This window comes from Acinetobacter sp. ANC 7912 (genome assembly GCF_039862785.1).
In the GTDB taxonomy this organism is placed as follows: Bacteria; Pseudomonadota; Gammaproteobacteria; order Pseudomonadales; family Moraxellaceae; genus Acinetobacter; species Acinetobacter thermotolerans.
This window is the reverse complement of the sequence record NZ_CP156795.1, coordinates 2,417,432-2,648,117: the sequence shown is the minus strand read 5'-3', so window position 1 is coordinate 2,648,117 and position 230,686 is coordinate 2,417,432. Positions and strand designations below refer to the sequence as shown.

Annotated in this window: 205 protein-coding genes, 2 tRNA genes, 3 rRNA genes and 3 pseudogenes (2 of these 213 cut by a window edge); 142 read left to right on the top strand and 71 right to left on the bottom strand. The window is 43.2% G+C overall.

Annotated elements, in window-relative coordinates; all coding sequences use genetic code 11:
- The 3 genes from ABEF84_RS13035 to ABEF84_RS13025 form a co-directional block, all read left to right on the top strand.
- A protein-coding gene (locus tag ABEF84_RS13035) for a TatD family hydrolase (protein WP_034586738.1) crosses the window boundary here: on the top strand, positions 1–148 show its final stretch. It extends 671 nt beyond the left edge of the window; 148 of the gene's 819 nt are visible here — the last part of the coding sequence; its start codon lies off the left edge, out of view; it ends in the stop codon at positions 146–148.
- A 122-nt stretch (positions 149–270) separates the two neighbouring features.
- Positions 271–1,077, top strand: a complete 807-nt coding sequence (locus ABEF84_RS13030) for an enoyl-ACP reductase (protein WP_034586734.1) — start codon at positions 271–273, stop codon at positions 1,075–1,077.
- Positions 1,078–1,262: 185 nt separating this feature from the next.
- Positions 1,263–1,652: a cytochrome b562 gene (locus ABEF84_RS13025; RefSeq protein WP_347464108.1), complete on the top strand. Its 390-nt coding sequence runs from the start codon at positions 1,263–1,265 to the stop codon at positions 1,650–1,652.
- 55 nt (positions 1,653–1,707) lie between these two features.
- Here the strand turns inward: ABEF84_RS13025 and secB are convergent, their stop codons facing one another.
- The 4 genes from secB to rsgA form a co-directional block, all read right to left on the bottom strand.
- Entirely contained in the window at positions 1,708–2,166 is a 459-nt protein-coding gene (gene secB / locus ABEF84_RS13020; protein WP_347454701.1) for a protein-export chaperone SecB, read from the bottom strand.
- Positions 2,167–2,204: 38 nt separating this feature from the next.
- A complete protein-coding gene (gene grxC, locus ABEF84_RS13015; RefSeq protein ID WP_034586720.1) occupies positions 2,205–2,459 on the bottom strand; it encodes a glutaredoxin 3 in 255 nt (84 codons plus the stop codon).
- A 23-nt stretch (positions 2,460–2,482) separates the two neighbouring features.
- Complete coding sequence (locus ABEF84_RS13010; RefSeq protein WP_347453166.1) at positions 2,483–2,890, bottom strand: rhodanese-like domain-containing protein; 408 nt, start codon at positions 2,888–2,890, stop codon at positions 2,483–2,485.
- A gap of 95 nt (positions 2,891–2,985) precedes the next feature.
- Positions 2,986–4,044: a small ribosomal subunit biogenesis GTPase RsgA gene (rsgA, locus tag ABEF84_RS13005; RefSeq protein WP_347464110.1), complete on the bottom strand. Its 1,059-nt coding sequence runs from the start codon at positions 4,042–4,044 to the stop codon at positions 2,986–2,988.
- 125 nt (positions 4,045–4,169) lie between these two features.
- On the opposite strand from rsgA, the gene orn reads away from it, so the two are divergent.
- Positions 4,170–4,724 (top strand): oligoribonuclease, encoded by a 555-nt coding sequence (orn, locus tag ABEF84_RS13000; RefSeq protein ID WP_347453164.1) that lies wholly within the window; start codon positions 4,170–4,172, stop codon positions 4,722–4,724.
- 34 nt (positions 4,725–4,758) lie between these two features.
- Here orn and ABEF84_RS12995 read toward each other — a convergent pair whose 3' ends face one another.
- A complete protein-coding gene (locus ABEF84_RS12995) occupies positions 4,759–5,007 on the bottom strand; it encodes a hypothetical protein (protein WP_347453163.1) in 249 nt (82 codons plus the stop codon).
- Between the two features lie 199 nt (positions 5,008–5,206).
- Here ABEF84_RS12995 and ABEF84_RS12990 point away from each other — a divergent pair, with 199 nt between their 5' ends.
- Positions 5,207–5,977, top strand: coding sequence for a tRNA threonylcarbamoyladenosine dehydratase (locus ABEF84_RS12990; protein WP_347455995.1), 771 nt, complete (start codon positions 5,207–5,209; stop codon positions 5,975–5,977).
- Positions 5,978–6,076: 99 nt separating this feature from the next.
- On the top strand, positions 6,077–7,912 hold the full coding sequence (locus ABEF84_RS12985; protein WP_347455994.1) for a tetratricopeptide repeat protein: 1,836 nt from the start codon (positions 6,077–6,079) through the stop codon (positions 7,910–7,912).
- Between the two features lie 45 nt (positions 7,913–7,957).
- On the opposite strand, the gene ABEF84_RS12980 is transcribed toward ABEF84_RS12985, so the two are convergent.
- Genes ABEF84_RS12980 through ABEF84_RS12970 form a run of 3 tightly spaced genes read right to left on the bottom strand, consistent with a single transcriptional unit; the run spans position 7,958 to position 12,739 of the window.
- Positions 7,958–9,382 carry an efflux transporter outer membrane subunit gene (locus ABEF84_RS12980; RefSeq protein ID WP_347454703.1) on the bottom strand — a complete coding sequence of 475 codons (1,425 nt, stop codon included), beginning with the start codon at positions 9,380–9,382 and terminating at the stop codon, positions 7,958–7,960.
- 10 nt (positions 9,383–9,392) lie between these two features.
- Positions 9,393–11,369 carry a MacB family efflux pump subunit gene (locus ABEF84_RS12975; protein ID WP_347454704.1) on the bottom strand — a complete coding sequence of 659 codons (1,977 nt, stop codon included), beginning with the start codon at positions 11,367–11,369 and terminating at the stop codon, positions 9,393–9,395.
- Positions 11,370–11,371: 2 nt separating this feature from the next.
- On the bottom strand, positions 11,372–12,739 hold the full coding sequence (locus tag ABEF84_RS12970; protein WP_347464112.1) for an efflux RND transporter periplasmic adaptor subunit: 1,368 nt from the start codon (positions 12,737–12,739) through the stop codon (positions 11,372–11,374).
- A gap of 510 nt (positions 12,740–13,249) precedes the next feature.
- On the opposite strand from ABEF84_RS12970, the gene ABEF84_RS12965 reads away from it, so the two are divergent.
- Positions 13,250–14,125 carry an IS982-like element ISAba825 family transposase gene (locus ABEF84_RS12965; protein ID WP_347464114.1) on the top strand — a complete coding sequence of 292 codons (876 nt, stop codon included), beginning with the start codon at positions 13,250–13,252 and terminating at the stop codon, positions 14,123–14,125.
- 50 nt (positions 14,126–14,175) lie between these two features.
- A pseudogene (locus tag ABEF84_RS12960) lies at positions 14,176–14,624 on the top strand (bacteriohemerythrin).
- Here the strand turns inward: ABEF84_RS12960 and holA are convergent.
- The 5 genes from holA to ABEF84_RS12935 all read right to left on the bottom strand — a co-directional run bounded on the left by holA (position 14,621) and on the right by ABEF84_RS12935 (position 20,790).
- Positions 14,621–15,616, bottom strand: a complete 996-nt coding sequence (gene holA / locus ABEF84_RS12955) for a DNA polymerase III subunit delta (RefSeq protein WP_347464116.1) — start codon at positions 15,614–15,616, stop codon at positions 14,621–14,623. The pseudogene ABEF84_RS12960 and the gene holA sit on opposite strands and share 4 nt — an antisense overlap.
- A 9-nt stretch (positions 15,617–15,625) precedes the next feature.
- Positions 15,626–16,159 carry a hypothetical protein gene (locus tag ABEF84_RS12950; RefSeq protein WP_347455990.1) on the bottom strand — a complete coding sequence of 178 codons (534 nt, stop codon included), beginning with the start codon at positions 16,157–16,159 and terminating at the stop codon, positions 15,626–15,628.
- A 180-nt stretch (positions 16,160–16,339) separates the two neighbouring features.
- Positions 16,340–17,569, bottom strand: coding sequence for a transposase (locus ABEF84_RS12945; RefSeq protein ID WP_347461149.1), 1,230 nt, complete (start codon positions 17,567–17,569; stop codon positions 16,340–16,342).
- Positions 17,570–17,777: 208 nt separating this feature from the next.
- Entirely contained in the window at positions 17,778–20,399 is a 2,622-nt protein-coding gene (gene leuS / locus ABEF84_RS12940) for a leucine--tRNA ligase (RefSeq protein ID WP_347464118.1), read from the bottom strand.
- 118 nt (positions 20,400–20,517) lie between these two features.
- On the bottom strand, positions 20,518–20,790 hold the full coding sequence (locus tag ABEF84_RS12935) for a DUF4124 domain-containing protein (RefSeq protein ID WP_347454180.1): 273 nt from the start codon (positions 20,788–20,790) through the stop codon (positions 20,518–20,520).
- Between the two features lie 685 nt (positions 20,791–21,475).
- On the opposite strand from ABEF84_RS12935, the gene ABEF84_RS12930 reads away from it, so the two are divergent.
- The 18 genes from ABEF84_RS12930 (at position 21,476) to der (ending at position 40,222) form a co-directional block, all read left to right on the top strand.
- Entirely contained in the window at positions 21,476–23,203 is a 1,728-nt protein-coding gene (locus ABEF84_RS12930) for an acetolactate synthase 3 large subunit (protein WP_034583486.1), read from the top strand.
- Complete coding sequence (gene ilvN, locus ABEF84_RS12925; RefSeq protein WP_034583484.1) at positions 23,200–23,691, top strand: acetolactate synthase small subunit; 492 nt, start codon at positions 23,200–23,202, stop codon at positions 23,689–23,691. The genes ABEF84_RS12930 and ilvN overlap by 4 nt, the downstream gene beginning before the upstream one ends.
- Positions 23,692–23,796: 105 nt before the next feature.
- Positions 23,797–24,813 (top strand): ketol-acid reductoisomerase, encoded by a 1,017-nt coding sequence (gene ilvC, locus ABEF84_RS12920; RefSeq protein ID WP_347453155.1) that lies wholly within the window; start codon positions 23,797–23,799, stop codon positions 24,811–24,813.
- Between the two features lie 971 nt (positions 24,814–25,784).
- Positions 25,785–26,279 carry a hypothetical protein gene (locus ABEF84_RS12915; protein WP_347473385.1) on the top strand — a complete coding sequence of 165 codons (495 nt, stop codon included), beginning with the start codon at positions 25,785–25,787 and terminating at the stop codon, positions 26,277–26,279.
- Positions 26,280–26,393: 114 nt separating this feature from the next.
- Positions 26,394–27,092, top strand: a complete 699-nt coding sequence (locus tag ABEF84_RS12910) for a fimbria/pilus periplasmic chaperone (RefSeq protein WP_347453153.1) — start codon at positions 26,394–26,396, stop codon at positions 27,090–27,092.
- Positions 27,093–27,134: 42 nt separating this feature from the next.
- Positions 27,135–29,465 (top strand): fimbria/pilus outer membrane usher protein, encoded by a 2,331-nt coding sequence (locus tag ABEF84_RS12905; RefSeq protein WP_347455987.1) that lies wholly within the window; start codon positions 27,135–27,137, stop codon positions 29,463–29,465.
- A gap of 10 nt (positions 29,466–29,475) precedes the next feature.
- Positions 29,476–29,886, top strand: a complete 411-nt coding sequence (locus ABEF84_RS12900) for a hypothetical protein (RefSeq protein ID WP_347454710.1) — start codon at positions 29,476–29,478, stop codon at positions 29,884–29,886.
- A gap of 93 nt (positions 29,887–29,979) precedes the next feature.
- Positions 29,980–30,534 (top strand): phosphatase PAP2 family protein, encoded by a 555-nt coding sequence (locus ABEF84_RS12895; RefSeq protein WP_347464305.1) that lies wholly within the window; start codon positions 29,980–29,982, stop codon positions 30,532–30,534.
- Positions 30,535–30,623: 89 nt separating this feature from the next.
- Entirely contained in the window at positions 30,624–30,824 is a 201-nt protein-coding gene (gene iscX / locus ABEF84_RS12890) for a Fe-S cluster assembly protein IscX (RefSeq protein ID WP_347456360.1), read from the top strand.
- A 110-nt stretch (positions 30,825–30,934) separates the two neighbouring features.
- Positions 30,935–31,366, top strand: coding sequence for a nucleoside-diphosphate kinase (gene ndk / locus ABEF84_RS12885; RefSeq protein ID WP_347455986.1), 432 nt, complete (start codon positions 30,935–30,937; stop codon positions 31,364–31,366).
- 122 nt (positions 31,367–31,488) lie between these two features.
- Positions 31,489–32,724: a 23S rRNA (adenine(2503)-C(2))-methyltransferase RlmN gene (rlmN, locus tag ABEF84_RS12880; RefSeq protein WP_347455985.1), complete on the top strand. Its 1,236-nt coding sequence runs from the start codon at positions 31,489–31,491 to the stop codon at positions 32,722–32,724.
- 23 nt (positions 32,725–32,747) lie between these two features.
- Complete coding sequence (gene pilW, locus ABEF84_RS12875; protein ID WP_404798875.1) at positions 32,748–33,539, top strand: type IV pilus biogenesis/stability protein PilW; 792 nt, start codon at positions 32,748–32,750, stop codon at positions 33,537–33,539.
- On the top strand, positions 33,530–34,315 hold the full coding sequence (locus ABEF84_RS12870) for a RodZ domain-containing protein (protein WP_347454713.1): 786 nt from the start codon (positions 33,530–33,532) through the stop codon (positions 34,313–34,315). Before pilW ends, ABEF84_RS12870 begins: the two co-directional genes overlap by 10 nt.
- A 23-nt stretch (positions 34,316–34,338) precedes the next feature.
- Entirely contained in the window at positions 34,339–35,460 is a 1,122-nt protein-coding gene (gene ispG, locus ABEF84_RS12865; protein ID WP_347453147.1) for a flavodoxin-dependent (E)-4-hydroxy-3-methylbut-2-enyl-diphosphate synthase, read from the top strand.
- A 3-nt stretch (positions 35,461–35,463) separates the two neighbouring features.
- Positions 35,464–36,759: a histidine--tRNA ligase gene (hisS, locus tag ABEF84_RS12860; protein WP_347453146.1), complete on the top strand. Its 1,296-nt coding sequence runs from the start codon at positions 35,464–35,466 to the stop codon at positions 36,757–36,759.
- Positions 36,760–36,789: 30 nt separating this feature from the next.
- Positions 36,790–37,488 (top strand): tetratricopeptide repeat protein, encoded by a 699-nt coding sequence (locus tag ABEF84_RS12855; protein ID WP_347453145.1) that lies wholly within the window; start codon positions 36,790–36,792, stop codon positions 37,486–37,488.
- Positions 37,485–38,633 carry an outer membrane protein assembly factor BamB gene (gene bamB / locus ABEF84_RS12850; protein WP_347473694.1) on the top strand — a complete coding sequence of 383 codons (1,149 nt, stop codon included), beginning with the start codon at positions 37,485–37,487 and terminating at the stop codon, positions 38,631–38,633. Before ABEF84_RS12855 ends, bamB begins: the two co-directional genes overlap by 4 nt.
- Positions 38,634–38,809: 176 nt before the next feature.
- Positions 38,810–40,222: a ribosome biogenesis GTPase Der gene (gene der, locus ABEF84_RS12845; RefSeq protein WP_347464124.1), complete on the top strand. Its 1,413-nt coding sequence runs from the start codon at positions 38,810–38,812 to the stop codon at positions 40,220–40,222.
- A gap of 66 nt (positions 40,223–40,288) precedes the next feature.
- On the opposite strand, the gene ABEF84_RS12840 is transcribed toward der, so the two are convergent.
- The gene (locus ABEF84_RS12840; RefSeq protein WP_347453142.1) at positions 40,289–40,858 is read right to left on the bottom strand and encodes a hypothetical protein; all 570 of its coding nucleotides are present in this window, start codon (positions 40,856–40,858) and stop codon (positions 40,289–40,291) included.
- A gap of 285 nt (positions 40,859–41,143) precedes the next feature.
- Here ABEF84_RS12840 and ABEF84_RS12835 point away from each other — a divergent pair, with 285 nt between their 5' ends.
- Entirely contained in the window at positions 41,144–41,758 is a 615-nt protein-coding gene (locus ABEF84_RS12835; protein ID WP_347453141.1) for a 4'-phosphopantetheinyl transferase superfamily protein, read from the top strand.
- Between the two features lie 3 nt (positions 41,759–41,761).
- On the opposite strand, the gene ABEF84_RS12830 is transcribed toward ABEF84_RS12835, so the two are convergent.
- On the bottom strand, positions 41,762–42,535 hold the full coding sequence (locus ABEF84_RS12830) for an SDR family oxidoreductase (protein WP_347454717.1): 774 nt from the start codon (positions 42,533–42,535) through the stop codon (positions 41,762–41,764).
- A 102-nt stretch (positions 42,536–42,637) separates the two neighbouring features.
- Between ABEF84_RS12830 and mazG the strand changes: the two genes are divergently transcribed.
- The 14 genes from mazG to ABEF84_RS12760 all read left to right on the top strand — a co-directional run bounded on the left by mazG (position 42,638) and on the right by ABEF84_RS12760 (position 56,813).
- Positions 42,638–43,453 carry a nucleoside triphosphate pyrophosphohydrolase gene (mazG, locus tag ABEF84_RS12825; protein ID WP_347454718.1) on the top strand — a complete coding sequence of 272 codons (816 nt, stop codon included), beginning with the start codon at positions 42,638–42,640 and terminating at the stop codon, positions 43,451–43,453.
- Entirely contained in the window at positions 43,410–43,832 is a 423-nt protein-coding gene (locus ABEF84_RS12820; protein WP_347454719.1) for a ComEA family DNA-binding protein, read from the top strand. Before mazG ends, ABEF84_RS12820 begins: the two co-directional genes overlap by 44 nt.
- 136 nt (positions 43,833–43,968) lie before the next feature.
- Positions 43,969–45,438 carry a polynucleotide adenylyltransferase PcnB gene (gene pcnB, locus ABEF84_RS12815; protein ID WP_347454720.1) on the top strand — a complete coding sequence of 490 codons (1,470 nt, stop codon included), beginning with the start codon at positions 43,969–43,971 and terminating at the stop codon, positions 45,436–45,438.
- Positions 45,435–45,920: a 2-amino-4-hydroxy-6-hydroxymethyldihydropteridine diphosphokinase gene (gene folK, locus ABEF84_RS12810; RefSeq protein WP_347455983.1), complete on the top strand. Its 486-nt coding sequence runs from the start codon at positions 45,435–45,437 to the stop codon at positions 45,918–45,920. The genes pcnB and folK overlap by 4 nt, the downstream gene beginning before the upstream one ends.
- 54 nt (positions 45,921–45,974) lie before the next feature.
- Positions 45,975–46,784, top strand: coding sequence for a 3-methyl-2-oxobutanoate hydroxymethyltransferase (panB, locus tag ABEF84_RS12805; protein ID WP_347454722.1), 810 nt, complete (start codon positions 45,975–45,977; stop codon positions 46,782–46,784).
- A 1-nt stretch (position 46,785) separates the two neighbouring features.
- Complete coding sequence (gene panC, locus ABEF84_RS12800) at positions 46,786–47,631, top strand: pantoate--beta-alanine ligase (RefSeq protein ID WP_347453135.1); 846 nt, start codon at positions 46,786–46,788, stop codon at positions 47,629–47,631.
- A gap of 21 nt (positions 47,632–47,652) precedes the next feature.
- Complete coding sequence (rapZ, locus tag ABEF84_RS12795; RefSeq protein ID WP_347453134.1) at positions 47,653–48,504, top strand: RNase adapter RapZ; 852 nt, start codon at positions 47,653–47,655, stop codon at positions 48,502–48,504.
- Positions 48,501–48,770 carry an HPr family phosphocarrier protein gene (locus tag ABEF84_RS12790; RefSeq protein ID WP_034587207.1) on the top strand — a complete coding sequence of 90 codons (270 nt, stop codon included), beginning with the start codon at positions 48,501–48,503 and terminating at the stop codon, positions 48,768–48,770. The genes rapZ and ABEF84_RS12790 overlap by 4 nt, the downstream gene beginning before the upstream one ends.
- A gap of 2 nt (positions 48,771–48,772) precedes the next feature.
- Positions 48,773–49,306, top strand: coding sequence for a ribosome biogenesis factor YjgA (yjgA, locus tag ABEF84_RS12785; protein ID WP_034587205.1), 534 nt, complete (start codon positions 48,773–48,775; stop codon positions 49,304–49,306).
- A 668-nt stretch (positions 49,307–49,974) separates the two neighbouring features.
- The gene (locus tag ABEF84_RS12780; RefSeq protein ID WP_347464126.1) at positions 49,975–51,252 is read left to right on the top strand and encodes a HAMP domain-containing sensor histidine kinase; all 1,278 of its coding nucleotides are present in this window, start codon (positions 49,975–49,977) and stop codon (positions 51,250–51,252) included.
- A gap of 76 nt (positions 51,253–51,328) precedes the next feature.
- A complete protein-coding gene (glnE, locus tag ABEF84_RS12775; RefSeq protein ID WP_347473693.1) occupies positions 51,329–54,079 on the top strand; it encodes a bifunctional [glutamate--ammonia ligase]-adenylyl-L-tyrosine phosphorylase/[glutamate--ammonia-ligase] adenylyltransferase in 2,751 nt (916 codons plus the stop codon).
- Between the two features lie 24 nt (positions 54,080–54,103).
- Positions 54,104–55,030 (top strand): branched-chain amino acid transaminase, encoded by a 927-nt coding sequence (locus tag ABEF84_RS12770; protein WP_347453130.1) that lies wholly within the window; start codon positions 54,104–54,106, stop codon positions 55,028–55,030.
- Positions 55,031–55,103: 73 nt separating this feature from the next.
- Positions 55,104–55,994 carry an ELM1/GtrOC1 family putative glycosyltransferase gene (locus ABEF84_RS12765; RefSeq protein ID WP_347453129.1) on the top strand — a complete coding sequence of 297 codons (891 nt, stop codon included), beginning with the start codon at positions 55,104–55,106 and terminating at the stop codon, positions 55,992–55,994.
- Between the two features lie 12 nt (positions 55,995–56,006).
- Complete coding sequence (locus ABEF84_RS12760) at positions 56,007–56,813, top strand: polysaccharide deacetylase family protein (protein ID WP_347453128.1); 807 nt, start codon at positions 56,007–56,009, stop codon at positions 56,811–56,813.
- On the opposite strand, the gene ABEF84_RS12755 is transcribed toward ABEF84_RS12760, so the two are convergent.
- Together ABEF84_RS12755 and ABEF84_RS12750 are read right to left on the bottom strand one after the other, a co-directional pair.
- A complete protein-coding gene (locus ABEF84_RS12755) occupies positions 56,814–57,746 on the bottom strand; it encodes a glycosyltransferase (protein WP_347453127.1) in 933 nt (310 codons plus the stop codon).
- Between the two features lies 1 nt (position 57,747).
- Entirely contained in the window at positions 57,748–58,719 is a 972-nt protein-coding gene (locus ABEF84_RS12750) for an ELM1/GtrOC1 family putative glycosyltransferase (RefSeq protein WP_347473392.1), read from the bottom strand.
- Positions 58,720–58,903: 184 nt separating this feature from the next.
- Between ABEF84_RS12750 and ABEF84_RS12745 the strand changes: the two genes are divergently transcribed.
- From ABEF84_RS12745 to ABEF84_RS12720, 6 genes are read left to right on the top strand one after another with little or no spacing between them, the layout of a single operon-like run.
- Positions 58,904–59,965: a glycosyltransferase family 4 protein gene (locus ABEF84_RS12745; RefSeq protein WP_347473393.1), complete on the top strand. Its 1,062-nt coding sequence runs from the start codon at positions 58,904–58,906 to the stop codon at positions 59,963–59,965.
- Positions 59,966–60,020: 55 nt separating this feature from the next.
- Positions 60,021–61,076, top strand: a complete 1,056-nt coding sequence (gene rfbB, locus ABEF84_RS12740; protein WP_347473692.1) for a dTDP-glucose 4,6-dehydratase — start codon at positions 60,021–60,023, stop codon at positions 61,074–61,076.
- Positions 61,077–61,078: 2 nt separating this feature from the next.
- On the top strand, positions 61,079–61,963 hold the full coding sequence (gene rfbA, locus ABEF84_RS12735; protein ID WP_347453123.1) for a glucose-1-phosphate thymidylyltransferase RfbA: 885 nt from the start codon (positions 61,079–61,081) through the stop codon (positions 61,961–61,963).
- Positions 61,960–62,817 (top strand): WxcM-like domain-containing protein, encoded by an 858-nt coding sequence (locus tag ABEF84_RS12730; RefSeq protein ID WP_347453122.1) that lies wholly within the window; start codon positions 61,960–61,962, stop codon positions 62,815–62,817. The genes rfbA and ABEF84_RS12730 overlap by 4 nt, the downstream gene beginning before the upstream one ends.
- Positions 62,814–63,941 carry a DegT/DnrJ/EryC1/StrS family aminotransferase gene (locus ABEF84_RS12725; RefSeq protein ID WP_347453121.1) on the top strand — a complete coding sequence of 376 codons (1,128 nt, stop codon included), beginning with the start codon at positions 62,814–62,816 and terminating at the stop codon, positions 63,939–63,941. The genes ABEF84_RS12730 and ABEF84_RS12725 overlap by 4 nt, the downstream gene beginning before the upstream one ends.
- Positions 63,942–64,775 (top strand): glycosyltransferase, encoded by an 834-nt coding sequence (locus ABEF84_RS12720; protein ID WP_347473691.1) that lies wholly within the window; start codon positions 63,942–63,944, stop codon positions 64,773–64,775.
- Here ABEF84_RS12720 and ABEF84_RS12715 read toward each other — a convergent pair.
- A complete protein-coding gene (locus tag ABEF84_RS12715) occupies positions 64,759–65,844 on the bottom strand; it encodes a glycosyltransferase (RefSeq protein WP_347473690.1) in 1,086 nt (361 codons plus the stop codon). The two genes, ABEF84_RS12720 and ABEF84_RS12715, sit on opposite strands and share 17 nt — an antisense overlap.
- A gap of 156 nt (positions 65,845–66,000) precedes the next feature.
- On the opposite strand from ABEF84_RS12715, the gene ABEF84_RS12710 reads away from it, so the two are divergent.
- On the top strand, positions 66,001–67,980 hold the full coding sequence (locus tag ABEF84_RS12710; protein WP_347473689.1) for an acyltransferase family protein: 1,980 nt from the start codon (positions 66,001–66,003) through the stop codon (positions 67,978–67,980).
- 66 nt (positions 67,981–68,046) lie between these two features.
- Here ABEF84_RS12710 and ABEF84_RS12705 read toward each other — a convergent pair whose 3' ends face one another.
- The 4 genes from ABEF84_RS12705 to ABEF84_RS12690 form a co-directional block, all read right to left on the bottom strand.
- Positions 68,047–68,265 (bottom strand): hypothetical protein, encoded by a 219-nt coding sequence (locus tag ABEF84_RS12705; RefSeq protein ID WP_034584664.1) that lies wholly within the window; start codon positions 68,263–68,265, stop codon positions 68,047–68,049.
- Between the two features lie 113 nt (positions 68,266–68,378).
- Positions 68,379–69,275: a lysophospholipid acyltransferase family protein gene (locus ABEF84_RS12700; protein WP_347473882.1), complete on the bottom strand. Its 897-nt coding sequence runs from the start codon at positions 69,273–69,275 to the stop codon at positions 68,379–68,381.
- Between the two features lie 240 nt (positions 69,276–69,515).
- Complete coding sequence (gene aspS / locus ABEF84_RS12695; RefSeq protein WP_034584819.1) at positions 69,516–71,300, bottom strand: aspartate--tRNA ligase; 1,785 nt, start codon at positions 71,298–71,300, stop codon at positions 69,516–69,518.
- A gap of 160 nt (positions 71,301–71,460) precedes the next feature.
- Positions 71,461–72,234 carry a DUF4184 family protein gene (locus ABEF84_RS12690; protein WP_347464141.1) on the bottom strand — a complete coding sequence of 258 codons (774 nt, stop codon included), beginning with the start codon at positions 72,232–72,234 and terminating at the stop codon, positions 71,461–71,463.
- 144 nt (positions 72,235–72,378) lie between these two features.
- Here ABEF84_RS12690 and znuD point away from each other — a divergent pair, with 144 nt between their 5' ends.
- Together znuD and ABEF84_RS12680 are read left to right on the top strand one after the other, a co-directional pair.
- Complete coding sequence (gene znuD / locus ABEF84_RS12685; protein WP_347464143.1) at positions 72,379–74,472, top strand: zinc piracy TonB-dependent receptor ZnuD; 2,094 nt, start codon at positions 72,379–72,381, stop codon at positions 74,470–74,472.
- Between the two features lie 106 nt (positions 74,473–74,578).
- Complete coding sequence (locus ABEF84_RS12680; RefSeq protein WP_347473688.1) at positions 74,579–76,042, top strand: phospholipase D family protein; 1,464 nt, start codon at positions 74,579–74,581, stop codon at positions 76,040–76,042.
- Between the two features lie 240 nt (positions 76,043–76,282).
- On the opposite strand, the gene ABEF84_RS12675 is transcribed toward ABEF84_RS12680, so the two are convergent.
- Positions 76,283–77,923, bottom strand: a complete 1,641-nt coding sequence (locus ABEF84_RS12675; RefSeq protein ID WP_347464147.1) for an acyl-CoA synthetase — start codon at positions 77,921–77,923, stop codon at positions 76,283–76,285.
- A 456-nt stretch (positions 77,924–78,379) separates the two neighbouring features.
- On the opposite strand from ABEF84_RS12675, the gene ABEF84_RS12670 reads away from it, so the two are divergent.
- From ABEF84_RS12670 to infC, 4 genes are all read left to right on the top strand, one after another.
- A complete protein-coding gene (locus tag ABEF84_RS12670; protein ID WP_347454737.1) occupies positions 78,380–79,660 on the top strand; it encodes a D-arabinono-1,4-lactone oxidase in 1,281 nt (426 codons plus the stop codon).
- Positions 79,661–79,681: 21 nt separating this feature from the next.
- Positions 79,682–80,839 carry an alanine racemase gene (locus ABEF84_RS12665; protein WP_347453109.1) on the top strand — a complete coding sequence of 386 codons (1,158 nt, stop codon included), beginning with the start codon at positions 79,682–79,684 and terminating at the stop codon, positions 80,837–80,839.
- A 274-nt stretch (positions 80,840–81,113) separates the two neighbouring features.
- Positions 81,114–83,036, top strand: a complete 1,923-nt coding sequence (gene thrS / locus ABEF84_RS12660; protein WP_347453108.1) for a threonine--tRNA ligase — start codon at positions 81,114–81,116, stop codon at positions 83,034–83,036.
- A gap of 5 nt (positions 83,037–83,041) precedes the next feature.
- Positions 83,042–83,593, top strand: coding sequence for a translation initiation factor IF-3 (infC, locus tag ABEF84_RS12655; RefSeq protein WP_081403448.1), 552 nt, complete (start codon positions 83,042–83,044; stop codon positions 83,591–83,593).
- Between the two features lie 50 nt (positions 83,594–83,643).
- Here infC and ABEF84_RS12650 read toward each other — a convergent pair whose 3' ends face one another.
- Positions 83,644–84,204, bottom strand: a complete 561-nt coding sequence (locus tag ABEF84_RS12650) for a hypothetical protein (RefSeq protein WP_347455969.1) — start codon at positions 84,202–84,204, stop codon at positions 83,644–83,646.
- Between the two features lie 254 nt (positions 84,205–84,458).
- Here ABEF84_RS12650 and ABEF84_RS12645 point away from each other — a divergent pair, with 254 nt between their 5' ends.
- Positions 84,459–85,130 carry an HAD hydrolase-like protein gene (locus ABEF84_RS12645; protein WP_347455968.1) on the top strand — a complete coding sequence of 224 codons (672 nt, stop codon included), beginning with the start codon at positions 84,459–84,461 and terminating at the stop codon, positions 85,128–85,130.
- A gap of 50 nt (positions 85,131–85,180) precedes the next feature.
- Here the strand turns inward: ABEF84_RS12645 and ABEF84_RS12640 are convergent, their stop codons facing one another.
- A complete protein-coding gene (locus ABEF84_RS12640; RefSeq protein WP_347454740.1) occupies positions 85,181–85,672 on the bottom strand; it encodes an Hsp20 family protein in 492 nt (163 codons plus the stop codon).
- 282 nt (positions 85,673–85,954) lie between these two features.
- Here ABEF84_RS12640 and ABEF84_RS12635 point away from each other — a divergent pair, with 282 nt between their 5' ends.
- From ABEF84_RS12635 to ABEF84_RS12625, 3 genes are all read left to right on the top strand, one after another.
- The gene (locus tag ABEF84_RS12635; RefSeq protein ID WP_347454741.1) at positions 85,955–86,575 is read left to right on the top strand and encodes a glutathione S-transferase N-terminal domain-containing protein; all 621 of its coding nucleotides are present in this window, start codon (positions 85,955–85,957) and stop codon (positions 86,573–86,575) included.
- Between the two features lie 74 nt (positions 86,576–86,649).
- Complete coding sequence (locus ABEF84_RS12630) at positions 86,650–86,940, top strand: hypothetical protein (RefSeq protein ID WP_347453103.1); 291 nt, start codon at positions 86,650–86,652, stop codon at positions 86,938–86,940.
- 18 nt (positions 86,941–86,958) lie between these two features.
- Complete coding sequence (locus ABEF84_RS12625) at positions 86,959–87,381, top strand: YqaA family protein (protein WP_347453102.1); 423 nt, start codon at positions 86,959–86,961, stop codon at positions 87,379–87,381.
- A gap of 27 nt (positions 87,382–87,408) precedes the next feature.
- On the opposite strand, the gene ABEF84_RS12620 is transcribed toward ABEF84_RS12625, so the two are convergent.
- Positions 87,409–88,158 carry an energy transducer TonB gene (locus tag ABEF84_RS12620; protein ID WP_347453101.1) on the bottom strand — a complete coding sequence of 250 codons (750 nt, stop codon included), beginning with the start codon at positions 88,156–88,158 and terminating at the stop codon, positions 87,409–87,411.
- 98 nt (positions 88,159–88,256) lie between these two features.
- Positions 88,257–89,510, bottom strand: coding sequence for an MFS transporter (locus ABEF84_RS12615; RefSeq protein WP_347454743.1), 1,254 nt, complete (start codon positions 89,508–89,510; stop codon positions 88,257–88,259).
- Between the two features lie 230 nt (positions 89,511–89,740).
- Between ABEF84_RS12615 and rpmI the strand changes: the two genes are divergently transcribed.
- The 3 genes from rpmI (at position 89,741) to ABEF84_RS12600 (ending at position 90,646) form a co-directional block, all read left to right on the top strand.
- Positions 89,741–89,935, top strand: a complete 195-nt coding sequence (gene rpmI / locus ABEF84_RS12610) for a 50S ribosomal protein L35 (protein WP_034585468.1) — start codon at positions 89,741–89,743, stop codon at positions 89,933–89,935.
- 12 nt (positions 89,936–89,947) lie between these two features.
- Positions 89,948–90,307 (top strand): 50S ribosomal protein L20, encoded by a 360-nt coding sequence (gene rplT, locus ABEF84_RS12605; RefSeq protein ID WP_034585471.1) that lies wholly within the window; start codon positions 89,948–89,950, stop codon positions 90,305–90,307.
- A 138-nt stretch (positions 90,308–90,445) separates the two neighbouring features.
- Positions 90,446–90,646 carry a hypothetical protein gene (locus tag ABEF84_RS12600; RefSeq protein WP_347453099.1) on the top strand — a complete coding sequence of 67 codons (201 nt, stop codon included), beginning with the start codon at positions 90,446–90,448 and terminating at the stop codon, positions 90,644–90,646.
- A gap of 145 nt (positions 90,647–90,791) precedes the next feature.
- Here the strand turns inward: ABEF84_RS12600 and ABEF84_RS12595 are convergent, their stop codons facing one another.
- Positions 90,792–91,820, bottom strand: a complete 1,029-nt coding sequence (locus ABEF84_RS12595) for a hypothetical protein (protein WP_347453098.1) — start codon at positions 91,818–91,820, stop codon at positions 90,792–90,794.
- 159 nt (positions 91,821–91,979) lie between these two features.
- Here ABEF84_RS12595 and pheS point away from each other — a divergent pair, with 159 nt between their 5' ends.
- The 3 genes from pheS to ABEF84_RS12580 all read left to right on the top strand — a co-directional run bounded on the left by pheS (position 91,980) and on the right by ABEF84_RS12580 (position 95,810).
- A complete protein-coding gene (pheS, locus tag ABEF84_RS12590) occupies positions 91,980–92,960 on the top strand; it encodes a phenylalanine--tRNA ligase subunit alpha (protein ID WP_347453097.1) in 981 nt (326 codons plus the stop codon).
- A gap of 175 nt (positions 92,961–93,135) precedes the next feature.
- The gene (gene pheT, locus ABEF84_RS12585) at positions 93,136–95,517 is read left to right on the top strand and encodes a phenylalanine--tRNA ligase subunit beta (RefSeq protein WP_347455967.1); all 2,382 of its coding nucleotides are present in this window, start codon (positions 93,136–93,138) and stop codon (positions 95,515–95,517) included.
- Positions 95,514–95,810, top strand: a complete 297-nt coding sequence (locus ABEF84_RS12580) for an integration host factor subunit alpha (RefSeq protein WP_034585486.1) — start codon at positions 95,514–95,516, stop codon at positions 95,808–95,810. Before pheT ends, ABEF84_RS12580 begins: the two co-directional genes overlap by 4 nt.
- A 104-nt stretch (positions 95,811–95,914) precedes the next feature.
- Here ABEF84_RS12580 and ABEF84_RS12575 read toward each other — a convergent pair whose 3' ends face one another.
- From ABEF84_RS12575 to trxA, 3 genes are all read right to left on the bottom strand, one after another.
- Positions 95,915–96,187, bottom strand: a complete 273-nt coding sequence (locus ABEF84_RS12575) for a hypothetical protein (RefSeq protein ID WP_034585487.1) — start codon at positions 96,185–96,187, stop codon at positions 95,915–95,917.
- Between the two features lie 423 nt (positions 96,188–96,610).
- Positions 96,611–97,879: a transcription termination factor Rho gene (gene rho / locus ABEF84_RS12570; protein ID WP_034585490.1), complete on the bottom strand. Its 1,269-nt coding sequence runs from the start codon at positions 97,877–97,879 to the stop codon at positions 96,611–96,613.
- Between the two features lie 324 nt (positions 97,880–98,203).
- On the bottom strand, positions 98,204–98,530 hold the full coding sequence (trxA, locus tag ABEF84_RS12565; protein WP_347453094.1) for a thioredoxin: 327 nt from the start codon (positions 98,528–98,530) through the stop codon (positions 98,204–98,206).
- Between the two features lie 265 nt (positions 98,531–98,795).
- Here trxA and ppx point away from each other — a divergent pair, with 265 nt between their 5' ends.
- From ppx to ABEF84_RS12540, 5 genes are read left to right on the top strand one after another with little or no spacing between them, the layout of a single operon-like run.
- Positions 98,796–100,316 carry an exopolyphosphatase gene (ppx, locus tag ABEF84_RS12560; RefSeq protein WP_347454744.1) on the top strand — a complete coding sequence of 507 codons (1,521 nt, stop codon included), beginning with the start codon at positions 98,796–98,798 and terminating at the stop codon, positions 100,314–100,316.
- 30 nt (positions 100,317–100,346) lie between these two features.
- Positions 100,347–101,171, top strand: a complete 825-nt coding sequence (locus ABEF84_RS12555; RefSeq protein ID WP_034585499.1) for an acetyl-CoA carboxylase carboxyltransferase subunit alpha — start codon at positions 100,347–100,349, stop codon at positions 101,169–101,171.
- On the top strand, positions 101,108–102,481 hold the full coding sequence (gene tilS / locus ABEF84_RS12550) for a tRNA lysidine(34) synthetase TilS (RefSeq protein WP_347453092.1): 1,374 nt from the start codon (positions 101,108–101,110) through the stop codon (positions 102,479–102,481). The genes ABEF84_RS12555 and tilS overlap by 64 nt, the downstream gene beginning before the upstream one ends.
- Before the next feature lies 1 nt (position 102,482).
- Entirely contained in the window at positions 102,483–103,313 is an 831-nt protein-coding gene (proC, locus tag ABEF84_RS12545) for a pyrroline-5-carboxylate reductase (RefSeq protein WP_404798876.1), read from the top strand.
- Between the two features lie 34 nt (positions 103,314–103,347).
- On the top strand, positions 103,348–103,917 hold the full coding sequence (locus tag ABEF84_RS12540; RefSeq protein WP_347455309.1) for a YggT family protein: 570 nt from the start codon (positions 103,348–103,350) through the stop codon (positions 103,915–103,917).
- A gap of 159 nt (positions 103,918–104,076) precedes the next feature.
- Here ABEF84_RS12540 and polA read toward each other — a convergent pair whose 3' ends face one another.
- A complete protein-coding gene (gene polA, locus ABEF84_RS12535; RefSeq protein ID WP_347453090.1) occupies positions 104,077–106,833 on the bottom strand; it encodes a DNA polymerase I in 2,757 nt (918 codons plus the stop codon).
- Positions 106,834–106,994: 161 nt separating this feature from the next.
- On the opposite strand from polA, the gene ABEF84_RS12530 reads away from it, so the two are divergent.
- Positions 106,995–109,697: a DUF2339 domain-containing protein gene (locus tag ABEF84_RS12530; RefSeq protein ID WP_347453089.1), complete on the top strand. Its 2,703-nt coding sequence runs from the start codon at positions 106,995–106,997 to the stop codon at positions 109,695–109,697.
- A 45-nt stretch (positions 109,698–109,742) separates the two neighbouring features.
- Here ABEF84_RS12530 and ABEF84_RS12525 read toward each other — a convergent pair whose 3' ends face one another.
- Together ABEF84_RS12525 and ABEF84_RS12520 are read right to left on the bottom strand one after the other, a co-directional pair.
- Positions 109,743–110,666: a mechanosensitive ion channel family protein gene (locus ABEF84_RS12525; protein WP_034584385.1), complete on the bottom strand. Its 924-nt coding sequence runs from the start codon at positions 110,664–110,666 to the stop codon at positions 109,743–109,745.
- 9 nt (positions 110,667–110,675) lie between these two features.
- A complete protein-coding gene (locus ABEF84_RS12520; protein ID WP_034584383.1) occupies positions 110,676–111,497 on the bottom strand; it encodes a hypothetical protein in 822 nt (273 codons plus the stop codon).
- Positions 111,498–111,600: 103 nt separating this feature from the next.
- On the opposite strand from ABEF84_RS12520, the gene gspE reads away from it, so the two are divergent.
- Positions 111,601–113,094: a type II secretion system ATPase GspE gene (gspE, locus tag ABEF84_RS12515; RefSeq protein WP_034584387.1), complete on the top strand. Its 1,494-nt coding sequence runs from the start codon at positions 111,601–111,603 to the stop codon at positions 113,092–113,094.
- Positions 113,095–113,210: 116 nt separating this feature from the next.
- Here gspE and ABEF84_RS12510 read toward each other — a convergent pair whose 3' ends face one another.
- The 5 genes from ABEF84_RS12510 to ABEF84_RS12490 all read right to left on the bottom strand — a co-directional run bounded on the left by ABEF84_RS12510 (position 113,211) and on the right by ABEF84_RS12490 (position 117,216).
- Positions 113,211–113,636, bottom strand: coding sequence for an organic hydroperoxide resistance protein (locus ABEF84_RS12510; RefSeq protein WP_034584381.1), 426 nt, complete (start codon positions 113,634–113,636; stop codon positions 113,211–113,213).
- A 103-nt stretch (positions 113,637–113,739) separates the two neighbouring features.
- Positions 113,740–114,564: a carbon-nitrogen hydrolase family protein gene (locus ABEF84_RS12505; RefSeq protein WP_034584379.1), complete on the bottom strand. Its 825-nt coding sequence runs from the start codon at positions 114,562–114,564 to the stop codon at positions 113,740–113,742.
- Positions 114,565–114,587: 23 nt separating this feature from the next.
- Entirely contained in the window at positions 114,588–115,106 is a 519-nt protein-coding gene (gene gigB, locus ABEF84_RS12500; RefSeq protein WP_034584377.1) for an anti-anti-sigma factor GigB, read from the bottom strand.
- A gap of 112 nt (positions 115,107–115,218) precedes the next feature.
- Positions 115,219–116,187, bottom strand: a complete 969-nt coding sequence (gigA, locus tag ABEF84_RS12495) for an RsbU family protein phosphatase GigA (protein WP_347455966.1) — start codon at positions 116,185–116,187, stop codon at positions 115,219–115,221.
- A gap of 111 nt (positions 116,188–116,298) precedes the next feature.
- Positions 116,299–117,216, bottom strand: a complete 918-nt coding sequence (locus tag ABEF84_RS12490; protein WP_034584373.1) for a VacJ family lipoprotein — start codon at positions 117,214–117,216, stop codon at positions 116,299–116,301.
- Positions 117,217–117,767: 551 nt separating this feature from the next.
- On the opposite strand from ABEF84_RS12490, the gene ABEF84_RS12485 reads away from it, so the two are divergent.
- From ABEF84_RS12485 to hisC, 12 genes are all read left to right on the top strand, one after another.
- Positions 117,768–119,305 (top strand): 16S ribosomal RNA (locus ABEF84_RS12485).
- Between the two features lie 61 nt (positions 119,306–119,366).
- Positions 119,367–119,443, top strand: a tRNA-Ile gene (locus tag ABEF84_RS12480).
- A 66-nt stretch (positions 119,444–119,509) separates the two neighbouring features.
- Positions 119,510–119,585, top strand: a tRNA-Ala gene (locus tag ABEF84_RS12475).
- Between the two features lie 396 nt (positions 119,586–119,981).
- Positions 119,982–122,870 (top strand): 23S ribosomal RNA (locus ABEF84_RS12470).
- A 190-nt stretch (positions 122,871–123,060) separates the two neighbouring features.
- A 5S ribosomal RNA gene (gene rrf / locus ABEF84_RS12465) occupies positions 123,061–123,175 on the top strand.
- Together the 16S, 23S and 5S rRNA genes with 2 tRNA genes alongside form the textbook arrangement of a ribosomal RNA operon.
- A gap of 241 nt (positions 123,176–123,416) precedes the next feature.
- Complete coding sequence (locus ABEF84_RS12460) at positions 123,417–124,871, top strand: RNA polymerase factor sigma-54 (RefSeq protein ID WP_034583381.1); 1,455 nt, start codon at positions 123,417–123,419, stop codon at positions 124,869–124,871.
- A 178-nt stretch (positions 124,872–125,049) separates the two neighbouring features.
- The gene (hpf, locus tag ABEF84_RS12455) at positions 125,050–125,382 is read left to right on the top strand and encodes a ribosome hibernation-promoting factor, HPF/YfiA family (RefSeq protein WP_034583383.1); all 333 of its coding nucleotides are present in this window, start codon (positions 125,050–125,052) and stop codon (positions 125,380–125,382) included.
- Between the two features lie 135 nt (positions 125,383–125,517).
- Positions 125,518–125,769 (top strand): BolA family iron metabolism protein IbaG, encoded by a 252-nt coding sequence (gene ibaG, locus ABEF84_RS12450; protein WP_034583384.1) that lies wholly within the window; start codon positions 125,518–125,520, stop codon positions 125,767–125,769.
- Positions 125,770–125,776: 7 nt separating this feature from the next.
- Complete coding sequence (gene murA, locus ABEF84_RS12445) at positions 125,777–127,033, top strand: UDP-N-acetylglucosamine 1-carboxyvinyltransferase (protein ID WP_347455965.1); 1,257 nt, start codon at positions 125,777–125,779, stop codon at positions 127,031–127,033.
- Positions 127,033–127,734 (top strand): ATP phosphoribosyltransferase, encoded by a 702-nt coding sequence (gene hisG, locus ABEF84_RS12440; RefSeq protein WP_034583387.1) that lies wholly within the window; start codon positions 127,033–127,035, stop codon positions 127,732–127,734. Before murA ends, hisG begins: the two co-directional genes overlap by 1 nt.
- 185 nt (positions 127,735–127,919) lie before the next feature.
- On the top strand, positions 127,920–129,221 hold the full coding sequence (gene hisD / locus ABEF84_RS12435) for a histidinol dehydrogenase (RefSeq protein WP_161788373.1): 1,302 nt from the start codon (positions 127,920–127,922) through the stop codon (positions 129,219–129,221).
- A gap of 67 nt (positions 129,222–129,288) precedes the next feature.
- A complete protein-coding gene (gene hisC, locus ABEF84_RS12430) occupies positions 129,289–130,377 on the top strand; it encodes a histidinol-phosphate transaminase (RefSeq protein ID WP_034583389.1) in 1,089 nt (362 codons plus the stop codon).
- Between the two features lie 122 nt (positions 130,378–130,499).
- Here the strand turns inward: hisC and ABEF84_RS12425 are convergent, their stop codons facing one another.
- Positions 130,500–131,831, bottom strand: coding sequence for an anthranilate synthase component I family protein (locus tag ABEF84_RS12425; RefSeq protein ID WP_034585264.1), 1,332 nt, complete (start codon positions 131,829–131,831; stop codon positions 130,500–130,502).
- Between the two features lie 257 nt (positions 131,832–132,088).
- Between ABEF84_RS12425 and ABEF84_RS12420 the strand changes: the two genes are divergently transcribed.
- From ABEF84_RS12420 to ABEF84_RS12395, 6 genes are all read left to right on the top strand, one after another.
- Positions 132,089–133,108 (top strand): DUF6160 family protein, encoded by a 1,020-nt coding sequence (locus ABEF84_RS12420; RefSeq protein WP_347454746.1) that lies wholly within the window; start codon positions 132,089–132,091, stop codon positions 133,106–133,108.
- A 194-nt stretch (positions 133,109–133,302) separates the two neighbouring features.
- Positions 133,303–134,136: a C39 family peptidase gene (locus tag ABEF84_RS12415; protein WP_034585260.1), complete on the top strand. Its 834-nt coding sequence runs from the start codon at positions 133,303–133,305 to the stop codon at positions 134,134–134,136.
- A gap of 36 nt (positions 134,137–134,172) precedes the next feature.
- A complete protein-coding gene (locus ABEF84_RS12410) occupies positions 134,173–135,336 on the top strand; it encodes a hypothetical protein (RefSeq protein WP_347453086.1) in 1,164 nt (387 codons plus the stop codon).
- A gap of 12 nt (positions 135,337–135,348) precedes the next feature.
- Positions 135,349–137,013: an outer membrane protein transport protein gene (locus tag ABEF84_RS12405; protein WP_347453085.1), complete on the top strand. Its 1,665-nt coding sequence runs from the start codon at positions 135,349–135,351 to the stop codon at positions 137,011–137,013.
- Positions 137,014–137,021: 8 nt separating this feature from the next.
- Positions 137,022–138,197, top strand: a complete 1,176-nt coding sequence (gene filE, locus ABEF84_RS12400) for a putative pilus assembly protein FilE (RefSeq protein WP_347473687.1) — start codon at positions 137,022–137,024, stop codon at positions 138,195–138,197.
- A 21-nt stretch (positions 138,198–138,218) separates the two neighbouring features.
- Complete coding sequence (locus tag ABEF84_RS12395) at positions 138,219–140,162, top strand: hypothetical protein (RefSeq protein ID WP_347453083.1); 1,944 nt, start codon at positions 138,219–138,221, stop codon at positions 140,160–140,162.
- Between the two features lie 73 nt (positions 140,163–140,235).
- Here ABEF84_RS12395 and ABEF84_RS12390 read toward each other — a convergent pair whose 3' ends face one another.
- The gene (locus ABEF84_RS12390) at positions 140,236–141,870 is read right to left on the bottom strand and encodes a phospholipase D family protein (RefSeq protein WP_347453081.1); all 1,635 of its coding nucleotides are present in this window, start codon (positions 141,868–141,870) and stop codon (positions 140,236–140,238) included.
- Between the two features lie 102 nt (positions 141,871–141,972).
- On the opposite strand from ABEF84_RS12390, the gene ABEF84_RS12385 reads away from it, so the two are divergent.
- Positions 141,973–142,983, top strand: a complete 1,011-nt coding sequence (locus ABEF84_RS12385; protein ID WP_034585250.1) for a metallophosphoesterase — start codon at positions 141,973–141,975, stop codon at positions 142,981–142,983.
- A gap of 13 nt (positions 142,984–142,996) precedes the next feature.
- Here the strand turns inward: ABEF84_RS12385 and ABEF84_RS12380 are convergent, their stop codons facing one another.
- From ABEF84_RS12380 to ABEF84_RS12370, 3 genes are all read right to left on the bottom strand, one after another.
- The gene (locus ABEF84_RS12380) at positions 142,997–143,437 is read right to left on the bottom strand and encodes a hypothetical protein (RefSeq protein WP_034585249.1); all 441 of its coding nucleotides are present in this window, start codon (positions 143,435–143,437) and stop codon (positions 142,997–142,999) included.
- A 139-nt stretch (positions 143,438–143,576) separates the two neighbouring features.
- Positions 143,577–144,884, bottom strand: a complete 1,308-nt coding sequence (locus tag ABEF84_RS12375; RefSeq protein ID WP_034585245.1) for an MFS transporter — start codon at positions 144,882–144,884, stop codon at positions 143,577–143,579.
- 142 nt (positions 144,885–145,026) lie between these two features.
- On the bottom strand, positions 145,027–145,671 hold the full coding sequence (locus ABEF84_RS12370) for a hemolysin III family protein (protein WP_034585243.1): 645 nt from the start codon (positions 145,669–145,671) through the stop codon (positions 145,027–145,029).
- 101 nt (positions 145,672–145,772) lie between these two features.
- Between ABEF84_RS12370 and ABEF84_RS12365 the strand changes: the two genes are divergently transcribed.
- Together ABEF84_RS12365 and ABEF84_RS12360 are read left to right on the top strand one after the other, a co-directional pair.
- Positions 145,773–146,990 (top strand): SAM-dependent methyltransferase, encoded by a 1,218-nt coding sequence (locus ABEF84_RS12365; RefSeq protein ID WP_034585241.1) that lies wholly within the window; start codon positions 145,773–145,775, stop codon positions 146,988–146,990.
- On the top strand, positions 146,984–147,415 hold the full coding sequence (locus ABEF84_RS12360) for a GNAT family N-acetyltransferase (protein WP_034585239.1): 432 nt from the start codon (positions 146,984–146,986) through the stop codon (positions 147,413–147,415). The genes ABEF84_RS12365 and ABEF84_RS12360 overlap by 7 nt, the downstream gene beginning before the upstream one ends.
- A gap of 59 nt (positions 147,416–147,474) precedes the next feature.
- Here the strand turns inward: ABEF84_RS12360 and ABEF84_RS12355 are convergent, their stop codons facing one another.
- From ABEF84_RS12355 to ABEF84_RS12340, 4 genes are all read right to left on the bottom strand, one after another.
- Positions 147,475–147,765, bottom strand: coding sequence for an MFS transporter (locus ABEF84_RS12355; RefSeq protein WP_034585237.1), 291 nt, complete (start codon positions 147,763–147,765; stop codon positions 147,475–147,477).
- Between the two features lie 151 nt (positions 147,766–147,916).
- The gene (locus tag ABEF84_RS12350) at positions 147,917–150,049 is read right to left on the bottom strand and encodes a 3-hydroxyacyl-CoA dehydrogenase NAD-binding domain-containing protein (RefSeq protein ID WP_034585235.1); all 2,133 of its coding nucleotides are present in this window, start codon (positions 150,047–150,049) and stop codon (positions 147,917–147,919) included.
- 10 nt (positions 150,050–150,059) lie between these two features.
- Positions 150,060–151,265, bottom strand: a complete 1,206-nt coding sequence (locus tag ABEF84_RS12345; RefSeq protein WP_034585233.1) for an acetyl-CoA C-acetyltransferase — start codon at positions 151,263–151,265, stop codon at positions 150,060–150,062.
- A 227-nt stretch (positions 151,266–151,492) separates the two neighbouring features.
- Complete coding sequence (locus tag ABEF84_RS12340) at positions 151,493–152,503, bottom strand: AraC family transcriptional regulator (RefSeq protein WP_034585268.1); 1,011 nt, start codon at positions 152,501–152,503, stop codon at positions 151,493–151,495.
- A gap of 212 nt (positions 152,504–152,715) precedes the next feature.
- On the opposite strand from ABEF84_RS12340, the gene ABEF84_RS12335 reads away from it, so the two are divergent.
- The 3 genes from ABEF84_RS12335 (at position 152,716) to ABEF84_RS12325 (ending at position 156,213) form a co-directional block, all read left to right on the top strand.
- Positions 152,716–153,837, top strand: coding sequence for a CaiB/BaiF CoA-transferase family protein (locus tag ABEF84_RS12335; protein WP_347453076.1), 1,122 nt, complete (start codon positions 152,716–152,718; stop codon positions 153,835–153,837).
- A gap of 254 nt (positions 153,838–154,091) precedes the next feature.
- Positions 154,092–155,735 (top strand): nitrite/sulfite reductase, encoded by a 1,644-nt coding sequence (locus ABEF84_RS12330; RefSeq protein WP_034585227.1) that lies wholly within the window; start codon positions 154,092–154,094, stop codon positions 155,733–155,735.
- Entirely contained in the window at positions 155,728–156,213 is a 486-nt protein-coding gene (locus ABEF84_RS12325; protein WP_034585224.1) for a DUF934 domain-containing protein, read from the top strand. The genes ABEF84_RS12330 and ABEF84_RS12325 overlap by 8 nt, the downstream gene beginning before the upstream one ends.
- A 51-nt stretch (positions 156,214–156,264) precedes the next feature.
- Here ABEF84_RS12325 and ABEF84_RS12320 read toward each other — a convergent pair whose 3' ends face one another.
- Together ABEF84_RS12320 and ABEF84_RS12315 are read right to left on the bottom strand one after the other, a co-directional pair.
- On the bottom strand, positions 156,265–156,720 hold the full coding sequence (locus ABEF84_RS12320) for a VOC family protein (RefSeq protein WP_034584930.1): 456 nt from the start codon (positions 156,718–156,720) through the stop codon (positions 156,265–156,267).
- A gap of 125 nt (positions 156,721–156,845) precedes the next feature.
- A pseudogene (locus tag ABEF84_RS12315) lies at positions 156,846–157,903 on the bottom strand (RNA-guided endonuclease InsQ/TnpB family protein).
- Positions 157,904–157,923: 20 nt separating this feature from the next.
- Between ABEF84_RS12315 and tnpA the strand changes: the two are divergent.
- Positions 157,924–158,337 (top strand): IS200/IS605 family transposase, encoded by a 414-nt coding sequence (tnpA, locus tag ABEF84_RS12310; protein WP_075167884.1) that lies wholly within the window; start codon positions 157,924–157,926, stop codon positions 158,335–158,337.
- Positions 158,338–158,573: 236 nt separating this feature from the next.
- On the opposite strand, the gene ABEF84_RS12305 is transcribed toward tnpA, so the two are convergent.
- Both ABEF84_RS12305 and ABEF84_RS12300 read right to left on the bottom strand, forming a co-directional pair.
- A complete protein-coding gene (locus ABEF84_RS12305; protein WP_034584933.1) occupies positions 158,574–159,749 on the bottom strand; it encodes a thiolase family protein in 1,176 nt (391 codons plus the stop codon).
- A gap of 110 nt (positions 159,750–159,859) precedes the next feature.
- Positions 159,860–160,384 carry a GspH/FimT family pseudopilin gene (locus tag ABEF84_RS12300; protein WP_034584936.1) on the bottom strand — a complete coding sequence of 175 codons (525 nt, stop codon included), beginning with the start codon at positions 160,382–160,384 and terminating at the stop codon, positions 159,860–159,862.
- A 372-nt stretch (positions 160,385–160,756) separates the two neighbouring features.
- Here ABEF84_RS12300 and omp38 point away from each other — a divergent pair, with 372 nt between their 5' ends.
- The 3 genes from omp38 (at position 160,757) to ABEF84_RS12285 (ending at position 163,869) form a co-directional block, all read left to right on the top strand.
- Complete coding sequence (omp38, locus tag ABEF84_RS12295; protein ID WP_034584939.1) at positions 160,757–161,899, top strand: outer membrane protein Omp38; 1,143 nt, start codon at positions 160,757–160,759, stop codon at positions 161,897–161,899.
- Between the two features lie 105 nt (positions 161,900–162,004).
- Positions 162,005–162,538, top strand: coding sequence for a peptidase C39 (locus ABEF84_RS12290; protein WP_034584941.1), 534 nt, complete (start codon positions 162,005–162,007; stop codon positions 162,536–162,538).
- A 108-nt stretch (positions 162,539–162,646) separates the two neighbouring features.
- Positions 162,647–163,869 (top strand): IS3 family transposase gene (locus ABEF84_RS12285; RefSeq protein ID WP_230244305.1). Its coding sequence is split into 2 segments (ribosomal slippage): positions 162,647–162,983 and positions 162,983–163,869, totalling 1,224 coding nucleotides; the frame shifts between segments, so codons are not numbered across the junction.
- A 45-nt stretch (positions 163,870–163,914) separates the two neighbouring features.
- Here ABEF84_RS12285 and ABEF84_RS12280 read toward each other — a convergent pair.
- From ABEF84_RS12280 to ABEF84_RS12270, 3 genes are all read right to left on the bottom strand, one after another.
- Positions 163,915–165,378, bottom strand: a complete 1,464-nt coding sequence (locus ABEF84_RS12280; RefSeq protein ID WP_034584944.1) for an amino acid permease — start codon at positions 165,376–165,378, stop codon at positions 163,915–163,917.
- Positions 165,378–166,409, bottom strand: a complete 1,032-nt coding sequence (locus ABEF84_RS12275) for a methyltransferase (RefSeq protein ID WP_034584947.1) — start codon at positions 166,407–166,409, stop codon at positions 165,378–165,380. Before ABEF84_RS12275 ends, ABEF84_RS12280 begins: the two co-directional genes overlap by 1 nt.
- Positions 166,410–166,474: 65 nt before the next feature.
- Complete coding sequence (locus ABEF84_RS12270; RefSeq protein ID WP_034584950.1) at positions 166,475–167,848, bottom strand: uracil-xanthine permease family protein; 1,374 nt, start codon at positions 167,846–167,848, stop codon at positions 166,475–166,477.
- Between the two features lie 174 nt (positions 167,849–168,022).
- Here ABEF84_RS12270 and typA point away from each other — a divergent pair, with 174 nt between their 5' ends.
- Both typA and mscL read left to right on the top strand, forming a co-directional pair.
- Positions 168,023–169,858: a translational GTPase TypA gene (gene typA, locus ABEF84_RS12265; RefSeq protein ID WP_034584953.1), complete on the top strand. Its 1,836-nt coding sequence runs from the start codon at positions 168,023–168,025 to the stop codon at positions 169,856–169,858.
- 165 nt (positions 169,859–170,023) lie between these two features.
- Positions 170,024–170,467, top strand: a complete 444-nt coding sequence (gene mscL, locus ABEF84_RS12260) for a large conductance mechanosensitive channel protein MscL (protein ID WP_034584956.1) — start codon at positions 170,024–170,026, stop codon at positions 170,465–170,467.
- A 116-nt stretch (positions 170,468–170,583) separates the two neighbouring features.
- Here the strand turns inward: mscL and ABEF84_RS12255 are convergent, their stop codons facing one another.
- The gene (locus ABEF84_RS12255) at positions 170,584–170,868 is read right to left on the bottom strand and encodes a peptidylprolyl isomerase (protein WP_034584959.1); all 285 of its coding nucleotides are present in this window, start codon (positions 170,866–170,868) and stop codon (positions 170,584–170,586) included.
- Positions 170,865–171,725, bottom strand: coding sequence for a bifunctional DNA-formamidopyrimidine glycosylase/DNA-(apurinic or apyrimidinic site) lyase (mutM, locus tag ABEF84_RS12250; protein ID WP_034584961.1), 861 nt, complete (start codon positions 171,723–171,725; stop codon positions 170,865–170,867). The genes ABEF84_RS12255 and mutM overlap by 4 nt, the downstream gene beginning before the upstream one ends.
- Before the next feature lie 384 nt (positions 171,726–172,109).
- Between mutM and ABEF84_RS12245 the strand changes: the two genes are divergently transcribed.
- From ABEF84_RS12245 to ABEF84_RS12235, 3 genes are all read left to right on the top strand, one after another.
- Positions 172,110–173,363, top strand: a complete 1,254-nt coding sequence (locus ABEF84_RS12245) for a carbohydrate porin (protein ID WP_034584962.1) — start codon at positions 172,110–172,112, stop codon at positions 173,361–173,363.
- 99 nt (positions 173,364–173,462) lie between these two features.
- Positions 173,463–174,575 carry an NADH:flavin oxidoreductase/NADH oxidase gene (locus ABEF84_RS12240; protein ID WP_034584965.1) on the top strand — a complete coding sequence of 371 codons (1,113 nt, stop codon included), beginning with the start codon at positions 173,463–173,465 and terminating at the stop codon, positions 174,573–174,575.
- Positions 174,576–174,652: 77 nt separating this feature from the next.
- The gene (locus tag ABEF84_RS12235; protein ID WP_034584969.1) at positions 174,653–175,588 is read left to right on the top strand and encodes an AEC family transporter; all 936 of its coding nucleotides are present in this window, start codon (positions 174,653–174,655) and stop codon (positions 175,586–175,588) included.
- 50 nt (positions 175,589–175,638) lie between these two features.
- Here ABEF84_RS12235 and ABEF84_RS12230 read toward each other — a convergent pair whose 3' ends face one another.
- From ABEF84_RS12230 to ABEF84_RS12220, 3 genes are all read right to left on the bottom strand, one after another.
- On the bottom strand, positions 175,639–176,451 hold the full coding sequence (locus tag ABEF84_RS12230) for a tetratricopeptide repeat protein (protein ID WP_034584972.1): 813 nt from the start codon (positions 176,449–176,451) through the stop codon (positions 175,639–175,641).
- Between the two features lie 279 nt (positions 176,452–176,730).
- The gene (locus ABEF84_RS12225; protein WP_034584976.1) at positions 176,731–177,456 is read right to left on the bottom strand and encodes a folate-binding protein YgfZ; all 726 of its coding nucleotides are present in this window, start codon (positions 177,454–177,456) and stop codon (positions 176,731–176,733) included.
- A 116-nt stretch (positions 177,457–177,572) separates the two neighbouring features.
- On the bottom strand, positions 177,573–179,738 hold the full coding sequence (locus ABEF84_RS12220) for a multicopper oxidase family protein (protein WP_034584978.1): 2,166 nt from the start codon (positions 179,736–179,738) through the stop codon (positions 177,573–177,575).
- 272 nt (positions 179,739–180,010) lie between these two features.
- On the opposite strand from ABEF84_RS12220, the gene ABEF84_RS12215 reads away from it, so the two are divergent.
- The 3 genes from ABEF84_RS12215 to ABEF84_RS12205 all read left to right on the top strand — a co-directional run bounded on the left by ABEF84_RS12215 (position 180,011) and on the right by ABEF84_RS12205 (position 184,270).
- A complete protein-coding gene (locus ABEF84_RS12215; RefSeq protein ID WP_075174500.1) occupies positions 180,011–180,973 on the top strand; it encodes an IS30-like element IS18 family transposase in 963 nt (320 codons plus the stop codon).
- 412 nt (positions 180,974–181,385) lie between these two features.
- Complete coding sequence (gene acnD / locus ABEF84_RS12210; protein WP_347455293.1) at positions 181,386–183,992, top strand: Fe/S-dependent 2-methylisocitrate dehydratase AcnD; 2,607 nt, start codon at positions 181,386–181,388, stop codon at positions 183,990–183,992.
- A gap of 77 nt (positions 183,993–184,069) precedes the next feature.
- The gene (locus ABEF84_RS12205) at positions 184,070–184,270 is read left to right on the top strand and encodes a hypothetical protein (protein ID WP_034584985.1); all 201 of its coding nucleotides are present in this window, start codon (positions 184,070–184,072) and stop codon (positions 184,268–184,270) included.
- Between the two features lie 36 nt (positions 184,271–184,306).
- On the opposite strand, the pseudogene ABEF84_RS12200 reads toward ABEF84_RS12205, so the two are convergent.
- Positions 184,307–185,358 (bottom strand): annotated as a pseudogene (locus tag ABEF84_RS12200) (IS3 family transposase).
- 20 nt (positions 185,359–185,378) lie between these two features.
- On the opposite strand from ABEF84_RS12200, the gene ABEF84_RS12195 reads away from it, so the two are divergent.
- The 5 genes from ABEF84_RS12195 to ABEF84_RS12175 all read left to right on the top strand — a co-directional run bounded on the left by ABEF84_RS12195 (position 185,379) and on the right by ABEF84_RS12175 (position 188,017).
- Positions 185,379–186,155, top strand: a complete 777-nt coding sequence (locus ABEF84_RS12195; protein WP_347455292.1) for a hypothetical protein — start codon at positions 185,379–185,381, stop codon at positions 186,153–186,155.
- Entirely contained in the window at positions 186,082–186,537 is a 456-nt protein-coding gene (locus ABEF84_RS12190) for a hypothetical protein (RefSeq protein WP_152598531.1), read from the top strand. Before ABEF84_RS12195 ends, ABEF84_RS12190 begins: the two co-directional genes overlap by 74 nt.
- A 231-nt stretch (positions 186,538–186,768) precedes the next feature.
- A complete protein-coding gene (locus tag ABEF84_RS12185) occupies positions 186,769–186,912 on the top strand; it encodes a zinc ribbon-containing protein (protein WP_081403460.1) in 144 nt (47 codons plus the stop codon).
- A gap of 126 nt (positions 186,913–187,038) precedes the next feature.
- Entirely contained in the window at positions 187,039–187,617 is a 579-nt protein-coding gene (locus ABEF84_RS12180; protein ID WP_347453070.1) for a DUF4126 domain-containing protein, read from the top strand.
- A gap of 193 nt (positions 187,618–187,810) precedes the next feature.
- A complete protein-coding gene (locus ABEF84_RS12175; protein ID WP_034584484.1) occupies positions 187,811–188,017 on the top strand; it encodes a hypothetical protein in 207 nt (68 codons plus the stop codon).
- Positions 188,018–188,051: 34 nt separating this feature from the next.
- On the opposite strand, the gene ABEF84_RS12170 is transcribed toward ABEF84_RS12175, so the two are convergent.
- The gene (locus tag ABEF84_RS12170) at positions 188,052–188,927 is read right to left on the bottom strand and encodes an IS982-like element ISAba825 family transposase (protein ID WP_000102417.1); all 876 of its coding nucleotides are present in this window, start codon (positions 188,925–188,927) and stop codon (positions 188,052–188,054) included.
- Positions 188,928–189,217: 290 nt separating this feature from the next.
- On the opposite strand from ABEF84_RS12170, the gene ABEF84_RS12165 reads away from it, so the two are divergent.
- The 10 genes from ABEF84_RS12165 to ABEF84_RS12120 all read left to right on the top strand — a co-directional run bounded on the left by ABEF84_RS12165 (position 189,218) and on the right by ABEF84_RS12120 (position 196,224).
- Positions 189,218–189,481 carry a hypothetical protein gene (locus ABEF84_RS12165; protein ID WP_034584466.1) on the top strand — a complete coding sequence of 88 codons (264 nt, stop codon included), beginning with the start codon at positions 189,218–189,220 and terminating at the stop codon, positions 189,479–189,481.
- A 540-nt stretch (positions 189,482–190,021) separates the two neighbouring features.
- Positions 190,022–190,261, top strand: a complete 240-nt coding sequence (locus ABEF84_RS12160) for a DUF6868 family protein (RefSeq protein ID WP_347453069.1) — start codon at positions 190,022–190,024, stop codon at positions 190,259–190,261.
- Positions 190,262–190,394: 133 nt separating this feature from the next.
- Entirely contained in the window at positions 190,395–191,108 is a 714-nt protein-coding gene (locus tag ABEF84_RS12155) for an SIMPL domain-containing protein (protein ID WP_347453068.1), read from the top strand.
- A 164-nt stretch (positions 191,109–191,272) separates the two neighbouring features.
- Complete coding sequence (locus ABEF84_RS12150) at positions 191,273–191,725, top strand: hypothetical protein (RefSeq protein ID WP_347453067.1); 453 nt, start codon at positions 191,273–191,275, stop codon at positions 191,723–191,725.
- A gap of 91 nt (positions 191,726–191,816) precedes the next feature.
- Entirely contained in the window at positions 191,817–192,482 is a 666-nt protein-coding gene (locus ABEF84_RS12145; protein ID WP_034584472.1) for an RluA family pseudouridine synthase, read from the top strand.
- Positions 192,483–192,897: 415 nt separating this feature from the next.
- Positions 192,898–193,827: a DUF4041 domain-containing protein gene (locus ABEF84_RS12140; RefSeq protein ID WP_347455962.1), complete on the top strand. Its 930-nt coding sequence runs from the start codon at positions 192,898–192,900 to the stop codon at positions 193,825–193,827.
- A gap of 245 nt (positions 193,828–194,072) precedes the next feature.
- On the top strand, positions 194,073–194,456 hold the full coding sequence (locus tag ABEF84_RS12135) for a ribonuclease E inhibitor RraB (protein WP_034584475.1): 384 nt from the start codon (positions 194,073–194,075) through the stop codon (positions 194,454–194,456).
- Between the two features lie 160 nt (positions 194,457–194,616).
- On the top strand, positions 194,617–194,958 hold the full coding sequence (locus ABEF84_RS12130) for a zinc ribbon domain-containing protein YjdM (protein ID WP_347455961.1): 342 nt from the start codon (positions 194,617–194,619) through the stop codon (positions 194,956–194,958).
- A gap of 130 nt (positions 194,959–195,088) precedes the next feature.
- Positions 195,089–195,451 carry a 5-carboxymethyl-2-hydroxymuconate Delta-isomerase gene (locus tag ABEF84_RS12125; RefSeq protein WP_347455960.1) on the top strand — a complete coding sequence of 121 codons (363 nt, stop codon included), beginning with the start codon at positions 195,089–195,091 and terminating at the stop codon, positions 195,449–195,451.
- 302 nt (positions 195,452–195,753) lie between these two features.
- Entirely contained in the window at positions 195,754–196,224 is a 471-nt protein-coding gene (locus ABEF84_RS12120) for a nuclear transport factor 2 family protein (RefSeq protein WP_347455959.1), read from the top strand.
- Between the two features lie 103 nt (positions 196,225–196,327).
- On the opposite strand, the gene ABEF84_RS12115 is transcribed toward ABEF84_RS12120, so the two are convergent.
- The gene (locus tag ABEF84_RS12115) at positions 196,328–197,098 is read right to left on the bottom strand and encodes a hydroxymethylpyrimidine/phosphomethylpyrimidine kinase (protein ID WP_347455958.1); all 771 of its coding nucleotides are present in this window, start codon (positions 197,096–197,098) and stop codon (positions 196,328–196,330) included.
- A gap of 92 nt (positions 197,099–197,190) precedes the next feature.
- On the opposite strand from ABEF84_RS12115, the gene ABEF84_RS12110 reads away from it, so the two are divergent.
- Positions 197,191–197,838 carry an HAD family hydrolase gene (locus ABEF84_RS12110; RefSeq protein ID WP_034584486.1) on the top strand — a complete coding sequence of 216 codons (648 nt, stop codon included), beginning with the start codon at positions 197,191–197,193 and terminating at the stop codon, positions 197,836–197,838.
- A 100-nt stretch (positions 197,839–197,938) separates the two neighbouring features.
- Here the strand turns inward: ABEF84_RS12110 and ABEF84_RS12105 are convergent, their stop codons facing one another.
- The gene (locus ABEF84_RS12105; protein ID WP_347455957.1) at positions 197,939–198,679 is read right to left on the bottom strand and encodes an IS5-like element ISAba31 family transposase; all 741 of its coding nucleotides are present in this window, start codon (positions 198,677–198,679) and stop codon (positions 197,939–197,941) included.
- Positions 198,680–199,112: 433 nt separating this feature from the next.
- Here ABEF84_RS12105 and ABEF84_RS12100 point away from each other — a divergent pair, with 433 nt between their 5' ends.
- The 5 genes from ABEF84_RS12100 (at position 199,113) to ABEF84_RS12080 (ending at position 206,370) form a co-directional block, all read left to right on the top strand.
- Complete coding sequence (locus tag ABEF84_RS12100) at positions 199,113–200,372, top strand: carbohydrate porin (protein ID WP_347473686.1); 1,260 nt, start codon at positions 199,113–199,115, stop codon at positions 200,370–200,372.
- 166 nt (positions 200,373–200,538) lie between these two features.
- Positions 200,539–202,941: a glucose/quinate/shikimate family membrane-bound PQQ-dependent dehydrogenase gene (locus ABEF84_RS12095; protein WP_347455955.1), complete on the top strand. Its 2,403-nt coding sequence runs from the start codon at positions 200,539–200,541 to the stop codon at positions 202,939–202,941.
- A gap of 192 nt (positions 202,942–203,133) precedes the next feature.
- Positions 203,134–205,293, top strand: a complete 2,160-nt coding sequence (locus ABEF84_RS12090; RefSeq protein ID WP_347455954.1) for a TonB-dependent receptor — start codon at positions 203,134–203,136, stop codon at positions 205,291–205,293.
- Positions 205,294–205,501: 208 nt separating this feature from the next.
- Complete coding sequence (locus ABEF84_RS12085; protein ID WP_347453056.1) at positions 205,502–205,675, top strand: hypothetical protein; 174 nt, start codon at positions 205,502–205,504, stop codon at positions 205,673–205,675.
- Positions 205,676–205,812: 137 nt separating this feature from the next.
- The gene (locus ABEF84_RS12080) at positions 205,813–206,370 is read left to right on the top strand and encodes a TetR/AcrR family transcriptional regulator (protein WP_347455953.1); all 558 of its coding nucleotides are present in this window, start codon (positions 205,813–205,815) and stop codon (positions 206,368–206,370) included.
- Between the two features lie 73 nt (positions 206,371–206,443).
- Here ABEF84_RS12080 and ABEF84_RS12075 read toward each other — a convergent pair whose 3' ends face one another.
- From ABEF84_RS12075 to ABEF84_RS12050, 6 genes are all read right to left on the bottom strand, one after another.
- On the bottom strand, positions 206,444–207,124 hold the full coding sequence (locus ABEF84_RS12075) for a hypothetical protein (RefSeq protein WP_347453054.1): 681 nt from the start codon (positions 207,122–207,124) through the stop codon (positions 206,444–206,446).
- Positions 207,093–207,578 (bottom strand): hypothetical protein, encoded by a 486-nt coding sequence (locus ABEF84_RS12070; protein WP_347453053.1) that lies wholly within the window; start codon positions 207,576–207,578, stop codon positions 207,093–207,095. Before ABEF84_RS12070 ends, ABEF84_RS12075 begins: the two co-directional genes overlap by 32 nt.
- Before the next feature lie 146 nt (positions 207,579–207,724).
- A complete protein-coding gene (locus ABEF84_RS12065; protein WP_347455952.1) occupies positions 207,725–208,252 on the bottom strand; it encodes a hypothetical protein in 528 nt (175 codons plus the stop codon).
- A gap of 43 nt (positions 208,253–208,295) precedes the next feature.
- Positions 208,296–208,772 carry a hypothetical protein gene (locus ABEF84_RS12060; protein ID WP_347455951.1) on the bottom strand — a complete coding sequence of 159 codons (477 nt, stop codon included), beginning with the start codon at positions 208,770–208,772 and terminating at the stop codon, positions 208,296–208,298.
- A gap of 116 nt (positions 208,773–208,888) precedes the next feature.
- Positions 208,889–210,172: a ribonucleotide-diphosphate reductase subunit beta gene (locus ABEF84_RS12055; protein WP_347455950.1), complete on the bottom strand. Its 1,284-nt coding sequence runs from the start codon at positions 210,170–210,172 to the stop codon at positions 208,889–208,891.
- 420 nt (positions 210,173–210,592) lie between these two features.
- Positions 210,593–213,427 carry a ribonucleoside-diphosphate reductase subunit alpha gene (locus tag ABEF84_RS12050; protein ID WP_347455949.1) on the bottom strand — a complete coding sequence of 945 codons (2,835 nt, stop codon included), beginning with the start codon at positions 213,425–213,427 and terminating at the stop codon, positions 210,593–210,595.
- Positions 213,428–213,986: 559 nt separating this feature from the next.
- Here ABEF84_RS12050 and bfmR point away from each other — a divergent pair.
- Positions 213,987–214,703 (top strand): response regulator transcription factor BfmR, encoded by a 717-nt coding sequence (gene bfmR, locus ABEF84_RS12045; RefSeq protein WP_034581870.1) that lies wholly within the window; start codon positions 213,987–213,989, stop codon positions 214,701–214,703.
- Between the two features lie 44 nt (positions 214,704–214,747).
- Positions 214,748–216,412 carry a sensor histidine kinase BfmS gene (gene bfmS, locus ABEF84_RS12040; protein ID WP_034581872.1) on the top strand — a complete coding sequence of 555 codons (1,665 nt, stop codon included), beginning with the start codon at positions 214,748–214,750 and terminating at the stop codon, positions 216,410–216,412.
- 102 nt (positions 216,413–216,514) lie between these two features.
- On the opposite strand, the gene ABEF84_RS12035 is transcribed toward bfmS, so the two are convergent.
- On the bottom strand, positions 216,515–216,871 hold the full coding sequence (locus ABEF84_RS12035; protein WP_347455948.1) for a hypothetical protein: 357 nt from the start codon (positions 216,869–216,871) through the stop codon (positions 216,515–216,517).
- A gap of 400 nt (positions 216,872–217,271) precedes the next feature.
- On the opposite strand from ABEF84_RS12035, the gene ndhC reads away from it, so the two are divergent.
- From ndhC to nuoM, 12 genes are all read left to right on the top strand, one after another.
- Positions 217,272–217,817 (top strand): NADH-quinone oxidoreductase subunit A, encoded by a 546-nt coding sequence (ndhC, locus tag ABEF84_RS12030; protein ID WP_034581876.1) that lies wholly within the window; start codon positions 217,272–217,274, stop codon positions 217,815–217,817.
- Between the two features lie 6 nt (positions 217,818–217,823).
- A complete protein-coding gene (locus ABEF84_RS12025; protein WP_034581878.1) occupies positions 217,824–218,504 on the top strand; it encodes an NADH-quinone oxidoreductase subunit B family protein in 681 nt (226 codons plus the stop codon).
- 87 nt (positions 218,505–218,591) lie between these two features.
- Positions 218,592–220,379, top strand: a complete 1,788-nt coding sequence (gene nuoC / locus ABEF84_RS12020; RefSeq protein ID WP_347455947.1) for an NADH-quinone oxidoreductase subunit C/D — start codon at positions 218,592–218,594, stop codon at positions 220,377–220,379.
- Positions 220,380–220,393: 14 nt separating this feature from the next.
- Positions 220,394–220,903, top strand: coding sequence for an NADH-quinone oxidoreductase subunit NuoE (gene nuoE / locus ABEF84_RS12015; protein WP_034581884.1), 510 nt, complete (start codon positions 220,394–220,396; stop codon positions 220,901–220,903).
- Positions 220,900–222,231, top strand: a complete 1,332-nt coding sequence (gene nuoF / locus ABEF84_RS12010; RefSeq protein ID WP_034581886.1) for an NADH-quinone oxidoreductase subunit NuoF — start codon at positions 220,900–220,902, stop codon at positions 222,229–222,231. Before nuoE ends, nuoF begins: the two co-directional genes overlap by 4 nt.
- Before the next feature lie 11 nt (positions 222,232–222,242).
- Positions 222,243–224,927, top strand: coding sequence for an NADH-quinone oxidoreductase subunit NuoG (nuoG, locus tag ABEF84_RS12005; protein WP_347455946.1), 2,685 nt, complete (start codon positions 222,243–222,245; stop codon positions 224,925–224,927).
- 3 nt (positions 224,928–224,930) lie between these two features.
- Complete coding sequence (gene nuoH, locus ABEF84_RS12000) at positions 224,931–225,941, top strand: NADH-quinone oxidoreductase subunit NuoH (RefSeq protein WP_034581890.1); 1,011 nt, start codon at positions 224,931–224,933, stop codon at positions 225,939–225,941.
- An 18-nt stretch (positions 225,942–225,959) separates the two neighbouring features.
- Positions 225,960–226,502 (top strand): NADH-quinone oxidoreductase subunit NuoI, encoded by a 543-nt coding sequence (gene nuoI, locus ABEF84_RS11995; protein ID WP_034581894.1) that lies wholly within the window; start codon positions 225,960–225,962, stop codon positions 226,500–226,502.
- Positions 226,502–227,020, top strand: coding sequence for an NADH-quinone oxidoreductase subunit J (gene nuoJ, locus ABEF84_RS11990; RefSeq protein ID WP_347456357.1), 519 nt, complete (start codon positions 226,502–226,504; stop codon positions 227,018–227,020). The genes nuoI and nuoJ overlap by 1 nt, the downstream gene beginning before the upstream one ends.
- A complete protein-coding gene (gene nuoK, locus ABEF84_RS11985) occupies positions 227,020–227,328 on the top strand; it encodes an NADH-quinone oxidoreductase subunit NuoK (protein WP_004814693.1) in 309 nt (102 codons plus the stop codon). Before nuoJ ends, nuoK begins: the two co-directional genes overlap by 1 nt.
- Positions 227,325–229,214, top strand: a complete 1,890-nt coding sequence (gene nuoL / locus ABEF84_RS11980) for an NADH-quinone oxidoreductase subunit L (protein ID WP_347455945.1) — start codon at positions 227,325–227,327, stop codon at positions 229,212–229,214. Before nuoK ends, nuoL begins: the two co-directional genes overlap by 4 nt.
- A 1-nt stretch (position 229,215) precedes the next feature.
- Positions 229,216–230,686, top strand: partial view of an NADH-quinone oxidoreductase subunit M gene (nuoM, locus tag ABEF84_RS11975; protein ID WP_347453043.1) — the 5' portion only. 143 nt of this gene lie beyond the right edge of the window; the window shows 1,471 of its 1,614 coding nt (coding positions 1–1,471); its start codon is at positions 229,216–229,218; the stop codon falls past the right edge of the window.

Here is a 230,686-nt window from a genome sequence, read left to right as displayed (position 1 = left end):
TCAGCATTCGACTGAACAGCGTACACGGAATACGCCGGTGAATCTGCCTTATGTGCTGCAAGGACTGGCACATAGCCTGCTCATGCATCCAGAGGAGCTGGCGGAACAGCTGTGGCAGAATACCCAGCAGGCTCTAGCATTATCTTGATAGATTTTTGTCAGAAAATAGAGCTGTTTATTTATCGAGAATGAAAAAAAGATGCATTATGCAATTTCTAAAATGTTTCAGACTTGGCATCATGCCTATAAATTATTTTGAGTGAGATTCACATGGCACAAGGACTTTTGGCGGGTAAGCGCTTTCTGATCGCAGGTATTGCAAGTAAGTTATCGATTGCGTTTGGTATTGCACAGGCATTACATCGTGAAGGTGCAGAACTTGCATTTACCTATCCAAATGAAAAATTGAAAAAACGTGTAGATGAGTTCGCTGCACAGTTTGGTTCTGAACTGGTTTTTCCTTGTGATGTGGCAGTTGATGCAGAAATTGAAAATGCCTTTGCTGAACTGGCAAAACACTGGGATGGTTTGGATGGTGTAGTGCACTCGATCGGTTTCGCACCAGCACATACCCTAGATGGTGACTTCACTGAAGTAACCGACCGTGAAGGCTTTAAAATCGCGCATGACATCAGTGCTTACAGCTTTATCGCGATGGCACGTGCGGCAAAACCTTTATTGGCTGCGCGTCAAGGTTGTCTGTTGACCCTGACTTACCAAGGTTCTGAACGTGTCATGCCAAACTACAACGTAATGGGCTTGGCAAAAGCATCATTAGAAGCAGGCGTACGTTACCTGGCCTCTAGCTTGGGTGCGGAAGGGATCCGTGTCAATGCCATTTCAGCGGGCCCAATCCGTACTCTGGCAGCATCTGGTATTAAGTCTTTCCGTAAAATGCTGGATCTAAATGAAAAAGTGGCTCCGCTTAAACGTAATGTGACCATTGAAGATGTCGGTAATGCAGCACTGTTCCTGTGCTCACCATGGGCGAACGGGATTACCGGCGAAATCCTGTATGTTGATGCGGGTTATAACACTGTTGGCATGAGCGCTGAGCTGATGTTAGATGCAGAATAAGTTTTTTAAAAAGACTTATTTCGAGCAAAGAAAACCCCTCAATTGAGGGGTTTTTATGTTTGGAGCATTTGTTTTAAGGCAAAAAAATTTATTTCTTAATAAATACTTAAGCTTACAGATAAATAGACTTGTATATATGATTCAAAAAAAATAAAAATAACTGAAAAATGATCAAGGAAATTCCCATGTTAAGAATACTTAGTTTAACTTTTGTCTGCTTGCTCGGTTTGGTAGTGAATAACAGCGTCATGGCTAAAAGCCTTAGGATGGATATGTATGCCTTAAATTCGAATTATAAAAAATTTCAGAACACGATGGATCCGAAAGTGGCCTTAGAGGCTCTTAGAAAGATGAATGAGGCAGTTTTGGATGCACAGAAGAATACCCTAAAATCCTTAAAAAAAGTGAGTCCAGAAGATCCACAACTGCATAGTTATCATAGTCTATTGGAACAGTTAATTAGTGAGTTAAAGCAGGCCCAAGCTTTAACGGAAGCAGGTCAACTTGAGCAGGCAAAGCAATCAGTGGAAAAGATTGATGCAATTAAAAAACAAGGTCATCAGAACTTTAAATAATACGAAATAAAAAAAGACCGCCATGGCGGTCTTTCTCTTGTTCAGGCTTAAGTGATTAAGCTTGACCTTCAGCTGCAGCAGCTTGCGCACGTTGCATGTTTGCTTCGAACTCAGCATCAAAGTTGATAGGAGTCAGCAGCAGTTGAGGGAAGCTGCCTTTAGTTACCAAGTCATTCACCGCTTCACGCAGGAATGGGAAGAGGATGTTCGGGCAGTACGCGCCAAGGATGTATGGCAAACGTTCTTCTTCAACGCCGTCAATTAGGAAAATCCCTGCTTGAGTCACGTCAACGATAAATGCAGTGTCGCCTTCATTATTTGCTTGTACGACAACTTTCAATGCAACTTCGAAATGAGTTGGATCAATCTTTTCTGCAGAAGAAGACAGGTTGATGTTCAGTTCAGGTTGCCATTGTTTAGTAAAAACTTGTGCCCCAGGTACTTCAAAAGAAATGTCTTTAGTATAAATACGCTCTAATGCCAGTTGTGGTTGAGCTTGTTGTTCTTCACTCATTCTTTAATCCTTAATAATTGAAGTGATAATTAAACCGATTAAGCTAATAATTCGTCGAGTTTGCCTTCACGCTCTAAAGCATAAAGCTGGTCAAAACCACCGATGAATTGATCATTAATAAAAATCTGCGGCACAGTACGGTGATTGGTGCGCTGCATCAAGTCTAGACGAACCTGTGGATCTTCTTTAGACAGATTGATTTCTTTGTATTCCACACCTTTACGCTCAAGGAGCTGTTTTGCACGAATGCAGTATGGGCACACAGTCGTTGAATAGATAATGACTTCAGCCATGAATAAATCTCCTGATCGTAAATTTATTTGCTTTTTACCAGAGGTAAGCCTTGAGCTTTCCAGTTGCTGATTCCGCCATCAAGACGGTAGCTGTCTGCATGACCGACTTGTTGCAGCGCAGAACCCGCCACCTGCCCTAAGTTGCAGATGAATACCAATGGGCGATCCGCAGTTTTTAACTCTTCGAGATGTTTGGTAATTTGGCTGTATGGAATATTGCGGCTACCGCTGATATGACCTTCGCGGAAATCTTTGGCATCACGCAGGTCGATCAGCATGGCATTTTTTGCCTTAACCAGAATCCCCAAAGATTGAGGAGAAATTTTACGACCGTTACGTTGACCTTCGAGAATGAAGAACAAAACTACCAGTATTGCAAGTGCACCAAACAGGAAGGGGTGATTCCCCATAAACTCGAACCAACGTTCCACAATTCACCTAATTACAATTTCAAAAAATTGCCAAGAGTATAGCCTATAAATATGGTGATCAAAATCACCGCTTCAAGGGGCAGGCCTGAAGAATCTTAATTTTTTTGCTGCGCTTCCGTGATTTCATCGATCAGACGTAGATAGCTGTCCAGACGACGCTGCAGGATTTCACTATTTTCCACCGCCTGTTTTAAAGCACAGTTACGTTCATGTTTATGGGTGCAGTTACGGAACTGGCAGTGGCCGAGCAGATTTTCGATTTCTGGAAAACCACTTTGGACTTTGTCTAAAGTTAGATGCCACAGACCAAATTCACGAATCCCCGGAGAGTCGATCAGCGCCGCGCCGTCACCGAATGGAATCAGACGGGTCGAAGTCGTGGTATGCTGACCCAACGCCGAATTTTCAGAAATGATGTTGGTCTTCTGTTCAGCATCCGGCACGATGGCATTGATGAGGGTACTTTTACCGACACCAGACTGACCCACAAAAGCCACAGTTTCATCTTTTAGACGAGCGGTGAGTTCTGACAAATCTGAACCAGACTGGGTTTGCATGACTTCATAGCCCAAAGCTTTGTACTCTTTCAGCATGTCCAGAATTGGATCATTTTCTTGGAGCAGGTCTGACTTATTGAGTACCAGCAGGGTGGGAATATTGGCATCGGCACAGGCCACCAGATAGCGGTCAATCAGACCAGGTGCGGGTTCTGGCAAAGGTGCAAATACAATCACGATCAGGGAAATATTGGCAGCGACCGGCTTGACCTTATGGTAACGGTCAGGACGGGTCAGTAGGGATTTGCGCGGATGAATTGCGGTAATAATGCCAAGACCCGTATTCGGATCAGCCTGCCATTTGACCCGGTCACCGGTGACCAGCAATTCCAGATTGGTGCGGGTATGACAGCGCCAGACGCTGCCCAGCTCGATTTCTTTCCAGAACGGTTCCGGTTCGCCTTCAGCCACTACCGGTTTTTCAGGATGCTGTTCAGGAACCGAGAGTGCCTGGACCTCAAGCTGGCGGCCATAGTGTTGTACGACCAGTCCTTCCAGGTCTTGAGAGGTATCAATCTCTTCCTGACGTGTTTTATGCTGTTTTTGAATACGACGCTGTTGTTGCTCGGTTAAACGACGTTTACGTATTAAAGCCATTCAAATCCTAAAAAAACCATGGGAGCGAGATGGCAAAAATAGCATGAAGCAGGGTGTCAGTTACAGCATTGGGGCGATAAATTTGCTACTATAAATGTTTTATAGCCTAATAAGATTGCACATTTATGAGCAGCACATCGGATAGCCGCCTGATTTGGATTGACCTGGAAATGACAGGTCTAGACACTGATAATGACCAGATTATTGAAGTTGCAACGATTGTGACGGATGACAATTTAAATATTCTTGCCGAAGGCCCGGTGCTTGCCGTTCATCAACCGGACCGTATTTTAAATGCCATGGATGAATGGAATACCCGTCAGCATGGTCAGTCTGGTCTGATTGAACGTGTGCGCCGTAGTAAATTAACTGCACAAGATGCAGAACGAGAAACCATTGAATTCCTGAAAAAATGGGTGAATCCAAAAGTCTCACCAATGTGTGGTAACTCGATCTGTCAGGACCGTCGCTTCCTGCACCGCCTGATGCCGGAACTGGAACAGTATTTCCATTACCGTAACCTGGATGTCTCTTCTGTGAAAGAGCTGGCAAAACGCTGGCGTCCGGAAATTATGAGCGGCCTGAAGAAAAATGCTTCGCACCTGGCCATGGATGATATCCGTGATTCAATTGCCGAGCTGAAATACTATCGTGAATATTTCTTCATTATGAATAAATAGTCCGAACAGTAAAAAAGAGGCGTAAGCCTCTTTTTTATTTGCTTGCAGAAAGTTTCTTGCGATAAAAGTTTTCGCTGCTCTCAAACAATACCCAGGTCAGAAGCACCAACGCAAGATGGGTTTGGGTTTCATATTGATCGAAGACAATCAAAAAGAAGAGTCCCAACGTGAGTAAGCGAATCATGATACTCAAATAATAATTTTTCTGCTTTTTGAAGACCAAGCTATAAAGATAGAGTAGGAACAGCACAACCATCAGGGCAAAAAGGGCGTTAAATAGCATGCTGATCTGACTCCCTTTTTTTTACAGTGATTATTGAAAAAATCGAGTTATTGAAATGATGGTAATTTGATCAAGTCTAAGCTGTTTATGGATGGCATAAGAGTGGTTTTTGAACGGATTTTGTATCTGAATTTTAGTGGCAGTCAACGAGCGGTGAATTTGCTAAAATGCCCCGGTGTTTGATTGTGAAAGATGACCTATGACTGATCTCCTGCAAGATGATGAATATGACCGCCGCTTTGCCGGTGTCGCCAAGATTTACGGTGAGGACAACTTTCATCATTATGAGCAAAGTCATGTGATGGTGATCGGTATCGGTGGGGTGGGTTCCTGGGCCGTGGAAGCGCTGGCACGTACCGGCATTGGTGAGCTGACCCTCGTTGATATGGATGTGGTTGCGGCTTCCAACATTAACCGTCAGTTACCTGCGATGACCACCACACTGGGTCATGAAAAGATTGAAGTGATGGCAGAGCGTTGCCGGGCGATTAATCCTCGCATCAAAGTTAATCTGATTGACGATTATCTCACTCCCGAAAATGTCAAAGAAATTCTGGCAGGGCAGCCGGACATCATTCTGGACTGTATTGATGATGTCAAAGCTAAACTGGTATTGATGCTGCATTGCCGCTTTAACAAGATTCCGCTGATTGTTTCCGGTGGGGCAGGTGGCAAGCTGGATCCACTTAAAATCCGGGTAGCGGACTTATCTAAAACCGAACAGGATCCAATGCTGGCGAAATTGCGCGCTCAGCTGCGTAGTAAAGGCATCTGCAAAAAGCCAAAAGAAAAATTCGGCATTACCTGTGTTTATTCCATCGATAATCCATTTTCCAGTGTCGAGGTGTGTCCAAGTGCGGGCTTACGTTGCGGTGGCTATGGTTCGGCAGTCGTGGTCACTTCCAGCTTCGCTATGGTGGCAGTCTCTGAAGTCCTAAAAAAACTGGATGCCAAGCGAGCTAAAGCCTGATTCAGCAAATAAAAAAAGCACAGTCTCTGTGCTTTTTTTATGTCTACGTTTAGAATGAAATTCATATTTGGATAACAAAAACAAAATTGGGGAACAGCGATGTGGTTCTTACTGGTACTGATTTTGGGGATCGTGGCTTTGGGCATCTGGATGTGGAAACGTCCGGATCCGGTGACACGAGATCAGGCCCGCGCGGTACAACATGACCTGTGGATTGAACAGATTGAGGCACAGCTCAAACTTGCCGATCGCTTGTGTTCGGATACGCAGCAGCCGAATTATGAGCGTGCTTATCAGATCTATCAGGATCTGGCAAAACAGCAGGATCTTCCGCAGGCCTATATGGGCATGGGGCTGATGCAGCTCAAAGGTCAGGGCCGTCCACAAAGTATCGAAAATGCCATCAGTCTGCTGGAAAATGCGTATCGTCTTGGCAGTGATGAAGCCGCCTATCATCTGGGACAAATTTATGATGGCAACCGTTATCAGTGTCTAGATCAGGAAAAGGCGTTGTACTGGTACCGTCATGCTGTAGCACGCGGAAATCTGGAAGCCCAGTACCGAATTACCGAACTCTCTGAACAGGATCATGCTGTGGCCGAACAGCACCGCCTGCAATTGTTGATCCAGAATGCCGAGCAAGGGCATGCGGGATCGCAATATCAGCTGGCACAACATTTTCTGGCGGATACTGCAGCACGAGATTTGAGTCTGGGGATTCATTATCTGTTTCAGGCGGCGCAAAAGGATCATCCGGAAGCCATTCAACAGATTGCTGAGCGGTATGCTCAAGGCAATATCTTGCCGCAGGATCAGGTACAGGCACTACGTTTTATCAAACAGAGCATTAATCTCGGTGATCAGGATGGTTTATACGATTACTATGCCGGTGTGCTACTCGGTACGATTGATGTGGACCAGCGTCAGCGTGTGCTACAGCATTTGCAGCAACAGTCCTATGAGCATAAAGATGCTCAGGCCAAAACATTGCTCGGGCTAGCTTATTTTTATGGCTGGTTTGTCGATAAGAACGAAACTATGGCTTTCCGCTACTGGAATGAAGCGGCCAATAGCCAGTTTATTCCAGCTTTATGCATCATTGCAGCGCTGTATTATGAATCTTATCTGGTAGTACCAGAACCTGAAAAAGCTTTTGGTCTGTATCAGGCTGCATATGAGCTTGACCCACAATATTTCTATAGTCAAATGGGCTTGGCACTATGCTATTTGAATGGCATGGGGACAGTCAAAGATACTGCTAAAGCGACCCAGATGATTCAGCAGATGGCCGAGCAGCATTGGCATATCACAGCCAAGAATGAGGCTGATCTGACTTATGTGGTAGGGCGTTTCTATAGCCAACCAGAATATTCATTACCAACCCGCGAAAAAGCCATTCAATATCTGAATCAGGCAGTGAATAAAGGGTCAGCTGAGGCAGCCTGGTATCTGTATCAGACATTGTCTGGTATCTATCCGGTATTCACTGTAGATGCAGTACAAGCCAAACGTTATCTGCATCAAGCCGCACAATTGGGCCATGCTCAGGCACAAGCGACTTTAGGGGTGATGTACCTGAAAGGTGAAGGTGTAGAAAAACAGGATACCAGCTTGGGTCTAAATTACTTAAAACAGGCAGCTGCGCAGCACAATGATGTTGCTTTAAATGCTTTGGGCGAAGCCTTGGAACAAGGCATTGGTGTAGAAGTGAATCTGGATCAGGCGATTCAGCTTTATCATCAGGCTGCAGCCTTGGCCAATGCCGATGCCTATAGTCATCTGGGACGACTCTATACCAAAGGAATTGGAGTAGAACGTGATGTGGCGACAGCACGTCAATGGTTGGAAAGAGGGGCATTGTTAGGACATAAAGCTTCACAGGAACAGCTGAATAATTTAAATGCCTATCTGCAGATGAAAAACAGTCTGGTATAAAAAATCGCTGCCTAGGCAGCGATTTTTTTATGGAGTGAAATAAACTTATTGTGGCAATTGCTTGATTGGACTACCACCCAATGCCTGCATCAGGGTCACATAAGCGTTGTATTGGCTCTGACGGGTTTGTACCAGATTCAAACGTGCATTCCGTGTGGTTTCCTGTGCATCCAGCAGGTTTTTCAATGCGACCGCACCATTACGATAACGTACTTCTGTCAGACGTTCAGTCTTTTCAGCCAGTTCGACGTTGCGACGTTGCAGTTCAACCTGCTTGCTCAGCTCAGTCCGATTTGACAGCGCATTTTCTACATCAGCAAAAGCTTCGTACATGGTCTGGCGATATTGCAGAATCGCTTTCTCATATTCCAACTCATTAACCTTTAGGTCACGCTTCATGTCATTCCATTGCAGGAATGGCAGGGTCAAACCAGCACCCAGTGTTGCGACCGGATTTTTCAAAGCACTCGATAATGAAGTACTGGTACCGACACCAGTACTTAAGCTGCCCGTTAGATTAATCGATGGATAGTAACTGGCTTTATTGGCATCTTTATTGGCTAGGGCTTTACGCAGGCGCAGCTCAGCAGCATTCAGGTCGGGACGACGTGATAACAGGCTTGCTGGCAGACCGGCTTCAATGGAAGGCAGAGCAATCACCGGCAGGCGTTGAGGTTCTTGAATATTTAGCTGTTGTACTGGCATATTCAGTAACACTGCCAGCGCAGTACGGGTTTCCACGCGTTGCTGTTCAATCTGGCTTAAAGTCGATTGCTGGCTTTGAATGGCCTGCTCGGCTTGGGTCAGGTCTAGCCCTGAAACTGCACCAGCACGATATTGCACGCGAACCAGATCATAGGTTTTTTGTGCAGTTGCCAGGTTTTGCTGAACCACACCATAACGTTCATTTAGATAACCGAGCTGCCAGTACAGTTGCGCCGTCGTACCAATCAGACTTTGCGCAGTGGCTTGCAGGTCCTGTTCAGTTGCCAGTGCTTCCCAGCGCGCTGCTTCAGTCTGGTTTGCCAGTTTGCCAAACAGGTCCAGCTCATAACTTAAGCCCGGATAGCCAATCGAAATACCGCTAGAGCGATCACCGTCGCCATCCAGACTGAACTGATGACCTGTTGAGATACGCGCATCTCCAACACGGATGCCTTGCTGGCTTTGCGTTTGTTTAGCCTGAATCCGTGCCTGTTGCAAGTTAATCCCGGCAACTGCCAGATTGGTATTGCGAGATAAAACTTCCTCGACTAGCGCATTGAGTTGTGAATCCCTAAACAGGGTCCACCAGCGATCCGCCATGACATCGGCATGGACTTTCTGGCTGGTTGCTGCAGTATTGTTCTGGAAACTGCCCGGAACGGCTAAGCTCGGCTGTTCATAAGGTGTTTTCACCACAGCTGCACAACCAACCAGCGAGCTCCCAAGCAGCAGGGCACTGGCAAGTCTGGTTAAATTCATTTGCATATCAGATTCCTTATTCTCGGGAGAGGGCATCAACAGGGTTGAGGCGGGCTGCGTTACGTGCCGGAATAAAACCAAACACGATACCAATCAGGCTTGAGCAGACAAAAGCGGCGACAATCGACGTGGTCGAGTAAGCCATCTGGAAGCTACCACCGGCAAACTTGGTAATTAGCTGACCGATGCCTAAGGAAAGTAGTACGCCCAGAATACCGCCCAGAATACAGACCAGTACCGCTTCAATCAGGAACTGTTGCAGAATGTCACTCTGACGGGCACCAACGGCCATACGTACGCCGATTTCCTGAGTACGTTCAGTCACAGATACCAGCATGATATTCATCACCCCGATACCGCCAACGACCAGTGAAATCACCGCAATCGCGGAGATCAGCAGGGTCATGGTTTGTGTGGTTTGCTGAATGGTTTCACGGATACTGTCGGCATTCTGGGTAAATACGTCCTGTGCACCGTGGCGTTGTACCAGCAGGTTCAGAATCGCATTTTCCGCCGCAGCGCTTGGATATTCGTCCTTAATCCGCACAATGATCTGACGGACATTGGATTGCCCCAGCATACGGCTCATCACGGTGGAATAAGGCAGATATACATTCAGCGTATCATTGCTGCCCATCATGCCGGCTTGTGCATCCACGATGCCGATAATGCGGCTCGGCACACTGCCTAGCAGAATCACCTGACCGATAGGGTTGGAACCATCAGTAAAGAAAGTCTTTTGGGTATTGGTATCAATGACCACATCCTGTGCCTGTTCACGCACGCTTTCTTTGTCAAATGGCTGACCGGATTTAAAGGTCATGCCTTTAACGTAGAAGAAATCTTCACTGACACCATTGACGGTGGTGGAGGCTTCAATTTCTTTAAAACGTCCGGTGACACTGCTATTAACCGAGGGACTGACCCCATCGACATAAGGCTGTTCTGCCAGTGCGTCGGCATCGGCTGGAATCAGGGTCTTGGCCTGGGAGGATCGTGAATTATCCCCGAAGCCCCGGCCCTGGAATACGGTAATGGTATTGGTGCCCAGACTGCTGATATTTTCCAGAATCTGCTTTTGTGAACCATTACCCAGTGCCACTACCGAAACAACCGAAGCAATACCGATGATAATCCCGAGCATGGTCAGGAAGGTGCGCATGCGGTGGGCATTCATGGCCAGTAGTGCCATACGGAAGGCTTCACCGAGACGGTCTACGGCAGAACGCCAGCTAGAAATTTTCTTCTGCTGATTGCTGGCTAAGGTCTGCTTTTCAAAACCATCGTCGATTTCAGGTACATTCGGCTGGTCGGAAATAATATTTCCATCCGAGATTTCGATAATTCGGGTCGCATTCTTGGCCACGTTATGGTCGTGCGTGACCAGAATAATGGTATGACCTTTGGCATTCAGTTCACGCAGGATGCGCATCACTTCAATACCACTGTTCTTGTCCAATGCACCGGTTGGTTCATCGGCCAGAATGACATCACCGCCGTTCATCAGGGCGCGGGCAATCGAAACCCGCTGTTGCTGACCACCCGAAAGCTGGCTTGGGCGGTTCTGGGTTTTTTCACCCAGTCCCAAGTCAGTGAGCAGTTTGACCGCACGCTCATGACGCTCATTGGCATCCGCACCGGCATAAATCGCAGGGACTTCGACGTTACCAGCCGCATTTAAGTCACCCAGCAGGTGATAACGCTGGAAGATAAAGCCAAAATATTCACGGCGTAGCTGTGCCAGTTCATCGGCTTCCAGCTCACGGGTTTCGCGACCTTTGACCTTATAGCTACCGGAAGTCGGTTTATCCAGACACCCAAGAATATTCATCAGGGTAGATTTACCCGAACCGGACTGGCCGACAATTGCGACCAGTTCCCCTGGATAAATCTCCAGATTGACCCCTTTGAGAATCTGAACCGTACTTTCACCTGCAGGGAACTCACGAATCAGATTCTTGACCTCGAGCAGAGGTTGCTGTTGTTGATTCATGCTTACATTCTCATTGGGCCGGCGGCGCCACCAGGACCACGGCCACCGCCGCCACGTTTAGCGCCATCATTTGATGTATCCGAACCATCGGCAATCACGACTTGATCACCACGTTTTAGACCTTTGATCACTTGTGCAGTGACACGGTTGTTTAGGCCGATCAGCACAGGGGTCGGTTTAGCCGTACCATCTGGCTGTAACACACGTACCATGGCACGTTGTGCCTTACCTTGTTCAATCAGCGCACGTTCAGCATCAGAAAGCACCAAACGGGCAGGGCGGTCGCCGGTTGGACGTTCACCTTGAGAGGCATCACCAAGGCCTTCACCTCGTGGACCAGCTTCACTGCGAGAGCCTTCACCACGATTTGGACGTTGCGGACGGTTTGAGCCTTGAATGGCAGATGCTGGAATGGTCAGTACATTTTTCGCTTCATCCAGCACGATATATACCTGTGCGGTCATGTCGATACGTAGCTTGCCATCTTCGTTTGGCACATCAAACAGCGCGTTATAGTACACGGCAGAACTTGAAGAAGAATTTGAAGTATTAGTTTCTGTATTAATTGAATTTGGCGCAGGTTCAACCTGACGCAGTTTGGCGTAAATTTTCTTTTCACTATTCCCTAAAGTAGTGAAGTAAACTGTTTGACCTTCTTGCACTTTCATGACATCGGCTTCAGAAATTTCAGCCTTGATGGTCATGGTGTCGAGTTTTGCCAGTTTGACAATCGTTGGCGCGCTTTGATTGGCGTTTACGGTCTGACCTTCTTCAGTCACGATCGCCACAATAGTGCCGTCCATAGGTGCCACAATCTGGGTATAACCAAGGTCTTCTTTCGCGGTTGCCAAGGTCAGGCGAGACTGTTCGATCTGGGCATTGATGGCCGCAATATCGGCCTGTGCAGTTTTGTAGCTTGCCAATGCTGCTTCCAGTTCGGCACGTGAAGTCGCATCCTGTGCATACATGGCTTTTTGACGGTTATATTCAGCTTCAACCTTTGCCAGATTGGCCTGTTTTACTGCCAGTTGTGCCAGCTGGTTTTTGATGCTGGCTTCGGCAGTTTTCAGGTCATTTTCCTGACGCACAGAATCGATCTGGGCAATCAGCTGGCCTTGTTTCACCTGATCCCCCAGTTTGACGTACATCTTTTTCACCTGACCGGAAACCTGGGCACCTACGCTGACCATTTTGGTTGCTTCCAGGACACCGGTTGCCAGTACAGAGCTTTCAATATCACCTATGGTTGCTTCAGCAGTAATGTATTGAGGAGGTTGCTCTTTGGGCTTAAGGAAATACCAGCCTGCAGCAATAAGGGCGATGGCGATCACCGCGACCATGATCAGTTTTGTCGGTTTTATTTTGGGCATAGTGAACAGATTTCAGTCAGAGATATGGCAGTGATTATAAAAGGGAAATGAGGATAAAACGTGAATTTTTTTAACAAACAAGAATGATTATTATTTTAAATTTCTATTTTTAAACAGAAAATTCTGTTATTCAATTCCTGCTTTTGGTTTTTTATCATGATCATCTTCCAGCTAAACTTTATAAAATCAGGTTTTACAAAATCTCTTCCATCGCACTTGGTATTTATGTTTTTTATGAGAGCTTTATATGAAATAGATTATAAAAATATTGGCTAAAAAATAATCTTTACAGGTGGTAATAAAAATAAAAAATTAATCATAAACCTCTAGATTACGGCCAAAAAATACCCTAATATCGAAATCCCTTATAAAAAATAAGGGTATGCATTACAAATCGATGGAAGCCCTTATAAACTTATAAGATTTACGCCAATCTCAACTTTTTAAGTCATTGAAATAAAAAGGACATAACCTCATTTTAAATCCGTCTATGAAAATAAAATTACAGTTATGTCCACTGAAGAATCTATCATCATTGTCTATTTAATCATAGAGGAAATTTACCCAACTATAGTCTCTGAACCATTAAGAAAACGTGGTTTTCCACCTGCTTTAACCGATATTGAAATTATCACAATGCAAATTGTTGGTGAGTGTCTCAAAATGGATACGGATAAAAGCATATGGATGTTTTTTAAAAACAATTGCTTAAGTTGGCTCCCTCATTTAGGTTCATATCCTAACTTTTGTAAGCATTGTGCAAACTTATGGCAAGTTCATCAAAAAATCACAGCCCAATTAACTGCACATTATGGTCAGGATCATATTCATTTTATTGATGGATTTCCTATACCTGTTTGTCGTTATAGTCGAGCAAAAAGACACAAGAATTTCAAAGAACATGCAGGTTTTAGTTATTGTGCTGCACAACAAGAGAAATACTATGGTTTTAAAGGGCATCTTGTAATTAATTTGGAGGGTATGATTACTGGCTATACTTTCGCTCCAGCAAATGTAGATGAGCGTGATGTTGCACCAGAAATCACAGAAAATATTCATGGGTTACTAGGTGCAGATAAAGGTTACTTAAGACCCAGCTTGAAAGAATACTATAAATTTCAGTATGTTGATCTACAAACTCCTTTAAGAAAGAATATGCCGGACTCTAGATCTCAAGAATCAATGAGGTTGCTTATGAGAGCACGAAGGAAAATTGAAACGGTCATTGGTCAATTAACTGATCGCTTTAATATTCAAAAAGTAAGGGCAAGAGATTTATGGCACTTATCGCATCGTTTTATCAGAAAGATTTTGTCACATACGGTCTGCGTCGTTATGAATAAAAAATGTGGTTATTCGCCGATTCAATTTGAAAAGCTTATTTAAAGTTGAGATTGGCGTAAATTATTTTTAAAAATTCTAGACGGGAAACATTCATGGAATGGAATGATAGTTACAATATCGATATTGAGGTGATCGACAATCAGCACCGCCAAATTTTGGACTATATTAATATCTTGGAAGAGGTTCGAAAGACGGGGGATCGCGGTAAAATTAAAGAAGTTTTGGAGGATTTAATTGACTATACCCAGTCACATTTTACTTTCGAAGAAAATCTTCTGGAACAGGTGCATTATCAGTATTTACCTTCGCATCGCGGCATTCATGATCTGTTTGTCAAACGCTTGAATGATTATCGCGAGAAATTTCATCAAGGTTTATCGATCGAAAATGATCTGTATCGCCTATTGTCGAAATGGTTAATCAATCATATTCAGCACGATGATCAGGATTATGTCGATGCTGTACGAGACAATATGATTCATTATCTGAAAGTTCAGGAACAGGAAAAGGCAAGGGCTGGTTTGCACGGTTCTTCAGTTAAACTGGCGAAGTCCACAGGCTTTTGCCACACATGCTGCTAATGGCTTGCAGCACTAAATGTTCAGGATTCTCATGGCCGAGGCCTTTAATTGAGGCATCGATCCGCAATAAAAGCTGAGGCCAGCTTAAAAAAGTTTGTGGACTTAAACGTCGCAGCGCCTGTTGATACAAACCTACTTTGGTTTTCCAGATGCCAATTTGCAACGCATTTTGCGGCTGTTCAAACAGTTGCATCAGCAGGCGCATTTCTTTGCTGATACTCCATAAAATCAGGCTCATCGGTTCGCCCGACGCAATCAGGTACTGAAAAATCTTGATTGATTGCGCCAAGTTGCCATTCAGTAGCGCATCACTGAGATCATAAGTGCTATAGCGGGATTGATCCTGTAGGCAAGCATACAGGTGCTCGACCTGAATCACGTCTACATCAGCAAATGTATCACTGACACGCATCAGGCTGTTTTTGGCCGCGAGCAGGTTATGTTCATGATGCTGTTCCAACCAGGCCCAAGCGTCATTATCCAGTTTAATTCCCAGCTTCTCCGCTTCGACTGACAGAATCTGCTGACGGTCATGTGGATAATTGGCGCTGAGAGATACATTGACGCCATTGGCATCCATGACCTGAAAGAAGCTGGATTTGAGGCTGCTGCTGTCCTGCTTGGGCATGACAACGAGTAAAAGGTTGTCGCTGTCCTGCTGCAAATAGCTTTTCAGCTGTTTGATACCACTAGCATCCGGCTTGATATTGCCATGCACTTCCACAGCAAGCTGGGTAGAAAACAGCGATAGGCTGTTTAGGGCATTAAAAACATTTTTCCAGTCACTGGCCGAATTGATGTCATAACGCTGCCGTTCGACTTCGCGCTGTTGCCAGCTGCTGCGAAAGGCATCCATCAAATTTTGTTCAAGTAAGGGTTCCTGACCATGCAATACCCAGGCACCACGAGCTTCGTTGACACGCTTTAATGCCTGCAGATAGTCAAGTTTCATACAATGCTCTTACTTAGCAGGTTGAGCGGAAGCATCTGGTTTTGCCAGCGGCAAACGGTTGGATGAAATCTGACGGGCGATCTGTTGAGCCACATCATCCACCAAGACCTGTTTCAGGAATACCTGTTCCTGGTCATCCGTATTCACAGTTTCAATGTCGTATTGATAAGTACGGGTTGCGATTACGGTACGTGGCTCAGTCACCGGATTTCCTTGCGCATCTTCAATACGGAAGGTCACGCTCAGACGTAGCAAGGCTTCTACCAGCTTGCCATTGAGCTCCATACGACGCGGTGTATAGTCCAGTACACGCAGCACATAGCCATTTGAAGAGTTAGTCAACTGTACCCCAGCCGCACCGAGGTAAATCGCCAGTTTTTCCTGTAAATCTTCCGTATTCGCTGGTAAAGCTAGACTCATCACTGAGTAAGTCACAGGTACTGAGCTTGGATTGGTCCCTTTTAAATGGAAGCCACAGCCAACGAGGCCTGCACTTAGACCACAAGTTAAAACAATTGCTGCTAAACGTTTGCCCAAATGCATGCGTTGTCCTCTGTTCTTCCCGAAGGAAATATCTGAAATCCTGAACCGGATTGTAAAGTCAAAGCCCGTTGACTGGCAACGGGCTTTGTGTTTTTTAAACCTCCCTTTGATAAAGGGAGGTTTGGAGGGTTTATTCCTTATAAATTCCCTCTCCTTTTAGGCATAGGTATCTACACATCTTTAGGTACCTAGTGCAATAGTTGCGATTTCATTCAGTTCATTTATTGAATATTCTGAGAGCAGTTGAAGAGTATTTAGTAAAATCGAGAGTCCTGCCAATATGGCAGGCGCACTCTCTACCTTGCCTCTTTTCTGTTGTCTACCTGAAAGTCTAGTCAAAAATGCACGGACTTTCTGATTTTGTTCATCTGTACAACGCTGTACTCTCCACGTCAACACACAAGCCATACAACTGATTAGCAAACGCCTTAAAATCGCTTCTGGCGTAGTCTGAAGCCATGACTCAATATCATGGCCTGCTTGCTTGAGAAGTTTGAAATAACATTCGATTGACCAACGCCAGTAATACCAAGTCGTCAGTTCTACTGCGGTAATCTCAGTTGGTACATTACTGATCAATGACCATCTTGCAACTGTCTTTTCATTAATATCTTTAACCACCGCAATAATCAGTCTAGCCTCAATTGCAGCACCTTTCTGAGGAGCAACTCTTTGACCTAAACAATCTTTTTTATTTGATTTTGCAGCACGGGTAAGCCGAACATTGGTTTCTCCAACATAAAGCATATGTTGATTACCCTTGTAAGAAATGGGTTTCACTTGCTGTATTTCGATACGTTCAGCAACTTCTCCAACTTTACATATTTCACCCTGATGCTCAATCCGATTTCCTTCCTTTGCTCGAATAAGCCATTGAAAACCATGACTGCTTAATTCCCTGAGATGAGCAATGGAATCTCCTTCACGATCAATAATATGTACGCAGGTTTTATCAAGAGGAAACTGTTCAACTTTTTGAATTTGTTCAGAAAGGGAGTCTAAATGGGTTTTACGTTCGGTCTGTTGCTCATTGAATGTCGAATAGCAACCTGAAGCACTAGAAAGGGTCTGAGCTAATGGAGCAACAGGTAGTCCAGAAGCAGCATCAACAAGTAAGCTCGTTTGTAATTCATAGCCTGAGTCGTACTGATGTGTCCTTTGGAGTTTTTGGGTTTTATTACGATGTGTCACATATTGGATTTGTGACCAATCATGAATAACTAAAGCATAACGATGCAGCGATGTCTTAATCTGATCACAAGCAAGTTTTTGAATAGGTTCATTTAATTGTTTAAATGAGATTTTATCATTATTTAAAAACCGCCATACAGCTTGCGTCGTTGCGAAACTATTTTTTTGAGCAGAGGCAATATCTTTGATTGCAGGAGCAAGTGAAGCAAGAGGATTCATATTGAGTTGAACGAGGTTGTTGTAACGTTTGACAAGGCGCTGATCTAAGCGAGAGATGTTAAAATTGAAGAGCATGCTCTTCAATTTAACGCAAAACATGGAAATTGTGTAGATACCTATGCCTTTTAGGAGAGGGTTAGGGAGAGGTGGGTTGAATTGATCCCCCTCATCCCAGCCTTCTCCCAGAGGGAGAAGGAGATAAAAGGATTTAAATCACCAAGTTCACTAACTTATTCGGTACCACAATTTCTTTCTTGGTTGGACCAGTCAGGAATTGCTGGATTTCAGGCAACGCTTTCGCTTGTGCCAAGATGTCTTCTTTAGACGCATCTACAGAAACTTCTAGCTTGCCACGCAGTTTACCGTTGACCTGAACCACGATGGTTTGAGTATTACGAGTCAGCGCAGATTCGTCCACTTGTGGGAACTGTGCAGTAGTTAACTCGATCCCGAACTGAGCCAATAAAGTCTGGCTTAAGTGTGGTGCAAATGGAGCCAATAAAGTCAGCAGGGTGATGATGGCTTCACGGGCTACCGCAACATCGTTGTCATCTTTTGCTTCAAACTTGTTGGTTGCATTCAGCAGTTCCATCAATGCCGCAATCGCAGTGTTGAATGCATGACGACGTTCGATGTCATCACCCACTTTCTGGATGGTTTCGTGAGTCTTACGACGCAGATCCTGAGCCGCAGTCGACAATTGAGCTTTGTTAAGCTCAGTGGCTACATTGCCTTTTTCAAGGAAACCAACAGCCAAACGCCATACACGTTTCAGGAAGCGGTTAGAACCTTCCACACCAGCATCAGACCATTCTAAAGATTGATCTGGTGGTGCAGCAAACATCATGAACACACGGGCAGTATCGGCACCGTACTGGTCAATAATCGCTTGCGGGTCGATACCGTTGTTTTTCGATTTCGACATTTTTTCCTGACCGCCCACGATTACAGGCTCACCGTCACCTTTGTATTTCGCAGAGATGATGCGACCTTTTTCGTCACGTTCCAGTTCGATATCTGCCGGGTTGAACCAGGTTTTCTTGCCAGATTCAGATTCACGGTAGTAGGTATCCGCCAGCACCATACCTTGAGTCAGCAGGTTAGTGAACGGTTCATTGCCTTCAACTACACCCTCGTCACGCATCAGTTTATGAAAGAAGCGGGCATACAATAAGTGCAGAATCGCATGTTCAACACCACCGATGTACTGGTTCACTGGCAACCAAGTCTGGCCCGCTTCAGGTTTCACCATGCCGCCAGTAAAGTCTGGAGATGCATAACGGGCATAGTACCAAGATGACTCTACGAAAGTATCCAGTGTGTCGGTTTCACGACGTGCATCGCCACCACAGCATGGACATTTGGTTTCATAGAACTCTGGCATTTTGTTTAGCGGATTACCTGAACCATCTGGAACAACGTCAGTTGGTAGAACTACTGGTAATTGATCTTCTGGAACTGGCACCTGACCACATTTTTCACAGTTGATCATTGGGATTGGACAACCCCAATAACGCTGACGGGAAACACCCCAATCACGCAGGCGGAACTGAACTTTTACGTTTGCAAGACCTTGTGGCTCAAGTTTCGCAAGGAAAGCATCAAACGCGCCTTGGAAATCTAAACCGTCAAATTCACCTGAATTAACCAGTTTGCCTTCTTTAGAGCTGTACCATTCTTGCCATTCAGTTGCAGAGAATTCAGCATCATCCGCGCCTTTGGCATCGATGACTTGCTTGATGGTCAGGCCATATTTGTTGGCGAATTCAAAGTCACGTTCGTCGTGTGAAGGTACCGCCATCACCGCACCTGAACCGTAAGACATCAGTACGTAGTTCGCGATCCACACTGGAACTTCTTCGCCAGTCAATGGATGTTTCACGAACAGGCCAGTTGCCATGCCTTTTTTCTCGGCAGTCGCCAGATCCGCTTCTGCGACAGAACCCATACGGCATTCTTCGATGAAGGCTTTCAGTTCTGGATGATTTTCTGCCGCTTTTTGCGCCATTGGGTGTTCTGCTGCAATTGCAACATAAGTTACACCCATTAGTGTATCGGCACGAGTCGTGAATACAGTCAGACCATCTGCATAGATTTCAGGATTTGCTGAAGGGAAGGTGATTTCCATACCTTGAGAGCGACCAATCCAGTTGCGTTGCATGGTCAGAACTTGTTGTGGCCAACCATCTTTTAATGTTTCAAGGTCATCTAATAATTCTTGCGCATAGTCAGTAATGCGGAAGTAGTACATTGGAATATCACGTTTTTCGACCAATGCACCTGAACGCCAGCCGCGGCCATTTTCAACCTGTTCATTCGCCAGAACGGTCTGGTCCACAGGATCCCAGTTTACAGTCGACAGTTTGCGGTAGATCAAGCCTTTTTTATACAGTTGGATAAACAGCCACTGTTCCCAGCGATAGTATTCTGGTGTACAGGTTGCGAATTCACGATCCCAGTCAATGGATAGTCCCAGTTTTTTCAACTGATTACGCATGTAATCAATGTTTTCAAAGGTCCATTTTGCTGGAGCAACTTTGTGCGCAATCGCCGCATTTTCCGCAGGCAGACCGAATGCATCCCAACCCATTGGTTGCAGCACAGTTTCACCTTTTAGGCGGTGGAAACGGCTGATCACGTCACCAATGGTATAGTTACGCACATGACCCATATGCAGCTTGCCACTTGGGTAAGGGAACATCGAGAGGATATAACGACGTGGACCTTCTACAGTGTCGGCAACTTTAAAGGCTTTGCGAGATTCCCAGTCCTGCTGGACTTGAGGCTCAATCGCACTGGCTTGGTATTCTGAGTCAATGTGAGTAGTCATAAACGTATTAATGAATTACGGTGGAAAAGTTTGTTGCACAGCATAGCGCAAAATGCACCTAAAAGTGAATTTTGCGCGTTCGAAATGTCAGTGAAAATGTCGCAGAAATCAGTTCTGCTTAGAGCATTTTTCCTGATGCTGCTGGTTGAGACTGGTTTTGTTCAACTGGAGCAGAATTTTCTTCTTTCGCAGACTTGGATTCAGCAGCAGGCGTAGTGCTTTGAGATGGTGTCGGGTAGGAGTTCTTCCAGCCATAGGTCTCCACCTTACCTGTTTTTTTGGCATTCTTTGGTGGTGGTGTCTTAGTGTAATGGGTAACCCCTTTGGCATCCACCCATTTATAGAATTCATTGGCCATGGCATTGCTGCACATTAAACTGATGCAAAGCATGCCTGCCAAAGCAGCGAAGCGTGAACTATTCATTCTGATCTATCCTTTGCAATTCAAGCATTAAGGTTTTTGATATTGTAGTCTTTTTAAATAATGAAGTAAGAGTATTTGTCGGCTTTTTGTCGACGTATTTCTGAAAGGACGTCAAATTTTTATATAATCCATTCATAAAAAGTAAAATTAAAAATCATGAAAATTCATTCAAAATTTTTATATAAGGCATATTTAAAATTTATGGGAATAAATATTTAATTTATTGTTTTTAAATTATATTTTTTTTAGTTATTGGGGTTTTTAGTACAGCTATATAGATAAAAGTTTAGAAAAACAGCGAAAAGTATGAAATTTATGGTGTATAGCACGTTTTTTAAACTTGACTTTAGAGGCTGAAAACACAAGAATGCAGCAATAGTTTTACATGCCTTATCTCGATCACCCTTCGAATAAGTGTCATTTCATGCAATGGGCGATTTCTCTAGCCGAGAAATTGAACAAAGCTAAACAAAATATGTTTATCCCAACATGTTTTAGATCTTATATTGCTCGAACAGCTGAGAGATCAGATTTTTTCCCTATTGCGATGAAAACTATGAAATATGTGTGCTATAACAGTGCAGACAGTTACTGAATGAAACACTGCAAATGCCTCCCATTTACGCAGTGAATAATATTAGGGTGAATCACGTTGGAACTTTTATCTGGTGGTGAAATGCTCGTTCGCGCATTAGCGGATGAAGGCGTTGAACATGTTTTTGGATATCCAGGCGGCGCAGTTCTACACATTTACGATGCGCTATTTCAACAAGACAAAATTAAACATTACCTCGTACGTCATGAACAAGCTGCCGGTCACATGGCAGATGCTTACTCACGTGTGACAGGTAAGACTGGTGTTGTACTGGTTACTTCAGGTCCAGGTGCAACCAATACCGTGACCGCGATTGCAACTGCGTATATGGATTCTATTCCAATGGTGGTGCTGTCAGGTCAGGTCGCAAGTCATTTGATCGGTGAGGATGCGTTCCAGGAAACCGATATGGTCGGTATTTCTCGTCCGATCGTGAAGCACAGCTTCCAAGTGCGTCACGCAAGCGAAATTCCAGCGGTTATTAAAAAAGCATTCTATATCGCAGCATCTGGCCGTCCAGGTCCAGTGGTCGTTGATATTCCGAAAGATGCAACTAACCCTGCAGAAAAATTTGCCTACGAATATCCTGAAAAGATCAAGATGCGTTCTTATCAACCACCTTACCGTGGTCACTCAGGTCAGATTCGTAAAGCGATTGATGAACTGATTAATGCTAAACGCCCAGTGATTTATTCTGGCGGTGGTGTGGTTCAGGGTAATGCTTCAGCACAATTGACTGAGCTTGCACATCTGCTGGGTTATCCAGTAACGAATACCTTGATGGGCCTTGGTGCATTCCCGGGCGATGATGACCAATTCATCGGTATGTTGGGTATGCATGGGACTTATGAAGCCAACATGACTATGGCGAATGCCGATGTGATCTTGGCGGTAGGTGCACGTTTTGATGACCGTGTAACCAATAACCCTGCTAAATTCTGTCCGAATGCCAAAGTCATTCACATCGACATCGATCCGGCGACCATTTCTAAAACCATCATGGCGCACATTCCAATCGTGGGTGCAGTAGAACCTGTGCTGAACGAAATGCTGAACCAGCTGAAACAGATGAATGTGTCCAAGCCAAATCCTGAAGCGATTGCTGCATGGTGGAAACAGATCAATGAATGGCGTGCCTTCCACGGCCTGAAATTCGAAGTACCAACAGACGGTACGATGAAGCCACAACAGGTGGTTCGTGCGCTGGATAAAATCACCAATGGTGAAGCGATCATTACCTCTGATGTAGGCCAGCACCAAATGTTTGGTGCCTTGCACTATCGCTACAAACGTCCTCGCCAATGGATCAACTCTGGCGGTCTGGGTACCATGGGTGTAGGCTTGCCATACGCAATGGCAGCGAAACTGGCCTTCCCGGATCAGCAAGTGGTTTGTATCACTGGTGAAGCATCGATTCAGATGTGTATCCAGGAACTTTCAACCTGTAAGCAATACGGCTTGAACGTGAAAATTCTGTGCCTGAATAACCGTGCCTTAGGTATGGTAAAACAGTGGCAGGATATGAACTACGAAGGTCGTCACTCTAGCTCTTATGTAGAGTCACTGCCTGACTTCGGTAAGCTGATGGAAGCTTATGGCCATGTAGGTATTGAAATTAACCATGCAGACGAGCTTGAATCAAAACTTGCAGAAGCAATGGCGATCAATGATAAGTGCGTATTTATTAACGTAATGGTTGACCGTACAGAACACGTTTATCCAATGTTGGTAGCTGGTCAGTCAATGAAAGATATGTGGTTGGCTAAAGGGGAGCGCACTTCATGAGACATATTATCTCTGTACTCGTTGAAAACGAAGCTGGTGCATTATCCCGTTTAGTGGGCTTGTTCTCACAACGCGGCTACAATATCGAAACATTGAACGTGGCACCAACCGAAGATCCGACACTTTCACGCCTGACTCTGACTACTTATGGTGATGATCACAAGATCGAACAGATTACCAAACAGCTGAACAAGCTGGTTGAAGTGGTTAAAGTAGTTGACCTGTCAGAAGGTTCACACATCGAACGTGAGCTGATGCTGATCAAGGTGAAAGCACTGGGTTCTGCACGTGATGAAATCAAGCGTACTGCTGACATTTTCCGTGGTCAGGTTGTGGACGTAACGCCAACAACTTATACCATCCAAATTGCCGGTACGACTGAAAAAATTGATGCATTTATTGATGCATTGGCAGAAAACACGATTCTAGAAGTCGTACGTTCAGGTGTGTCTGGTATCGCACGTGGCGAAAAAGTACTGACCATCTAAATTCAAGGAATTACCTCAACTGAATAAGAAGAGGGAGTCAGGCAAGTCACATACTGATGACTTGCCTGATGAAACAGACAAACAAGCATTTAAGCGGAGACAGCAATGCAAATTTTTTACGATAAAGACTGCGACTTATCTATCATCCAATCTAAGAAAGTAGCAATCATTGGTTATGGTTCACAAGGTCACGCTCATGCGCTTAACCTTAAAGATTCTGGCGTTGATGTGACTGTAGGTCTGCGCGCTGGTTCTGCTTCTTGGAAAAAAGCTGAAAACGCTGGTCTTAAAGTATCTGAAGTACCTGCTGCTGTTGCTCAAGCTGACCTGGTAATGATTCTGACTCCAGATGAATTCCAAGCTCAACTTTACCGCGATGTAATCGAGCCAAACATTAAAGAAGGTGCGACTCTTGCATTCGCTCACGGTTTCTCTGTTCTTTACAACCAAGTTGTTCCACGTAAAGACCTTGACGTAATCATGGTTGCGCCTAAAGCACCTGGTCACACTGTACGTTCAGAATTCCAACGTGGTTCAGGTGTTCCTGATCTGATCGCTGTTCACCAAGATGCTTCTGGTAACGCTCGTAACGTTGCACTTTCTTACGCTTCAGGCGTAGGTGGTGGCCGTACTGGTATCATCGAAACTTCTTTCCGTGAAGAAACTGAAACTGACCTGTTCGGTGAGCAAGCAGTTCTTTGTGGTGGTGCTGTTGAACTGGTTAAAATGGGCTTCGAAACTCTTGTTGAAGCTGGCTATGCACCAGAAATGGCTTACTTCGAATGTCTGCACGAACTTAAACTGATCGTTGACTTGATGTTCGAAGGCGGTATCGCTGATATGAACTACTCTGTATCTAACAACGCTGAGTATGGTGAATACGTAACTGGTCCTGAAGTTATCAACGAACAGTCTCGTGAAGCTATGCGTAATGCATTGAAACGTATCCAATCTGGTGAATACGCTAAGATGTTCATCCAGGAAGGTGCATTGAACTACCCATCTATGACTGCTCGTCGTCGTCAAAACGCTGCACACGGTATCGAACAAACTGGTGCTAAACTGCGTGCGATGATGCCTTGGATTCAAGCAAACAAAATCGTTGATAAAGAGAAAAACTAATTTCTCAAATTCATTGATTTGAATGCGAAAACCCACTCATTTTGAGTGGGTTTTTTTATATTATTCAGGTTGAAAACCTTAGAATAAGAGTTAGGGTTAAAAAATAAAATAGGTGTTATTTATGTGCTAAGTTTTTGGTTTTAAATCTATGTTTTTTTAATATAATTTAAAAATCAGCAATTTATTTTTATTAATTAAATACTATAAGAAACACCCTTAATATTTAGAGATTATAGAATAATCTAAAGAGAGTAAGGGGATTGTCCTTATTAAGAATTATAAATTATAGATTAAGAAAGGAAATATAAAATTATTTATTGAAGAAAATTTAAATTTTATAAAAGTAAAATAAAAAATTAATAAGAAAAAATCTGGGAAAAAAAAGAAATAAAAGTATTGAATTCTGAAACAAATATTAAAATAAAAAAGAGTGTATGTTTAAGTTTTTGAATTTAAAAAGTATATTTTATTTTATTGAATTAATTTTATTTTGAGATAATTAATAAAAAGATGAAAAATAAAAAAAATAAAATAAGTAATATTTTTATTTCAAAATATTAGATCTCAAATTGTAAGGTTTTGTAAGGTTTTGAGAGTTTTATTTTATATTGATTTATTTTAAAAAAATAATAAAAAACAAAGCTATATGTTTAATGTTTCATTTTTTAGGTTGGATTAATAGATTTTTCAATTATGTATTAAATGTCGGGTGTAAAACAAGAAAAAAGGAGCTATAAAATAATTCATTAAAAAATAAAGATCTAGAAGATTTGTGTGCGTCTGTTAAGGAATAATGATATGTATTGTGAAAAGTATCACGTTTGTATGTTTTTATGCCAATCCTAATAAGATAAGACTACGGTTATGTGGCTGCACTCATAATAATAAAGAGTTTCACGCTGGCCGTTCTTCGAAATAAATATTTATATTCTTTTAAAAGAATGGAGAAAAACATGAAAAAAATAACTCAAGTGGCATTAGCGGCATTAGTACTTGGAGTTGGATCAGCAAGTGTATATGCTGGTGGCGATGATCGTGGTCCTAGCCAACATAAACCACATAAAGCAGGTAAACATGGCTGTGGAGATAAGTGTGAAGGGAAAATGAAAATTGTTTTAGATATTCCACGTCACTGTGACCTGGATATTCCTGATGAAACATTAACATTGACTCAAGTACAAAATGGTAGCTGGACAGATACAGGAACCTTTACTGTGCGTACCAATGCACCTTACCGTCTGGATATTTCAGCACCTCGAGTTTTAAATGGTCAAGGAGGTGCAACAATACCAGTACGAGTTACTACTCGACATGAATCTGGAGGCGAGTACAATGGTCGTTACCTACCAAGTACCAAAAATGCCGATAAGCAATTTAATGTGACTGCAACAGTATCTAACGATAACTATAGTGAAGCAGATGCTGGTCTATATTCTGGTATTTATACAGTAGCAGTTCGATTCTAAAAATAAGAAAATTCTATTTAAACTATAATTAAATAATTAGGAGGTGCACTAAGCATCTCCTACTTTAATATTTAAAAATAAATAATAATTAGATTCAATGTATTGGAGCCAAAGATGAATATAAGAATAATGGGATTTCTGATAATACTTGTATGGAGTGCCTCTTTGTCTGCCGGAATTAAATTTACGCCTATACAAATGCAGATTGAGGATTTTAAAAAACAAAAAAGCACGACAGTGAATATTGAAAGTACTGGATTATCCTCTTCTAAAATTTTTGAAATTAATGCTTATAAATGGGAACAGGATAGGGAAGGAAATGATATATTGATAGAGGATAAAACTTTACTTTTTAATCCAAAAATATTTGAGTTAAAACCAGAAAGTAAGCAGATTGTACGTATTGGTTTTAGCCAGCCACCGGAAAATTTGGAACAACAGCAAGCTTGGCGCATTGTATTTAAAGAAATAACACCAATTCAAGAAAAATCTACAATCAATTTTTTGTTTAATTTTTCTTTACCTTTATTTGCAGGGAAAATCATTGCGCCTAAATTGAATGCAGATATTCAAAAAGTAAATAATTTGGCTTATCTCAATATTAGTAATACTGCAAAATCCTTTGCAAAAATAACAGAAGTTGTAGTTTTAGATAATAAAAATAATGAGTTGCTTCGACAAGATGTAGCGTTGTATGTATTGAGTGGTAATAAAATTAGAGTTGAACTGGGTGAAATCAAAGAAGGGAATGCGGCAAAATTAAAAATCAAACTAGATGAAGCAGGATATGTAGAGTTTCCTGTTAAAGGATAATGATTATTACGAATAATAAAAAAGTAGTAAAAGGATCGTGCTATGAAGGCCAAAAAACTTCTTTTAGTCATTGCCTGTGGAATTGGGGTTACACATGCGGAAATTATTCAAGGGATTGAACAGAAAGCAATATCTGAAGAGTTTATTGTAAATATTTGGGTGAATGGATTGGACTATGATACTGAAACAGTAACTTTTTCCCAAGGAGGAAAGCGATATGTCGAGTGTGAGGCTTTGCGTAATATTGGAATTCGTATTGAAAAAACTCCAAGGCATTCAGCTAGAAACAATTTTTGTCTCATAACCTCACCTGATATCCGAATAGAAGATGATCATAGCTTACAGGCTATTAAACTTTTCTTACCAGCAAACTATTTTCAAGATACTGATTACTTGGCAGATGTGGAAATACCCGCAAAAGCAAATTTTGGAGGGTTTATAAACTATAGTCTTTTTTATGGCAAAGATGAAGAAGAACAAGAATTTAATACGTTTTCAGAAATTGGTATTTTTAATGATTATTGGCTATTTAAAAATGCTTTTCTGTATCGAAATGATCCGGAAGAAGTTGAACAACAGGTAGTGCGTGTAAATAGTACTCTAGATGTTGATTTTCCAAAACATTTTTTGAAACTAACGGTAGGCGATACAACAAGTCCTTATAGTTTTTTAAATAACTCTTTTCGTTTTGGCGGTCTTAGTTTTGGAACAAATTATATCGAGCGGCCAGATTTTGTTTTCTGGAACATACCCGCATTAACAGGGAGTGCTAGTTTACCTTCTACCATTGATTTATTTATTAATGGTGTCAGTCTGTATCGAAATTCTGTAACACCAGGTAACTATAATCTCCCTGGAGGAGCTATCGTTAATCAGGCTGGGGATGCTCAAATCGTTGTAGAAGATATTCTCGGAAACCGAACTGTACGTAGTTTTCCAATCTATATAAATAGCCGTTTATTAAAGCCAAAATTAAACGAATATAATTTTTCGGCAGGTAAATTACGTTACAACTATGATGTCGTAGATGATGATTATAGAGATATGTTTGGTAAATTCTATTTTCGTCGAGGCATCACTAACTCTACCACCTTAGGCGTGGATTTGGTTTATAGTGAAAATGTGAGTAATGCAGATCTATTGTGGACTCAAGGAATTAGCAAATATTTTCTTTTAGATACTGCAGCTTCGGTGAGCAAATCAGAAGAAATAGATGAGCAGGGGTATGCAGGTGGTATTGGAATTAGTCGTAATTCCAGAAATTGGGCGTTTGGTTTAAACAGCCAATATTTTACTAAAGAATATCAATATTTAAACTCAGACACACTGGATTCAAATATTAAATCTTCAAATATCTTTTACTTAAATTTTTCTAACTTAAAAATTGTTGATGGATTGGGTTTTAACTATGTTTATCAATCTTATTATAGCGATGACAATGGGACACCTCGAGAAGATCGTAAATTTTTAGATGTTCGTGCAAGTAAAGTTTTAACAAAAAATTTATTTACAGATTTTGGCTATTATAAAGATTTTAGTGAAGAAGATGGAGATCAAGGCTTTAATATTGCCTTTTATTATAATTGGGGAGAAAGAGGGCGTATTTCTTTAGATCATGATACGGGAGATAAAGAAACCAGTTTAAGTTATGCACATCGTACTATGACGCAAAATGGTTTTGATTATGTGCTTGGTGTGAACCATAGAGAAGAAGAGATTAACTACAATGCATATGGCCTGTTAAAAACAGATATTGGTAATTTGCAGTTATCACATGATGAATTTGAAGATCGCCGTTATTCTCAAGCGGCATTTGATGGTGCTCTAGTCTGGTTAGGTAGCAAAGTAGCTTTAACCAAGTATGCAGATAATGCTTTTGCATTGGTCAATGTAGATCAACATGCTGATGTTGATATTTATCGTTCAGCCACTCTTGCAGGAAGTACAAATAAAAAAGGGTATATGTTTGTTCATAACCTGATTCCTTATATTCACTATGATATTTCTTTCGATCATAACCAACTGGCTATGGACGAAACCTTTGAACATTCTTCCAAAGAGCTGGTAGGGCTAGATCAACGGGGATATCGTTTAGATTTTCCTATTCATAAAACTAAACGCTTCATTGTTCGGCTAAAAAATAATCAACAGAACAAACTTGTTGCAGGTTCAGAAGTTCTTATAGATGGGCTTGGAGAAGAGCCTTATTTTGTAGATAGTCAAGGTCTTGTCTATCTCTATCTATTTAAACCAGGAATATACAATCTGAAAGTTAAGACTCAAGGCGGACAATACTGCCAGGCACAATTTAATCTTAATCATATGCAATTCCAGAATGCTAGCAGCCAGGTTCTAGAAGCTGTATGTAAGTAGGAGCAGGACAATGAAAAAGTTGTTTTTCTTTTTATCTCTACTGGTCATGAATACAGTAGCAACTGCGCAATATTGCTCAATTGATGGTTTTAGTAGTGGAGAATTACGCTTACAAAGTTATCAGCGCAGTCAAGCAGCCACCTCTTTTAATATTACCTGTGATAAGAGTTATTCCATTTTATTTAACAGTCAAAATTTATTAAGCGCGGATGGTATGAGTTTTGTAGCTAACGGTCCAGATAAATTGCGGACTAAGTTAAATTTGAGAGGAGCAAATAATAATTTGTGGGGCGTGCCACTGACTCAAAGTGCTGCACAACGCCAAAAATATATTATTGCAGTGCAATTGCTTGATAATCCTTTAAATGGTTTTCCAGCAGGTACCTATACTGACCAAATTTCAGTAGATATTAAGTTTTAAAATAATCGTTCTAAATAATCTGTAATAAAAGGCTCTAAATTCAGTATTTCAATAAATAGGTTAGATAAACTGAAAATAATAAAGGAGCAAATGATGAAACTCCACAATGCAAAAACAAAATTTCTCGAGATGGATTTAAAAGGCTGCGTGGTGTTGAATCATCTATTACATTCTAAAAGTATAGCTGCCTTCTTTAAAACGATCAGCCGACTTGGTAATGGTGTTTTCTGGTATGTGATGATTATTGCTACCTGGTTGCTGCAAGGTCTGATTTATAGTTTGCAAATGTTTTATCTAATAGTTGGTAGCACTATTGGAACAATACTTTATAAAATACTAAAGACTAAGACCTCACGTCCTCGACCTTATCAGGTTCATCATCAGCTGATCCGTCTAGGTGAGCATCCTTTAGATTATTATAGTTTTCCGTCTGGTCATACCTTGCATGCAGTTATGGCAACAACTTTACTGGGCTATGCTGTGCCATTATTGCTGATCCTGATGTTGCCTTTTACCATTCTGGTGGCCTTGTCACGTATGATTTTAGGGTTACATTATCCCAGTGATGTAGTTATTGGTGCAGTCATTGGTGCCACGGTAGCCATCAGTGTGATTTCTCTGGCTCCGGTATTTAATATCAACTTATAAAAATATGTAGCTTGCTGCGCTAAATGCTCGCAGTATTTGCCAGATTTGATAAAGTACAGCATCAAAGCAAACAGCTATTAGGAACAGATATGGGTTTACGTTGGACAGATACTCTCGATATCGCAATTGAACTGTATGAAGCTCACCCGGATGTGGATCCGCAGTGGATCCGTTTTACCGATCTGCATGCATGGGTATGTGCACTTCCTGACTTCGAAGATGATCCACAAAAATCAACCGAAGGTCTGCTGGAAGCAATTCAAATGGCTTGGATTGACGAAGCACGCTAAGGCTTCTGTCAAAAAAGCAATTTTTTTACAGAGGAAAAGCAGAAAATTGCGCATTATCTCGGTATAATGCGCCAAATTTTCATGTCAACCATTGACTAAAGGAGCCAATCATGGCTATTGAACGTACATTATCTATCGTAAAACCAGACGCAGTTGCTAAAAACGTAATCGGTGAAATCTTCGCTCGTTTCGAAAAAGCGGGTCTTAAAATCGTTGCAACTAAAATGAAACACCTGACTAAAGCTGAAGCTGAAGGTTTTTATGCTGAACACAAAGAACGTGGCTTCTTTGCTGACCTAGTTGCATTCATGACTTCTGGTCCAGTGGTTGTTTCAGTTCTTGAAGGTGAAAACGCAGTTCTTGCTCACCGTGAAATCCTGGGCGCAACTAACCCTAAAGAAGCTGCTCCTGGTACTATCCGTGCAGACTTCGCTGTAAGCATCGATGAAAACGCTGCTCACGGTTCTGACTCTGTAGCATCTGCTGACCGCGAAATTAACTACTTCTTCGCGCAAACTGAGATTGCTCCGCGTACTCGTTAATTCGCAGTATTCAAGCCAGATAAGTGTTATTATACTTATCTGGTTTTTTTATTCCCTGAATAATCCTTTGCTCATATATTGAGCTTCTCCTTTCATCTTTAGACATGGTTTAGGTAACACACATGAGTACTGAAGCAGTCGCTGTATCAGCCGTTTCTGATGCACAGCAACACACTCCATCCGCTCCTGCACAGGAAAAAACTGTGGAGAAAGTGAACTTACTTGGCATGTCACGTCCACAAATGGAAAAATTCTTCGAAGATATGGGTGAGAAGAAATTTCGTGCCGGACAGGTGATGAAATGGATTCACCAGTATTTCGTGACTGATTTTTCTGAGATGACCAATATCTCAGGCAAGCTGCGTGAAAAGCTGGAAAAGATTTGTGAAATTAAAGCCCCAGAAGTGGTGCATAAAAATTTCTCCAAAGACGGTACCCGTAAATGGGTGTTCCGCGTGGGTGATGGGGAAGGATCACTGGTTGAAACCGTACTGATCCCAGCCGAAGACAAAACCGGTTCACGCAAGACCTTGTGTATTTCCTCACAAGTGGGCTGTGCCCTGGACTGTTCTTTCTGTTCAACCGGTAAACAGGGTTTCCAGCGTGACTTGACTCAAGCAGAAATTATTGGTCAGTTGTGGATGGCAAACTATTCCTATATGGAAGATGTGCCTGTTGCGGATCGTGAGCGTTCAGTCACCAACGTGGTAATGATGGGTATGGGTGAACCATTGCTCAATTACGACGCTGTGTTGAACTCTATGCGCATTATGCTGGACGACTTTGCCTACGGCATGTCAAAACGTCGTGTGACCTTGTCGACTTCTGGTGTCGTGCCGAAGATTGACCAGCTGGCAGAAGATATTGATGTGGCTTTGGCAATTTCTCTGCATGCTACTAACAATGAACTGCGTAATGAATTGGTGCCAATTAACAAGAAATATCCACTAGAACAGCTCATCGCCGCATGTCAGCGTTATATCAAAAAAGATGGCAATGAAAGTGCACGTAAACATGTGACCATTGAATACGTGATGCTGGATGGCGTGAATGACAAGCCTGAACATGCACAGGAAATGATTAAGCTGCTGAAAGACCTGCCAAGCAAGATTAACCTGATTCCATTTAACCCGTTCCCCCATGCCCCATACGGACGTTCTAGCCGTAACCGCATTATTTCTTTCCAAAAAACTTTGTCTGATGCCGGTTTTGTGTGTACGATTCGTCAGACACGTGGTGATGATATTGACGCTGCGTGTGGACAGTTAGTCGGGCAGGTTGCAGACCGTACTCGTCGTGCTGAACAATGGAAAAAGAAAATAGCGCAATCCAATGAGATCATGCGCTCACAAGGATAAAAAGAGGTCGCCAATTGAGAAAGATGACATCTAAAATTGCTTTAATTTCAACAATATGTTTTTCACTTGCATTAACTGCCTGTCAGACAGTAGACGCGGGGAAAAAGGACCCGGAAAAGGCAATTAAGGTACGTACTCAATTGGCGGTTGAATACCTGAAAACAGGTGATCTGGATTCAGCCAAGCGCGCCCTGGACGAAGCACTGAAAATCAATTCACGTGATGCCCAGGCCAATATGATGATGGGCGTGCTGCTACAACAGGAAGGCAGTAAAGCCAATCTGGAAAAAGCGGAAAGTTATTTTAAAAAAGCGATTTCTGCTGAGCCGAAAAATGCACAGGCGCGTAACAATTACGGCACCTATTTATATCAACTTGAACGTTATAATGACGCGATTGAACAGTTTGAAATTGCCGGTGCCACCCTGGGCTATGACCAGCGTTACCGTGCCCTGGAAAATCTGGGGCGGATTTACCTGAAAAAAGGGGATCTGGTAAATGCTGAAAAATCATTCAAACAGGCACTACAAGCCAATCGCGATTCTTATATTTCAATGTTAGAGTTGGCAGAGATTTTTTATCTGAACCAGCAGTTCCCTGCAGCGAGCAAAATGTATGAACAGTTTGTGCATGCGGTAGGGCAGAAGAATCAGGGTGCTCGTGCACTCTGGATAGGCATTCGCACAGCGCGTGCCAGTGGCGATCAACTCGGAATGCAGGTACTGGTGAATCAGCTGCGTGCACTTTTCCCTGAAAGCCAGGAATACCAACGTTATTTGCAATTACAGTACAGTACTGAGGCCGTATGGAAGTAAATCCTAATTCACCATCGAATAATTCGAGCGTAGCGCCAAACGCGTTAGGAAATGTTCAACGTCCAGGTGAGTACTTGCGCCAGGTTCGTCTCAATAAAAAGCTTGAACTGGCAGATGTCGAACAAGAGCTGAATATTCCGCTGAAAACCCTGACTGCGCTGGAGCAGGATGACTATAAGTCTTTGCCTCAGGCCACTTTTATCAAAGGGTATTACCGTCTCTATGCCAAATATTTAGGTGTAGATGCGACCAATATTATCCAGCGTTTTGATGATATTTATGCCAGCGAAACCGGTGTACCGCCGATCAATGGTCTGAATAATTCTCCCATCAAGATCATGGGCAAACTGCCAGGTTCTAACCGTGACCGTAACCGTAAATGGCTAAAACGTGGCCTGATTACGCTTGCTGTCTTGGTGGTATTGGGCTTGCTGGTTGCCATGATTCAGAACTGGTCAAGCAGCAGTGATGATGCGGTAGAACCGGCAGCGCAGGAATCTGAAGTTGAAGTCATTAATATGGATTCAACGGTTGCAGTTTCTGGTGACCAGTTAAAACTTGAATTCAGTACGCCAACTTCAGTGCATATTGTGGATGCAACTGGCAAGGTGCTGGCAACCGGCCGTCAGGCATCGACACTTAACTTGAGTGGGGAATCTCCATTCCAGATCCGTCTCGATGATGCAACAGCTGTGACATTGACCCTGAATAATGAAAATATTGCATTGTCACCATACACCGTAAACGGTAAAGCAGATTTCCGTTTATCACGTTAAGGGCAAAAGAGTAGAAGCAAATCATGATAGTGAATCCGATCCAACGCCGTCCAACTCGCAAGATTCGTGTCGGTTCAGTTTATGTCGGTGGTGATGCGCCTATCAGCATCCAGAGTATGACCAATACCGAAACTTGTGATGTGGCAGCCACGGTGGCACAAATCCAGCGCTGTGTTGCGGCAGGTGCGGACATCATGCGGGTTTCTGTGCCAAGTATGGAAGCAGCGGCAGCGTTCGGTGAAATCCGTAAGCAGGTCGATGTGCCACTGGTCGCGGATATTCACTTCGACTACAAAATTGCCCTTGCCGTTGCGGACATGGGGGCGGACTGTCTGCGGATTAACCCGGGGAATATTGGTTCAGAAGCCAAAGTGCGTGAAGTGGTGGCAGCAGCAAAACACCATGATATTTCCATGCGTATTGGTGTGAATGCCGGTTCACTGGAAAAAGATATCCAGAAAAAATATGGCGAGCCAACAGGTCAGGCCTTGCTGGAATCTGCAATGCGCCATATTGATATTCTGGACCGTCTGGACTTCCAGGAATTTAAAGTATCAGTAAAAGCATCAAACGTATTCCTGACCATGGATGCGTATCGTCTGCTGTCTCAACAGATTGATAATCCATTACATCTTGGGGTAACCGAAGCCGGGATTTACCGTACCGGTTCGGTGAAATCAGCGATTGCCCTCGGTGGTCTGCTAATGGAAGGCATTGGCGATACCATGCGTATTTCTCTGGCGGCTGAGCCTGAGGAAGAAGTCAAAATTGGTTTCGATATCCTGAAATCTTTAGGTCTGCGTTCTAATGGGATTAACTTTATTGCCTGCCCAAGTTGTTCACGTCAGGAATTTAACGTGATTAAAGTGATGCAGACCCTGGAAGAGCGTCTGGAAGATGTACGTGTGCCGATGGACGTGTCCGTAATTGGCTGTAAAGTGAATGGTCCGGGCGAAGCCAAAGAGGCTGATATCGGTGTGGTAGGTGCAACTCCACGTTCACTGGTGTATCGTAATGGCGAAAAGAGCCACTTAATCGATACCAATCAACTGGTTGATGAAATCGAAGCTATGGTTCGTCAACGTGTTTCTCAGCTTGAAGAAGCTAAATCAAAAGAAATTATTCGCACAGGTTTTTCTGAGTAGATCATGAGTTCAATCGTCGCAATTAAAGGTTTTAATGACATTCTCCCAACGCAAACCCCAGCATGGAGACGTCTTGAACAGCATCTATCCGGTTTGATGGATGCCTATGGCTATCAACAAATCCGTTTGCCGATGGTTGAACAGACCAATCTGTTCAAGCGTTCGATTGGTGATGCAACGGATATCGTTGAAAAAGAAATGTACACTTTCCTGGACAAAGGTAATCCACCTGAGTCTTTGACCCTGCGTCCTGAAGGTACTGCGGGCTGTGTACGTGCCATGCTGGAGCATAACCTGCTGCGTGGCGCAACACCAAAAGTGTGGTATATCGGGCCAATGTTCCGCTATGAAAAACCGCAAAAAGGCCGTTACCGCCAGTTCCACCAGTTTGGTGTAGAAACCTTTGGTGTGGCAACGCCTGACCAAGATGCTGAACTGATCCTAATGACTGCACGTCTTTGGAAACGTATGGGTGTTGCAGACAAAGTTCAACTTGAACTCAATACACTAGGTGAATCAGAAGAACGTGCGAATTACCGTGCGGCACTGGTGGATTTCCTGCAAGCGCATAAAGCAGACTTGGATGAAGACTCTCAACGTCGTCTGACGACTAATCCATTGCGTATTCTGGATTCCAAAGATGCCAAAACACAAAGCATCTTGGAAAATGCGCCTAAACTTCACGACTTTATGGGAGAAGAAACACTAGCGCATTTCAACCAGTTACAGCAATATTTGACTGATGCAGGTATTAGCTTCGTGATCAATCAGAAACTGGTGCGTGGTCTGGATTATTACAACAAAACCGTATTTGAATGGACCACGACTCATTTAGGTTCGCAAGGGACTGTATGTGCCGGCGGTCGTTATGATGGTCTGGTCGGTCAGCTGAAAGGTAAGCCTGATCAGTCTGTACCTGCAGTAGGTTTTGCGATGGGTATGGAGCGTTTATTGCTTCTGCTGGAACAGGTCGAAGATAATACCCCGGTACGTGATTGTGAAGTGTTCTTGGTGGCTGATCCGGCTTCTCAAGGCAAAGCACTGGTACTGGCTGAACAGATCCGTGACCAGCTGGAAGCGGCAGGTAGCACGATTCGTCTGAAAGTCGGTTCACAAGGTTCGATGAAATCCCAGATGAAAAAAGCCGACCAGTCTGGTGCCCTGTATGCAGCGATCATTGGTGAGCGTGAGCTGGAAGCACAGACCTTCACTGTGAAAGAGCTGGCGACTGCAGAGCAATCGGAAGTAGCATTTGCTGACTTTGTGTCATTTTTCACAACTAAAATTTCTTCAAAATAATCGATAAAATATTCGGAAAGGGGCAATCGCATGAGTGCAATAAGTGATGATGATCAACTGGAAAGTTTGAAATCCTTCACCAAGAAGTATGGTTCTTCTATCATTACTGGGATTCTGGTTGCGCTGATTGCCTTTTTCGGATGGGAATATTGGCAGAAGAAAAACTTAGCGGAGTCGCAAAAAGAAACTGCCCGGGTGCAACAGTTGATGGATGAAGCCGGTGCTGCACAAGGTGATGCTTTTGCTAAACTTGCAGAAACAGCGGACAAGATTGTCAAAGAAGCACCGGATTCAGCACAGGCGATCCAGACCCAGCTGGTCATGGCGAAACTGGCTTATGACAAGCAGGATTATGCTGCGGCTGAACGTGCCCTGAAGAAAGTTGAAAATTCGAAAGTGGACGACGCTGGTCTGGTGCAGATCGTCAAACTGCGACTGGCTTACGCACAGCTGGCACAGAAAAAATATGATGAAGCCTTAAAAACACTGGATGCAGTCACTGAGCCTGCATTCAAGGCAACCGCAGATGAAGCACGTGGTGATATCTATGTTGCCAAAAATGATATTGAAAATGCCAAAAAAGTGTATCAAAGTGCATGGGATGCCTTGGTAGAACGTAAAGAAGAACGTCAAATTTTACAAATTAAACTAGAAAGTGTAGGCGTATTGGTCGATGATCCTGAAATTGAACGCCCGATTATAGATACACAAGTGGAAGAAACTGAATGAATAGAAAATACAAACTCACCTGTGCCTTAACGGTTTTAACCCTTGCCCTTGCGGGGTGTGCGGGAAAAAGTATTAAAGTGGAAGAGGCCAAGCCAAATCCACTGCCAAAACTTGCACAGGCAAAAACTCTGGTTCCTGTATTTTCCAGCAGCGTTTCTTCGACTGATGAAGCCGATCCGTTACGTTTGCGTCTAGATGTCGATAATGGCGTGGTGTTCGCGGTCAATCCAAATGGTGAAGTGACGGCTTACCAAGGTAAACAACGCTTATGGCAGAAAAAAGTGACTAAAGCTGGTTTGAGCGCGGGTGTAGAAGCCGCTCAAGGTCTGGTGATTGTCGGGAATACCAAAGGCCAGTTGTTTGCACTGGATCAGCAAATTGGCGAGCAACGCTGGGCAGCACAATTATCTGGCGCGGTGATTGCGCCATCACTGATTCATGCCGATCGCGTGATTAGCATTGCTAATGATGGAACAGTATTTTCGCATGAAGCAGGCAGTGGTAAAGAAGTCTGGACTTATAAGCTGCCTAATGTACAATTCAGCCTCCGTGGTCAGGCTGCACCTGTTGCACTGGATCCACGCCATGTGCTGATCGCATCTGCGAATGGCTATATTTACGCTATCGATGCCGTAACAGGTGTGCCGAAAATGCAGCGCCGTGTTGCGGTGTCTGATGGCCGTTCTGATATCCAGCGTTTAAATGATATTGATGGTGAACCAGTAGTGGCTGGCCAGTTTGTTGTGACGACTAGTTATCAAGGTCAGGTGACTGTACTGGATCTGGCTTCACAGCAGATCATCTGGAGTGAGGATGCCAGCAGTATTCAACGTCCAGAAGTGGTCGGTAATGGAGTGTTTGTTGCTCAAACTGATGGCAAGATCGCGGCGTATGAAATTACCTCAGGCCAGAAACTTTGGGAAAATGACCAGTTGCTGCACCGTAAGCTGAGCAACCCAGTAATGTTGGGTGGTGATCTGGTGGTGGGTGATTTAGATGGTGTACTGCACCTGATTGATCCAGCAACGGGTCAGATTATTGGTCGTTCAAAAACGTCTGGTGAGGTGCGCACACTGCGTGTGATCGACAACCAGCTCTATGTTTCGACTCGCAAGGGCGCGTATAGCATCTGGCAGAATCGTTAATTTTTCTTTGGCTTATGCTAAAATAAGCCAACCGTATTTTTGACGCGGGGTGATTGAATATTCAATGCCCCGTGTTTTTATTTATTTTAGGCTTTAATCCTATTTCTATTTTCTTCCAGAACTTTCTGATGTTCAGGCCATTTTTAGACAGCCTGATATTGAATAAAGGTTAATCTATGAAACCCGTAATTGCGCTCATTGGTCGTCCGAACGTCGGAAAATCAACCCTGTTCAACCAGATAACCAAGAGCCGTGACGCATTGGTGGCAGACTTTGCCGGTCTGACACGTGACCGTAAATATGGCGATGCTGTCTATCAAAACAAATCCTTCATTGTGGTCGATACTGGCGGTATTGGTGAAACAGAAGGTGGTATCGACTCCTACATGGCAGAGCAGTCCAAAACTGCGATCCATGAAGCGGACATGATCATTTTTGTGGTCGATGCCCGTGCCGGACTATTGGCTTCTGATGAACAGATTGCCCGTGAATTACGGACTTTAGGTAAAAAAGTTTTTCTTGTTGCCAACAAGGTCGATGGGGTGCATGCAGAAGCCGCGCTGGTCGAGTTCTATAAACTCGGTATGGGTGAGCCGATGCAGGTAGCTGCCAGCCATGGTCGCGGTGTTCAGCAGATGCTTGAAGAAGTGCTGCAGGATGTGTCTGAAGATGAAAATCCGGAAGAACACGATGCTGATACCGGTTTACGTTTAGCGGTAATCGGTCGTCCTAATGTGGGTAAATCAACACTGGTGAACCGTCTGCTGGGTGAAGACCGTGTGGTGGCCTTTGACCAGCCAGGTACGACACGTGACTCAATCTATATCCCATTTGAGCGTGATGGCCGTAAATACACCCTGATTGATACTGCCGGTGTGCGCCGTAAAGGTAAAGTGGATGAGATGATTGAGAAATTCTCAATCGTGAAAACCTTGCAGGCAATGAAAGATGCCCATGTCGTGGTGATCGTTGTTGATGCGCGTGAAGGTATCGTCGAGCAGGACTTGCACCTGATTGGTTATGCGATTGACGCTGGTCGTGCCATCGTGATTGCGATTAACAAATGGGACAATATGTCTGAGTATGATCGCAAGCAATGTAAGTTGGATGTGGAGCGTCGCTTTGACTTTATTCCATGGGCGAAAATTCACTTGATTTCTGCACTGCATGGTACTGGAGTGGGGGATCTGTATCCATCGATTCACCGTGCCTACGAATCTTCGCATTTAAAAGTTTCACCTGCGAAAATCACCCAGATTTTGCAGGATGCAGTGGAAGCGCATCATCCACCGAAAGTACAAGGTCGTGCGATCAAAATGCGTTATGCGCATATTGGCGGACAGAACCCGCCGACCATCGTCATTCATGGTAACAAGGTCGATAAAACCCCTGCAGACTATCGCCGTTATTTGGAAAACGTATTCCGTAAGGTCTACAAGTTGGAAGGCACGCCAGTCAAAATCGAATTCAAGACTTCGGAAAACCCGTTTGAAGGTCGTAAAAATAAAGTGGATGAACGTACTGCTGCGCGTCGTCGCCGTTATGTCCAGAAATTCAAGAAAGCCGAGAAGAAATTCAAACGCGGTTGAGCTGTGTTGGAATCAAAAAAGCCTGCAGATGCAGGCTTTTTTATGTTTCTTAAATGATCTTGGTCATTAGATAGAACATTTCTTTGCTTTTTGGTAAATGCGAATATTTTCCAAATTCGCTACCGCTACATCCACAACATCTTGAGATGCTGCAGCATTATTTTGCGTATTATTACCACTTAATGCACTTGTGATTTTACTCGCGCGTGCAACAGATTCAGATTGACCTGCAAACGCAGAAAGCGCACCGCTCGCTAATCCGGCGAATCGTGATACCGGGTTATTTGCTTGGGCATTGGCCTGTTCTTGGGCTGCTTGAGCAGCTGCAAGTGTGCGTTCAAAGCTTTTTGCTTCAACTGCAAGATCTGTACAATCTAAAGTTTTTAAGTAACTGGTAGAATAAACACTATTATTCTTTTGAGAAGCAGCATTATAGTTCGAGGCGTATGCTGCATCTGCACGTGCAACAGCGGCATTTGCTTGGGCACGACTGCGTTCGATATTTGCTTCAGCCTGATCCATGATCGCCCCATTTTTTGCCCCTAATACTGTAGTTGCAGCTTCCAGCCAACTACCTGCAGAAACCGATAAAGATAACCCCCCTAGCATCAAGCTGAGCGCAAGCTTTTTATACATATAAAGACCCTCTTATTGAAGTGTTGTTAATTGTGTGATTATTGTAACGTTTTTTATTTTAATAGATATGACTTTATTTATCATCAAGTTATATCCTAAAGTCGAGTTGATTTTTGTAAGAAAAAATTCTGGAATCGTGAGAAATCGCTATGAAGCACAGGAAATCGATCACCTTAATCTTTGCTAATCGCAGGTTATGTTTATAATCGAGATGATAATTTAGATGTTTTAACTATTGTGCTAAACCAAATTCAAGTTCGGATCGCAGCTATTGATCAGATTATAATGAATACTCATGATGCTGATCAGCGCACATGGATACAAGTACGGAAACAGGCGATTTATCATTATCGTAATCAGCAATTGAAAGATTTTTTTCAAATAGAAGTCATACCTGAAGATTTAGCTGTCACTGAACATGGCAAACCTTATTTAAAAGCACATCCAGAGTATTCGTTTAATCATACCCATAGTAAGAATATGTATGCGCTAGCGTTGAGTAAACAGGTGGCTAATTTAGGTGTGGATATTGAAGAACTTAGTCGTAAGGTCCGTTTTGAAGCCTTGGCTGGGCATGCCTTTCATCCTGAAGAGTTTAAAATCTGGCAGTCACTGGATTATGATCCGGAATACTGGTTTAAGGTCTGGACGACCAAAGAAGCGGTACTAAAAGCCAATGGTCTTGGGATTCGGATCAATCTAAATGAGCTGAATACTCAAGTACATCCAAATCAAGATGGTGGCATGTGTGCTTTGCAAGGTTTAGGTACTTATGCCTATCAGAATTACCGGATTGGTGAATGTATGCTAAGTGTGGCCTGGCAGGCTGAGCAATCCTGCCGTGGATTTAGCTTCCCGCAGATTCAGATCTATCAGCATCCTCCTCTGCATAATATCTAAGAGCTAGGATTTTCGGGCAATCCATAGATTACTGAGCCGATTGACAAACTGTGGGCTTAGTCGTGACAAATGAAACAGAAACTGACTTCTAAAACCGACCAGACGATGCGTTGGGGTCAGTAGATGATCTTTGCGCTGTACCAGTTTTAAGATATCCCAAGCCACATCTTCGGCATTTAAATGCACGCCTATTGTTTTGATACTTTCCGCCTGCATGTCCTGCACCATTGCTGTATTTACAAATAGCGGCATTACATCCATAACCCGGATGCCATGTTTATGCCATTCAATATCCAGGCTTTCCGTGAGGCCACGTACTGCAAATTTGCTGGTGGAATAGGAAGCTAGATCGGCCTGTCCATAAATTGCAGAAGCAGACGACAGGTTTATGACTCGGGCAAAGGACGCACGTTTTAAAAAAGGAAAAGCGGCATGACAGCCATTGAGCATGCCTTTGACATTGATGTCGATAATTTGGTGATGGGATTCAATAGGTATCTGTTCGAAATTTCCAGAATACAGTACCCCGGCATTATTCACCAGAATATTGATTTCACCCGCCCAGTTTGCAAAATCATTCAAAGTAGTTTGCCAGGAGTCATAACTGGCAACATCCAGATAACCTGCATGCGCATGTGGGCCAAGCTTTTGAGCTAACTGTTCAGCCAGTGTGGTATTCAGATCATAGATCCCGACTTTATAACCCTGCTGGTAAAAAAGACTCGCAACCGCGGCACCAATTCCTTGTGCTGCACCGCTAATAAAGATACTGTGCATTTTATTGGTCTCCATGTTGGTTATTTTTATGGGTTGCTTTAGAGCATAACAAACATTGAGCACAAACAGATTTCTGGTCTGGTCAAAGAAAGAGGTTGTCAGGTGGAACAATTACTGAACATCATGCGTGAATTACGTGAAAAATGTCCTTGGGATCGGCAGCAGACTCCAGAATCCTTGACCCGTTATGCGATTGAAGAAGCTTATGAGGTTGAAGCTGCAGTGCGTTCCGGCAAGGCTGAAGATGTACGTGATGAACTTGGCGACCTGTTATTACAGGTGGTATTCCAGTCGCAGCTGTACAGCGAGCAGGGTGCATTTGATTTTCAGGATGTGGTGCAAGCAATTACGGATAAATTGATCCGCCGTCATCCACATGTGTTTCAGGCGGAGCAATTTGCCAAATTGAGTCCGGAAGATGTTTCTGTATTATGGAAAGAAATCAAAGCTAAGGAAAAGCAGGGCAAGCCATATTCACGGCTAGATGAAGTCAAACATGCACCGGCCTTGGTACAGGCTGATGAAATCCAGAAAAATGTGGCAAAAATCGGCTTTGATTTCCCTGATGTTGTCGGTGCTATGGGTAAACTCGAGGAAGAGTTAGAAGAGTTTAGACAGGCTTTGGCTGGACAAAATTCCGACGAAATTCAGGACGAGTTTGGCGACTGCTTATTTTCACTGATCAATGTTGGTCGTAAACTTGGGGTTTCGAGTGAGATGGCGCTGCTTGGAACCATTCATAAATTCCGCACTCGATTTGCCCTGATGGAGCATCAGGCAAAAGCACAAAACCTGAATATAGAAGACCTGTCACTGACTGAACTGGATCAGCTGTGGGAGCAGGCGAAACAACAATTAAAACAACAGGCGAACCATGACCAGAATCATTTATCCAGCAAAATACCGGAGGCTGATTAGCGCTCTGATCTTCATTTCATCTATACTGAGCAGTTCTTTTTCTGCTGTCCAGGCTGAAAGTTATGCAGAATGGAAGGCTCGACAGGAACAGCATGATGCCCGATTAAAACAGCAGCAGGCTACTCAGCAGATCAATCCTTCCAGCCATTATTTAAGTAAGCCGACTCTTTCAGCTGTTTCAAGTGCAGATAAGATCCGGCTCAATTCTGCCACGGCTGAACAGTTGCAGCAGTTGCATGGCATTGGTCAGAAAAAGGCTGAAGCGATCATTGAATATCGTAATACCCATGGCAAGTTTAAACGCATTGAAGATATTCAGCTGGTAAAGGGCATCGGTCCGGCTTTATTTGCCAAAAATCAGGCGCGATTGGCCCTGTAAATGGTCTGAATTTAAGGTGAATCCTCAATCAAGCATGATCTGAGGATTGACATAATCAAATTGCCCTTTAGCCGTGTAAGCGATATGATTAGCGTCATCTTAGAATTTTACGTTCAGACGTAGGAGACAGCGTCTTTTGCAAACTTTGCGCGCGTCAAAATGTGGTTTATCAACCGCTCAATTACCTTCTTATATCCTCGATGTGATTGATGCCTTAACCAAGGCTGGCTATGAAGCTTATATTGTTGGTGGCGGTGTCCGGGATCTGATGTTGGGACTGAATCCTAAGGATTTCGATGCTGTTACTAACGCGACTCCCGCTCAGGTCAAAGAAGTATTCGGACGTCGTTGTCGTATTATCGGACGTCGTTTTGAGCTTGCTCATGTCTACTCTGGTCGAGAATTGGTGGAAGTCGCGACTTTCCGTGCCCCGCCTAAAAAAGCAGTCACCTCGGCACAAGGGATGATCCTGCGTGACAATAACTGGGGCACCATTGAACAGGATTTTGCGCGCCGCGATTTTTCTATTAATGCGCTGTATTACCAGCCACGCAAAGGTATTGTGCTGGACTTCTGTAATGCCATTGACGACATCAAGCACAAGACCCTGCGTCTGTTAGGTGACCCGGCACTGCGTTTCGAGGAAGATCCGGTGCGGATGCTACGTACCTTACGTTTTGCTGCCAAGCTGAACTTCAGTATTGACCCAGCGATTCTGGACATCTTTACCCCGGAAATGACCCAGTTGCTGCGCGATGTCTCTCCGCACCGTCTTTATGATGAGTCGCAGAAGCTGTTTACCATGGGACATCTGCAACGCGTACTGCCAATGCTGATAGATTTTGGTATCTGGCGTCAGCTGTTTGCGGATATCAAACCGGAAATATCACCATTCATTGAATTGGCTGCCAAGAATACCGATCAACGTATTTCGATTGGCAAGACCATCAACCCGGCATTCTTCTATGCGGTGTTGCTGTGGAAGCCATTCCTGGAACGTTGCGATTTTTATCTGGGCAAAGGGGTGGTACCTGCCGAAGCTCGTGCTCAAGCGGGTCTGGATGTTTTAAAACGTCAGGCTACGCGTACTATCATTCCACGTTTTGCAGAAACTTTTATCCGCGAAGTCTGGGAAATGCAGACTCGTTTGCTAAATCCAAAACCACAACAGATTGAAGCCTTGTCAGGTCATGCCCGTTTCCGTGCCGGTTTCGACTTCTTGTTGCTACGTGAAAAGTCTGGCGATGAAACAGCTCAAGGCATGGGTAGCTGGTGGGATGCTTATCAGCAGATGACCGCAGACGAAAAAGAACGCGCGATTGCTCAGTATAATCGGCAGCGTGCCAAGAATCGTCGTAAGGCTAGTCAGGAAGAACATCTGGAACAGCATCTGGCTGCTCAGGAAACTGCTGAGATTGAGCCATTGGTAAATGAGCCAGAACCACGTAGCCGTCGTGCCCGTAAAGCCAAAATGGAAGCTGCTGCTAAACCTGTTTCTCATGCGGCAGCCAGCAGCAGTGGCGAGATCGGTCCAGATCATCCAATTTTGAAACGCAAACGTGTACAGCGTGATTTAAGCCAGGTTGTTTTTGGACCGACACAATGATCACGACTTATATCGGTTTAGGTAGTAATCTCGGGGATTCTCGCCAGATTCTGGCAGATGCGGTACAGAAACTGGCAACTTTAGGGCAGGTGAGAGTCTCGCATCTGTACCAGAGCCCACCAATGGGACCGCAGGATCAGCCCAATTATCACAATGCCGTGGCAGAGCTTATTACCGATCTGGCGCCATTGGATTTGCTGGATCGTTTGCAGGCATTTGAACAGGAAGCGGGTCGGGTACGTCTGCGTCATTGGGGGGAACGTACCTTAGATTTGGATTTGCTCATCTATGGGGATGAACGGATTCAGAATGAGCGTTTGACTGTGCCGCATGTCGGTGTATTGGAGCGCGATTTTGTATTATTGCCGCTGTTGGATCTGAATGCTGATTTGCAGCTGAATGGACAAACATTAAAAGACCTGGACATCGTAAAACAATCGACCTTAACGGTACTGGATCGTACCAACTGGGCGAATCTTTAATTTTTAAGTGATTGGCATGTTCGCGAGAACTTCAATTTAGAGAGGAACACCTTCATGATCAGTCTGAGTGACTTAAGACGATTCAAGGCGGACGGCCGCAAATTCTCCTGCCTGACCTGCTACGATGCCAGTATGGCCAAAGCCATGGAAATCGCCGAAGTGGATAGCATTCTGATCGGGGATTCTCTGGGTATGACCATTCAGGGGCATGACTCTACTTTACCAGTGACTGTCGCAGATATGGCCTATCATACGGCTGCAGTGCGTCGTGCGAACCAGCATGCCTTTATCCTGACTGATCTGCCATTTATGAGCTATGCAACATTAAATGATGCTTTGCAAAGTGCACGTACCGTGATGCAAGCAGGTGCGCAGATGGTGAAGCTGGAAGGCGGTGCCTGGCTGGCTGAAACGGTACAGGTGATGACCCGTAATGGTATTCCGGTGTGTGTGCATTTAGGTCTGACTCCACAATCGGTAAACGTGTTTGGCGGTTATAAATTACAGGCACGTAGCCGTGCCGCAGCAGATCAGCTAATTACTGACTGTAAGGCAGTGGTAGAAGCCGGTGCAGCATTGCTGTTGCTGGAATGTGTGCCTGCACAGCTCGGTAAAGAAGTCGCAGACCTATTCCCGGATATTCCGGTGATCGGGATTGGTGCTGGAGCTGATACCGATGGTCAGGTACTGGTGGTACAGGACATGCTCGGTCTGAACTTCGGCCATATGGCTAAATTTGTACGCAACTTTATGCAAGAACAATCAGGTGCCAATGCAATCCTGGATGCATTCAAGGCTTATCATGCAGCCGTGTTAGATGGCTCATTTCCTGCACCTGAACATACCTTCCAGGTTGAGTTATAAGATGAAAACAGAAACAACAATCCAAGGTTTAGCAGCATCGTTAAATCCGGCGCGTTCAGCACGTAAGATCATCGGCTTCGTACCGACCATGGGTAATCTGCATCAAGGTCACCTGAATTTGGTACGTGAAGCACGCAAGCTGTGTGATGTAGTCGTGGTCAGTATCTTTGTGAATCCAATCCAGTTTGGACCAAATGAAGATTTTGATAACTATCCACGTACTTTGGAACAGGATCAGAAGTTGCTGGCTGAAGTGGGTTGTGACATCGTCTTTGCTCCAACTGTTGAGCAGATGTATGGTACCAAGCCGCGTCTGACCAATATCAGCGTGTCTGACATCACCAATGACCTGTGTGGTCTGCAACGTCCAGGCCATTTTGATGGCGTGGCTGTGGTTGTTACCAAATTGTTTAACATTGTGCAGCCAAACTATGCCTTCTTTGGTGAAAAGGATTATCAGCAGCTGGCAGTAATCCGCCAGTTTGTACAGGATCTGAATATTCCACTGGAAGTGATTGGTGTGCCTATTACCCGTGCAGAAGATGGTCTGGCTTTAAGTTCTCGTAATGGATACCTGTCTGAAGAAGAACGTCAGACTGCACCGACCATTTACCGTAGCCTGAAAGCTGCTGAACAGCAGTTGCATGAAGGTGCAACTCTGGATGCAGCATTGGCAGGTATTCGGCAGATGCTGACCGATGCCGGTTTTGTGGTGGACTACGTAGAAGCACGCACCCCAGAACTGCAAAAAATTGATGAGTTTAATCAGGATGTGGTGCTATTCATCGCTGCTAAACTGGGCAAGACTCGTTTGATTGACAATCTGCAGGTAAAATACTCTGCATAATCATAGAAAGGATCGCAGTGCATGAAGCGCATACTGATCGTCACAGGACAATCCGGTTCAGGTAAATCATCTGCCTTGCAGGTGCTAGAAGACTTGGGCTATTACTGTATCGATAATTTGCCGCTAGCATTGCTGCCTGAAATTGTTGCCAAGCTGGATCAGGAAAATAGCCTGGAGCAGTTAGCCTTGGGTGTGGATGTTCGCAGTACCCGTGCTGATCTGCAAGAATTTGATCATGTTTTTGAACAACTGCAGAAACATGGTACGGTGGATGTGATTTACCTGACCACACAGGATCAGGAACTGATTGCACGCTTTAGTGCGTCACGCCGACCACATCCATTGTCAGGTCGCTTTAACAGTTTGGCGCAGTGTATTGAAGAAGAAAAATTGCTGCTGCTCCCGATCCAAATGCGTTCGACTGTGCATATTGATACCACAGACAAGAGCGTACACGACCTGAAGCATACCTTGCTGCACAAGCTGGGCCAGACCGATAACCTGATCGTGATTCTACAATCCTTTGGCTATAAGCATGGCATTCCCTTAGATGCGGATTATGTGTTTGATATACGCCATCTGCCAAACCCGCACTGGGATCTGGAGCTGCGTAAATATTCTGGACTGGATCAACCTGTGCAGACTTTCCTGGAACAGAGTGAACAGGTTGAAGAAATGTTCCTGGATATTTACCATTTTCTGGACAAATGGTTACCTGCATTCGCAGAAGGGCATCGTCACTATATTACTGTGTCGATTGGTTGTACCGGTGGTCAGCATCGTTCTGTTTATATTGTGGATAGACTAAAAAAAGCGCTTGAGGCAAAATGGTCTGTTCAAGTCCTCCACCGAGAAATGAAGCACTGGTCATGATTGATACGACTGTTGACGTAATTAACAAACTGGGTTTACATGCGCGTGCATCAGGCAAGCTGATTGAAGTCACCACCAAATTTCGTTCCAATATCCAGATTGGAAAGGGTGACAAGCTTGTTGATGCGAAAAATATCATGTCCCTGCTCATGCTGGGTGCTGGGAAGGGAACAACTTTACGCTTGGTGCTGGATGGAGCAGATGAGGAAAAAGCCTTGTCTGAAATCCAGGCACTGTTTGCAGCAAAATTTTACGAGGCAGATTAATCGTGGCACGTCGACCGCACAGTTTTACTGAAGAAGACTTTGAATCTTTAGAAGGACGTGCAAGTAAAACCGAACAGAAAAAAGCTGTCCAGCGAATGGCAGCTTTAGGCGCACAGCTTGCAGAGCTGAGTGTCAAACAAATTCAGAATCTGCCTGTTGAGGAACGTCTGATTGATGCGTTGCTTGATGTGCAGACGATTACCTCCAATGAAGCACGCCGTCGCCAGTTTCAGCGTATTGGTAAGTTACTGCGCAATGAAGATGAAAATGTGATCCTGTCTTATCTGACCCCGAAACAGGGGTTGAAAAAGACCGCACAATTACAACGTTGGACTGATCGTCTGATCAAAGATGGTGATCCTGCGATTAATGAATTTACCAAAATTTATAATGCGACCGAGCGTCACACCTTGCGTCAGCATGTATTACGTGTGCATCGCGATATCAAGAACCAGTTACCAGAAGAAGAGCTGGCAGCATCACGTCAGAAGCTGTTTAACTATGTGCAGCAGGTCGCGCTGATTTCTGATAACTGATGAATTGATATAGCGAAAATAAAAAGCGGCCTTTAAAGGTCGCTTTTTTTATGGGTATGAGATATAGATTGATCCGAAAAAAGAATTTTAATGCAATCGAAAAAGCATAGCCCGAAACAAAGTGAAGCGGTTGAAGAGAACTGTAGTGCCTGTTTACAAATTAAAAGACTCAAATTCCGATCAATCACCAAGAAATTGGTAGATTTTGCCACTCTGTTGGTCTTTTATTTACAAGAAATACACACAGAACAAAGTACATTAATTTAAAAATTTATTTAAAGTGAACAATCATTTAAAAGAAAAAATTGGAGAAAACCAAAATAGCAATGAAAAGTGAATAGTAAGGCTGATTTTATAAATAGTACTTTAAATCCGCTATCTTAGCGTTTTTAGTTAGAACTATTGAATAAATGATATATGCTGAGCTAGTGCTTATCATGCTGCTGTGGTACAAAAAATAATCATAATGTGGACATGCTCGTTAGTTTACAAATAACGGGTAATTTCAAACTTGTTTTACAATTTTTAAAGAAAAAACACGCTGATACGTAGTTAAATGTAAGCTAATAACTTGGTCTTGATGTCAGATTATGTCGTTGAGACAATATAAATACTTTGTTATTGATTGTATAAATTTGGTCGAATAAAAAAAACCATGTGAGGCAGAGATGAAGCTTAACCTTTTGGAGATAGGTCAAAATACTGAACAGCTCAGCTCGTGCCGCCTGTCTTTGATTTTGGGTGTCCATACCAATAATAACCTGATTTATACCTTTTCCAAGGTCGCACGTCGGTTGCTCAAGGTAGATAAATGCCTGCTGGGTTTTCATAAAGAGCCTTATATCTGGTATACCACTAACACTGGCTTTTGGGGTTTTGAAACACCGCCAGAATTAAATCTGCTACATTATCTGCAAAATGACGTCTATCTGGATCGCACACATCCCGCCTATGCCGAAATGTCGGAATATTTGCGGGCTCATGGGGTCGAACATCAGCGTTTTATTTCTTATAATCTCAAAGTTAATGAAACCCATTCAATTGGCCATGTGGTTTTTTTTGATGATCAACAGGATGCTTTCGAAGCAGAAGACATCAGTCTGGTGCGGGAGTTTGCCGATGGATTGGTTGGCTTGATTCGCCTGCATGAAGACTATAATGAATTGAAAGAATTGTACGAACAGCAATGTGCGATGAACTTCAGTAAGACTAAGTTCTTCCAGATCATTGCGCATGACCTGCGTGCACCGTTCCATGGCTTGCTCGGGTTTTCCGAAGTGCTGGCAGAAGAGCGGGAGACGCTGGATGAATCCAGTATCCAGAGCATCACAGAATATCTGTATGACAATGCCAAATCCACCTATAACCTGCTGGAAAGCCTGCTGACCTGGGCTATGGCCGAGGGTGGGCGTTTTGTCTATCACCCGATTAATTTCGAGTTAAAACAGTCTAGCAAAATTGTTTGTGATGTGCTGAAAAGCCTAGCGTTAAACAAGAAAATTGCCCTGATCGATCGGATTCCTGAAGGCGTTAAAGTCAATGCCGATATCAATATGATTACCTCAGTGTTGCAAAACCTGGTCTCTAACGCGCTGAAATTTACCCCGACCAATCAGGAAGGACAGGTGATTTTGTATGCTGAAGCCGAAGATGAACTGGTAAGAATCCAGGTGCAGGATACCGGCCTCGGTATGACCGAAGAACAGATGAAGAACCTGTTCAAGCCAGATCTGGTGGTCAGCGTTAAAGGTACCGCGGAAGAAAAAGGTGCAGGTCTTGGTCTGGTGCTATGTAAGCGCTTTGTGGATCTGAACCATGGCCAGATTTATGTCGACTCTAAGGAAGGCCAGGGTACAACATTCACAGTATTACTCCCGAAAGCCACCAATGAACATCAGGCTTTGGCTGTGCCTGAACCTGCTGCCGTTCAAAAAGTACAGAATTAATTTCTCTCCAAGCATTCCCAGTCTAGTCAGTCTCCTGTTATAACTAGAAAAAATATGACAGGGGACTGGACTGAAAATGAATCAAGTGCAATTGCAGAAAACCTTAAGGGCAAGCCAATATGCTGAACAGGTATTGTCCAAACATGCGGCTTTGCTGGAACAGGATTATGCAGTTGACCATTTTCAGGGTGGACTCAGTACCGAAAAAATCAATCAATATGTCACGGAAACTTTGGCGGGGCTAAGTGATGAAGCCGAGTGGATGAGTGCGCTACGCATTCTGCGTGACCGTCTGATGTTTCGCTGGATCTGGCAGGATGCCAACCAGATGATTGAAGTCATGGCCCTGACCAAGGAATTGTCAGACTTCGCTGATGCTGCGATCTGTGCTGCTAAAGATTTTGCCCGGATTCCTCTGGTAGAAAAATATGGCCAACCGATTGGCTATAACGGCAAGGTGCAAGACCTTATCGTCATCGCCATGGGGAAACTTGGCGCACAGGAACTGAATTTATCTAGCGATATCGACCTAATCTTTGCCTTTGACGAGCAGGGTGAAACTGATGGTCGTAAATGCATTGATGTGCAAGAGTTCTGTATTCTTTGGGGACAAAAACTGATTTATCTGCTGGATCATATTACTGCAGATGGTTTTGTGTTCCGCGTGGATATGCGTTTACGTCCGTGGGGCGATGGCTCTCCACTGGTGATCAGCCATATGGCGCTAGAAAAATACCTGAGCCAGCACGGCCGTGAATGGGAACGTTATGCCTGGATCAAGGCGCGTATCGTCAATCCAAGTCCGGAAGGTCAGGAACTATTGGAAATGACCCGTCCTTTCGTGTTCCGTCGCTATGTAGATTACAGCGCTTTCGCTGCCATGCGTGAAATGAAAGCCATGATCCAGCGTGAAGTACAGCGCCGCAATATTGAAGATGATATCAAGCTCGGCGCTGGCGGGATCCGTGAAGTTGAATTTATTGTGCAGGTCTTCCAGCTGATCTATGGCGGTTCCAAACTAGAATTACAGGACCGGCAGTGTCTGGTGAGCTTACGACATTTGGTCAATGCGGAGCTGCTGGATGCTCAGGCAGTAGAAGACCTCGAAGATGCTTACCTGTTCTTACGTCGGGTCGAACATGCAATTCAGGCGCTGAATGACCAGCAGACCCAGTCTTTGCCAACAGAAGATGAGCCACGTCAGCGCATTGTAGATACGCTTGGTTTTGCCAGCTGGGATGACTTCATGCAGGTATTGAACCAGAAACGTGCCAAGGTTATTTACCAGTTTGAACATTTGATCAAGGAAAGTAGCCCGGAAACCCAAGTCTCCAATTTTTCCCAGCTGGAACAGCAACTGAATCAGGTATTGGATGAAGATGCACGCAATCTGGTGCATGAATTCTGGAACAGCAATACCCTGAAAAAACTGCCAGTCAAAGCCATGCAGCGTTTGAAAACCTTCTGGCCTTACCTGATTGAAGCGATTTTACAGTCCGATCAGCCGCAGATTGCCCTGATTCGTTTGATGCCATTGGTAGAGTCGGTACTGCGCCGTACGGTCTATCTGGTGATGCTGATTGAAAGCAAAGGTGCCTTGCAGCGTCTGGTGAAAATGGCGACAGTGAGTCCATGGATTTGTGAAGAGCTGACCCATTATCCGGTACTGCTGGATGAATTCCTGTCGATGGATTTTGAGCTGCCAAAGCGTAAGGATCTAGAAGATTCATTGCGTCAGCAGTTACTGCGTATCGAGATCGATCAGGTCGAGGATCAGATGCGGATACTGCGCTTGTTTAAAAAATCCAATGTCTTGGCGGTTGCAGCGAGTGATGTGCTGGCAGAAAGCCCATTAATGAAAGTCTCCGATGCCCTCACCGATATTGCAGAAGTCTCCGTGAATGCCGCGCTGCATCTGGCTTATCAGATCGTGGCGAAAAAACATGGCTTCCCGCTGGATGCTGAAGGACAGCGTTGTTCGATCGATCACACTGCCTTTGTGGTGATCGGATATGGTAAAGTAGGAGGGATCGAGCTCGGGTATGGTTCGGACCTAGACTTAGTGTTTATCCACTATATGGATGAACAGGCGGATACGGATGGCCAGAAGCCGATCAGTGGTTTTGAATTTGCCATGCGTGTGGCACAAAAATTCATGTCATTGATGACGACGCAAACCCTGGATGGACGGGTCTATGAGATTGATACGCGTCTGCGTCCATCTGGAGAAGCAGGTCTGCTGGTCACTAGTCTAAAAGCATTTGAACATTATCAGTTTAAGAGCGCTTGGCTATGGGAACATCAGGCCTTGGTACGTGCTCGCTCGATTGCAGGAGATCTGCAGCTACGCCAGAAATTCGAAACTTTGCGCTGTGATGTATTGACCCAGAAACGGGATATCAATCATGTACGTGAAGAAGTACTGAAAATGCGTCAGAAAATGAAAGATCATCTGGGTTCTTCAAAAGAGCAGAAAAAAGATGGGATTTTTCATTTAAAACAGGACGCAGGTGGTATCGTCGATATCGAATTTATGGCACAGTATGCAGTATTGGCTTGGAGTGGGGCGAATAAAGATCTCGCACATTACTCTGACAACGTAAGAATCCTTGAGGATGCCGCAAAATCAGGTTGCTTATCCAGCGACGATGCGACTGCTCTGATTCAAGCTTATCTCCGTGAACGCGCTGAGAGCCATCGTTTAGCCCTTGCAAATCAATCCATGCAAGTGTCTGCGAGCGACTGGCACGATACCCGAAAGACCGTTTGCAAGTTATGGCAAAGACTGATTGATCCAAGTGCAGTATTTGCACTGGATAGTGAATAATTGTGAAAAATTGGAGTTTGTGGCATGAATTTGGCTGATCGTGATGGTTTCATTTGGCAAGACGGACAACTCGTAGACTGGCGTGAGGCGAAAACTCACGTATTAACACATACCTTGCACTACAGCATGGGTGTGTTCGAGGGTGTGCGTGCTTATGAAACCCCGAATGGCACGGCTATTTTCCGTCTGAAAGAACACACCAAACGTTTACTTAATTCTGCAAAAATTTATCAAATGAAAGTTCCATTTGATCATGCAGCATTAGAACAAGCTCAAATTGATGTCGTTCGTGAAAACAAGTTAGCATCTTGCTATATCCGTCCAATTATCTTTATTGGTTCTGAAAAACTGGGTATTGCTGCGACTGACAATACCATTCATGCAGTGGTTGCTGCATGGAGCTGGGGTGCATACCTGGGTGAAGATGCGATGGCAAAAGGTATTCGCGTAAAAACTTCATCATTCACGCATCACCATCCAAACGTGACTATGTGTAAAGCCAAAGCTTCTGGTAACTACACGCTGTCTATTCTGGCTCACCAAGAAGTCGCTCATGCGGGCTACGATGAAGCAATGCTTCTTGATCCACAAGGTTATGTCTGCCAAGGTTCTGGTGAAAACGTATTCCTGGTACGTGATGGCGTGATCCATACCCCTGATATCGCGGGTGGTGCACTGGATGGTATTACTCGTCAATCGATCATTACCATAGCGAAAGACCTTGGCTATGAAGTGGTTGAACGCCGTATTACCCGTGATGAATTCTATATCGCTGATGAAGCATTCTTCACAGGTACTGCTGCAGAAGTGACTCCAATCCGTGAATACGATGACCGTCAAATTGGCGAAGGTGTACGTGGTCCAATTACCACTCAAATCCAGAAAGCTTACTTTGATGCAGTTCAGGGTAAAGATCCTAAATATGCACACTGGTTAACTTACGTAAAATAAGTCAATCGGTTAAGATGAAAGGCGAAACTTATGTTTCGCCTTTTTTATGAGTTCAAGATAGGTCATTCAGTAAATGCATATTGTCTACGTCAGTGATAGAAAAGCAGGGCATCAATCGCAAGCTTTAGGCTTGTATAAAGCCATGCAAAGGCTATCCGAAATTGATGTGACCTTTGAGGAAGTTCCTATTGAAAAACTCCCAGTATTTGGGCTTTTTTGCTCGTTTAGAAAAAATCAGTATGAAGCTATAAAAAATATACCTGACTATATATTTGGTGTAGGGAGTCATACTCAGCTTCGTGTTTTGCTCTTAGGAAGAGTTTTTCCAAAAACGAAAACTGTCATTTTGATGAAACCGAATTTTCCTTTTGCTTGGTTCGACCATGTGGTAATTCCTGAGCATGATGGTGTGCCTGAAAAAGGTAATGTGATTTTGACTCAAGGTGTGCTTAATCCAATTGTCAATGAAGGTCGTCACCAACCCAATCGGATTTTGATTGCATTGGGTGGTTCATCTAAACGTCATCAATGGAATGAACAAAAAGTCTTATCTGCAATTGAACAAATTGTAGAAAAAAATCGCAATAGTGAAATCATTTTAACTACATCGCGCAGAACGCCGAAAGAATTTTTAGACCATTTGAAAGCCAAACCTTATAGCGAAAGCTTACAAATCTTCCCTGTTGAACATACCCCCCAAGGCTGGATTTTTGAAGAGATGCAAAAAGCCGAAGCTGTATGGGTCACCGAAGACAGTGTATCGATGATATATGAAGCGCTGACGGCCGGATGTAAAGTGGGGGTGATTGAGGTAGATCGTTTGAAGGAAGATCGGATTACGCGTTCAGTAAGTAAATTAGATGAACAGAAGCTTATTTCCAGTACCACTCAGCTTGATAAATTAGTCGCTGCAACTGCTTTTAAAGAGGCGGAGCGTGTGGCAACATATCTTCTCGCTCCATAAGCAGGGTTTCCCGTGATTTATATTGTTGTTCTTGTCATGATTCTGATGTTGGCCTTCAGTTATAAATATGCGTGGTGGAAACCTGCCGTTGATTGGAAAAGACCCCGTGTCTTGATGTATCACATGGTGCGTGATCATATTGAGGGAGCCAAGTTTAATAAATTACGGGTCAAACCGGCTGAGTTTGAAAAACAAATTGCTTGGATGAAAGCTGAAGGTTTTCACTTTGTCACCATGCAAGAATTACAAGAGAATTGGGGGAAACATCCGGAGAAAACTGTCGCAATTACCTTTGATGACGGTTATCTGGATAACTTGGAAAATGCCTTTCCTATCTTGGAAAAATATCAGGCAAAAGCGACGATTTACGTTGTGGTTGACCGGCATGATCGTGATTGGTCGACTTATAAAAAAGCGCATCATAACAGTGGTGAGCTGGCTCGGGAACCAAAACTGAACGATGTTCAGGTCAAGCAGTTGTTAGATTCTGGCCTGGTTGAAATCGGTTCACATACTATGACCCATGCAAATTTGTCCAAATTGGATGATGTAGCGTGTCTGAAGGAATTAACGGAATCTAAACATCAGCTTGAGGCTCTAATTGCCAAGCCTGTGACAAGTTTTGCCTATCCATTCGGGATTTATTCACAGCGTGATGTAGAACTGGCGAAACAGGCGGGTTATAGCAATGCTGTGACCACTATTGAAGGTATAGATAGTAGTTCACCAGACTTTATGCAGCTACAACGTATCAAGATTAGTGGGAAAGACTCACTATTTGCGGTGAAGCTGCGCTTGAAGTTGGGTAAACGAGCATAATCACGCTCGTTTATTAATCTTACGTACATGATCGAGTTGATTAAAATAAGTAGTAAGCTTTTGATGATGCTTATTCCAAGTGTCTATTGGATTAATGTGTGCAGCTAAATAAATTAATAAATCAGAGAATTTTTTCTCAGGTCGATGTCGAATACTTTTCCAATAGGTTGAAAGTGCTTTTTTAGTTAATAATTTTTTATCCTGTTCATTTATATTGGGGTAAGCATGAATAAAGTCATCAATAGTAAAGAACATATCATGGTGCTGTTGCTCTAAATGACGTGATAAACGATTTTCACCACGAACCGACTTGGTTTCGTTTGCATCTAAGAGAACAAAAACACTATGTAAATCACTAGAAATAATTTTTTTAGAATATTTGGCTAAACTTAAAGCCAGTGATTCATCTTGAATAAATATATTTTCATTACAGCCTTTTGATTTTAAAAATAATTCTCGCGTACACATCACGCACATTTGCATAATATTATTTTTAAGCACATAGTTTAAAGGAGTGGTACTAGACTCCCAGATTCCAATGGTGTGTTTTTGAATTTCATTTAAATCGTGAATCTTTACTTTTTCTGCATAGCATAAGTCTGCCTGATGTTTTTGCATTTCATCTAAAAACATATTTAAGCGATTAGGAGCTAGAATATCATCAGAATCCATAAAAAAGAGATAATCACCGGTTGCAGTTAATGCGCCTTGATTCAGTCGAACAGCAGGGCCTTGATTATCTGTATTTTGAATGATTTTAACTTTAGGATAATGGTCTAGTAGATATTGAGAATTAATTGACCATTCTGGATCTGTAGAACAATCATCCACCACAATAATTTCATGTAAATTTTTATCTTCAGGTTGTAATGAATCAATCGTTCTATTGAGCAATAAACCTTTGTTGTAATGGGTGAGAATGACTGAGATCATTTTAATATCCTAAATTACGTTTAAATGCTTGAACAATAGGTCCAATTAAATCTAAGTCTTGGGTATTTTTTAACTCAGGGCGCTTAAAATTCTCTGTCAAATTTTGTCTCTGAATTAGATTATATTGTAGATATTTACGATTCAGAGGCTCCAAAATAGATTTGGAACTATAAATTGAGCTAACTAGACGGCCACTTTGAATTGTTTCTGCCAGCATGGAAGTACTGTCTTCCGTAACAAAAATATAGCTGGATTGTTTAATAAGCTGGACTAAAGATAAAGCATTTTCAGTTTGAACTAAATGTAATTGAATATTTGAGGGAATAGGGGTCTTTTGAAAATAGTCTTCTAAATTAGGTGTACGGCGAGAATTGGTAATTAATCCTTTCAACTGATTTTGAGCACAAAAGGCAATAAATTTTTTAATCATTTTTTCAAAATCTTCAGATGAAAAAGGATGCTCATCTGTCGGACCACCTAAAACTAATAAAGCCGTAGTTTGATCAAGCTGATCTTCCTGTAAGGTAAAAAAGTCTTTTTTTACGGGGGGGGTGGTTAACACTACTTGGTCAGAGTTCGTCGTTTGTTCTAGTGCTGTAATAGTACAGTTGACCAACTGTCCATTTACCTTACGCAAATCGCCTGCATAAAATATTGGAACTTTTAATTTCCGGCTTATCGCAAGACCATAGAGCAAATTTGGCATGCCTGAACAAATAATACAGTCAATATTTTGTTCGGGTAGCAAATCTTTAAAAAGAATAGGTGAGCAAAGATCAAATAAATAAGGATACCAACTCAGTTTTTTTAACAGGCTGATCTGCCATTTTTTTATATCAGGAGTTTCGGCTTTATTTAAAGTTGTTGCATAAGCTGTTTCTAGGCAGTCATATACGCCAAGACTAGGATTTAAATGTCCAGCACGTTGGTCATGAATCAGGAGAACTGCAAGGCTAGGTTTGCTTTTCATCATATTTGAAGGTTTGATCTATCTATTTGGTATGGTAGCAAAATTCATTAAATTTGTCAGATGGCGGATAAGGCATGGATAGGAAAGATTATTTTCAGAGAGATGATGGTTTATCTATCTCGAAAATATTAGAATAAAAGATCAATCCAATGAACGATTGGTAAACTTACTGCGAAGGCTCTTTTTCTTGAACACGTTAAAAATCATTCACACTGTATATGGTGATGCTTCGGGTGGGCGTTGGCAAGCTATGCTGAATACTTTCGATGCACTCGCGAGTAAGGGGTATGAAGGTATTCTGGTATTTGGCGATGAAAATAGAAAACTGAAATCTGAATATTATCCGAAATTTCTTCTGAATAGTTCTGGTTTTTATGATTTATTCGCTGCAGTGAAATTGGCTTTATGGTTGCGTAACTATCGTCCTGATGTGGTAATTGCTCATAGTGGACGTGCAGTTTATTTATTTAAAAATGCAATATTTCTTGCACGAATAAAGTGCTCTGTTATTGCAATGAACCATAGTCATAATGTGAAAAGAACGGTAAGAGCAGATGGATTTATTCATATTACTCCTTATGTTGCGCAATGTGTTGCAGAAGCAGCAGAAAAAAAAGGTATAGATTTAACTAAAAAACCCCAAGCTATTATCTCCAATTTAATTCATTTACCCGATGAGCAACCATCTTTTAGTAATAGACTAGGACAGCCTGTCATCTTAGGTGTTATGACGCGTTTGGTCGAATATAAAGGTACACATTTAGCAATTGCTGCTGTAGAGCAACTGAAGCAAAAAGGATATCAAGTTAAATTATTAATTGCTGGGGAAGGTGAGCAAAAGGAATCACTGATCCAGCAAGTGAAAGATTTAAAATTAGAAAATGAAATCGTGTTTCTAGGGTGGGTTGGTGGTAAAGATAAAATAAAGTTTTATAAAGAGATTGATATTGCCTTGGTTCCTACCATGAATGATACCCAGCCTTTAGCTATATTAGATGCTTTTGCCTGGGGGAAGCCAGTGGTTGCGAGTGATCACATTAGTGTGCAGCAGATTATTCGGCAGGGTGAAAATGGTTTAATGGCGCGATGTGGTGATGCTCAAGATTTATCTGAAAAATTAGCTAACCTCATTACGGGCCCTATCAAAAGATCGAATCTTGTTGCTTCTGCATATCGAGATGTATTGGATCATTATGAGTTCAATAAAGTAGCTGATAAGTTGGATAACTTTATTTGTTCTCTTTTTTAATATGATTTATTGAATTAGATACTATAATTCACTAGAACATCAATTGGTTTAGGTTATGAAGTTTTTAATTACTGGTGGGGCAGGTTTTATTGGATCTGCGGTTATTCGTCATATTATTAACCATACAGACGATGAAGTATTGAATGTTGATAAATTAACCTATGCTGGTAATTTAGAGTCTCTAGTTGAAGTTGAAAAAAATACTCGTTATTCATTTCACCAAATTGATATTTGTGATGAAGTTGCAGTAGCACAAATTGTTAAAGATTTTCAGCCTGATATTGTCATGCATTTGGCAGCAGAATCCCATGTAGATCGTTCTATTGATGGACCCGCAGAGTTTATTAAAACAAATATAGTAGGTACATATACGCTTTTAGAGGTTTTAAGAAAATATTGGCTGACATTAGGTGGTGATAAAAAAGCCAAATTTCGTTTTCACCATATTTCAACGGATGAGGTATATGGTGATTTAGAGGGAACAACAGAGTTATTTACCGAAACAACTTCTTATGCCCCTAGCTCACCGTATTCTGCGAGTAAGGCAAGTTCGGATCATTTGGTTCGCGCATGGTATCGAACTTATGGTTTTCCTACTATCGTTACTAATTGCTCAAATAATTATGGACCATATCATTTTCCAGAGAAGCTTATTCCACTCATGATATTGAATGCTCTGGATGGAAAACCCCTTCCTGTGTATGGAAATGGCCAGCAAATTAGAGATTGGTTATTTGTTGAAGATCATGCGCGAGCTCTTTATCAAGTTGTTTGTCAGGCAGCGGTAGGGGAAACCTATAATATTGGCGGACACAATGAGAAGCAAAATATAGAAGTTGTACGAACAATTTGTGCATTGTTGGACGAATTAAAGCCTCGTGACGATAAGCAGTCCTATACAAGTTTGATTCGCTATGTAACAGATCGTCCTGGACATGATGTACGTTATGCAATTGATGCTTCAAAAATTGCCAGAGACCTTAACTGGGAGCCGCTAGAAACCTTTGAAACAGGCTTACGTAAGACGGTTGAATGGTATTTAAATAATTTAGAATGGTGTCGTCGAGTTCAAGATGGCAGTTACCAGCGTGAAAGATTAGGTGTGAATTAATCATGGATAACAAGACAAAGGGTATTATTTTAGCAGGTGGTTCTGGTACTCGCTTGTATCCAATTACAAAAGGCGTATCTAAGCAACTTTTACCAATTTATGATAAACCGATGATTTATTATCCGCTTTCAGTGCTTATGTTAGCGGGAATCCAAGATGTTTTAATCATTACGACACCAGAAGATAAAGACAGTTTTGAACGTTTACTAGGCGATGGTTCTCAATTCGGTATACGAATTCAATATGCTATTCAGCCTAGTCCAGACGGCTTAGCTCAAGCTTTTATCATTGGTGAGGATTTTATTGGCGATAGTAATGTTTGTCTTGTTCTGGGGGATAATATTTTCTATGGTCAAGGTTTTACGCCAATGCTGAAACAAGCTGTCTCACGTGGAAAAGGTGCAACAGTGTTTGGCTACCAAGTTAAAGATCCAGAGCGCTTTGGTGTTGTCGAGTTTGACAGTGAGCGTCGCGCAGTTTCATTGGAAGAAAAACCAGTTCAACCAAAATCTAACTTTGCTGTAACGGGACTTTATTTTTACGACAATGATGTTATTGATATCGCGAAAAAGGTAAAACCTTCTGATCGTGGTGAATTAGAAATAACCACAGTTAATCAGATGTATCTTGAACGTGGTGATCTGAGTGTGGAGCTTTTAGGGCGAGGTTTTGCTTGGTTAGATACAGGAACCCACAGTAGCTTACTTGAGGCTGCTCAGTTTGTTGAAACGTTGGAAAAACGCCAAGGATATAAAGTCGCTTGCTTAGAAGAAATCGCATATAACCAGGGTTGGCTGAGTAAAGCGCAAGTGTTAGAAATTGGGCGAAGTATGAGTAAAAATGATTATGGTCAGTATTTAATTTCTTTAGTGCGTGATAGTTTATGAGCCTCATTCAATTAATTGATTTACCGAATTTAAGTGATGAGCGTAGTGGTTTGGTTGCACTAGAATCCATGGGTTCAATTCCATTTGAGCTGAAGCGGATTTATTATATTTTTAATAACACCCAAAATTATCCTAGAGGATTTCATGCGCATAAACGACTTAAGCAAATCGCCATTTGTCTTCACGGAAAATGTAGATTTATTTTAGATAACGGTTATGAGAAAGAAGAAGTAATTTTGTCTTCTCCTTTGCAGGGGCTATTAATCGATAGCTTAATGTGGCGTGAAATGCATGATTTTTCAGATGACTGTGTGCTACTTGTTTTAGCGAGTGAGCATTATGACGAATCTGATTATATTCGTGATTATGAAGAGTTTTTAAAGGAAGCTCAAAAACCATTTATACATAAAACAGCTGATGTGCAGACGAATAAGATTGGTTTAAATACAAAAATTTGGCAATACAGCGTCATTTTACCTAAAGCTAAAATTGGAGAAAATTGTAATATTTGCGCTCATACTTTGATTGAAAATGATGTTTCTATTGGGGATAACGTCACAATAAAGTCAGGGGTATATCTGTGGGATGGAGTGACATTAGAGGACAATGTATTTATTGGGCCGTGTGTCACTTTCACTAATGATAAAACACCACGCTCTAAACAGTATCCTAAACAATTTTCTAAGATATTAATAAAGCATGGAGCAAGTGTCGGTGCAAATGCAACGATCCTGCCAGGAATTACAATTGGTAAGAATGCAATGATAGGGGCAGGTGCAGTAGTCACTAAAGATGTTCCAGAAAATGCAATTGTGATAGGTAATCCAGCTTATATTAAAGGCTATATTCAATGATTCCATTTTTAGATTTAAAGAGAGTAAGTCAACAATACCGTGATGAGTTGATCCAGGCCTGTAAGCGTGTAATTGATTCAGGTTGGTATATTGGTGGCCAAGAATTGGAGAAATTTGAACAAAACTTTGCAAATTTTTGTGGAACAAAATTTGCCATTGGTGTTGCTAATGGTTTAGATGCTTTAATCTTGACACTTCGAGCATGGAAAGAGCTTGGTCAATTAAAAGATGGTGATGAAGTCATTGTTCCTGCAAATACTTACATTGCAAGTATATTGGCAATCACTGCAAATGATTTAAAACCAGTACTGGTTGAACCTGATGAGCAAAGTCTAAATATTTCAGTAGATGCTATTCAATCAGCAATTACCGAGAAAACTAAAGTAATATTAGCTGTGCATTTGTACGGTCAGTTGGCTGATATGCCAAAAATTATGCAAATTGCAGAACGGCATAATTTGTTGGTACTTGAAGACTCCGCACAAGCGCATGGTGCAAAAATTCAAGGAAAAAAAGCAGGAAACTGGGGTGATGCTTCTGGGTTTAGTTTTTATCCAGGAAAAAATTTAGGTGCCTTAGGTGATGCTGGGGCTATTACGACCAATGATGCTGAGCTTGCACGAACATTACAGGCTTTACGTAATTATGGGTCACATGAAAAATATAAAAATTTATTTGTGGGTGTGAATAGTCGTCTTGATGAAATTCAAGCCGCTATGCTAGATGTGAAGCTGAAATATTTAGATGAGGAAATAGTGAAACGTCGACAAATTGCTGCGTCGTATTTAAGCCAAATTCAAAATCCATTTATAGCTTTACCTTTAACAGGGAGTGATACTCAGCAATATAAACAGCATGTATGGCACTTGTTTGTAATTCAGTCTGAATATCGTGATGAATTGCAGAGTTATTTAAAAGAAAATGGTGTGCAAACTCTAATCCATTATCCTATTCCGCCACATAAACAGGAGGCTTATAAAGAATGGAATGACTTAAGTTTTCCTATAACTGAACGTATTCATGCACAAGTTTTAAGTTTGCCGATGGGACCAACTCAAACTTTAGAAGAAACTCAAAAGGTTATTGAATTATGTAATGCTTTTTTACCTAAAGGGAGAGCTTAAATGCAACCTTTAGTTTCAATAGTGATTCCTTGCTATAATCATGAAAATTATATTGAAGAGAGTATTCAAAGTATCATTGATCAAACATATTCGCGTATTGAACTCATCATTATTGATGATGGCTCAGTAGATCTTTCTGTTGCTAAAATTCAGGCAATGTTACCAATATGTCAAAATCGATTTGAGAGTGTGTATTTTACCACACGCCCGAATAAGGGTTTGTGTGCAACTTTAAATGAAGCGTTAACACATTGTCATGGTAAATATATAAGTATTATTGCGTCTGATGACCTTATGTTGCCTCAGAAAACCTTTATACAGGTTAAATACTTAGAAAATCATGCCGATATAGCAGGTGTATTTGGAGGGATTTTTCTTATCAATGATCAAGGTGAGGTTGTTGGTGAAAGAGTCTCTCAAATTACAGAATATACTTTTGAAGATGTCATTAAATCTAAACATGACTTACCTGCACTAACTCAAATGTATTTGTTGTCAGTTCTAAAAAATATTGATGGGTTTGATCCGAATATAAAAATTGAAGATTGGGATTTGCTATTGAGATTACTTCAAAAAAAATATAAGTTAGCTTATATTCCTGAAAAACTTGCAAAATATAGGGTTCATAATACAAATTTTTCAAAAAATAGTTTGAAAATGGCTATAGAAATGCAGAAGGTACTTGAAAAGTTTAAACACGAGCCATCTTATTCTTATGTAAATTATAGATTAAATAGAACTGTTTTAAGGGAGAGGTTTAAAAAAAGAAATCCTATAAAATATTATATAATGAAAATAATAAATAAAATGAACTATATTAGATCAACGATATAAAATGATCAGCCATATTTTTTATAGAAACTTTATTTTTACATGTTTGTGGGTAAACATAAGGTTTCTGTATGCATTTGTTTAAAGAGAATGCTAAATCTTGAATATTTTGTTTATTTACTAAAATATCTTTTATGATATTTGCACAAAACAAATCTTCAATACCATGTGAGGAGTTATAGGTAACCACTGGTAGATCTAATAAGATTGATTCAGCTAAAGTGACAGGGCTGCCTTCATATAGTGAGGACATCACTAAACACTTACTTTGAAGCATTACGGTATAAGGTTCTTCAATCCAACCTAAAAAATCAACTCGGTCGAAAATTCCTAGATCACGTGTAAGATTTTCAAGATTACTTCTTTCTGTTCCGTCACCCACAATAGCCATTCTTCCTGTTGACTGACTCATCGCAAAGGCTTTAATAGCATGATCCACTTGTTTGATTAGTACTAGGCGGCCAACAAAAATGACATCCCATTTTTTTTCTGTTGTTGGATATCGATTAAGGTATTTGGATGGAATATTTACACCATTCGCAATCGTTTTAATGGAATTTGGATTGGAATATGTTCTAGCTTTATTTTCTAAATCACGGTTTACAGTAATTAAATTCCCGTTGCGAAATAATTTAGAAAATTTTCGTCTATTTTTTAAAAAACGAATATGTTCTTTAAGTTGTTTGAGGGGATTATTAAACCTTCTAATTTCGAGTAAATCTCCATGAATCCAGTGCCAAACATTACCTTTTAGATATGGTGCGAGCCAATGGCCATTATTATATCCAGTTATTATTAGGTCGAAACCATAAGCTAGGAGTTGATCAATTTTTTGTTTCTCATAGTGTGTTAGTGTTTTATTTTTCCACATTTTTCCATAAGCAAAGGATTCAGATATTTGCAGATCTGTATAGTGGACAAGGGAAGAACAATGATAATGATTACGTTGTCCATTAAGGACAGCTAAATAAATAATATGATCTTGTTTTGCCAGATATTCAGCAAGTTGCAGTGTAATCCTTTCTGCGCCTCCACAGCCTAAGTGATCGATAATAAACAAGATTTTTGACATTTTTTTAGCAGTAGTAGGTGGGTGCGATCAGTATATCAGCAAGATTTTTTTTGTAAATTACACTAACGACTAAAAAACGATCCATTAGTTGATATGTCTTGTAAATAGGAATCAAGGAAATACAATAAGCATATTTTTATATTGCATAGTTATTGTATGAGCATTAGATATAACCCAGTAATTGATGGATTGAGGGCACTTGCTGTATTGCTGGTGATTTTCAACCATATCGGGATACATTTATTTTCTGGAGGGTTTATCGGGGTTGATATTTTCTTTGTAATTTCAGGTTATTTGATTACTTCAATTATTTATAAAGACATGAAATTAGGGGATTTTTCAATAGGAAGCTTTTATAAAAAACGGGTGATTAGACTGGCACCAGCATTTTTTACTGTATTGACAGTAGTATCAATAATTAGCTGGTTCAGTATGTTGCCACATGAGTTGGCTGAATATGCAAAGAGTGCTATATATTCAACTTTCCTGATGGCAAATGTTTATATGCGCAAGGAGGTTGGAGGATATTTCTCCACTAGTGTTGAGGAAGTACCTTTATTACATTTGTGGTCTTTAGGAGTAGAAGAACAGTTCTATCTATTCTGGCCCTTATTGCTTTTGATGCTAATAAGGAAAACTAATCCTAAATGGATGCTCTGGATTATTATTGGATTAATTATTGCTTCAGTTTTTTATGCTGAACAGCAAATTTTGAAAAATGCTGGTAAAGCATATTATCGGATGCCTGTTCGCGCATGTGAAATGTTGTTAGGAGCGTTGATTAGTTTTCTACCGGTAATTCGTATCAAAGATATTTTAGTCAAATTATTAATTTATCTAGCAACAATTTCACTGTGTATTACAGCCATTTTTTTTAATGAAGAGACTAAATTTCCAGGTCTGAATGCTCTGATCCCATGTTTATTAACAGCTAGTATTATTTATTTTAGTCAGACTTTACAACAGCAAACTATTTTATCTAGTTCAGCCTTTTTATGGATTGGTAAAATTTCCTATCCTATGTATCTTTGGCATTGGCCTATTATTGCCTTTCTTAATATTTATTTGATTAATATAGATTTTTATATTCAAGCTTTTATTGTTTTGCTCACTATAGCATTAGCTTGGTTAACTTATATTTATTGTGAAAAGCCAGCTAGAAAATGGGTCACGATATCTAATAAGAAAGTTCTATGTATCGGATTCTTATTGCCTAGCCTTAGTTTTGCAAGTATGTCCGGTTTTATTCAAATTAATAATGGTCTTCCCGGACGATTTGAGCCTGTTATCAGTCAGCAAGTCGAAGCTCTTCAGTCTGCGGCACATTTTGTTCGAAAAGAATGTCACGATGCCCCAAAAGATCGTTCTATTTTACCAGAAGCATCACTATGTAGTTTTGGAGAACGCGATAAGGCTAATATTGATCTCTTAGTATTAGGTGATTCTCATGCTAATAGTTTGATAGGTGCACTTGAAGTTTGGGCCAAGGCCGCAGGTATGAGAGGATATGATCCCACCCAAAGTACCAGTTTATATTTACCTGGGGTCGCTCTGTATGAGAGAAAAACTGGAGACACATATATAGAGTTTTCATCATTTAAAGTCAGGAATGAGAGCTTAACTTCACATTTAGCATCCAATCACTATCCAATTATCGTTGTGTCAGGATACTTTTCGACCTATTTGAGTGAGAAGGTTAAACTTGATGATGGTACAGGAAGATCGAACGAAGAAATTTTTGTAGAAAGCTTTAAAAAAGGTTTAGATAATATTTATCAGTCAGCGGATAGGGTTATCCTTATGCTAGATGTACCAGAGTTGTTTGAATTAAAAGCAAACTGTTATGCTCGTGTTACTATGCTTAAATTAAACCATGCGTGTACCACAGATGTGCAAAGTTTATACTCGCGGGATAAACGATTCCTTCAAATTTTGGACAGAATAAAATTAGATTATCCAAATCTGGAAATTGTAAATCTAAATTCTATTATTTGTGATCAATTAGTTTGCCAGAGTCATTCAAATAATATTCCTTTATATAGAGACAAAGATAGTAATCATTTATCTTTTATAGGGTCTTCAGTTTTGGGTGACGAGTATCTAAGACGAAGAGGTAATCCTTTATTAACGTATTAATTAAACAATGGCTTAGTATTTTACTAAGCCATTTTTATGTAAATATCAATAATAATTAAATTTATCTTAATCTTTCTCCGGGTTCCCCTTCAACACCATATAAATCAACCCTGCAAAAATCAGGAAAGCACCAATAATACTACTTAAACAAAAGTAGACGATTCGATCATTGGTGGTTAAGTGGAACAAGTTGTTGGCAAGGATATAGCGCATAAACAGCCATTGTACGACTGAAAACACAATCAGCATGATGCCACGATTACGGACAGCAGGACGCATTGCCATGGGAGAAAATCCACATATAAGAAGAACTATCCAGATTATGCCATTTTAAAGACAGAAGCTCAATTTATTCAATTTTTATAACCAATCATAGATTGAATATCCTATGTATTTGTTTAACTTTTATAAGGATTGACGTTTCCATAACAGTTACGAAAGCGTTTATATGACCAAATATATTGTGCAGGTGCAGAGGCAATCATCTGTTCCATGTGTTGGTTTAAGCATAGGACACCAGTTGGTACATCTTTAGAGCTAACTTCACTTGATACGGAAGTACAGTAAATATCAAAATAACTATCTTGATTGGTACGAATACAGCTGATCCCTACGACATTACATTGTGTTTTTTGAGCCAACTTCGGCACAATAGTGCCGGATAAAACATTCTGATTAAAGAAATTGGCATAAATACCGCCAGAAGGTTTAGGAAGATGGTCGGGCAAAATAACCGTAAGCCCACCTTGTTTTAAATGCTTATAGATTGCTCGTATACCAGTTTCATCAATTGGAACTAAAATAGCATTGGTTTTTTGACGAGCTTCCAAAATGTAGCGATTTAAATCTTTACTTTTATTGGGTTTGTACATAATCATAGGTTGTGTTTGTGTACACAGCCATGCATTCAGTAATTCCCAACTGCCAAAATGAGGAACGACGACAATCACGCCTTTTTTCTCATTCAGTGCATGTTCTAAATATTCAATTCCATGAATTTGGTTGATACGGGAAAGATTGTATTTGGCAGGCATGCCCCAAAACTTAATACATTCTAAATAACTCAGGCATTGGCTCTGAATACTTTTTCGAATGATATGTTTTTGTTGTTCTGTATTTAAGTCTGGAAAAGCCAACTGAATATTAATTTTTGTTATACGGTGAATAGATGAGTTGGTCTGATATAAAACCCATGCTCCGAGATAGCCAATCATTTGCAATATTCGTAAAGGTAAAAAGGCTAAAAAATTTAATAGGATATACATGGAATAAATAGTTTCTCTTAGACTAGCAATCTGGTTATAAAAATTTTGTAAGTGCTTAACAATCTAAGAAATCATCAAAAATAATAAAGCAGCTAAATAACAAAATAGACAATTTGAAATAATAGATTTTAAAATTATTTCATCTTAGTAATAACGATGATTTTAAATATTTTTTAGGCTTAAAGCCTTAGCGAATATTATCAAAAATAACACTAATTATGATAAAAAAGCCCTGCAAGAGCAGGGCTTTTTGACATCAGTTATTAAAGATTATTTAGCTTCTTCTGCTTTTGGTTTTTCGCGTAAACGAATACCAAGATCACGCAATTGAGTCGGTTCAACTGGTGCAGGTGCTTGAGTCAATGGACATTCAGCTGTCTTGGTTTTCGGGAATGCAATCACGTCACGGATTGAAGAAGCACCAGTCATCAACATTACTAGACGATCCAGACCGAATGCCAGACCACCGTGAGGAGGTGCACCGAATTTCAGAGCATTCAGCAAGAAGCTGAATTTCTCTTCCGCTTCTTCTTCAGAAATACCTAGCGCTTCGAAGATCGCTTTTTGCATTTCCAGAGTATAGATACGCAGTGAACCACCACCGATTTCAGTACCGTTCAGTACCATATCGTAAGCCACAGATAATGCTTCACCTGGGTTGTTCTTCACTTCTTCAACACTTGATTTTGGCAGTGTGAATGGGTGGTGAACAGAAGTCCATTTGCCATCATCAGTTTCTTCGAACATTGGGAAGTCAACCACCCAAAGCGGAGCCCATTCACAAGTTGCAAGATTCAGGTCATGACCGATTTTCACACGAAGTGCGCCCATCGCATCATTTACAACTTTGGCTTTGTCTGCACCGAAGAAGACGATATCGCCATTTTCAGCACCAACACGTTTCAACAGATCCAGAACCACTGGCTCGATGAATTTCACGATTGGAGATTGCAGGCCTTCGATACCTTTTTCTAGCTCGTTGACTTTGATGTAAGCCAGACCTTTAGCGCCATAAATGCCTACGAATTTAGTGTATTCGTCGATTTGGCTACGTGGTAATGAACCAGCACCAGGAACACGCAGGGCAACAATACGGCCTTTAGGATCTTTTGCAGGACCTGCGAATACTTTGAATTCAACGTCTTGCATTAAGTCTGCAACGTCGACAAGTTTCAAAGGAATACGTAAATCTGGTTTGTCAGAAGCGTAGTCACGCATTGCTTCTGAATAAGGCATACGTTGGAATTTGTCGAATTTCACGCCAAGAAGTTCATCGAACATCTTAACGGTCATGCCTTCCATTAAATCCATAATATCATCGTCACTCATGAACGATGTTTCAATGTCGATTTGAGTGAATTCAGGCTGACGATCCGCACGTAAGTCTTCGTCACGGAAACATTTCGCGATTTGGTAGTAACGGTCTACACCACCCACCATTAACAACTGTTTGAACAGTTGTGGAGATTGTGGAAGCGCGTAGAAGCTACCATTAGAAACACGGCTTGGTACCAGGTAGTCACGTGCGCCTTCAGGAGTCGCACGAGTCAAAATAGGCGTTTCAACGTCTAGGAAACCATGTTCATCCAGGTAGTTACGGATCAGCGTAGTCACTTTAGAACGGAAACGTAAACGGTCGATCATTTCTGGACGACGGATGTCCAGGAAGCGGTATTTCAGGCGGATTTCTTCAGAAATATTGGCATTTTCGTCATTCAATGGGAATGGCGGAGTTTCAGACTGAGCAAGAACTTCGATTTCTTTACCCAGAACTTCGATCTGGCCGCTTACCATATTCGCGTTTTCAGTGCCTGCGTAACGACGACGTACACGACCTGTAATTTTTAATACGTATTCTGAACGTGATTTGTCCGCAGTTGCGAATGCTTCAGGAGTATCTGGGTCAATAACCACTTGCACGAGACCATCACGGTCACGCATGTCAAGGAAGATAACACCACCATGGTCACGGCGACGGTGTACCCAGCCGCAAATCGTTACGGTCTGGTCAATTTGAGCTTCGGTTAAAGAACCGCAGTAATGAGTTCGCATCATAGCGTAAAAAATCCAACTATATGGGTTAAGGAAGCGTATACGTAAACAGCGTACCGCCTTTTGCAAAGGTAGGATTATGCCTCTTTGAGCATGTTGTCACAAGAACTTGCGTGAAAAACAATACGATTTTGCGTGGAAATCTGTGGTTCTGTTGAAGACTCTAACCCAGACGGGAATTACGATCCAAAAATAGAAAGAGCATACATCCAAAGGTAAAGACTATAAGAGCAGTTTGAGTAAACACATTAAATGTAATCCCAATGAGATGATAAAGATCAGAGGAAATGACATGCCAAGGAAAATAGCGTAAATAATCTGCAACTGAAATAAGACCAGACAAGATTGATAGAATTGTTAACCCCCATCCTAATAAAACTACGTTTTTCCTGACTTTTAAATGCTGTTGATAACGTTGGTAATAGCGATACAACATCCAGCCTAAAATAGGAAGTACTAAGATTGAACTACCAATTTGTAGGGTGCGGTGTAAGGGATAAATATGCCCAAATAAGGAAATATCTTTTGATAAAAAAGATTTGAATATAACAGTGCGAAAATCTGCATGGGTCAGACCATCCCAAAGGATATGCGTACAGACACCAATAAGTACGGCAAACATGGTGCCAAGACCAAATTTAAAAGCACTAAAAAAATTATTGATATTTAAGGGATGTTGGATGCCACAAAAACGATAAATGACCGGGCGATATAAGATGTACCAGCAAAAGCTGAAACAAAGCCCTAGTATTAAATCGGGATAAAGTAATGAACTCCAGTAATGTGCTAAATAGGGATCATCATATCCATATCTGACAAACAGCCGATATAAATCCGGCACCATACAGCCAATTGCCAATGCTGCTACAGGTAGACGATTGCCTGTTAATTTTGAGAGCGGCGGAGCAAGTACGGCGTGGGATAAGGTAAAGGGCATATATAAAAATGTACTGGCTAGGAATCAGAATCTAAATAACAAAATCAGATCTAAAGTATAGCCTAAATCAAAAGAAATGATTGTAAAAGTAATGAAATGTTATATTATAACGTTATTCTGTTTTGAACATTTTGAGCTTGGGTCATGTCGTTTCATAAGAACTTAATAACACTCTCCATTTTTGCAGTTGTCACGCCCGTAGCTTGGGCACAACCAGAACAATCTGCTGGGCCGGTACAAACCTTGGAAACCATCCAGATTCAGGCCCATCCTTTAGTACAGACTGCAGCAGACTTTGCCGTGGCTGATCAGGTAATTGATCAGAAAGTGCTGGCTGAAGGCGCCACTACCATTGGAGATGCCATGGCTGGTCAGTTAGGGGTGTATTCCAATCAGTATGGTACTGGTGCCAGCCGTCCGGTCATTCGTGGCCAGGATGGACCACGGGTAAAAGTGTTACAACATGCTTCTGAAACAGCAGACGTTTCAACTTTGTCACCGGATCATGCCGTGACGGTTGATCCGATTCTGGCCAAACAGGTCGAAGTGATTCGTGGGCCCTCAACCTTACTTTACGGTGCTGGTACTGTTGGTGGTCTGGTCAATGTCACTGACCAGAAAATTCCAACCCAAATGCCGGAAGATGATTTGGAAGGTAAAGTTGGACTACGTTACAACTCTGGTAGTGATGAAAAATTAGCAAGTGCAGGTGTAACTGCTGGTATAGGTGAGAACTTTGCTTTACGTGTAGAAGGTTCTAAACACAAAGCCAATAACTATATTGCCCCGGATTATTTTCATGATCATGACGGTGAATTGGAAAAAGAGCGTCATGTGGGAAATACCTTCTCGGAAGGCCAGACTGTAAACGTTGGTGGTTCATGGATTCATGATCGTGGTTTCGTTGGCCTGTCTTATAGTAATCGCCAGGATCAATATGGCTTGCCAGGGCATAGTCATGAATATCATGAATGTCATCCACATGGAGAAGAAATTCATTGTGGTGGTCATGGAGCACCAGCGTCAGAGCCTATTGAAGAAGAACACGCACATGGTGGTCCGTGGGTAGACCTGAAATCTGAACGTTATGAGGTGCGTACTGAACTGGAACAGCCTTTTGCTGGTTTTGAAAAATTACGTACTCATGCCAGCTTTACCAATTATGAGCATGATGAACTCGAAGAAAATGAAGTCATCAGTAATTTTAAAAGTAAAGGCTATGATGGTCGTTTAGAGCTGGTGCATGTACCAGTCGCTGGCTGGGAAGGAGTGATTGGAACTCAATATAGCCAACAGAAGATTGATTTATCTGGATCATCTGAATCTCATGGTGATCATTCGCATGAAAGCGTAGTCATGCCAGATACCAAAACTGAAAAATATAGTCTCTTTGGTCTGGAACATAAGCAAATCGGTGATGTACATGTTGAACTGGGTACACGTGTAGAACATCAAAAAGTTAAAGTCGTGTCAGATCAAAAGAATTACTCTGACACGGGCGTATCCGGATCAGCAGCAGCGAATTGGGAATTTGCTCCTAATTACAAGCTTTCTCTCGTGGGTTCACATCAGCAACGTTTGCCACTGGCTCAAGAGCTTTATGCAGATGGTATCCATTTTGCGACGAATACCTATGAGCGTGGAAATCCTGATTTAGATGTAGAAAAATCTAATAATCTGGAGCTTGGCTTTGAATATGAAGGTGATAAGCTGAACTACCACGCACATATTTACCATAACTGGTTTGATAACTATATCTATGGTGCGACTACAGATCGTGAAGGTGACTTCCGTCTAGTTGACTACACGCAAGACAAAGCCCGTTTCTATGGTGCAGAAGCAGAAGCGACTTATGCACTGAATGACACTTATAAGTTGGGTGTATTTGGTGACTATGTGCGTGGCAAGATTGATGGTGACAATGCCCCACGTGTCCCGGCAGGCCGTTTAGGTACCAAGGTCGAAGCTGATTTTGCCGATGGCTGGTCAGGTCTGGCAGAGTATTATCATGTATTCAAACAGAATAAATTTGCAGACTTTGAGGATGAAACCCGGGGCTACAATATGGTTAATGTCGGCTTAAGCTATACCAATAGCATTGCCGATAATAATACTTATCGCGTGTACCTGAAAGCCAATAATTTGTTAGATGACCAGGTTTATTCACACACCTCTTTCCTGTCGAATATCCCGCAAGTAGGGCGTAACTTTACTGTGGGTATAGAGTACGATTTCTAAGGATGTGACAGGTGTAAATGGCTGCATTCCGGCCAAAACACTGAAAATGACTTGAAAAATCATCAGATAAAACCTAGCCTGATTATATTGGGTTAGGTTTTTTTATATGCGTATCTTTCAGCGAATTCACAATAAACTAAATTGGTCAGGACGCCGTTATATGGCAGTTATCCTTATATTGCTTGCGATAAGTTATCTGGGTGCAGCGCTGTATCACACCTTCAAGCCATTACCAGATGGCTTGAATTACACAGGCCAATTACGTCATTCTGAAGTGAAATTTCTGGCAGATCAGACCTATATTGATGCTCAGGGCAAGCAGCAGCTGGATCACCATATTTTCAAGGAAATGTTGAGCATGATCGAGGAGGCCAAAAGCCTGATCGTGCTGGACATGTTTCTGTTCAATACTGAAGTTGGGGAATCTAAGCTGGAACATGAGCAGCTAACCAAGCAGCTTACCGATGCCTTGATCAACAAGCGCATTCTCAATCCTGAACTGGAAGTGAAGCTGATTACCGATCCGATCAATTCAGTTTATGGCGGGATTTCGCCTGAACATTACCGGCAGCTACGCCAGCATGGTGTTGATTTGATTGAAACTGATCTAACACCGTTACGTGCTTCCAATCCGATGTGGTCGGGTTTCTGGTATTTGTGCTGTCAGGGTATTGGTAATAATCCGCAGAAAGGCTGGCTGCCAAATCCGTTTGGCGATGAAAAAATCACGCTGCGCAGCTATTTTAATTTGCTGAATTTCAAGGCCAATCACCGTAAAACTTTGGTCGTCGATACAGATGACGGCTGGAAGGGATTGGTCACTTCCATGAACCCGCATGATGGTAGTTCACGCCATTCCAATATTGCACTGGTGGTCAAAGGCAAAACTGCCCTAGATCTTCTACAGACTGAACAGAGTGTCGGCATGATGTCAGGTGCCAATATGCCTGCAGTCATTGCCGGTGAATTTGAAGCGGCGAAAACCGAGCCACAGGCACAGGTACTGACGGAAAAGGGCATTTATGATGCGACCTTAAATCTGATTAACACTGCGAAAAAAGGCGATCATATCGATTTGGCTGTATTCTACCTGTCGGAACGCAAAATTGTTAAGGCGCTTCTGGCTGCCCATGAGCGTGGTGTGCAGTTGCGTATTTTGCTGGATCCGAACAAGGATGCTTTTGGTCGTCAGAAAAATGGCGTGCCCAACCGTCAGGTGGCGCATGAACTGCATCAGGCGGGTATTGATGTACGTTGGTGCAATACGCAAGGCGAGCAATGCCATAGCAAGATCATTATCAAGCGTAATGGTTCGCAGGCCGAGATGATTTTGGGTTCAGCGAATTTTACTGCCCGTAATCTGAAAAACTATAATCTGGAAACGGATATGCGCGTGGTGGGTTCACCACAGTCTGCTGTTTTCGTGGATGCCCAGCGTTATTTTGAAAGTTCATGGTCGAATCTGGATGGCCGAAAAGCCAGTCTGGATTATTCTGCTTATCAGGATGACTCGCGCTGGAAATACTGGCTGTACCGCTTTATGGAATGGAGTGGATGGTCGACGTTCTAGATTTATTTTCACTAGAAAAAAGGAAGTCGAAATGGCTTCCTTTTTTGTTTTTCAGCCTTACTTAAATTGACGATATATTGAGCTTTAGCTCCTAAGAATGCTAAGACCCACTAAATTTTTGAAGAGAATAAAAAACGCTGACAGGAGTGTTCTGGACTGGGAACCAGACTCGCTGTCAGCGATAAAAATCTGCAGGCTCAGCATCCTTTACCTTGCCTGCATGAGCAAAAGGGTTGGTGATTAGCTAAATTCACCAGTCGAGCGCTCTTTGGCCCATTCACGCAGTACAAACTTTTGCAGCTTGCCAGTCGAAGTTTTCGGAATTTCAGTAATCACTACATCTTTCGGCACCTTGAAGCGTGCCAGATGCTGACGGCAGAATTCCATGATTTCTTCTGGTGTCACATCAAAGCCTTCTTTTAATTCGATGAAGGCACATGGTACTTCCTGCCAGTGTGGATCCGGTTTTGCCACCACGGCAGCCGTCAGAATGGCAGGATGCTGATACAGGACTTCTTCAACTTCCAGTGAAGAAATATTTTCACCACCCGAGATGATCACATCTTTAGAACGGTCAGTAATCTTGGCATAACCATCCGGCTGACAAACCGCAAGGTCACCGGTATGGAACCAGCCACCAGCAAAAGCTTCCGCCGTCGCTTCAGGATTTTTCAGATAGCCTTTCATCACGATATTGCCACGGAACATGATTTCACCAAGAGTCTTACCATCATGTGGCACTTCCTGCATGGTTTCAGGGTCCAGTACCTTCATACCATCTTGCAGTGGATACGGTACGCCTTGGCGTGAGTGTAACTGTGCCTGTTCTTGAATCGACAGATCTGACCAACCCGCTTGTGAAGCACACAGCGCAGAAGGGCCATAGGTTTCAGTCAAGCCATACACGTGAGTCACATTGATGCCGATATTACGCATGCCTTCAATAATGGCTGCTGGAGGGGCAGCACCAGCGACCATCACTTCGACGCGGTGATCGAACTGGGTTTTCTTCTCTGCTGGAGTATTGATCAGCATTGACAGCACAATCGGTGCACCACAGAAATAATCAACTTTGTGTTTGGCAATCAACTGGAAAATCAGTTCAGGATCAACTTTACGCAAGCAAATATTGGTACCGCCGTTGGCTGCCATAGTCCAGGCAAAACACCAGCCATTACAGTGGAACAGTGGTAGGGTCCAGAGATAAGTTGCACGCGGGGTCATACCGCAGGCAATGATATTACTCGCTGCATTGATATAAGCACCACGGTGATGATAAACCACACCTTTCGGGTTACCGGTTGTACCTGAAGTATAGTTTAGGCTGATCGCATCCCATTCATCGCCTGGCAGGTGCCATTCAAAGTTTGGATCACCTTTGGCCAGCCAGTCTTCGTATTCGATCTGACCAATACGAGTACCTGGCAGTTCATAATTTTCGTCTGCCACATCGATGACATAAATGTCCTGATTGATCAGTGCCAGCGCTTCTTGCGCCAGAGCAGTAAATTCAGGATCGACCAGCAAAACTTTGGTTTCTGCATGTTCCAGCATAAATGCCAGTGTCTTGGCATCCAGACGGGTATTAAGGGTATTGAGTACTGCACCTGCCATCGGGATCGCAAAGTGCGCTTCGATCATGGCTGGGACATTCGGTAATAGCACAGAAACAGTATCGTTCTTGCCCACACCCAGTTGTTGCAATTGATGGGCAAACTGACGGCAGCGTTTGTAGGTTTCACGCCAGGTGATTTCACGCTGGCCATGAATGATAGCATTCTGGTTGGGATAGATATAGGCCGCACGATCGAGATAGCGTAAAGGTGAAAGCGCTACAAAATTTGCTGGCGTGCGTGGTAATTCATCGTATGCACTGACCATTGTTCTACTCCATGAATAAAATAATTATTGTGTAATTACTCTAAATCTAGCAATTCTGCACCGGTTTGACATTTATGCTTTAGTCGAGCCTGATCCATAATTTATATTTTTAGCTGTAGATTTTTGTTTTTACGGATTTTTATTCAAACAGCATAACTGTTACTTTGTATGTCGGAGCATTCTGGAAATATAGAAAAAATGGATGAGATAGAGACAAGTGGTAATACTGACCGATTTATATTGATCAGCTATTCAAAGATCCAGACTCATTTTGCTGGATTGGTGACTATTAAAATCAAATTATTTTGCAAGTAATTATAAATTAATAAGTTTTATAAGATTTTTATTGACTTTTTCTCAGAAAAGCTGCATGATGAGAATAATATAACAAAACCCTAAAAATAATAAGAATAACAGCCCGAGTTGATGGGTTAAACGGGGTAAAAGGAAGCCGCTATGGAAATAGCACCAGCACAGATGTGGGCCAACTGGTCCGGTTCACAACGATCAAATCCTCATATTTTCCATCCTTATAGTGTGGAAATGTTGCAGGGATTGGTTCGTGTTTATCCCAAGTTGCGTGTCGTTGGTGCCAGTCATTCCTTTAGTGCCCTAGCCAAAACCAATGATATTCTGATCTGCCTAGATCAGCTCAAGGGCATGTGTGGCTATGATCGTGAGCAATGTCGTAGTACTTTCTGGGCGGGTACTCGACTGCATGATGTAGGAGAAAAGCTGGCCACCATTGATCAGGCTTTGGTGAACCAGGGTGATATTGATAAGCAGAGTCTGGCGGGTGCGATCGGTACAGGCACACATGGCACCGGGATAACGCTTCCTTGTTTATCTGCATTGGTTTCTGAATTCGAACTCATGCTGGCGGATGGAAGCCTGATTCAGTGTAGCTCAACGGAAAATCCAGAAATCTTTACCGCCGGTCGGGTAGCTTTTGGCAGTTTAGGTATCATGACCAGAATTCAGCTAAAGAACCGGCCGATGTACCGTCTGCGTGAACAGATCCGGCTTTGTTCTCTGAATGAGCTGTATGCTCATATCGACCAATGGAAGCACCAGCACCGGCATGTTGAATTCTGGGCTTTTAATCATTCTGATAACGTCATTTTAAAAATACTGGATGAAACCGAAGAGGATACACAGGCTCGTCCAGATGGCTGGATGGATGAAGACTTTATTTTGAAAATGTGCTGTGAATTGACCCGACTGTGGCCGGGACTGAATCCTTGGTTGCAGCGTCTACTCAATGTCTTCATTCGACCTTCAACGGCAGTAGATTGGTCCAGCCGGATTTTTCCGAGTGTACGCAATACTCGCTTTAATGAAATGGAATATCAGCTACCTGTTAAACAGGGGCTGGCCTGTTTTGAGGAAATCATGGAGGTGTTGCGGCGACAAAATGCGCCCGTGTTTTTTCCGATTGAATTTCGCTATGTGCGCGGTGATGACATTTGGCTAAGTCCATTCTATCAGCGTGATTCGGTCTCGATTTCGGTGCACCAGTTCTATAAGCAGGATTATCAGGTAGTTTTTAATCTGGTCGAGCCGATATTTTTGAAATATGGCGGGCGTCCGCATTGGGGTAAACTGCATTCATTACATGCTCGTCAGCTATGTGAACTCTATCCAAAATGGGAGGAATTCCAACAGCTACGGAAAGCACTTGACCCGGAAGGAAAATGGCTCAATCCTTATCTTGAGCGTCTGTTCATTCCGTCCTGAATGAACAAAGGAGGGCATGACATGGTCTATCTTGATTATTTTCAGGAACTCCAGAAGAGTCTCAAACAACAGGGTAACGGCCAACCACAATTGATTCTGGATGTGCCTACACTGGAACAGAATATTGACTGGTTACAAAATAAAATTCCAACGCATCTGAAGCCACGGCTGGTGGTGAAGTCACTGGCCAATGCAGTATTGCTAAAACACATTGCCAAAGCCTTGCATACCCAAGCCTTTATGGTGTTTCACCTGCCGCATGCGCTACATATCCTGAATGATTACAGAGAGCCGGATATCCTGATGGGTAAACCGGTACTGTTACAAGGTTTAAAAACTTTTGTGGAAAGTCAGGCTGAGCATTTACCTAAAGTACAGTGGCTGATCGATTCTTCCCATCGCCTCAGGCAGTATCTGACTTATGCCAAAGAACACAATTTGCAGCTACGGGTCAATCTGGAGATTGATATCGGCCTGCATCGTGGTGGACTGGCAGACATGGAGCATTTCATGGATTGCCTGGCGATGATCAAAAGTCATCCTGAGCAGCTCAGCTTGAGTGGCTTGATGGGCTATGATGCGCATGTGGCGAAACTGCCCAAGACGATTTTTTCTCCGGTCCATACTTATCAAAAGTCCCAGCAACGCTATCTCGATTTTATCGACATCATGTGCCAGATCCTGCCGGAACTGGACCCAAACAGTCTGTGTTTGAACGGAGCTGGTAGTGGCACGCTGCATCATCATTTTATCCAAACCGTGTGTAATGATGTGTCCTTTGGTTCCATGTTGCTGAAGCCAACTGATTTTGACTTGGAAGGGCTGGAACACATGCAGCCAGCCATATGGATTGCGGCACCAGTGCTAAAAGTGCTAGATCAGTTGCAGTTGCCGGGACTGGAAAAGCTTAGCCGTTTTCAGCCAAAGCAAAAAGCGGTGTGTATCTATGGCGGTTACTGGCGTGGCAAATGTATTTATCCGCTGGGGGCACGGCCGCATCGACTGTATGGACGCAGCAGCAATCAGGAACTATTGCAGGTACCATTTAGCTGCCAGATTCAGGTGGATGATTATGTATTTTTCCGCCCGGCACAAAGCGAGTCGATTCTGCCGCAGTTTGCCTCTCTGTATGCTTATGAAGGAGGGCAGTACAAGCAATGGGAAAATTTCAGAGAATAATGTTTAAAGAAAAAATGAAATAAAGTGAGTGGAGGAAGCCTAGGAAAATCCTTCTAAAAATACAAAGTATTATCGCAAGAGCCATTCCAAAATGAACAAAACCGACATTCCGGCGGAGAAAAAAGGATTAACGGTTTATTAAACGGCTCGAGACGTGTAAAATTCTAGGCGATTTTTTATTTATCCACCGTTTTTATCTTTTGAGGTTCTCCTCGATCATAATCTCGCGGTGATATGCTCTATTGTACGGGGCATCACTCCTTAAGGATTTCTTATGCCAATTATCACTTTGCCGAATGGCGATCAAAAACAATTTGATCAAGCCGTATCTGTAATGGAAGTTGCTCAAAGCATCGGTTCTGGTCTTGCAAAAAATACTGTTGCGGGTCGTGTGAATGGTCGTTTAGTCGATGCATGCGATTTGATTACTGAAGATGCAACACTACAAATTATCACGCCTAAAGATGACGAAGGTCTGGAAATTATCCGTCACTCTTGCGCGCACTTGGTGGGCCATGCAGTTAAGCAATTGTTCCCAGAAGCGAAAATGGTAATTGGCCCAGTCATTGAAGAAGGTTTCTACTATGACATCTGGATGCCACGTCCATTCACTTTAGACGATCTGGCAGCCATCGAAGAGCGTATGAAGAAGCTCATCGATCAAGATTACGATGTCATCAAGAAAATGACCCCACGTGACGAAGTGATCAAAGTATTCACTGAACGTGGTGAAGACTACAAACTGCGTCTGGTTGAAGACATGCCAGATGAAAAACAGATGGGTCTGTATTTCCACCAGGAATATGTGGATATGTGCCGTGGTCCGCACGTACCAAACACTAAATTCCTGAAATCGTTCAAACTGACTAAAATGTCAGGCGCGTACTGGCGTGGTGATGCGAAAAATGAACAGCTACAACGCATCTACGGTACTGCTTGGGCAGATAAGAAACAGCTGGCTGCCTACATCAAACGTATTGAAGAAGCAGAAAAACGTGACCATCGTAAAATCGGTAAAGCTCTCGACCTGTTCCACATGCAGGAAGAAGCACCGGGTATGGTGTTCTGGCATCCAAATGGCTGGACTATTTACCAAGTACTGGAACAGTACATGCGTAAAGTGCAGCAGGAAAATGGTTACCAGGAAATCCGTACGCCGCAAGTCGTTGACTTCACCCTGTGGGAAAAATCTGGTCACGCTGCCAACTACGCAGAAAACATGTTTACTACTAGTTCAGAAAACCGTAACTATGCGGTGAAACCAATGAACTGTCCTTGTCACGTACAGGTCTTCAACCAAGGTTTGAAATCTTACCGTGACCTGCCAATCCGTCTGGCAGAGTTTGGTTCATGTCACCGTAACGAGCCATCTGGTTCTTTACATGGCATTATGCGTGTGCGTGGCTTCACTCAGGATGATGCACATATTTTCTGTACCAAAGACCAGATCGGCTCGGAAGTTGCAGACTTTATCAAATTGACACTAGACGTATACAAAGACTTTGGCTTCGAAGAAGTACAAATGAAGTTGTCTACACGTCCTGAAAAACGTGTGGGTGATGATAAGCTTTGGGATATGGCAGAAAAAGCATTAGCAGATGCTTTAGATGCTGCTGGACTGGAGTGGGAACTGCAACCAGGTGAAGGTGCATTCTATGGTCCGAAGATTGAATTCTCACTGAAAGACTGCCTAGGCCGTGTATGGCAATGCGGTACTATCCAGTGTGACTTCAATCTGCCAGAACGTCTTGATGCATCTTATGTGACCGAAGATAACGATCGTGATCAGCCAGTAATGTTGCACCGTGCAATTCTTGGCAGTTTCGAACGTTTTATTGGTATACTTATTGAGCACTACGCCGGCTTTATGCCACCTTGGTTATCACCAGTTCAGGCGTGTGTCATGAATATTACAGATTCTCAGGCAGCTGCTTGTGAGTCAGTCGTCGCAAAACTTAAAGAAAGCGGTATCCGTGCGATTTCCGACTTGAGAAATGAGAAAATCGGCTTTAAGATTCGTGAACGTACTTTAGAGCGTATTCCTTATCTACTGGTACTTGGGGACCGTGAAGTAGAAGAAGGTACGGTAAATGTCCGTACGCGCTCAGGGAAAAATTTGGGTACCATGTCAATCGATGCTTTCGTTGACCTGGTAAAAGCAGCCGTTGCCGAACGCGGCCGGTACATTGTGGAGTAACAGCGATTAAACAGCCTGACCGTAATCAACAGGGCGGTAACAAGTCAAACCGTCCTGCGTTGAATGATGAAATTCGTGCTAAAGAAGTCCGTCTTGTAGACGAGAATGGTGAACAAAAAGGTATTGTCAGCCTTGCAGAAGCATTGCGCGCTGCAGAAGCTGCTGATCTTGACCTGGTTGAGATCGTGGCCAATGCTGAGCCACCTGTTTGTAAAATCATGGACTACAACAAGCATTTGTTTGATCTGAAACAAAAGCAGAAAGAAGCGAAGAAAAAACAACATCAAGTACAGGTGAAAGAAATCAAGCTACGCCCTGGTACTGATGTTGGTGATTACAACGTTAAATTGCGTGCTATCCTCAAGTTTCTTGAGGAAGGTAACAAAGTGAAAATCACACTGCGCTTCCGCGGTCGTGAGATGGCTCACCAACAGCTGGGTCTGGCTCAATTGCAAAAAATTGAAGCTGACGTGGCCGAAGTCGGTGTAGTAGAACAAGCACCTAAGATGGAAGGCCGTCAAATGGGTATGCTGCTTGGTCCTAAAAAGAAAAAGTAAGCACTCCCTGACTGTTAAAAAAGCCCTGCAATCGCAGGGCTTTTTTATTTTTAAACTTCTGTATTTAAATCCCAATGCTGCTTTAGGTCATTCACGATTTGAGTAGTGTAATTTTTCGAGAAGTTGCCTAGATTAATGAGAGCAAATCTCTGTCTTAATCTGTTGCGTAAACTTTTCTGAATAAAGATAAATTCCACCGTACCATAACGAAAATTAAAATGCTGTTCTGATTCAGGAGTATCAAAGCGTGTTAGCTTTCGTTTGACATAATAATATGGTGGGTCATATTTCTTATTAAATCGACTATTTGTAATATCTTCACGTTTGATTGACCACAATGGGGGAATGCCAAGCACACTGTAATAAATTTTAGACTCGGTAATATGCAATCGTACATTCCATAAAGCGACTGAAATCAGCAGAAAAATCAACATATATAACAAAGAACGAGGAGCTTCTTTGACAAGGGTGTTTAAAACCTCCAAGAAGGGTATTCCATTATCGAGTCCCATTTTCCAAAGAATCAATATCACTCCTATGGGGGCATATAAGCTTAAAATGGAGGCACACTGAAAAATAAAAATAGGATAAGAATGGTTTTGAGTTTTCATTATTTATTTAATTTTTATAAAGTTCTTAACTCATATTATTTACTTGGAATTTAAAAAGAAAGAGTCCTAGAGGTCTTGGTAGGGAAGAAAACACAGAATTTCTTCTATCACCAATCCATCCTAAAATCTGGCTAAAATAGCGGCATATTTGTGTTGAATTGATTTTGATTAGGATTGAATTTATAAAAATGTCAGACATAAATAGGGAAGGGGCGCATTTTTGAAATTTGGTTTAATTGCTGGATGATGGCTTTATGGCATTTTTAAATAATCCGACAATACCGTATCAACTGGTCATTTTTGATGTAGACGGTACGCTCGTAAATTCTTTTGAGCAGTTTGTGGAGCTGCTAAATTGTTTTGCCAGTAAATATCGCTATGCGCCAATGCATAAGGATCATATTGAGCATCTGCGTGCCTTGCCACCGCGTCAAATCCGTCGTGAACTGAATCTTTCCGTATTCAAAACTTTTCGCTTGATGTATGACTGCAAGCGTGAAATGCGCCGTCGTGGTCTGGTGCCAGAACTATTTGAGGGTATTGCAGATTTATTGATTCAGTTAAAACAGCAGGGTGTGCGTCTGGCGATTGTGACTTCTAATACTGCTGAAAATTGTCGTAAATATCTGGGTAATGAGTTATTTCAACTATTTGACTGGGTAGAGACTAATGCTTCTATTTATGGCAAAGCCCGACAGATCAAAAAAATCCTGCAACAGGCCAAGTTAAGTCCGGAGCAGGTGATCTATATTGGTGACCAAATTATTGATATTCAGTCAGCACATCAGAATGGCATTGCTGTCGCTGCGGTAACCTGGGGTTTTAATAGCGAATCTGCACTGGTCAAACATGAGCCGCATTATTTGATTCGTAGTATTGAGCAACTGGGATCATTACTATTACCGGAACAGATTTCGATTGCCTGAACCAACGAAAGGCCCCGCAGGGCCTTTCCAGAACGTTCTGTTTTTATAGCTTATTCAGCATTGACTGTTTTTTCAGTCACGTCCTTTTCTTCAGCGGCAGCTTCCGGATTTTCTAACAGTAATTTTTTACCAATTGGAATTTGTCGAGGCAACTTTTCTTCCGGAATGATGCGTTGCAGGTCGATCATCAGCAAACCATTGACATAATCAGCCTGCTGCACTTCGATGTGCTCATCTAAACGCAGTGACAGTTTGAAGGAGCGACGGGCAATACCTTTATGTAGATATTCAGTACCTTCAGTCTGAACGGCTTCAGGTTTACCGGCAATAGTCAGCAAGCGGTTTTCCAGCGAGATATTCAGCTCGTCTTGGTTAAAACCTGCAGTTGCAACCACAATGCGGTACTGATTGTCGCCATATTTTTCGATGTTGTAAGGAGGATAATTTGGCGCATCGCTCTGCATGGCGTAATCGATAAAGTCATTCAGACGGTCAAAACCGATACTGCGTCGGAACAATGGATGAAGATTGACGTTACTCATTATTAGAACCTCCTGAGTTCAGCAAAGTTTTAATATTAAGAATCAGATCTGTCATGAACATCATCGACAGAGCAAAAGATGAATGTTCATCCTTATGCAAAAATAAATATGTGTTTGGGGTGGAAATTTTCAAGGACTCTGGTGATAAATTTTGAAAGTTTTAAATCAACCATTTGAAAATTAATCAAAAAATATTTTATATCCGGGCGCTTGTTGTTTTGCGGCAGATCAATTATGTTGTTGAAACACCAAAATATTAAGGTGCATGGAGCATAGGCACGCATGATAGATTTATATTACTGGGGAACCCCCAACGGCCATAAAATTACAATTGCTTTAGAAGAAATGGGCCTGCCCTATAAAATTTTCCCGATCAATATTCTGGAAAATGACCAGTTCCAGCCAGACTTTCTGGCAATCTCACCAAATAACAAAATCCCGGCGATTGTCGATCAGGATGGCCCGGGAAATCAGCCAATTTCGATCTTTGAATCCGGTGCCATTTTGCAATATCTCGGCCGTAAAACAGGCCAGTTTTATCCGACCGATGAAATTAAAAGGGTTCACGTGGAACAATGGTTGATGTGGCAAATGGGTGGACTTGGACCGATGCTGGGTCAAAACCACCATTTCAGCCGCTTTGCGCCAGAAAGTATTCCTTATGCAACTGAGCGTTATGTGAATGAAACCAAACGTTTGTATGGAGTGCTGAACAAGCAATTGATCGGGCAGGACTATGTCGCAGGCGAGTACTCGATTGCTGATATGGCGATTTTCCCGTGGTTGCTGCGCTATGAATGGCAGGGTATTGATCTGGAAGATTATCCTGAAGTGAAAGCCTATATGGAGCAGATGAATGCTCGTCCTGCGGTACAGCGTGCACTCGCCATCACAGTCAATTAAGATCACATGATTGTGCTAAGATATAGCAACGTTATTAAAACCACCGACTCCGGTGGTTTTTTATTGGAATAGAGATGAAAGCATTTTTTCTGAATTTCACCCGTATTGTTGAAAGCAACCCACGTATTTACTGGAGCATTATTTTTGGTATTGCCGCCTGTCTGGTGCTATTCATTGCTGAGATCGTGCATATACAAATGCTGGTGGATCAGCTCAATACCAAGGATCAAAATATTCTGGCTGAGGCAATTTTACCGCTGGCGAGCAAGTATAAATGGTCCCGGATTGTCATTATTGTTGGTGCAATTTTCTGGTCAAATTGGGAATACGTTCAGGCGAAAAAGCGTTTAGCATTAAAACGCTAAATCGTTCAGGTTTCTGAGATGGCACTGCTGATCCTGTTTCTATCCGCCTTTGGCGCAGCAACTCTGATTCCGCTACAGTCAGAAGCCGTGTTGCTGGGTATGCTGGCAACGACAGGTTATTCAGCTTGGTTGCTGATTACCGTGGCGAGTGCCGGAAATATTCTAGGTTCCTGTGTAAACTGGTATTTGGGATTCAAGATTGAGCAGTACAAAGATCGTAAATGGTTTCCGGTGTCTGAACAAAAGATGCATCAAGCGCAGGGGATTTACCGTAAATATGGTTACTGGTTCTTGCTCCTAAGTTGGGTACCGGTGATTGGTGATCCGATTACTCTGATTGCGGGCTTGCTTAAAGAAAATTTCATCCGTTTTTTGCTGATTGTCAGTGTCGCCAAAATTGGCCGCTATCTATTTTTGTATGCAGCCTATAGCATGATTTAAAAAAGAGGCTTAAAGCCTCTTTTCTGTTTAGTTGCACTCATTCAGCTTGAACTGGATTTCATCCTTAAAGCTGGATGGCTTATATAGCCACAAGGTGCTTGTGCTCCGTTTGCTTTGAATCTGACTGTTTTTTAATGCAGTTATGATCTGTTGATCTAGTGCATATAGCCCTGAGCCTTTATTGATTTTGACCTGCTTGATCTGGCCTTTACCATTGGCTTTCAACTTGAATTCGACCTTGCGGTCATGACCGTTCAGCTGTTCTGAATTGAGCTCAAGTTCCGGTTGATTCACGTATTGGAAACGGGTCTTTTGGCCTTGTTGCTGTGCCTGCCAGTTTTTGGAATTAAAGCGGTAATCGCAAGCGACTTGATCTTCATCTTTTAAATCCAGCTGAAATACCTGATAACCAATAATAGGCATCGCAGTTTCGTCTTCGATATGTGGCTTTACTGTGGCATCTTTCACAGCATTCACCAATAACTGGTCTAGAGCTTTTAGACCAGTACTTTCCTGAATCGATGCCTGTTTGATCTGGCCCTGTTCATCCGCATAAACACGTATCACTGCAGAACGATCCTGACCTTTTAAATCCTCATTTTTATAGACGGGTTTGGGGAATTTACGCCATTCAATGCGGGTAGTTAAATGGGCATGTGTATCGCCAGTCCGGGCTGAAATGGTTTGTGGTGGCAGTTGAACGTTTTTAGCCGTTTTACTTTGTGTAGCAGTCAGTGGAAAACCAGCCAGTAGCGATAGACACAGAATTCGTTTCATAAAAATGGTTCTTGAATTATACGAGATAAAGAGATTCAGAAAGCCTGCACAGTATTTCCTGAACTGGAAATACTGGCAAGTCTTTTAAAAAGAAAAAGTTATTGATCTCTGCCTTTATTAATATCAATCGAGAACAAATCACGGGTTTTGGCCCAGCTGATTGCGACTACCGCCATGGTCATGCAACCGCCAAATATAGTGGCCATTACGGTACCCATATATTTCGCCGCAAGGCCAGATTCAAAAGCCCCAAGTTCATTACTGCTGGAGACAAACATGCCGTTTACTGCCGCGACACGACCACGCATATTTTCTGGCGGATAGATCTGCAAAATGGTTTGACGCACGACCACGGAAATACTGTCACAAGCCCCGGTCATCGCCAGGGCAAACAGTGACAACCACATGTTATTTGAGAAGGCAAACAGCAGGGTAAAGGCACCGAAGCCTGCGACGGCCAGGAGCATATTACGCCATGCATTGTCTGTAGGCGGGATTTTAGTCAGAGCAATCATAGTCACCAAAGCACCAATGGAAGGTGCTGCACGCAGATAACCGAGTCCTTCAGGACCGACTTTCAGAATGTCTTCGGCAAAGATCGGCAGCAGGGCAATTACACCGCCAAACAGGACTGATACCAGATCCAGAGAAATTGCCCAGAGGACAATTTTGGTATTCCAGATAAAACGGAAGCCATCACCGAGACTGCGCCACAGATTTTCGGTTTCAATTTTTGGAAAGCTGCGTTTTTGAAGCAGGTTAATCAAAATAAAGCAGATCGAAACCAAAATGGCAACACTAAACAGGCTGGTTTCACGACCGAGAAACGCCAGCATAAAACCACCCAGCATTGGGCCGATAATCACCGCACTCTGCCAGCCAATCGTAGTCCAGGTAGCGCCATTGGCATATAGTTCCCGTGGAATCAGAAAGGGTTTCAGTGAAGTAGCAGAAGGATTATAAAAACCACGAATCGTACCTAAACCGAAAATCACCGCATAAATGCCCCAAGCCAAACTATTTGTGCTGATCTGGCCCAGCCCATGGGTATGGAATAATGACCAGAGAATCAGCGGGGCAGGAATGGCGCAGAACAAACAGATTTTCATGATGGTCTGTTTATTAAAGCGATCGGCAAAATAGCCACCCCAGAGTGACAGGCTGATAAAAGGAATAGCTTCTGCCAGGCCAATCAGACCGAGGGTTAATGGATCCCGGGTAATCTGATAGAGTGAATAGGCGACAATAATTTCTTGAATCAGAATAGCCAGCGTCAGGCAAAACTGGTTTACCGTGACGATAGAAAAGTCCCGGTAGCGCAGCGCGGCAAATGCATCATGTGCAGGAGTCATAAGCGTTTTTAATCTTGAAGGTGTGCAGATTATAAAAGGCTTGACTCAAGTTACTTATTATTTGATCTCGCAATTGTTATCGGAAATTATACTAAGCTGTTGCCTACCATCTTTTAATTCGAATATTGCTTTTGTTTTAAACAAAGATGATTTAGAATAGCCGCTTCCTTACCTGCAGGTCGTTATTGCAATGGTGCAGACGTGCCGAACAGGTGTTTAAAGAGGTTGTTATGGCTAAGTTAAAAACTCGCCGTGGTGCAGCTAAACGTTTTAAAGCGACTGCTAACGGTTTCAAGCGTAAACAAGCGTTCAAACGCCACATTTTGACCAAAAAGTCTTCTAAACGTATCCGTCAATTGCGCGGCTGTGTAATGGTTCACGTAAGTGATGTTGCTTCAGTTCGTCGTATGTGCCCATACATCTAAGGAGATATATAAATGGCTCGTGTAAAACGTGGTGTACAGGCTCATCGCCGTCATAAAAAAATTCTTGCTCGTGCTAAAGGTTACTATGGCGCTCGCTCACGCGTATATCGCGTAGCGTTCCAGGCAGTAATCAAAGCTGGTCAATATGCTTACCGTGACCGTCGTCAGAAAAAACGTCAATTCCGTGCTCTATGGATTGCGCGTATCAACGCTGGTGCTCGTCAAAACGGTTTATCGTACAGCCGCATGATCGATGGCTTGAAAAAAGCTCAAGTGATCATCGACCGTCGCGTACTTGCTGACATCGCTATGCATGATGCAGTTGCATTCGCTGCTCTAGCTGCTAAAGCTAAAGAAGCACTTGCTGCATAAGTCTTCAAGACTTAAAAAAAGACCTCATTTGAGGTCTTTTTTTATGCCTGGATTTGCATTTTTCTTACATAAACACTCTATCTAAAAAAGCAAAAGATGCGCTAAATATTTTCTCAAAAGAAAAAATTAAGAGAGAAGATGATGCGTGTAGAAATTATTGGATTAGAGCGGGGCTCATTTGAAGTTGAGCTTGAGATATTACCGCGCGAAGGTGAGTATTTAAAATTTGTCGATGAAGCAGGTGCAGAAGTTGAAGCAGAAATTGCTGCGATCACGCACTACATTTATACCTCAACACAGGAGCAGCAGATCAAAATTGAATTGCGTCCCAAAAATTAAAATTCTCAGTTAAGGCTGAGTTTACTGAAAATGAGTCCAAGTTAAAAGAGCAATAAACTCAAGTTGATGCAGGCAACAGAAATCTATATCTGAAATGGATTGCCTGAGTTCAACTCAAGATATAATTGGTATTTTTTAATGCTTCTTAAAGTCCAAAATAATAGCCGACCAGACAGATAATCACGGTAATAATAATCAAGGTAATGACATTGCCGGAATTGGATTTGGCTGTATCGTGTGGACGCTGCACTTTAGAAGGTTTGGCAACGCGTTCTTCGGTATTCATGCCGGCAAATGGATCAGCACTAATCACTTTTGGGCTCAGTTTCGCGGTCTTGTAGTGATTGGCGACTTTGACCAGAAACTTGGCTTTCAGATCATCTAGCTTTTGTGAAAAATGACGCAGGTCTAATTGCTGGTCTGGGCTTAAGGCTTCACCATTTTCATCATAAGGATGCTGGATTTTCGCTTCGATCAGTCCTTCGAGTGCATCTAGTCGATACAGCATGTCATGGGCAAAATCTGCTGGATAATCGGTGGGTAGTAATGAAAGTTTACTGCCGACATTATCCAGTCGTTGTGTGGAGGTTAGACCGTAATAAGGTTGGCCCAGCTGGTTTGGTTCTATATAATCTTTGGCAAATTTGCTGTCGAATAATTCATGCTCTAAAAAGGCGTCAATATCATCCCAGTTTGGTTGTTCTAGGTCAGCTTGAACGCGTTTGGCTAATTTATTGTTCAGTTCATAACGCCAGAAGGTTTCCTGACGCTGCGATGAACGCTGGCCTTCAGGTGGTTCATAGTCATTGTCTGCGGTATACCATTCCGGCAGTTCTTTCCCAAAAATCCAGGCATGTTTTTTCTGGTGCTCATGGCTAACGATGAAATATTCGAAAGGCAGCAGCTCGACGTTGGGATTCGGGTTCTTTTCATCCACCAGCAGGGCAGAGCGGTGCAGGCTCAGGCGTTGCACGCCTTGCTTCTTTAAGCCTTCCAGCCAGATCTGAAAATGCTGGGCCAAAAGATGCTGGGAGATCAAATCACGGAAGGTAAATTGATGCTGATTAAAAATGGAATGTTGCAGCCAGCGGTTGAAACTTAGGTCTTGAGACAGGTATTCATTTCCATAAGTCACTAAAGTGAGTTGCTGTTTCCAGATTTGATCGAGAGCCATAGTGATTTGATCTAATTGATATCCTGCTTATTTTATACTTTTTATTTTTCGCTATGCCAATCTAATTTTCATTACAAGCTCTCTTCATCAATGTGCCTAAAAACTGCTAGAATATGGGGTTTTTAAAAATATTTCTAACCTGTTGCTTTGAGAGTTACTATGTCACTGGAAGCCCTGACCACTGAAGCGCTCGCTGCGATTGCAGCAGCTCAAGACCTTGCTGCACTTGATCAAGTACGAGTGCAATTTACGGGGAAAAAAAGCCAGCTCGCGGAACAATCTAAGTCGCTGGGTAAAATGGATCCTGAACAACGTAAAGAGTTCGGTGCAAAAATCCATGCTGTACGTGAAGCGATTACCGCTGCTTTGACACAGCGTCAGGCTGAACTGCAAAAAGCTGCACTAGAACAAAAACTTGCTAGTGAAACAATTGATATTACATTACCTGGTCGCGGCCAGCAGGTGGGCAGCATCCACCCAGTGACCCAAGTACAAGAACGTATCTGTCAGTTCTTTACCAAAGCAGGTTTTACTGTAGCAACTGGTCCAGAAGTTGAAGATGACTATCACAACTTTGAAGCCTTAAACATTCCAGGTCACCACCCTGCACGTGCGATGCACGACACATTCTATTTCGATGCGAACCATCTGCTGCGTACCCACACTTCAGGTGTACAGATCCGTACCATGGAAACCCAGCAGCCGCCAATCCGTATCGTGTGCCCAGGCCGTGTATACCGTTGTGACTCTGACCAGACTCACTCACCAATGTTCCACCAGATTGAAGGCTTATACGTTGCTGAAAATACCAGCTTTGCCGAGCTGAAAGGTCTGCTGGTGAACTTGCTAAATGAATTCTTCGAAAAAGATCTGAAAGTACGTTTCCGTCCGTCTTACTTCCCGTTCACTGAGCCAAGTGCCGAAGTGGACATCATGGATGAACGCGGTAAATGGCTGGAAGTGCTGGGTTGCGGTATGGTGCATCCAAACGTGCTGCGCGCATCTGGCATTGACCCAGACAAATACAAAGGCTTTGCATTTGGCTTAGGTGTAGAACGTTTTGCAATGTTGCGTTATGGCATCAATGACCTGCGTATGTTCTACCAAAACGATGTGCGTTTCTTACGCCAGTTTGCTTAAGAGATTTTATAGCCTCTCCTTAAAGTTGAGTGGCTAAAACATATTAATTTTTAGATTTAGAAATCCCCCTAAATCCCCCTGAGTAGGTTTTAAAGTACTGCTTTTAAAACCTACGCAAGAAAGGGGAACCATTTAGAGAATAGAAAAATGGAGGGGAGATTAAGGAAATGAATGTATGAAAATTAGCGAAAATTGGCTCCGCACATGGGTCAACCCAGCCATCGACAGTGAAAAATTATCTGACCAGTTGACTATGCTGGGCCTTGAAGTGGATGAAATTGCTCCTGCAGCAAAACCATTTACTGGTGTCGTAGTTGGTGAAGTCCTGACCGTAGAACAACACCCAGATGCGGATCGTTTACGTGTAACCACTGTGAATATCGGTTCAGGTGAGCCATTACAAATTGTATGTGGTGCACCAAACGTACGTGCCGGTATGAAAGCACCAGTCGCAACCATCGGTGCAGTTCTGCCAGGTGATTTTAAAATTAAGAAAGGCAAACTGCGTGGTGTTGAATCACAAGGTATGCTGTGTGGCGCTTCAGAAATCGATCTTGAAGATAAAATCGATGGTTTGCTAGAGCTTCCTGCTGATGCACCAGTGGGCGTCAATGTTCGTGAATATCTAGACCTTGATGACAATGTGATTGACATCAGCATTACGCCAAACCGTGGTGACTGTTTCAGTATCCGCGGGATCGCACGTGAAATTGGTGTGATTAACCAGTTGCCAGTCACTGCGCCTGAAATCAAGGAAGTTGCTGCAACCATCGCTGACGAGAAAAAAGTCGTTGCTGAAACTGATGGCTGTCCACGTTACTTAGGTCGTGTGATCAAAAACGTCAATACTAAAGCACCAACACCAGAATGGATGGAACGTGCATTAGTACGTGCGGGTATCCGTCAGCACAGCATTCTGGTCGACATTACCAACTATGTATTGATGGAACTGGGCCAGCCACTACATGCGTTTGATGGCGGAAAGGTTCAAGGTTCAGTGCATGTACGTCAGGCGAAAGCGGGTGAAAAACTGGTTCTGCTGAATGAGCAAGAAGTTGAACTGCAAGACGACGTGATGGTCATTGCGGATGATGAAAAAGCATTAGCCATCGCGGGTATCATGGGGGGCCTGTCTTCATCTGTCACTGATGAAACTACGGAAATCTTCCTGGAATCAGCATTCTTTGATCCAATCGCGATTGCAGGTCGTGCGCGCCGTTTCGGTCTGCATACTGATGCATCACAACGTTATGAACGTGGTGTGGATTTTGAATTGCCACTCACTGCAATGCACCGTGCATCACAACTGATTCAGGAACTTGCTGGTGGTGAATTTGGTCCAATCATCGTGGCTGAAAAACCTGAGCTTCTACCAAAACGTGAAGCGATTGAGCTGAACCAGTCTCAAGTAGATCAACTGTTGGGTTATAAAGTTGAATCAGATTTCATTACTGATGCTTTAACCCGTTTAGGCTGTAATGTGACTGTGAAAGCTGAAGGTGAGTGGTCTGTGGTTCCACCATCACACCGTTATGACATGGCGATCTACCAGGACCTGATTGAAGAAGTCGCACGTATTCACGGCTATGACAATATTCAGATCAGCCTGCCAATGATCAATGTCAAACTGGCAAAATATGAAGACCAGTTTGAACTGGCTGAGCTGCGTCAAACTGCAGTGACTCTAGGTTATCAGGAAGCGATCAGCTTCAGCTTCGCTGACCTGAAACTGGAAAAACAACTGAACCCATCTGTAAATCCATTGGCATTGGCAAATCCAATCTCAAGTGATCTTGCGGTAATGCGTTCAACTTTACTGTCTAGCCTGATTCCATGCGTACAGTACAACGTCAACCGTCAGCAAAACCGTGTGCGTTTCTTCGAACTGGGTCTGCGTTTTGATTACCAGGATGCTACATCCATTCATGACCTGAAACAGATTCCGACTTTTGCTTTAATCGCGACTGGCTCACGTACACCTGAAAGCTGGCATGGCAAAGCTGTCCCAATGGACTTCTTTGACTTTAAAGGTGATATTGAAGAAATTCTGGCTACTGCACGTCTGAAAGCTGAATATGTACGTTCTGAACGTAGCTGGTTGCACCCTGGCCAATCTGCTGAAATTCTGGTAGATGGCAAATCAATTGGTTATTTCGGCCGTCTGCATCCATCGCTAGAGGATGAGCTTGATTTGGGCACCACTTGGGTTGCTGAACTTGATCAAAAAGCCGTTTTGCAAACTTATGTATCTAATTTTACAGAATTATCACGTTTTCCGTCGGTTCGACGTGATATTGCGCTTTTAATTAGTGATAAGATTAATGTTAGCGAAATTCAGAGACTTATCGAAAAAACAGGTGGCGAGCTACTGGAGTCGACCTGGTTATTCGATGTGTACACTGGACAAGGGGTAGAGGAAGGCAAACGTTCACTGGCATTTGCGCTTCTCTGGCAGCATCCAACCCGTACACTGGAAGATGCTGAAATCAAATCAGGCATGGATAATATCCTGCAAGTATTAGAAAATACTTACCAAGCGACATTGAGGGCTTCATGACAGCACTAACTAAAGCAGAGATGGCTGATCATTTAAGTGAGCTCACGAGTTTAAACCGTCGTGAAGCAAAACAAATGGTCGAGTTGTTCTTCGACGAGATTAGCCAAGCGCTAATCTCTGGGGAGCAAGTAAAATTATCGGGGTTTGGTAACTTTGAGTTGCGTGACAAGCGTCAACGTCCAGGCCGTAATCCGAAAACCGGCGAAGAAATTCCAATTTCTGCGCGCCGTGTAGTGACCTTCCGTGCGGGACAGAAGTTCCGTCAACGCGTAGGGAATGAGCAGGTCGACTGACCTGTTTTTTCTTTTACGATCTGCTTGTAAAAATTCAGATTTTTACAGGCATAAAAAAGAGAGCCAATGGCTCTCTTTTTTGTACTAACTGAATAATCGTTAGATTATTGAGCAGCAGCTTCAGAAGTAGCAGCAGCGTCAGAAGCAGCAGCAGTAGCATCATCAGCAGCAGCAGAAGCAGCGTCAGCAGCAGCAGCGTCAGAAGCAGCTTCTACAGCAGCAGCGTCAGCAGCAGCATCAGCTTCAGAAGCAGCTTCTACAGCTTCAGATGCAGCAGCGTTAGCGTCAGCAGCAGCATCTTCAGTTTTTTTAGCACAACCAACGAAAGCTAAAGTAGTAGCAACTGCAGCAGCAATAGCGATTTTTTTGAATAACATGGCATCACTCTCTAAAAATTTGAGATTAAAAAAAACCGACGTTAGCCTGTTATGTGCTTTAATTATTCCTAATTGTGTTAGGTACTAACCACGCAGGAGCAGTCTAACTGGTCTGCAAATATGCTATCACTGCGCATTTTGAATTGCTACTATCTTGGTCTGAAAAAGTACTAAAAATGGATGAAATTCCGGGTTTTTTTAACAGAAAATAACAATCAAACGAAGCACTTATATTGGAGAAAAGCGATTTAAGCCCCTAATACATATACAATTTTTTTTACTATTGATTTATTAATCATAAACTTGCAAATAAGTTTACAAAGCAGGATGCGGATTGTTTTTTTATGTAACTGATGTCAACCCAATAAAAAAGGCCATCCTTTTGGATGACCTTTCAATTAACTATGTCATTGAATCAATAACTTAGTTAGATGCCTTACGCTTCATTTGATCGAAGAATTCGTCGTTGGTCTTGGTTTCTTTCATACGATCTAGCAGGAATTCCATGGCTGCAAGCTCATCTTGAGTATGTAGTAATTTACGTAAAATCCAAACCTTACGTAATTTATCTTCATCCATCAGACGTTCTTCACGACGGGTACCTGATTTCTTGATGTTCATCGCAGGGAAGACGCGTTTTTCTGCAATGCGACGATCCAGGGTAATTTCCTGGTTACCGGTACCTTTAAATTCTTCGTAGATCACTTCATCCATCTTACTACCGGTTTCAATCAGGGCAGTGGAAATAATGGTCAGAGAGCCACCTTCTTCGATGTTACGTGCTGCACCGAAGAAACGTTTAGGACGTTCCAGCGCGTGTGCATCAACACCACCAGTCAGTACTTTACCTGATGAAGGAATCACGGTGTTGTACGCACGTGCCAGACGGGTAATCGAATCCAGCAAAATTACCACGTCTTTCTTGTGCTCAACCAGGCGTTTCGCTTTTTCAATTACCATTTCAGCCACTTGCACGTGACGGGCAGGAGATTCATCGAAGGTAGAAGCAATCACTTCACCACGAACGGTACGTTCCATTTCGGTCACTTCTTCCGGACGTTCGTCAATCAGCAGCACGATTAGGAATACTTCCGGGTTGTTACGGACAATCGACTGTGCGATGTTCTGTAACAGCATGGTTTTACCAGCTTTTGGTGGTGCCACAATAATTGAACGCTGGCCTTTACCGATTGGTGCAACCAAGTCAACTACACGTGCAGTTAAATCTTCAGTGGTACCGTTACCCAGTTCCATCACAAGCTGTTCAGTCGGGAACAGTGGAGTCAGGTTTTCAAACAGAATTTTGTTGCGGGAATTTTCTGGCGTGTCGTAGTTAATTTGATTCACTTTTAAAAGTGCAAAATAACGTTCACCTTCTTTTGGTGGGCGAATGGTCCCCGCAATGGTGTCGCCTGTACGTAGGTTAAAACGACGGATCTGGGAAGGGCTGACATAGATGTCATCCGGACCTGCCAGATAAGAGCCTGCCGCAGAGCGTAAGAAGCCAAAACCATCTGACAGAATTTCCAGAACGCCATCACCAAAAATCTCTTCGCCATTCATCGCATGGCGCTTTAAGATGGCAAAAATGATGTCTTGCTTGCGGTTACGAGCCATGCCTTCAAGGCCCATAAACTCGGCAATCTTGATGAGTTCGCCAATCGGTTTTTTCTTGAGTTCGGTTAAATTCATAGGTGGTCAGATAGAATCAATGTTCTGAGGTACAGGTTAGAAAGGGAGTAACATTCGGCCGCATATAAGCATTCAAACGAAAGCAAATGAATGTGTACAAGAACAATTCAGAGGTTTGTTTGATTGTTTCAAAGAGAAATATGAAAAACAATTTCTATTGCCGAGCGGCATCTTATGTATTGTGTCTTGTAAGAAATTGACAGGATTTAGCATCCCTGATCTCTTGAATCAGCAATATAAGAGAGAATACGGGTTTTGTCAATTTACGGACGAAAAAAATACGCGATATTTCGTCGCGTATTTTTTAAAGAAAAACTGAGCTGCTTAGATATTTTGTTCGATGAACGCAGCCAGTTTAGATTTAGGTGCAGCACCCACTTGAGTTGCAACCACTTCACCGTTTTTGAACAATAACAGTGCAGGGATGTTACGGATGTTGAAATTCACTGCAGTCGCTTCGCAAGAAGTCACATCCACTTTTACGATTTTGACTTTACCTTGGTATTCGTCTGCAAGTACTTCAAGCACTGGTGCAATAGCTTTACATGGCGCACACCAGCCAGCCCAGAAGTCTACCAATACAGGAACGTCTGATTGAAGAACGTCTGCTTCGAAGTTTGCGTCAGTTGTGTTTACGATGTTGCCAGACATGAAGTGCTCCAGAAAATTAATTTTTTAAAGATGACTATAATTCTTAGTATTACATAGCCTTCTTTAACAATGTAGGGGAATATGCAAATTTTCAACGGATTATTATATTTTGTCTAATGGATGATCGCGATAGTGATAATCGTGTAACACTATGGTCACAGATTGTTTAAAAATCAAAAGTCAATAAATTGTGCCGATAAATGGCTTTTAAATTGCATGGTTGTGAATTACTCTAGGCACAATTCGTTAAAGGTTTATTTCTGTAATGTCTGATTTTTTGATTGATGAAGAATTACTCGCCGCCATCGATATGGGATCAAACAGCTTTCACTTGGCAATAGCCCGTGTGGATCATGGCGAAGTCAAAAAAGTAGCATCAATGTCAGAAAAAGTTCAGCTCGCAGCCGGTCTGGATGAAAACAAGAACTTAACTGAAGCTGCGCAGCAACGTGGCCTGGCCTGTTTGGCCCGTTTTGTCGGCCGTTTAGGTTCAGTGCAGCCGAACCGTTTGCGTATTGTCGCAACCAATGCCTTGCGCCAAGCTAAAAATGGCCATGAATTTATTCAAAAAGCCGCAGAAATATTACCGAAACCGATTGAAATTATTGCTGGTCGTGAAGAGGCCCGTCTGATTTATCTTGGTGTATCGCATACCATGGCTAACAGTGGCCGCCGTCTGGTCATCGACATCGGTGGCGGGTCAACCGAACTGATCATTGGTGAAGAGTTTGAACCGATCCATACGGAATCGGTACAGATGGGCTGTGTTACCTTTACCAAAAAATTTTTTGCCGATGGTGAAATCAGCCATAAAGCCTTTGATAAGGCGGTCACTGCTGCACGTAAAGAAATTTCCGGAATTGCCAGTACCTATAAAGCAGCCGGTTGGGATGCTGTTGTCGGTTCGAGTGGTACCATCAAAGCCTGTCGCCAGATCTGTGTGAATATGGGCTGGAGCAACGAGTGCGAAGAACTGACCCGTGAAGGTCTGGAAAAACTCAAAGATAAACTGCTTAAAAATAAAAATGTCGCAGAGATGAACTTTGAAGGTCTGAAAGAAGACCGTCGAGCTGTTTTGCCCGCTGGAATTGCGATTCTGTATGCGGTATTTGATGTTCTGAATGTCGATCATCTAGTGTATTCAGATGGTGCGCTACGTGAAGGTGTAATGTACGACCTGTTAGGCCGTTTCAAGCATGAAGATATCCGTGACCGTTCTGTGCATGCCCTGATGGGACGTTATAACGCCGATGTCAAACAGGCTGAGCGTGTGGTGAAAACGGCACAAAAACTGTTTGATGATGTCGCTGAAGATTTAAATCTCAATAGTGATGATGGCGATTTGCTGCGTCGAGCAGCTTATCTGCATGAGATAGGTCTGGCGATCAGTCACAGTGGTTATCACCGTCATGGTGCTTACCTGTTACAGCATTCTGATATTGCCGGTTTCTCGCAAGTTGATCAGAACCAGTTGTCACATTTGGTCGCACATCATCGCCGCAAATTGCGCAGTGATGCCAAGGTTGATGTGAATAAAGTCGGTGGTTCAAGACTTTTATACTTGTGTTTGCTGCTTCGTCTGGCGGTTTTGGTCAATCATAGTCGCAGCGATGAGATGCTTCCTGCCATTGAACTGAAGGTCAAGAATGCGCAACAATGGCAACTCAGTGTCGCGGGTGATGCCAAACAATGGCCATTACTTGTCGCTGAACTGCATGATGAACAGCTGCAGTTTAAACATTGGGATATTGATCTCTCAATTCAGTCTGAACAATTTGTTGATTAATACCTTTATAGGGATGAAAACGGTTAACCTATGAAAAATAAAGCGACTCCATCAAAAGCATGGAAGACCGTGCAGATTGCACGTCATCCTGAACGTCCACAATTTCTGGACTATGTGGGTGAAATATTCACTGAATTTGATGCTTTACATGGTGACCGTCTCTATGGTGACGATGGTGCAATGATTGGTGGCCTGGCACGTTTTGAAGGTCAGCCAGTGATGGTGATTGGTCAGCACCGTGGCCGTAGTACCCGTGAAAAATTACAGCATAACTTCGGTATGTCGAACCCAGAAGGCTACCGTAAGGCACAACGTTTATTAAGAATGGCAGAGCGTTTTAACCTGCCGGTATTTACCTTTATTGATACCATGGGTGCTTACCCAGGCGTAGGTGCGGAAGAACGTGGTCAGGCGGAAGCAATTGCCTCTTCACTGGCGCAACTATCGAATCTGAAAGTGCCTGTTGTAGCGACTGTACTAGGTGAAGGCGGTTCTGGCGGTGCACTGGGGATCGGTGTGGCAGACCGTGTAGTGATGCTGTCTCATAGTATCTACTCGGTGATTTCACCAGAAGGCTGTGCTTCAATCCTTTGGAAAACGGCAGAAAAAGCAGAACAGGCGAGTGAGGCTTTAGCGCTGACTGCAGAAAAACTGCAGCAAATGGGTATTGTGGAATATGTGGTCGATGAAGGTGAAGGCGCCCATTTAAACCCTGAACAGGTGATGCAAGACCTGAAAGGTGTATTAAAAGAAGCCTTAAGTGAATTGCAACCGATGGAAGCAGAGGCACGATGCGAAGCACGTTACCAGCGTTTAATGAAGTTTGGCAGCGACAATTTAGGTCTGGTTTCTTAAAACAGCTGCAGGAATTTCCTGCAGAGACGAAATTTCTCATCGGATGCAGTGGCGGCGTGGATTCCATGCTGTTACTGCATCTGATGTTTTTTTTATGCCCGGAAAAAATCCGCGCGATTTATGTCGATCACCAGCTGCAAAGCATCAGTGGGGAATGGGGAAATTTTGTTCATCAGCAATGTCAGAAGCTAAATATTTCCTGCATTGTTCAGCCAGTCGAAGTGGCGCAAGGAAATTTGGAACAGCAGGCGCGTGAAGCTCGTTATCAGGCTTATCTAAAATATTTACAGCCCAATGAAATATTAGTATTGGCACATCATCACCAGGATCAGGCTGAAACCTTGATGCTGCGTCTGCTTTCGGGTGCAGGAGTTGATGGTTTATCCGCGATGAAGCGGGTTGATGTTCGGGCAGATTTGACCATCTGGCGGCCACTGCTGGACATTTCGCGTGAGCAGATTTGCCAATGGGCAGCGGATTTAAAGATTCAGAATATCGAAGATCCGACCAACCAGGACAGCTATTATGACAGGGCTTGGGCGCGGCAAATTCTCTGGCCTTTGCTGAGCGAACGTTTTCCAAAAATGCAGGCAGCATTAGCTCGCACCGCTGATTTAATGCAGGATGCGCAGGAAATTTTGCAAGATGTACTTCAGCAGGATACCCAAGCTTGTATCCAAGATAATATTTTAGATCTCGCTAAATTTGCTGCGTTATCGGCAGCTCGTCAGCGCCAATTGTTATCAAATTGGATGAAAGGTGAAGGGCAATACCGGCCTTCACTGGATATGGTGCAACGCCTGCAACGTGAGGTAATTGAGGCTCGTCAGGATGCTCAGGCTGCATTACATTGGCAAGGTTTTTATTATGTACGCTACCAACAGCAGATGCATAAGCTGGGGAAAGAAGTCTATCTGGCAGATCAGCATTCATTTCCAGTCGAACAACAAATCATCTGCACACTTAGCGATCTTCTTGAACTTCCATCCGGAAAATTTCAGATTCAGGAGACAGAATTCGGATTATCAGCAGATTTATTGAATCAGCACTTGAAACTGACACCGCGCCAAGGTGGCGAAAAGATCCATTTACATGACCGTGTCGGCTCTTGGCCACTGAAAAAAGCCATTCAGGAAGCGCAAATATTTCCCTGGATGCGGCATACAATTCAAATATTAAGCATAGATGATGTTATGCTAGGCGTGTTTACACCTAAAGGATTTTGGTTGGCAGAATCTGCCTATTGCGTGGCAGGGGGGTGGCAGCCAATTTCAGTCTCTTCAATCTCAGAACACAAAGACGAGCATTAAAATGAGCGCAGCTTTAAATTGTAATATTACTTTCATTGGTGGCGGTAACATGGCCCAAGCCCTGATTGGCGGCCTGGTTGCACGTGGTTTGGCACCGAGCCGTATTACAGTTTCTGATCCGGTAGAACAGGTTCGTACATTGCTTGCTGAAAAAGAAGTGAATGTGACTGATGACAATATTGCTGCGATCAAGGATGCTGATATTGTACTGTTTGCAGTAAAACCACAGGTTTTGGCTGGGGTGCTGAAACCGCTGAATGGTTTACTGGATGGCAAGCTGGTGATTTCGATCGTGGCGGGTGCTGAGATTGCGACACTATCTGCATTGTTAGGTACAGACCGTATCGTTCGTGTGATGCCAAATACACCGGCACTGGTGCAGACTGGTGCACATGGTCTGTTCGCCAAAGCAGAAGTGGGTGCGGAAGATCGTGAGCTGGCAAGTCAGGTTTTGGCTTCAACTGGTCTGACAATTTGGGTAAACTCAGAAGCACAAATTGATGCCGTAACTGCTGTGTCTGGTTCAGGTCCTGCTTATTTCTTCTATATGATGGAAAGTATGATCCGTGCAGGCATGAACTTGGGTCTAGATGAGAAAGTGGCAACAGCTTTGACGCTACAAACCGCTTTGGGGGCAGCACAAATGGCGATTACCAGTCCAAATTCTCCGGCACAATTACGTAAAAATGTGACTTCACCAAATGGTACGACTCAGGCCGCAATTGAAGTGTTTGACCGTGCCCAGATTTCTCAGAATATTCAGGCAGCACTGGCTGCTGCAGCAAAACGCAGCCAGGAGCTTGCGCAAGAGCTTAGCGACAGCAGTAAGTAAATCTTTAAAATTTAATATTTAGGAACCTTCAGGTATGGGTGCAAATTCTGCGCTAATTTTTGGCATTATTATTAACGTCGCAATTTTGCTCGTATTTTTCCGCTTTTTAATGCAGCTGGCTACTGTCAGTCCTTACAACCCGGTAGTACTTTCAACTGTCAAAGCCACCCGGATTGTAGACATTTTTAGCCGTATCTTGCCAACGCTGGCAAAGGGGCGTGTCAATACTGCGGCGCTGGCATTACTGGTAGTGCTGTATCTGCTGAAAATCTTTGGCGTGATGTACCTGTCTGGGGGCATGCCGAATGGTCCGATTCATCTGGTGGTTCTGACTTTTGTCACCATGATTCAGGATTTAATTCGTTTCTGCCGTTATCTGATTTTTGCCACCATTATCTTGAGCTGGGTGGTAATGTTTACCCAATCCCGTTCGCCATATATTGAAGTGATTCAGGAACTGGCTGAACCGTTACTAGCTCCGTTCCGCCGGATTATGCCGAATATGGGCATGATTGATCTGTCACCAATCTTGGCGATTCTGGCCCTGATGGTGGTGGACATCATCATGCGTGAAGTGGCAATGGTATTGCTGACTGGTTTCTAAAATTGAATTCATTAAAAAAGGACGCGGAAGCGTCCTTTTTTTATTTCTCCTTGCTTTAGCAAAGGGGCGGGAAGGATGTTTTAATCTCCCCCAATCCCTCTTTGAAAAAGAGGGACTTTTCTCCTCTCCCCTTGGGGGAGGGCTGGGGTGAGGGAATCTTTAGTGCGCCTCATCCCAATTCTTTCCTTTACCCACTTCTACCACCAGCGGTACAGAAATCTGTACGACTGATTGCATCACTTCTGCCAGTTTCGGTGCAAGTTCATCGGCAATCGCCTCATCGACTTCAAAAACCAATTCATCGTGTACTTGCAGTAACATTTTGGCTTGGCCTTTCGGCAGCATCTTGTCGACTTCGATCATCGCCATTTTGATGATGTCGGCCGCAGAACCTTGTAGTGGAGCATTGATCGCAGCACGTTCAGCCGCTTTACGCACCATCATATTACGGGCATCAATGTCCGGGGTATACAGACGACGGCCCAGAATGGTTTCAACAAAGCCCTGTTCTAATGCCACCTGACGGGTGCGCTGCATGTATTCATAGATGCCCGGATAGCGGTGGAAATATTGTTTGATGTATTCCTGTGATTCCTGACGGGTAAAGCCGAGCTGACGGATTAGACCGAATTCAGACATGCCATAGAGCAGACCGAAATTCACCGCCTTCGCCTGACGACGCTGGTCGTTGGTCACTTGGTCCAATGGTACACCTAGTACTTCAGCCGCCGTACGACGGTGCACGTCCTGACCATGCATAAATGCATCCACTAAGGCATCATCCTGAGAGAAGTGTGCCATCAGACGCAGTTCGATTTGTGAATAGTCGGCAGCGAGTAAAACACGACCTTCAGGCGCGATAAAGGCTTTACGGATCTGACGGCCAATTTCTTCACGTACTGGAATGTTTTGCAGGTTCGGATCGGTTGAAGACAGGCGACCCGTCGCAGTCAGAGCTTGATGGTAACTGGTATGTACACGATGGGTATCATTATTGGCCTGCTTGCACAGTCCGTCGGTATAGGTACTTTTCAGTTTAGACAGACCACGGTAATTCAGGATCAGCTCGGCAATCGGATGTTCCAGTTTTTCCAGAATGCTTTCACTGGTACTGTACTGGCCGGTCGACGTTTTTTTGCCGCCTTTGAGTCCCAATTTTTCAAACAGGATTTCACCAACCTGTTTCGGTGAGCTGACATTGAAAGATTCACCGGCCATTTCTTCAATCTGCTGTTCCAGATTTTTCATGGTTTCGGCGAAGTCACAGCCCAACTGATCCAGGAAAGCTAGATCCAGTTGAATACCGTTTTCTTCCATGCTGGTCAGCACACGTGCCACCGGCATTTCAATATTTAAAAGGAGATTGAGTAATTCTGGATGAACTTTGAGTTTTTCATGCAGCACTTCGTATAGACGATAGGTCACATGCGCATCTTCTGCAGCATAGTGTGCAGCGGTCTCGATATCGATCTGATTAAAGGTCTTCTGCTTGGCACCTTTACCCGCAACCTGTTCAAAAGTTGTAGTTAGATGACTTAAGTACAAACGTGCAACATCATCCATACCATGACGGGTTGCGACAGAGTTCAGTACATAAGAGGCCAGCATGGTATCGAAATACCAGCCCGCCAACTGGATACCGTGATTTTCCAGCACATGCGCATCATATTTCAGGTGATGGCCGATTTTCTGAATGTTGTCGTCTTCCAGAATTGGCTTGATCTGCGCCAGAATGGTTTCACGATTCAGTTGTTCAGGGGCACCGGCATAGTCATGTGCGAGTGGTATGTAATAAGCATCTTGAGCATCAAAAGCCACTGAGAAACCAACGATCTGTGCGACACGATAGTCCAGACTGGTAGTTTCAGTATCAAAAGCAAAACGTTTGACAGTGCTTAAGCGGCTAAACAGGGCATCCCAATCGGCCTGGCTTAATACTGTGTGATAGGTTGCCTGTCCAAGCTGGTCATCACCGCTGGTTAAATCGGCCTGGTCTTCAGTGGCAATTGGCTCTGGTTTAGCAGCAATAGATTGAGCCGCTTGTTTATATTTGGCATTATTCGGATTATTCGGATGATCTAGTGATTGCAGCTGGTTCCGGAATTCCAGTTCAGTATACAGCACGCGCAAAGCTTCGACATTTGGTTCGCCCAGTTTCAGGTCATCATAACCAAAGCTCAAATCAAGGTCGATGACAATACTCGCCAGCTGATGATCCAGTGCGATCCCGTCGGTATTGTCTTTAATATTTTGGCCAACCTTGCCTTTGATCTTGTCGACATTTTCCAGAATGCCACCGATTGAACCATATTCATTTAGTAGTTTCGCCGCAGTTTTGGCACCAATGCCCGGTACACCCATGATACCGTCAGAAGCATCACCCATCAGGGTCAGGTAATCCACGATCTGGTTTGGCCATACGCCGAATTTTTCAAATACGCCATTGATATCCATTGGGCGTTCTTTAAAGCTGTCTTCCAGAGTGACTTTTTCAGTGACCAGCTGCGCCATGTCTTTATCACCAGTTGAGATCAGTACCTGATGACCTAGGGCTTCAGCACGTTTCGCCAAGGTTCCGATAATATCATCGGCTTCAGCACCCGGCAGGGCATGGAGTGGGATACCCAAGGCTTTGATCAGGGCATGTAAATATGGAATCTGTTCAGACAGTTCACTTGGCATGCTTGGACGGTCACCTTTATAGATCGGTGACAGCTCATGACGGAAAGTCGGTTCTGGGGTATCGAAAATCACCGCCATATGGGTCGGCTGGGTACGGCGCATCAATTTTTGAATGGCAGAAATTGCACCACGGATTGCATTGGTGTGTAAACCGGTTGACGTGGTTAACGGTGGCAGCGCGTGAAAGGCACGAAACAAAAAGTAAGAGCCATCGACCAAGACAAATGGTGGCATGTATTCAATTCCTTATTCAAATATTGGGGTTATTGTACGTGATTTTTCCCGTGCCCGCAGAGCAAGTCCGTGGCAACAGCTTAGCGAATAATGTCTGAAGATGAAATAAGTTGCAGTGGCTTGTTGTATGATGGAGATGTTTGGGACTGGAACGGATAAGAATGACAACAGGGCAAAATGAATTGCGCATGATGTGGCTCATCAGCTTGGTAATTGTAGCGTTGAGTGCCTGGTATCTGGATTATGAAATTATTAGCTATCTCTGTGGGCTGGGTTTTTTAATTAGCGTGATGCAATACGTAAATGCTGTGCAGCAGCCACTTGAAGATACGGCGGCTCAACATCAATTGTCCGTACCGAGTTATTCCAAAGTCCCACTGTATATTTCTTCACTGATCGCCATCGTTGGTGGTGCAATTGACCTGAAATGGCTAATGGGACTGGGTGTCACGGCCTGGATTTTTTTCCTGTTGCGCTGGCTACAACGCATCGAGCTTTCGATGCAACAGTTACAGCATCGGATCAAGTTTTTATCATCCTCACAACCGATTGAATTTCACAATACTCCACTTCCAGCATTTCAGCAGACACCCCAAACAGAACCTGCTTCATCCAGTTTAATTGAACAGATCCAGCGCTGGATTTTCCAGGGCAATCCGGTGCTGAAAGCAGCCATTGGTATCCTGGTCATTGGCATCATTCTGTTACTGCGTTTTGCCACAGAGCACTGGCAATTGAGTCTAGCGATGAAGCTGGGACTGATTGCTCTAGCGAGTGTGGCAGTAACAGGGCTAGGCTACAGGCTGATTGAGAAAAACCGTAGTTTTGCATTGGCGCTAGAAGGGTTGGGGCTAGGAGCATTGTTCCTGACGTTATTCTTTGCCTATTACAATCTGGTTGTTCCAAGCCTGCTGCTGGCATCTATCCTGTTTATGCTGGTTATGGCAGTGACACTGTATCTCAGCTTTAAGCAGAACAGTTTTGAACTCACGGTGATGGCGGTGCTGATCGCCTACATTGCCCCGTTTACCTTGCCGGTACGCAATGCAACGGCTGTAGAGCTAATTGCTTATTACCTGGTGATCAATGTAGGTGTGGCAATGCTGACCAGTCTAAAACCCTGGAAAATCCTGAATCAGATTGCCTTTCTTGTCACAGCTATTGTGGGTGGAAGCTATGCCTTGGTTCATGGGAATACCTCCGAACGTTACAGTATGACCAGCCTGATTTTGGCGCATAGCTCGGTATTTATCTGGCTGGGGTTCCGTTTTAGCCAGTTGCTGGCTAAAGCAGACCTGAGCAAATTCCAGCTCAAGCCAATTCTAGATATTGCCTTGATTTTTGCTGCACCGATTACAGCTTATATTTTTCTATACTTGATTCATTTTGATGATCGCAGCTGGCAGGCAGGGCTGAGCCTGATTTATGCCGTAGTATTTGCTGGCTGCTGGTTCTGGTCACGCCATAGTCACACTTTAAATATCATTGCCAATAGTTATCTCAGTCTGATGCTAATTTTTATGGCTCTGATTCCACCAATTCTGCTGAAAGGGGAATGGAGTGTGATTGGCTGGGCGATTGAAGGTGTGCTGATCTATTGCTGGGCTTTGGAAAAGAATCTAAAGGTTGGCCAGTACCTGAGTATGGGGCTGATGATCATGGCCGGGCTGAGCAGTCTGTATTATCTGGTTGAGCTCAATCCAACGCCACGACATATCTTCTGGACACTCAGCGGCTGTTATTTAGCTGTGATTTTGGTCAGTCAGCTAAAAGACAAATATATACAACAGCTGGATAGGCTGAGTATTGGATTTCTGAGTCTGCTGAGTTTTTCTGCCAGCCTAACACTGTTTGCCTTGCTTGAAGATGAGTTTCATTTACCTGATGCACATATTTATAGTCTGGCAACAGTCATACTGATCTATGCGGCTTTAAATGAAATCATCCTGAGAAAAAATCAGGACTGGAGCTGGCTGGTTCCGAAATGGTGTGGTTTAACTCCATTGGTTTTTGCGGGTGTAGTTATCGCGATTGACCATAGTCAGAATGCCATACTGGTTTGGGATAGCTTATTAGCTCGTCTGATTTTTGGAATCTCAACTTTATTACTGGCCTGGCAATGGTTGCGACCATCCGTTGGATTACAACTTTCTAAAGAATGGGTAAGTCTAGGCGCTTTAGGCAGTCTGGCTTTGGCAAGCCTATGCCTGATTCCAAGTATGCCGTATATCAGTATGGTGATTTTACCGCTCGGGCTATGTTTCTGGTCCTATCGTCAATCTATTGATTCTGCCTGGCCAATGCTGTGGCAAAGCAACAGTACCTTGATCTTGATGGCTGGCTGGTTGCTGTGTTCACAGCTGTTAAGTCAGCAAGCTTTTGAGTTTTATCTACTGCCGATTCTGAATCCATTTGATCTGGTCAGTATTGCCATGCTGGTTGGTTTTATCTGGATGTTGCTGCAGCAAATCCGGGCAGGACGAGACAAAGGCATGATGGCTGTACTGATGGTGCTAAGCCTACTCTGGCTCTCCAGCTATATCGTACTGCGTGCGCTGCATGTTTATCTGGGCACGCCGTTGAATAGCCTAGAGGTATGGAACAATGCCACAGTTCAGCTGAGTCTGACCATTTTGTGGGTACTCTTGGCTTTCGCGACGATGTGGATTGCCACATTGAAATCCCTGAAACCGATGTGGATTTTAGGTGGCAGTATTCTGGTGATCGTAACCCTGAAATTGGTGCTGTTTGATCTGTCTCATATTGGAACGTTGACGCGGGTATTATCGTTCTTGCTGGCGGGTGGGGTGATGTTACTGATTGCTTATGTGGCACCGATGCCTGAGGGAGAGAAGAAAGCTTGAAAACTCCCTCTCCCTGTGGGAGAGGGTTGGGGTGAGGGGCTAAAATTATTTTAAACCCGGCTCCCGTTTTAATTCTTTCTCATTGGCATATTGATCAATGTCTTCATTTTCGAGTGGACGTGCCAGTGGATGATCGACAAAGCCCATTTTCGGTACTGGAATCTCGATCTGATTTTCCAGAAAGCCGTTACGAATCCGTTCCTGCATTTCATCGCGGACTTTGAGGAAGTTTTCACGCTGGCACCAGATTGCAAACAGCAATTCAATGGAGGATTCGCGGAAAGCGGTGACAGTGACTGCGGGTTTGGGGTCAGCCAGAACCAGTGGATATTTGCTGGCCACATCCAGCAGCACTTCACGCACTTTGATGATGTCTTCATGGAAGTTAATTGCCAAGGTAATTGGAATCCGCCGGATCGGAAATTTGGACAGGTTATGCACTGGAGCACGAATCAGCTGCTCATTGGGTAAACGCACATAGATATTATCCTGTGTCAGCAGCTTAACGGATAGTAGGTCAATCGAAATCACTTCTCCTTCAATGGTATGACCACGAATCAAAGTAATCTGAATGGTATCACCCACTTCAAAAGAACCTTCACCAATTAGGAAGATACCGCTGATGAGGTTAGATGCTGAAGTTTGTGAGGCAAAACCCAGCGCGACGGTTAAAATACCCGCTGCACCCAGGAAAACACTCAGTTTAAAGCCGGCTTCCTTGAGGCTGGCCATGACAAAAAGCAGGAAAATAAAGTAGAAAATCCCACGACGCCAGACCATCTGTTGATGGGCATTAAAACGTACGCCAATGGTACGGATAAAGGCATTCGAGAAAAAACGTGCAATCAAAAAACCGATAAAACACAGCACCACCGCAACCGCGATTTCAGTTAACCGGTCAGTATTGATATTGGTAAAAACGCCTTTTAGGCTACTGGTGACTTCAGCTGGAATACTTGAGTTTGCCATTCGCCGTCCTTAAAAGAATGAATCAAACATATTGAACAGGTTGCTTGCCGGATCGCGCGGTGGATGTAGATAGTCCACTTCACCGGCATGCGGCGGCGTACGATTTTCCAAACGAATCCGTGGTGGGCGGTCTAGGCCTTCATGCAGCACCTTGATTTGTGACGTCCATAAGCGTCCGGTGCTCGGGCTAAAAAACAGCGGCAGGGCAGGCACAGGTACATTCATCCGGTCAAAGCGCAGTTGCTGATTGCTGGTATTCTGGAATTCAATCGGGGTGACGGCACGGAAGGCACGTGGTTTGAGCTGTTCCAGCTCGGTTCGGCCATCCACGGCAGTGGCGTAACAGATTTCTCCAGAACGGTGATTCGGACCGAACCAGGTATCTTTAGGCAGGATCACCGGAATATCAAAAATCGGTTCGCGTTGTCCATCGACAAAACCGGCAATCCACAGCGGTGTGCTGATATACAAGGTTCCGCGCTGTCCAGCAGGAATATAAATTGGGTCAACTGGCTTGATCACCACAGAACGGTCTGCCAGACGCGGCATTAACTGTAATTTACTTTTGGTATTCCGGAACATATAGCGTTCAATTTTGACTGGCTGCGGAAAGGCAAAATTTGGATCATCCAGTCGCTGCCATTGCTGTTCATAGTCATATTGCACAGCTGGGCGATAATATTCCAGTCGCCACTCCTGCAAGCCCCGGGTCAAGCGAAATAGCAGCGAACCAAACTGCCAAGCTTTCGATTCATTGATTTCAAAATTTTGTTCGCCCCACCATTGAATCGAGGGCTTCGATGTAGATAAATCCAATTGGTCCTGTGGCAATGTGGCGGTCCTTTCGTACTAATTCTTGCTAAACATACTTCACGCTGTCATGTGCTTAGAGTACACTCAATTTAAATTTTTTCACTATTATTATAATTCTGCGATGCAAGTACTGAAACAATTACAGATTCCTTACAGTTTTGCCAAGCGCCATGGGGTGTTGCTGCGTTACGAGGGAGATCAGGTCTTTATTGTCCGTCGTGAAAATACCTCAATGCTTGCATTGCAAGAGGCACGCCGTTTTCTGGGACATCCTGCACAGTATCAGTTGTGTAATGAACAGGAATTTAGCCAGTTGCTAAGTAGCAGCTATGCCGGGGACAGTGGGGAATCGCAACAGGTCGCTGCTGGTCTGGAAGATCATCCAGATTTACTGAGTCTGGCAGACTCTGTTCCTGAGACTGAAGACCTGATGGATCAGGAGGATGATGCCCCGATTGTACGTTTGATCAATGCTTTGCTGTCTGAAGCCATCCGTGTCGGCGCGTCTGATATTCATATCGAATCTTTTGAAAAGAAACTATCTGTGCGTTTACGTGTCGATGGTCAGCTACGTGAAATCGTACAACCACGCCGCGAACTAGCGCCGTTGTTGGTATCGCGTATCAAGGTCATGGCCAAGCTGGATATTGCTGAAAAGCGTATTCCTCAGGACGGCCGTATTTCCCTACGCCTTGCGGGTCGTGAAGTGGATGTACGTGTTTCGACTTTGCCATCCTCCTATGGTGAACGTGTGGTCATGCGTTTGCTGGATAAGCAGGCGGGTCGTCTGAACATGACCCATTTGGGCTTGATGAATAATGACTATGAGCGGCTCAAGACACTCGTGCACCGTCCGCATGGCATTATTCTGGTCACTGGTCCAACCGGTTCTGGTAAAACCACAACGCTGTATGCTGCTCTATCTGACCTGAATGATGGTTCCAAGAATATCCTGACGGCTGAAGATCCGATCGAATATCAGCTTGAAGGCATTGGCCAGACCCAAGTAAATACCAAAGTCGATATGACCTTCGCCCGTGCTCTTAAAGCGATGCTGCGTCAGGACCCGGATGTAGTCATGGTGGGGGAAATTCGTGACCTGGAAACGGCAGAAATTGCCGTTCAGGCATCCCTTACAGGCCACCTGGTTTTATCGACACTGCATACCAATACTGCGATTGGTGCAGTGACCCGTCTCAAGGATATGGGGATAGAACCATTCCTATTATCCAGTTCCTTGATTGGGGTCATTGCCCAACGTCTGGTACGCACTTTGTGTCCACATTGTGCCACCTGGCATGACGCAGATGAGTTCGAGCAGGAGCTGTTTGCACCTGTGCATCAGGGACCTGAGTTAAAATTACCAAAACCAAAAGGTTGTGAGCGCTGTTCACATACCGGTTTTACTGGCCGGACCGCGATTTATGAAATTGTGCCTGTGGATGAGCAGATGCGCCGTCTGATTCATGGCAATGCGCCGGAGTACGAACTGGAAACTTATGCACGACAGTATTCCGGTTCAATTCGGGATGATGGCTTGCGTAAAGTGCTCGCTGGTAAGACCACGGTTGAAGAAGTATTACGTGTGACAAATGAAGCAGCGGAACTAGCTTAAGTTAGAAATTAAATAAGAAAAAAAGCAGCCATATGGCTGCTTTTTTGTTGGCTAAAATCTTTTTAAGTAACAGGTAGGGAGTGGTCAAGAGTTTTCCAAAATGCAGTTGGTTAAACTTAGGTAATCACATTTAGTGTGACATCAATATTGTTGCGGGTCGCATTGGAATAAGGGCAGACAATATGCGCGGCATCGACCAGCTTTTGCGCCTCTGCCGGATCCATACCTTCTAGGTGGATATTCAAAGTCACTTCAATGCCAAAACCGGTGGGGATTGGCCCGATCCCAACATCACCCTCGATATAGGCATCTTTACTGATATTGAGTTTGTCACGATTGGCAACGAATTTCATCGCACCGAGGAAACAAGCTGAATAGCCGGCTGCAAACAGCTGTTCAGGATTGGTACCGCCACCCGGGCCACCCATTTCTTTAGGTACCGCCAATTTTACGTCCAGTACTTGATCATCGGTCGTTGCGCGACCATCCCGGCCGCCAGTGGCTTTGGCATGGGCAGTATAGACAGCTTTTTCTAATGACATGATGTTTTCCCTAATTTATTTTTTCATGGAGCTTTTATGCTCAATGATTTTTAGGCGGGAATAAGCAGCGATTTTGTTATTTTATACAGTGAAATCGCAAAATTTAGAATTGCATCAGTTTACGGTGCTGCATGAGAGGCATGGATTCACGCACTTTAAGTTGTTCTTCCAGATCAAACTTGACCGTGATTAACTGGGCGCCTTCGGTATGTACCATATCTAATACCTGACCACGGCTATTGGTTGCAGCGGCATGCCCCCAAGTCTGGCGTTTTTCCCCATGCCAGCCTTGTTGTGCAGCGCCGAGGACATAGCATTGAGTATCCATAGCACGGGCTTGTAACAGTAACTGCCAGTGCATTTGACCGGTGGTGTAGGTAAACGCTGCAGGAGCAGTCAGAATATTGGCACCTTGATGCAGTAAGGTCAGGGCGAGCTCAGGGAAGCGCAGATCATAGCAGACCATCATGCCGATATTACCAAATGGTGTTTTAGCCACCACTACATCAGTTCCCGGTTCAAAGAATTTAGATTCCTGATAGCCGCCCACGGCATCACCTACTTGAACATCAAACAGGTGAATTTTGTCATAGCGCGCTTCAGTACCTTCCGGGCTGATGCAGAGACTTACGGTGCGTACACGCCCATCTTCGATGATGGAACCATCTGGACGATACGGGCAAGGGAGAGTACCCGCGATGATCCAGATATTGTATTGATGTGCAAGTTGTTCAAGACGCTGCTGGATGACTTCAAACTGTGCTGCAGTTTCGCGTTGTTTCCCGGCAGCAAAGCAGACGAAGTTCTCGGGAAAGACAATCAGTTCGGCACCATCTGCTTTGCTCTGTTGAATTAAGGATTCTATAGTTCTGAAATTGTCTTCAATTTCATTCTGAGAATTCATTTGCACAACAGAGAGTAAAGTCATGGTTCCTTCCTGGAAAATTTAATTTAAGCGTTGGGTTCGGACACCTTGTCGAGATTGTCCTGCTCTTTTTGCAGCTGTTTGACCAAAGGTTCGAACATGTTTTTGTTGCTTTCATTGAGTTTCATCAATGTCTTATGCGCATCCAGAACTGTAGTCAGCATAGTGCTGTGGGTAATATGTTCTTCAACCAGCGCTCGTGTGCAAACATGCGGATCACCTGAATAATTCAGGATCACAAAGACCTGACCCAGCCCCATACTGTTGGCCAGCGTGGTGATATCCGAGTTGGTTGAAAGCATGACGGCCTGGATGTGATGCGTCTGTTGCAGCTTCAAACCCAGTTTGGCGAGGACACCGAGTACAGTACTGTCAATAAAACTGGCTTCAGTTAAATCGACAATTGCACCAACGACATTGTCCTGCTGTTCAATTTTGTTCAGTAATTTGTCTAGACTTATACAAGATTGGGCACGCACTTCGCCAATAAGCTTAAAAATATGCGTTCCATTCAAACTTGCATATTCAACATGACCTGTTGACATATAAATGCCATTAGCAGAGAAGGATATTAAATTATCCCATAGGGGAATTTGATACTCAAGTAGTCGAAGGTATGAGTCAAATTAAGTCTCTATTAAAGCAATAATTATATTACTAATTTATCCGGATGAAACTCAGGAAGGCGATATCATCTGCGACATGTTCGGGAGCCTGGAATGAGTGATTTTGCAAATGATAGACCAGTTGTGCAAACTGTTCATTTAAGCCACCTTCAAAGGGTTCTAGTGCACCATCGGAACATAAAATGAAGCGGGCATAACGTTTTAATACAAATTCCTGTTCAGTGACTTCAAGGTCTTCAGTCAGACCCAGAGGGAAACTGCTGGTGGTTAAAATCTTGGGTGGCTGTTCAGGTTCGAAGATAATTGGCGGTGGGTAATGCCCCGCACTTGACCAACGTACCACATGGGTTTCTAGATTCAGAATACCTGCAATCATGGTGATGTGTTTTTCAATATTTTCCTGAACCAGCATGCCATTCAGTTTTTTGATCAGCTCGCGTGGTGATTTGGAACGGCCATGAAAGGCTGCCATCCACGAAGTCAGTAAGCTACTGGTCACGCCATGGCCCGAAACATCAGCGAGATAAAACATGACTTCTTTATCGCTAATTTTCCAGTAATCATACCAGTCTCCAGACAGGTAAGCGGAAGGCTGGAAAAATGTTTCGACTTTGTAATTCGTTAGCTCAATTGGATTTGGAAGAAGGCGTTGTTGCAATTCTGCAGCAGAAGGTAGGTCGCGGCTATCCTGATTGCGTTTGTATTTAGCATCAATTTTTTGGAGTGCTAGGATCGGTTCCACAGGGAGTTTATTCCAGATCCAGCCTGCTAGGGCACCCTGTTCCCATGCTTGGGCCAGTTCAGCACCTTCATTTTCCATGGCAAGAACAATGGTTGGAAAATTCCATTTGTATTTTAAATAATCATGCACGTCGGCAATTGCAAGAATTGTCGGGTCGTATAACTCATGATGTTCAAGGTCAATCATTTGCACATCAGGAAGTGTGTTAATGACCTGATCTAGATAAGGAATATCACGAGTCGGCTGAATGAAATACATAAGGAATTGGGCTAATCCTAACAGTGTCTATAAGGCGTACTATAACAAGCAATTGATTAACAGCGCATCTTTTTCACTGCTAATCGTATGGAAATAATCGATTTAAATGATTTAATCCGTCACTTCAGGTTGATCATCTTCAATAGCTTCTTCTTCGAAATCATCTTCAAATTCGTCATCGAAATCGGTGAATAGATTTTCAGACTCTAGGCCTTTTTTCTCGGCAATGGCAAAGCTAGTACGTTGCAAGTAAATGTCACGAATCTGGGCATATTTGTCCCCAGTCAGGACTTTTTCAATATCCAGTAACTGGGAGCGGGCATCAATACCACGCCAAACCTGATCAAACCAATATAAGCCTTCTTGATCATCCAAAAGATATTTTTGTGGTCGTGCCTGACTATCAACCGCTAGACCGATACCATCGCGAATAGTACTTGGGCCAAAGACAGGGAGTACCAGATAAGGCCCAGAAGGAACACCATAGTAGCCCATGGTCAGACCAAAACGCTCTTCTTCAGTTTCTAGCCCTAAGCGACGTGCCGGATCGGCAAGGCCTAAAGTTGTGAGTATATTAATGGTAAAACGCCCTAAAGATTTGGCAGCACGTGCCGGACGACCCTGGACTAACTGGTTAAATGCATTCCATGGTTCGTTCAAGTTGTTTCGGAACTGAGTAGAAGAACCACGTACATCCTCTGGGACTTTCTCTTTATATTGCACAGCTATCGGACGAACAAGATTACGATCCAGTACATCATTAAATTGGTAAACCTTGCGGTTCCAGGATTGGAACGGGTCTTTTTGTTCATCTGACTGGCTAGCGCTCGCATTTACTTTTAAAGTTTCTTTCCAGGCTGCCAGTTTCTTTTTCTGTTCAGCTGGCATAGAGGTTTCAGTTGACTGTGTCTCTGTGGCAGCAGAAGTTACTTCTGGGTTGCTAGAAGATTCGGCGATATCTTCTGCATAAACAGGGAGGCTGGCAGCGAAACTAATTAAACCAGCATATATATAAGAGGAATGACGCATAGCAGATTCCAGAAATTCTATTTAATGATGTAGCGTGATGCACAAGGAATAAAAATTAATAAACATGACAGTGTCTATAGCTGCTATTAAAGCAAATTTGGCCAAATAATGAATTAAAAAATTACAATGAGATTAAAAAATAATCACACGAATGATTTTAGGTGAAATAGGGGTTGCGCTTGCTTGGGATTGGTCTATAATGCACATCCATCGGCGGTGATGTTAATTAAAACTTCTGATAAAACAGTAACTTAGCATGAAATGGTTGAGTTAGGTTTTAGAAAGGAAGTTTAAAAATAATTTACATTACATGTTGACTTTCATTTTAGAAAGCGTAATATAGCCGACCTAGCTTGATGCTGACGAAGCATGAAGACGATCATTAAGAGATTATGAAGAACAACTTGTGTGGATTTTTACCGGTTGATCGATTGAATATATTTTCATTGATTAATGGTAGAAATTACTCGAAGTTTATTTGAGCGATTTTTTGTCAGCAATTGATGAGCCAGAATTAAGTACTTTGTCTTAACTAAAGTACAAAATGATTTTAACTGAAGAGTTTGATCATGGCTCAGATTGAACGCTGGCGGCAGGCTTAACACATGCAAGTCGAGCGGAGATGGGTAGCTTGCTACCGATTCTTAGCGGCGGACGGGTGAGTAATGCTTAGGAATCTGCCTATTAGTGGGGGACAACGTTTCGAAAGGGACGCTAATACCGCATACGCCCTACGGGGGAAAGCAGGGGATCTTCGGACCTTGCGCTAATAGATGAGCCTAAGTCAGATTAGCTAGTTGGTGGGGTAAAGGCCTACCAAGGCGACGATCTGTAGCGGGTCTGAGAGGATGATCCGCCACACTGGGACTGAGACACGGCCCAGACTCCTACGGGAGGCAGCAGTGGGGAATATTGGACAATGGAGGCAACTCTGATCCAGCCATGCCGCGTGTGTGAAGAAGGCCTTTTGGTTGTAAAGCACTTTAAGCGAGGAGGAGGCTCCCTTGGTTAATACCCAAGGTGAGTGGACGTTACTCGCAGAATAAGCACCGGCTAACTCTGTGCCAGCAGCCGCGGTAATACAGAGGGTGCGAGCGTTAATCGGATTTACTGGGCGTAAAGCGCGCGTAGGCGGCTTTTTAAGTCGGATGTGAAATCCCCGAGCTTAACTTGGGAATTGCATTCGATACTGGGAAGCTAGAGTATGGGAGAGGATGGTAGAATTCCAGGTGTAGCGGTGAAATGCGTAGAGATCTGGAGGAATACCGATGGCGAAGGCAGCCATCTGGCCTAATACTGACGCTGAGGTGCGAAAGCATGGGGAGCAAACAGGATTAGATACCCTGGTAGTCCATGCCGTAAACGATGTCTACTAGCCGTTGGGGCCTTTGAGGCTTTAGTGGCGCAGCTAACGCGATAAGTAGACCGCCTGGGGAGTACGGTCGCAAGACTAAAACTCAAATGAATTGACGGGGGCCCGCACAAGCGGTGGAGCATGTGGTTTAATTCGATGCAACGCGAAGAACCTTACCTGGCCTTGACATACTAAGAACTTTCCAGAGATGGATTGGTGCCTTCGGGAACTTAGATACAGGTGCTGCATGGCTGTCGTCAGCTCGTGTCGTGAGATGTTGGGTTAAGTCCCGCAACGAGCGCAACCCTTTTCCTTACTTGCCAGCATTTCGGATGGGAACTTTAAGGATACTGCCAGTGACAAACTGGAGGAAGGCGGGGACGACGTCAAGTCATCATGGCCCTTACGGCCAGGGCTACACACGTGCTACAATGGTCGGTACAAAGGGTTGCTACTGCGCGAGCAGATGCTAATCTCAAAAAGCCGATCGTAGTCCGGATCGCAGTCTGCAACTCGACTGCGTGAAGTCGGAATCGCTAGTAATCGCGGATCAGAATGCCGCGGTGAATACGTTCCCGGGCCTTGTACACACCGCCCGTCACACCATGGGAGTTTGTTGCACCAGAAGTAGGTAGTCTAACCGTAAGGAGGACGCTTACCACGGTGTGGCCGATGACTGGGGTGAAGTCGTAACAAGGTAGCCGTAGGGGAACCTGCGGCTGGATCACCTCCTTAACGAAAGATTGACGATCGGTAAGAATCCACAACAAGTTGTTCTTCATGACGATGTATCTGAGGGTCTGTAGCTCAGTTGGTTAGAGCACACGCTTGATAAGCGTGGGGTCACAAGTTCAAGTCTTGTCAGACCCACCACTACTGACGAAGCGTTAATTGCAGAGCGAACAGAAACGGAACGATACATTGACTTATTGATAAGCTGGGGACTTAGCTTAGTTGGTAGAGCGCCTGCTTTGCACGCAGGAGGTCAGGAGTTCGACTCTCCTAGTCTCCACCACGTATTCGTTCGAATACGTAATAAGCAAACAGTTTGATAGCTTATAGAGATTAGTGAAATGGAAGCGTATACTACGCACCACTTACTAATCTCTGTGATTTATCACAGTTTCTCGGTCTGACGAAGACGAGAAAAATCATTAACAGAATATATTTGAGTTGAAATAATTTGTTCAATCTCATAAGAGAGCGGAAACGACACGACTTTGGTTGTGAAGTTGAAGTGATTGAATGAGAACTAGCGAAATTAACTGAATCAAGCGTTTTGGTACGTGAATCTAATTGAAGCTGTACGGTGCTTAAGTGCACAGAACAACAAACTGTAAGAGAAGCCAGTTTACTGGTGGAACTTGTTGCTACACTGACTTGTAGGTGTAACGACTGTTTGGGGTTGTATAGTCAAGTAATTAAGTGCATGTGGTGGATGCCTTGGCAGTCAGAGGCGATGAAAGACGTGATAGCCTGCGAAAAGCTCCGGGGAGGCGGCAAATATCCTGTGATCCGGAGATGTCTGAATGGGGAAACCCACCGGCTATAAGGTCGGTATCATAAACTGAATACATAGGTTTATGAGGCGAACGCGGAGAAGTGAAACATCTCAGTACCCGTAGGAAAAGAAATCAATTGAGATTCCCTCAGTAGCGGCGAGCGAACGGGGAACAGCCCATTAAGTCATATCAGTTTTAGTGGAATGCTCTGGGAAGTGCAACCATAGTGGGTGATAGTCCTGTACACGAAAGGGCTGATATGATGATGTCGAGTAGGGCGAGGCACGTGAAACCTTGTCTGAATATGGGGGGACCATCCTCCAAGGCTAAATACTCCTGACTGACCGATAGTGAACCAGTACCGTGAGGGAAAGGCGAAAAGAACCCCTGTGAGGGGAGTGAAATAGATCCTGAAACCGCATGCATACAAGCAGTGGGAGCCCTTCGGGGTGACTGCGTACCTTTTGTATAATGGGTCAGCGACTTACATTCAGTAGCGAGGTTAACCGTGTAGGGGAGCCGTAGAGAAATCGAGTCTTAATAGGGCGTATAGTTGCTGGGTGTAGACCCGAAACCGGGTGATCTATCCATGAGCAGGTTGAAGGTTGGGTAACACTAACTGGAGGACCGAACCCACTGTCGTTGAAAAGCCAGGGGATGACTTGTGGATAGGGGTGAAAGGCTAATCAAACTCGGTGATAGCTGGTTCTCCCCGAAAGCTATTTAGGTAGCGCCTCGGACGAATACCATTGGGGGTAGAGCACTGTTTCGGCTAGGGGGTCATCCCGACTTACCAAACCGATGCAAACTCCGAATACCAATGAGTACTATCCGGGAGACAGACTGCGGGTGCTAACGTCCGTAGTCAAGAGGAAAACAATCCAGACCGCCAGCTAAGGTCCCAAAATCATAGTTAAGTGGGAAACGATGTGGGAAGGCATAGACAGCTAGGAGGTTGGCTTAGAAGCAGCCACCCTTTAAAGAAAGCGTAATAGCTCACTAGTCGAGTCGGCCTGCGCGGAAGATGTAACGGGGCTAAAACTATGTACCGAAGCTGCGGATTTACGCTTATGCGTAAGTGGTAGGGGAGCGTTCTGTAAGCCAATGAAGGTGTGTTGAGAAGCATGCTGGAGGTATCAGAAGTGCGAATGCTGACGTGAGTAACGACAAAACGGGTGAAAAACCCGTTCGCTGAAAGACCAAGGGTTCCAGTCCAACGTTAATCGGGGCTGGGTGAGTCGACCCCTAAGGCGAGGCCGAGAGGCGTAGTCGATGGGAAATTGGTTAATATTCCAATACTTCAGTGTAATGCGATGAGAGGACGGAGAAGGTTAAGTCAGCCTGGCGTTGGTTGTCCAGGTGGAAGGAAGTAGGCATGCATCTTAGGCAAATCCGGGGTGCTCTATGCTGAGATCTGATAGCAAGCCAGTTTACTGGTGAAGTGGCTGATACCATACTTCCAGGAAAAGTCTCTAAGCTTCAGTTACACTGGAATCGTACCCGAAACCGACACAGGTGGTCAGGTCGAGTAGACCAAAGCGCTTGAGAGAACTCTGCTGAAGGAACTAGGCAAAATGGTACCGTAACTTCGGGAGAAGGTACGCTGTCGATGGTGATAGGACTTGCTCCTTGAGCTGTTGACAGCCTCAGAAACCAGGCCGCTGCAACTGTTTATTAAAAACATAGCACTCTGCAAACACGAAAGTGGACGTATAGGGTGTGATGCCTGCCCGGTGCTGGAAGGTTAATTGATGGGGTTAGCGTAAGCGAAGCTCTTGATCGAAGCCCCAGTAAACGGCGGCCGTAACTATAACGGTCCTAAGGTAGCGAAATTCCTTGTCGGGTAAGTTCCGACCTGCACGAATGGCATAATGATGGCGGCGCTGTCTCCAGCAGAGGCTCAGTGAAATCGAATTCGCCGTGAAGATGCGGTGTACCCGCGGCTAGACGGAAAGACCCCGTGAACCTTTACTGCAGCTTGACACTGAACTTTGATCTTACTTGTGTAGGATAGGTGGGAGGCTTTGAAGTAGCGACGCTAGTTGCTATGGAGCCAATCTTGAAATACCACCCTGGTAATATTGAGGTTCTAACTCTGTCCCGTAATCCGGGACGAGGACCGTGTCTGGTGGGTAGTTTGACTGGGGCGGTCTCCTCCTAAAGAGTAACGGAGGAGTACGAAGGTGCGCTCAGCGTGGTCGGAAATCACGCGTAGAGTATAAAGGCAAAAGCGCGCTTAACTGCGAGACCCACAAGTCGAGCAGGTACGAAAGTAGGTCTTAGTGATCCGGTGGTTCTGTATGGAAGGGCCATCGCTCAACGGATAAAAGGTACTCTGGGGATAACAGGCTGATACCGCCCAAGAGTTCATATCGACGGCGGTGTTTGGCACCTCGATGTCGGCTCATCTCATCCTGGGGCTGAAGCAGGTCCCAAGGGTATGGCTGTTCGCCATTTAAAGAGGTACGCGAGCTGGGTTTAGAACGTCGTGAGACAGTTCGGTCCCTATCTACCGTGGGCGCTGGAAATTTGAGAGGATCTGCTCCTAGTACGAGAGGACCAGAGTGGACGAACCTCTGGTGTACCGGTTGTGACGCCAGTCGCATCGCCGGGTAGCTATGTTCGGAAGGGATAACCGCTGAAAGCATCTAAGCGGGAAGCCTACCTCAAGATTAGATTTCCCTAGGACTTTATGTCCTCTAAAGAGCCGTTCGAGACTAGGACGTTGATAGGTTGGGTGTGGAAGTGCAGTGATGCATGAAGCTGACCAATACTAATTGCTCGTGAGGCTTGACTATACAACGCCCAAGCAGTTGTATACAAAGCAACAATTGATTCATAAAGCATCAAAGCAACTTGATTTAGTTGAAATGCTAGATACAATGTTCAACTCAGATAGACCTGTTAATGAAACCTATTTGGTAGAAAGCAAGGCAAGCGAAGCGAAAGCAACGCAGATAAGACCAAGCGAGTATCCATCCCAGTTGTGCTGGCGACCATAGCAAGAGTGAACCACCTGATCCCTTCCCGAACTCAGAAGTGAAACCTCTTCGCGCTGATGGTAGTGTGGCGTTTGCCATGTGAGAGTAAGTCATCGCCAGCTCATTATTCTAAACACCCCCTGACCAAATCAGGGGGTGTTTTTTTATGCGTGGGTTTTTGTTTGAAGTAATAATTTTTGGTTAAAACTAAATTATTAAAAAATATAAATATTTATAAGCTTTGCAAAATTAAGTCTAGAAAATCATCAAAGTTTTATATGTGTTTTGCAAAAACTGTGTTATAAAAATTAAAAGCGGCATAAAAATTGCTTATAGAGCGCGATTTAAAAATGAGGGGTAACAATGAAATTATCAGTGGGCTTAAAAGTTGCGAACTCGCTGTCATTAACTCCACAATTACAGCAGGCAATCCGATTACTGCAATTATCTAGTCTAGAACTGGAACAGGAAATCCAGTTGCAGCTGGACAGTAACCCTTTGCTGGAAAAAGTTGAAGAACAATCGAGCATCGAAAGCTTATCAACGGCTGATCTTGCTGAGCGTGAGCAGAAAGATTTAACCAATGAATTGAATGCAGATCATTTGCCGGATGATTTGCCTGTAGATACTGATTGGGATGATGTCTATACCCATCAGCCAACGAGCCTTGGTGCTGCTGAATTTGAAGAGCGTGAAGATAATCGCCAGGGGCATTTAGGCCTGAAACAGCATTTAATTGAACAAGTCAATCTGCTACATTTTTCCAAAATTGATCAGCTGATTGCCCATTACATCATTGATTCATTGGATGATAAAGGCTTTCTGGAAGTTGAAATTGAAGAGATTACTGTTTCTGTTCAACACCTATTAGAAAGTATGGATTATGAGGACGAAGTCGAAAATGATGAAGTCCTTGTGGTGCTTAAACATATTCAACGTCTGGAACCCGTGGGTGTAGGTTCACGTAATCTTGCTGAATGTTTGATGGTGCAATTAGAGAATCTGCCTGCATCTACCCCTTGCCGCGATGCTGCGATCAAACTGATGCAGCACTATGAACTCCTCATCACCAATGAATTGCCTAAACTGATCAAGCAAACTGGCTTGAACCCTGATCAATTACGCAGTGCAGTAGATCTGCTAAAAACCTTAAAACCACATCCAGGGCTGGAATTTGAAGATCGTGATTCAGATTATCAGGTGCCTGATGTTGTGGTGGCCAAAAAGAATGATAGCTGGCAAGTGATGCTGAATCCGGATGTGATGCCGAAACTGCGCGTCAATTCGTTTTATGCCAATATGATTAAACGGGCGGATCAGAGTGACGATAACCAGTATTTGCGTAACCAGATGCTGGAAGCAAAAAACTTTATCAAGAGTATTGATGAGCGCCATAAAACGTTATTAAAAGTCGCCACCTGTATTGTTGAGCATCAAAAAGCTTTTTTGGAAATTGGCGCTGAGGGTATGAAGCCGCTGGTACTGCGTGACATTGCTGAAGAAGTCGAACTGCATGAATCAACCGTATCTCGTGTGACCACCAACAAATATATGTTGACTCCACGTGGTCTATTCGAGTTGAAGTATTTCTTCTCGAGTCATGTCGGAACGACGTCTGGTGGCGAAGCTTCTTCAACTGCAATCCGTGCCAAGATCAAAAAACTGATCGCGGAAGAGAATACACGTAAACCATTGTCAGATAATGCGATTGCGAATCTTTTGAAAGAAGAGGGGATTGATGTGGCACGTCGTACAGTCGCTAAATATCGTGAATCGTTACATATTCCTTCATCTTCTGAAAGAAAGGTCTTGATCTGAGCTTGAAAATTTGACTATTCTAGATATTCATCATGACAGCATGATGAATATCTTTTTACTTTTGAGGAACCGTTAAATGATTTAATCCATTAGCTGAACTGTAGCTTTGCATCGGTTATTGTCATTCGATCATTTGACTGTGACTCTTCTAATCCTAACGAAGGTGAGGGATAGAATTATGCAAATAACAATTCGTGGACATCATTTATCTATTACGCCAGCAATTGAAGAAAATATAAAAACAAAGTTCGCACAGATCACCAAGCATCTGGATCAAGTGAACAGTATGCAGATTAAACTTTCTAAAGATCACCAAATTGATAAGCGTTCTAAAAAAGGAAGCAGCAACCATATCGCAGAAGCTATTGTACGGTTACCAGGAATTGAGTTTTTTGCTCATGCCAATGCGGACGACATGTATACTTCGATTAAACTTTTGACAGAAAAATTGAAAAAACAGATCGATCGTTATCGTAAAATGAATCTGAATTATCAGCCAATCGCAATATAATCAGTAAAATTGAAAAAAAGAGGTTTTTAAAAGCCTCTTTTTTTATAGATATAATGTATATGACTAATGAATTATTTTTTTTATTTATAGTAAAATGATCCGTTTTACACCGTTAGTCCTATAAGAGGTCTTGTGATGAATAATGAACAGCTCGCTGAAGTCTTAAAAGCCGCGTTCCCTGAGGCTGAAATTGTTGTGACTGGCCAAGGCGGTAAATATGATCTCCGTATTGTGGATGATCAATTCGAAGGTAAGCGTCCAGTTGCTCGCCAACAAGCTGTTTATGCTCCTCTCAACTCTTATATTGCCAGTGGTGAAGTCCATGCCGTGACAATTCGCGCAATGACCAAAGAAGAATGGCGCAAAGCAAGCTTATTCGGAGCTTAATAGATTAATGGATAAATTTTTAATTCAGGGCGGCAATAAGCTCGAAGGTGAAGTGCGTATTTCTGGTGCAAAGAATGCAGCACTACCACTCCTGGCTGCAATGATTCTTGCAGAGACTCCTACCAAACTGACCAATGTGCCGAATCTGAAAGATGTAAATACATTGGTTAAACTCATTGCCGGCCTCGGTATCACTATGACTTATGAAGGTGATACGGTTGTTGCGGATACTTCAACACTGACCAACCAGTTCGCACCATACGAACTCGTAAAAACCATGCGTGCATCCATTTTGGTGCTTGGTCCTTTGCTGGCGCGCTACGGTAGTGCGCAGGTGTCTTTGCCTGGTGGTTGTGCCATTGGTTCGCGTCCAGTCGATCAGCATTTGAAGGCTTTAGAAGCTTTAGGTGCAGAGATAGAAGTTGAAGCGGGTTATGTCCATGCCAAAATTGACGGTCGTTTGAAAGGTGGCGAAATTGTCTTTGATATGGTGACTGTGGGTGGTACCGAAAATATTCTAATGGCCGCTGTCCTTGCTGATGGTGTCACCACCATTCGAAATGCAGCCCGTGAACCGGAAATTACCGATCTGGCTCAAATGCTGATCAAGATGGGTGCTAAGATTGAAGGTCTGGACACCGATACATTGGTAGTGACCGGTGTAGAACATCTGCATGGCTGTGAACATGCAGTGGTGGCTGACCGGATTGAAACTGGTTCCTATCTGGCCGCTGCTGCTATTACCGGTGGTCGTGTCAAAACCACCCATACCGATCCAAACCTGCTTGAATCTGTCCTGGACAAGTTTGAAGAGATGGGCGCAGAAGTCACCCGTGGTGAGGATTGGATTGAACTGGACATGATGGGGAAACGTCCGAAAGCAGTCAGCTTCCGTACCTTGCCACATCCAGAATTTCCGACAGATATGCAAGCCCAGTTGATGGCAGTGAATACCATCGCTCGTGGTTTTGCGACAATTTCTGAAACGATTTTTGAAAACCGTTTCATGCATGTTCCTGAACTGGCACGTATGGGTGCCAATATTCAGGTCGAAGGTAATGATGCTGTTGTTACTGGCGTAGAAAAACTTTCTGCAGCCCCGGTGATGGCAACGGATTTACGCGCTTCATTCTCTCTGGTGCTGGCAGCGCTTGCCGCAGACGGGGAAACAGTGATTGACCGGATCTATCATATTGACCGCGGTTATGAAAATGTTGAAGCGAAGTTACAAGGTTTAGGTGCCCAAATTAAGCGAGTAAGTTAATGAGCGATATGAGAAACGATGATCCAAACTTTGACGTAATGGGCAATTTTGATCATGGTTTAACTTTAGCATTAAGCAAGGGCCGTATCTTAAAAGAAACTCTTCCTCTGTTGGAAACAGCGGGGATCAACCTGTTAGAAGATCCGGACAAATCACGGAAACTGATTTTCCCGACCACACATAAGCATGTGCGTATCCTGATTCTGCGTGCTTCTGATGTACCGACCTATGTTGAAAATGGTGCAGCAGACTTGGGTGTTGCGGGTAAAGATGTGTTGATGGAACATGGTGCGCAAAACGTGTATGAGCCGCTGGATCTGAAAATTGCCAACTGTAAATTAATGACAGCCGGCAAGGTGGGTATGGAACGTCCGAAAGGCCGTTTAAAGATTGCGACCAAATATGTTAACTTGACTCGTCAATACTATGCGAGCCTTGGCGAGCAAGTGGATGTGATCAAGCTGTATGGCTCAATGGAGTTAGCGCCACTGGTGGGTCTGGGTGATTACATTGTCGACGTGGTCGATACGGGCAATACGCTGCGTGCTAATGGTCTGGAACCTTTGGAAGAAATCTGTAAGGTATCTTCCCGTCTAATTGTGAATAAAGCCAGCTTTAAACGTAAACAGACTCTGTTAAATCCGATTATTGCCCAGTTGGAAAAAGCGGTTGAAGAACGCCAAAAAGCGAAAAAAGCTTAAATTTTAAGAATCAAATAGGCCATCCTTCGGGATGGCTTTTTTATAACTGACATCTTTTCAGTTAATTAAATTCCTTCATCAATTGTGGCGAAAGTAATTTTCAATAAAACTCGTGTCTGATGCTGCAGAATGATAACCACAAGTGCCTTTAAAAAAGGTAAACTAATCTTTTCCATATCAACCTTGTGGGTAAATTGATGCGACGTTTATCGACTCAAGATCAAAACTTCAAGCAAGCTTTTGCAGACTTGCTGGCTTTTGAAACAGTGAGTGATCCTGAACTTTTAAAAACCGTAGACCAAATCATCGCTGATGTACGTCAGTATGGTGATGCTCATGTTCTTAAATTAACTCAGCAGTTCGATCGACATCCAGCGCATCAATTTTCAGATCTGGAACTGACTCAAGAACAACTTAAAGCAGCATTTGAAAGTTTAAGCCCAGAAGTGCGTGAAGCGCTAGAACTGGCAGCAAAGCGTATCCGTGAATTTCACCAGGCACAAAAACAGGATGGCTGGACTTATGTGGATGCTCTAGGCAATACCTTAGGTCAAAAAGTTACTCCACTGGATCGTGTGGGAATCTATGTACCAGGTGGTCTGGCTTCTTATCCATCTTCAGTGTTGATGAATGCGGTGCCGGCCCATGTGGCAGGTGTAGGTGAAATCATCATGGTGGTACCTGCACCAAAGGGTGAGCTGAATCCATTGGTACTGGCTGCGGCTTATCTGGCTGGCGTGCATCGTGTATTCACTATTGGTGGTGCACAGGCAGTTGCTGCGTTGGCCTATGGTACAGAGACTATTCCGCGTGTCGACAAAATCACTGGTCCGGGTAACCGTTTCGTGGCTGCGGCAAAACGTGCGGTCTTTGGTCAGGTCGGTATCGACATGATCGCAGGGCCTTCTGAAATTTTGGTGTATGCTGAAGGTAAAAATAATGCAGAGTGGCTGGCAATGGATTTATTGTCACAGGCTGAGCATGACACTGTGGCACAAGCTGTTTTTATTACTCCTGATGAAGAGCTTTTGAATGCCGTAGGTGAGTGGATTGAAAAACATTTGGAAGCTTTGCCTAAAGCTGAGATTGCCCGTACTTCGATTGCCAATCGTGGCGCATTGGTAGTGGTCAAAGACCGTGCTGAAGGTATTGAACTGATTAACCAGGTTGCGCCAGAACATTTGATGTTATGTCTAGATGAGGCACAAGAGATGGCTGAAGAGATCCGTCATGCCGGTGCGATCTTTATGGGACGCTATACGCCAGAAGCGATTGGTGATTACTGTGCTGGTCCAAACCATGTGTTGCCAACCTCTGGTACTGCACGTTTCTCATCACCACTTGGTGTGTATGATTTCCAGAAACGCTCCAGCCTGATCATGTGTTCTGAAGAGGGCGTGAAAACCTTGGCGAAAACGGCAGATGTTCTGGCGCAACAGGAAAATCTGGATGCACATGCCCGCTCAGCACGTTATCGCTATCAATAAGCTTGAAAAGATTTTTTTGAGGGCTGATTGATCAGCCCTTTTTTGAGACAGAATTTGAGATTAATCCATGAATATCACCACAGAACAAATGCGTTTTTGGAGTCCTGAAGTACGTGAGCTGGAACCATATGTGCCAGGCGAACAACCAAAAATCCAGAACCTGTTAAAATTAAATACCAATGAAAATCCATATCCACCATCACCGAAAGTGGTGGAAGCGGTGCAAAAAGTTTTAGCTAATGGTGCGGACGTATTGCGTCTTTATCCAGATCCCGATGCATCAGAACTAAAACAGGCAATTGCGAAACAGCAGAAGGTTGCGGCTGAAAATGTCTTTGTCGGTAACGGCTCTGATGAAGTTCTGGCGCATATCTTTAAAGCCTTCTTTATTCAGGAATTGCCGCTTCTATATCCTGATATCACTTATAGCTTCTATCCGGTTTATAGCCAGTTCTTTGGGGTTAAAACCAAAGTATTACCACTAAATGAAAATTTTGAAATTGTGGTAGCAGATTATAAACAGCCAAATGGCGGCATTATTATCACCAATCCAAATGCACCAACCAGTATTGCATTGGGTTTGTCTGCCATTGAAGAAATACTACAAGCCAATCCGAATTCAGTCGTCGTAATTGATGAGGCTTATGTAGATTTTGGTGCTGAATCTGCAGTCAGCCTGATTGAGAAGTATGAAAACTTGGTTGTGTGTCAAACGACTTCTAAGTCCCGTTCATTAGCAGGGTTACGTGTCGGTTTTGCGATTGCACAACCACATCTGATTGCAGCACTGGAAGCAGTGAAAAACAGCTTTAACTCCTATCCGATGGATCGTTTTGCGATTGCGGCAGCCGTGGCTTCTTTTGAAGATCAGGAATATTTCGAAGCACAAAATGCCAAAGTCATTGCCAGTCGTGAAAAGCTGATTGCCCAACTGGTTGAACTTGGCTTTAAGGTACTACCTTCAAAAGCCAACTTTATTTTTGCTTCATTGCCAAGCAAAGATGCAGGTGAACTGGCAGCGGAACTACGTGAGCGCGGTATTATCGTTCGTTATTTCAATAAGCCGCGTATCAACCAATTCCTGCGGATTACTATTGGCACAGATGAGCAGAATCAGCGGTTAGTTGATACATTGAAAAATGAGATTTTAGTTTAATAGAATCTCTCCCTTGCGGAGCAATGTTCCTCACCTTTATAAAGGAAGGAATCCCCCTCTTTTACAAAGAGGGGCTAGGGGAGATTCATAAAAAAGCGATTCAATCGAGTCGCTTTTTTGATTTATTCAGGCGTATACCAGGTATTAAGTAAATCCAGCATTGCAGACACTTTATCAAAACATTCCTGATATTCCGCATCACAATCCGAAGAAATAGTAATACCACCACCAGCCCATAAAGACACATTATCTTGGTATTTCTGAAGTGAACGAATCAGAATATTCCAGGAACCTGTTCCATCAAAATTAAAATAACCGAGTGAACCGCAATAGGCTCCGCGTGGTGCACCTTCTAGTTCTTCAATAATCTGCATGGCACGAATTTTTGGCGCACCTGTAATTGAACCACCGGGTAGAGCTGACATCAGCATATCAAATGGATTGATATCAGCTTTTAACTTGGCCTCAACTTCACTGACCATATGGTGAACCTGGTTAAAGCTTTCAATGTTGAACAGCTTTGGTGTTTTAACTGAGCCTGTTTCTGCATAAACACTCAGGTCATTCCTTAATAGATCCACGATCATGACATTTTCAGCCTGATCCTTTTTAGAGTTGATTAAGGTCTGCTTAGACTGTTCATCCAAGATTGGATCGGCATAGCGCGGCATGGTGCCTTTGATCGGCTTGGTAATGATTTTTCGCTGAGGTTGAAATTCAATAAATAGCTCGGGTGAACAGCTTATAAGTTCAAATTCACCTACACGTAAGTAACCTGCATAAGGGGCATCGGTCAGCTGCCAGAATTTGTCTGCTGTAGCCAAAAGCGAGCCTTGAGCTTGTGCTGTGAATTCTTGGGTGAGGTTAATCTGATAACAGTCACCGGCTTTAATATATTCCTGAACCTTATCAAATGCCTGTTGATAAGCAGATTTATCCCAGCGTGCTATACATGGAGATAGTAGACTGAATTCAGTTTTATATCGATATTGATTAATTAGCATCTGAATATTTTGGAAAATTTCTTTAGCATTTGGATCTGAGCTTTTAAATAGCCATCCCTCTTGGTTATATTCCAGATAAGTAGAAAACTGGCCGATAAACAATGCCGGCTGCTGACGTTGTTTATTTTTTATATGTTGCTGTGCTGCATAATCATAAGAAACAAAACCTACGTATCCACCATTGAATTTCTCTGAATTGTTTTGACCAGCAGACTGAAAGTTGAGGCTTAGTTCACTATTAATTTTTACGTATTCATCAAAGGTATTTTGTTGATAAGACTGTATATTTCCATTTTGAATCAACACATATTGATCAGCATTAAAAGCAATAAAAGGTTTTCCTTGGTTTTCTAAAAAGACGACATGATCTAATGAGTGTAATGCTGCCAAAATATCATGTGCTTTAACATTGAGAGTGCTAAGGAGAGTTTGGTATGTTGTGCTGTGCATTCTGTTTGAAAAATGAGTGGATTGTCTCGATTTTATCTTAATTCCATAGAAAAATGAGAGGAAACTTGTGTTTACCGTTTGTCGGCGAAACATAAAAAATGACCAACAGCAGTTGATCAAAAATTAACATAAAGCTAACTTAGTCATGCGAGCAAATCACTCAAGGATTAATTGTTTGTGTTGTCATAAAAGTAAAAACACAATGCGAACAGAGAGTGATTAAAAACCAAAAAAATAATACTCTTGGGAGAGTACGAATGAAAAAATTTACTAAATTAGCGTTAGCTACTTCAGTTGCTTTGAGTGCAAATGCAATGGCGATGCAAGCAATGGACGATGCATCTCTAAGTGCGACAACAGGTCAAGACGGTTTAAGTATCGGTATCGGTATCTCTAGAGTCGAAATTGGAAAAGTATTCATCCATGATAATGATGGTTTGGCAGATACTGCTTTAGGTGGTACTGGTGATGCTGGTGCGATCTATATTAAAGCGAATGGTTCAGGCCAAACAGCAGCTCACGGTGTGGTGATTGGCGCAAACTATGACAATAATGGTGCTTATCTACTTGCTTCTCGTAACTTGGCTGACTTAACAATTGATTCTGATGCTGGTGATGCTAATCCATTCATTAATATTGCAGCTAAAGTTTCTGGCTTGGATATCAATATCGGTGAAATCGGTGTTGTGGCATCAGCTGTACAAGGTGCAGATAATACTGCTGACGGTGGAGAAGATAATACAGATACACTTCGCCGTGGGGGTAAAGGGGTTGAAAACGCTATTTTAACAGGTCTTTCTGTAAAAACCGGTCCAATGTCTGCTAACATTCAATTGGGTGCAGCACCTCAAGGCGCAATGATTAAATTGAATGCTACTATGATCGGTGGTTTAACCATTGAAAATCTAGGTATCGTTGATAATTCAACTAAACAAGGTACTGGTGATGGTTCAAAAGATAACCGTGCTGCAGGTGTGTTACACTTAGATAAAATTCAAGTGGCGGATGCTGGTCAACTTGATTTAGCATTGAATCAATCAATTAGTATTTTTGGAACAGATGCGGCAAATACTACTTATCCAAATGGTTATATTCGCATTGTGAGTACAAGTGGTGCACATGATAACTATGTGACAGGCGTACGTATTGGTAGTGATAGTGCAGCATCAATTGGCGACGTTGAAATTCAAAATATGCAAACCTATTATGGCGCTCCAGCTGCATTAGGTGGAACTGGTTATCAGCAAGGTGCTATTATTACTATTGCAGGTCACTAATTTGCCTTCAAAAAGAGCGCGTATTTATACGCGCTTTTTTTATGTCTACTGCGTTCATCTTAAACATAAAAAAAAAGCTGTTATTTTTTGAAAAAAAAGGTATCTTGAAGGTTACAAGGAAGTAGAGTGAAAACTCTATGATAATAACTGACATGCATGGCAATTAATGCCGATAAAAAGAAAAAGTCAAAATTATGTTAGAGATTGCATTGGGCTCGGCATTGATGTATTACGCTGCCAAAGAAGCCTTTGATTTAAAGCAACAGCCTCCAGGAACCATCAAGTACGCTGAAGTCCTCGATTCGCGTAATGATTCTTTTGTTCGTATGCATCAAGAGGCCGTTCAGGTTCGCCCAGCCATTGAAAATCAATTTAGAGGTATTGTCCGTCAAGCTTATGATTACAGCTGTGGTTCAGCAGCACTGACGACACTGCTCAACGGTTATGTAGGCACTCAGCTAAATGAGCAACAGATTATGAATGGTCTGATGAAATATGGCGAAACAGAAAAAATTGTAGAACGCCGTAGCTTCTCATTGTTAGATATGAAACGCTTTGTTGCTGCACTGGGGCTAGAGAGTGGCGGTTACCGCGGCGAATTTAATGACCTGATTAAACAGGGACAACCAGCGATTGTGCCAATTTCCTATGCGGGTTTTAAACACTTTGTTGTTTATAAAGGTTATAAAAATGGTCGAGTCTATGTGGCAGATCCGGCTATTGGTAATATCAGTTTTGACGAACAACGCTTTAAGGATGTTTGGGAGAATAACACACTATTTTTAATTAATGTGCCTGAACAATATCGTAAAGACTTTTTAGCAATTCAAGATCAAGACTTACGTCATGTAGAAGATTCAGTTATTAATCGTTATGCATTAGCAGATATTCAATACCCTCAGTTTTATATGGATAAAATTGCTGATAAGGCATCAACCATCAGCAAAAATCGTAATCGCAATTCAGAATCGGAAAATTTTGGAAAATTTGAGCATAACTTTCTTAGACTTTATTACAAAAACAAATAATGCGGACATTATGGAATTAAAAAATAATACGGTGGAATGGATATGAAAAGTCAATGGATGAATAAGACACTACTGGTACTCAGTGTTCAGATGGCGATGGGGGTAGCTTATGCAAATGATGACGTTGCATTGGGGGAATACGAAGCCGTAGAGGAAACGACTGAATCTGTTGAGGTAGAGCCTGAATTAGGTGGTTATGAAACAGTTCAGGAAGTAGAGGAGCAAAATGCAACGCCAGAACCAGTACAACCAACTACAGCAAGCCAGGCATTGCAAAAACAAGAAGGTGATGCAACCCAAGAAACCAACCTTGAGGAAGTGTTTACTTCAAGTGAACGTCAGTATTCGCTGATCAAGCAAGGTGAAATCTCATCTTATTACGATCTTGATTATACTTATTATCGTGACACGCAACTTGATCTGGAAATGGCTCAAGGTCAGCTCTATCAACTGCGTGTACAAGAAAATGCCTCGCATACCATTACTAATACATTTACCTTACAGTACGGTTTAAAAGATAACCTGACTTTAACCGCATCTGTTCCGATGGTTGCAAAAACGGATCTGCTGAAAGATACCTCAACAGCAGGATTAGGTGATATTAGCCTAGGGGCGCGGTGGGAGCCATTTCCGTTGAAAGCTGGCCGTTTACCACTGATTTTATTTGGTAACTTGTCGACTAAGACAGGCGATAGCCCTTATGAAATCAATGCGGCGACAGATTTGGCGACAGGTAAAGGTTATTATTCTGCAGGGATCGGTGCGAGTACCCGTAAATATATTGATCCGGTGGTACTGTTTGCCTCTGTTTCTGCAAACTATGGCTTTAAAGAATCAGGGTTAAACCAGCGTCGTGGTAGCCGAATTATTGACGAGTTTGATCCGGGTATCAGTGGTGGTTTCGCATTTGGTTTTGCCTATTCATTTAACTATGACGTGTCCATGACCATGTCATATCAACAAAGCTTTAATACAGGAGCTGAATTTATTTATGCTGACAATGGTAATGGTATAAAAGAAAGTTACTCATCAGCTGACCAAACCAGCTCGACTTTCTCTATTTCATTAGGTGTACGTACTTCACCTGACACCATTGTGAATGGAACACTTGGCTTTGGTCTGACTGAAGATGCACCAGATGTATCACTTGGTTTATCTTTCCCGCTTGATATCTTAGGCTTCGGCAAAAAAATCCGCTAATAGGGGTGTCGCATGAAATACATTCGACTTAACCCGCTATTGGCAGGCATTATACTGGCGGGGTATTCATCGGTTTCGTTTGCTCAGTTAGGAACAAACCTTTCTGTAGATTTACGTTCATTGGCTATGGGGAACGCGGTTACAGCAGATCCACCTGGGGTGAACTCGATTCACTTTAACCCGGCAGGCCTGACAAAAATTGATGGTTTGCAAACTGAACAGCAAATTGTGGTGGCAAACTTCGATATTCAGCGTGAGTTCTCTGTACCTGCTGGCTATAACGTCTTTGGTTATTCAGATGATCCATTGGTTTGTAATGATGGGCCTGAAGTATCATCTGATTTGTGCACCGACTTTAAAGATAAAGTGACGGGTGACGTTGAATATGCGAGTCTGTATGTTCCCTTCTTGAAAAAGATGGTTGATTTAGGTGAAGGCTTACCTTTAGTTGCACCCACCATGGGGATCGCTTATAACCCACCGGGTTCAAAAGCCACTTATGCAACTGCTGTTTATGCGCCTTTGGTTGCTGGTTTTGGTCATGAAAATGGTAATCCTGCCAACTTTATGGGGCAACAAGTTGCTCTGGAGCGTATCACGTATTTATCGCCATCGATTGGTTATGAAGTCAGTGATCAGCTATCTATTGGCGCATCCATCGGAATGTCATACCAAGCTATTGCAATGAAAACGGATTTGCGTTTTCCGAATGAGCTGATTGGCATGCTACGCATGATCGATGAGGTCGTTTGTACACCATTTAAAGAAAATTCAGACATCATTACTGACATTTTACTTTTGGGGATCTGTAATGCTGATGAAGGTATGAACCCATTTGGTAAATTTGGTCAGATGCAATTGGCAGTTGAACAAAACTTAAGCCCAAGTTATAACTTGGGGGTACTTTGGGAGCCAACTGAAGATTTTAGCTTTGGTCTGGTTTATCAAAGTGCAGCCAAAATGCGTTTGAAAGGCAAATACCATATTGATAATGCTAAGGCGCCACAGGAAATGATCAAAGGATTGATGACTTCTCCAACAGGGCAGATTCTGGCAGCGATTCTTGGATTCCCTACCTATATTCCATCCAGTGAATCTGGTTTAGTATCAATGGATTTTGAATATCCAGAGCATATTCAGGCTGGCATTAAATACAAAATTATGCCTGATCTGCAAATTAATGTGGATGTGGGCTGGACCAATTATGCGGCGTGGGATCAGTTTAAATTTGAGTTCGACCGGCAAATTTCAGCGCTTAAAATTGCAAAATTATTGTCTGCAAATGTGACTGATACTTCATTAGCGCTTCCTTTAGGCTTTGAGTCACCATGGAACTTTGGTGTGGGACTTGAATATTCAGCGACAGACCGATTAAAGCTGCGTATGGGTTATGAGCCACGTACATCTGCAATTCCAGATGACAAGCGAAATACCATGGTGCCAATTAACGGTGCACAACTTTTTGGTATGGGGGTAGGCTATCGCTTTGATGCAGATACAGAACTTGATTTATCCATTGGTTTCTTGCGCAGTAAGGATAATATCCCAGCAAATACCAGTAGTTTGGCCAACCAAACCGGGGTTAATAATTTATTACTTAACCCATATGCAGGCTTAAATGTCAAAACTGATACCAAAATTACAATTTTAGGTTTGAACTACCGCACACGTTGGTAAAGGAATATATGATTAGAAAGGGTGTATGGTTAAAGACAGTATTGGTGCTAGGTTTAGTGCCAATATCTGTTTCTGTGTCAGCAAAAGAGTTCGTCACAATTATTGGACCGGATGGTCGGCCGATGGTTGTTCCTCCTCCAACAGGTACTAAAGATAAAAAAGCAAAAGCTGTTGTATCTCAACAATCAACAGTGAATCAACAAGAAAGCCATCAAGCTCTATCTGTTCCGAAAGTTCAACCTAAAACATCTGCGATTTTGGGTGACACAGCTGCACAGAAAATAAATACTGTTGTACAACCAGTACAACCAGTACAACCAGTACAACCAGTACAACCAGTACAACCAGTACAACCAGTACAACCAGTACAACCAGTACAACCAGTACAACCAGTACAACCAGTACAACCAGTACAACCAGTACAACCAGTAATTACTCAAAAATCAACAGCAGAAGTTCAAGAGCAACAATCTCAGCCACGTTCTGGCATTAGTCAAGTGGATGGGGTGGAATACGTTGATAGTGAATATTTGGAAGCAAAAGAATTCAATTTAGAAGGAAAAAAACGTTTTTATACGATGCCAGAAGGGATAGTAGATAAAAATCTCGGCAGCGTTCGCTTTCAAAACGTAGAACGTGAAAAAGGGGTAGGGCAGTCAACCTTGAAGGCTTTATTCCAAAAGTCAACTCAACAAGATGTTCCGATCATATTGGCACAAACTTATTATCGGGTTTCGGGCGATGAAACGATAGAAAGTTTGGGGCAACGTTGCTTTAGTGGTAAAAAGCTTAAAAAATCAAAAAAACTTGCATTAAAAAAAGAAGTCAGCTTATGGCCTCGAGCACCCATCACTAAAGATGAATTTGACTATGAAGTTGTGGCAGTCGATGCAGGAATTAAAAATATTCAGCTAAAATCTTTTGCATCTAGCCAAAATAAACCTGTGTTTTATTGGCCGTTTACGGTATTTCTAGACCATAAAGGCTGTGTTTTAGAGGGTGCAGGGGGATTTAAAAATCAAGATGGACAAGGCAATTATTTCCAATATGAGTCCATTGAGGGCATCTTACAGATTCCTGAACAAACAGCATATGTACTTCTTACACCGCTCGCTTCTGCAATTGATGTAGAAGATAAAATGTTGAGTAATCAAGGACAACTAAAATTAACCGCAATTCGATAAGGATTATTCGAGTAAATCATCATGAATATAAAAAAAATCTTTCCATTTGCTTTAACAGCATTGGTCACAACATTGACAGCTTGTGGTGGTGGCGGGAGTGCCAACGTTAAATCTGAAAATGATGAACCCGCGACAACGAATGGCAGTTGTAGTGGTGCAGGATGTATTGAGTGGGGCTTAGAATATCCTCTAGACGGGTTAAATTTTAATTGTAGTAGTGATACCAAAAATAATTTTATTACTCAATTTAACCGTAACGATGGTGTTGCAACAGGCCGCTGTAAAGAAACTGATGAAATCGAATTTTATATTGCCAGTGAACTCGATACGCGTATCAATATTGGAAAAATTAAACTCAGCGATTTTATTCAAGTTTCTGGAGTCGAGTCGAGCTTCCCACGTTTAAGCTTATTGGATATTAGTGCAGGTCAGCCGAATGCCAGTAACTTAAATCCGAATGATCCGAATGTCAAAAAAGCAATCAATACAATTAAAGTATTGCAAACTTTGGCATTAGAAGAAGAGCGAATTACTGATCCAACAGATATTCAGCCGTTATTTATCACCGATAAGATACGTACGCGCTTAAATACAATCACAAAATCTATTAATGTGGCTGATGCTGATTTTGAATCACAAATAAAACCTGTGATCGATATTACCAAGATAAAAGATGAAGATGCATTTAAGACAGTGAGCAAGCTTGCGATTATTGCTAACGCTGCAGTGTATCAGCCTGAATTTTCTCTGTTTTCTACAGATGGCTTATTAAGTCAGCTTAGTGGTTCAAATGGACTGGTAGGTTGTGATAAAGCAAGTTGTAGTGCTTCTGATAAAACCACGCGTCATGTCTTTGGTCATTTCATGCTGATTACAGATCGTCAGGGGTATACCTTTGGCTCAGGTGTTCAATGGCGTGATAAAGACCTGATTGTTGCAGGCAGTAATTTAACTTCCTTAGGCGGTATTAATGCTGAAATGATTCGTAAGGTGAAGCCAGTAGGGATGACTGCGCTGCCACAAACAACTTGGTTAGATACGGTGGCTGATAAGATTACATCCCCATACCAGTTTAATGTGGGGCAAGGTCAAGATAAGCTAGAAATTACCCAAGGTACTTTACTCAGTGACTATGTGATTGCCGGCAATGAAAATTTTTATAAATTAGTCGTGAAAGGAAAGGTCGATAACACACCGTTGACTGCTGTTGAACAAGCTAAGCTGGGTAAATGGAGAATGTCTGCAGATAATCTAAACTACAACGGTTCTATAGATTTATATAAGATTTTCCCAATTAGCTATTTGGATGGTGAAGTCTTTAAAACTGCGAATAATGTGGTGAAAGGTGAAAAATATATCTTCCCAATTTATGGCGAGCTTGAGTTTAAATTTACTGATACAAGCCACAGCCCGGTAAAAGTTGGTATCGTTATTGATAGTAATGGTGATGTACGTACCAACCGTCAATCAGAAACCACACTGGCGATGGATCCGCAAAATGGCTGCCGGGGTGATATATTAGGTAGTGATCTTAAAGATGACAATGGCGTTACCCAATATCGTTTAGGGACTTTGGGGCGTGCATTCGCCAAAGATAAAACCTTGTCGATTCGCATGATTTTAGGTCATGAAAACTTCGGCGATATTAATGGTGCTTTGATTGGGGTAGATTCGCGCATTCAAACTTCAACCAATGCCAATGACAGTATTGTGATAGGTGGCGCATTAATCAATGTCTCAAACTTATTGAATTCAAACGCTGGACAAAAAGGTCGTATTACCTTTACCAACTCAGCTGGACAAGCTGTTGGTTGGGCAAATACTTTGGCGAGTTTCCAAAATATTTATAACACAGCAAATAAAGAATCAACTTCTGTGACAGATGCAGATAAAGCGTTAGCTAAACTCAGTGGCGGTACAGTGAGCCTGAATCTTGCAGATTGTTATACCGTGAAACAAAAATAATCTAATCATAGTAAAAAGCCCATCTTCTGATGGGCTTTTTTATTTAAGAACTATATAAATTTTTGTGAAGCTATTACATAAACCCTTCAAGTGGCAACCAAGAGAGGAATGTCACCAGTGCTTTATTATACCACTTCATTTTCGGTTCTTTTTCCAAGGTGTGAATTTCGCCATTGGCCTGTTTGATTTTCCAGTTAATCTTATCATTAGCATCTAAAACTAGTTTATAAGCGTATTTGCTTAAGTTCTGATCCATGGTCTGGTGTACTTTGTGAGCTAAGGAAGGGCTATTGAGCAATACCCCAATTTCAGTATTAAGATAGGCAGAACGTGGATCCAAGTTAAAAGAGCCAATAAACACCTGTTTTTCATCCAATGCCATGAGTTTAGCGTGCAGACTAGAACGACTTAAGCCCTTTAAGCTGACTTTCGCTTTGTCAGCAATTTCATAGGTATTCGAGTTTAAATTCGCAGCTTCAGGCGCAGCAAGAAATTCATAGAGCTGCACATTATTTTTGAGTAGATCCTTACGGTATTTGCTATAGAAGGCATGAACCACAGGTACGTCATTGGCTTGATAGGAATTGGTGAGAACCCGAACTTTGACATTTTCTCGGGCGAGTTTTTTTAGCCGTTCAGCACCTTCTTTTTCTGGTACAAAATAGGCAGAGACAATATCTACACTCTGCTCAGGTTTTTCTAAATGCTGTACAAGCTGAAAATTTAAATGATCTTCTTTTTTGGATTTAGACCGGATCTTGCTTGGGTGATCTTTGACCACTTCAGCTTCGACCCAATCGAGCTGGATATTTTGCTCCAACCATTTATCAAAGGCTTTAGAACGATTCGCTAAATCCAGGTAATTGGTCACACGTGGATCCTGTTGATGCTTTTCCAATTGCTGTTTTAGGCTTTCGTAGCGCAGGGTATGCTGGTGATGATTAACGATGTCCCGTACTGGATAGGCATAATCATCGTTCCAGTATTCATCAAAGGAATGGATAATTTCATCAGAGGCAGCACCGACCAGCATCACATCGACATCTGAGAACTGGTAAGCATCACTGACATTGTAATACTGGTTGCTCATATTACGTCCACCGATCAGAGAGATCTGGTTGTCGGCAATAAAGCTCTTGTTGTGCATACGGCGGTTGATGCGTTTCAGATCCAAAACCATATCCATGGCACGATGCTTACGGAAACGGTAGGGGTTATAAAGCCGTACATCAATGTTCTGGTGCTGATCTAGTGCTAGATAGATACCTTCCATTTTCTTGGCATTGTTGTCATCAATCAGGATACGTACTTTGACGCCACGGTCTGCAGCTTGAATGATGCTATATAGCGCCATAGCACCAATCCGGTCATTGTCCCAGATGTAATATTGCAAGTCTAAAGTCTTTTCAGCTTTATTAATCAGCTGCATGCGGGCAGCGAGTGCTTCTAGTGGGTCATAGAGAACATGGTAACCGGTGAGACCAATATTTTGGTCCCGTAAAGGCTGTACGATTTTCGACAAACTAGTTTGGGATGTATCTGTCTCAAAGGCCATATGTGATGCAACTTCGCCGCGATGTGGCAAAGTACTACAGGCAGGAATTCCCAAAACAAGGCTGCAACTCAATAAAACAGCACTTTTATATTGAATGTTACGCTTGGAATTGACCATGGGCAGGTCGGCCTTGGAACGGGGAGCAATCGCCATAGGTGTCTAAGAGTGATAAATTAGGTTTGAGTATAATGGTCAGCTGTGAAAAGATAAATACGATGCAGAGTATGTACTGAAGAACGGGAAAAGGCAAAAATTATGGGGAATATTGATTCCGTGACCTTTTATTTTTATATTGGCATGGCCATTTTAGCGCTGTGGGGAATCTCACACGCTTGGATCAGTCAATCCCATACACAGACCATTCATCCTTTCAAAGCCTTTACCCATTTATTAGCTTATTATCTATCTTACTTGCTGATTCCTTTATTTTTCTTCAGTATTTATGCTGGTTTTAACGGCTATTATTCCATTCACGAGGCAATATTTATTTGTCTGCTCAGTGGAGTACTGTGTTATGCACGATTTATTGAGCCGCATCTGATTCAAGTCAAAACCACACGTTACCAGATTAATCCCGATAAAAAATTTGACAAGCCGGTGCGTATTGCACTGATTGCAGATTTACATATTGGTTTATTTTCCGGTCATGAACGCCAGCTGAAAGAGATTGTTGAAAAGCTGAACCAGCAGAAACCTGACTTGGTAGTTGTGGCAGGGGACTGGACTTATGAACCAGAAGACAAGCTGACTGAAGAACTTGCTGTGCTCAAAGAAATTCAGGCGCCGATATATTCAGTCAATGGCAATCATGATGAACAGTATCCTGGACCTCCTATTCAGGAATTGCTGCATCATGCTTTAGAAGTCAATCAGGTGATCGATATTGAAGGACAGATTGTTGAGTTCGATGAATTTCGTCTGCTTGGGATTGGGGATCTATGGGCTGGTAAGGCGGATATGCGTTTCTTGCCTGAACTGCCGCAGGACAAGCCTTGGGTGATTCTGTCGCATAACCCGGATACGGTGGATATGGTGCCACAATTACCTACACGGCCCTTGATGTTGTCTGGACATACACATGGTGGGCAGGTGGAACTGCCATGGCTTACCGATTATGTGATGAAACGTGTATCGATCTTGGGTCATAAAAAAGGTTTGTACCGTCATGCACATGCTGATGTGTTTGTGACGGTGGGTACAGGACTGGTGGGTGTACCTTTCCGTTTCCGAGTGCCACCAACGATTGATATTATCGAGCTAGTCTAAGAATGATTTCTTTCTAGTCCAAAATCCAGATTAAGAGCAGGATAAAAATAACAATGCCGGCAGCAATCCAGATTAAATGCGGTGTTTTCGGTGCAGATTCCGGTTCCGCCACTTTTTCCTGCAATTCTGCTGTAGCGGGTGGTAATGGGGAAGCAGGGCTGTCACTCAGCTGATCATTCTGACGGGGAATAGAGATGGCAATGGAATCAGTCAGATTCCCAGTCTCAACCTGTTGTTCTGGAAGATCATCACTAAAGCGTGGACCAGAGGTTTGTTGCTGCAAGGCTGCATCATGTTCCATCAGAATCGCAGCGATTACATCTCGTGCTTGCTGTTCGGTGAGTGAGCTGTTTTTGACAATATAAACGAGTGCTTCATTCTTTTTATCCTCTTCCAGTAAGACCACGATATGAACCAGCTGTTCCTCGTTGAGGTGCTCGATAGGATCCCGCATGTCTTATCCTTATAGTCGTGAATCTTATTCTTATTGTTTATGAATCTTGTCCAAAGAAATAGCAGATTTTTGTACATTAAATGACAGGCATAAAAAAGCCAGCGGATTACGCTGGCTTTTAGACTATGCTAGGTAACCATTAAATCTGGTTATTCACATCATCATTTTTGGTTTCACGAATCAGCAGGAAGGCTAATAGTGACAAAATTGATGCTGCAGTCAGGTAGTATCCTACTGCATACAGGCCATAACCTGTTGCCAGTTTAGTTGCGATCAATGGTGCGAAAGATGCACCGAAAATACCAGCCAGGTTGAAGGTCAATGCTGAACCAGTATAACGTACTGAAGTCGGGAAGATTTCAGACAGTACAGTACCGATTGGACCATAAGTTAAGCCCATAATCGCAAGACCGATACACAGGAACAGGAATACGACCACAGTGCTGCCAGACTCCAGCATATCTGCAAAGAACAGACCGAATATCGCTGAGATAATACATACACCGATTGAAGTAGTTTTACGGCCAAATTTTTCAGCAAATACAGCAGATAATGGAATAAATGCAGCGAAACATAGAGTCGCAATCAGTTGCAGTTCAAGGAATTCTGCACGGCTATAACCCAGTTTAGTTGTACCCCAGTTCAATGCGAATACTGTAGTCAGGTAGAACACCACGAAAGTACAAATTGCCGCAATGGTACCTAAAACCAGCATGCCTGAATGCTTTTTAAATACCTGTACAAATGGCACATTCACTTCTTTCTGTTTGCTTAGAACTTTCTGGAATGCAGGAGTTTCATGCAGTTTCAAACGAATCCATAAGCCCATGATGACCAGTAAAGAACTACAAATGAACGGAATACGCCAGCCCCATTGCATGAATTGTGCTTCAGACATGAATGCACCCAAAGTCAGGAACGAACCAGTGGCCAGAATGAAGCCTAGCGGAGCACCCAGTTGTGGGAACATACCGTACCATGCGCGTTTACCGTCTGGCGCATTTTCAGTTGCCAGCAATACGGCACCTGACCATTCACCACCCAAACCAAGACCTTGACCTAGACGGCACAGTGCCAGCAATAATGGCGCAACGATACCAATCTGTTGATAAGTTGGCAGCAGACCAATCGCAACTGTAGAGAGACCCATGGTTAGCAAGGCTGCAACCAGGGTGGCTTTACGCCCGATTCTGTCGCCGAGGTGGCCGAACAGGGCTGCACCAATTGGACGTGCGATAAATGCAATCGCGAAGGTTGCCAGAGACTGAATGGTCGCTGTCGTTGGATCCGTACTTGCAGGGAAGAACAAGTGTGGAAAAATAATCACAGCAGCAGTGGCATAGATATAGAAATCGAAGAACTCGATTGTTGTACCCACTAAACTTGCTGTTAAAACGCGAAATTTTGAATTTTGTGCTGGTAGAGCAGCAGTATTTGACGACGCCATGAAGGACCTTACACTTACTAAAAATAAAAAAACTTAGTTTTAAAAGCGTAATCTTTTTAAAAAAGGCGTAATTTCTTAAAAAAACAACTGCAATCTTCTTGATTCTGCGCGCTCAGGGTCACTGAAATGGAGAATAAGAGGATTAAATCACGTAAAGATAGATAGACAGAAAATGTGATCCTGCGCCTATCAATACAAAAATATGCCAGATAGCGTGCGTATATCTTACTCTTTTTAGGGCGTAAAACAATGCACCCACAGTATACGCCAGCCCGCCAATTACGAGAAAGGTCAAAGATTGAACGGATAAGTATTTCTGCATATCGTCCATGACTAACAGTGCCAGCCAGCCCATAATCAGGTAAGCAGCCAGTGAAAGTTTCTGGAAACGATGAATGAAAATGAACTTGAAGAGTGTTCCAAGGATGGCAATCACCCATAACGCGATCAGCAAATACTGCGCTTTAGGGGTGGGGATCGCAATCGCTAAAAAAGGCGTGTAGGTTCCCGCAATCAAATAATAAATTGCGGTGTGATCCAGCTTTTTATAGAAATAACGACGATCGGCTGTAGTGGCCATGTGATACAGCATGGATGCAGAAAACAGCGCGATCATACTGAGTGCATAGACCCACAGGCCAAACCATTGTCCGGCACTTAAATAGGCTCCTTTGATTACCAGCAGAATACCAGCAATCACGGCCAATGCGGCACCGATCCCGTGACTCATATAGTTGATGCGCTCTTCGGTTGCATCATAATCTTGGAGTAGTGGTGCGTTTGACATAGTTATCGTTCTTCTTAAATATACAAATGTATAATAATTCAATTTTGCTTTTAGGGTAAGAACATTTACACTTTATAGGCAATTCATTTTAGGTTTCTTTTATGTCCACTTTGGCGTCTCTCTCGGTGCAAGAACAGCAATTTCTGGAAACTTTTCAGCAAGCCATTGAAAGTGATCAATTTGATCGACTGATTTTAAGTCAGTATAAAGGTGAACTTGAAAATCTGGAAAAAATGACCTTGCGAGTCATTTCATTAAATGACCAGAAAGTATTAAGTTGCCTATACCGCTACAAAACCCAGGATGTCACCAAGAACTATTCTTTAAGTGAAGCCATAGATAAAGTGAATGAATTGCTGGCATGTTGCAAGCAAGCCAATCTGATCACCACATCTGAAGAATTGCAGCTAAAAAAGAACAAGAAGAAAGTTATGCTCACTCGTAGCAAGAGCAAGCCAGTGCTCAAGGACAAAACTGAACAGGGGCATGACCGGGTCAAACAGCGTTATGTCGATCAAGACGCCTTGTTCCTCAAATTGCTCGGGATTACCGATCAGCAGAGCCAGATCATTCCCAGCATGGCGCGTAAGTGGAAACAAATTAACAAGTTCGTAGAAATTTTTTCTAATGCTTTGAGTCAAATCAAAGAACCCAAAGAAGGATTGCGCGTTGTCGATTTTGGTTCAGGAAAAGGTTATCTGACCTGTGCCTTGTATGACTATATGCAAAAGCATGGACAGACGCCGTGGGTGACCGGGGTGGAACTGAATCCGAAAATGGTTGAGTTCTGCCAGAATGTTGCGAATCAATCTGAATTTAACCAGCTGGACTTTTTCCAGGGCGATGTACGCACTTATGAACCGGAACGCCTGGATGTGATGATTGCTTTGCATGCCTGTGATGTGGCGACCGATTTTGCCATTCATACCGGAATTCGCCTCAATGCGCAGATCATCATGTGCGCGCCATGCTGTCATAAGGAATTGCGTCCGCAACTGAAAGCACCAACAGTGCTAAGCCCAATGCTGCAGTTTGGTATTCATGCCGGCCAGCAGGCAGAAATGTTGACCGATACTATCCGTGCTTTGTTGCTAAAAGCCTATGGCTATGAAACCAAAATATTTGAATTTGTGGCACTGGAACATACCAGCAAGAACAAAATGATTCTTGCGGTAAAACGTAAAGACTATAAGGAACCTGATCAGGAAGTGCTGGCCCAGATCCAGGCATTAAAAGATATGTATGGTATTCAGAAACACTCGCTGGAATTATTGTTGAATAATCAATGGGATCAGCAGGGGATTGGCTGTAAATGCTAAGTTCATCTGAGTTGCGAATTGTTTCAGGTAGTTGGACTGATCTAGCTGTTGATGCCAAGCCGATTCGTGAAGCCGTGTTTATTCAGGAACAGCAGATTGCGTTGGAAGATGAATGGGATGCTGAAGACTCAGTATCGATCCATTTTGTGGCTTATCTGCAGGATCAACCCGTCGCGACCGCCCGACTGTTAAGAAATAACAGTATTGGCCGGGTAGCAGTGCTGAAATCGGCTCGTGGCCATAAAGTCGGACAACGTCTGATGCAGTTTGTGATGGATACAGCTCGTACCGAAGGTCGTCAGTTTGTGAAACTGTCATCACAAGTTCATGCGATTGGTTTTTATCAGGCGCTGGGCTTTCAGCTTCAGGGTAAGGAATATTTGGATTGTGGTATTCCGCATATTGATATGTATTTACAGTTTTAAAATCTAGCTATAAAAAAGCGAGGTCTAAGCCTCGCTTTTTTGTTTTTTAATGCGATGTCTTAATGTGAAGAATGACCGTGGGCTGCGTTTGATTCAACATGGGTATTATCCATATGAGCATGTTCTTCTTCAGTCATGTCCATTTCAGCTGCAGTCGGTTCAGATGCAGGTTGATTAGATTGCTGCAGGGCAGCTTGCTGTTTTTTCTTAGCCTGCTGGCTTGGCATATAGTCCGGCTCATTGCTGACCGCTAACCAGAAAATAAACATGAATAAGCCACCAATCACGCAGAAAATGATCAGTGCTTTCCAACCCCAAGGCGATTTCTCTGGCGTATTTTGATGAGACATGGATCTGAACCTAACATGAAATAAATTTATGTTACTTTATAACATAAATTTGCTAAAAAGCAGATCAGAATTCAGCCGAAAATATGTTTGATTTTTAGTGGAATATAAAAAAGAGGAGCATCAAACTCCTCTTTATCTCACATGTTCTAGATCAGAAAGTTTCAGCCGCTGCGACTTTCTTTTTTAATAATTCTGGTGCCTTAAAGCGTTCACCATATTTCTTTTCCAGTACATTGGCACGTGCCAGTGCTTTTGCCAGTCCGTACTGGTTCAGATACTGGATCGCACCACCCGTCCAGGCCGGGAATCCAATCCCAAAGATGGAACCAATATTCCCTTCTACAGCAGATTGCAACACGTCTTCTTCCAAACAACGTACTGTATCCAGTGCCTGCACAAACAAGAAACGTTCAATCATTTCCTGTTCAGAAATCTCAGTGTTTTTATTCCAGTGACTCAAGCCCGACCAAAGCTGCTTTTTACCATTTTCAGGATAGTCATAGAAACCAGCACCGGCTGCTTTCCCTTTGCGGTTAAACTGGTGAATCATGGTTTGAATCACGTCATCAGCAGGGGATGCCGGTCGTTCTTTGCCTTCGGCTTGTAAAGCCTTACGGGTTTCATGGGTAATATGCGCAGTCAACGTTAAAGAGACTTCATCCTGGATCGCCAGTGGCCCAACCGGCATACCGGCTTTTAAGGCTGCCATTTCAATGCGTGCTGGATGAACACCTTCGGCGAGCAGGTGCAAACCTTCCTGAATAAAAGTGCCAAATACGCGGCTGGTAAAGAAACCACGGCTGTCATTCACCACAATTGGCAGCTTGCCAATCTGCTGCACGAAGTCAAATGCTTTAGCTAAGGTGTCGTTCGAAGTGTTTTTCCCTTTAATGATTTCCACCAGCTGCATTTTATCGACCGGGCTAAAGAAGTGCAGGCCGATAAATTTAGCTTGATCCTGACTTGCCTGTGCCAGTTGGCTAATTGGCAGGGTTGAGGTATTGGATGCCATGACGCCGTCGGTAGCTAAATACTGTTCGGCTTCTTGAGTCACCTGAGCTTTCAATTGCTGATTTTCAAATACCGCTTCAATGATCAGGTCACAGCCTTGCAGATCGGCTGCTTCTGTCGTGGTTTGTATCAGGCCTAAAATCTGGTCACGCTGTTCAGCCGTCATACGACCTTGACTGACTTTTTTATCTAGCAGTTTTTGGCTATAGGCCTTGCCTTTTTCGGCAGCTTCAATTGAAACATCTTTAAGGATGACCTGAATGCCTTTGCCGGCAGTGACATAGGCAATCCCGGCACCCATCATGCCTGCCCCCAAAATTCCCACTTTTTTAGCCTGCCATTTAGTGACATCCTTTGGACGATGAGCACCAGATTTGATGCTATTCATGCCATGCCAGAAAGTGCCAATCATGTTTTTAGATACTTGACCGGTCGCCAGATAGGTGAAATAACGGGATTCAATACGGAGTGCGGTATCCACATCGACCTGTGCACCTTCGACCGCAGCTGACATAATCGCTTCTGGTGCTGGATAACAGCCTTTGGTTTTGTCGCGCAGTATGGCAGGAGCGATGGTCAGCATTTGCGCGATAGCAGGTGAAGAAGGCGAACCACCCGGAATTTTGTAGCCTTTAATATCGAAAGGTTGCTGAGACTTAGGATTCGTTTTAATCCATGTAATTGCTTTGTCTAAAAGCTCATCCAGATTCTCGGCCGTATCATGAATCAGGCCTAAAGTTTTGGCTTTCTCTACACTGAATTTCTTGCCTTCCATCAAAAGTGGAAAGGCATTTTGTAGTCCTAACAGTCGTACGGTACGTACAATCCCACCACCCCCTGGTAACAAGCCTAACGTGACTTCTGGCAGGCCAAATTTAGTTTTAGGGTCATTCAGGGCAATACGATGATGTGCACATAAGGCAATTTCCCAGCCACCACCGAGTGCAGTGCCATTCAAGGTTGCCACTACGGGAATACCGCGGGTTTCGATATAGCGCAGCTGGTCTTTCATATTCTCAATCATATTGAAGAATTCGGTGGCATGTTCTGGCGTGGCTTGAATCAGCTCATCCAGATCACCGCCGGCGAAAAAAGTCTTTTTGGCTGAACGGAAGATAATCCCGCTGACATTATCATCAGCTTTTAATTTATTAACCGCTTCTGTCAGTGCTGCACGGAAGTCGGCATTCATGGTATTGGCTGACTGGTTTGGAGAGTCAAAGGTCAGAAGAACAATATTGTCTTCAGTTTTTTGATATTGAATAGCGCTCATGGTTCTCTCCTTAAACCAGTTCAATAATGGTGGCGATGCCCATGCCGCCACCGACACATAAAGTTGCCAGACCGCGTTTCTTGCCCTGGCGTTCCAGCTCATCCAGCAAAGTACCGAGAATCATGGCACCAGTTGCCCCCAGTGGATGACCCATTGCAATCGCACCACCATTCACATTAACTTTAGCCGGGTCAACCTTCATTTCATTGATAAAGCGCATCACCACAGCCGCAAAAGCTTCATTGACTTCAAACAGGTCAATATCATCAATCGTTAAGCCAGCTTTAGCCAGCGCTTTACGTGCAGCAGGTGCAGGGCCAGTCAGCATAATCGTTGGATCAGCACCGACTAGCGCAGTCGCTAGTACCTTGGCACGCGGTTTCAGGTTCTGTTCTTTCACCGCCTGTTCTGAGGCCAGTAGGACCAGTGCAGCACCATCAACAATGCCGGATGAGTTGCCGGCGTGATGCACGTGATTCACTGCACCGACTTCCGGGTATTTCTGTAGGGCGATGGCATCAAAGCCCATCTGTCCCATGGTGGCGAAACTTGGATTCAGTTTGTTGAGAGTTTCAAGCGTGGTATTCGGTTTAATGAATTCGTCTTTATCCAAAATTACCACACCGGCTTTATCTTTGACCGGCACAATTGATTTATCAAAATGACCATTGGCCTGAGCTGCTGCGGCTTTTTTCTGAGACTGTTCGGCGAAGGCATCGACATCGGAACGCGTATAACCATCAATGGTCGCGATCAGGTCGGCACCAATGCCTTGTGGAATAAAATCACAAGCCATGTTGGTTTCCGGGTCGAGTGCCCAAGGGCCGCCATCGGAGCCCATCGGTACACGGGACATGGATTCCACACCACCTGCAACCACTAGATCTTCCCAACCAGAGCGAACTTTTTGTGCTGCCATATTCACCGCTTCTAGACCGGAAGCACAGAAACGGTTGATTTGTACACCAGCGACATCATTGTCCCAGCCGGCTGCAATAGCTGCTGTTTTGGCAATATCAGCACCTTGGTCACCAATTGGTGTGACACAACCAAGGACGATATCATCTACTTTGGATGTATCTAAAGAATGACGGTCTTTCAGTTCATTGAGTAAAGTGGTAACTAAAGTAATCGGTTTGACTTCATATAAGGATCCATCCTTTTTCCCCTTGCCGCGTGGCGTGCGAATGGCATCGATGATGTAGGCCTCGCTCATAGCATTTCCCTTTTTATTGATGGAATATGATTTATTCTGATGATTTGAGTGTAATGATTCTTGAGGTGAGCGCAATGACGAGAACGGATCAGGTCATTTGAGCATTCTGGTCAATTAAAAGAGATGGTTTAAAGAAATGTTCAAATAAAAAAAACGCCCAAGTCTGGAGCTTGGGCAATATTTGAATTTAGCACTCGTGTGAAGGCTAAATATGAAGATGCTGTGGCTTAATGGTAACCATGCAACTGACGATAAAGACCTGGAGTAACCCCGGTCCATTTCTTGAAAGCACGGTGGAAGGTACTGGTTTCACTGAAACCCACTTGTTGTGCGACATCTTCCAGCGTCAGATCTGGATTCAATAATAGGTGAATTGCAGCATCTCGGCGTAGCGCATCTTTCACACCCTGATAGCTTTTACCTTCCGCAGCCAGACGGCGACGCAAAGTTTGTGGCGATAGATACAGCATGGATGCTACATCATTCAGGGTCGGCATTTCTTCTCCGATCTGGCTCTTCAGCACTTCACGAATACGAGAAGTCAGCGAGTTGGTATTCTTGAATTTTACCAACAGCTGTGCTGGTGCAGCTTTCAGGAATTCTTCCAGGGTTTCTTCATTCTGGCGGATTGGCAGGTCTAAATAGTCCGCTGCAAATGTGATTTCAGTCCGTGGCATATCAAACTGCATCACCGGTGCAAAGAACAGCGCATCATATTCATCGGCATGATCTGGACGTGGATAGTTAAAATGTACACGTTCTAATGGCAGGCGGCGTTCAATCAGCCATGAGGCCAAGCCATGCCAGATCATCAACATACTTTCAGTAATGAAGTGATCCGGGTCCATGTCTTTCGGAATTTGCGGCACCAGACGTGCTTCATGTTTGTCACGTTCCAAGGTCACAGCCCAGTCATCACCGAACAGCTTGTAGAACTGAGAGGACAGCTCCAGCGCATCACCCAGAGTTTTGGCATGAATAATCAGCTGACACATAATGGCAAATGTGCCGAGACGGCGCGGCTGTTTGTCAAAGCCGACATGCTCATCTTGAGTTACCATCCAGAGCATCTTGATAAAACGGGTATATTGTTCTGGCGAGATACGTGCCTTTGGCTGATGCAGAAGCTCAGCTTCAATACCCACATGAGACAAAAGTGTATCGACATCCATACCCAGACGCTTCACGCCGTAGAGTGCTGCGTTGACGAAATGGATACTGATCGTATCACGACTCATGTTTAAACCTTCAGTCTCTTTGATGTTCACTAATGCTTGACCTAATTGACACAAAATAATAAATCAATGGCAATTTACAAAATCTGACTTGCCATTTGTTACATATTAAATTGCCGAAATGATCAAGGTAAATGGCTGAACATGACATTGTTTTTATGCATTTGTGTTTCTAAGATGAATAAAAAACCACCATAAATAGAGTAAATATTCTAATGTCTTATGCTCTGAAAGGATTGAAAGTTCTGGATTTTTCTACACTTTTGCCTGGTCCTTTTGCCACCATGTATTTGGCAGATCTCGGTGCGGAAGTTGTGCATATTGAATCACCGACACGACCGGATTTGTTGCGTTTAGTGCCACCGTATGCACACGGACAGGCCACTGCACATAATTATTTGAATCGTAATAAACAATCTGTGGCATTAGATTTGAAAGACCGAAACAGCCTTGAATTAATCAAAGCCAAAATCTCGGACTATGACATTGTCGTAGAACAATTCCGCCCTGGTGTGATGCAACGTTTAGGATTGGATTATTCCACCCTAGCTGAGATTAATCCACGACTGATCTATTGTTCGATTACCGGGTATGGCCAAACGGGTTCCTATAAGGATAAAGCTGGGCACGACATTAATTATCTGGCGTTGTCAGGCATTGCCGGTCATAGTGGTCGGGTGCAGGGCGGGCCACCGCCGTTTGGCATTCAGGTGGCGGATGTCGCCGGTGGTTCTATGCATGCTATCATTGCCATTTTGGCAGCCGTGATCGAACGGCAACGTAGCGGCATGGGACAATATATTGATATTTCCATGACCGATTGCGCGGTAACTCTAAACAATATGGCCGCAGCAGCCAGTTTGGCGGGTGGTGTGCATGCACAGCCAGAGTCGGGTCATCTAAATGGTGGAACCTTTTATGACTATTACCATACCCAAGATGGTCGCTATCTTTCTGTAGGCAGTTTAGAGCCACAATTTATGCAGGGTCTGGCACAAGCATTGGAGCTACCGATCCTGCTAGAAAAAGGTATGTCTATGGATGCACAGGATCGGGCAGAAGTTAAAGCGGCGATCCAGCAGAAAATTGGCAGTAAGACTTTAGCTGAGTGGCAGACTATATTTTCCAGCTTGGATGTCTGTGTCGAACCCGTGTTGCAACTGGACGAAGCTTTACATTCACAGCTAGCCCAAGAACGCGGTTGGGTAGTGAAGGTACCAGTGAAGTCAGGAGAGCAGGAGACCGAACCTCAGCTGGCCTGTCCCATCAAGTTTTCACGTTCCAGTTCACGTTATGAATTTATTGGACAAGCACTAGGTGAAACTAAAGACTGGTAAGAAAAGCCTTCTTTTATATGTTTATTTATCAAGCAGTAGCAAAAAGTCTTTATATGAAAATAAATGCTAAAGAAGTGAAAAATTAATTATTATTGCTGGAATAATGGTTTTGTTGCGCAAAGCCTTTATATCACTGAAATTCCTATAGGCTTATCAATAAAACCGCTATAAAATATGTATAAAAAGCATTTTATTGATAGATTCAATCTCGTTATTCTTGCGGTCGATATAATAGAAACTACTAGCTGTACGCCATGTATTTATATACTGATTTCGATCAGCAACTGATTAATGAACGTGTTGCACAGTTCCGTGACCAGACGGAACGTTACCTAGCGGGCAAACTCACTGAAGATGAATACCGTCCGCTCCGTCTTCAAAATGGTTTATATGTCCAACGTTATGCACCAATGTTGCGTATCGCGGTGCCTTATGGACTAATGAATTCTAAACAGCTTCGTAAAGTGGCGGAGTTGGCAAAAGAATATGACCGTGGCTATGCACACGTTTCAACCCGTCAGAATATCCAGTTCAACTGGCCTGCATTGGAAAATGTACCAGACATGCTGCAAGAGCTGGCATCAGTACAAATGCATGCGATCCAGACTTCAGGTAACTGTATCCGTAACACTACAACTGACCAGTATGCCGGTGTGGTTGCAGGTGAAATTGCAGATCCTCGCCCGACTTGTGAATTGATCCGTCAGTGGTCAACTTTCCACCCTGAATTTGCTTTCCTGCCACGTAAGTTCAAGATTGCAGTTTCTGCACTTGAAGAAGTGGATCGTGCTGCGACTTCATTCCACGATATCGGTGTGTATATCGTGAAAAATGCAGCAGGTGAGATCGGTTACAAGATCAAAGTCGGTGGTGGTCTGGGCCGTACCCCAATCATCGGTTCAGTAATCCGTGAATGGTTGCCTCGTGAAGACCTGATTGCTTATCTTGAAGCGGTACTGCGTGTTTATAACCTGCATGGTCGTCGTGACAACAAATATAAAGCGCGTATCAAGATTTTGGTAAAAGCATTAACACCAGAAGTATTTGCAGAGAAAGTTGAAGCTGAATTTGCGCATACGATTAAAACACTGAAAATCGATGCTGAAACCCTGAAGAAAATGGATGAGAACTTCACACCATTTGATTATCAGGATTATGCAGATGAAGACTTCACTGAGCTCTTTGCGCAGTATTCAAAATTCAAGCAATGGTTCAACATCAATACCAATGCACATAAAGTGAAAGGTTACCGCATCGTAACGATTTCTTTGAAACGTGCGGGTGTAGCACCTGGTGATGTAACAACTGAAGAGATGAACCTGATTGCAGATCTTGCAGACAAGTACACCTTCGGTGAACTGCGTACTACACATGAGCAAAACATTGCGCTTGTTGATGTACCACAAAAAGACCTATTCGAATTGTGGCAGACTCTGGATCAGCATAACCTGGCACGTGCACATATCGGTTTCTTGACGGATATTATCTGCTGCCCAGGCGGTGACTTCTGTTCATTGGCAAATGCGAAATCGATTCCAATTTCTGAAGCGATTTCACGCCGTTTTGATGATCTGGATACCATTTATAACCTTGGCAAAATCGACCTGAACATTTCAGGCTGTATGAATGCGTGTGGTCATCACCATGTCGGTAATATCGGTATCTTGGGTGTGGATAAAAAAGGTGCTGAGTTCTACCAAATCACATTAGGTGGTAATGCGGATCATGATGCATCGATTGGTGATATTCTTGGCCCATCATTTGCTGCTGAAGTGGTTCCAGATATTATCGAAGAAATCCTGAATACTTATCTTGACCTGCGTCAGGAAGGTGAAGAGTTCATCGATACTTACCGCCGTGTTGGCATTCAACCATTCAAGGAGCGTGCATATGCTTAATACCGCACTACAAGTGCTCTCTAAAGATGGCACGATTGCACACAATACTTACCAGCTGATTGGTGAAGACGGCGTATTGCCACAAGGTGATGTGGTTCTGACTGTTGATCAACTGGATCAGTTGCCAAACATCACTGGTAAAAAAGCATTGTACTTGACTGTTGATGCTTCACCTGAAACCAATGAATTTCCGCTGGATCAACTGGATGCGATTTTCATCGAGTTTGCTGGTTTTAATGATGGCCGTGGCTATTCATTTGCCGCATTACTGCGCCGTCAAGGTTTCCAGGGTGAACTGCGTGCGACTGGTGACGTGTTCAAAGATGTACTGAACTACATGAAACGTTCCGGCTTTGATACATTTGTGATTAAAGAAGGCAAAGACATTCAGGAAGCAGCAGCGGGGCTGAATGACTTTACTCGTCCTTATCAAGCATCGACTGCCGTGCCTCAAGCGAATTACCAAACTGGGGCTTAAGCAGCCTTGAGTAAAAAAGCCTCCATCGGGAGGCTTTTTTATTGCTGAAAATTAGATTGTATGTTCTTCCAATAAGCAGTTAATCATCCACTGCACGCCAAACTGATCGGTAAACGCTGCATAAAGAGCACCCCAAAAAGTTTTTTCCAGCGGCATTTCCACTTTGCCTTTTACTGATAAAGCTTCAAATAGTCGTTGTGCTTCTACCTGTTCGCTGGCACTCAAAATAATTGCAATAAAGTGATTGCTGCCTTTCACAAAAGCTGGCGTATTCGGTGTACATAATTTGTCATTCACATCCGAACCCATCAATTCGGTATATTCATTGATGGGAAGGGCAACATGCAGGATCAGACTTTTTTCCGTTTCGGATAGATCCAGTCCTTCTTGTGCAGGCATATCTCCATAGCGGGTTAGACTGGAAAATTCACCACCAAAGATTGAACGATAAAAGGTAAAGGCGGCTTCGGTTTCACCTTGGAAATTCAGATAGTGATTGAAACGCATGACAGTGTCCTGTTTTTGTTTTTTATCTTCCTTAATCTACGCCTGATTGAGTTATCAGATTGATCAAGAAGCTTTATGAATATGTAAGCAGGAACTATGACTACTTATTTGACATCCTCTCCGACCTAAAGGACGGAGATTCCTCCTGCGAGACGCCCATGTCCGAGCGCAAGAATATTCAGTGCTGAGTTTATATCTCTATCGTGGAATGTACCGCACTCCACACACTGCCATTCTCTTATTCCAAGTCCTGCTCTACCTTTCAGACTACTGGAGCGTGAGCCGCAGCACGAGCAAGTTTGGGTGGTATAGGCTTCATTGACTTCTTCATACCATACCCCTGCGTTCTCGCATTTATACTTGAGCATGGTTCTTAAGGTCGTCCAACCTGCATCGAGTACAGACTTAGCTAATTTTGTCTGTGCCAATGCTTTGGCATTCACATTACCAACGAAGATGGCTGCATGTTCATTCACCAGTTTATGACTGAATTGATGCAGCATATTTTGACGTAGATTTTTGATCTTGGCATGAATCGCTTTGACACGTTTTTTATTTCTTGCTCTTTGAGCAATACCAAGTTTTTGTTCATATTGACGATAGATTTTAGGCGCTTTGAACTTTACACCATCTGAGCAAGTCGCAAGGTCTTTGAGTCCTAGATCAATGCCAATTGAGGTTTTAGCGGTGGTTTTCTCTGTTTTAATTGAATCAACCACAAGACATACATACCAACGCCCTCGGCTATCCTCGACAAACGAGCCTGTTTTAACATTGTATTTACTTAGTCCGTAACTGTCCCATAGCTTGAATTGATGCTTGCCGTATTGGACATACCCATCGGCATATTTCACCGCCACTTTTTTAAATGGAATCCAACCGAGAGAACGTCTAGCATTTTTTTGTTACTGACACGCCATTTTAGCTTGGCTTTTTTAAATTGCTTTCTTCGAGTAACTAATTCTTCCGCAACTGCCTGTATGGTTTGGCTGTGCAAATTGCACTCTTTTGATGTACCTTTCGTGTATTTAGCAATATCGTAAGCTGAAAAGAATTGTTGTTTTCTTTGCAAGTGTTTAAAACACAAATCATTGACATAGTTCCAGACAAAATTAACTTCAGATGCCAATTGGTCTAGCACCTTGCAATGTTTGTCTTTTATGCGTAATTTAAGTGTCTTCATCACTAAAATATATTTGGTCTATGGATAATAGTCAAGAGATTAGAACAGGTCGTCACTGTGTTTTTAATATGCACGTTCATTTAGTCTTTGTGGCTAAATATCGTAGAGATGTTTTTACCAAAGCTATGCTCGAAACTATGAATGAAGTATTCAAGCGCATTTGCTTAGACTTTGAAGCTAAGTTGGTAGAATTTGATGGTGAGCATGATCATGTTCATTTACTTGTGAACTATCCACCAAAAGTAGCTATTTCTAGCTTGGTTAACAGCCTAAAAGGTGCATCTAGTCGTATTTTAAGAACTAAACACCCTGAAATTAAAAACAAATTATGGGGGAATGCTTTGTGGTCGCCTAGTTATTTCGCTGCATCGTGTGGAGGTGCTCCCATTGGGATTATTAAACAATATATCCAACAACAGCAAACACCGCATTAGCAATCCTAGCTAATCCCCACAAGGGGGACTAGCGGATTGCAGCCTTATATCCCCGCCCTGAAGGGCGAGGTTTTACGGCTAAAGGGATAAAAGTATGAAACGACTAGCGAAAGAATCAGTAAAGACTAATTTTAATAGGCTGTTTTAAATCATTTTTACAGTGAAATTTCTTAATTCGCTAAAAATAAAAAGAGAGCTAACAAAGCTCTCTTTCTTATAGCAAATTTCTGTTTGAATTAGATTAGTTCAATTGCAATCGCTGTTGCTTCACCACCACCGATACATAGTGCAGCAATACCGCGTTTACCACCAGTACGTTTTAGGGCATGGATCAGAGTCAGAATGATACGTGAACCGGTAGAACCAACCGGGTGACCCAGTGCACATGCACCACCGTTAATGTTGACTTTTTCTGGATCCAGCTTGAACTCATCCATTGGACACATAGTGACCATGGCAAAAGCTTCATTGATTTCCCAAAGATCCACGTCTTCAGCTTTCCAGCCAGTTTTATTCAGAACTTTCTGAATCGCACCGACTGGCGCAATGGTAAATTCAGATGGATGCTGGGAGTTTGATGCATAGGCAATGATTTTAGCCAAAGGTGCTAGACCTTTAGCTGCTGCGTTATCGCTTGAAGTCAACACAAGAGCAGAAGCACCGTCTGAGATCGAGCTGGCATTGGCAGCGGTAATGGTGCCGTCTTTAGCAAATGCCGGACGAAGGGTAGGAATTTTTTCAATATTGGCATTGAATGGCTGTTCGTCTTTATCAACTACCACATCACCTTTGCGGGTAGAGACAGTGACTGGCACGATTTCATCAGCGAAGTAGCCTTCATTGACTGCAGTTAGGGCACGTTTTAATGAACGAATCGCAAAATCATCCATCTGTTCACGGGTATAGCCTTTCTGGTTGGCCATGTCCTGAGCAAATGAACCCATCAGACGACCTGTTTCAGCATCTTCCAGACCATCCAGGAACATATGATCTTTAACTTCACCATGTCCCATACGGAAACCACCACGTGCTTTAGGTATCAGGTATGGCGCATTACTCATGGATTCCATACCACCAGCAACCACGATGTTGGCAGAACCCGCTTTAATCATGTCCGCAGCCTGCATCACGGCTTTCATTCCTGAACCACATAGTTTGTTGATGGTCACAGCACCAGTGCTATCGGGTAAGCCTGCTTTACGCATCGCTTGACGGGCAGGGCCTTGTTTTAAACCCGCTGGAAGGACACAACCCATAATGACTTCTTCAATATCAGTTGGCTGTAAACCTGCACGAGCGATCGCTTCTTTGATAGTCACAGCACCAAGTTCTGGTGCAGGAACACTTGATAAACTTCCCTGAAAGCCGCCCATGGCTGTACGTGCACCATTGACAATTACAATGTCAGTCATTGTTGTATCTCCGTATGAGTTTTAGTCATTTATTCTTGACTTAAGCAGTATATTAAAAAAACGGACAGAAAAAAGCCTAAAAAGATAGTGAATCATAAACCGGTCAGTTCTTAGGAACAGCTAGTTAAATCTTCTTTGCGGAGGTGTCCCATTTTGCTCAGCACGATTTTGTAATGTTTAGCGGATTTCAGAGAGCAGTAATAAAAACTGCCATTGGAGCCGATCGGTAAATTGGTCTGTGCTTGATAGCTAACGCTTGGGATACTTAAAGCACCGCTCCAGTCCAACTGGCCATATTTTAATTTGAGCTGGTCAATCTGCAGGACCGTTTCGCCTGCATCAACTTGTCTGTTTCTATTCTGATCAACAAACACCAGCCAGGCATGACTCCATTGATTTGCTTGACAGTTGGATAAGTTTAAGGTCGGACAGATGACTATATTTTGTCGTAGGATGGCTGACTGACTACGTGCATAACGATTTATTGCTGCAATCTTGTGAAAAATACTATTCGCTTCCTGCTTGGCTTGGTATTCCTGAAAGGAAGGAACCGCAATTGTTGCAATTACTGCGAGTACAGAGAGAGTGACAATTAGCTCTACAAGAGTGAACGCTTTATTTCTTTTTATATACATGGTTTAACCTTTTTATATATTATTTTTATTGGAAACATGCTATTAATTAGGCGTTTTTTGAATGCTTTTTTTATTACCTGAGTATTTTTGTACTTGAAGTAAGAGAAAGCTGTTAAAATTAAGTAAGTGAAAATAAGTTATTCACAACAAGAAATTGAGTAAAAAATTACCGAATTACAACGGAAATTGTAAGTAATTTTGTCAATAATTTACTTGATTAGATTAATCAAGCACTTGGAAATTTAATCAAGTGTTTGTATGATTCCCTGTGAATAGCTTAAAAATAAAACTGGGGTAAAAGAAGCCTATCTCAGGAAAGCCAATTTAGATTTGAGCTTGAACAACAATTTCTTATCTCTGGAGGATAAATCCATGAAAATGAGTCGTATTGCATTAGCAATGCTCGTAGCTGCTCCTTTTGCCGCAGCAACTGCAGGCGTAACTGTAACTCCTTTAATGCTTGGTTACACTTGGCAAGACACTAAACACAACAACGGTCAATCACAGTTGCTTTCTTCTAAACTAGCTCAAGGCGAAATGAAAGACGATTTATTCGTCGGCGCTGCGTTAGGTGTAGAATTAACTCCATGGTTAGGCTTTGAAGCTGAATACAACCAAGTAAAAGGCGACGTGAGCCAAATGAACGGTTCACACGGCTTAGGTCAAGCAAACAGCTTGGTTGATCTTGGTGCTGAGTACAAACAAACTCAAATCAACGGTAACTTCTACGTTACTTCTGACTTGATTACTCAAGACTACGACAGCAAATTCAAACCTTACGTACTTGCTGGTGCTGGTCACTACAAATACAAATTTGACGGTGTTGAACGTTCTAACGTAAACGGTGCGAATACTCGTGACCGTGGTAACACTGAAGAAGGTACTTTAGCGAACGCTGGTGTTGGTGCATTCTATCGTTTAAACGATGTTGTATCTCTACGTGCTGAAGGTCGTGGTACTTATAACTTTGACGAACAATTCTGGAACTACACAGCTCTTGCTGGTCTTAACGTAGTTCTTGGCGGTCACTTGAAACCAGCTGCTCCAGTAGTTGAAGTTGCTCCAGTTGAGCCAGTTGCTCCAGTTCAACCAGCTCCACAAGAGTTGACTGAAGACCTGAACATGGAACTTCGCGTATTCTTTGATACTAACAAATCTAACATCAAAGATCAGTACAAACCAGAAATCGCGAAAGTTGCTGAAAAACTGGTTGAATATCCAAATGCAACTGCTCGTATCGAAGGTCACACAGACAACACTGGTCCACGTGCACTGAACGAACGTCTGTCTCTTGCTCGTGCTAACTCTGTGAAATCTTCACTGGTTAACGAATACAACGTAGATCCGGCTCGTCTGTCTACTCAAGGCTTCGCTTGGGATCAGCCAATTGCTGACAACAACACTAAAGAAGGCCGTGCTATGAACCGTCGTGTATTCGCTACTATCACTGGTAGCCGTACTGTTCTAGCTGAACAACCAGCTGCTGAGCAACCAGTAGAACAACCAGCTCAATAATTCATTATTGAAGTCTGATTAACGAAAAGCGACTCTTTGGAGTCGCTTTTTTTATTGTTTTAAATTCACTACACTGCCATCGTCTAAACAGTATTGAGCGAAAGCATGAGTGTTGAACTTCCCCAAGATTTACAAAATCTGGATGCCAATAGTGGTATTTATGCGATCTGGATGATCTTCCATCATTATGGTATTGATCTGCATATTCCAGATTTGGTGCAATTGACTAGTCATGATCCTGAAATGGGGACTTCGACGATTGCACTTGCAGTTACATTAAAAACACTGGGGCTAGAGGTAGCGTTCTATACCGAGCATGATGCAGATAAACAGCCGCTAGAAGTCAGGTTTTATCAACAATCGAAACAGCTTAAGATTTCTATGGAGGAAACTCCTTTATCTTATGAGCAGATACAAGAATATGTGGAATCTGGAAATTTTGTGATCGTGTTCTATGACACTTTAGATGGGGTAGGGAATCATTCATTGATCTATGAAATTAATGACAAAGAAATTAGTTTCTTTGATAGTTTTGATGTAATGAGCAAAGAAACTTTTGAACAGCAACGCCGGAAAGAAGGGATCTGCCAGCAAGCGATAGTGATTGATGATCGTAATTTCGTGATGCGACACAGCTGATGAAAAATAAAATTTTAAGCGTAAAAAAAAGCAGCGATTCACGCTGCTTTTTTAGTTCTGGATTATGTCCCGTCCTGAAATAAGTTTACACCTTAAGAGACTTATTTTATGGAACATAAACGAGAACAACGAGTTAAACGTACACAACGTGACTATAGCTTTGCCTTTAAAATGATGGTGGTACATGAAGTAGAAAAAGGGCAAATTACTTATAAGCAAGCTCAGGCAAAATATGGTATTCAAGGAAGATCAACTGTGCTGGTATGGTTACGCAAGCACGGACAACAGGACTGGACTTCGAATATGCCGACTTCTTCTAAACGCCAATTGACACCCCAACAACGAATCCGCCAATTAGAAAAGCAGTTAGCCGCAGAAAAGCTTAAAACTGAATTTATTCAGGATGTGATTTATCACATTGATAAAGAATGTGGGACTGATCTTGGAAAAAAGTATACCGAGCACGTTTCAAAGATTGGCAAAGCCAAAGAAGACTAAGCGTTTCACGTTATTGTCAGTGGTTGGGAATCACCCGACAAGCTTATTATCAAGCAGAAAAACGTGCTCAAATGACTGCACAAGCAACTGAACAAATACTTGAGTTGGTTATGGAATATCGCTGTCTCATGCCAAGTATCGGAACACGTAAGCTGTATTGGCTTATTAAAGGCAAATTGTTGCAACGTGGTTTAAAGTGTGGACGGGATCAGTTATTTAAAATATTGAAAGAAAATAACTTATTGATTCGCCCTAAGCGTCGCTATACAAAAACTACGGATAGCAAGCATTGGATGAAGAAGCATCCAAATTTATTAAAGGATTATTCAGCAGTGCAAGCCAATGAAGTCTTTGTTAGTGATATTACCTATGTTGAGAGTGCTGAAGGTGTGCATTATTTATCCTTGGTGACAGATGCTTATACCCGACAGATTAAAGGTTATAAGTTATCGAATGATATGCGTGCGGAGAATGTTGTGCAGGCTCTACATATGGCGATGCAGCAAGCGACAGATCGAGCGACTAGGATGATTCATCATTCAGATAGAGGTGCTCAATATTGCTCTGAGCTATATCAATCGGCATTGCGCCATTATGGGATATGTCCTTCCATGACAGATGGCAAGGACTGTTATCAGAATGCATTAGCAGAGCGAATTAATGGAATATTAAAGCAGGAGTTTTTAACCACGCGATGTCAAACCATGAAGGAGTTAGATCACTTAATTGCGGAATCTATCATGATTTACAATTGTTATAGACCGCATTTAAGTTTAAATATGAACACCCCGAATCAGATGTATGAGCAAACAAAAACCGAGCTAATTGCTTAACTCGGTTTGAAGTGGAATACTGTCAATCTATTTCAGGACAAGACATTATTCGCGGTCTATTTTGACAGGTTGTACATCCATATCCTGATAAGAAATCAGTCTGGTTTTATGTTTCCACTTATAGCCAATCCAGATAGCCAGAAACAGGAAAATACCGATATAGGTTGATAGTACGCCTAACCAATCACCTTTTAATACCGCTTCATAGTTCTGGCCCAGTACTACAATGGCACAAAGCACAAAAGCAAACCAAGGCGCAAATGGGAAGAACTTGGCACGATAGGCTAGATCTTCAAGCTTATAGCCTTGGGCTAAATAACCTTTACGGAAGCGATAATGTGATATGGCAATACCCAGCCAAACGATAAAGCCACACATACCTGACATATTCAGCAACCAGTTAAATACTTCTTGTTCACCAATAAAGGTAGTTAAGAAGCATAGTGCGGCAATTGCAGTTGTTGCATACAGTGCATTCATCGGTACGCCACGAGCATCTAATTTACCAAAGATTTTTGGTGCACTGCCTTTACGTGCCATATCAAATAGCATACGGGTAGAAGAGTACATGCCTGAGTTACCCGCTGAGAGGATCGCAGTCAGGATGACCGCATTCATGACACTGGCTGCAAAAGCAAAGCCTGCCTGTTCGTAGAGTAAGGTGAAAGGAGAAAGCGCGATATCTTCACTTGCTGCTGCCTGTAATAAACGTGGATCATCATAGGCAATCAGGGTGCCGATAATGAAAATACACACGATATAGAACAGCAGGATTCGCCAGAAAATCTGCTTGATCGCAACAGGAATAGTCTTTTGAGGATCTTTGGATTCACCTGCAGCGACACCGACCATTTCTGTGCCCTGAAAAGAGAACCCGGCAATCATTGCTACCCCAATCAGGGCAGGTAAGCCTCCTACAAATGGTGCTTCACCTTTAGTCCAGTTTGCAAAGGTTGCCACATCAGGTGTCAGCATGATTTTCGCAATCATGAAGATACCAATAATGATAAAAGCCACAATGGCTAGGACTTTAATGAGAGAGAAGAAAAATTCGGATTCACCAAAGCCTTTAACGGTCAGTGCATTAATTGCGAAGACAATGGTCAGGAACAAGGCACTCCAGTAAAACCCGGGAATGTCCGGGAACCAGAATTTCATAATGAATTGTACTGCTACCAGCTCAAAGGCAACGGTAATGGCCCAGTTATACCAATAGTTCCATCCTAGCGCGAAACCAAAGCCGCCCTCGACATATTTAGTACCGTAAGTAAAGAAGGCACCTGAAGTCGGGTTATGGGTTGCAAGCTCGCCCAGACTGGTCATTAGGAAGTAGATCATGACGCCGATCAGGGCATAGGCGAGTAGGGCGCCACCAGGTCCGGCACTGGCAATGGTTGCACCTGAAGCCAGGAATAAACCTGTACCAATTGATCCACCAATGGCGATCATATTCAAATGACGAGCACTAAGCTTACGCTGCAGCTGTGTGCTGTTTTGGGTTTCGCTCATCATGATTCCTTATTTTTTGAGGTGCTGGCGAAAAGCACCTTGAAACCTTGTTGATCGGTTTTGACTGTGCACTGGCCAAAACTTTGCTCAATTAAGATCGGGTAATTTAAGAAGCGGTTCGCCACGATCCATAATTCACCGCCAGACTTGAGGTGGCGACGTGAAGACTTGCACAGGTTTTCACTAGCATCGTAATTGGTCTGGATGCCCTGATGGAATGGAGGATTGCTGACAATGGCATGTAAAAATAATGGTGCATCATCAATACCGCTTACCGCTTTGATTTCAAGCTGCTCGGGTTGGAGCTGATTTTTCTCGAAAGTCATCTGGGTAGATGCCAAAGCAAAGGCATCGACATCCAGCGCAAAAATACGGTTATTCGGATTGAGTTTTGCCAGATAGGCGCTAATTACGCCTGCACCACAGCCAAAGTCTGCAATTTTACCTGAAGTGACTTCAGACAGATAAGGCAGCAATACTGCAGTACCCACATCCAGACGGTTTTGGCTAAATACACCAGGAAGCGCACAAACAGTTAAGTCACCTTTGGGAGTAGAGATGCTATAGGTTAGTGCCCAGTCAGCTAACGCTTTTTTCTCGACGCAGCAGTCTAGTGTCAATTGCCACAATTGGCAATGCCGTGCGCTGTCAAGTTTGATGATTTTACCATAGGCTTGCAGCTGTTTGGCAGCACGTTCCACACCACCTTTTTTTTCACCGACCAGGAACACACTGCTACCAGAGCTTAAATGTACTGCAACATTATGAATCAAGTAATTAAGTAATTCTTTGGATTTAGGAACAAATATCACCGCCTGATCAAACGCGGCTTCTGGAAATTCAGCCCCAAAATGCACATCAACTTGCTGTGACAAGAAATATTGATAATCGTTATAGTTCCATGTCCAGATTGAAGTCTGAATCTTGTCGTCAAATTCAGAGAGCAGTTGATCCGTTGGAGGATTAATCAGCAATACACGACCCGACAAATAATCATATTGTCTTAATAAAACTTCGCTTTTAGCATCCATAGGAATCTCTCCAATAGAAAAACACTGTCTGAGTCCACCTCAGACAGTGTTTTTTGGACATGAAATTACTTCTTTGTTTCAGGAAGTACAATATTCAGAATCAGGGCAGCAATACCACCAGTCGCAACACCTGAGCTAAAGATATTACGGAATAATTCCGGTAGATGTTCCAGAATTTGTGGGACTTGTGCAACACCTAAGCCTAGAGCCAGAGAAATCGCAATGATCAGCAGGGCACGGCGGTCCAGATGAATGCCGGCCAGGATATTAATACCAGAAGCAGCAACTGCACCGAACATCACCATCACTGCACCACCAAGAACGGCTTGAGGTACTGCCTGAATTACACCAGCAACAGCAGGTAATAAACCTAGAATTACTAGAAGTGCTGCAATCCAGATGCCCACATAACGGCTGGCTACACCAGTCAGCTGAATCACACCGTTATTTTGTGCAAAGACTGAACTTGGGAAAGTATTAAAGATACCTGCCAGTAATGAATTGGCACCATTGACCAGCACACCACCTTTGATGCGTTTCATCCATTCAGGACCATCTACGGCTTGATTCGAGATTTTAGAGGTCGCAGTAATATCACCAATCGCTTCCAGTGAAGTCACCAGATAAATAAAGGCCATTGGAATAAACAGGCTCCAAGAGAAGCTTAGACCGAAGTGCATAGGTGTTGGAATCTGAACCAGTGGTGCATCTTTCAGACCATCAAAGTTCAAATGGCCCATAAAGCCGGCAAGGATATAACCTACAACCAGGGCAATCAGAATTGCTGAGCTTTTTACCCAAACGATACGGATGCGGTTCAGGATAATAATCAGTGCCAGAACAGTACAGGACATGATCAGGTTATCGGCATTGGCAAAGGTCTTATCAGACATTGCCTGATAACCACCACCCATCGAAATCAGGCCTTCTTTAATTAAAGTCAGGCCGATCAGCAGGACCACGATACCGGTAACGAGCGGAGTAATCAGTTTTTTCACCCAAGGTAGGATACGGGATACGCCCATTTCAATAAATGAGCCGGCAATGACTACACCGAAAATAGAAGCCATTACTGCTTCAACGGGGGTGCCTGTAGCGACCATTGCTGAGCCGATCCCGATGATTGGACCAATAAAGTTAAAACTGGTGCCTTGCACAATCAGCAAGCCTGCGCCAAATGGACCGACTTTTTTACACTGCAGAAAAGTCGCAATCCCCGAAATCACCAAAGACATCGACAGGATCATGTTGGTATCTTCTTTCGATACACCTAGAGCCAGACAGATGAGTAGGCCAGGAGTAACAATTGGGACAATAATGGCGAGAAGATGCTGGAATGCAGCTAAAAAAGCGACCAACGGTTTAGGACGGTCGTTCAGGCCATAGACTAAATCAAGTTGATCTTTGGAAGAGGAAGGAGATTGATGAAAATCAGACATGTGTGAACGCAAATTAAGGCTGGGTGGCGCTATTCTAATCGAGTTACACGTCTTTACAAAATTAATTGGTCACATCCTGACAAAAAAAATAGGAAGAGAATGGGAACAGTCACTATAAATTTTTTGTATTTTTCTGTATAATTTGCCCTCAAATTTAAAACGTATCGAATTTTCATGTCAGATATTAAAACTCTCCGTAACATTGCCATTATCGCGCACGTCGACCATGGTAAAACCACTCTTGTAGACAAACTTTTGCAACAATCAGGTGCTCTCGGTGATCGCGCGGGTGAGATCGAGCGTGTCATGGATTCGAACGCGTTAGAATCTGAACGTGGTATTACCATTCTTGCAAAAAACACTGCAATCAAATGGTTAGATAAACGTACAGATACTGAATACCGCATCAACATCGTGGACACCCCGGGACACGCCGACTTCGGTGGTGAAGTTGAACGTGTAATGTCGATGGTTGACTGTGTACTTCTTCTTGTAGACTCACAAGAAGGTCCAATGCCACAAACTCGTTTCGTAACACAAAAAGCGTTCGCACGTGGCCTGAAACCAATCGTTATTATTAACAAAGTCGACAAACCAAGCGCACGTCCAGACTGGGTTATCGACCAAGTATTCGACCTGTTTGACAACCTGGGCGGTACTGATGAACAGTTAGACTTCCCAGTGGTATATGCTTCTGGTCTTCGTGGTGTTGCTGGTCCTTCTCCAGAAGAACTGGCTGACGACATGACTCCATTGTTTGAAACAATCGTAGACATCGTTGAACCACCAGCAGTTGACGTTGACGGTCCATTCCAGATGCAAATTTCTTCTCTGGACTATAACAGCTTCGTAGGTGTTATCGGTGTTGGTCGTATCCAGCGTGGTTCTGTAAAACTGAACACGCCTGTAACTGTAATCGACAAAGAAGGCAATACCCGTAACGGCCGTATCCTGAAAATCATGGGTTACCACGGTCTTGAACGTATTGACATCGAATCTGCTCAAGCAGGTGACATTGTTTGTGTAACTGGTATCGATGCACTGAACATTTCAGACACCATCTGTGATCCGAAAGCTGTTGAAGCACTTCCAGCACTTTCTGTAGACGAACCGACTGTGTCTATGACATTCCAGGTGAACAACTCTCCGTTCGCTGGTAAAGAAGGTAAATTCGTGACTTCACGTAATATCCGTGAACGTCTAGACCGCGAATTGATCCACAACGTAGCACTTCGTGTTGAAGATACTGACAGTCCAGACCGTTTCAAAGTATCTGGCCGTGGTGAACTTCACCTTTCTGTACTGATCGAAAATATGCGTCGTGAAGGCTTCGAGATGGGTGTATCTCGTCCAGAAGTCATCATGAAAGAAATCGACGGTGAAATGCAAGAACCGTACGAAAATGTAACTTTCGACGTTGAAGAACAGCACCAAGGCGCTGTAATGGAACAAATGGGTTACCGTAAAGGTGAGATGACCAATATGGAAGTTGACGGTAAAGGCCGTATCCGTATTGAAGCAACTGTTCCTTCACGTGGCCTGATCGGTTTCCGTTCTGAATTCATGACCATGACTTCTGGTACTGGTATCATGACTTCAAGCTTCTCGCACTACGGTCCAGCGAAAGCAGGTACTGTTGCGAAACGTCAAAACGGTGTATTGATTTCTATGGTTCAAGGTACTTGCCTGGGCTATGCATTATTCAGCTTGCAAGACCGTGGCCGTCTGTTCGCTAAACCTCAGTTAGAAGTTTACGAAGGTATGATCGTGGGTATTAACTCTCGTTCAGACGATATGGTTGTGAACCCAACTAAAGCGAAACAGTTAACTAACGTTCGTGCATCTGGTACAGATGAAGCGTTAACACTAACTCCACCTATTGAATTCACTCTTGAACAAGCGCTTGAATTTATTGAAGATGACGAGCTGGTTGAAGTAACACCTAAGTCAATCCGTATTCGTAAGAAATACCTGACTGAAAACGAACGTAAACGTAACCGTTCTAAATAAGACTGGTTATTGATACGAAAAAACCGCTGGCTTCAAGTCAGCGGTTTTTTTATACAATGAAAAAAGATTTGGGTGATTTACATAAACTTGATAAATTAGTTTTAAATAGAAAGAGTTAATTAATGTATAATCCATCACAAAATTTGATAATAACTTGGTGAAATCATGAGCATTATTCAAGAATTTAAGGAATTTGCGGTTAAAGGCAATGTCATGGACCTTGCGGTCGGTGTGATCATTGGCGGTGCTTTCGGTAAAATCATCGATTCCATGGTCAAAGACATCATTATGCCTGTGGTTAGCTGGATCTTGGGCGGAGATGTTGACTACTCGAACTGGTTCCTAGTATTGGGTGACAATCCAAATAACATTAATAATTTAGCTGCTGCACAGGCAGCAGGTCTGAATGTATTTGCTTATGGTAACTTCCTGACCATTCTTATAAACTTCCTGTTATTGGCATGGGTCGTGTTCTGGTTAGTGAAGTTAATGAATAAACTGCGCCGTGACAAAGCTGAAGAAGCAGCTCCAGAACCAGAAGCAACACCTGAAGATATTGAATTGCTACGTGAAATTCGTGACGAATTAAAAAAACGTCCGCAAGCGTAATTTTGATTGAAAGAAAACGGCGCATAGGCGCCGTTTTTATATGGAATCCCTCCTAACCTCCCTTTAATAAAGGGAGGAAAAAAAGTCCCCCTTTGTTAAAGGGGGATCTAGGGGGATTAAAAATCTATCCGAAACTTAATTTCTACCAAATGAAATCCAAACTGGCTTTTAATCGGACCATGTAGAACCCGTTCCGCAGCAGTAAATACCAGTTTATCAATTACCGGCACCAGCTGACCTTTTTTTACTTCACCCAGTTCACCACCACGTTTAGCTGAGTTACAAGTTGAATACTGTTTAGCTATTTTGGCAAAATCTGCACCCGACAGAATTTTCGTCTTTAACTGTTCTGCAGTCTCTTTATCCTTGACAAGGATATGACGGACGATCGCAGTTTTCATGATTTCTTACCTCGTACAGCAGCCATACGTTTCGGTGCAGGTTTTACCTTTCGTAGCGGTTGGCATTCAGGACAAAAGACTGAAGCACGCTGACCCAGTTTAATATTTTCCAGTGTGGTTTCACAGTTGACACACATTTCACCGGCCCGGCCGTAAGCGAGTAAAGTCTGCTGGAAATAACCATTTTCACCCATAGCATTGGTATAGTCGCGCAGGGTCGAACCACCAAGATCAATTGCCTGTTTTAAAATGCGTTTAATTTCAAGTACCAGTTTTTCAACCTGTTCAAAGCTCAAGCTTGATGCTGGCTGTGCAGGATGAATACCCAAATTAAATAAACTTTCTGTGGCGTAAATATTTCCCACGCCAACCACGACATGGTTATCCATAATTGCAACTTTGGTGCCAACGTTCTTATTTTTTAATTTTTCAAAGAGATAGTTGGCATTAAAGGTATCACTCAAAGGTTCAGGGCCTAAGGTGTCGATCAGCTTGCTTTGTGATTGTGCATCGAGCCACAGAATACAGCCAAAACGACGAGGGTCATGGTAACGTAGCTGGATGTCTTCAAACTGGATAATCAAATGGTCATGTTTGCGGAGTTCGTCACTCGCATCACAAAGACGGAAACTGCCTGACATGCCTAAATGCCATAACATGGTGTCCTGCTCAAATTGCGCCAGAATGTATTTGGAACGGCGGGTGAGTTGAATCAGGCGTTGACTTTGTAAGCGGGTAATATCTTCCGGAATGGGCCAGCGTAAGCTGGACTGGCGGACTTCCACAGTCAGAACTCGTTGATCAAGCAGGGGCAGGAGACTGGTTTTGGTAGTTTCGACTTCGGGTAATTCAGGCATAGCACTTCAAGATGAATAGAATGAGCCTAATATTGGGCGTTTTTCAATTGAATGCAAGTCTTATTGCGAGGAAGCTAATCAGCTACCAAGTTTAAATAGTTATTTGAATAATTGATTAAATAATAGACTTTAGTTTTATTAAGTTAAAGTTTTAATCTAGTGAAATTAGATATAAATACTTGCATTTAAATAATATAAATATATGAAAAATAAATATTTAGTAAATTTAAGTTTATATTAACGGGGTTGTTTAATAACTTAAAGTTTTACCAATAATAAAAAAAATGCTGCGTATTTAATTAAAAAGTTATGTAAGTTTCTGTATCAAATCATGCTGGTAATCCCTCGGATTACTTTCACTCTCTCCGTATGTTTAGGTCAAATATGAAAAAATTAAGTCTAGCTTTATTGCCATTGCTGGCAGCCATGACTTCAGCACAAGCAGAATCAGCATTCGATCCTCAAGGACAGTACTTGTTGGGTGACTGGGGTGGAAAACGTACGGAACTGGCACAGCAAGGTGTGAAATTTGAAGCAAATTTACTGACTGATACCGCTTATCTGGCTGAAGGTGGTCGTAATGACGGTGCAGATCCACTTACTTCTGCGCAGTTGTGGTTGGGTACACAGCTCGACATGGAAAAACTGGCTGGCTGGGATGGTGTGACAATCCGTGCTGTGGCTACAGCACGTCAAGGTCAAAGCACGTCTATTGAAGATTTACAGGATCCAGGTGCACCACATATGGCAAATGTACAGGGTACGTTTGGTCGTGGTAACCAAAAGAGCCGGTTGTCTGAACTTTCAATTGAAAAGAAATTTAAAGACCAAGGCACCAGCATTAAAGCCGGTCGTTTAGGTTTAGGTATGGACTTCAATGTCATGGGATGTGACTTTGCCAGCACTGCTTTCTGTGCCGCCCAGATGGGTAAATGGCAAGGTAATATCTGGATGAATACCCCAGTGTCTCAATGGGGGGCACGCGTTAAACAAGAGCTTAATCCAGAGCTTGCTGTCCAAGTCGGTGTATATGAATTTAACCCTGAAAATGCTTTAGAGCGCCATGGTTGGAATTTGGATACAGAGAATGCAGATGGTGTAACGATTCCTGCAGAAGTGATCTGGACACCGAAGAACTTTGTAAATGGCTTGCCAGGTAGTTATCGTATAGGTGGTATGTATAACACTGCCGATGATGTAAATAATCAGAAAGATGTAGCCAATCCTACAGATGGTAAAAATCGTACCTTTGCTGGTTGGCTGGCAATAGAACAACAGTTGACTTCCACAGGCAATGGTCGTCAAGGTTTACATTCATTTGCTAACTTTACCTGGCATGATCGTGATACCAATAAAGTGGATAATTCACAACAAATCGGTCTGAAATATATCGGTTTAGTGGATAGTCAGCCAAATGATATCTTGGGTCTGGCAGTAAACCGTGTTCATGTCAACGATCGCATTAATAACCCAAACTTTGATGCAAGTGCAGAATACAATATCGAATTGAACTATAGCTACAACCCAACCAAATGGTTGATGCTACGTCCGAACCTGCAATATGTGATTAACCCAGGTTCAACCAATAATGTAGATAATGCCTTCGTTCTTGGTTTAGGTACAAGAATTATCTTCTAAAATCGGATCGTTCAGGCTATAACTAAACAGGCTCAATTGAGCCTGTTTTTTATTTCTTGATAAAAAGACCAAACCGTTTCATAAAAGAGGGAATGCGGCGTGACTCTACTATTTCAGCCAGTACAGTTTGGATCACTGCAACTGAACAATAAAATCGTGATTGCACCGATGTGCCAGTACTCTGCAACCGAGCAGGGTGAAATTACCTATTGGCATGAGCAGCAATGGGCCAATTATGCACTGTCTGGTGCCGGTCTCTGTATTGTTGAAGCGACAGCAGTTCAGCCTGAAGGCCGGATTAGTTATGCTGATCTAGGCTTGTGGAATGACCAGCAGGCGAGCCTGATCAAGGATTTATTACAGAAAGTAAAGTCGCTTTCACCGATGCCATTTGCGATTCAGCTTGCCCATGCTGGCCGTAAAGCTTCTACCGATAAACCTTGGGAAGGTAAAGGGCAGATTGCACCAGATCAGCCATTGGGTTGGCAAACGGTGTCGGCAAGTGACCTTCCATTCCAGTCGCATGAGCATCCACCTAAAGCCTTAAGTCTGGATGAAATCCAGCAAGTAATTCAGGGCTTTGCATCCAGTGCCAAACGTGCAGTAGAAGCAGGATTTGACCTGATTGAATTACATGCTGCACATGGCTATTTGCTGCATCAATTTATGTCACCGTTATCTAACCAGCGTGAAGATGAATATGGTGGCTCACTGGAAAATCGTATTCGATTAACATTGGAAGTATTTAAAGCGATAAAGGCGGCTGTACCAGAAGGCTATCCAATTGGTGTACGGATTTCGGCAACCGACTGGATGGAAGGTGTGGAGAGCTGGGATGTAGAGTCTTCTGTATTCTTAAGTCAGCAACTCGAAGCACTGGGTGCAGCCTATATTCATGTCTCCAGTGGTGGTCTGCATGCAGCGCAAAAAATTGATGTACATCCGAATTATCAGGTACCTTTTGCAGAAGCAATTAAAAAGGTAGTCAATATTCCAGTGATTGCAGTGGGATTGATCACGGAAGCATTACAGGCAGAAGGGATTTTGCAGTATGAGCAGGCCGATGCGATCGCACTGGCTCGTACTATCCAGTATGACCCTCGCTGGCCTTGGCATGCTGCTGCAGAATTGGGTGAAACCATCGAAATATCCCCACAATATTTGCGCTGTCAGCCGCACGGACTCCGTAACCTGTTTAAGCCGTACAGTTAATTTCTACTGATTTTGGGAATGTGAGCGTTCATGGATGAACCGTTTGCAAACAGCACAGTACCTATATTGAAAAGTTCATGTTATTAAATATTTTATTTCCGATCTGTGCAGTGGTTGGCTTGGGCTATATTGCCGCACGGATGCAATTTATTAATCCATCACTGATTACAGCGATGAGCCAGTTTGTGATGAAAATTTCATTACCGGCTTTTCTGCTACAAGCATTGGCCAGCAAGAATCTCACTGATATCTGGAGTCCAGAATATTTCATTGCCTATGCGGGTGGGTCGCTGCTGCTCTATGCCCTGAGTTTTTGGGGTTGTGCATCGCTGTTTAAAACGAATTTAACCGAGTCAGCGGTATTGGCGATGGGTGGTTCCATGTCCAATACCGGTTTTATCGGTACAGCCATCCTGACCTTATTGATTGGTTCACATTCAGCGATTTATCTATCCTTAACTTTGATTGTTGAGAATCTGATTATTGTGACTTTGATGATGGTATTGGCCGAACGTGGTTTACAGACGGGAGGGAATACCCAGAGTCAGATTTTGCGGGAAACTTTACAGCGGATTTTCAAAAATCCAGTGATTCTGTCCATCATCCTCGGGATTCTGTGTATTTTGCTGAATATCAAGTTGCCTGAACTATTGGCTCAAACACTGAAAATGTTGGGGCAGACAGCATCGCCATTGGCTTTATTTGTGATTGGGGGCAGCCTGATTGGGATGAAGGTTAAATCCATGAACAGCTTGAGCTGGTTGCTCACAATCCTGAAAGTTATGGTGATGCCTACTGTGATTTTTGGCTTGTTGTGGGCATTTGGTGCCAGTCAGGAAATGTTATTTATAGGTACCTTACTGGCAGCATTACCTATGCCGATTGCCTTTGGGATTTTTGCCCAGCATTACGGTGTACAGGAAAAAGCCTTGCCACCGCTGGTACTAAGTACCTTGCTTGGCTTTATGGTAGTGGCCTTGTTATTGACCCAGTCTCATGTCTATTTAAATTAATCTTTCTTATTAAAAAAGCCCCGTCATCGGGGCTTTTTATATCTGCTAAGTTAACTTTTCTTTTGTGTCGTTGATTGAGCAGGCTTTTTGGATTGTTCCGCCATCATTTTCTCTACAGCAGCCAGAGATTCTTTGGCTTGAGGGATATTTTCTTGAGCTAGGGCACTAAAGATTTTTTTCGCTTCAGGCAGGTTTTGCGGCACGATATTGCCATTGGCAAACATATTGCCTACAGCCATCAAGGCAGGGATGTAGCCTTTTTTCGCAAGCTCCTGAATGGAGTTTAAACCTTGTTGAATTGGTTTTTCATCCTTGTTTTTAAAGCCAAGGCTAATATCATACAGGGCTTTGGCATGAATCGCCTGGAAATTATTTTTCTTGATTAAAGGTTGTAGTTTTTTTAGCGCCTGTTGGTCTGAAGCAAGCTTACCTTCTGCGAAGAGGAGAACGGCTAGATCTACAGTCGCATCATCAAAACCGGCAGTAGATGCGCGTTCCAGATACTGTTTCGCTTTTACCAAGTCCTGTTTTAGCCCCAGTGTACCACCAGCATAGTTTTTACCCAGCACATAATTTGCTACAGGATAGCCTTTGCTTGCTGCCTGTTCATACAGCTGAACAGCTTTTTTCTCGTCTTTTGCTGTACCTTGGCCAGTCTGGGTTAAATAGCCTAAGTTATAAATTGCTTGAGCATTCCCTTTTTTTGCCATTTCATTCAAAAGGTTATAGGCACCTTTAAAATCATTCGCTTTGACTAAGGATTCAACTTTGGTAAATTGAGGATCAACAGTTTCAGTTTTGCTATTGGCAAGTACATATTGAGATGAGACTGCAAGTAGTGCAGCAAGAATTATTTTTTTCATTGTTCCAAACCTTGTTGTAGGTAACACCTGATTCCGTGGTGCTTTTTAAATCATGACAGCTACATCATAAGAGGATTTTATACTTTGTAAATATCCTAATTGTCACGAAATAAAATTAAGTTTTTATATAAATGAGAGTAAATGAGGAAAGATAGATAAATATTTTTAAATATTAATTGATTAGAGATAGATAGGTAGAAGTCTAGGTTGAGATTGTTGATTTATTTATTAAAAAGACAATAAAAATCCTCCATCAAGGAGGATTTTTATCAGTACATTTTATTGTGGGCGAGCTACATCACCACTGAGTTGTTCTGGCAGATTCAATACGGTTAAACTTAATTCAACCAGCGCTTCCGGTTTAGCAACCACCAGCGCTTTAAAGCCCTCATCAACAGCAATACTATTTACTACTTCTACATCATTATGCAGTTTGCTAGCCACTACTGGTGCATTACCTGTACCTTGAACTAGATGCAGCCAGTGTTTTGGTTTTGCCTTAAACCACAAGCGTGCAATCACTTCCTGACCGAGGTAACAGCCTTTGTCATAATGTACGCCTTCACGTTGATGCAGACGTAATTCCTGTGGTTGGAATAGTTCAGCAGTTGCTGCCTGAATCCAGGCCTGACCAGATTCAATTGCCTTGATTTCCCAAGCCTGAATGTCGGTTGCTTCAGAGTCAAATACAGTAAAGATACCGTCTGCTGTTGGATAGACTGGACCAGCTTCTTCCAGTTTCATTTTAGAAAAAGCACCGTATTTTCTGATGTGTTTGGCAAAATCTTCTGCCTGATCAGCAGACACGACAATTTCAAAGTTTTCAGGAACAATTTTTTTCAGCCATACACCAAACAGAATACGGCCTTTCTGATTACAGATCGCGGTATAACGGGTCTGATTTTCAGCCAAAGCTTCAGCATTTAAAGTGACCTGGCCTTGAAGGAATTTTTGTGCATCTACACCCTTTAAAGTGAATGATGTAAAAGCAGTAGACGTTGCCATGATAAGCCTCAGTTTTAATACCACAAATCAATCAGACTATTGTGCAGCAAGGCGTAGTGTGAGGCAAATAAAAAAGCCCGCAATATCAATCGCGGGCTTTGAACCAAATGAAAGAGTTAATGATGGCTATGATTATCGCCATGGTGATCCGGTAAAGGTGAATTACAATCAAATTCACCCCCACAGATTCGGACATATTCCATCATGCCTTGATCTTCATGATCAAGAATATGGCAGTGTTGTACGAAATCACCTTCAAATTTCTTGTAATGGCTTCGAACAATGACCTCATAACCCGGTTTGACAAAGATGGTGTCTTTAAACTGTCCTTTTAATCCTCGGTACTGAATATCATCCAGATCAATCGGCGCATTCGGATCTTCAGGTACTGCGGCACTTACATCATTACGACGTGGGTCCCGGATCTCAACAATCTGGAATGGGTTGACATGGATATGGTAGGGGTGAGTAGCGAAATTGCTGGTTAAAATCCATTCGTCCACTTGTCCAATTTGTAATTTCCTTACATATTTACCATGTGTTGCATCTGGTCCGTTATAATCATCTCCAAAGCTATAAATACCGTCAAAATTATCAATGAGGTAACCAAACTTGGCATTTGCACCAAAAGTAAGATCAAAAACAGACCGCTGTTTTGGTCTCTTATTCACCAAAGCCGTTATTGCATCAGTCATTAAAGTTGAATGGCCCACAAAAGCAGACAGGTTAAGTTGAGCGAGCTGATTCTGGATTTCTTTATTTAGACCAATTTTTTGTGCCTGCTCCTTTAAGAACTGTGCTGCAGTCTGTTCTTTTAATTTACTAGCTTTGACATTGACCCATCCAAGCAATTGAGCATTCGCAGGATTGGCTGGAGCAAGTTGTGGGACTATTTGGCCAGGCTGACCAGGAATTGGCGTACTATTAATTTCATCATCTAGATTTAATCGAGTATCGAAGATGCAGTACTTATTGGTAGTTGGAAAGTTCACCATGGCATCATGGCGGTAGCCTGGCTGGAAGACGGATAGTCGGCGAATTTGTACATGATTCATCGTTAAGCCATCCTGGGCTATGGTATGGACTGGTAAACTGGTTAATTTATTAAATTCATCGATTGAAGCCTGATCATTTTGTCTGCCCTGATAATTTAAACAAGCTTCAAGGGTCTGTTCAGCGGTAAATTTTTGTGAGTTTGGTAGTTCTTTAATGACCAAGCCCAAAGTATCTCGTACGCCTGCATGAATCATACGCCAGCGGTTAAATTCATTCTGATTGACCTGGATTTCACCTAAAATTTTGCCATTAATTGAAGTGTAGTAGTTGTTGGCCCCCCAAGTGTTGAATCCAGCCAGACCATCATAATTCTCGATGACACCTACACCATCTGTACCACAATCATTTGTGTTTAGATCAGCTCCACTTGCATCCTTACAATCATATTGAATTTGCTGGAAGACCAGGACTTTTTCATTTGGATAGCTATTTTTAGCCTTATCTTTCCACAGGATATCCATATCTCCTGTTTCAGTGACTTTACCATTCTTCACTTTAGGTACACGATTACCTTCTACGATTAAAGGTCCGGCCATGCCACTAGAGACCTGAATTGCGGTTGAACCATGTAAATGCGCGTGATACCAGTAAGTCCCTGCAGGGTGATTCGGATCAATTTTATATTGATAATCAAAGTTTTTTTGTGGATCAATTCTCACAAAGATATTGTCACTATTGCCTTGAGGACTGACCCAAAAACCATGGGTATGCAAGTTAGTGGTATTAAAGCAATGTGGTGTATTAATGTCTTGTTCTTCAATATGGTGACAACTTTCTGGTGTTTCATCTGGGAGCTGGTTGTTTAAATTAACCGATAAGGTTTCTCCTTGTTTTACACGAATTTGTGGGCCTACCAGTTCATCTACAATTCCGGTTTCACGTGCAGCCTGCTTGTTCAATAAGCTGGCTTTGGTCAGATACCCACGAACCACTAACTGATCCCATTCGGATGATCTCGGGTTATAAATTTTATTGGTTTTATATGCTGCAACCAGTTCATATTTACCTTTTGCGCCTTTTTCCAACAAAGGAGGGTTATTGATGATTGAATTGGCAATACTCGGCGCCGGATTTGCTGGTGTAGTCGGATGATCCGGTTTTGTTGGATGCGAGGGGGTTGGTTTAGGAGGATTAGATGGATTTGGAGGATTTTTACCATTATTCCAACTAGAGACCAGAACTGCGAGAACTGCTGTAATGATCCCAATAATAGCTATATGCAACATGTGATTTACCTTTATTGTTTTTTATATTTTGTTGTGATGAGTTAATTTTTTTCTTATTCATACGTGACTATAGCAGTGAGGAATATCACCAAATAGGGATATAAAGACGAGTGGTTAACAGAGTTTGAAACTATTCAATTAATAAAAATCAGACAATTTTTTATAAAGCGCAGATTCAAATCCCAAGTGCGACACATTTGTAGTTAGTTGAAAAAGTTAGGTGTATTCATAGAATCATTAGACTTTTTCAACTCGCAATTGGAAAGCACACAATGAAGAAATACACCCAACTTTCTCAAGATGAAAGATACGAAATTTATGCTACTTTGAAAAGTAAAAGCTCAATCGCTAACCTTGCTCGGGAGTTAGGGCGTTCACGATCAACCATCTACCGTGAATTAAAAAGAAATACTGGGCAACGTGGATATAGGGCTCAACAGGCAGCTAAATTTGCAAGTCAAAGACGGTACCGTCCTTCCTCATCAATGACAGCATTTGCCTTCGCCTATATTGATTATTTAATTGGCTTGGACTGGTCACCAGAACAAATTTCAGGTGCTTTAACACAACGCGGTTGGCTGGATGTACCTTCACATGAGTGGATTTACCAGTACATTTATCAAGATAAATCAAAAGGCGGTAAACTCCATCTACACTTAAGGCATCAGAAGAAATATCGAAAACGAGGTTACAAAAACACGGATCGTAGGGGGCAAATCATTGATAAAACAAGTATTCACTGTCGAGACCAGGTCATTGATCAACGACAACGTTTAGGAGATTTCGAAGGTGACACGGTGATTGGTAAACATCATAAAGGTGCTTTATTAACCCTTGTTGATCGAAAGAGCCTGTATGTACATATTGTTCATTTAGGATCAACGAGAGCATCCTCTCAAACGATTACTTGTGCGTTAGATCGTTTACGAATGAGCCATGCTTATAGTGTGACATTTGATAATGGTAAAGAATTTTCCGAACACAAAAGAATTACTGATGCCGGGATAGAGACGTATTTTGCTGATCCTTACAAGTCTATTCAGCGAGCTAGAAATGAAAATACGAATGGTTTAATCCGTCAATATCTGCCAAAATCATCATCGTTTGATGACGTGTCAAACGAACAAATAGAGCAGATAGAATTTGCACTCAACCATCGTCCTAGAAAAACGCTAGGTTGGTATACACCGAGTGAAGTTATGGCTGGTTTTTATACTGTTGCACTTGCCGCTTGAATCCGCCAAGTTTTGAATAAGCAGATTTAATTAAAATCATTTGCGATAAATTAGTAATTGTAAAAAATCTTAAAAAAAATATGGGATTCATCAGAAAGGTGAATTCAGGCATTCAGATCCTTTCATTTAGCCATGGTAAGAAATAGAACTTTTTCCTCTTAAACCTGCATCTCATACTAAAGAATGATGCGATTTCAGCCCAATTTTCATAAAAAAAGTCTTATTTAGAGCACTTATTCTAAAGAATATGTAACTAAATATTTCTAAAAGGCCTATTTTGGTAGTTAAGCTTATGAAATATAAACGATTTGGGAAATGGGTTTTCAACAGTGTACTATGCCTGCAAACGGTGTGCGAAACATCGATAACAAGTATGCAGTAAAGAAGAAAGATTCAAGAGGGCAGGTAAGCTATGAACAACAACTACCGTAAACCACTGCAAGGTACCCAGCTGGAATATTATGACGTGCGTCAGGCCGTTGAAGATATCCAGCCAGGCGCATATGCCAAACTTCCATATACCTCCAAAGTGCTGGCTGAGCAGTTGGTACGCCGTTGTGATCCTGCCATTCTGGAACAGTCATTACGCCAGTTGATTGAGCGCAAGCAGGAACATGATTTTCCTTGGTATCCGGCACGTGTGGTATGTCATGACATTCTGGGACAAACGGCGCTGGTCGATCTGGCTGGTCTGCGTGATGCGATTGCTGACCAAGGTGGTGATCCAGCCAAAGTTAATCCGGTGGTGCCAACTCAGTTGATCGTCGATCACTCACTGGCGGTGGAATATGGCGGCTATGATCCGGAGGCTTTTGAGAAAAACCGTGCGGTGGAAGAGCGCCGTAATGAAGACCGTTTCCATTTTATTAACTGGACCAAGACTGCTTTCAAAAATGTCGATGTGATTCCAGCCGGTAATGGCATCATGCACCAGATCAATCTGGAAAAAATGTCACCGGTGATTCAGAGCCGTGATGGTGTCGCTTTCCCGGATACCTGTGTCGGGACTGATTCGCATACACCACATACCGATGCGCTGGGTGTGATTTCAGTCGGTGTGGGCGGCCTAGAAGCTGAAAATGTCATGCTGGGTCGAGCATCGTGGATGCGTCTGCCGGATATTATCGGAATTGAACTGGTAGGACAGCGCCAGCCGGGCATTACTGCTACTGATATTGTGTTGGCATTGACAGAGTTCCTGCGTAAAGAACGTGTGGTCGGTGCTTATCTGGAATTCTTCGGTGAAGGTGCGGACAGCATGTCAGTAGGCGATCGCGCGACGATCTCTAATATGACTCCGGAATATGGTGCCACTGCTGCCATGTTCTATATCGACCAAAACACCATTGATTATTTAACTCTGACAGGTCGTGAGCCTGAGCAGATCAAGCTGGTGGAAACCTATGCCAAGGAAATTGGCTTGTGGTCATCTGAAATGAAGCAGGCAGAGTATCCACGTGTGCTGCGTTTTGATCTGTCTAAAGTGACCCGTAACATCGCTGGTCCATCCAATCCGCATGCACGTGTATCGACTTCTGAGCTGAAAGAAAAAGGCATTGCCGGTGTGGTAGAAAATCGTACTGATGGCCTGATGCCAGATGGTGCTATCATCATTGCAGCCATTACTTCTTGTACCAATACTTCAAATCCGCGCAATACCGTCGCAGCAGGCTTGCTAGCACGAAAGGCAAATGAATTGGGCTTAACCCGTAAGCCATGGGTAAAAACATCATTTGCACCGGGCTCTAAAGCGGCCGCATTGTATTTGGAAGAAGCAGGTGTTCTGCACGATCTGGAAAAACTGGGCTTTGGCATCGTGGCGTATGCATGTACCACCTGTAACGGCATGTCTGGCGCGCTTGATCCGAAGATTCAGCAGGAAATTATCGACCGTGACCTGTATGCAACTGCGGTTCTGTCCGGTAACCGTAACTTCGATGGCCGTATCCATCCTTATGCAAAACAGGCTTTCCTGGCATCTCCACCGTTAGTGGTGGCGTATGCGATTGCCGGTACGATCCGTTTTGACATCGAAAAAGATGCTTTGGGTACAGACAAAGATGGCAATCCGATTTACCTGAAAGATATCTGGCCATCAGATGAAGAAATTGACGCTTTGGTAAAAGAATCTGTAAAACCAGAGCAGTTCAAGAAAGTCTACATCCCGATGTTTGATCTAGGCAAGGCAGAGGAAGCTGCGAGTCCGCTGTATGACTGGCGTCCGCAAAGTACTTATATTCGCCGTCCGCCATATTGGGAAGGGGCACTGGCTGCACCGCGTACTTTAGCCAACATGCGTCCGCTGGCGATTCTGGGCGATAACATCACCACAGACCATTTATCTCCATCGAATGCGATAACCCGTGATTCGGCTGCGGGTGAATATCTGGCGAAAATGGGCGTGCCTGAGGAAGACTTTAACTCCTATGCAACACACCGTGGTGATCACCTGACTGCACAGCGTGCGACTTTGGCGAATCCGAAGCTGTATAACGAAATGGTGGTTCGTTCAGATGGCACCATCAAGCAAGGTTCTAAAGCGCGTGTGGAGCCGGAAGGTGAAGTAATGCGTATGTGGGAAGCGATTGAAACCTATATGAACCGCAAGCAGCCGTTGATTATCATTGCCGGTAAGGATTATGGTCAGGGTTCAAGCCGTGACTGGGCAGCGAAAGGTGTTCGTCTGGCGGGTGTAGAAGCGATTGTCGCTGAAGGTTTTGAGCGTATTCACCGTACCAACTTGGTGGGTATGGGTGTGCTTCCGCTGGAGTTTAAACCGGGTACAGACCGCAAGACCTTGAAGCTGGATGGTACAGAGCTGTATAGCGTGATTGGTAATATTGCACCACGTTCGACTTTAACGCTAGTGATTGAACGTTCAACCACTGATGGTAAAAATGAAGTGGTGAAAGTGCCGGTGACCTGTCGCCTGGATACGGAAGAAGAGGTTTCTGTGTATGAAGCGGGTGGAGTATTACAGCGCTTTGCACAGGACTTTTTAGAAGGCTCAATTGTGTAATATTTCAAGTTAAAAGTTGTTGAATTTGATTAAAAAACACCCTACTTTAACGTAGGGTGTTTTTATTTGGAATTAAAATGACAATAAGCTTTTCAGACTCTTACGGAATTGATACTGATTTATTTACAGCCTTAGGTGCATTAGATCCAATTCTAAATATTGATACTCGTTTATTTATTGATCCTTTATTAGTTAGAAACACAAAAATTCCAGAATTCAAAAATTCGACTTTAAAAATTGAGGAATATTTCCAAAAAATTTTGACATTATTAAATTGAACCGTACCGGGTTTGTCGGAGATTTTTTTATTTAAGTTAGGCCACCTGACCTAACGGGTTAATCTTATCATAGTACATTGCTTCAAACTCAAAAGGCGATACATAACCCAGTGCACTGTGTACACGCTTTTTGTTGAACCAATCTACCCAATTTAATGTCGCAAGTTGTACATCCGCTAAACCTTGCCAATCTGCTTTTAGATATTCAATCACCTCTGTTTTGTATAAGCCATTCACCGTTTCAGCCAAAGCATTATCGTATGAATCACCTGTCGTACCGACTGATGCTCGTAAATTTGCTGCTTCTAAACGATTGGTATAGCGAATGGAAAGATATTGCACACCTCTGTCGGAATGATGAATCACATTCTTTGGCATGCCGCGATCATGCAATGCTTGCTCCAATGCATCGAGCACCATATCTGTATTCATCCGTGTAGATACTTTCCATCCAACAATTGCTCGTGAAAACACATCAATAATAAAGGCGGTATAGACCCAGCCTGAATGAGTTTGAATATACATAAAGTCACCGACCCATAGTTGGTTTGGATGATCAGCACTAAAATTACGTTTCACTAAATCATCTGCCCGTTTTTGGTCATCCCGGCTACGGGTAGTTTGTTTATTCTTACCGCGCCAAACACCTTGTATACCTAGCTTCTGCATCAATCGAGCAACTGTACAACGTGCAATCACATAGCCTTCACGTTTCAGTTGTTGCCAGACCTTACGCACACCGTATCGACCTGAACTTTATTTGTGTGGGCGGTCGAGCTCCGCCTGGGCGAAAAAAGCGGCTGCTTTACGTAGAATCTCATTGGCGCGTTGCAGTTCTTTATTTTCGCGTTCGAGTTGTTTGATACGTTCTTGGTCTGAAAGCTGCTGTACTTTAACTGGATTTTGTTTATCTAAATATTTTTGATACCAAACACGTAGTGTTTCAGGAGTACAACCCTTGCGCAGTATACTGCTCAGGGAGCAATAGCGGTGATCGCAGCCCAATTCGATGGATAATCTTTTTCAGATTCAATCAATAATTGAACCGCTCTTTCTCTGATTTCAGGGGTATATTTTAATTTTGTCATCGGGATAGTCTCTCAGAATATTGACTCTCCGACAAACCCGGTACGGTTCAAATGCTAGCAAAAAAGAAAATGATATTTTTTGGAATAGAGCTTTTGAATTTTTTAAGTCAAGTGAAATTAATGGATTATCGATAGGATATGGCAAAGAAAATGCCAGTGGCGGTGGTATAGGTAAAATCAAAAAATTAGAGATTCTTAGAAATTTGAAACAAATTTTAGATGCTGGTACAAATGATCCAACAATTTTTGAGTTGATAGGAGGATTTCAAGAGGGAGTAGGACCTGACTTAATAAGTGATTTAATTTCAAATATTTTGATAGAAGATTTTATTTCTTATACTCAGCGTATATGTGCTGAATTAAATATTCCATTAAGTAAAAAATCATTTTCGAAAAATTATGAACCTAATGAATTACCTCAAAATAAACTTACTGGAAAACCTATAATTCTTGTTCCTAAAGAATTTTTACGAGACCTTCCAATTGCGGATAGTCTCATGGACTTGGATTGGATCTGTAAAAAGAATGAACAATTACGCCTTTATTTGAATTCAGTGATTGAAGGTTCCTTTAAAAAAATTTCTATAAAAGAACAAAAAGGACATATCCGGAAAGCAATCATTGATGATCCAATTTTTTTGAGAGAAGTTCTGGAAGCCTATAAACAAATATCACCTCAATATTATGATTTTGTAGATGATCCTACAGGGGAAACAGTATGGTATGAGGCATCAAAAAAAAGTAGTCAAAGAATATCCCTTAGATTTAAAGTTATCAGCCACACCAACTTTAGATGATGTATATAAAACTGTAGAGGTAATCTGTGAACATTTCAAAAAATTGATAGAAGATAACCAGTTATGCAAGTTGCTTTACGATAAAAATGGGAAAAGAAAGCATGAGTCAGCTGCACAACTCTTATTCTTTGGTATAGCTGATGCATATTGTTCAGCAAATAATCTTGATATTAGTCCAGAATCGGATGCAGGTAGGGGACCGGTAGATTTCAAAGTTAGTAAAGGGGCTAATATTAAAGTGCTTGTTGAGGTGAAATTAACCTCTAATAGTAAGCTAGAAAAAGGATTTACTTCGCAACTACCTATTTATCAAAAGTCAGAAAAGTCTCATAAAGGAATTTATCTAGTAATTCATAATATGGAAATTTCAGAGAATAGATAGGAACGCTTTTTAAAGCTCATACAAGATAGTGAGTTAAATAATCTAAAAATGATTGAAGTAAATGCCGCCATACCAAAACCATCTGCGAGTGTGGCAAATGACTAATTAGATAATTTATAAAATTTCAATTTCGCCTAATCGACATAATTTTGTAACAAAATGGACAATCCGTAACCTATAAAGCGTGGTTATACTAGCTTTACCATTTTCTAAAAACAACGGAGAACAAAGATGGTAACAGCTGGCTCAAAACCGGGAACAGGTTTCTATTTTTGTGTTCAATGTGGACATCGCGTTTACTTAGAAATTGGTACAGACCGCTTACCACCGTGTACCAAATGCCAAGGCACCAAATACAACGATAAGGTTGCCTGAGCTACAGCAAAGAATAAAACAGAACAAACTGTTTTAAAATAAAAGCCCTATTACCCAATAGGGCTTTTTGCTATTTTAGAAACAGATAAAAAGAAACCATCGCCACAAATCTACCTGGAGCGCAGTATGGAAACGATTCTCGGTTTATGTATTGGTATTGGGCTCAGTGCAGCTTGTGGTTTTCGTATCTTTGTTCCGTTACTGGTTATGAGCGTGGCCTGCATGATGGGCTGGTTTGAACCGATCCAGGGTTTCGGCTGGCTGGCATTACCATCGGTGTGTCTGACTTTGGCAATCGCAACCATCTGTGAAATTTCCGCCTACTACATTCCTTGGGTGGACAATGTCCTGGATACCATTGCCACACCGGCAGCAGTGATTGCCGGAACCGTATCCACTATGGCCGTCAGTAGTGGGGAAATGTCCCAGTTTGTCGGATGGGCAGCAGCGCTGATTGTCGGTGGTGGAACAGCAGGGGCGGTGCAATTTGGAACTGTCGCATTACGTGGCTTATCGACCGCGACAACAGGTGGTGCAGGAAATCCGGTGATTTCGACCGGTGAATGGATCAGTGCCGCTGTCCTCTCCATATTTTCATTCTTTATTCCGGTACTAGTGGTGATCGCCCTGATCATTGCTGTGGTGTGGTTTGTACGCTGGTTCAAGAAAAACAAGAATGACAAGACCACACCTAAAACTGTCTAGTCCAGCAGCATTTCAAACATAATCTGTGATAAGTCGCTAATTCACCTGAGAAAAACTTGAAAAATATTTTGCCAACCTGATTGATTTTTGCACATAAAAGACATAATTTTAGTATGGGATTTATAAATACATACAAAATGTATGGCTTTATTCCTACCTTAATAAAAACGAAGATGGGGGAATTTGCATGGACATGATCAAGTTTGTGATTGATGAAAATGCTGCAGCCAACGGGGCACATCTCATTCATAATTCAACGGTTGGTTGTGAAGATTTACCTGCTGCTGATGCCCAGATCCTGATTGGTTACTTTGCTAATTATGATCTGGCCTATAAGCGGGCGCGTATGAACTGGCCAAGAGAAAAGGTAAGTGGTTGTGAGAAATGCTGCAAAGCATAAATAACAATTCATATTGATTACGCCAATCTCAACTTTAAATAAGCTTTTCAAATTGAATCGGCGAATAACCACATTTTTTATTCATAACGACGCAGACCGTATGTGACAAAATCTTTCTGATAAAACGATGCGATAAGTGCCATAAATCTCTTGCCCTTACTTTTTGAATATTAAAGCGATCAGTTAATTGACCAATGACCGTTTCAATTTTCCTTCGTGCTCTCATAAGCAACCTCATTGATTCTTGAGATCTAGAGTCCGGCATATTCTTTCTTAAAGGAGTTTGTAGATCAACATACTGAAATTTATAGTATTCTTTCAAGCTGGGTCTTAAGTAACCTTTATCTGCACCTAGTAACCCATGAATATTTTCTGTGATTTCTGGTGCAACATCACGCTCATCTACATTTGCTGGAGCGAAAGTATAGCCAGTAATCATACCCTCCAAATTAATTACAAGATGCCCTTTAAAACCATAGTATTTCTCTTGTTGTGCAGCACAATAACTAAAACCTGCATGTTCTTTGAAATTCTTGTGTCTTTTTGCTCGACTATAACGACAAACAGGTATAGGAAATCCATCAATAAAATGAATATGATCCTGACCATAATGTGCAGTTAATTGGGCTGTGATTTTTTGATGAACTTGCCATAAGTTTGCACAATGCTTACAAAAGTTAGGATATGAACCTAAATGAGGGAACCAACTTAAGTAATTGTTTTTAAAAAACATCCATATGCTTTTATCCGTATCCATTTTGAGACACTCACCAACAATTTGCATTGTGATAATTTCAATATCGGTTAAAGCAGGTGGAAAACCACGTTTTCTTAATGGTTCAGAGACTATAGTTGGGTAAATTTCCTCTATGATTAAATAGACAATGATGATAAATTCTTCAGTGGACATAACTGTAATTTTATTTTCATAGACGGATTTAAAATGAGGTTATGTCCTTTTTATTTCAATGACTTAAAAAGTTGAGATTGGCGTATTGATTTAAATACGGATCATCATCCTCCCTAAGCCTTGCCTCTGTGCAGGGCTTTTTCATGCAAGCATGCTTTTGTACTTTTAAAACTGCACTGATTTGGCTTGGATTTTGCAAATCATTTAATTGTAGAGGGCAAGGCTCCATCTTTGGGTGAAGTCTTGGTTTAAAACAGTGCATTTTGCTGTGTAAATAGAGGGAATCGAATATGGAAATCACCGATCAAGTTCCTGAATCTGGAAAATTACCACTTTCAGCTCATCTTTGGAGCGCGTGGCCACTGGTATTTGTGCCTTTTTGTGGTGCAATCGGACTGGTGTATTTTGCCTTGGCCTATCTGATTAACCTGAAAGTGTTTACATCTGACTTGAGCAAAATGAATAAAGTGCTGGCGATTATCATGTCCGGCATGTCTGCGATGAGTGGCTGGTGGTTTACCGCGCAGTGGTTACAGCAACATGTATTAAAATAAAAACGCTTGAAATTCTGAAAATAAAATCCTAATAAAAGTCATTTTTACAGAATAAAACGTCATTAAAATGATCAAATGGAATTTATTTCTCGAGTCTTATATATTTGGTGAAATAAATTTTCAAAAAATAAAAAAATGAGTCAAACATAGGAAATTAATCCCATCCACTCGAGGCTACTATATATCTCAAGGGTGTGATGGGATCGGAAAGAGTAGCATGCTGTGAGCGGCGCAAAACGCGAGAGCAGTACGAACCCAAAAGGTCTTGATCCGGCTTAGGACGCTATGAACCAGAAGTTTGTAGGCTATAAGGTCAATTCTTACAAAGATTGATAGTTGAAGTAAACGATCGCGAGTTTTCCCTACACCCTAAAAGATTCTCCAAACCAGTATAAAAAATAATTAAAAAATTCTCCTCTTTAAACCTTCTCAAGCCATTTAAATTTCCTGCATTCAAGATATAAATCCAGCATTCAATGCTCCTATCAGGGATTTATGCTAGTTTAGAAAATAAGCAGCATGTTCAGGCAGGAGATCACTATGGATTTGGATTTCTGGCGGCAGTTTCTTCTTTATTCACTTCTGATCAATTACGGCATCTTAATGCTCTGGTTCTTGCTGATTGTGTTTGCCCGAAACTGGGTGAAACGCATTCATGGGCAGTGGTTCCAGCTCTCCGATACTACTTTTGACGCCATTCATTATGGTGGCATGGCAATGTATAAAATCGGCATTTTTCTGTTTTATCTGGTGCCCTTCATCACCTTATGTCTGATTTAAAAATACAAGCATTCCGGTTATCTAAATAGTATCCATAGAGCGGAAGCAGTAGTCATCTAGAGGTGAAAGCACTACAGTAAAATGATTAAAATAGTCTGATCAGAACAAGAATAAGGCAAAAGGAGTTTGAAGCATGGCCCAGTTTAAACCTGCGCTGATTTTAGGGGCGTTGATTGCTGTCGGTATGATTATTGCCGGATGGATCCTTGGCAATAGTGCGCTCAGAATCAAACAATATGAACGAGTTGTTTCAGTCAAAGGCCTGTCAGAGCGGGAAGTGAAAGCCGATGTCGCGGTCTGGCCGATTCGCTTTAGTGCCGGCAGTCAGGATCTGGCTGAGCTATATGCCAATATGGAACAGCAAACCCTGCAGATCCAGAATTTTCTGAAAACTGAAGGCTTTAAACCTGAAGAAATCACTACGGGGGCGCCGGTAACGACCGATAAATATGCCCAGCAATATGGTGGTGATGCCAATGTCGCACTGCGTTATGCGGCGCATCAGACCATTACCGTTTATACCCATAATATTGAACAGGTGCGTGCTGCGCAAACCCGTCTGGCGGAACTAGGGAAGAAGGGCATTGCTTTTAATGGCGAAGATTCTGGACAAAGAACTGAATATCTGTTTACTCAACTGAATGACATCAAGCCGGCCATGATCGAAGAAGCCACACAAAATGCCCGGAGTGTGGCAGAAAAATTTGCGGCTGATTCACAAAGCCGACTCGGCAAAATCAAGACCGCGAATCAGGGCCTGTTTAGCATCGAAGATCGTGACAGCAATACGCCGTATCTGAAAAAAGTCCGTGTGGTCTCTACCGTGGAGTATTATCTAGCGGATTAGGTGCATAACTTGGGATCAGTGGGAACCGTTAGCCTTCTGTCTGTTTTAGCTCATTTTATTTTTGAAATTAATGCTTGATTTTTGATCATTTTGAAATTAAATGATAATAATAAAATACTTTTGCTAGTATGAAAAATGATCAATAAGAAAGGGCGAGAATAAAAATGAAGCGCTATGAAGTAGAAATCAGCTATCCCCATAAAGACAAGGAAGAGGGTGTTCAGCTTGAGAATTTAGCTGCAGAAGCGGTGCTGGAAAAGTTTCATAGCCTGAACTGGAGTCAGTTACTGATTCTGCAATTACAAATGCAGGCGGGCAGTACCACCTTTACTGTGACAGATTCTGAAAGTGAACAATCCATTCAGATCAGCCTGAATGAGTTTGCAGCGTCGCATCAGCTGGAATTTAAACTCGACAGTGACATTGAGATCACAGGTGAAAAGAACCTGTTTGGCCTGTTTAGCTATAAGGCTAAGGATTATGTCTCTTTTCGTGAACTGAGTCTGAAACAGGTACAGTCCATTTTAAACAGCTTTGTCAGCGGAGAGATCGAGAGCATCAAACGGCAGTATCAGCATAGCTCAAGCCAGACTGATCCAGCATCGACTCAAGTTTGATTATTTTTATTCGGATTGCTATTGCCTATTGATTGACAGTCAGGGGCTGCCTTGATATTTTTCGCGTTTTCTCCTCCCGTAGCGCTGTTCCATGCCACTGAATGACGATTTTGTTTACGCCCCACCACAAGATCCCCTGAAAATTCTCTATGAAGATGCTGACCTGGTCGTGATTGATAAACCGGCCGGGTTGCTATCGGTACCGGGACGTTTACCTGAACATCATGACAGTGCTTATTTGCGGGTACGTGATCAGATTCCAGATGCCAAAATTACTCATCGTCTGGATATGGCGACCTCGGGTATCTTGATGTTTGCCAAGCATCGCGATGCCGAAGTTGCGGTCAGTAAAATGTTTCAGGCGCGACGGGTCAAGAAAAACTATATTGCTTTGGTACAAGGGCGACTTGAAGGCGAAGGCGAGGTGAATGCACCGCTGATCACCGATTGGGAAAACCGTCCGCGTCAGATGGTGCATCTGGAACTGGGCAAGCCTTCACAAACGCTGTATCAAACCCTACATTATGATGCTGAACAGGACATTAGCCGGGTGTTACTGACACCGATTACCGGTCGTTCGCATCAGTTACGCGTGCATATGCTGCATATTGGTCATCCAATTACCGGGGACAAGATTTACCATCCAGAGCCACAACGCAGTCCACTAAAACGGATGGCTTTACATGCCAGCTATCTGGCTTTTGAACAGCCGATTAGTGGTGAGTCTGTCGAAATCCGTGGAGAAGTGCCATTCTGATTTTATTTCCTCATAGAGGATGAACTGAGCGGATACGCTGATCGAGGGCGTTGGGTAAAATGTGAGAAAATGTTTCAAAATATTTAAAAATTAAAGGGGTATTTGGGATAGAAATCTGGTGAAATTTACCTAAATGTAATTTTAGTTATCTGAAGTGTTAAAATATGTAAATATATCGAATGGTTAAATTTATCTCACTGCACGTTCCCTATAGTACTCTCAGATTTCCTTCAAAGAATGTCGTTTGCCTATAAAGAAATAAATGAAAAATCAACAAAAACTTGAATTTTATAAATAGTTTACCTCCAAAACTGAGGATGGGATTCTTTTGTGAATCCGTGCACAATATGCTTGCTCGCCCATTTTAATGATTACATTTGCAGCAATTTTCTTTTTTTGGATTGAGGAACGAACAATGTTCAGCATCGTTTCATTCGTTCTGGTAGGGGTGTTAGCTGGAGTGTTGTCGATCACACTCAGTAAGCTGAAATCTTTGCGTGGAAACCTAAAATTCTTACAAGACAATCTCGACCACGCGCGTCTTAAAATTTCTGAGTATGAGAACCAGCTGGAAGAGACTGAGTTCGAGTTGTCCCAGTTACGGGTACAGGTCAGCGGCTTAAAAACTACCCTGGATAAATATAAGAAATACCAGGAAATCTGTGAGATCGAGCAGTATGTAGTTAACCGTCGATTGCAGGCGGAGACCTTTGTGGAAATGACCAAGGCAGATGCTTCCATTATGATTGATGACATTAAAGGCTATATCGAACGGGTCAAAGCCTATGTTAATGATTATCAGACTAAAAGCATTGCACAAGTTGAACAGCAGGCACAGGAGAAACTCGGGCGTTATTATCAGCAGGCTCAGGAAGAATATCGCTTGCAGGATGTGTTGCTGGCTTTACAGCATAAAATCAGTGGTTACTCACATGGTTTTGCCCTGACTTCGAAAGATGTACTGGATGAATTGATTGAAGGCTATCAGGAACAGGATGCAGCCCGTCATTTACAGCAGCTGCGTGAACGGATCAATCAGATGGCACAAGAGCGTAAAGTGGCCACCTGTAACTATGTGGATGATGATCGCCGTAATACTACCGTTGAAATGATCACGCTGGCTTTTAACAGTCGTGCAGACCTGTATCTGTTGTGTCTAACCCCGGATAATTTGGGGCAAATGCAGCAGGCTTTGCAGGATGATTTTCATTTAATTAATCATAAAGGCAAGGATTTGAGCCAAGCTGCAATTCAGCAGCCTTACCTGGACTTGCGCCTAGAGGAGCTGAAATTTGCGACATTGCTGCTGGAATTTAAACGTGTACCCATCGCTGAACTGGCATGAAGTGGGTGATTTTCTTCAGTTCAAGTGTTGAGGAAAATGATCCAGGTTTTTCAATGAAATAAGTTCCAGTGTATTACCTGGAAGATAAATTTATACAAAGAACTCTTTAAAAAAATAAGTTTTATGAAACAGTGGTTTAAATCATCATTTGTTCATTAAAAATTGTAAATTAATGGTCGTATCTTGTTTAAAAATCAGCTAATCTAATTTGTATAATAAAACAGCAGTAGAATAAGGACGCTCCTATGTCACGTGATTATCAGCAGTTCCCCGATGATGAAAATGGCAACGTACTCTGGCAGATGTTTCAGGATGGGGATGACCTCACCGAAGCGCATGAAATTGAATTTTCAATTGCCTTTAATGAAGAAGAACAGGCGGATCGCTGTGCCTTGCACCTGTTAAAAGAAGAACAAAAAATCAGCCTGTTTCAGGATGAAGAAAGTGACACGCTGGAGTGGGTGATTACCATTTATGTTTATATGGAACCGGCTTACGAAGATATTGTCGATCTGGAGCAATGGTTTACCAAAATCGCCAATGAATTTGGTGGCGTCTACGACGGTTGGGGTTGTATGGCCTATGTCTATGATGACGTGGATGATGAAGAGCTGTCTTTTAAAAGCTAATCCTGCTTAGCCTATTGAAAATTGATTTTCTAAAGCCCGGTTTGTCTAGGCTTTATTCTTTTTAGGATGTTCAAATAAAATCCATATAAATATTAAGGTATAAAATGTTATAATGAATTTTTAATTTTTCTATTTCTTATTTTTATTTTTTGAGGTTCCTATGGCGCTACCATCTTGTCCAAAATGCCAGTCTGAATATACCTATGAAGATGGGGACTTGCTGATCTGTCCTGAATGCGCACATGAGTGGAAAGAAGGTGAAGATACCACTGAAGAGCAGGTAATCATCAAGGATGCCAATGGCAATGTTCTAGCGGATGGTGATAGTGTGACGATGATTAAAGACCTGAAAATTAAAGGCTCTTCTTCTGTAGTGAAAGTTGGTACCAAAGTAAAAAGTGTGCGTTTGCTGCCAGATGCAACCGATGGGCATAACCTGGATTGTAAAGTGGATGGCATTGGTGCCATCAAGCTGAAATCTGAATATGTAAAAAAAGCATAACGATGATATTTCTGCAAAGTTATATTTGAAACAAAAGAATGGCGGCTTTAAAATAGGCCGCTATTCTTTTTTAACCACAAAAATATAGAATTCACGGCATAATAATCAAAACAACTCAGTGACTTTAGGCATGCCTCATCTTCATATCGAATATTCAGACAATCTCCAGAGCCTTGAAATCAAATCAATGTTACTGGCGATCCATCAGGCACTTTTTGATGCAAAATACATTACTGAGCCGAAAGATCTGAAAAGTCGTGCGATTTGTCAGAAGGATTATGTTATCGGTCTGGATGTGAATACAGCGCAGGCTTATGTGCATGCGAAAGTTTCATTATTGTCTGGCCGTAGTCCTGAATTGAAACAGGCCATTTCGCAATGTGTACTGCAAGTGCTGCAACAGCATGTGCAGCCGCAACTAGGCTTGGAGATTCAGCTGTGTGTGGAAATTCTGGATATGCCAAGAGAGTACTATAGTAAAGCTGTGGTCTAATGCTATTTTTAAATAGAACTTGTGGGTCAATCAATTTATAGGTATTGTTCGATATATCAAGCAATTGTCTTTAATAAGTATTAACCAAAGAGTTAAAAATATGATCAGGCGATGTGCTACTGGATTTCTTTAAGTATATGTAGCCTTATATAAAAATAGATAAAACGTAAAGATTCAGGCAATTCGAGTTTGTCTGAATCATATAAATTTATAAAAAGTTTTGGCGCTGTAATTTTGCATAAAGTTTCTTATGGGGAGCAAGTTACAGTGATGTTGTAAAGCAAGAAATAAAAGAGAATAGAATGAAAATCTTCGGGGATCCATCTTTAGGTAAAGAAATTGTTGATTTATTACATGAAGTAGATAGGACAATAGCGGAATTGGATGTTCAGCATTCGGTTAAGTTGTGCGGATCAGATGTTACTTTTTTTGATTTAAATACCCAAGTCCATGGTCTTGAAGCTTATGAACAGAAATGGAATCTCTACAAGCCTTATATGCTTCATGGGGTGACCATACAGCGGCGTGATGTGAATATCCATGTAGAATCTAATTTAGCTTTCATTCATTGCTATGTAAAACTCACACCAGCGAACGCTGAAAAAGTGAAGTGGCTTTCAACTGTAAAATGGTGCCGCTCTACTATATGTGTGAGAAAAGAGCAAGGGCAGTGGAAGATTGTACACCAGCATGTTTCTGTGCCGGGGGAATTTGAAACGGGAGCGATGCAGGTTCTAGATTTGGACGGGGAAAATAGAGAAGCTAATATCTAGCTTAAGGAATTAAATTATTGCTAAATATTTAATCGATATATTGAAAAAACTGAATTTCGATAAAAAGGCCTAAACCATTTAGGCCTTTTTTATATGGATCGGATTAACCAAAACGTTTTGGAATCTTTTGGCCATTTGGAATCGGTGTTTCGGCATTTTTTAATACGCCAAATAACCAGGTTTCAGCATGCTGAACCGCAGTTTTAAGCTGGTCACCTAAGGCTAGACGACCAGCGATAAAGCTGGCCAGTGAACAGCCGGAACCATGATATTCACCTTCAAGTCGGGCACAGCGAGTCTGGTTGATCAGTTCACCATTAATATAAAGACTGTTTTGAATGTAGTCTGGCGTATCTTCATGGCCACCTTTGACTAGAACCGCTTTAGCACCCATGGCAAACAGTTTTTGAGTGGCAAGTTCCAGATCCTGCTCACCAGTGAGTGCGCGCAATTCTACCGTATTCGGAGTAATAATAGTGGCATGTGGAATTAGCTGGGTGAAGGCTTTAACTAAGGTGGCTTGATCGCCAAGCGAACCGCCACTATTTGCGACTAAGACAGGATCCAAGACATAGAAATATTCCGGATGCTCATTCAGAAACTCGGCCAATGCTTCAATGTTCTCGGTCGTTCCAAGCATGCCAGACTTTACACCGCGAATCGGCAAATCACCCACGACTGCATGGGCCTGAGCAAGCAGCAAGTTTTTCGAAGTTGCCTCAAAGCCAAACACCTGTTGCGAGTTTTGGATGGTCAGGGCAGTGCAGGCGATCGCGGCATGGGCGCCACTTTGGCCAACCGCTTCAATATCCGCCTGAAGGCCTGCTCCGCCAGAAGGATCCAGACCTGAAAAGCACAATACAGTAGGGCGCAAAACGATGTCCTTAATCTCATGATTTGGGTTAGTATAGGCAAAATTTGATAAACACTCGATACCAATTTAGATCGACGTAGCGGAGGAATGTGGTGATTCGGAATATATTGATTGATCTGGATGGAACATTAACGGATCCAAAAGTTGGAATTACCACTTCTGTACGTTATGGCCTGGAAAAAATCGGGCATCCCATCAGCCCGGATACCAATATTGACTGGATCATTGGTCCGCCTTTAAAAGCTTCTCTGGCAAAAATCCTCAATGTAGATAATAACCATGTTCTGGCAGAGCAGGCATTGGAAGCTTACCGTGAACGTTTTGCAGTGAAAGGCTTATATGAAAACAAAGTTTTTCCAAATGTGGCAGAAACTTTGACCGAGCTGAACCAACGTGGTTATCAACTCTTTCTGGCAACAGCCAAACCGACCATCTATGCCCGACAGATTCTGGAACATTTTGGGCTGGATCAATACTTCAAAGGTATTTATGGCAGTGAGTTAAATGGTGAACGAACCAATAAAGGTGATTTGATTGAATATATCCTGCAACAGGAACAGTTAGATCCAGCGACCTGCATCATGGTCGGTGACCGTGAGCATGATATTTTCGGTGCTCGTCGGAATGGTATTGATACCATTGCCGTGACTTATGGATATGGTTCAGCAGAAGAGTTTGCTCAGGCGAAACCGAAGTTTCAGATTAACCAGTTCAATGAAATTACCCAATGCTTGGATTAAGTTTTGGTTAATCTTGAGCTTAAAAACATCCAATAAAATCCCACCTTGGTGGGATTTTTTTTATTTAGGGTCTGTTGACACTTACTGTTCATAATTAACCCTATAAAGGTAGCCATAAAAATATACAGGCTAAGGCAACAGAACTTTGATAATTTCTTTTGAGCTTGTCATATCGAGTAGCTATTCCTCTAAATTGCTTTAATCTACAAAACATATTTTCAACTAAATGCCTGATTTTATATAAATACCAGTCCATATGATCATTGTTCGATTGGCTATTCGTTTTCTTTGGTATATTCGCTTTAGTCCCTGTTTTCCTGATCTGTTCACGCAGTGGTTCTGAATCATAGCCTTTATCTGCACATACCACTTTTGTCTCTTTTAAATCTAATGTTGATATTAAATCAGGCGCAACTTTAACATCATGTGTGGTTCCATCGGTAATCATGAAATCAATAGGATTGCCATGTGCATCAACAATCAAATGTATTTTTGAGGAGTTTCCTCCTACACTTTTAGAAATAGATTGATTCGCTATGCCGGCAGAATGTTGATGAGCACGTACATGAGAGCCATCAATAAAAATCCACTCCATATCGGGGCATGAGGCTAGTAATTTGAATAGTAACTTACCGCTGCTTGACCAACGATTAAAACGTTTGAAAATAGAGTTGGAATGACCAAAACAAGAAGGAATATCTCGCCACGGACAGCCTGTTCTAATTCTATAGAGAATAGCTTCAATAAAATTGCGTAAATTTGAGTTGTGGTGAATGGATAAATTGCGCAGAATAACTTTCAACTTTTGCCAGTGTTGATCTGTCAGCATGGTACGAGGCATAGCGAATAGTAAAATTGGGTTTGGTGATTTGATTTTACTACTTCGCTATTTTTTTAAGCTAAAAGTGTCAACACACCCTAGTAAGAGCTTACTGTTTTTTTAAGTTTATTTTTTAGGAAACACAATAAAAATCATCTAAAACCAACTTTTTTGATCGAGAAAAATTAAATATAAGAAAATTAAACAAATTTTTTGCCATTTGGAAAAATTACAGAGGTATTTTTATCCAACTTGGTAATTTGTGTTTATTTTAAAATATTTATATTTATTAAATATTTAAATTAATATTTTGCTTCCTTGCTATTTCTGTAAATGGCTGGGTGAAAAATAGTTTTCTTCACATTATTAATACTTTTCAACTATAATTTGAAACAATAAGTTCAAAAAGGTGGATTATATTCACCTTAAGCGTGTGATTAAGGTAACACATTTCATGTCTATCTCTCCGATATCCAAGGGTGTATATGCATCCTTGGCTGCTTTGCTATTTGTACACACAACCCACGCTGCTGATGCATTTAGTGCAGAAAGTCCGTGGATGTTGGGTGACTGGAATGGTCAACGTATCCAGCTTCAAGAGCAGGGCTATGATTTTAGCTTTGGATATACAGGTGAAATGGCGACTTTACTTGACGCGAAACGCTCAAATAGCCATGGCACAGAATATACCGGTCAGTTAAACCTGGGTGCTCATCTGGATCTGGAAAAAATTGCTGGCTGGCAAGGCACTGAAGCACAAATTACGGTGACTCATCGTGATGGCCGTAATCTTTCGAATACTTCTGATGCGCTTACAGGACATTTAAGTTCAGTACAGGAAGTATGGGGTCGTGGTCAAACCTGGCGTCTAACAGATTTCTGGATCAAGAAACAATTCCTGGATCAAAAACTGGATGTCAAAGTCGGACGTTTTGGTGAAGGTGAAGACTTTAACAGTTTCGATTGTGATTTCCAGAATCTGGCATTGTGCGGTTCACAAGTGGGTAACTGGGTAGGGGATCAATGGTATAACTGGCCAGTTTCTCAATGGGCTGCGCGGGTTAAATATAACGTGACCCCGGAAGTTTATACTCAGGTAGGGGTTTATGAATACAATCCTGAAAATGCTGAGAATCGTGGCAAAGGCTTTAACTTGAGCACAGACGGATCTAAAGGCGCGATCATTCCTGCAGAAGTGGTCTGGACACCAAAACTGGGTGAACAAAAACTGCCAGGTGAATATCGTGCCGGTTATTACTACAGTACCGCTGATGCCAGAATATTTGATGGCGTGACTCCACAAGATGAACAAATCCAAACTGGTCATCATCACGGGGGGTGGATTGTAGCTAAGCAACAGCTGACTTCACATCAAGGGGATACATCACGTGGTTTAAGCGGTTTCGTGAACGTCACTGTTCATGACTCTAAAACCAACCAAGTTAGTGATATGCAAAATATCGGTCTTGTCTACAAAGGTGCGATGGATGCCCGTCCACAGGATGAAATCGCTTTGGGTGTTGCCCGTATCAATATGAACAATGATGTATTGGGTAACCGTAGTGAAGAAGTCGATGCGGAAATCTATTACGGCATTCATGCAACTAACTGGCTGACCATCCGTCCAAACCTGCAATATGTTCGTCATGTGGGTGCATATAAAGATGGTGAAAATGTCTGGGTGGGTGGAATCAAGTTTAATACGTCGTTCTAATCGGAGTTTTTAGTTGCAAATACACAATTGATTCTTCCATTACTTTGGGGCATTGATGAACTGATACTCCAAGTATTCATGTATTTATAACTAAGAACTTAACAATATGGTGTCTATGCCGCTTAAGTGCTTAGACGTTCAAGAAATCAAAAAAAAGGTGTTCAATATGAATACTTCGTCTTCAGGTTCAGTACTGAAAACGATTCTGGCAGCTATTGCTGCCATTTTCGGTTTGGTTCTGCTATTTGGAGGAATATATCTGGCAACACTTGGTGGGTCTTGGTACTACATCATTGCCGGTCTGTTCTTCCTGGCGACAGCCGTGTTATTACAAAAACGTAAAAGCACAGCCCTTATTGTTTATGCAGTATTGGTCCTTGGTACAGTGGTATGGGGGCTTTGGGAAGTGGGTTCAGACTTCTTTGCACTGGCACCACGTCTAGATATTTTAGGCCTGTTTGGTCTGGCTCTGCTGATTCCTGCAGTGACTCGCGGTTTTGGTGACAGCAAAGCTGCAAAAATGGCGCTGACAGGCTCTCTGGCAATTACGATTGCTGTCATGATTTATTCTGTATTTAATGACCCGCAAGAAATCCGTGGCGAATTAAAATCACAACAACCTGCAGTCCATCAAGCCATTCCGGGTATTGCCGATGAAGACTGGCCTGCTTATGGTCGTACTCAGTCAGGTTTACGTTATTCTCCATTAAAACAGATCAATTCTGAAAACGTAAAAGATCTTGAACTGGCTTGGGAATTCCGTACTGGCGATACTAAAACAGATAAAGACTCTGGTGAAACGACCAATCAGGTGACTCCAATTAAAGTGGGGAACAACCTGTTCATGTGTTCAACTCACCAATATCTGATTGCACTCGATCCTGCAACTGGTAAGGAAAAATGGCGTTTCGACCCTAAACTGAAAGCGGACAATACCTTCCAGCATTTAACTTGTCGTGGCGTATCTTATTATGATGCGAACAATACTGCAGGTTTTGAAAGCAGTCTGGCTGCACGTTCAACCACTTCTGCTGAATGTCCTCAAAAAGTGATCTTACCAGTCAATGATGGACGCCTGGTTGCAGTGAATGCGACTACGGGTAAAGTATGTTCTGACTTTGGTAACAATGGTGAAGTTGATCTGCAAAAAGATATGCCATTCCCATATCCAGGCGGTTATAACCCGACTTCACCTCCAGTAATTACAGGTACAACCATCATTATCGCGGGTTCAACCACTGATAATTACTCAACTGAAGAACCTTCAGGTGTGATCCGTGGTTATGACGTAAATACCGGTGAATTATTATGGGTATTTGATACTGGCGCAGAAGATCCAAACGCGATTCCAGCTCCAGGACAAAAATTTGTAAACAATTCGCCAAACGCATGGGCACCATTGGCTTATGATGCACAGTTGGATATTGTCTATGTACCAACAGGTGTAGGTACACCGGATATCTACGGTGGTCACCGTACTGAGCTAGATGAGCGTTATGCGAACTCAATGCTGGCACTGAATGCGTCAACTGGTAAATTGATCTGGAACTTCCAGACGACCCATCATGACCTTTGGGATATGGATGTACCAGCTCAACCGACATTAACTGATATCAAAGACAAAAACGGGAACATGGTTCCAGCGATCTATGTGCTGACCAAAACCGGTAATGCCTTTGTGTTAGACCGTCGTACAGGTGAAGCGATCGTTCCGATTACTGAAAAACCAGTACCTCAGTCAGTAAAACGTGGTCCGCAAACTAAGGGCGAGTGGTATTCAAAAACTCAACCATTCTCTGACTTTAACCTGGCACCTAAAGATAAATTGACTGATAAAGACATGTGGGGTGCCACTATGTTTGACCAGTTGATGTGTCGTGTATCGTTCAAGAAATTAAACTATGACGGTATTTATACACCTCCATCTGAAAATGGTACGTTGGTGTTCCCAGGTAACCTCGGTGTATTCGAATGGGGCGGTATGTCAGTCAACCCAGATCGTCAAATTGCATTGACCAATCCAATTGGTTTGCCATTCGTGACTCGTCTGATTCCTGCTGATCCTAACCGTGAGCAAACTGCCAAAGGTGCAGGTACAGAAGCAGGCGTACAACCCATGTATGGCGTGCCTTATGGTGTTGAAATCAGTGCCTTCCTGTCTCCATTCGGCTTGCCATGTAAGCAACCTGCATGGGGTTATGTCGCTGGTGTTGACCTGACCAATCATGAAATCGCTTGGAAACGCCGTATCGGTACGATTCGTGACAGTATGCCGGGCATTCCATTGCCTCCATTTAAAATGGGTGTACCGATGTTAGGTGGACCAATCTCAACAGCGGGTAATGTAATGTTTGTCGGTGCAACTCAAGACAACTACATCCGTGCGATCAATGTAACTAATGGTGATGAGCTGTGGAAAGGTCGTCTGCCTGCAGGTGGTCAAGCAACACCAATGACGTATGAAGCTAACGGTAAACAGTATGTGGTGATTATGGCAGGTGGTCATGGTTCCTTTGGTACCAAAATGGGTGATTCTCTGGTTGCCTATGCATTACCTGACAATAAATAATGAAGTTTTATACTTAGGTAAAAAAGCCTGATTCGTCAGGCTTTTTTATGCAAAATACCAGCTGTAATCATGATGAAACTTAATCTGCGCAACTGATCTTAAGCAGATAGTGAGCATTCAAACTACAGCACCAAATACTTTATAACTATTTTGCTCCCCGGCATTGCTATGCCGACATCAGGAATATGATCTATGTACCTTCATGCAACGCGGTTACCAATAAAATCGACCTTGTCCTGTCTGATTGCCTGCATCACACAGGGCATTTATGCTGATGAGCCGGGCACGGAGGAGGTACAGCGCCTTGCCCCGATCGTGGTGGAAGTCACCCGTACTGACCGTGCAGCGTTAGAAACACCAGCATCTGCCTATTACCTGAATCCGCCAGAACAGCGCAGCATGAATGTGAACCTGTCGGAAACCTTAAAAGGTGTGCCAGGTTTGCAGCTGAATAACCGGGAAAACTATGCCCAGGATCTGCAAATTTCCATGCGCGGTTTTGGCGCTCGATCAACTTTTGGTGTGCGTGGAGTACGTTTGTATGTGGATGGTATTCCAGCAACTATGCCGGATGGACAAGGACAAACCTCCAATATTGATCTGAATAGTCTGGATCATATTGAAGTATTGAGCGGGCCGTTTTCTTCGCTGTATGGCAACTCATCAGGCGGAACCATTCTGACTCAAAGCCGAGAAGGGCAAGGACCGGATTCAGTCACTTTGGGATATTCAGGTGGCAGTCAAAATAAAGGTCAAACCAATCTGGTATTACAAGGTGGTTCAGAGAATGCTTCTGAGCCTAGTTATGTCATCAGTTCATCTTATTTTGATACCAATGGCTACCGTGACCATAGCGGCGCACATAAAGTCCTGAATAATGCCAAGCTGACTTGGAACCTGGATGATGGTTCCAAAATTAACTGGGTGAATAACTATGTGAAAATTGACGCGGATGATCCGGGTGGTTTGACTCGTCCACAATGGGAAGCCAATCCGAAACAAGTGGTTGGTAATGTCACCAAATACAATGCCCGTAAAGAAATTGAGCAGGTACAAACTGGCTTAACATGGAATAAGCTGATCAATGATCAGCATGAACTGTACGCTATGGCATATGCTGGACAGCGTTCTGTAATCCAGTATCAATCAACGCCTAAATGTGCTTACGTTGATGACACAGATGTTTGTATACCTAATACAATTCAGCTGGGTAAAAAGCATGCGGGTGGTGTGATTGATTTTGATCGTAATTTTTACGGTACTGACGTTCGTTGGACAGGCAAAAAAGTACTACCAAACTTAAAATTAATTGCCGGTGTTGCGATCGATGCCATGACCGAAGAACGTAAAGGTTTTCAAAATTTTATCGGTGACACGCAATATGGGGTTAAGGGCGAACTGCGCCGTGATGAAGACAATACCTTATGGAATGCGGATCCATATCTGCAGGCCTCTTATAACTTTGCTCCAGATTGGACATTAGATGCTGGTTTGCGTTACAGCAATGTACATTTTAAAACTGAGGATCATTATATCGTCGGGGAAAATGGCGATAACTCTGGTAAAACCACTTATGAAAAGCTTTTGCCTTCAGTTGCGCTAAGCTGGAAAATTATTCCGGATGCAATGATCTATGCTAGCTATGCACAAGGTTTTGAAACACCAACTTTTACGGAAATGGCTTATCCGGCAGATGGCAGTAATGACACATTGGGCTTAAAGGCAGCAGAAAGTGAAACCTATGAAATTGGTCTGAAGTCAGCCAATCGTTTCGGTGATTTTACGGCTGCAGTTTTCCATACCACTACTCAGGATGACATTGTTTCTGCTGGTAGTGATGGTGGGCGTTCGACTTTCCGTAATGCAGATAAAACGTTAAGAAAAGGGTTGGAACTGTCTTGGAGTAAAGACCTCTGGCGTGATCTAAGTGCTCAAGCCAGCTATAGTTATATTGATGCCACTTTTGATGCGGATATTCCGGCAATTGGTAATGTAGAAGCAGTTGCAGCAGGAAACTATATTCCGGGTATTGCCAAGAATCAGGCTTTTCTTAGCCTAGGCTGGAAACCTGAAAATGGTTTAAGTGCTGGTGTAGATGTGCGTTATTCAGACCGGATTTATGTCAACGACATTAACTCGCAATATGCGCCAAGCTATACCGTTGCTGGCGCAAACGTGGGTTATAACTGGTCTGTAAAAGATTGGTCTATGAAGACCTTTGCCCGTGTCGATAATCTGTTTGATAAAGACTATTCAGGTTCAGTGATCGTCAATGAAAGCAATGGTCGTTTTTATGAGCCATCAGAAGGGCGAAACTGGAGTGCAGGGTTAAGCCTAACTAAAGCCTTTTAAGCTGCTTTCAAAAATCAAGCGTGGTTAAACCACGCTTTTTTTATGTCTTCCACAGTATATTGGCATTATTCTTTCTTGTAACAATACGTTATTGATTGTTGAAAAGTATTTCAAAGTTAAATAGTATAAAAATGAACATTGTTCATTTTTATACTTATGTATGTCGAAAAACAAACATAATCATCTAAATTCTTGAGGTATTATTGGTATGAAATTAGTAAAACTATCTTTTGCAGGTTTGGCACTTGTAGCATCACTGAATGTATTCGCAAATGAAGCACCAGCAAGCGAAGCTGTGACTACTGCTCCAGCGACTGAAGCTGCAGCAAGCGAACCAGCGACTTCAGAAGCTCCAGCTGCTGATGCTGATAGCAAAAAATAAGAATCTAATTCATAATAAAGTAGCCTCTTTATGAGGCTATTTTTTATGATGAATTAAAATTCTAGATTCTTATGGATACCACTAGACGTACTCGAAGCCTAAGCTATGAGAAAACAGATCAGACCAAACAGGCGATTTTGGATGCTGCTTTAGCTTTGTTTATTAAAAAAGGTTTTTCGAAGACGACTATTCGGGATATCTCCAGTGCTGCTGAGCTAAGTATTGGTTCGGTTTATCGTTATTTCTCGAACAAAGAAGATATTTTTGAAGCTATCGCTCGCATGATGATTAGTGAAAACCATATGGTTTTTCATTCGGATATGCTGCCGCCTGAACTCACCGCGTATGAATTTTTATTGAACTATTTTGACAAAGTCATCGATTCTTTTTCATCTTCAGGTCGGGAAGGGATTGCACAACTGATTTTAAAAGAAAGTCAGCATCATCCTGAATTAAAGAAAATTTATTTTAATGTGATGTTTTCACCATATATCAGTGAACTGGAGAAAGTAGTGTTGATCGCCAGTGAACGTAAAGAAATTCAGCTGAGAACCACTGCTTTTGAGTTTTGTTTATTAATCTTGTCGCCTATCTGGATGGGGATGATTTATAACAGCAGCTTAAGTAAAGGTGATTTTGTTTCGGTAAAAAATTTGTTTAATACCAATTTGTATGCGTTGTTTCATAGCAAATAGGCTAAAAAATTTATTCTTGCTATAGCCTATGCCAAGCCTCTAAAAACTTGGCATAGAAGTGTCCAACTAATAGTTAATCAATGACTGTACGTATATTGTTTAAACTAGATTCATCCAGGAAATAATCATTGAACGCACCTTTTTTCAAAGTAATCTGGTAATCCTTTCCTGCTTCAAGTTTTGGGTTATAGCCTTTAATACGGTCAGATAAATACAATTTAGGAATCCCAAGTTGAGTAGCCATATCCGGTTTGAAAGCCCAGACTTGTACCGCTTGATCATAACTTTCTAATCGCATAATTGTTTCTAAGGTTTGGTAATGTGTTTCGCTAAAACTTCGATTCAATTGTAGACTGGTAAAATATAAGGCAGAACCGAGTAGGAGACTGCACATTCCGGCAACCAATGCAGGGAGAGCTTTTCCTTCATTGTGTATATATGGATAGCTCAGTATCAAGGCAATCAGGATGCAAGGAATTAATCCAATATAGGATTCGAGTCCAAAATGTATGGCTCCATGTACATAGATTGTCACTAACACCATGGCAACGAATAGCAGAATGCTTCCGGTAATAATATAGAGACAACGCTTTCCTATATCTTGGCTGATGGCTTCATTTTGAATGATTTCAGGTAAAAACAGGTCTTCCTGCTGGCAGGCGAAACCCCAATCCTGTTTTAAGTGGCGGATAATGTCTTCACTTTGTTCGTTAGAAAATAAATTAAGATCCAATGTTTTTAAGGGAATACGCATCAAATTGCCAGTTTTTTTGCAGGTGCTGAAAATACAAACTTTGATGTGTTTTCAGTTTTTTCTTTTTGGTGAGCTGGAATAATGGTTTTGTTAAAATAGGATGCTTAGCCTGTAACTGTTTTTGCAGCTGCGTACGACGATCCGGTACGATTTTAATATCTTCCACATGCTCGCGTGCGATTTCCTGTTTAAACAGCGGAAAGGAATGCGTGATTCGATGAGTGGTGACGGTCACACGGCTGAAAGCCAGCCATAGTCCTGTAAGAAATAAAATAGCAATTTGAAATATAACATCGAAGGAAATATCTTCGAGTAACTTCCCCCAATGCATAACAAGCAGGAGTAGGCTGCCTGCGATAGAGATTATGACTATAGACTTATAAGATTTTGGAAATACATTGATCAGCTCTCGTTCAGGAGCCTGAGTATGATGCCCCAATTTATTAATATTCATATATTTTATTTGTTCTAATATTTTGTATTTTATAAATTTATCATATTTTTATTAGATTGAATATTCTCTTGAATCTAACGTAACTTATGCCTTACTGTCAGTTTAACTAGCTGATCAAATCCTAAAATACTTCTAGGATTGAGACCCTAATATCGTTGTAGAACCTGAATTATTTGAATCCGGTCAGCATATGGAAATTGCCCTAACCATATTCTTTGTACTGGATGTGAGAAACGATAGGTTGGTTTCATAATGATGCCAATGGTACTTGTACGCCATTGTTCTTCTATGGATAAACCTCCGCGCCTAAATAAAGGTTTAAGTACCCAGCTTTCAGAGTTAGAGTGATTATAGAGTTGTAATTTACCGACTTTTTGTCGTTCAGCAAAGGTAGTAAAGACCAGTGAAAATCCTTTCACGAAAATTACGTCTCGGGTCACGATCAATTTGGTATTTGCCAGAAATATAACAAAAATCAGGAGAAAAGCGGCCATGAGCCAGCCATACAGTGGCTGATCAAGAAGCACTCTTTGCCAATCTTGGATACTGAATAAATCTAAAAATTCTGCCTGAGAAGATTTTACTAGGCATAATACAATGACGATGCAGCCGAACAAGATTGTCCAAAACAAGGGAATATAGCGACAGCTAAATAAGGGTTTTGAATCAGGCATAATATATTTCTTATTAAGTCGTTTATTTTTGAATAAATTGATTTTAATTTATGAATTTAACTGTAAAAAGAATCAAGACAATCACAATGATTAAAATCACATTACTATAAACAGGGTTAATAAAAGCGGACTGTTTCGGCTGTTTTTCAGTATTTAACCATTGCCCTTGATGATCAAAAATAAGCACTTCTCGACCACCAGCATTATAGCCAAGCTCACGTAATGCTCGATTTTCTACAAAAGTAATGCCTTCTTCCAGATTTTCTTTGACTTGTAAAAGTAAAATAGGGGTACGATCATACCAAGGCAGTTTTTTCATTTTGATTAACTGCTTCAATGTCATTTCAGCGGCTTCGAAATTCGCAATAATTGTTCGGGGATGATCATATTTCTGAATAGGTAAAATTGTATGTTCTACCTGTCCTTGGTGATTTAACAGTTGTATACGATCACGATACATCTGCACCCATACGGCCTTTGGAAATTCTTGTAGCTTTTGCTGAAGCGTATTATTTGTCATTCTAATATTTAAGTTTTTGATTTTAATTTGATTATAGCTATATTTATTTGAATTTAAATATTTCTTATCAAATAAAAAATCCCGCCATTAAGACGGGATTTTTTAGAATCTTTCGATTACCAGCTTAACGCACCACCAGTTTGGTAGTCAGTTACGCGAGTTTCGAAGAAGTTCTTTTCTTTACGTAGGTCCATCATTTCTGACATCCACTGGAATGGGTTAGTCACACCAGTGAACTGTTCAGGCAAGCCAAGCTGGCTCAGACGACGGTTACAGATGAATTTCAGGTATTCTTCCATCATGCCAGCATTCATACCCAATACACCGCGTGGCATAGTGTCACGAGCATATTCGATTTCAAGCATCGTACCTTCAAGGATCATCTGAATCACTTCTTGCTGGAATTCAGCAGTCCACAGGTGTGGGTTCTCGATCTTGATCTGGTTGATCATGTCGATACCGAAGTTCAGGTGCATAGACTCGTCACGCAGGATGTACTGGAACTGCTCAGCCACACCATTCATTTTGTTACGGCGGCCCATAGACAGAATTTGTGTGAAACCGCAGTAGAAGAAGATACCTTCAAGGACACAGTAAAACGCAATCAGGTTACGTAGCAGAATCTGGTCGTTTTCTGGTGTACCAGTTTTGAAAGTAGGATCACTTAAAGACTGTGTATATTTCAGGCCCCAAGCCGCTTTACGTGCCACTGCTGGAACTTCGCGGTACATGTTGAAGACTTCGCCTTCGTCCATACCCAAAGATTCGATACAGTATTGGTAAGCGTGAGTGTGAATCGCTTCTTCAAAAGACTGACGCAGAATGTATTGACGGCATTCCGGGTTGGTAATGTGACGGTAGATCGCCAGTACCAGGTTGTTCGCTACCAGTGAGTCAGCAGTAGAGAAGAAACCAAGAGAACGCATCACGATAGTACGCTCGTCTTCGGTCAAGCCATCTTCAGACTTCCAAAGTGCGATATCGTGGTTCATGTTGATTTCTTGTGGCATCCAGTGGTTGGCACAACCGTCCAGATATTTCTGCCAAGCCCATTCGTATTTGAATGGTACAAGCTGGTTCAAATCGGCACGACAGTTGATCATGCGTTTGTCGTCAACTTGTACACGTTGAGCGCCCATCTCAAGTTCTTCAAGACCAGGCGCAACGTCTAAATGATTTAAGGCGTTAGATGCTCGAGCCAACGGATCGGCTGAATTTGTTGATGTGCTTCTAGTGGTTGCAGCGGGTTGTGCAGTTGCCACACTCTTCTGTGGTTGCTGTGCATCAGATACCACTTGCGGATTAGCCGTTTTTTTCGGTTCGACGGGCGCAGACTGGTGTTCAGGTGCAGCCGGTTTTTGCGAATCATCTTCGAAATCGTCCCAACTTAGGATAGACATATCAATTCTCTCTTCGATGCTTATATCTTTTATTAGACATCCAGCAACGCTGAGATGTCTTACTATACGCTCAATTTGTGTAAGCAAAATTAAGTTTTGTCGATGAATGCTCTAGTTTTATTCGAAAGAGCGAATATCCCCACTACTTATTTTGCTTACGCGCTTTATGTGCCTTCATCCAAAAGTAGGCGATCGGCAAATAAAAGGTAAGAACAAAGGAAACAACCAGGGCTACCAGTCCTAACATATAGTTGTGGGTCATTGGAGGCATGGTAGTTTTCCTTTAATTTTTCTAATTTCTTTTAATCCTCCCCAAACCCCTCCTTTATGAAAGGAGGGGCTTCCATCAACCTATTCTGATTTTTGGAAGTTCCCCTTTGCAAAAGGGGGATTTAGGGGGATTCTTAGAAACCCGTCAGATTACTGACAAGCCTCACAGTCTGGGTTATCAATCGAACACGCTTGTGGCACTGGCGCTGCTTGAGTGAAACCTTCTTCCTCTACTGGAGCTTCTGGTTTCTTCTCTTCAACTACTGGTGCTGCAGCAACAGGCGCCGCAACAGTTGCAGGTTTAACTGCGTTCAGTGCACCCGTGTTAATTGTTGATTTTTCGGCAGAAGTTGCACCCAATGCACGTAGGTAATAAGTCGTTTTCAGACCACGTAACCAAGCCATCTTGTAAGTGATGTCCAGTTTCTTACCGTTTGCACCTGCGATGTACAGGTTCAGAGATTGCGCCTGGTCGATCCATTTTTGACGACGAGAAGCAGCATCTACGATCCAACGTGGTTCAACTTCGAACGCAGTCGCGAAAATAGCTTTTAGTTCTTCAGGAATACGTGCGATCTTCTGTACAGAACCTTCGAAATGTTTCAGGTCATTGACCATTACCGCATCCCAAAGGCCACGTTCTTTCAATGCACGTACCAGGTATGGGTTGATCACAGTGAATTCACCAGACAGGTTAGATTTCACATACAAGTTCTGGAATGTTGGCTCGATAGATTGAGAAACACCACAGATGTTCGAAATCGTTGCAGTCGGAGCGATCGCCATCACGTTTGAGTTACGCATACCGTCTTTCTGAACTTTGGCACGTAAAGTGTCCCAATCCAGACGAGTCGTACGGTCTACTTCGAACATACGTTCTGGGCGAGATTTCGCAACGATGTCCAGAGAGTCAATAGGTAGAATGCCTTGATCCCAGAGTGAACCTTTGAAAGTTTCATAAGTACCACGTTCAACTGCAAGATCACTTGAAGTTTGAATTGCATAGTAAGAAATCACTTCCATCGATTCGTCAGCGAAATCAACCGCTGCATCAGAACCGTAAGCAATGCCCATTTCGTATAGTGCATCCTGGAAGCCCATGATACCCATACCGACTGGGCGGTGTTTCAGGTTTGAATTACGTGCTTGTGGTACTGCGTAGTAGTTGATATCGATCACGTTATCGAGCATACGTACAGCAGTTTTGATGGTACGCGCCAGTTTTTCGCGATCCAGTTTGCCGCCTTGTACGTGTTGCACCAGGTTAATAGAACCCAGGTTACATACCGCGATTTCATCCTGATTGGTGTTCAGGGTAATTTCTGTACACAGGTTAGATGAGTGAACTACACCCACGTGTTGTTGTGGTGAACGCAGGTTACATACGTCTTTGAATGTGATCCAAGGGTGACCTGTTTCGAACAGCATAGACAGCATTTTGCGCCATAAGTCTTTTGCACGTACTTTTTTGTGCAGCAGATTTTGTTCTTTGGCAATGCTTTCGTAGTAAGCATAACGTTCTGCAAATGCGCTACCAGTCAGGTCGTGCAGGTCAGGCGTTTCAGAAGGCGTGAACAGGGTCCATTCAGCATCTTCAAATACACGTTGCATGAACAGGTCAGGAACCCAGTTCGCAGTGTTCATGTCATGGGTACGACGACGGTCGTCACCCGTGTTTTTACGCAGTTCCAGGAATTCTTCGATGTCCAGGTGCCAAGTTTCTAAGTAAGCACACACCGCACCTTTACGTTTACCACCTTGGTTAACCGCAACTGCAGTATCGTTGGCAACTTTCAGGAATGGAACTACACCTTGAGATTTACCGTTGGTACCCTTGATGTAAGAGTTCAGGGCGCGAACTGGAGTCCAATCATTACCTAAACCGCCAGCCCATTTAGACAGCATTGCGTTGTCACGCATAGCGCCATAGATGTTGTACAGGTCATCGGCAATTGTTGTTAAGTAGCAGCTAGACAGCTGTGGACGAAGCGTACCTGAGTTGAACAGAGTAGGCGTTGATGCCATGTAATCGAAGCTAGACAGCAGGTCGTAGAATTCGATGGCACGCTCTTCACGGTTGTCTTCATTCAGGGCAAGACCCATAGACACACGCATGAAGAATAATTGTGGTAATTCGAAACGTACGCCATCAGAGTGGATGAAGTAACGGTCGAATAAAGTTTGCAGACCCAGGTAAGTAAACTGGTTTGAGCGTTCTGGTTTGATCGCTGCAGATAGTTTTGCTAGGTCAAAATTCAATAATTCTGGTGACAGAAGTTCTAATTCCACACCTTTTTTCAGGAAGGTTTCTAGCGCATCGCCTTCAGCAGTATCTGCAGGCAAGCCTAAGAATTCCAGACCTGTTGCAACCAGCTCGTTACGTAGTAAACGTGCAGTCACATAAGTATAGTTAGGTTCCTGTTCGATACGGGTACGCGTCGCCATCATCATGGTAGTCGCGATGTCAGACTCTTTTACGCCGTTGTACAGGTTTTTCACGGTCTCATCGACAATCGCCTGAACGTCGATGCCTTCCAGGCCTTCTGCTGCTTTGGTGATATTCGCAGTCAGTTCGCTCAGGTCCAGCGGTTTTAATTTACCTTCTGCATCGGTAATTTGCAGTGTAGGGTGATGATTGGCATTTAACTGCTTACGAGCTTCAGCACGTTGTTCGCGATAGATGACGTAGGCGCGAGCAACTTTCTGTTCACCAGTACGCATAAGCGCAAGTTCAACCTGATCCTGGATTTCTTCAATGTGAATGGTACCACCTGAAGGTAAGCGACGTTTAAATGTGTTTAATACCATTTCCGTCAGTTGCTCGATGCGGTCATGGATACGGCTCGAGTCAGCGCTTTGCTGGCCTTCAACTGCCAGGAAAGCCTTACCAATTGCGACAGAAATTTTTTCTGCATTGAAAGGGGCAACATCACCGGTGCGTTTAATCACCTGCAGTTGACCAGGGGTTGACGTGATTACGCTCATTTTAGCATAGCTCCATTGTCATCTATTTTTATGTTTATGGACCGTTTGAACCGGGCAAAATTCATGCCACAGTGTTTGAGGAATAAACACAATACCTAGTGGTTTAAGAATTAATTGAGCACAAGATACGGGAAAATTTAGGGTAGATCAATATTGACATTTTAATAAATGTTTTGATGAAAAAGCTCGAGCTTTTCTCTTGAAAAAATCCTTATTTTTATCATCTTTGTGCAGGCCTTATCTGGCAAGGCATAGCATAACAAGACTGGCAAAAAGTGCTTATAGATAACATTGTGGATAACTTTGTTAAAGCAAATTAAAAGCCAATTTTTATCCAGATGAACGGTGGGGCTAGCTTGATACAAAAAGTGACTAATGTATAAAAAATGTCGGTATCAGAAATATCTGCAAAGAAATATTACAAAATGCAACTTTGATGTATCAGTTTGGTGAACGGCACCTTGTTTACAATGTAAACGTGTGTATATTGCTTGCTATATCACTCGTATCTATCAGATTTCTAAGGGATACGCCCATCGAATATAAAGGTGCACAATATATGAGCCAAGAAGAAAAGTTACCCAAAATTCTAATTGTGGAAGATGATGAGCGTCTTGCTCGTTTAACTCAAGAATATCTAATTCGTAACGGGCTTGAGGTAGGGGTAGAGCCAGATGGTAACCGTGCGATTCGTCGCATTATTGCCGAGCAGCCAGACTTGGTTGTACTGGATGTGATGCTGCCAGGCGCAGATGGCTTGACCATTTGCCGTGAAGTGCGCCCACATTATCATCAGCCAATTCTGATGCTGACTGCACGTACCGAAGACATGGATCAGGTACTCGGTCTGGAAATGGGCGCTGACGATTATGTCGCGAAACCGGTTCAGCCGCGTGTCCTGCTGGCACGTATCCGTGCCTTGTTACGCCGTACCGATAAAGTAGCTGAGGATGAAGTTGCTCAGCGCATCGAATTTGATGATCTGGTTATCGACAACGGTGGTCGTTCGGTGACCTTAAATGGTGAGCTGGTGGACTTCACCAGTGCAGAATATGACCTGTTGTGGTTGCTTGCATCGAATGCTGGCCGTATCCTGTCGCGCGAAGACATTTTTGAACGTCTACGTGGCATCGAATATGATGGCCAGGACCGTTCAATTGACGTGCGTATCTCACGTATCCGTCCAAAAATTGGTGATGATCCGGAAAACCCTAAACGTATCAAGACAGTTCGTAGTAAAGGTTATCTGTTCGTTAAGGAAACCAATGGCATGTAATTGTACATGCCATTCCTAGGCTGAATAAGCGGGAAAGCTTATAAGTGTTCAAGCACAATATATTTTTGCGTATCTATGCAGGACTGGTCATTCTGGTACTCCTGGTGACCCTGTTCGGCTATCTGTTGGTACAAATCATTAACTACCAGCGGGCGCAGGTATATCGTGAGTCCCTGACGGATGGTATGGCCTATATCATGAGTGAGGGGGTGGCACGTCAGCCGAATATGCAGCAGAAGCTGGACTGGATTTCGGATGCTTCAGACCTGCTGGAATTGCCGATTTACTATGTCGAAGCAGAAAAAGTTGATCTGACCCGGGCGGAAAAACGCCGCATTGAGCAGCGCAAGGCTGTGGTGCGCTGGGATGCGCAGACTTCAGTGGCTTATATTGTCATTGGTCTACGGGATGACCCGGATCACTTTCTTTATATCAAAGCTGACAATATTACCGAGCGCCAGATGAAGGCGCTGCCGGTATTTATTCTGGATTATCTGGTGTATTACCCGGGTCAGGAAAAACAGTATCTGGCCAAAATCCAGGATTACTTCTCTTATCCGATCACCATTCAGGACGTACAGAGTCTGCCATTAGACTCCGAGCAGATCGGGCGTCTGCGTCTGGATCACAGCATTATTCTGTATCGTGACAGCGCCACCATTCGTGGCACTACCATTTCGATTGTTTCGCCAATTCCAAGCTCAGTCTCTGAAGTGCTGGTGATGGGGCCGGTGCCGCTGTTCAACTGGATGCCATTCCAGCTCGCAGCAGGTATTACCTTATTGAGTATGTTTGTGCTGAGTCTGGGTGTTTACGGGCTGTTAGTACCAATGCAACGCAAACTGCGTGAAGTGAGCTATGCGCTGAACAAGATGAAATCGGGCAACATGTCGGTGCGTCTGGCAATAGATGGTAAGGATGAAATGGCTTTGCTGGCCTCTAGTTATAACGCCATGTCGGATCATATTCAGCGTCTGATTGAGGCACAGCGCGAATTGATGCGCGCGGTTTCGCACGAGCTGCGGACGCCGGTAGCGCGTATCCGTTTTGCTTTGGAAATGCTAGTCGATGAAGATGATTATGAATACCGTCAGCAGCAGATGGAGCAGATCGATAAAGACATCGAAGCACTGAATAAGCTGATTGATGAAATCATGACCTATGCCAAGCTGGAGCAAGGTACGCCGTCGCTGGATTTTGAGCGGGTGAACCTGCGTGATGTACTGGAGCAGGTGGCAACTGAAACCGAAGCGCTGAAAACTGGTAAGCAGATCGAGTTGTATCAGGTGCCGATGGATCTGGAAGTCGAAGCAGAGCGTCGTTATTTACATCGTGTGGTACAGAACCTGGTCGGCAATGCAGTACGTTACTGTGATGAGAAAATTATTATTAGTGGCGGTGTAGATGCGAACAAACAGGCTTATATCTGTGTGGAAGATGACGGGCCGGGGATTCCGCCGGAAGACCGTAAACGTGTGTTTGAGGCTTTCTCTCGTTTGGATGACAGTCGTACCCGGGCCTCGGGTGGCTATGGTCTGGGCTTGTCAATTGTCAGCCGGATTGCATTCTGGTTTGGTGGCAAGATTGAAGTCGATGAAAGTCCACGTTTGGGTGGCGCGCGCTTTACTATGTCTTGGCCAGCTCAACGCTTTAAGAAAAAGTCTCGTTATAAAGCTGAAGAAGGTATTAAAGAACAGACTAGTTCCTAGTGACTCGGTAAAGTTAAAACTTGCTGATAATAAAAAAACGATGCATCAAGCATCGTTTTTTTATGGAGAACTTTTAAACCAGATTACTTTTTATGGATGGGCTTATTCGTGTGTTTTTGCATCCGGTTCAATTACCGGCTTGCCTTCACGCAAGCTTTTCACTGCTTCTGAATTTAGGTTGAGTATCAAATTATTGTATTTTCCATCGACGCTACGTCCTTTAATGAGTTTCTGGTCGCCATGCAGGGTTTCTACGCGGTATTCGTCTGCAATATTTAAAATGCCTTCCAGATTCATTGAAGCAGAGGCAAAGTCTTTGCCGAAAAGCTCATAAACTTTTTGCAAGTTTAGGGTGGGATTTAGTTCACCTGGATGTTTTTCAATATAGTTTTCAAGATGTCGGATAAATAATTGGGCATAGAGAAAATACGCAGGTTCATGGGTAAACTTTAGACTCATATATTTCATCCTTATTCTTCATTATCAAGCTCTTTATACTGATAGCATAAAGCCTGCAGGGGATGAAGCTATACTATTAGGTGGTTGCAAAAAATACACAATTGAACCGGTCTAACTATGTTTCAGTAGCAGAAGTTCTCCTCCGAATTAAACTGAATTGGAAAAATAATGAATTTTTTGTTTTTGATGTGTTTAAGCGATTAGTCGGTTATCTGGGCAATAGAACCCAGAAAAAACCAGCGTTTGTCTAAAAAATCATCCAAAAGACTAAGCCTTATAAGCTAGCAAGTGAAATCCAAAATCAGGTACAATTGGCGGGATTAATTTTGTGTTTGGTGTATTTGAAGGCCAATACATACATTCTTTGTTAATAAATCGGCCTGCCAGGAGTTATCCCCGCATGAGTGCCATTACTCCATACGATTGGGCAATTATTGCCTTCGTGATCGGCGTTACATTTTTATGCGTCTTTATGCTCACTGTCCCATTACTCCTCGGGGGTAAATCATGGGGCCGTGCCAAGCAGGAGCAGTTTGAGTCAGGCGTAGTCAGCGCAGGTGGAGCACGTATCCGCTTGTCTGCAAAGTTCTATTTAGTTGCGATTTTCTTCGTTGTTTTTGATATTGAAGCACTTTATCTCTATGCATGGTCTACTTCAGTGCGTGAGGCAGGGTGGTTCGGTTTTACGACTGTAGTCATTTTTGTGGTCGACCTGTTAATTGCATTGGTTTATGCAGTGAAAGTGGGTGCCCTGAACTGGTCTCCTACAGACAAGCGTAAAGCCGCTGGTAAAGTCTTTAAAGCAGGTTCACCAAATATGGACCTTGCCGAAATTACCCGCTTCAACTCAATTGAAGAATTGGTAGCAGACCCAACTGGTCAAATCCCAGCTCAATCATCTGGTCGTGTGAAACGTTCACCGGCTCCATCATCTGATAAGGAGTAACCCGGGATGAAATACACATTAACCCGTGCGAATCCGAATGCTGACGAATATCCGCTTCAGGAACGTATCGTTGTAGACGATCCGCTTCTGCAAGAAGAAGTGAATAAGAATGTATTCATGACTCGCCTAGAGGACGTGCTACATACAGCAGTAAACTGGGGTCGTAAGAACTCAGTTTGGCCGTTTAACTTTGGTACATCTTGCTGTTACGTAGAGTATGCAACCACCTTGACCGGTGTGCATGACTTGTCACGTTTCGGTGCCGAGGTTATCCGTGCTTCACCTCGTCAGGCGGACTTGATGATTGTGGCAGGTACCTGCTTCGTGAAAATGGCCCCGGTAATTCAGCGTTTGTATGAACAAATGCTTGAGCCAAAATGGGTGATTTCCATGGGTGCGTGTGCCAACTCAGGTGGTATGTACGACATCTATTCAGTTGTACAAGGTGTGGACAAAATTATTCCAGTGGATGTGTACATTCCGGGTTGCCCGCCACGTCCTGAAGCTCTGATCCAAGCACTCATGCTATTGCAAGACCAGATTCAACTTGAGCGCCGTCCACTTTCTGCGGTAATCGGTGATGATCTTCAGCCAGTGTATAAGCCAAAGATGATGCCAGAACGTGACCGTAAGAAAGAACAGCGTATTGCTGTGAAAAATCTTCGCTCAATGGATGAAATTAAATAATTTAGACGACACTTTTTTGATGCACCCGGTTTGGGTGTAATTGTCGTTTAGGTTGACTGAATTTGTATTAAATAGGAAGCCAAGCCAATGGCTGAAACTGACATTGCTATGCCAGAATCAACTCTAGTTGATTCCCGCCCTGCATTTGCAATTGTAGAAGAGCTCAATAACAAGTTTGGTGAGAACTTCTACGTGCAAACAACTTTCGAGGATTTCCCGACAGTTTGGGTTGAGCGCGCACGTGTACAAGACGTTTTAATGTTCTTGCGTACAGTGTCACGTCCATACGTGATGTTGTTCGACCTGTCAGCGGTAGATGAGCGTCTGCGTACGCACCGCGACGGTTTACCTGCGTCTGACTTCACAGTGTTCTATCACCTGTTGTCGCTAGAACGTAATACGGACATCCGTATTAAAGTTGCCTTGAGCGAGGATGATCTTAACATCCCGACAGCAACCACCATCTGGCCAAACGCAAACTGGTACGAACGTGAAGCCTACGATATGTTCGGCATCAACTTCGAAGGGCACCCAATGCTCCGTCGTATCTTGTTGCCAACATACTGGGAAGGTCACCCGCTTCGTAAAGAATATTCTGCACGTGCGACTGAATATACACCGTACCGTCAGAACCAGGCGAAACAGGACTACGAACAGGAACACCTGCGTTTCGTACCTGAAGACTGGGGCATGAAACGCGGCACAGCCGACGAAGACTTTATGTTCCTGAACCTGGGTCCTAACCACCCATCTGCGCACGGTGCGTTCCGTGTGATCCTGCAGATGGACGGTGAAGAAATTAAAGACTGTGTACCTGATATCGGCTATCACCATCGTGGTGTGGAAAAAATGGCTGAGCGTCAAACCTGGCACTCTTTCATTCCTTATACTGACCGTGTCGACTACTTAGGTGGTTGTGCGCAAAACATGCCTTATGTGATGGGCGTGGAACAAATGGCTGGTATTACCGTGCCAGAACGTGCGCAATGTATCCGTGTCATGATGTCGGAACTGTTCCGAATCAATAACCACTTGCTGTACATCGGTACTGCGATTCAGGATGCCGGCGGTATGACCCCAGTATTCTATATGTTCGCTGACCGTCAGAAAGTGTATGACATCGTGGAAGCGATCACCGGTTACCGTATGCATCCAGCATGGTTCCGTATTGGTGGTACGGCACACGACCTGCCTAATGGCTGGGAAAAATTGGTGCGTGAACTGCTGGATTGGATGCCTAAACGTCTGAACGAGTACTACACTGCGGCACTGAAAAACTCAGTATTTATCGGCCGTACCCGTAATGTTGCGCAATACGATGCGAAATCTGCATTGGCTTGGGGTGTAACAGGTACTGGTCTACGTGCGACAGGTATTGACTTTGACGTACGTAAATACCGTCCATACAGTGGCTATGAAAACTATGACTTCGAAGTGCCGGTAGAGTATGAAGGTGATGCGTATGCACGTGTCATCGTTCACTTCCGTGAAATCGAGCAGTCACTGAAGATCATCAAGCAGTGTCTAGATAACATGCCATCTGGTCCTCACAAAGCGGATCACCCACTGGCTGTTCCACCACCAAAAGACAAGACTTTACAAGACATTGAAACCTTGATTACGCACTTCTTGAGCGTTTCATGGGGTCCTGTAATGCCTGCAGGCGAAGCTTCTGTTATGGCAGAAGTGGTGAAAGGGGCATCGACTTATTACCTGACTTCAGACAAGTCGACTATGAGTTATCGTACCCGTATCCGTACACCAACCTTCACACACTTGCAGCAAATGCCTTCCGTGATTAACGGCAGTCTCATGTCTGACTTAATCATTTATTTAGCGACAATTGACGTCGTAATGGCTGACGTGGATCGCTAAGGGGTAAACGCTTTATGATGATTTTGACTGATAAAAAGCCACGTGTGAATGTTGAAGGGATTTTGACTTCGGAAGAAATCCATGAAATTGAACATCACATTGGCCACTATCCGTACCCACGTGCAGCGTGCCTTGATGCGCTGAAATGTGTACAACGCCGCAATGGCTGGATTGATGACGCACAGCTCAATGCGATTGCACAAATGCTAAGCATGAGCGTGGCGGATTTGGAAGGTGTTGCCACTTTCTATAACCGTATCTACCGTCAGCCAGTGGGTCGTCACGTAATTTTACTGTGTGACTCGATTGCGTGCTTCTTGATGGGTGCGGAAACTTTAGCAGAAGCTTTTCAGCGTGAATTGGGGATTTCGTTTGGTCAAACAACCGCTGATGGTCGTTTCACTTTGCTGCCAATCTGCTGCTTAGGTAACTGTGACAAAGGTCCTACTTTGATGATTGATGAAGATACTCATGGTCTGGTTGAAGTGACCTCAATTAAACAGTTATTGGAGAAGTATGTATGAATACTGAACCAAAACCAATTTATGGCGACGGTAATCCAGAAACTCATCCACTGACCTGGCGTTTGAGCAAACAAGATGCTGTACGTAGCGTAGATGATTACGAAGCTTTAGAAGGCTATGAAGGTTTTAAAAAAGCGATCTCTATGCCACCAAAAGACGTACTTGAAGTCATTAAAGCCGCAACCGTCAAAGGTCGTGGTGGTGCGGGCTTCCCGGCGGGTATCAAATGGTCGCTGATGGCGCCAAACGACAATTCAGGTCCACGTTACCTGATTTGTAATGCCGATGAAATGGAACCAGGTACCTTCAAAGACCGTCTGTTGATGGAAAAACTTCCTCACCAGCTGATCGAAGGTATGCTGATTGCAGGTTATACCCTTGAAGCAACTCAAGGTTATATCTTCATCCGTGGTGAATACATCGAAGCGGCGAAGTACCTGAACGAAGCGCTGGAGCAAATCCGTGCCAAAGGTTACCTAGGGGAAAACATTTTAGGTTCTGGCTGGAACTTTGAGTTACACGTGCACACCGGTGCGGGCCGTTATATCTGTGGTGAAGAAACTGCATTGATTAACTCGCTTGAAGGTCGTCGTGCTAACCCACGTACTAAACCACCATTCCCGCAGGTTGCAGGTGCTTGGGGTCGCCCTACGATTGTCAACAACGTAGAGACCTACAATAACTTGCCAGCAATCATGCTGCGCGGTCCAGAATGGTACATCGGCCTGTCTGCAGGTAAATCGAAAGATCCTGGCACAAAAATCTATGGTGCTTCAGGTAAGGTGAAATTCCCAGGCCTATGGGAACTGCCATTCGGTACAACTGCGCGTGAAGTGATTGAAGAACATGCGGGTGGTATGCGTGACGGCCTGAAGCTGAAAGCATGGTTACCAGGTGGTGCATCAACTGACTTCCTGACAGCTGAACACATCGACCTGCCTATGGATGCGGAAAACATCATGAAAGCGGGTTCTCGTCTGGGTACCTGTCTGTTGATGGTGGTTGATGAAACTCAATGTATGGTTTCAGCAGTACGTAACCTAGAAGAATTCTTTGCACGTGAATCATGTGGCTGGTGTACACCTTGCCGGGATGGTTTACCTTGGGCGGTTAAAGCGCTTAAAGCACTTGAAGATGGTACTGGTCAGAAAGAAGATATCGACCACTTGCAAGAACTGACTCGCAAGCTCTGGATTGGTAAAACTTTCTGTGCTCACGCACCAGGTGCGATGGAACCGTTAATGGGCGCACTCAAACATTTCCGTGGCGAATTTGAAGCGAAAGTGGCGAATGCCGCAGCTCAAACCCGCAACGTAGAACAAGCTTAAGGAATTCGACTATGGCTACAATTCATGTCGATGGAAAATCGTATGAAGTCAACGGCTCAGAGAACCTGCTACAAGCATGTTTGAGTCTTGGCATCGACATCCCATACTTTTGTTGGCATCCATCCTTAGGTTCTGTCGGCTCTTGCCGTCAATGTGCTGTGACTCAATACGCGAATCCAGAAGATACGCGTGGTCGTTTGGTCATGTCATGTATGACTCCGGCTGCTGACAATACCTACATCTCGATCGAAGACAAAGAAGCGAAAGATTTCCGTGCTTCTGTTGTTGAATTCTTGATGACCAACCACCCGCACGACTGTCCAGTCTGTGAAGAGGGTGGTCATTGTCATTTACAAGATATGACCGTGATGACACAACACGACCGTCGTCGTTACCGCTTCACTAAACGTACGCACTACAACCAAGAACTTGGTTCGTTCATTGCGCACGAGATGAACCGTTGTATCGCGTGCTACCGTTGTGTTCGTTACTACAAAGACTATGCTGGCGGTACTGACTTCGGCGTGTATGCTAATGCATCACGTGTGTACTTCGGTCGTCCAGAATCAGGCACTTTGGAATCTGAATTCTCTGGTAACCTGACTGAAGTATGCCCAACAGGTGTATTCACCGATAAGACTCACTCAGAACGCTATAACCGTAAATGGGACATGCAGTATGCGCCTAGCGTATGTCATGGCTGTTCTTCTGGTTGTAACATCTCTCCGGGTGAACGTTATGGTGAACTGCGTCGTGTAGAAAACCGTTTCAATGGTGACGTTAACCAATACTTCCTGTGCGATAAAGGCCGTTTCGGTACTGGTTACGTAAACCGTGCGGACCGTCCTCGTCAGCCACAGTTCCGTACTGGTACGAATGTAGAAACAGTTTCTGTTGATACCGCACTGGATACCGTAATCGCGAAAATCCAGGGCAAAAAAGTGCTGGGTATCGGTTCTCCACGTGCATCACTGGAAACCAACTACGCACTGCGTGAGCTGGTAGGTCAAGACAACTACTCAACTGGTATGTCTCAGAAAGAGCAGAACCTGGTTGAACTGGCTGCGTCTATCATGCAAACCGAAGGTGTTTACAACCCAGGTATGCGTGAAATTGAAAGCTACGATGCGGTTCTGATTCTAGGTGAAGACCTGACTCAAACTGCTCCACGTATGGCACTGTCTGTACGTCAGGCTGCGAAAAACAAAGCCAAAGAAATGGCTGCAGAACGCCGTACTCCAGACTGGCTGGCTGAACCTGTACAACGTATTGGTCAAGATGCAAAATCTCCGATTTACATCCTGGCTGCGACTCAAACCCGTTTAGCTGACGTGGCAACTGGTGAAGTTGTTGCATCTCCAAACGACATCGCGCGTTTAGGTTTCGCAATTGCTGCTGGCGTGAAAGGTGAAGCGATCACTGGTCTTGACGATGATGCGAAAGCATTCGCGCAAACCATCGCCGATACACTGAAAGCTGCGAAGAAACCACTGGTGATTTCTGGTACTAGCCTGCAAGACGCTGCGATCATGGAAGCGGCTGCACAAGTAGCGCAAAACCTGGGTGAAAATGCAGGTCTGACCCTGACCGTTCCTGAAGTGAACTCAATGGGTCTGGCAATCTTCGGTGGTAACAGTCTTGAGCAAGCATTTGCACAAGACTATGACACTGTTGTGATCGTTGAAAACGACCTATACCGTCGTTTACCAGCGGCTCAGGTCGATGCTGCACTGGCGAAAGCAAAAGACGTGATCGTTCTTGAACACTCAGAAACTGAAACAGTGAAGAAAGCCAATATCGTACTTTCTGCTGCTTCATTCGCTGAAGGTGACGGTACTGTCGTTTCTCAAGAAGGCCGTGCACAACGTTTCTACCAAGTGTATGACCCAAGCTACTACAACCCAGAACTCGCTATCAAAGAATCTTGGCGCTGGTTGCATGCAATTGAAACTGGCGTGAAAGGTCAGTCAATTTCTTGGACTGTACTGGATGACGTGATTGAAGCAGTTGCGAAAAACGTGCCTGCGCTTGAAGCGATTCAAGACGTTGCACCAGATGCTGGCTTCCGCGTACATGGTCTGAAAGTAGCACGTGAACCACGCCGTTACTCTGGCCGTACTGCAATGCGCGCACCACTGTCTGTACATGAGCCTAAACAGCCATCAGACCAAGACACTGCATTAACATTCTCTATGGAAGGTTATGTCGGTGACCAAACTCCATCTCCACTGGTTCCATTTGCATGGTCAGCGGGTTGGAACTCTCCACAGGCTTGGAACAAGTTCCAGGACAAAGTGGGCGGTCATCTGAAGGGTGGTGATTCTGGTATCCGTCTGTTTGACGTACTGCCAAAACGTCCAGCACGTACTTTCGTTGCTCCAGCACCCGTACTTGTGAATGCTGAAAGCTTCCGTCTGGTACCAATGCATCACATCTTTGCATCTGGTGAGTTCACGATCAAAACTCCTGCAATGGAATCACGTATTCCTGAGCCAGTATTTGCACTGGGTGAACAGGATGCAGCTCGCCTGAACGTTCAGGACGGTCAGAAGATCACTGTGAAAGCAGGCGACAATGAAATCGTTCTGCCAGTACAGGTGATTGAATATTTACCAACAGGTTATATTGGTTACCCAATTGGTCTAGCACCGACGGTATCTCTTGCAGAGCCTGTTTCAGTCGCGGTAGGAGTGTAATTCATGGAACAAGAATTGATCCGTCAAACGCCGCTGTGGGCTGAAAACTGGCCGATTGCCTATTCAGTTCTGCAAGCGATCGTGATCTTGCTTGTTGTAGTATTGATCGCTGCATTGATGTCGTTTATTGAACGTCGTTTGCTAGGCCTATGGCAGGACCGTTACGGTCCTAACCGTGTAGGTCCTGGTGGTATCTTCCAGATCGTTGCCGACATGCTGAAAATCATGTTCAAGGAAGACTGGACCCCAAAATTTGCAGACAAACTGACATTCCGTATGGCACCAGCAGTTGCAATGGCAACTGCAGTGCTGTCGTTCATGGTTATTCCTGTGTCACCTTACTTAGGTGTAGCAGACATGAGCATCGGCCTGCTGTTCTTTATGGCAATGGCGGGTATTGCAGTTTACGCAGTGTTATTTGGTGGTTGGTCTTCTAACAACAAATATGCATTGCTCGGTGGTCTGCGTTCTGCAGCACAAACAATTTCTTATGAAGTGTTCCTAGGCATCTCGCTGATGGGCGTAGTGGCAATTGCTGGCTCATTCAACATGCGTGAAATCGTAGAAGCACAACAAGGCGTATGGTTTGTAATTCCTCAGTTCCTAGGATTCCTGATCTTCGTGGTTGCAGGCGTAGCGGTAACTCACCGTCACCCATTTGACCAACCAGAAGCGGAACAGGAACTGGCTGAAGGTTACCACGTCGAGTACGGCGGTATGAAATGGGGTATGTTCTTCGTTGCAGAATACGTGAACGTGGTTCTGATCTCTGCACTGATCGTAACTCTATTCTTCGGTGGCTGGTTAGCACCGTTCGGTCTTGATTTCCTTCCACCAGCATTCTGGTTCATTATCAAAACAGCATTCTTTGTAATGATGTTCGTGCTGGCACGTGGTTCTTTAATGCGTCCACGTTACGACCAGGTGATGAACTTCGGTTGGAAAATTTGCTTGCCATTGGCGTTGGTTAACCTTTTGGTGACTGGTGCTGTGATTCTAATGAATCAGGCCTAAGACAGCAGGGAGAACAAAATGTTTAAATTTCTAGCTGGATTCGGGTCAATCGTTCGTACATTGTTCATGGTCTTTACCCATGCAACGCGCAAACGTGACACCATCTTGTACCCAGAAGTACCAGCCGAGGAAATCGTGCCACCACGTTTCCGTGGTCGTATCGTATTGACGCGTGACCCAGATGGCGAAGAGCGTTGTGTAGCATGTAACCTGTGTGCGGTTGCGTGTCCGGTAGGCTGTATCTCTCTGCAAAAAGCAGAAAAAGAAGACGGTCGCTGGTACCCAGAATTCTTCCGCATCAACTTCTCACGCTGCATTTTCTGCGGTATGTGTGAAGAAGCATGTCCGACAACTGCGATTCAAATGACACCAGATTTCGAACTCAGTGAATATGTTCGTCAAGACCTAGTCTATGAAAAAGAACACTTGCTGATTTCTGGTCCTGGTAAATATCCTGACTATAACTTCTACCGTGTAACAGGTATGGCTGTCGCTGGTAAAGATAAAGGTCAAGCACAGCGTGAAAGTGCGCCTGTTGATGTACGGAGTCTATTACCATGATGTGGCCGTTTTATCTGATGGCGCTAGTGGCCATCGTCTCTACGGTTCGAGTTGTGACCAACGCGAACCCGGTACATGCTTTATTGAGTCTGATTGTTTCACTGTTGGCAGTCGCTGGCATTTTCATGATCGTAGGAGCGCCGTTTGCCGGTGCTCTTGAGATCATCGTATATGCTGGTGCGATCATGGTTCTGTTTGTCTTCGTTGTCATGATGCTGAACCTGGGTGAACAAACAGTTGCACAGGAGCGTAAATGGTTGACTTCATCGGCTTGGGCTTACCCGGCACTGATGAGCTTCCTGATCGGTTTGGTCCTGGTTTGGGTACTTAAATCTGATTACACACAATCAGCTGCAGTGATGGGCTCAGAAATCGTGGGTCCTAAGGCAGTTGGTCAAGCGCTCTTTACACAGTACTTATTATTGGTAGAAGTTGCTGCGATGTTACTGTTAGGCGCACTCGTTGCGGCTTACCATCTTGGCAAACGTGAACCAGGTGCAGAAGAGGACAATAAATAATGGGCAACATCCCTTTAGAGCATGGTTTGATCGTTGCATCCATTCTTTTTGCACTGGGTTTTTACGGTGTAATGGTGCGACGCAACCTGCTATTTATTCTAATGAGCCTTGAAATCATGATGAACGCTGCTGCTTTAGCGTTCGTCCTGGCGGGCAGTGCCTGGGCACAGCCAGATGGTCAGATCATGTTCATCTTTATTCTGACGTTGGCTGCGGCAGAGGCGTGTATTGGTCTTGCGATCGTCCTTCAGTTCTATCATCGCTTCCATCACCTGGATGTGGATGCTGCTAGTGAGATGCGCGGATGAGTTATTTATATTTAACAATTTTATTCCCGCTAATCGGTTTTGTATTGTTAGCGGCAGGGCGTAACAAGCTTCCTGAACCTGTTGCAGCCATTATTGGTGTGGGTGCAGTTGGTCTGTCTGCATTATTTGCACTGATCGCAGGTATGGACTTTGTGAATAATGGTTCAGTTGCTCAAGTACAGCATCTGTGGACCTGGTTCAGTGCCGGTAACCTGGCACCAGGCATCAGCCTGCACCTAGACGGTCTGTCTTTATTAATGACAGGCATGATCACTGGCGTAGGTTTCCTGATTCACATCTTCGCGTCATGGTATATGCGCGGTGAAGAAGACTTCGCACGTTTCTTCTCTTACTTCAACCTGTTCGTTGCGAGCATGTTGCTGCTGGTTCTAGGCGACAACCTGGCGTTGTTATTCCTGGGATGGGAAGGTGTAGGTCTGTGTTCTTACCTGCTGATCGGTTACTACTACGAAAACCCGAACAACGGTTTCGCTGCAATCAAAGCGTTTACTGTAACTCGTGTCGGTGACGTATTCCTGCTGATCGCCATGTTCCTGATCTTCCAGCAATTCGGTACGCTGAATACTCAGTACATCGTAGAAAATGCTGCGAACGTGATGACTCAAAGCTCTTCACTAACTATCTGGACTGCATTACTGTTGTTCTTGGGTGCTGCTGGTAAATCTGCACAGATTCCACTGCAAACCTGGTTGGCCGATGCGATGGCGGGTCCTACACCTGTTTCTGCACTGATCCATGCTGCAACAATGGTAACTGCAGGTGTTTACCTGTGCTGCCGTCTGTTCACAGTATTTGAACTTGCACCTGAAGTGATGATGTTCATCTCTATTACTGGTGCGGTGACATTGCTGGTGGCTGGTTTTGCGGCTCTGGTACAAACCGACATCAAACGTATTCTTGCTTACTCAACCATGAGTCAGCTGGGCTACATGTTTATGGCTGTGGGTGCTGAAGCTTACCAGGCGGGTCTGTTCCACATGCTGACTCACGCATTCTTCAAGGCATTATTATTCTTGTCTTCTGGTGCGGTGATTCTGGCTTACCATCACGAACAAAACATCTTCAAGATGGGCGGTCTGTTCTACAAGAACAAATTCCTGTTCGCATGTTTCGCGATTGGTGGCGGTGCGCTGGCTGCAATTCCATTCATCACTGTGGGCTTCTTCTCAAAAGATGCAATCCTTGGTGCAGTTTGGGCACAAGGCCAGGAAGTTGCAGTGTATAACTGCCTGTACTGGACTGGTGTTGTCGGTGCGTTCCTGACTTCAATCTATACCTTCCGTCTGATCTGGGTAGTATTCTTCGGTAAAGAAAATACGCCTTACCACGAAATCAAGGGTGTGACTTACTGGGGTCCTTTGGCGATTCTTGCAGTTCTTTCTACTTTCGTCGGTGCAGCGCTTAAAGCACCTGTAGAAAGTATCCTGAATGCAGCGAAAATCCCTGCATTTGAAATCTCTGAAGCACTTGAGCATGGCATGCATACTGCAGAATACACTGCAGTGGGTATCGCGCTTGCAGGTCTGGCAGTTGGCGTAGTGCTGTTTGCTTTTGCTTACAACGCTGTGAAATCTTTTGCTCGTACTTCTTTAGGTGCCGGTCTTGCGAACATCTGTCGCAATGCACTGGGTTTCGATGCACTGTATGACATCATCTTTGTGAAGCCTTATTTATTCTTCGCGAAATTGTTCGGTCGTGATCCAATTGACGGTCTATGGCTTGTACTGCCAGCCCTTGTGAAAGGCGGTCACAGCTTTACCAGCTCACGTCAAACAGGTTCACTGCGTGAATATGCATCAAGTATGGGGCTCGGTACGATTGTCCTACTGATGATCTTGCTCGTGATTCAGGTAGTGGGGAAATAAAATGGAAGCTCCAAATAACATGATTTTGCCGGCTCTGATCCTCATTCCGTTCATTGCAGGTTTTGTATGCTGGTTGGTCGATAAACTCGACCAACACTTACCGCGTTATATCGCACTGGTCGGTATGCTGGTGACCCTGGTTCTTACCGTGGTTCTTTGGCAGAACGGCACTTATGTTTATGAATTAGGCGGCAACACGCCATCGTGGGCTGCTGAGTTTAAATTGCCTTGGATTCAAACCCTGGGCATTAACATTCACTTAGCGGTGGATGGTTTATCTTTACTGATGGTCGGCTTGACTGCATTGCTTGGTGTTTTGGCAGTGGGCTGTTCATGGGGTGAGATTCAGAAAAACGTGGGTTTCTTCCACCTGAACCTTCTATGGTCTTTGGGTGGCGTGATCGGCGTATTCCTGGCGATTGACCTGTTCCTGTTCTTCTTCTTCTGGGAGATGATGCTGGTTCCAATCTACTTCCTGATCGCACTATGGGGTCATAAAGGTGCTTCTGGTAAGTCTCGCGTTTACGCAGCAACCAAGTTCTTTATTTATACACAGGTTGCTGGTCTGGTGATGCTGATTGGTATCTTGGGTCTGGTAATTGCTGGTTACTCAATGTCTGGCGAAATCCGCTTTGACTATAACTTCTTGATGGGTGTTGCGAATACACTGGATACGCAAGTTCCAGCATTAGCGTATGCCTTCATGGTATGTATGTTCATCGGTTTTGCGGTAAAACTTCCAGTTTTCCCATTACACGGCTGGTTACCAGATGCGCACGCTCAGGCACCTACAGCGGGTTCTGTTGACCTTGCAGGTATCCTGATTAAAACAGCGGCGTACGGTCTACTACGCTTCGTAATGCCATTCTTCCCAGCGGCTTCTGCTCAGTTTGCAGACATCGCGATCATTCTGGGTCTGGTCGGTATCTTCTACGGTGCATGGTGTGCATTCCAGCAAACAGACATGAAACGTCTGCTTGCGTACACTTCTATTTCGCACATGGGCTTTGTCCTGCTTGCGCTTTATGCAGGTAACGTACTGACTTACCAAGGTCTGATGATCATGATGCTGGCTCACGGTCTGTCTTCTGCTGCACTGTTCATCATGTGTGGTCAGGTGTACGAACGTGTTCATACGCGTGACATGCGTCTGATGGGTGGTATGCGTGGTCAGTTCCCATACCTGGCATTCTTCCTGATGTTCTTCGTAGCAGCACTGGTTGGCATCCCTGGTCTGGGTAACTTCATCGGTGAATTCCTGATCTTGATGGGTTCATTTGGTAAATACCCTGTGTTCACGATCATTGCCGCAATCAGCCTGGTATTTGCTGGTCTGTACGGTCTGATCCTGATTCACAAATCACTGTTTGGTGTACCAAACGAAGAGCAAAAAGCTCACTACAGCAACCCGCTGAAAGACTTGAATGCGCGTGAAGTAGTGATCCTGTTGATCTGTGCGCTTGGTCTAGTAT

What these genes read in the sequence shown, in the direction of transcription:
- ABEF84_RS12070 (WP_347453053.1), bottom strand. Translation starts at nt 207,578, where the DNA reads ATGAATATTAATAAATTGGGGCATCATACTCAGGCTCCTGAACGAGAG.
- ABEF84_RS12340 (WP_034585268.1), bottom strand. Translation starts at nt 152,503, where the DNA reads ATGAGTCGTGATACGATCAGTATCCATTTCGTCAACGCAGCACTCTAC.
- ABEF84_RS12375 (WP_034585245.1), bottom strand. Translation starts at nt 144,884, where the DNA reads ATGGCGTCGTCAAATACTGCTGCTCTACCAGCACAAAATTCAAAATTT.
- proC (WP_404798876.1), top strand. Translation starts at nt 102,483, where the DNA reads ATGAGCGCAGCTTTAAATTGTAATATTACTTTCATTGGTGGCGGTAAC.
- ABEF84_RS12365 (WP_034585241.1), top strand. Translation starts at nt 145,773, where the DNA reads ATGTCCACTTTGGCGTCTCTCTCGGTGCAAGAACAGCAATTTCTGGAA.
- ABEF84_RS12150 (WP_347453067.1), top strand. Translation starts at nt 191,273, where the DNA reads ATGAAGCGCTATGAAGTAGAAATCAGCTATCCCCATAAAGACAAGGAA.
- ABEF84_RS12155 (WP_347453068.1), top strand. Translation starts at nt 190,395, where the DNA reads ATGGCCCAGTTTAAACCTGCGCTGATTTTAGGGGCGTTGATTGCTGTC.
- ABEF84_RS12840 (WP_347453142.1), bottom strand. Translation starts at nt 40,858, where the DNA reads ATGTATAAAAAGCTTGCGCTCAGCTTGATGCTAGGGGGGTTATCTTTA.
- ABEF84_RS12410 (WP_347453086.1), top strand. Translation starts at nt 134,173, where the DNA reads ATGGATATGAAAAGTCAATGGATGAATAAGACACTACTGGTACTCAGT.
- ABEF84_RS12345 (WP_034585233.1), bottom strand. Translation starts at nt 151,265, where the DNA reads ATGAGCGAGGCCTACATCATCGATGCCATTCGCACGCCACGCGGCAAG.
- ABEF84_RS12145 (WP_034584472.1), top strand. Translation starts at nt 191,817, where the DNA reads ATGCCACTGAATGACGATTTTGTTTACGCCCCACCACAAGATCCCCTG.
- ABEF84_RS12895 (WP_347464305.1), top strand. Translation starts at nt 29,980, where the DNA reads ATGAAACTCCACAATGCAAAAACAAAATTTCTCGAGATGGATTTAAAA.
- folK (WP_347455983.1), top strand. Translation starts at nt 45,435, where the DNA reads ATGATCACGACTTATATCGGTTTAGGTAGTAATCTCGGGGATTCTCGC.
- ABEF84_RS12670 (WP_347454737.1), top strand. Translation starts at nt 78,380, where the DNA reads ATGGAAATAGCACCAGCACAGATGTGGGCCAACTGGTCCGGTTCACAA.
- ABEF84_RS12300 (WP_034584936.1), bottom strand. Translation starts at nt 160,384, where the DNA reads ATGTATATAAAAAGAAATAAAGCGTTCACTCTTGTAGAGCTAATTGTC.
- ABEF84_RS12370 (WP_034585243.1), bottom strand. Translation starts at nt 145,671, where the DNA reads ATGTCAAACGCACCACTACTCCAAGATTATGATGCAACCGAAGAGCGC.
- ndk (WP_347455986.1), top strand. Translation starts at nt 30,935, where the DNA reads ATGGCTATTGAACGTACATTATCTATCGTAAAACCAGACGCAGTTGCT.
- ABEF84_RS12190 (WP_152598531.1), top strand. Translation starts at nt 186,082, where the DNA reads ATGAGGCATCAAAAAAAAGTAGTCAAAGAATATCCCTTAGATTTAAAG.
- ABEF84_RS12945 (WP_347461149.1), bottom strand. Translation starts at nt 17,569, where the DNA reads ATGAATCCTCTTGCTTCACTTGCTCCTGCAATCAAAGATATTGCCTCT.
- acnD (WP_347455293.1), top strand. Translation starts at nt 181,386, where the DNA reads ATGAACAACAACTACCGTAAACCACTGCAAGGTACCCAGCTGGAATAT.
- ABEF84_RS12540 (WP_347455309.1), top strand. Translation starts at nt 103,348, where the DNA reads ATGGGTGCAAATTCTGCGCTAATTTTTGGCATTATTATTAACGTCGCA.
- iscX (WP_347456360.1), top strand. Translation starts at nt 30,624, where the DNA reads ATGGGTTTACGTTGGACAGATACTCTCGATATCGCAATTGAACTGTAT.
- ABEF84_RS12230 (WP_034584972.1), bottom strand. Translation starts at nt 176,451, where the DNA reads ATGAAAAAAATAATTCTTGCTGCACTACTTGCAGTCTCATCTCAATAT.
- ABEF84_RS12125 (WP_347455960.1), top strand. Translation starts at nt 195,089, where the DNA reads ATGCCTCATCTTCATATCGAATATTCAGACAATCTCCAGAGCCTTGAA.
- bfmR (WP_034581870.1), top strand. Translation starts at nt 213,987, where the DNA reads ATGAGCCAAGAAGAAAAGTTACCCAAAATTCTAATTGTGGAAGATGAT.
- aspS (WP_034584819.1), bottom strand. Translation starts at nt 71,300, where the DNA reads ATGATGCGAACTCATTACTGCGGTTCTTTAACCGAAGCTCAAATTGAC.
- rplT (WP_034585471.1), top strand. Translation starts at nt 89,948, where the DNA reads ATGGCTCGTGTAAAACGTGGTGTACAGGCTCATCGCCGTCATAAAAAA.
- ABEF84_RS12185 (WP_081403460.1), top strand. Translation starts at nt 186,769, where the DNA reads ATGGTAACAGCTGGCTCAAAACCGGGAACAGGTTTCTATTTTTGTGTT.
- hisS (WP_347453146.1), top strand. Translation starts at nt 35,464, where the DNA reads ATGAGTTCAATCGTCGCAATTAAAGGTTTTAATGACATTCTCCCAACG.
- ABEF84_RS12725 (WP_347453121.1), top strand. Translation starts at nt 62,814, where the DNA reads ATGATTCCATTTTTAGATTTAAAGAGAGTAAGTCAACAATACCGTGAT.
- ABEF84_RS12100 (WP_347473686.1), top strand. Translation starts at nt 199,113, where the DNA reads ATGTCTATCTCTCCGATATCCAAGGGTGTATATGCATCCTTGGCTGCT.
- ABEF84_RS12235 (WP_034584969.1), top strand. Translation starts at nt 174,653, where the DNA reads ATGTTATTAAATATTTTATTTCCGATCTGTGCAGTGGTTGGCTTGGGC.
- ABEF84_RS12305 (WP_034584933.1), bottom strand. Translation starts at nt 159,749, where the DNA reads ATGACTGACATTGTAATTGTCAATGGTGCACGTACAGCCATGGGCGGC.
- ABEF84_RS12830 (WP_347454717.1), bottom strand. Translation starts at nt 42,535, where the DNA reads ATGCACAGTATCTTTATTAGCGGTGCAGCACAAGGAATTGGTGCCGCG.
- ABEF84_RS12525 (WP_034584385.1), bottom strand. Translation starts at nt 110,666, where the DNA reads ATGGCAAACTCAAGTATTCCAGCTGAAGTCACCAGTAGCCTAAAAGGC.
- ABEF84_RS12790 (WP_034587207.1), top strand. Translation starts at nt 48,501, where the DNA reads ATGATTGATACGACTGTTGACGTAATTAACAAACTGGGTTTACATGCG.
- nuoE (WP_034581884.1), top strand. Translation starts at nt 220,394, where the DNA reads ATGATGATTTTGACTGATAAAAAGCCACGTGTGAATGTTGAAGGGATT.
- secB (WP_347454701.1), bottom strand. Translation starts at nt 2,166, where the DNA reads ATGAGTGAAGAACAACAAGCTCAACCACAACTGGCATTAGAGCGTATT.
- panC (WP_347453135.1), top strand. Translation starts at nt 46,786, where the DNA reads ATGAAAACAGAAACAACAATCCAAGGTTTAGCAGCATCGTTAAATCCG.
- ABEF84_RS12900 (WP_347454710.1), top strand. Translation starts at nt 29,476, where the DNA reads ATGAAAAAGTTGTTTTTCTTTTTATCTCTACTGGTCATGAATACAGTA.
- ABEF84_RS12420 (WP_347454746.1), top strand. Translation starts at nt 132,089, where the DNA reads ATGAAAAAATTTACTAAATTAGCGTTAGCTACTTCAGTTGCTTTGAGT.
- bamB (WP_347473694.1), top strand. Translation starts at nt 37,485, where the DNA reads ATGAATAGAAAATACAAACTCACCTGTGCCTTAACGGTTTTAACCCTT.
- ABEF84_RS12170 (WP_000102417.1), bottom strand. Translation starts at nt 188,927, where the DNA reads ATGTCCACTGAAGAATTTATCATCATTGTCTATTTAATCATAGAGGAA.
- leuS (WP_347464118.1), bottom strand. Translation starts at nt 20,399, where the DNA reads ATGACTACTCACATTGACTCAGAATACCAAGCCAGTGCGATTGAGCCT.
- glnE (WP_347473693.1), top strand. Translation starts at nt 51,329, where the DNA reads ATGAATCAAGTGCAATTGCAGAAAACCTTAAGGGCAAGCCAATATGCT.
- ABEF84_RS12160 (WP_347453069.1), top strand. Translation starts at nt 190,022, where the DNA reads ATGGATTTGGATTTCTGGCGGCAGTTTCTTCTTTATTCACTTCTGATC.
- pheS (WP_347453097.1), top strand. Translation starts at nt 91,980, where the DNA reads ATGTCACTGGAAGCCCTGACCACTGAAGCGCTCGCTGCGATTGCAGCA.
- ABEF84_RS12245 (WP_034584962.1), top strand. Translation starts at nt 172,110, where the DNA reads ATGAAAAAATTAAGTCTAGCTTTATTGCCATTGCTGGCAGCCATGACT.
- ABEF84_RS12615 (WP_347454743.1), bottom strand. Translation starts at nt 89,510, where the DNA reads ATGACTCCTGCACATGATGCATTTGCCGCGCTGCGCTACCGGGACTTT.
- ABEF84_RS12595 (WP_347453098.1), bottom strand. Translation starts at nt 91,820, where the DNA reads ATGGCTCTCGATCAAATCTGGAAACAGCAACTCACTTTAGTGACTTAT.
- ABEF84_RS12995 (WP_347453163.1), bottom strand. Translation starts at nt 5,007, where the DNA reads ATGCTATTTAACGCCCTTTTTGCCCTGATGGTTGTGCTGTTCCTACTC.
- nuoH (WP_034581890.1), top strand. Translation starts at nt 224,931, where the DNA reads ATGGAACAAGAATTGATCCGTCAAACGCCGCTGTGGGCTGAAAACTGG.
- ABEF84_RS12870 (WP_347454713.1), top strand. Translation starts at nt 33,530, where the DNA reads ATGGAAGTAAATCCTAATTCACCATCGAATAATTCGAGCGTAGCGCCA.
- ABEF84_RS12180 (WP_347453070.1), top strand. Translation starts at nt 187,039, where the DNA reads ATGGAAACGATTCTCGGTTTATGTATTGGTATTGGGCTCAGTGCAGCT.
- ABEF84_RS12720 (WP_347473691.1), top strand. Translation starts at nt 63,942, where the DNA reads ATGCAACCTTTAGTTTCAATAGTGATTCCTTGCTATAATCATGAAAAT.
- ABEF84_RS12530 (WP_347453089.1), top strand. Translation starts at nt 106,995, where the DNA reads ATGACAACAGGGCAAAATGAATTGCGCATGATGTGGCTCATCAGCTTG.
- ABEF84_RS12630 (WP_347453103.1), top strand. Translation starts at nt 86,650, where the DNA reads ATGAAAGCATTTTTTCTGAATTTCACCCGTATTGTTGAAAGCAACCCA.
- rlmN (WP_347455985.1), top strand. Translation starts at nt 31,489, where the DNA reads ATGAGTACTGAAGCAGTCGCTGTATCAGCCGTTTCTGATGCACAGCAA.
- ABEF84_RS12625 (WP_347453102.1), top strand. Translation starts at nt 86,959, where the DNA reads ATGGCACTGCTGATCCTGTTTCTATCCGCCTTTGGCGCAGCAACTCTG.
- nuoC (WP_347455947.1), top strand. Translation starts at nt 218,592, where the DNA reads ATGGCTGAAACTGACATTGCTATGCCAGAATCAACTCTAGTTGATTCC.
- ABEF84_RS12765 (WP_347453129.1), top strand. Translation starts at nt 55,104, where the DNA reads ATGCATATTGTCTACGTCAGTGATAGAAAAGCAGGGCATCAATCGCAA.
- ABEF84_RS12600 (WP_347453099.1), top strand. Translation starts at nt 90,446, where the DNA reads ATGATGCGTGTAGAAATTATTGGATTAGAGCGGGGCTCATTTGAAGTT.
- ABEF84_RS12405 (WP_347453085.1), top strand. Translation starts at nt 135,349, where the DNA reads ATGAAATACATTCGACTTAACCCGCTATTGGCAGGCATTATACTGGCG.
- rpmI (WP_034585468.1), top strand. Translation starts at nt 89,741, where the DNA reads ATGGCTAAGTTAAAAACTCGCCGTGGTGCAGCTAAACGTTTTAAAGCG.
- nuoF (WP_034581886.1), top strand. Translation starts at nt 220,900, where the DNA reads ATGAATACTGAACCAAAACCAATTTATGGCGACGGTAATCCAGAAACT.
- ilvC (WP_347453155.1), top strand. Translation starts at nt 23,797, where the DNA reads ATGCAAATTTTTTACGATAAAGACTGCGACTTATCTATCATCCAATCT.
- ABEF84_RS12855 (WP_347453145.1), top strand. Translation starts at nt 36,790, where the DNA reads ATGAGTGCAATAAGTGATGATGATCAACTGGAAAGTTTGAAATCCTTC.
- mutM (WP_034584961.1), bottom strand. Translation starts at nt 171,725, where the DNA reads ATGCCTGAATTACCCGAAGTCGAAACTACCAAAACCAGTCTCCTGCCC.
- nuoI (WP_034581894.1), top strand. Translation starts at nt 225,960, where the DNA reads ATGTTTAAATTTCTAGCTGGATTCGGGTCAATCGTTCGTACATTGTTC.
- ABEF84_RS12575 (WP_034585487.1), bottom strand. Translation starts at nt 96,187, where the DNA reads ATGTTATTCAAAAAAATCGCTATTGCTGCTGCAGTTGCTACTACTTTA.
- ABEF84_RS12380 (WP_034585249.1), bottom strand. Translation starts at nt 143,437, where the DNA reads ATGCGGGATCCTATCGAGCACCTCAACGAGGAACAGCTGGTTCATATC.
- ABEF84_RS12225 (WP_034584976.1), bottom strand. Translation starts at nt 177,456, where the DNA reads ATGGCAACGTCTACTGCTTTTACATCATTCACTTTAAAGGGTGTAGAT.
- ABEF84_RS12780 (WP_347464126.1), top strand. Translation starts at nt 49,975, where the DNA reads ATGAAGCTTAACCTTTTGGAGATAGGTCAAAATACTGAACAGCTCAGC.
- ABEF84_RS12460 (WP_034583381.1), top strand. Translation starts at nt 123,417, where the DNA reads ATGAAATTATCAGTGGGCTTAAAAGTTGCGAACTCGCTGTCATTAACT.
- ABEF84_RS12690 (WP_347464141.1), bottom strand. Translation starts at nt 72,234, where the DNA reads ATGCCCTTTACCTTATCCCACGCCGTACTTGCTCCGCCGCTCTCAAAA.
- ABEF84_RS12650 (WP_347455969.1), bottom strand. Translation starts at nt 84,204, where the DNA reads ATGAAAACTCAAAACCATTCTTATCCTATTTTTATTTTTCAGTGTGCC.
- typA (WP_034584953.1), top strand. Translation starts at nt 168,023, where the DNA reads ATGTCAGATATTAAAACTCTCCGTAACATTGCCATTATCGCGCACGTC.
- ABEF84_RS12510 (WP_034584381.1), bottom strand. Translation starts at nt 113,636, where the DNA reads ATGTCATTAGAAAAAGCTGTCTATACTGCCCATGCCAAAGCCACTGGC.
- ABEF84_RS12095 (WP_347455955.1), top strand. Translation starts at nt 200,539, where the DNA reads ATGAATACTTCGTCTTCAGGTTCAGTACTGAAAACGATTCTGGCAGCT.
- ABEF84_RS12985 (WP_347455994.1), top strand. Translation starts at nt 6,077, where the DNA reads ATGTGGTTCTTACTGGTACTGATTTTGGGGATCGTGGCTTTGGGCATC.
- gspE (WP_034584387.1), top strand. Translation starts at nt 111,601, where the DNA reads ATGCAAGTACTGAAACAATTACAGATTCCTTACAGTTTTGCCAAGCGC.
- tnpA (WP_075167884.1), top strand. Translation starts at nt 157,924, where the DNA reads ATGGATAATAGTCAAGAGATTAGAACAGGTCGTCACTGTGTTTTTAAT.
- ABEF84_RS12270 (WP_034584950.1), bottom strand. Translation starts at nt 167,848, where the DNA reads ATGTCTGATTTTCATCAATCTCCTTCCTCTTCCAAAGATCAACTTGAT.
- gigB (WP_034584377.1), bottom strand. Translation starts at nt 115,106, where the DNA reads ATGTCAACAGGTCATGTTGAATATGCAAGTTTGAATGGAACGCATATT.
- ABEF84_RS12835 (WP_347453141.1), top strand. Translation starts at nt 41,144, where the DNA reads ATGAATACTCATGATGCTGATCAGCGCACATGGATACAAGTACGGAAA.
- orn (WP_347453164.1), top strand. Translation starts at nt 4,170, where the DNA reads ATGAGCAGCACATCGGATAGCCGCCTGATTTGGATTGACCTGGAAATG.
- ilvN (WP_034583484.1), top strand. Translation starts at nt 23,200, where the DNA reads ATGAGACATATTATCTCTGTACTCGTTGAAAACGAAGCTGGTGCATTA.
- ABEF84_RS12820 (WP_347454719.1), top strand. Translation starts at nt 43,410, where the DNA reads ATGACCAGAATCATTTATCCAGCAAAATACCGGAGGCTGATTAGCGCT.
- ABEF84_RS12060 (WP_347455951.1), bottom strand. Translation starts at nt 208,772, where the DNA reads ATGACAAATAATACGCTTCAGCAAAAGCTACAAGAATTTCCAAAGGCC.
- ibaG (WP_034583384.1), top strand. Translation starts at nt 125,518, where the DNA reads ATGAATAATGAACAGCTCGCTGAAGTCTTAAAAGCCGCGTTCCCTGAG.
- ABEF84_RS12175 (WP_034584484.1), top strand. Translation starts at nt 187,811, where the DNA reads ATGATCAAGTTTGTGATTGATGAAAATGCTGCAGCCAACGGGGCACAT.
- ABEF84_RS12165 (WP_034584466.1), top strand. Translation starts at nt 189,218, where the DNA reads ATGGAAATCACCGATCAAGTTCCTGAATCTGGAAAATTACCACTTTCA.
- ABEF84_RS12645 (WP_347455968.1), top strand. Translation starts at nt 84,459, where the DNA reads ATGGCATTTTTAAATAATCCGACAATACCGTATCAACTGGTCATTTTT.
- ABEF84_RS12205 (WP_034584985.1), top strand. Translation starts at nt 184,070, where the DNA reads ATGACAATAAGCTTTTCAGACTCTTACGGAATTGATACTGATTTATTT.
- ABEF84_RS12255 (WP_034584959.1), bottom strand. Translation starts at nt 170,868, where the DNA reads ATGAAAACTGCGATCGTCCGTCATATCCTTGTCAAGGATAAAGAGACT.
- ABEF84_RS12990 (WP_347455995.1), top strand. Translation starts at nt 5,207, where the DNA reads ATGACTGATCTCCTGCAAGATGATGAATATGACCGCCGCTTTGCCGGT.
- ABEF84_RS12715 (WP_347473690.1), bottom strand. Translation starts at nt 65,844, where the DNA reads ATGTCAAAAATCTTGTTTATTATCGATCACTTAGGCTGTGGAGGCGCA.
- rsgA (WP_347464110.1), bottom strand. Translation starts at nt 4,044, where the DNA reads ATGGCTTTAATACGTAAACGTCGTTTAACCGAGCAACAACAGCGTCGT.
- mscL (WP_034584956.1), top strand. Translation starts at nt 170,024, where the DNA reads ATGAGCATTATTCAAGAATTTAAGGAATTTGCGGTTAAAGGCAATGTC.
- murA (WP_347455965.1), top strand. Translation starts at nt 125,777, where the DNA reads ATGGATAAATTTTTAATTCAGGGCGGCAATAAGCTCGAAGGTGAAGTG.
- ABEF84_RS12025 (WP_034581878.1), top strand. Translation starts at nt 217,824, where the DNA reads ATGAAATACACATTAACCCGTGCGAATCCGAATGCTGACGAATATCCG.
- ABEF84_RS12120 (WP_347455959.1), top strand. Translation starts at nt 195,754, where the DNA reads ATGAAAATCTTCGGGGATCCATCTTTAGGTAAAGAAATTGTTGATTTA.
- ABEF84_RS12910 (WP_347453153.1), top strand. Translation starts at nt 26,394, where the DNA reads ATGAATATAAGAATAATGGGATTTCTGATAATACTTGTATGGAGTGCC.
- thrS (WP_347453108.1), top strand. Translation starts at nt 81,114, where the DNA reads ATGCCAATTATCACTTTGCCGAATGGCGATCAAAAACAATTTGATCAA.
- ABEF84_RS12215 (WP_075174500.1), top strand. Translation starts at nt 180,011, where the DNA reads ATGAAGAAATACACCCAACTTTCTCAAGATGAAAGATACGAAATTTAT.
- ABEF84_RS12075 (WP_347453054.1), bottom strand. Translation starts at nt 207,124, where the DNA reads ATGCGTATTCCCTTAAAAACATTGGATCTTAATTTATTTTCTAACGAA.
- ABEF84_RS12580 (WP_034585486.1), top strand. Translation starts at nt 95,514, where the DNA reads ATGACAGCACTAACTAAAGCAGAGATGGCTGATCATTTAAGTGAGCTC.
- ABEF84_RS13030 (WP_034586734.1), top strand. Translation starts at nt 271, where the DNA reads ATGGCACAAGGACTTTTGGCGGGTAAGCGCTTTCTGATCGCAGGTATT.
- ABEF84_RS12065 (WP_347455952.1), bottom strand. Translation starts at nt 208,252, where the DNA reads ATGCCTGATTCAAAACCCTTATTTAGCTGTCGCTATATTCCCTTGTTT.
- ABEF84_RS12490 (WP_034584373.1), bottom strand. Translation starts at nt 117,216, where the DNA reads ATGCGTCATTCCTCTTATATATATGCTGGTTTAATTAGTTTCGCTGCC.
- ABEF84_RS12935 (WP_347454180.1), bottom strand. Translation starts at nt 20,790, where the DNA reads ATGCTTTGCATCAGTTTAATGTGCAGCAATGCCATGGCCAATGAATTC.
- ABEF84_RS12390 (WP_347453081.1), bottom strand. Translation starts at nt 141,870, where the DNA reads ATGGCGATTGCTCCCCGTTCCAAGGCCGACCTGCCCATGGTCAATTCC.
- hisC (WP_034583389.1), top strand. Translation starts at nt 129,289, where the DNA reads ATGAATATCACCACAGAACAAATGCGTTTTTGGAGTCCTGAAGTACGT.
- hisG (WP_034583387.1), top strand. Translation starts at nt 127,033, where the DNA reads ATGAGCGATATGAGAAACGATGATCCAAACTTTGACGTAATGGGCAAT.
- ABEF84_RS12050 (WP_347455949.1), bottom strand. Translation starts at nt 213,427, where the DNA reads ATGAGCGTAATCACGTCAACCCCTGGTCAACTGCAGGTGATTAAACGC.
- rfbB (WP_347473692.1), top strand. Translation starts at nt 60,021, where the DNA reads ATGAAGTTTTTAATTACTGGTGGGGCAGGTTTTATTGGATCTGCGGTT.
- ABEF84_RS12360 (WP_034585239.1), top strand. Translation starts at nt 146,984, where the DNA reads ATGCTAAGTTCATCTGAGTTGCGAATTGTTTCAGGTAGTTGGACTGAT.
- ppx (WP_347454744.1), top strand. Translation starts at nt 98,796, where the DNA reads ATGTCTGATTTTTTGATTGATGAAGAATTACTCGCCGCCATCGATATG.
- ABEF84_RS12635 (WP_347454741.1), top strand. Translation starts at nt 85,955, where the DNA reads ATGATAGATTTATATTACTGGGGAACCCCCAACGGCCATAAAATTACA.
- ABEF84_RS12975 (WP_347454704.1), bottom strand. Translation starts at nt 11,369, where the DNA reads ATGAATCAACAACAGCAACCTCTGCTCGAGGTCAAGAATCTGATTCGT.
- ispG (WP_347453147.1), top strand. Translation starts at nt 34,339, where the DNA reads ATGATAGTGAATCCGATCCAACGCCGTCCAACTCGCAAGATTCGTGTC.
- ABEF84_RS12970 (WP_347464112.1), bottom strand. Translation starts at nt 12,739, where the DNA reads ATGCCCAAAATAAAACCGACAAAACTGATCATGGTCGCGGTGATCGCC.
- nuoL (WP_347455945.1), top strand. Translation starts at nt 227,325, where the DNA reads ATGAGTTATTTATATTTAACAATTTTATTCCCGCTAATCGGTTTTGTA.
- pilW (WP_404798875.1), top strand. Translation starts at nt 32,748, where the DNA reads ATGACATCTAAAATTGCTTTAATTTCAACAATATGTTTTTCACTTGCA.
- ABEF84_RS12105 (WP_347455957.1), bottom strand. Translation starts at nt 198,679, where the DNA reads ATGCCTCGTACCATGCTGACAGATCAACACTGGCAAAAGTTGAAAGTT.
- ABEF84_RS12290 (WP_034584941.1), top strand. Translation starts at nt 162,005, where the DNA reads ATGAGTGTTGAACTTCCCCAAGATTTACAAAATCTGGATGCCAATAGT.
- ABEF84_RS12750 (WP_347473392.1), bottom strand. Translation starts at nt 58,719, where the DNA reads ATGATGAAAAGCAAACCTAGCCTTGCAGTTCTCCTGATTCATGACCAA.
- ABEF84_RS12330 (WP_034585227.1), top strand. Translation starts at nt 154,092, where the DNA reads ATGTATTTATATACTGATTTCGATCAGCAACTGATTAATGAACGTGTT.
- hpf (WP_034583383.1), top strand. Translation starts at nt 125,050, where the DNA reads ATGCAAATAACAATTCGTGGACATCATTTATCTATTACGCCAGCAATT.
- ABEF84_RS12085 (WP_347453056.1), top strand. Translation starts at nt 205,502, where the DNA reads ATGAAATTAGTAAAACTATCTTTTGCAGGTTTGGCACTTGTAGCATCA.
- ABEF84_RS12320 (WP_034584930.1), bottom strand. Translation starts at nt 156,720, where the DNA reads ATGCGTTTCAATCACTATCTGAATTTCCAAGGTGAAACCGAAGCCGCC.
- ndhC (WP_034581876.1), top strand. Translation starts at nt 217,272, where the DNA reads ATGAGTGCCATTACTCCATACGATTGGGCAATTATTGCCTTCGTGATC.
- ABEF84_RS12710 (WP_347473689.1), top strand. Translation starts at nt 66,001, where the DNA reads ATGAGCATTAGATATAACCCAGTAATTGATGGATTGAGGGCACTTGCT.
- ABEF84_RS12035 (WP_347455948.1), bottom strand. Translation starts at nt 216,871, where the DNA reads ATGAGTCTAAAGTTTACCCATGAACCTGCGTATTTTCTCTATGCCCAA.
- pheT (WP_347455967.1), top strand. Translation starts at nt 93,136, where the DNA reads ATGAAAATTAGCGAAAATTGGCTCCGCACATGGGTCAACCCAGCCATC.
- filE (WP_347473687.1), top strand. Translation starts at nt 137,022, where the DNA reads ATGATTAGAAAGGGTGTATGGTTAAAGACAGTATTGGTGCTAGGTTTA.
- polA (WP_347453090.1), bottom strand. Translation starts at nt 106,833, where the DNA reads ATGCCACCATTTGTCTTGGTCGATGGCTCTTACTTTTTGTTTCGTGCC.
- ABEF84_RS12905 (WP_347455987.1), top strand. Translation starts at nt 27,135, where the DNA reads ATGAAGGCCAAAAAACTTCTTTTAGTCATTGCCTGTGGAATTGGGGTT.
- ABEF84_RS12325 (WP_034585224.1), top strand. Translation starts at nt 155,728, where the DNA reads ATGCTTAATACCGCACTACAAGTGCTCTCTAAAGATGGCACGATTGCA.
- ABEF84_RS12335 (WP_347453076.1), top strand. Translation starts at nt 152,716, where the DNA reads ATGTCTTATGCTCTGAAAGGATTGAAAGTTCTGGATTTTTCTACACTT.
- ABEF84_RS12135 (WP_034584475.1), top strand. Translation starts at nt 194,073, where the DNA reads ATGTCACGTGATTATCAGCAGTTCCCCGATGATGAAAATGGCAACGTA.
- ABEF84_RS12965 (WP_347464114.1), top strand. Translation starts at nt 13,250, where the DNA reads ATGTCCACTGAAGAATCTATCATCATTGTCTATTTAATCATAGAGGAA.
- trxA (WP_347453094.1), bottom strand. Translation starts at nt 98,530, where the DNA reads ATGTCTGGCAACATCGTAAACACAACTGACGCAAACTTCGAAGCAGAC.
- rfbA (WP_347453123.1), top strand. Translation starts at nt 61,079, where the DNA reads ATGGATAACAAGACAAAGGGTATTATTTTAGCAGGTGGTTCTGGTACT.
- ABEF84_RS12220 (WP_034584978.1), bottom strand. Translation starts at nt 179,738, where the DNA reads ATGTTGCATATAGCTATTATTGGGATCATTACAGCAGTTCTCGCAGTT.
- nuoK (WP_004814693.1), top strand. Translation starts at nt 227,020, where the DNA reads ATGGGCAACATCCCTTTAGAGCATGGTTTGATCGTTGCATCCATTCTT.
- ABEF84_RS12640 (WP_347454740.1), bottom strand. Translation starts at nt 85,672, where the DNA reads ATGAGTAACGTCAATCTTCATCCATTGTTCCGACGCAGTATCGGTTTT.
- nuoG (WP_347455946.1), top strand. Translation starts at nt 222,243, where the DNA reads ATGGCTACAATTCATGTCGATGGAAAATCGTATGAAGTCAACGGCTCA.
- ABEF84_RS12665 (WP_347453109.1), top strand. Translation starts at nt 79,682, where the DNA reads ATGGTCTATCTTGATTATTTTCAGGAACTCCAGAAGAGTCTCAAACAA.
- rho (WP_034585490.1), bottom strand. Translation starts at nt 97,879, where the DNA reads ATGAATTTAACCGAACTCAAGAAAAAACCGATTGGCGAACTCATCAAG.
- ABEF84_RS12385 (WP_034585250.1), top strand. Translation starts at nt 141,973, where the DNA reads ATGGGGAATATTGATTCCGTGACCTTTTATTTTTATATTGGCATGGCC.
- ABEF84_RS12705 (WP_034584664.1), bottom strand. Translation starts at nt 68,265, where the DNA reads ATGGCAATGCGTCCTGCTGTCCGTAATCGTGGCATCATGCTGATTGTG.
- ABEF84_RS12355 (WP_034585237.1), bottom strand. Translation starts at nt 147,765, where the DNA reads ATGTCTCATCAAAATACGCCAGAGAAATCGCCTTGGGGTTGGAAAGCA.
- der (WP_347464124.1), top strand. Translation starts at nt 38,810, where the DNA reads ATGAAACCCGTAATTGCGCTCATTGGTCGTCCGAACGTCGGAAAATCA.
- ABEF84_RS12090 (WP_347455954.1), top strand. Translation starts at nt 203,134, where the DNA reads ATGTACCTTCATGCAACGCGGTTACCAATAAAATCGACCTTGTCCTGT.
- ABEF84_RS12415 (WP_034585260.1), top strand. Translation starts at nt 133,303, where the DNA reads ATGTTAGAGATTGCATTGGGCTCGGCATTGATGTATTACGCTGCCAAA.
- ABEF84_RS12275 (WP_034584947.1), bottom strand. Translation starts at nt 166,409, where the DNA reads ATGGATGCTAAAAGCGAAGTTTTATTAAGACAATATGATTATTTGTCG.
- ABEF84_RS12770 (WP_347453130.1), top strand. Translation starts at nt 54,104, where the DNA reads ATGAATTTGGCTGATCGTGATGGTTTCATTTGGCAAGACGGACAACTC.
- znuD (WP_347464143.1), top strand. Translation starts at nt 72,379, where the DNA reads ATGTCGTTTCATAAGAACTTAATAACACTCTCCATTTTTGCAGTTGTC.
- ABEF84_RS12680 (WP_347473688.1), top strand. Translation starts at nt 74,579, where the DNA reads ATGCGTATCTTTCAGCGAATTCACAATAAACTAAATTGGTCAGGACGC.
- ABEF84_RS12755 (WP_347453127.1), bottom strand. Translation starts at nt 57,746, where the DNA reads ATGATCTCAGTCATTCTCACCCATTACAACAAAGGTTTATTGCTCAAT.
- ABEF84_RS12555 (WP_034585499.1), top strand. Translation starts at nt 100,347, where the DNA reads ATGAAAAATAAAGCGACTCCATCAAAAGCATGGAAGACCGTGCAGATT.
- ABEF84_RS12055 (WP_347455950.1), bottom strand. Translation starts at nt 210,172, where the DNA reads ATGTCTATCCTAAGTTGGGACGATTTCGAAGATGATTCGCAAAAACCG.
- grxC (WP_034586720.1), bottom strand. Translation starts at nt 2,459, where the DNA reads ATGGCTGAAGTCATTATCTATTCAACGACTGTGTGCCCATACTGCATT.
- ABEF84_RS12140 (WP_347455962.1), top strand. Translation starts at nt 192,898, where the DNA reads ATGTTCAGCATCGTTTCATTCGTTCTGGTAGGGGTGTTAGCTGGAGTG.
- ABEF84_RS12280 (WP_034584944.1), bottom strand. Translation starts at nt 165,378, where the DNA reads ATGAGCGAAACCCAAAACAGCACACAGCTGCAGCGTAAGCTTAGTGCT.
- rapZ (WP_347453134.1), top strand. Translation starts at nt 47,653, where the DNA reads ATGAAGCGCATACTGATCGTCACAGGACAATCCGGTTCAGGTAAATCA.
- ABEF84_RS12675 (WP_347464147.1), bottom strand. Translation starts at nt 77,923, where the DNA reads ATGGTCAGTGCATACGATGAATTACCACGCACGCCAGCAAATTTTGTA.
- ABEF84_RS12980 (WP_347454703.1), bottom strand. Translation starts at nt 9,382, where the DNA reads ATGCAAATGAATTTAACCAGACTTGCCAGTGCCCTGCTGCTTGGGAGC.
- ABEF84_RS12130 (WP_347455961.1), top strand. Translation starts at nt 194,617, where the DNA reads ATGGCGCTACCATCTTGTCCAAAATGCCAGTCTGAATATACCTATGAA.
- ABEF84_RS12350 (WP_034585235.1), bottom strand. Translation starts at nt 150,049, where the DNA reads ATGAGCGCTATTCAATATCAAAAAACTGAAGACAATATTGTTCTTCTG.
- ABEF84_RS12730 (WP_347453122.1), top strand. Translation starts at nt 61,960, where the DNA reads ATGAGCCTCATTCAATTAATTGATTTACCGAATTTAAGTGATGAGCGT.
- omp38 (WP_034584939.1), top strand. Translation starts at nt 160,757, where the DNA reads ATGAAAATGAGTCGTATTGCATTAGCAATGCTCGTAGCTGCTCCTTTT.
- holA (WP_347464116.1), bottom strand. Translation starts at nt 15,616, where the DNA reads ATGAAACTTGACTATCTGCAGGCATTAAAGCGTGTCAACGAAGCTCGT.
- tilS (WP_347453092.1), top strand. Translation starts at nt 101,108, where the DNA reads ATGCGAAGCACGTTACCAGCGTTTAATGAAGTTTGGCAGCGACAATTT.
- gigA (WP_347455966.1), bottom strand. Translation starts at nt 116,187, where the DNA reads ATGTATTTCATTCAGCCGACTCGTGATATTCCTTATCTAGATCAGGTC.
- panB (WP_347454722.1), top strand. Translation starts at nt 45,975, where the DNA reads ATGATCAGTCTGAGTGACTTAAGACGATTCAAGGCGGACGGCCGCAAA.
- ABEF84_RS12505 (WP_034584379.1), bottom strand. Translation starts at nt 114,564, where the DNA reads ATGACTTTACTCTCTGTTGTGCAAATGAATTCTCAGAATGAAATTGAA.
- ABEF84_RS12620 (WP_347453101.1), bottom strand. Translation starts at nt 88,158, where the DNA reads ATGAAACGAATTCTGTGTCTATCGCTACTGGCTGGTTTTCCACTGACT.
- ABEF84_RS12395 (WP_347453083.1), top strand. Translation starts at nt 138,219, where the DNA reads ATGAATATAAAAAAAATCTTTCCATTTGCTTTAACAGCATTGGTCACA.
- nuoJ (WP_347456357.1), top strand. Translation starts at nt 226,502, where the DNA reads ATGTGGCCGTTTTATCTGATGGCGCTAGTGGCCATCGTCTCTACGGTT.
- ABEF84_RS12950 (WP_347455990.1), bottom strand. Translation starts at nt 16,159, where the DNA reads ATGCATTTGGGCAAACGTTTAGCAGCAATTGTTTTAACTTGTGGTCTA.
- ABEF84_RS12425 (WP_034585264.1), bottom strand. Translation starts at nt 131,831, where the DNA reads ATGCACAGCACAACATACCAAACTCTCCTTAGCACTCTCAATGTTAAA.
- ABEF84_RS13025 (WP_347464108.1), top strand. Translation starts at nt 1,263, where the DNA reads ATGTTAAGAATACTTAGTTTAACTTTTGTCTGCTTGCTCGGTTTGGTA.